Source organism: Enterobacter sp. ODB01, from assembly GCF_001623605.1.
Lineage (GTDB): Bacteria > Pseudomonadota > Gammaproteobacteria > Enterobacterales > Enterobacteriaceae > Enterobacter > Enterobacter kobei.
Genome location: NZ_CP015227.1, coordinates 917,844 through 1,147,202 on the forward strand (window position 1 = coordinate 917,844; position 229,359 = coordinate 1,147,202).

Annotated in this window: 223 protein-coding genes, 2 tRNA genes, 4 rRNA genes and 1 pseudogene (2 of these 230 running past the window's edge); 97 read left to right on the forward strand and 133 right to left on the reverse strand. The window is 54.3% G+C overall.

Going from position 1 to position 229,359, the window contains the following annotated elements; translation table 11 throughout:
* From lptC to npr, 8 genes are all read left to right on the forward strand, one after another.
* On the forward strand, window positions 1-113 hold the end of the coding sequence (gene lptC / locus A4308_RS04390; protein WP_014885393.1) for an LPS export ABC transporter periplasmic protein LptC. The gene continues 463 nt to the left of window position 1, outside the view; the window shows 113 of its 576 coding nt (coding positions 464-576); its start codon lies beyond the left edge, outside the window; its stop codon occupies window positions 111-113.
* Window positions 82-636: a lipopolysaccharide ABC transporter substrate-binding protein LptA gene (gene lptA / locus A4308_RS04395; RefSeq protein ID WP_023331402.1), complete on the forward strand. Its 555-nt coding sequence runs from the start codon at window positions 82-84 to the stop codon at window positions 634-636. The genes lptC and lptA overlap by 32 nt, the downstream gene beginning before the upstream one ends.
* A 6-nt stretch (window positions 637-642) precedes the next feature.
* Window positions 643-1,368 carry an LPS export ABC transporter ATP-binding protein gene (gene lptB / locus A4308_RS04400; protein ID WP_014885395.1) on the forward strand — a complete coding sequence of 242 codons (726 nt, stop codon included), beginning with the start codon at window positions 643-645 and terminating at the stop codon, window positions 1,366-1,368.
* Window positions 1,369-1,415: 47 nt separating this feature from the next.
* A complete protein-coding gene (gene rpoN, locus A4308_RS04405) occupies window positions 1,416-2,849 on the forward strand; it encodes an RNA polymerase factor sigma-54 (protein ID WP_014885396.1) in 1,434 nt (477 codons plus the stop codon).
* Between the two features lie 22 nt (window positions 2,850-2,871).
* Window positions 2,872-3,159, forward strand: a complete 288-nt coding sequence (hpf, locus tag A4308_RS04410) for a ribosome hibernation promoting factor (RefSeq protein WP_014171818.1) — start codon at window positions 2,872-2,874, stop codon at window positions 3,157-3,159.
* Between the two features lie 82 nt (window positions 3,160-3,241).
* The gene (gene ptsN / locus A4308_RS04415) at window positions 3,242-3,733 is read left to right on the forward strand and encodes a PTS IIA-like nitrogen regulatory protein PtsN (RefSeq protein ID WP_063308475.1); all 492 of its coding nucleotides are present in this window, start codon (window positions 3,242-3,244) and stop codon (window positions 3,731-3,733) included.
* A gap of 45 nt (window positions 3,734-3,778) precedes the next feature.
* Entirely contained in the window at window positions 3,779-4,633 is an 855-nt protein-coding gene (rapZ, locus tag A4308_RS04420; RefSeq protein WP_014885397.1) for an RNase adapter RapZ, read from the forward strand.
* On the forward strand, window positions 4,630-4,902 hold the full coding sequence (npr, locus tag A4308_RS04425; RefSeq protein ID WP_003861872.1) for a PTS phosphocarrier protein NPr: 273 nt from the start codon (window positions 4,630-4,632) through the stop codon (window positions 4,900-4,902). The genes rapZ and npr overlap by 4 nt, the downstream gene beginning before the upstream one ends.
* A gap of 38 nt (window positions 4,903-4,940) precedes the next feature.
* Here the strand turns inward: npr and mtgA are convergent, their stop codons facing one another.
* The 5 genes from mtgA to lptF form a co-directional block, all read right to left on the reverse strand.
* Window positions 4,941-5,666, reverse strand: coding sequence for a monofunctional biosynthetic peptidoglycan transglycosylase (mtgA, locus tag A4308_RS04430; RefSeq protein WP_045281407.1), 726 nt, complete (start codon window positions 5,664-5,666; stop codon window positions 4,941-4,943).
* Window positions 5,663-6,316, reverse strand: a complete 654-nt coding sequence (gene elbB, locus A4308_RS04435) for an isoprenoid biosynthesis glyoxalase ElbB (protein ID WP_045281406.1) — start codon at window positions 6,314-6,316, stop codon at window positions 5,663-5,665. Before elbB ends, mtgA begins: the two co-directional genes overlap by 4 nt.
* Window positions 6,317-6,548: 232 nt before the next feature.
* Window positions 6,549-8,882 (reverse strand): aerobic respiration two-component sensor histidine kinase ArcB, encoded by a 2,334-nt coding sequence (arcB, locus tag A4308_RS04440; RefSeq protein ID WP_014885400.1) that lies wholly within the window; start codon window positions 8,880-8,882, stop codon window positions 6,549-6,551.
* A gap of 135 nt (window positions 8,883-9,017) precedes the next feature.
* Window positions 9,018-10,100, reverse strand: a complete 1,083-nt coding sequence (gene lptG, locus A4308_RS04445) for an LPS export ABC transporter permease LptG (RefSeq protein WP_014885401.1) — start codon at window positions 10,098-10,100, stop codon at window positions 9,018-9,020.
* Window positions 10,100-11,200, reverse strand: coding sequence for an LPS export ABC transporter permease LptF (gene lptF, locus A4308_RS04450; protein WP_014885402.1), 1,101 nt, complete (start codon window positions 11,198-11,200; stop codon window positions 10,100-10,102). Before lptF ends, lptG begins: the two co-directional genes overlap by 1 nt.
* Before the next feature lie 266 nt (window positions 11,201-11,466).
* Here lptF and pepA point away from each other — a divergent pair, with 266 nt between their 5' ends.
* The 5 genes from pepA to ahr all read left to right on the forward strand — a co-directional run bounded on the left by pepA (window position 11,467) and on the right by ahr (window position 18,125).
* Window positions 11,467-12,978, forward strand: coding sequence for a leucyl aminopeptidase (gene pepA, locus A4308_RS04455; RefSeq protein ID WP_014885403.1), 1,512 nt, complete (start codon window positions 11,467-11,469; stop codon window positions 12,976-12,978).
* A gap of 118 nt (window positions 12,979-13,096) precedes the next feature.
* The gene (gene holC / locus A4308_RS04460) at window positions 13,097-13,540 is read left to right on the forward strand and encodes a DNA polymerase III subunit chi (protein WP_014885404.1); all 444 of its coding nucleotides are present in this window, start codon (window positions 13,097-13,099) and stop codon (window positions 13,538-13,540) included.
* Entirely contained in the window at window positions 13,540-16,395 is a 2,856-nt protein-coding gene (locus tag A4308_RS04465) for a valine--tRNA ligase (protein ID WP_014885405.1), read from the forward strand. The genes holC and A4308_RS04465 overlap by 1 nt, the downstream gene beginning before the upstream one ends.
* A 123-nt stretch (window positions 16,396-16,518) precedes the next feature.
* The gene (locus A4308_RS04470) at window positions 16,519-17,022 is read left to right on the forward strand and encodes a GNAT family N-acetyltransferase (RefSeq protein WP_014885406.1); all 504 of its coding nucleotides are present in this window, start codon (window positions 16,519-16,521) and stop codon (window positions 17,020-17,022) included.
* A gap of 83 nt (window positions 17,023-17,105) precedes the next feature.
* Complete coding sequence (gene ahr, locus A4308_RS04475) at window positions 17,106-18,125, forward strand: NADPH-dependent aldehyde reductase Ahr (protein ID WP_045281405.1); 1,020 nt, start codon at window positions 17,106-17,108, stop codon at window positions 18,123-18,125.
* Between the two features lie 43 nt (window positions 18,126-18,168).
* Here the strand turns inward: ahr and A4308_RS04480 are convergent, their stop codons facing one another.
* On the reverse strand, window positions 18,169-19,809 hold the full coding sequence (locus tag A4308_RS04480; RefSeq protein ID WP_045134764.1) for a dihydroxyacetone kinase subunit DhaK: 1,641 nt from the start codon (window positions 19,807-19,809) through the stop codon (window positions 18,169-18,171).
* A 137-nt stretch (window positions 19,810-19,946) separates the two neighbouring features.
* Between A4308_RS04480 and A4308_RS04485 the strand changes: the two genes are divergently transcribed.
* A complete protein-coding gene (locus A4308_RS04485) occupies window positions 19,947-21,449 on the forward strand; it encodes a helicase HerA-like C-terminal domain-containing protein (RefSeq protein ID WP_045281404.1) in 1,503 nt (500 codons plus the stop codon).
* On the opposite strand, the gene A4308_RS04490 is transcribed toward A4308_RS04485, so the two are convergent.
* Window positions 21,429-22,370, reverse strand: a complete 942-nt coding sequence (locus A4308_RS04490; RefSeq protein WP_096217858.1) for a TIGR01212 family radical SAM protein — start codon at window positions 22,368-22,370, stop codon at window positions 21,429-21,431. The two genes, A4308_RS04485 and A4308_RS04490, sit on opposite strands and share 21 nt — an antisense overlap.
* 686 nt (window positions 22,371-23,056) lie before the next feature.
* On the opposite strand from A4308_RS04490, the gene gltB reads away from it, so the two are divergent.
* Both gltB and gltD read left to right on the forward strand, forming a co-directional pair.
* On the forward strand, window positions 23,057-27,517 hold the full coding sequence (gene gltB / locus A4308_RS04495) for a glutamate synthase large subunit (RefSeq protein ID WP_045268617.1): 4,461 nt from the start codon (window positions 23,057-23,059) through the stop codon (window positions 27,515-27,517).
* A 9-nt stretch (window positions 27,518-27,526) separates the two neighbouring features.
* Window positions 27,527-28,945: a glutamate synthase subunit GltD gene (gene gltD / locus A4308_RS04500; protein ID WP_045134760.1), complete on the forward strand. Its 1,419-nt coding sequence runs from the start codon at window positions 27,527-27,529 to the stop codon at window positions 28,943-28,945.
* 114 nt (window positions 28,946-29,059) lie between these two features.
* Here gltD and A4308_RS04505 read toward each other — a convergent pair whose 3' ends face one another.
* The 6 genes from A4308_RS04505 to sspA form a co-directional block, all read right to left on the reverse strand.
* Complete coding sequence (locus tag A4308_RS04505) at window positions 29,060-29,620, reverse strand: hypothetical protein (RefSeq protein ID WP_032635417.1); 561 nt, start codon at window positions 29,618-29,620, stop codon at window positions 29,060-29,062.
* Window positions 29,617-32,037, reverse strand: a complete 2,421-nt coding sequence (locus A4308_RS04510) for a fimbrial biogenesis usher protein (protein ID WP_045281403.1) — start codon at window positions 32,035-32,037, stop codon at window positions 29,617-29,619. The genes A4308_RS04505 and A4308_RS04510 overlap by 4 nt, the downstream gene beginning before the upstream one ends.
* Before the next feature lie 4 nt (window positions 32,038-32,041).
* Window positions 32,042-32,746 (reverse strand): fimbria/pilus chaperone family protein, encoded by a 705-nt coding sequence (locus A4308_RS04515; protein WP_045281402.1) that lies wholly within the window; start codon window positions 32,744-32,746, stop codon window positions 32,042-32,044.
* A gap of 120 nt (window positions 32,747-32,866) precedes the next feature.
* Window positions 32,867-33,550, reverse strand: coding sequence for a DUF1120 domain-containing protein (locus A4308_RS04520; protein ID WP_059372552.1), 684 nt, complete (start codon window positions 33,548-33,550; stop codon window positions 32,867-32,869).
* 453 nt (window positions 33,551-34,003) lie between these two features.
* The gene (gene sspB / locus A4308_RS04525) at window positions 34,004-34,498 is read right to left on the reverse strand and encodes a ClpXP protease specificity-enhancing factor (RefSeq protein WP_014885417.1); all 495 of its coding nucleotides are present in this window, start codon (window positions 34,496-34,498) and stop codon (window positions 34,004-34,006) included.
* 5 nt (window positions 34,499-34,503) lie between these two features.
* Window positions 34,504-35,142, reverse strand: coding sequence for a stringent starvation protein SspA (gene sspA / locus A4308_RS04530; protein ID WP_014885418.1), 639 nt, complete (start codon window positions 35,140-35,142; stop codon window positions 34,504-34,506).
* Here sspA and A4308_RS22385 point away from each other — a divergent pair.
* Complete coding sequence (locus tag A4308_RS22385) at window positions 35,141-35,440, forward strand: hypothetical protein (protein ID WP_137675620.1); 300 nt, start codon at window positions 35,141-35,143, stop codon at window positions 35,438-35,440. The two genes, sspA and A4308_RS22385, sit on opposite strands and share 2 nt — an antisense overlap.
* Before the next feature lie 10 nt (window positions 35,441-35,450).
* Here the strand turns inward: A4308_RS22385 and rpsI are convergent, their stop codons facing one another.
* From rpsI to zapE, 3 genes are all read right to left on the reverse strand, one after another.
* The gene (rpsI, locus tag A4308_RS04545; RefSeq protein ID WP_003860436.1) at window positions 35,451-35,843 is read right to left on the reverse strand and encodes a 30S ribosomal protein S9; all 393 of its coding nucleotides are present in this window, start codon (window positions 35,841-35,843) and stop codon (window positions 35,451-35,453) included.
* A 15-nt stretch (window positions 35,844-35,858) separates the two neighbouring features.
* On the reverse strand, window positions 35,859-36,287 hold the full coding sequence (gene rplM / locus A4308_RS04550; protein WP_003860434.1) for a 50S ribosomal protein L13: 429 nt from the start codon (window positions 36,285-36,287) through the stop codon (window positions 35,859-35,861).
* 331 nt (window positions 36,288-36,618) lie between these two features.
* On the reverse strand, window positions 36,619-37,743 hold the full coding sequence (gene zapE, locus A4308_RS04555; protein WP_023331414.1) for a cell division protein ZapE: 1,125 nt from the start codon (window positions 37,741-37,743) through the stop codon (window positions 36,619-36,621).
* Between the two features lie 189 nt (window positions 37,744-37,932).
* Between zapE and zapG the strand changes: the two genes are divergently transcribed.
* From zapG to degS, 3 genes are all read left to right on the forward strand, one after another.
* Window positions 37,933-38,331, forward strand: coding sequence for a Z-ring associated protein ZapG (gene zapG, locus A4308_RS04560; RefSeq protein WP_010436126.1), 399 nt, complete (start codon window positions 37,933-37,935; stop codon window positions 38,329-38,331).
* A gap of 170 nt (window positions 38,332-38,501) precedes the next feature.
* A complete protein-coding gene (degQ, locus tag A4308_RS04565; protein WP_023331415.1) occupies window positions 38,502-39,869 on the forward strand; it encodes a serine endoprotease DegQ in 1,368 nt (455 codons plus the stop codon).
* Between the two features lie 92 nt (window positions 39,870-39,961).
* Window positions 39,962-41,029 (forward strand): outer membrane-stress sensor serine endopeptidase DegS, encoded by a 1,068-nt coding sequence (gene degS, locus A4308_RS04570; RefSeq protein ID WP_014885421.1) that lies wholly within the window; start codon window positions 39,962-39,964, stop codon window positions 41,027-41,029.
* A 91-nt stretch (window positions 41,030-41,120) separates the two neighbouring features.
* Here degS and mdh read toward each other — a convergent pair whose 3' ends face one another.
* Window positions 41,121-42,059: a malate dehydrogenase gene (mdh, locus tag A4308_RS04575; protein ID WP_014885422.1), complete on the reverse strand. Its 939-nt coding sequence runs from the start codon at window positions 42,057-42,059 to the stop codon at window positions 41,121-41,123.
* Window positions 42,060-42,456: 397 nt separating this feature from the next.
* Here mdh and argR point away from each other — a divergent pair, with 397 nt between their 5' ends.
* The 3 genes from argR (at window position 42,457) to yhcN (A4308_RS04590) (ending at window position 43,943) form a co-directional block, all read left to right on the forward strand.
* Entirely contained in the window at window positions 42,457-42,927 is a 471-nt protein-coding gene (argR, locus tag A4308_RS04580; RefSeq protein WP_008502836.1) for a transcriptional regulator ArgR, read from the forward strand.
* Window positions 42,928-43,302: 375 nt separating this feature from the next.
* Window positions 43,303-43,566 (forward strand): peroxide/acid stress response protein YhcN, encoded by a 264-nt coding sequence (gene yhcN, locus A4308_RS04585; RefSeq protein ID WP_014885423.1) that lies wholly within the window; start codon window positions 43,303-43,305, stop codon window positions 43,564-43,566.
* 110 nt (window positions 43,567-43,676) lie between these two features.
* On the forward strand, window positions 43,677-43,943 hold the full coding sequence (yhcN, locus tag A4308_RS04590; RefSeq protein WP_014885424.1) for a peroxide/acid stress response protein YhcN: 267 nt from the start codon (window positions 43,677-43,679) through the stop codon (window positions 43,941-43,943).
* Window positions 43,944-44,010: 67 nt separating this feature from the next.
* On the opposite strand, the gene A4308_RS04595 is transcribed toward yhcN (A4308_RS04590), so the two are convergent.
* The 5 genes from A4308_RS04595 to aaeX form a co-directional block, all read right to left on the reverse strand.
* A complete protein-coding gene (locus tag A4308_RS04595) occupies window positions 44,011-44,283 on the reverse strand; it encodes a barstar family protein (protein ID WP_045281399.1) in 273 nt (90 codons plus the stop codon).
* A 44-nt stretch (window positions 44,284-44,327) separates the two neighbouring features.
* Complete coding sequence (locus A4308_RS04600; RefSeq protein ID WP_023337864.1) at window positions 44,328-45,782, reverse strand: NAD-dependent succinate-semialdehyde dehydrogenase; 1,455 nt, start codon at window positions 45,780-45,782, stop codon at window positions 44,328-44,330.
* Window positions 45,783-45,871: 89 nt separating this feature from the next.
* Complete coding sequence (aaeB, locus tag A4308_RS04605; protein ID WP_014885427.1) at window positions 45,872-47,839, reverse strand: p-hydroxybenzoic acid efflux pump subunit AaeB; 1,968 nt, start codon at window positions 47,837-47,839, stop codon at window positions 45,872-45,874.
* Between the two features lie 5 nt (window positions 47,840-47,844).
* Entirely contained in the window at window positions 47,845-48,777 is a 933-nt protein-coding gene (gene aaeA / locus A4308_RS04610; protein WP_014885428.1) for a p-hydroxybenzoic acid efflux pump subunit AaeA, read from the reverse strand.
* Window positions 48,778-48,784: 7 nt separating this feature from the next.
* Entirely contained in the window at window positions 48,785-48,988 is a 204-nt protein-coding gene (gene aaeX / locus A4308_RS04615) for a p-hydroxybenzoic acid efflux pump operon protein AaeX (protein WP_003860416.1), read from the reverse strand.
* Between the two features lie 179 nt (window positions 48,989-49,167).
* Between aaeX and aaeR the strand changes: the two genes are divergently transcribed.
* Both aaeR and A4308_RS04625 read left to right on the forward strand, forming a co-directional pair.
* Window positions 49,168-50,094 (forward strand): HTH-type transcriptional activator AaeR, encoded by a 927-nt coding sequence (gene aaeR / locus A4308_RS04620; protein WP_014885429.1) that lies wholly within the window; start codon window positions 49,168-49,170, stop codon window positions 50,092-50,094.
* Between the two features lie 219 nt (window positions 50,095-50,313).
* Window positions 50,314-50,928 (forward strand): YagU family protein, encoded by a 615-nt coding sequence (locus A4308_RS04625; protein WP_023331418.1) that lies wholly within the window; start codon window positions 50,314-50,316, stop codon window positions 50,926-50,928.
* A gap of 46 nt (window positions 50,929-50,974) precedes the next feature.
* Here the strand turns inward: A4308_RS04625 and tldD are convergent, their stop codons facing one another.
* The 8 genes from tldD to csrD all read right to left on the reverse strand — a co-directional run bounded on the left by tldD (window position 50,975) and on the right by csrD (window position 63,239).
* The gene (tldD, locus tag A4308_RS04630; protein WP_023331419.1) at window positions 50,975-52,420 is read right to left on the reverse strand and encodes a metalloprotease TldD; all 1,446 of its coding nucleotides are present in this window, start codon (window positions 52,418-52,420) and stop codon (window positions 50,975-50,977) included.
* Between the two features lie 84 nt (window positions 52,421-52,504).
* Window positions 52,505-56,302 (reverse strand): AsmA2 domain-containing protein YhdP, encoded by a 3,798-nt coding sequence (gene yhdP / locus A4308_RS04635; RefSeq protein WP_063308476.1) that lies wholly within the window; start codon window positions 56,300-56,302, stop codon window positions 52,505-52,507.
* A gap of 42 nt (window positions 56,303-56,344) precedes the next feature.
* The gene (gene rng / locus A4308_RS04640) at window positions 56,345-57,814 is read right to left on the reverse strand and encodes a ribonuclease G (RefSeq protein ID WP_014885432.1); all 1,470 of its coding nucleotides are present in this window, start codon (window positions 57,812-57,814) and stop codon (window positions 56,345-56,347) included.
* Window positions 57,804-58,397 (reverse strand): Maf family protein, encoded by a 594-nt coding sequence (locus tag A4308_RS04645; protein WP_023331420.1) that lies wholly within the window; start codon window positions 58,395-58,397, stop codon window positions 57,804-57,806. The genes rng and A4308_RS04645 overlap by 11 nt, the downstream gene beginning before the upstream one ends.
* A gap of 9 nt (window positions 58,398-58,406) precedes the next feature.
* Entirely contained in the window at window positions 58,407-58,895 is a 489-nt protein-coding gene (gene mreD / locus A4308_RS04650; protein WP_008502849.1) for a rod shape-determining protein MreD, read from the reverse strand.
* Window positions 58,895-59,911 (reverse strand): rod shape-determining protein MreC, encoded by a 1,017-nt coding sequence (mreC, locus tag A4308_RS04655; RefSeq protein WP_023331421.1) that lies wholly within the window; start codon window positions 59,909-59,911, stop codon window positions 58,895-58,897. Before mreC ends, mreD begins: the two co-directional genes overlap by 1 nt.
* A gap of 61 nt (window positions 59,912-59,972) precedes the next feature.
* On the reverse strand, window positions 59,973-61,016 hold the full coding sequence (gene mreB, locus A4308_RS04660) for a rod shape-determining protein MreB (protein ID WP_000913396.1): 1,044 nt from the start codon (window positions 61,014-61,016) through the stop codon (window positions 59,973-59,975).
* Window positions 61,017-61,298: 282 nt separating this feature from the next.
* A complete protein-coding gene (gene csrD / locus A4308_RS04665; RefSeq protein WP_023337866.1) occupies window positions 61,299-63,239 on the reverse strand; it encodes an RNase E specificity factor CsrD in 1,941 nt (646 codons plus the stop codon).
* 182 nt (window positions 63,240-63,421) lie between these two features.
* Here csrD and acuI point away from each other — a divergent pair, with 182 nt between their 5' ends.
* From acuI to A4308_RS04745, 16 genes and pseudogenes are all read left to right on the forward strand, one after another.
* Window positions 63,422-64,396: an acrylyl-CoA reductase (NADPH) gene (gene acuI, locus A4308_RS04670; protein ID WP_045281397.1), complete on the forward strand. Its 975-nt coding sequence runs from the start codon at window positions 63,422-63,424 to the stop codon at window positions 64,394-64,396.
* A gap of 77 nt (window positions 64,397-64,473) precedes the next feature.
* The gene (gene msrP / locus A4308_RS04675; RefSeq protein ID WP_023331424.1) at window positions 64,474-65,475 is read left to right on the forward strand and encodes a protein-methionine-sulfoxide reductase catalytic subunit MsrP; all 1,002 of its coding nucleotides are present in this window, start codon (window positions 64,474-64,476) and stop codon (window positions 65,473-65,475) included.
* Complete coding sequence (msrQ, locus tag A4308_RS04680; RefSeq protein ID WP_014885437.1) at window positions 65,476-66,075, forward strand: protein-methionine-sulfoxide reductase heme-binding subunit MsrQ; 600 nt, start codon at window positions 65,476-65,478, stop codon at window positions 66,073-66,075.
* A gap of 234 nt (window positions 66,076-66,309) precedes the next feature.
* Window positions 66,310-66,762 carry a type II 3-dehydroquinate dehydratase gene (aroQ, locus tag A4308_RS04685; RefSeq protein WP_023331425.1) on the forward strand — a complete coding sequence of 151 codons (453 nt, stop codon included), beginning with the start codon at window positions 66,310-66,312 and terminating at the stop codon, window positions 66,760-66,762.
* Window positions 66,763-66,783: 21 nt separating this feature from the next.
* Window positions 66,784-67,245: an acetyl-CoA carboxylase biotin carboxyl carrier protein gene (accB, locus tag A4308_RS04690; RefSeq protein ID WP_010436174.1), complete on the forward strand. Its 462-nt coding sequence runs from the start codon at window positions 66,784-66,786 to the stop codon at window positions 67,243-67,245.
* Between the two features lie 10 nt (window positions 67,246-67,255).
* Complete coding sequence (accC, locus tag A4308_RS04695) at window positions 67,256-68,605, forward strand: acetyl-CoA carboxylase biotin carboxylase subunit (RefSeq protein ID WP_003860388.1); 1,350 nt, start codon at window positions 67,256-67,258, stop codon at window positions 68,603-68,605.
* A gap of 471 nt (window positions 68,606-69,076) precedes the next feature.
* Window positions 69,077-70,729: pseudogene (locus tag A4308_RS04700) on the forward strand (M60 family metallopeptidase).
* 171 nt (window positions 70,730-70,900) lie between these two features.
* Window positions 70,901-72,799: a M60 family metallopeptidase gene (locus tag A4308_RS04705; RefSeq protein ID WP_228037406.1), complete on the forward strand. Its 1,899-nt coding sequence runs from the start codon at window positions 70,901-70,903 to the stop codon at window positions 72,797-72,799.
* Between the two features lie 104 nt (window positions 72,800-72,903).
* The gene (locus A4308_RS04710) at window positions 72,904-73,146 is read left to right on the forward strand and encodes a YhdT family protein (protein ID WP_014885441.1); all 243 of its coding nucleotides are present in this window, start codon (window positions 72,904-72,906) and stop codon (window positions 73,144-73,146) included.
* Window positions 73,136-74,587 carry a sodium/pantothenate symporter gene (gene panF / locus A4308_RS04715; RefSeq protein ID WP_014885442.1) on the forward strand — a complete coding sequence of 484 codons (1,452 nt, stop codon included), beginning with the start codon at window positions 73,136-73,138 and terminating at the stop codon, window positions 74,585-74,587. The genes A4308_RS04710 and panF overlap by 11 nt, the downstream gene beginning before the upstream one ends.
* An 11-nt stretch (window positions 74,588-74,598) precedes the next feature.
* Window positions 74,599-75,480 (forward strand): 50S ribosomal protein L11 methyltransferase, encoded by an 882-nt coding sequence (gene prmA, locus A4308_RS04720; RefSeq protein WP_014885443.1) that lies wholly within the window; start codon window positions 74,599-74,601, stop codon window positions 75,478-75,480.
* A gap of 128 nt (window positions 75,481-75,608) precedes the next feature.
* Window positions 75,609-76,349, forward strand: coding sequence for a carbonic anhydrase (locus A4308_RS04725; RefSeq protein WP_045281395.1), 741 nt, complete (start codon window positions 75,609-75,611; stop codon window positions 76,347-76,349).
* Between the two features lie 330 nt (window positions 76,350-76,679).
* Entirely contained in the window at window positions 76,680-77,645 is a 966-nt protein-coding gene (dusB, locus tag A4308_RS04730; RefSeq protein ID WP_014885445.1) for a tRNA dihydrouridine synthase DusB, read from the forward strand.
* 23 nt (window positions 77,646-77,668) lie between these two features.
* Window positions 77,669-77,965 carry a DNA-binding transcriptional regulator Fis gene (fis, locus tag A4308_RS04735; protein ID WP_000462905.1) on the forward strand — a complete coding sequence of 99 codons (297 nt, stop codon included), beginning with the start codon at window positions 77,669-77,671 and terminating at the stop codon, window positions 77,963-77,965.
* 179 nt (window positions 77,966-78,144) lie between these two features.
* Window positions 78,145-78,309, forward strand: a complete 165-nt coding sequence (locus A4308_RS04740) for a DUF2556 family protein (protein ID WP_063308477.1) — start codon at window positions 78,145-78,147, stop codon at window positions 78,307-78,309.
* Between the two features lie 136 nt (window positions 78,310-78,445).
* Entirely contained in the window at window positions 78,446-80,527 is a 2,082-nt protein-coding gene (locus tag A4308_RS04745) for a putative bifunctional diguanylate cyclase/phosphodiesterase (RefSeq protein WP_045268630.1), read from the forward strand.
* Here A4308_RS04745 and envR read toward each other — a convergent pair.
* On the reverse strand, window positions 80,443-81,159 hold the full coding sequence (envR, locus tag A4308_RS04750) for an acrEF/envCD operon transcriptional regulator (RefSeq protein WP_032635392.1): 717 nt from the start codon (window positions 81,157-81,159) through the stop codon (window positions 80,443-80,445). The two genes, A4308_RS04745 and envR, sit on opposite strands and share 85 nt — an antisense overlap.
* A gap of 389 nt (window positions 81,160-81,548) precedes the next feature.
* Here envR and A4308_RS04755 point away from each other — a divergent pair, with 389 nt between their 5' ends.
* From A4308_RS04755 to A4308_RS04785, 7 genes are all read left to right on the forward strand, one after another.
* Window positions 81,549-82,688, forward strand: a complete 1,140-nt coding sequence (locus A4308_RS04755; RefSeq protein WP_045281383.1) for an efflux RND transporter periplasmic adaptor subunit — start codon at window positions 81,549-81,551, stop codon at window positions 82,686-82,688.
* A gap of 11 nt (window positions 82,689-82,699) precedes the next feature.
* Window positions 82,700-85,813, forward strand: a complete 3,114-nt coding sequence (locus A4308_RS04760) for an efflux RND transporter permease subunit (protein ID WP_045281382.1) — start codon at window positions 82,700-82,702, stop codon at window positions 85,811-85,813.
* A gap of 304 nt (window positions 85,814-86,117) precedes the next feature.
* Window positions 86,118-86,339: a lipoprotein gene (locus A4308_RS04765; RefSeq protein WP_008502867.1), complete on the forward strand. Its 222-nt coding sequence runs from the start codon at window positions 86,118-86,120 to the stop codon at window positions 86,337-86,339.
* Between the two features lie 474 nt (window positions 86,340-86,813).
* Window positions 86,814-87,839 carry an amino acid ABC transporter substrate-binding protein gene (locus A4308_RS04770; protein WP_014885451.1) on the forward strand — a complete coding sequence of 342 codons (1,026 nt, stop codon included), beginning with the start codon at window positions 86,814-86,816 and terminating at the stop codon, window positions 87,837-87,839.
* A gap of 67 nt (window positions 87,840-87,906) precedes the next feature.
* Complete coding sequence (locus A4308_RS04775) at window positions 87,907-89,088, forward strand: amino acid ABC transporter permease (protein ID WP_014885452.1); 1,182 nt, start codon at window positions 87,907-87,909, stop codon at window positions 89,086-89,088.
* Window positions 89,089-89,097: 9 nt separating this feature from the next.
* A complete protein-coding gene (locus A4308_RS04780) occupies window positions 89,098-90,201 on the forward strand; it encodes an amino acid ABC transporter permease (RefSeq protein WP_045134746.1) in 1,104 nt (367 codons plus the stop codon).
* 7 nt (window positions 90,202-90,208) lie between these two features.
* Window positions 90,209-90,967 (forward strand): amino acid ABC transporter ATP-binding protein, encoded by a 759-nt coding sequence (locus A4308_RS04785; protein WP_014885454.1) that lies wholly within the window; start codon window positions 90,209-90,211, stop codon window positions 90,965-90,967.
* A 106-nt stretch (window positions 90,968-91,073) separates the two neighbouring features.
* Here the strand turns inward: A4308_RS04785 and rrf (A4308_RS04790) are convergent.
* The 6 genes from rrf (A4308_RS04790) to A4308_RS04815 all read right to left on the reverse strand — a co-directional run bounded on the left by rrf (A4308_RS04790) (window position 91,074) and on the right by A4308_RS04815 (window position 96,303).
* Window positions 91,074-91,189, reverse strand: a 5S ribosomal RNA gene (rrf, locus tag A4308_RS04790).
* A 43-nt stretch (window positions 91,190-91,232) separates the two neighbouring features.
* A tRNA-Thr gene (locus A4308_RS04795) sits at window positions 91,233-91,308 on the reverse strand.
* Window positions 91,309-91,322: 14 nt separating this feature from the next.
* A 5S ribosomal RNA gene (rrf, locus tag A4308_RS04800) occupies window positions 91,323-91,438 on the reverse strand.
* 66 nt (window positions 91,439-91,504) lie between these two features.
* Window positions 91,505-94,410 (reverse strand): 23S ribosomal RNA (locus tag A4308_RS04805).
* 192 nt (window positions 94,411-94,602) lie between these two features.
* Window positions 94,603-94,678: transfer RNA gene (locus A4308_RS04810), tRNA-Glu, on the reverse strand.
* Window positions 94,679-94,763: 85 nt separating this feature from the next.
* A 16S ribosomal RNA gene (locus A4308_RS04815) occupies window positions 94,764-96,303 on the reverse strand.
* The 16S, 23S and 5S rRNA genes sit together here with 2 tRNA genes alongside, the layout of an rRNA operon.
* 471 nt (window positions 96,304-96,774) lie before the next feature.
* On the opposite strand from A4308_RS04815, the gene A4308_RS04825 reads away from it, so the two are divergent.
* Window positions 96,775-97,329, forward strand: coding sequence for a gamma carbonic anhydrase family protein (locus A4308_RS04825; RefSeq protein WP_014885455.1), 555 nt, complete (start codon window positions 96,775-96,777; stop codon window positions 97,327-97,329).
* Here A4308_RS04825 and A4308_RS04830 read toward each other — a convergent pair.
* From A4308_RS04830 to dprA, 6 genes are read right to left on the reverse strand one after another with little or no spacing between them, the layout of a single operon-like run.
* On the reverse strand, window positions 97,305-97,553 hold the full coding sequence (locus tag A4308_RS04830) for a DUF1488 domain-containing protein (protein ID WP_045282265.1): 249 nt from the start codon (window positions 97,551-97,553) through the stop codon (window positions 97,305-97,307). The genes A4308_RS04825 and A4308_RS04830 overlap by 25 nt on opposite strands.
* Window positions 97,550-98,368 (reverse strand): shikimate dehydrogenase, encoded by an 819-nt coding sequence (aroE, locus tag A4308_RS04835; protein WP_014885457.1) that lies wholly within the window; start codon window positions 98,366-98,368, stop codon window positions 97,550-97,552. Before aroE ends, A4308_RS04830 begins: the two co-directional genes overlap by 4 nt.
* 4 nt (window positions 98,369-98,372) lie before the next feature.
* Complete coding sequence (tsaC, locus tag A4308_RS04840) at window positions 98,373-98,945, reverse strand: L-threonylcarbamoyladenylate synthase type 1 TsaC (RefSeq protein ID WP_023337875.1); 573 nt, start codon at window positions 98,943-98,945, stop codon at window positions 98,373-98,375.
* The gene (locus A4308_RS04845; RefSeq protein WP_023338824.1) at window positions 98,938-99,492 is read right to left on the reverse strand and encodes a DNA topoisomerase family protein; all 555 of its coding nucleotides are present in this window, start codon (window positions 99,490-99,492) and stop codon (window positions 98,938-98,940) included. The genes tsaC and A4308_RS04845 overlap by 8 nt, the downstream gene beginning before the upstream one ends.
* Window positions 99,493-99,519: 27 nt before the next feature.
* Window positions 99,520-99,993, reverse strand: coding sequence for a DUF494 family protein Smg (gene smg, locus A4308_RS04850; protein WP_008503477.1), 474 nt, complete (start codon window positions 99,991-99,993; stop codon window positions 99,520-99,522).
* A complete protein-coding gene (gene dprA, locus A4308_RS04855) occupies window positions 99,965-101,089 on the reverse strand; it encodes a DNA-protecting protein DprA (protein WP_045282266.1) in 1,125 nt (374 codons plus the stop codon). The genes smg and dprA overlap by 29 nt, the downstream gene beginning before the upstream one ends.
* A gap of 128 nt (window positions 101,090-101,217) precedes the next feature.
* Here dprA and def point away from each other — a divergent pair, with 128 nt between their 5' ends.
* The 5 genes from def to mscL all read left to right on the forward strand — a co-directional run bounded on the left by def (window position 101,218) and on the right by mscL (window position 105,994).
* Window positions 101,218-101,727, forward strand: a complete 510-nt coding sequence (gene def, locus A4308_RS04860; RefSeq protein WP_006812188.1) for a peptide deformylase — start codon at window positions 101,218-101,220, stop codon at window positions 101,725-101,727.
* Window positions 101,728-101,752: 25 nt separating this feature from the next.
* A complete protein-coding gene (gene fmt, locus A4308_RS04865) occupies window positions 101,753-102,700 on the forward strand; it encodes a methionyl-tRNA formyltransferase (protein ID WP_045135127.1) in 948 nt (315 codons plus the stop codon).
* A 51-nt stretch (window positions 102,701-102,751) separates the two neighbouring features.
* Entirely contained in the window at window positions 102,752-104,038 is a 1,287-nt protein-coding gene (rsmB, locus tag A4308_RS04870) for a 16S rRNA (cytosine(967)-C(5))-methyltransferase RsmB (RefSeq protein WP_045135128.1), read from the forward strand.
* Window positions 104,039-104,060: 22 nt separating this feature from the next.
* The gene (trkA, locus tag A4308_RS04875) at window positions 104,061-105,437 is read left to right on the forward strand and encodes a Trk system potassium transporter TrkA (RefSeq protein ID WP_014885463.1); all 1,377 of its coding nucleotides are present in this window, start codon (window positions 104,061-104,063) and stop codon (window positions 105,435-105,437) included.
* 146 nt (window positions 105,438-105,583) lie between these two features.
* Complete coding sequence (gene mscL / locus A4308_RS04880; RefSeq protein WP_045135129.1) at window positions 105,584-105,994, forward strand: large-conductance mechanosensitive channel protein MscL; 411 nt, start codon at window positions 105,584-105,586, stop codon at window positions 105,992-105,994.
* Here mscL and A4308_RS04885 read toward each other — a convergent pair whose 3' ends face one another.
* The 33 genes from A4308_RS04885 to A4308_RS05045 form a co-directional block, all read right to left on the reverse strand.
* Window positions 105,995-106,210, reverse strand: a complete 216-nt coding sequence (locus tag A4308_RS04885; RefSeq protein ID WP_014885464.1) for an alternative ribosome-rescue factor A — start codon at window positions 106,208-106,210, stop codon at window positions 105,995-105,997.
* Between the two features lie 57 nt (window positions 106,211-106,267).
* Window positions 106,268-106,693, reverse strand: a complete 426-nt coding sequence (gene zntR, locus A4308_RS04890; RefSeq protein WP_014885465.1) for a Zn(2+)-responsive transcriptional regulator — start codon at window positions 106,691-106,693, stop codon at window positions 106,268-106,270.
* Between the two features lie 2 nt (window positions 106,694-106,695).
* Entirely contained in the window at window positions 106,696-107,064 is a 369-nt protein-coding gene (locus A4308_RS04895; protein WP_014885466.1) for a DUF1992 domain-containing protein, read from the reverse strand.
* Window positions 107,065-107,171: 107 nt separating this feature from the next.
* Complete coding sequence (gene rplQ / locus A4308_RS04900; protein WP_001216368.1) at window positions 107,172-107,555, reverse strand: 50S ribosomal protein L17; 384 nt, start codon at window positions 107,553-107,555, stop codon at window positions 107,172-107,174.
* A gap of 40 nt (window positions 107,556-107,595) precedes the next feature.
* Window positions 107,596-108,585: a DNA-directed RNA polymerase subunit alpha gene (locus A4308_RS04905; RefSeq protein ID WP_002919219.1), complete on the reverse strand. Its 990-nt coding sequence runs from the start codon at window positions 108,583-108,585 to the stop codon at window positions 107,596-107,598.
* A 25-nt stretch (window positions 108,586-108,610) separates the two neighbouring features.
* Window positions 108,611-109,231 (reverse strand): 30S ribosomal protein S4, encoded by a 621-nt coding sequence (gene rpsD, locus A4308_RS04910; protein WP_003863314.1) that lies wholly within the window; start codon window positions 109,229-109,231, stop codon window positions 108,611-108,613.
* 32 nt (window positions 109,232-109,263) lie between these two features.
* The gene (gene rpsK, locus A4308_RS04915) at window positions 109,264-109,653 is read right to left on the reverse strand and encodes a 30S ribosomal protein S11 (protein WP_003863312.1); all 390 of its coding nucleotides are present in this window, start codon (window positions 109,651-109,653) and stop codon (window positions 109,264-109,266) included.
* Between the two features lie 16 nt (window positions 109,654-109,669).
* Entirely contained in the window at window positions 109,670-110,026 is a 357-nt protein-coding gene (rpsM, locus tag A4308_RS04920) for a 30S ribosomal protein S13 (protein ID WP_003863308.1), read from the reverse strand.
* Between the two features lie 146 nt (window positions 110,027-110,172).
* Entirely contained in the window at window positions 110,173-110,289 is a 117-nt protein-coding gene (gene rpmJ / locus A4308_RS04925) for a 50S ribosomal protein L36 (RefSeq protein WP_000868187.1), read from the reverse strand.
* 31 nt (window positions 110,290-110,320) lie between these two features.
* Window positions 110,321-111,652 carry a preprotein translocase subunit SecY gene (gene secY, locus A4308_RS04930; protein WP_003863305.1) on the reverse strand — a complete coding sequence of 444 codons (1,332 nt, stop codon included), beginning with the start codon at window positions 111,650-111,652 and terminating at the stop codon, window positions 110,321-110,323.
* Window positions 111,653-111,659: 7 nt separating this feature from the next.
* A complete protein-coding gene (gene rplO, locus A4308_RS04935) occupies window positions 111,660-112,094 on the reverse strand; it encodes a 50S ribosomal protein L15 (protein WP_014885468.1) in 435 nt (144 codons plus the stop codon).
* Between the two features lie 3 nt (window positions 112,095-112,097).
* The gene (rpmD, locus tag A4308_RS04940) at window positions 112,098-112,277 is read right to left on the reverse strand and encodes a 50S ribosomal protein L30 (RefSeq protein WP_003863301.1); all 180 of its coding nucleotides are present in this window, start codon (window positions 112,275-112,277) and stop codon (window positions 112,098-112,100) included.
* A 6-nt stretch (window positions 112,278-112,283) separates the two neighbouring features.
* Window positions 112,284-112,784 carry a 30S ribosomal protein S5 gene (rpsE, locus tag A4308_RS04945; RefSeq protein ID WP_003863299.1) on the reverse strand — a complete coding sequence of 167 codons (501 nt, stop codon included), beginning with the start codon at window positions 112,782-112,784 and terminating at the stop codon, window positions 112,284-112,286.
* 14 nt (window positions 112,785-112,798) lie between these two features.
* Entirely contained in the window at window positions 112,799-113,152 is a 354-nt protein-coding gene (gene rplR, locus A4308_RS04950; RefSeq protein ID WP_003863297.1) for a 50S ribosomal protein L18, read from the reverse strand.
* Between the two features lie 9 nt (window positions 113,153-113,161).
* A complete protein-coding gene (gene rplF, locus A4308_RS04955) occupies window positions 113,162-113,695 on the reverse strand; it encodes a 50S ribosomal protein L6 (RefSeq protein WP_003863296.1) in 534 nt (177 codons plus the stop codon).
* A gap of 12 nt (window positions 113,696-113,707) precedes the next feature.
* On the reverse strand, window positions 113,708-114,100 hold the full coding sequence (gene rpsH, locus A4308_RS04960; RefSeq protein ID WP_006178918.1) for a 30S ribosomal protein S8: 393 nt from the start codon (window positions 114,098-114,100) through the stop codon (window positions 113,708-113,710).
* Between the two features lie 30 nt (window positions 114,101-114,130).
* Complete coding sequence (gene rpsN, locus A4308_RS04965; RefSeq protein ID WP_003863291.1) at window positions 114,131-114,436, reverse strand: 30S ribosomal protein S14; 306 nt, start codon at window positions 114,434-114,436, stop codon at window positions 114,131-114,133.
* A gap of 14 nt (window positions 114,437-114,450) precedes the next feature.
* Window positions 114,451-114,990: a 50S ribosomal protein L5 gene (gene rplE / locus A4308_RS04970; RefSeq protein ID WP_001096206.1), complete on the reverse strand. Its 540-nt coding sequence runs from the start codon at window positions 114,988-114,990 to the stop codon at window positions 114,451-114,453.
* A 14-nt stretch (window positions 114,991-115,004) separates the two neighbouring features.
* The gene (gene rplX / locus A4308_RS04975) at window positions 115,005-115,319 is read right to left on the reverse strand and encodes a 50S ribosomal protein L24 (protein ID WP_003863287.1); all 315 of its coding nucleotides are present in this window, start codon (window positions 115,317-115,319) and stop codon (window positions 115,005-115,007) included.
* A 10-nt stretch (window positions 115,320-115,329) separates the two neighbouring features.
* Window positions 115,330-115,701 (reverse strand): 50S ribosomal protein L14, encoded by a 372-nt coding sequence (rplN, locus tag A4308_RS04980; protein ID WP_002919748.1) that lies wholly within the window; start codon window positions 115,699-115,701, stop codon window positions 115,330-115,332.
* Between the two features lie 166 nt (window positions 115,702-115,867).
* Window positions 115,868-116,122: a 30S ribosomal protein S17 gene (gene rpsQ, locus A4308_RS04985; protein ID WP_008503489.1), complete on the reverse strand. Its 255-nt coding sequence runs from the start codon at window positions 116,120-116,122 to the stop codon at window positions 115,868-115,870.
* Window positions 116,122-116,313, reverse strand: coding sequence for a 50S ribosomal protein L29 (gene rpmC / locus A4308_RS04990; protein ID WP_003863282.1), 192 nt, complete (start codon window positions 116,311-116,313; stop codon window positions 116,122-116,124). The genes rpsQ and rpmC overlap by 1 nt, the downstream gene beginning before the upstream one ends.
* Window positions 116,313-116,723, reverse strand: coding sequence for a 50S ribosomal protein L16 (gene rplP / locus A4308_RS04995; RefSeq protein WP_002919759.1), 411 nt, complete (start codon window positions 116,721-116,723; stop codon window positions 116,313-116,315). The genes rpmC and rplP overlap by 1 nt, the downstream gene beginning before the upstream one ends.
* Window positions 116,724-116,735: 12 nt before the next feature.
* Window positions 116,736-117,437, reverse strand: coding sequence for a 30S ribosomal protein S3 (gene rpsC, locus A4308_RS05000; RefSeq protein WP_000529945.1), 702 nt, complete (start codon window positions 117,435-117,437; stop codon window positions 116,736-116,738).
* Window positions 117,438-117,454: 17 nt separating this feature from the next.
* On the reverse strand, window positions 117,455-117,787 hold the full coding sequence (gene rplV, locus A4308_RS05005; protein ID WP_002919773.1) for a 50S ribosomal protein L22: 333 nt from the start codon (window positions 117,785-117,787) through the stop codon (window positions 117,455-117,457).
* 14 nt (window positions 117,788-117,801) lie between these two features.
* Window positions 117,802-118,080, reverse strand: a complete 279-nt coding sequence (gene rpsS / locus A4308_RS05010; protein WP_001138117.1) for a 30S ribosomal protein S19 — start codon at window positions 118,078-118,080, stop codon at window positions 117,802-117,804.
* A 16-nt stretch (window positions 118,081-118,096) separates the two neighbouring features.
* On the reverse strand, window positions 118,097-118,918 hold the full coding sequence (gene rplB / locus A4308_RS05015; RefSeq protein WP_000301859.1) for a 50S ribosomal protein L2: 822 nt from the start codon (window positions 118,916-118,918) through the stop codon (window positions 118,097-118,099).
* Between the two features lie 17 nt (window positions 118,919-118,935).
* Complete coding sequence (gene rplW, locus A4308_RS05020) at window positions 118,936-119,238, reverse strand: 50S ribosomal protein L23 (RefSeq protein WP_000617546.1); 303 nt, start codon at window positions 119,236-119,238, stop codon at window positions 118,936-118,938.
* On the reverse strand, window positions 119,235-119,840 hold the full coding sequence (gene rplD / locus A4308_RS05025) for a 50S ribosomal protein L4 (RefSeq protein ID WP_000424395.1): 606 nt from the start codon (window positions 119,838-119,840) through the stop codon (window positions 119,235-119,237). The genes rplW and rplD overlap by 4 nt, the downstream gene beginning before the upstream one ends.
* A 10-nt stretch (window positions 119,841-119,850) precedes the next feature.
* Window positions 119,851-120,480 (reverse strand): 50S ribosomal protein L3, encoded by a 630-nt coding sequence (rplC, locus tag A4308_RS05030; protein ID WP_003863274.1) that lies wholly within the window; start codon window positions 120,478-120,480, stop codon window positions 119,851-119,853.
* Between the two features lie 32 nt (window positions 120,481-120,512).
* A complete protein-coding gene (gene rpsJ, locus A4308_RS05035) occupies window positions 120,513-120,824 on the reverse strand; it encodes a 30S ribosomal protein S10 (RefSeq protein WP_001181005.1) in 312 nt (103 codons plus the stop codon).
* A 247-nt stretch (window positions 120,825-121,071) separates the two neighbouring features.
* Window positions 121,072-121,437, reverse strand: a complete 366-nt coding sequence (locus tag A4308_RS05040; RefSeq protein ID WP_045135130.1) for a hypothetical protein — start codon at window positions 121,435-121,437, stop codon at window positions 121,072-121,074.
* Window positions 121,434-122,855 carry a peptidoglycan-binding domain-containing protein gene (locus A4308_RS05045; protein ID WP_197469592.1) on the reverse strand — a complete coding sequence of 474 codons (1,422 nt, stop codon included), beginning with the start codon at window positions 122,853-122,855 and terminating at the stop codon, window positions 121,434-121,436. The genes A4308_RS05040 and A4308_RS05045 overlap by 4 nt, the downstream gene beginning before the upstream one ends.
* Before the next feature lie 201 nt (window positions 122,856-123,056).
* On the opposite strand from A4308_RS05045, the gene gspC reads away from it, so the two are divergent.
* Genes gspC through A4308_RS22885 form a run of 12 tightly spaced genes read left to right on the forward strand, consistent with a single transcriptional unit; the run spans window position 123,057 to window position 133,765 of the window.
* Window positions 123,057-123,872, forward strand: a complete 816-nt coding sequence (gene gspC / locus A4308_RS05050; protein WP_080352198.1) for a type II secretion system protein GspC — start codon at window positions 123,057-123,059, stop codon at window positions 123,870-123,872.
* Window positions 123,873-125,858, forward strand: coding sequence for a type II secretion system secretin GspD (gene gspD, locus A4308_RS05055; protein ID WP_072251823.1), 1,986 nt, complete (start codon window positions 123,873-123,875; stop codon window positions 125,856-125,858). It begins immediately after the preceding gene.
* Window positions 125,855-127,330, forward strand: coding sequence for a type II secretion system ATPase GspE (gspE, locus tag A4308_RS05060; protein ID WP_023331444.1), 1,476 nt, complete (start codon window positions 125,855-125,857; stop codon window positions 127,328-127,330). The genes gspD and gspE overlap by 4 nt, the downstream gene beginning before the upstream one ends.
* Window positions 127,327-128,526: a type II secretion system inner membrane protein GspF gene (gspF, locus tag A4308_RS05065; protein WP_045135132.1), complete on the forward strand. Its 1,200-nt coding sequence runs from the start codon at window positions 127,327-127,329 to the stop codon at window positions 128,524-128,526. The genes gspE and gspF overlap by 4 nt, the downstream gene beginning before the upstream one ends.
* A gap of 9 nt (window positions 128,527-128,535) precedes the next feature.
* Window positions 128,536-128,979, forward strand: a complete 444-nt coding sequence (gspG, locus tag A4308_RS05070) for a type II secretion system major pseudopilin GspG (RefSeq protein ID WP_014885475.1) — start codon at window positions 128,536-128,538, stop codon at window positions 128,977-128,979.
* Between the two features lie 2 nt (window positions 128,980-128,981).
* The gene (gene gspH, locus A4308_RS05075; RefSeq protein WP_045135133.1) at window positions 128,982-129,482 is read left to right on the forward strand and encodes a type II secretion system minor pseudopilin GspH; all 501 of its coding nucleotides are present in this window, start codon (window positions 128,982-128,984) and stop codon (window positions 129,480-129,482) included.
* Window positions 129,479-129,847: a type II secretion system minor pseudopilin GspI gene (gspI, locus tag A4308_RS05080; protein ID WP_023331447.1), complete on the forward strand. Its 369-nt coding sequence runs from the start codon at window positions 129,479-129,481 to the stop codon at window positions 129,845-129,847. The genes gspH and gspI overlap by 4 nt, the downstream gene beginning before the upstream one ends.
* A complete protein-coding gene (locus A4308_RS05085; protein WP_052192639.1) occupies window positions 129,840-130,421 on the forward strand; it encodes a PulJ/GspJ family protein in 582 nt (193 codons plus the stop codon). The genes gspI and A4308_RS05085 overlap by 8 nt, the downstream gene beginning before the upstream one ends.
* On the forward strand, window positions 130,418-131,377 hold the full coding sequence (gene gspK, locus A4308_RS05090) for a type II secretion system minor pseudopilin GspK (protein WP_045135134.1): 960 nt from the start codon (window positions 130,418-130,420) through the stop codon (window positions 131,375-131,377). The genes A4308_RS05085 and gspK overlap by 4 nt, the downstream gene beginning before the upstream one ends.
* On the forward strand, window positions 131,310-132,518 hold the full coding sequence (gene gspL, locus A4308_RS05095; protein ID WP_158008546.1) for a type II secretion system protein GspL: 1,209 nt from the start codon (window positions 131,310-131,312) through the stop codon (window positions 132,516-132,518). The genes gspK and gspL overlap by 68 nt, the downstream gene beginning before the upstream one ends.
* Complete coding sequence (gspM, locus tag A4308_RS05100) at window positions 132,511-132,984, forward strand: type II secretion system protein GspM (protein ID WP_032635368.1); 474 nt, start codon at window positions 132,511-132,513, stop codon at window positions 132,982-132,984. The genes gspL and gspM overlap by 8 nt, the downstream gene beginning before the upstream one ends.
* 58 nt (window positions 132,985-133,042) lie before the next feature.
* Window positions 133,043-133,765, forward strand: a complete 723-nt coding sequence (locus tag A4308_RS22885) for a prepilin peptidase (RefSeq protein WP_158008930.1) — start codon at window positions 133,043-133,045, stop codon at window positions 133,763-133,765.
* A 34-nt stretch (window positions 133,766-133,799) separates the two neighbouring features.
* Here the strand turns inward: A4308_RS22885 and bfr are convergent, their stop codons facing one another.
* The 11 genes from bfr to fkpA all read right to left on the reverse strand — a co-directional run bounded on the left by bfr (window position 133,800) and on the right by fkpA (window position 142,006).
* Window positions 133,800-134,279, reverse strand: coding sequence for a bacterioferritin (gene bfr / locus A4308_RS05110; protein WP_014885483.1), 480 nt, complete (start codon window positions 134,277-134,279; stop codon window positions 133,800-133,802).
* A 72-nt stretch (window positions 134,280-134,351) separates the two neighbouring features.
* Window positions 134,352-134,546 carry a bacterioferritin-associated ferredoxin gene (gene bfd, locus A4308_RS05115; protein WP_008503493.1) on the reverse strand — a complete coding sequence of 65 codons (195 nt, stop codon included), beginning with the start codon at window positions 134,544-134,546 and terminating at the stop codon, window positions 134,352-134,354.
* Between the two features lie 179 nt (window positions 134,547-134,725).
* Window positions 134,726-135,910 carry an elongation factor Tu gene (gene tuf / locus A4308_RS05120; protein ID WP_014171903.1) on the reverse strand — a complete coding sequence of 395 codons (1,185 nt, stop codon included), beginning with the start codon at window positions 135,908-135,910 and terminating at the stop codon, window positions 134,726-134,728.
* Between the two features lie 69 nt (window positions 135,911-135,979).
* Window positions 135,980-138,094, reverse strand: a complete 2,115-nt coding sequence (gene fusA, locus A4308_RS05125; RefSeq protein WP_023331453.1) for an elongation factor G — start codon at window positions 138,092-138,094, stop codon at window positions 135,980-135,982.
* A gap of 96 nt (window positions 138,095-138,190) precedes the next feature.
* Window positions 138,191-138,661 (reverse strand): 30S ribosomal protein S7, encoded by a 471-nt coding sequence (gene rpsG, locus A4308_RS05130; protein WP_003861706.1) that lies wholly within the window; start codon window positions 138,659-138,661, stop codon window positions 138,191-138,193.
* Between the two features lie 96 nt (window positions 138,662-138,757).
* Window positions 138,758-139,132, reverse strand: a complete 375-nt coding sequence (rpsL, locus tag A4308_RS05135) for a 30S ribosomal protein S12 (protein WP_000246815.1) — start codon at window positions 139,130-139,132, stop codon at window positions 138,758-138,760.
* Between the two features lie 124 nt (window positions 139,133-139,256).
* Window positions 139,257-139,544, reverse strand: coding sequence for a sulfurtransferase complex subunit TusB (gene tusB, locus A4308_RS05140; protein WP_014885486.1), 288 nt, complete (start codon window positions 139,542-139,544; stop codon window positions 139,257-139,259).
* Window positions 139,545-139,551: 7 nt separating this feature from the next.
* Window positions 139,552-139,911: a sulfurtransferase complex subunit TusC gene (gene tusC / locus A4308_RS05145; protein WP_014885487.1), complete on the reverse strand. Its 360-nt coding sequence runs from the start codon at window positions 139,909-139,911 to the stop codon at window positions 139,552-139,554.
* The gene (tusD, locus tag A4308_RS05150; protein WP_023337892.1) at window positions 139,911-140,297 is read right to left on the reverse strand and encodes a sulfurtransferase complex subunit TusD; all 387 of its coding nucleotides are present in this window, start codon (window positions 140,295-140,297) and stop codon (window positions 139,911-139,913) included. Before tusD ends, tusC begins: the two co-directional genes overlap by 1 nt.
* On the reverse strand, window positions 140,297-141,019 hold the full coding sequence (locus tag A4308_RS05155) for a helix-turn-helix transcriptional regulator (protein ID WP_014885489.1): 723 nt from the start codon (window positions 141,017-141,019) through the stop codon (window positions 140,297-140,299). The genes tusD and A4308_RS05155 overlap by 1 nt, the downstream gene beginning before the upstream one ends.
* 165 nt (window positions 141,020-141,184) lie before the next feature.
* On the reverse strand, window positions 141,185-142,006 hold the full coding sequence (gene fkpA / locus A4308_RS05160; protein WP_023331457.1) for an FKBP-type peptidyl-prolyl cis-trans isomerase: 822 nt from the start codon (window positions 142,004-142,006) through the stop codon (window positions 141,185-141,187).
* A 237-nt stretch (window positions 142,007-142,243) separates the two neighbouring features.
* Here fkpA and A4308_RS05165 point away from each other — a divergent pair, with 237 nt between their 5' ends.
* Window positions 142,244-142,462 carry a protein SlyX gene (locus A4308_RS05165; protein ID WP_008503009.1) on the forward strand — a complete coding sequence of 73 codons (219 nt, stop codon included), beginning with the start codon at window positions 142,244-142,246 and terminating at the stop codon, window positions 142,460-142,462.
* Between the two features lie 51 nt (window positions 142,463-142,513).
* Here A4308_RS05165 and slyD read toward each other — a convergent pair whose 3' ends face one another.
* The 4 genes from slyD to kefG all read right to left on the reverse strand — a co-directional run bounded on the left by slyD (window position 142,514) and on the right by kefG (window position 145,769).
* Window positions 142,514-143,104 (reverse strand): peptidylprolyl isomerase, encoded by a 591-nt coding sequence (slyD, locus tag A4308_RS05170; RefSeq protein WP_014885491.1) that lies wholly within the window; start codon window positions 143,102-143,104, stop codon window positions 142,514-142,516.
* A gap of 94 nt (window positions 143,105-143,198) precedes the next feature.
* Window positions 143,199-143,399, reverse strand: a complete 201-nt coding sequence (locus A4308_RS05175) for a YheV family putative zinc ribbon protein (protein WP_003861689.1) — start codon at window positions 143,397-143,399, stop codon at window positions 143,199-143,201.
* 13 nt (window positions 143,400-143,412) lie between these two features.
* Window positions 143,413-145,218: a glutathione-regulated potassium-efflux system protein KefB gene (gene kefB / locus A4308_RS05180; RefSeq protein ID WP_045281920.1), complete on the reverse strand. Its 1,806-nt coding sequence runs from the start codon at window positions 145,216-145,218 to the stop codon at window positions 143,413-143,415.
* Window positions 145,218-145,769, reverse strand: a complete 552-nt coding sequence (gene kefG, locus A4308_RS05185; protein ID WP_014885493.1) for a glutathione-regulated potassium-efflux system ancillary protein KefG — start codon at window positions 145,767-145,769, stop codon at window positions 145,218-145,220. Before kefG ends, kefB begins: the two co-directional genes overlap by 1 nt.
* 138 nt (window positions 145,770-145,907) lie before the next feature.
* On the opposite strand from kefG, the gene A4308_RS05190 reads away from it, so the two are divergent.
* From A4308_RS05190 to A4308_RS05205, 4 genes are all read left to right on the forward strand, one after another.
* Window positions 145,908-147,812 (forward strand): ABC transporter ATP-binding protein, encoded by a 1,905-nt coding sequence (locus A4308_RS05190; RefSeq protein ID WP_045134897.1) that lies wholly within the window; start codon window positions 145,908-145,910, stop codon window positions 147,810-147,812.
* Between the two features lie 15 nt (window positions 147,813-147,827).
* Window positions 147,828-148,769, forward strand: coding sequence for a LysR family transcriptional regulator (locus A4308_RS05195; protein WP_045134898.1), 942 nt, complete (start codon window positions 147,828-147,830; stop codon window positions 148,767-148,769).
* A gap of 113 nt (window positions 148,770-148,882) precedes the next feature.
* Entirely contained in the window at window positions 148,883-150,040 is a 1,158-nt protein-coding gene (locus tag A4308_RS05200; protein ID WP_045134899.1) for a hypothetical protein, read from the forward strand.
* On the forward strand, window positions 150,037-150,327 hold the full coding sequence (locus A4308_RS05205; RefSeq protein ID WP_014885498.1) for a DUF6966 domain-containing protein: 291 nt from the start codon (window positions 150,037-150,039) through the stop codon (window positions 150,325-150,327). The genes A4308_RS05200 and A4308_RS05205 overlap by 4 nt, the downstream gene beginning before the upstream one ends.
* A 335-nt stretch (window positions 150,328-150,662) precedes the next feature.
* Here the strand turns inward: A4308_RS05205 and mdcH are convergent, their stop codons facing one another.
* The 8 genes from mdcH to mdcA all read right to left on the reverse strand — a co-directional run bounded on the left by mdcH (window position 150,663) and on the right by mdcA (window position 157,709).
* Window positions 150,663-151,559 carry a malonate decarboxylase subunit epsilon gene (mdcH, locus tag A4308_RS05210; RefSeq protein ID WP_045281919.1) on the reverse strand — a complete coding sequence of 299 codons (897 nt, stop codon included), beginning with the start codon at window positions 151,557-151,559 and terminating at the stop codon, window positions 150,663-150,665.
* The gene (locus tag A4308_RS05215; RefSeq protein ID WP_045281918.1) at window positions 151,559-152,176 is read right to left on the reverse strand and encodes a malonate decarboxylase holo-ACP synthase; all 618 of its coding nucleotides are present in this window, start codon (window positions 152,174-152,176) and stop codon (window positions 151,559-151,561) included. The genes mdcH and A4308_RS05215 overlap by 1 nt, the downstream gene beginning before the upstream one ends.
* Before the next feature lie 2 nt (window positions 152,177-152,178).
* Window positions 152,179-153,138 carry an AEC family transporter gene (locus A4308_RS05220; RefSeq protein WP_045134902.1) on the reverse strand — a complete coding sequence of 320 codons (960 nt, stop codon included), beginning with the start codon at window positions 153,136-153,138 and terminating at the stop codon, window positions 152,179-152,181.
* A gap of 123 nt (window positions 153,139-153,261) precedes the next feature.
* Window positions 153,262-154,062, reverse strand: a complete 801-nt coding sequence (gene mdcE / locus A4308_RS05225; protein ID WP_045134903.1) for a biotin-independent malonate decarboxylase subunit gamma — start codon at window positions 154,060-154,062, stop codon at window positions 153,262-153,264.
* Window positions 154,062-154,895 carry a biotin-independent malonate decarboxylase subunit beta gene (locus A4308_RS05230; protein WP_014885503.1) on the reverse strand — a complete coding sequence of 278 codons (834 nt, stop codon included), beginning with the start codon at window positions 154,893-154,895 and terminating at the stop codon, window positions 154,062-154,064. The genes mdcE and A4308_RS05230 overlap by 1 nt, the downstream gene beginning before the upstream one ends.
* Entirely contained in the window at window positions 154,888-155,187 is a 300-nt protein-coding gene (gene mdcC / locus A4308_RS05235) for a malonate decarboxylase acyl carrier protein (protein ID WP_014885504.1), read from the reverse strand. Before mdcC ends, A4308_RS05230 begins: the two co-directional genes overlap by 8 nt.
* 9 nt (window positions 155,188-155,196) lie before the next feature.
* Window positions 155,197-156,054: a triphosphoribosyl-dephospho-CoA synthase gene (locus A4308_RS05240; protein WP_045281917.1), complete on the reverse strand. Its 858-nt coding sequence runs from the start codon at window positions 156,052-156,054 to the stop codon at window positions 155,197-155,199.
* The gene (gene mdcA, locus A4308_RS05245) at window positions 156,054-157,709 is read right to left on the reverse strand and encodes a malonate decarboxylase subunit alpha (RefSeq protein ID WP_014885506.1); all 1,656 of its coding nucleotides are present in this window, start codon (window positions 157,707-157,709) and stop codon (window positions 156,054-156,056) included. Before mdcA ends, A4308_RS05240 begins: the two co-directional genes overlap by 1 nt.
* Window positions 157,710-157,937: 228 nt before the next feature.
* Between mdcA and A4308_RS05255 the strand changes: the two genes are divergently transcribed.
* From A4308_RS05255 to A4308_RS05265, 3 genes are read left to right on the forward strand one after another with little or no spacing between them, the layout of a single operon-like run.
* On the forward strand, window positions 157,938-158,960 hold the full coding sequence (locus A4308_RS05255; RefSeq protein WP_023331471.1) for a hydrolase: 1,023 nt from the start codon (window positions 157,938-157,940) through the stop codon (window positions 158,958-158,960).
* Window positions 158,957-159,175: a YheU family protein gene (locus A4308_RS05260; protein WP_003861664.1), complete on the forward strand. Its 219-nt coding sequence runs from the start codon at window positions 158,957-158,959 to the stop codon at window positions 159,173-159,175. The genes A4308_RS05255 and A4308_RS05260 overlap by 4 nt, the downstream gene beginning before the upstream one ends.
* A gap of 30 nt (window positions 159,176-159,205) precedes the next feature.
* Entirely contained in the window at window positions 159,206-160,075 is an 870-nt protein-coding gene (locus A4308_RS05265) for a phosphoribulokinase (protein ID WP_014885508.1), read from the forward strand.
* A gap of 86 nt (window positions 160,076-160,161) precedes the next feature.
* Here the strand turns inward: A4308_RS05265 and A4308_RS05270 are convergent, their stop codons facing one another.
* The gene (locus A4308_RS05270) at window positions 160,162-160,566 is read right to left on the reverse strand and encodes an OsmC family protein (protein WP_014885509.1); all 405 of its coding nucleotides are present in this window, start codon (window positions 160,564-160,566) and stop codon (window positions 160,162-160,164) included.
* A 311-nt stretch (window positions 160,567-160,877) separates the two neighbouring features.
* Here A4308_RS05270 and crp point away from each other — a divergent pair, with 311 nt between their 5' ends.
* Both crp and A4308_RS05280 read left to right on the forward strand, forming a co-directional pair.
* Window positions 160,878-161,510 carry a cAMP-activated global transcriptional regulator CRP gene (gene crp, locus A4308_RS05275; RefSeq protein WP_000242758.1) on the forward strand — a complete coding sequence of 211 codons (633 nt, stop codon included), beginning with the start codon at window positions 160,878-160,880 and terminating at the stop codon, window positions 161,508-161,510.
* Window positions 161,511-161,567: 57 nt separating this feature from the next.
* Complete coding sequence (locus tag A4308_RS05280; protein WP_045268735.1) at window positions 161,568-163,655, forward strand: YccS/YhfK family putative transporter; 2,088 nt, start codon at window positions 161,568-161,570, stop codon at window positions 163,653-163,655.
* On the opposite strand, the gene argD is transcribed toward A4308_RS05280, so the two are convergent.
* The 4 genes from argD to ppiA form a co-directional block, all read right to left on the reverse strand.
* A complete protein-coding gene (gene argD / locus A4308_RS05285; protein WP_177336815.1) occupies window positions 163,652-164,872 on the reverse strand; it encodes a bifunctional acetylornithine/succinyldiaminopimelate transaminase in 1,221 nt (406 codons plus the stop codon). The two genes, A4308_RS05280 and argD, sit on opposite strands and share 4 nt — an antisense overlap.
* 86 nt (window positions 164,873-164,958) lie before the next feature.
* Entirely contained in the window at window positions 164,959-165,522 is a 564-nt protein-coding gene (gene pabA / locus A4308_RS05290; RefSeq protein WP_045281915.1) for an aminodeoxychorismate synthase component 2, read from the reverse strand.
* Between the two features lie 30 nt (window positions 165,523-165,552).
* Complete coding sequence (locus A4308_RS05295; protein ID WP_045281914.1) at window positions 165,553-166,137, reverse strand: putative adenosine monophosphate-protein transferase Fic; 585 nt, start codon at window positions 166,135-166,137, stop codon at window positions 165,553-165,555.
* Between the two features lie 105 nt (window positions 166,138-166,242).
* Window positions 166,243-166,815, reverse strand: a complete 573-nt coding sequence (gene ppiA, locus A4308_RS05300) for a peptidylprolyl isomerase A (protein WP_014885514.1) — start codon at window positions 166,813-166,815, stop codon at window positions 166,243-166,245.
* A 277-nt stretch (window positions 166,816-167,092) separates the two neighbouring features.
* Between ppiA and tsgA the strand changes: the two genes are divergently transcribed.
* Window positions 167,093-168,274, forward strand: a complete 1,182-nt coding sequence (tsgA, locus tag A4308_RS05305) for an MFS transporter TsgA (RefSeq protein WP_023331476.1) — start codon at window positions 167,093-167,095, stop codon at window positions 168,272-168,274.
* 18 nt (window positions 168,275-168,292) lie between these two features.
* Here the strand turns inward: tsgA and A4308_RS05310 are convergent, their stop codons facing one another.
* On the reverse strand, window positions 168,293-169,594 hold the full coding sequence (locus tag A4308_RS05310; RefSeq protein ID WP_045281913.1) for a cytosine deaminase: 1,302 nt from the start codon (window positions 169,592-169,594) through the stop codon (window positions 168,293-168,295).
* 239 nt (window positions 169,595-169,833) lie between these two features.
* Between A4308_RS05310 and nirB the strand changes: the two genes are divergently transcribed.
* The 4 genes from nirB to A4308_RS05330 all read left to right on the forward strand — a co-directional run bounded on the left by nirB (window position 169,834) and on the right by A4308_RS05330 (window position 174,518).
* Window positions 169,834-172,377 (forward strand): nitrite reductase large subunit NirB, encoded by a 2,544-nt coding sequence (gene nirB / locus A4308_RS05315; RefSeq protein WP_023331478.1) that lies wholly within the window; start codon window positions 169,834-169,836, stop codon window positions 172,375-172,377.
* A complete protein-coding gene (gene nirD / locus A4308_RS05320) occupies window positions 172,374-172,700 on the forward strand; it encodes a nitrite reductase small subunit NirD (RefSeq protein WP_014885518.1) in 327 nt (108 codons plus the stop codon). The genes nirB and nirD overlap by 4 nt, the downstream gene beginning before the upstream one ends.
* A gap of 135 nt (window positions 172,701-172,835) precedes the next feature.
* Window positions 172,836-174,209 (forward strand): siroheme synthase CysG, encoded by a 1,374-nt coding sequence (cysG, locus tag A4308_RS05325; protein ID WP_014885519.1) that lies wholly within the window; start codon window positions 172,836-172,838, stop codon window positions 174,207-174,209.
* 138 nt (window positions 174,210-174,347) lie between these two features.
* Entirely contained in the window at window positions 174,348-174,518 is a 171-nt protein-coding gene (locus A4308_RS05330; RefSeq protein WP_014885520.1) for a YhfL family protein, read from the forward strand.
* Between the two features lie 143 nt (window positions 174,519-174,661).
* Here the strand turns inward: A4308_RS05330 and trpS are convergent, their stop codons facing one another.
* The 12 genes from trpS to A4308_RS05390 all read right to left on the reverse strand — a co-directional run bounded on the left by trpS (window position 174,662) and on the right by A4308_RS05390 (window position 184,623).
* The gene (trpS, locus tag A4308_RS05335; protein ID WP_014885521.1) at window positions 174,662-175,666 is read right to left on the reverse strand and encodes a tryptophan--tRNA ligase; all 1,005 of its coding nucleotides are present in this window, start codon (window positions 175,664-175,666) and stop codon (window positions 174,662-174,664) included.
* Window positions 175,659-176,420 (reverse strand): phosphoglycolate phosphatase, encoded by a 762-nt coding sequence (gene gph, locus A4308_RS05340; protein ID WP_023331480.1) that lies wholly within the window; start codon window positions 176,418-176,420, stop codon window positions 175,659-175,661. The genes trpS and gph overlap by 8 nt, the downstream gene beginning before the upstream one ends.
* The gene (gene rpe, locus A4308_RS05345) at window positions 176,413-177,090 is read right to left on the reverse strand and encodes a ribulose-phosphate 3-epimerase (protein WP_014885523.1); all 678 of its coding nucleotides are present in this window, start codon (window positions 177,088-177,090) and stop codon (window positions 176,413-176,415) included. Before rpe ends, gph begins: the two co-directional genes overlap by 8 nt.
* Window positions 177,091-177,131: 41 nt before the next feature.
* On the reverse strand, window positions 177,132-177,944 hold the full coding sequence (gene dam / locus A4308_RS05350) for an adenine-specific DNA-methyltransferase (RefSeq protein ID WP_014885524.1): 813 nt from the start codon (window positions 177,942-177,944) through the stop codon (window positions 177,132-177,134).
* A gap of 67 nt (window positions 177,945-178,011) precedes the next feature.
* Window positions 178,012-179,307, reverse strand: a complete 1,296-nt coding sequence (gene damX, locus A4308_RS05355; RefSeq protein ID WP_014885525.1) for a cell division protein DamX — start codon at window positions 179,305-179,307, stop codon at window positions 178,012-178,014.
* 92 nt (window positions 179,308-179,399) lie between these two features.
* Entirely contained in the window at window positions 179,400-180,488 is a 1,089-nt protein-coding gene (aroB, locus tag A4308_RS05360; protein ID WP_014885526.1) for a 3-dehydroquinate synthase, read from the reverse strand.
* Between the two features lie 56 nt (window positions 180,489-180,544).
* Window positions 180,545-181,066 carry a shikimate kinase AroK gene (aroK, locus tag A4308_RS05365; protein ID WP_003861630.1) on the reverse strand — a complete coding sequence of 174 codons (522 nt, stop codon included), beginning with the start codon at window positions 181,064-181,066 and terminating at the stop codon, window positions 180,545-180,547.
* Between the two features lie 286 nt (window positions 181,067-181,352).
* The gene (gene hofQ / locus A4308_RS05370; RefSeq protein WP_045281912.1) at window positions 181,353-182,591 is read right to left on the reverse strand and encodes a DNA uptake porin HofQ; all 1,239 of its coding nucleotides are present in this window, start codon (window positions 182,589-182,591) and stop codon (window positions 181,353-181,355) included.
* Entirely contained in the window at window positions 182,503-182,907 is a 405-nt protein-coding gene (locus tag A4308_RS05375; RefSeq protein WP_045281911.1) for a HofP DNA utilization family protein, read from the reverse strand. The genes hofQ and A4308_RS05375 overlap by 89 nt, the downstream gene beginning before the upstream one ends.
* Window positions 182,897-183,352 (reverse strand): HofO family protein, encoded by a 456-nt coding sequence (locus A4308_RS22720; protein ID WP_045281910.1) that lies wholly within the window; start codon window positions 183,350-183,352, stop codon window positions 182,897-182,899. The genes A4308_RS05375 and A4308_RS22720 overlap by 11 nt, the downstream gene beginning before the upstream one ends.
* 3 nt (window positions 183,353-183,355) lie before the next feature.
* Window positions 183,356-183,850 (reverse strand): PilN domain-containing protein, encoded by a 495-nt coding sequence (locus A4308_RS05385; protein WP_049010906.1) that lies wholly within the window; start codon window positions 183,848-183,850, stop codon window positions 183,356-183,358.
* The gene (locus A4308_RS05390; protein WP_045281908.1) at window positions 183,847-184,623 is read right to left on the reverse strand and encodes a hypothetical protein; all 777 of its coding nucleotides are present in this window, start codon (window positions 184,621-184,623) and stop codon (window positions 183,847-183,849) included. Before A4308_RS05390 ends, A4308_RS05385 begins: the two co-directional genes overlap by 4 nt.
* A gap of 120 nt (window positions 184,624-184,743) precedes the next feature.
* Between A4308_RS05390 and mrcA the strand changes: the two genes are divergently transcribed.
* Complete coding sequence (gene mrcA / locus A4308_RS05395) at window positions 184,744-187,296, forward strand: peptidoglycan glycosyltransferase/peptidoglycan DD-transpeptidase MrcA (protein ID WP_045281907.1); 2,553 nt, start codon at window positions 184,744-184,746, stop codon at window positions 187,294-187,296.
* A gap of 80 nt (window positions 187,297-187,376) precedes the next feature.
* Here the strand turns inward: mrcA and nudE are convergent, their stop codons facing one another.
* Window positions 187,377-187,937: an ADP compounds hydrolase NudE gene (gene nudE / locus A4308_RS05400; protein WP_008503041.1), complete on the reverse strand. Its 561-nt coding sequence runs from the start codon at window positions 187,935-187,937 to the stop codon at window positions 187,377-187,379.
* A gap of 325 nt (window positions 187,938-188,262) precedes the next feature.
* Here nudE and A4308_RS05410 point away from each other — a divergent pair, with 325 nt between their 5' ends.
* The 5 genes from A4308_RS05410 (at window position 188,263) to pckA (ending at window position 194,431) form a co-directional block, all read left to right on the forward strand.
* Window positions 188,263-190,398 (forward strand): intracellular growth attenuator family protein, encoded by a 2,136-nt coding sequence (locus A4308_RS05410; protein WP_045281906.1) that lies wholly within the window; start codon window positions 188,263-188,265, stop codon window positions 190,396-190,398.
* Between the two features lie 67 nt (window positions 190,399-190,465).
* A complete protein-coding gene (gene yrfG, locus A4308_RS05415) occupies window positions 190,466-191,149 on the forward strand; it encodes a GMP/IMP nucleotidase (protein ID WP_014885534.1) in 684 nt (227 codons plus the stop codon).
* On the forward strand, window positions 191,146-191,547 hold the full coding sequence (gene hslR, locus A4308_RS05420) for a ribosome-associated heat shock protein Hsp15 (RefSeq protein WP_014885535.1): 402 nt from the start codon (window positions 191,146-191,148) through the stop codon (window positions 191,545-191,547). The genes yrfG and hslR overlap by 4 nt, the downstream gene beginning before the upstream one ends.
* A gap of 18 nt (window positions 191,548-191,565) precedes the next feature.
* Complete coding sequence (gene hslO, locus A4308_RS05425) at window positions 191,566-192,450, forward strand: Hsp33 family molecular chaperone HslO (protein ID WP_162184515.1); 885 nt, start codon at window positions 191,566-191,568, stop codon at window positions 192,448-192,450.
* Between the two features lie 361 nt (window positions 192,451-192,811).
* Window positions 192,812-194,431, forward strand: coding sequence for a phosphoenolpyruvate carboxykinase (ATP) (gene pckA, locus A4308_RS05430; protein WP_023331490.1), 1,620 nt, complete (start codon window positions 192,812-192,814; stop codon window positions 194,429-194,431).
* A gap of 124 nt (window positions 194,432-194,555) precedes the next feature.
* On the opposite strand, the gene envZ is transcribed toward pckA, so the two are convergent.
* Both envZ and ompR read right to left on the reverse strand, forming a co-directional pair.
* Window positions 194,556-195,902 (reverse strand): two-component system sensor histidine kinase EnvZ, encoded by a 1,347-nt coding sequence (envZ, locus tag A4308_RS05435; RefSeq protein WP_014885538.1) that lies wholly within the window; start codon window positions 195,900-195,902, stop codon window positions 194,556-194,558.
* Entirely contained in the window at window positions 195,899-196,618 is a 720-nt protein-coding gene (gene ompR, locus A4308_RS05440; protein ID WP_001157751.1) for an osmolarity response regulator transcription factor OmpR, read from the reverse strand. The genes envZ and ompR overlap by 4 nt, the downstream gene beginning before the upstream one ends.
* A 228-nt stretch (window positions 196,619-196,846) precedes the next feature.
* Between ompR and greB the strand changes: the two genes are divergently transcribed.
* From greB to feoC, 5 genes are all read left to right on the forward strand, one after another.
* Window positions 196,847-197,320, forward strand: a complete 474-nt coding sequence (gene greB / locus A4308_RS05445) for a transcription elongation factor GreB (RefSeq protein ID WP_014885539.1) — start codon at window positions 196,847-196,849, stop codon at window positions 197,318-197,320.
* A gap of 87 nt (window positions 197,321-197,407) precedes the next feature.
* On the forward strand, window positions 197,408-199,738 hold the full coding sequence (locus tag A4308_RS05450; protein ID WP_063308479.1) for a Tex family protein: 2,331 nt from the start codon (window positions 197,408-197,410) through the stop codon (window positions 199,736-199,738).
* A 318-nt stretch (window positions 199,739-200,056) separates the two neighbouring features.
* Window positions 200,057-200,284 carry a ferrous iron transporter A gene (feoA, locus tag A4308_RS05455; RefSeq protein ID WP_008503050.1) on the forward strand — a complete coding sequence of 76 codons (228 nt, stop codon included), beginning with the start codon at window positions 200,057-200,059 and terminating at the stop codon, window positions 200,282-200,284.
* A 30-nt stretch (window positions 200,285-200,314) separates the two neighbouring features.
* Complete coding sequence (feoB, locus tag A4308_RS05460) at window positions 200,315-202,633, forward strand: Fe(2+) transporter permease subunit FeoB (RefSeq protein ID WP_014885541.1); 2,319 nt, start codon at window positions 200,315-200,317, stop codon at window positions 202,631-202,633.
* 10 nt (window positions 202,634-202,643) lie between these two features.
* Window positions 202,644-202,880, forward strand: coding sequence for a [Fe-S]-dependent transcriptional repressor FeoC (gene feoC, locus A4308_RS05465; RefSeq protein WP_014885542.1), 237 nt, complete (start codon window positions 202,644-202,646; stop codon window positions 202,878-202,880).
* A 44-nt stretch (window positions 202,881-202,924) separates the two neighbouring features.
* On the opposite strand, the gene A4308_RS05470 is transcribed toward feoC, so the two are convergent.
* Together A4308_RS05470 and bioH are read right to left on the reverse strand one after the other, a co-directional pair.
* The gene (locus A4308_RS05470) at window positions 202,925-203,194 is read right to left on the reverse strand and encodes a YdgH/BhsA/McbA-like domain containing protein (protein ID WP_014885543.1); all 270 of its coding nucleotides are present in this window, start codon (window positions 203,192-203,194) and stop codon (window positions 202,925-202,927) included.
* A 111-nt stretch (window positions 203,195-203,305) separates the two neighbouring features.
* Window positions 203,306-204,079 carry a pimeloyl-ACP methyl ester esterase BioH gene (gene bioH, locus A4308_RS05475; RefSeq protein ID WP_023331493.1) on the reverse strand — a complete coding sequence of 258 codons (774 nt, stop codon included), beginning with the start codon at window positions 204,077-204,079 and terminating at the stop codon, window positions 203,306-203,308.
* A 36-nt stretch (window positions 204,080-204,115) separates the two neighbouring features.
* On the opposite strand from bioH, the gene gntX reads away from it, so the two are divergent.
* The 3 genes from gntX (at window position 204,116) to gntT (ending at window position 207,113) form a co-directional block, all read left to right on the forward strand.
* The gene (gntX, locus tag A4308_RS05480) at window positions 204,116-204,799 is read left to right on the forward strand and encodes a DNA utilization protein GntX (RefSeq protein ID WP_045135457.1); all 684 of its coding nucleotides are present in this window, start codon (window positions 204,116-204,118) and stop codon (window positions 204,797-204,799) included.
* Between the two features lie 61 nt (window positions 204,800-204,860).
* Window positions 204,861-205,436 (forward strand): Fe-S biogenesis protein NfuA, encoded by a 576-nt coding sequence (nfuA, locus tag A4308_RS05485; protein ID WP_003861601.1) that lies wholly within the window; start codon window positions 204,861-204,863, stop codon window positions 205,434-205,436.
* A 360-nt stretch (window positions 205,437-205,796) separates the two neighbouring features.
* Window positions 205,797-207,113 carry a gluconate transporter gene (gntT, locus tag A4308_RS05490; RefSeq protein WP_014885546.1) on the forward strand — a complete coding sequence of 439 codons (1,317 nt, stop codon included), beginning with the start codon at window positions 205,797-205,799 and terminating at the stop codon, window positions 207,111-207,113.
* Window positions 207,114-207,223: 110 nt separating this feature from the next.
* Here the strand turns inward: gntT and malQ are convergent, their stop codons facing one another.
* Both malQ and malP read right to left on the reverse strand, forming a co-directional pair.
* Entirely contained in the window at window positions 207,224-209,302 is a 2,079-nt protein-coding gene (gene malQ / locus A4308_RS05495) for a 4-alpha-glucanotransferase (protein ID WP_063308480.1), read from the reverse strand.
* Between the two features lie 9 nt (window positions 209,303-209,311).
* A complete protein-coding gene (gene malP, locus A4308_RS05500) occupies window positions 209,312-211,705 on the reverse strand; it encodes a maltodextrin phosphorylase (RefSeq protein WP_045281314.1) in 2,394 nt (797 codons plus the stop codon).
* Between the two features lie 585 nt (window positions 211,706-212,290).
* On the opposite strand from malP, the gene malT reads away from it, so the two are divergent.
* Window positions 212,291-214,996 carry an HTH-type transcriptional regulator MalT gene (gene malT / locus A4308_RS05505; protein ID WP_014885549.1) on the forward strand — a complete coding sequence of 902 codons (2,706 nt, stop codon included), beginning with the start codon at window positions 212,291-212,293 and terminating at the stop codon, window positions 214,994-214,996.
* 98 nt (window positions 214,997-215,094) lie between these two features.
* Here the strand turns inward: malT and A4308_RS05510 are convergent, their stop codons facing one another.
* The 3 genes from A4308_RS05510 to glpE are packed head-to-tail and all read right to left on the reverse strand — an operon-like array spanning window position 215,095 to window position 217,080.
* On the reverse strand, window positions 215,095-215,853 hold the full coding sequence (locus tag A4308_RS05510; RefSeq protein ID WP_014885550.1) for a DeoR/GlpR family transcriptional regulator: 759 nt from the start codon (window positions 215,851-215,853) through the stop codon (window positions 215,095-215,097).
* Between the two features lie 16 nt (window positions 215,854-215,869).
* Window positions 215,870-216,700, reverse strand: a complete 831-nt coding sequence (gene glpG, locus A4308_RS05515; RefSeq protein ID WP_014885551.1) for a rhomboid family intramembrane serine protease GlpG — start codon at window positions 216,698-216,700, stop codon at window positions 215,870-215,872.
* A 47-nt stretch (window positions 216,701-216,747) separates the two neighbouring features.
* Window positions 216,748-217,080 carry a thiosulfate sulfurtransferase GlpE gene (gene glpE, locus A4308_RS05520; RefSeq protein ID WP_014885552.1) on the reverse strand — a complete coding sequence of 111 codons (333 nt, stop codon included), beginning with the start codon at window positions 217,078-217,080 and terminating at the stop codon, window positions 216,748-216,750.
* 286 nt (window positions 217,081-217,366) lie between these two features.
* On the opposite strand from glpE, the gene glpD reads away from it, so the two are divergent.
* A complete protein-coding gene (gene glpD, locus A4308_RS05530) occupies window positions 217,367-218,875 on the forward strand; it encodes a glycerol-3-phosphate dehydrogenase (RefSeq protein ID WP_014885553.1) in 1,509 nt (502 codons plus the stop codon).
* A gap of 86 nt (window positions 218,876-218,961) precedes the next feature.
* On the opposite strand, the gene glgP is transcribed toward glpD, so the two are convergent.
* From glgP to asd, 6 genes are all read right to left on the reverse strand, one after another.
* A complete protein-coding gene (glgP, locus tag A4308_RS05535) occupies window positions 218,962-221,409 on the reverse strand; it encodes a glycogen phosphorylase (protein WP_045281313.1) in 2,448 nt (815 codons plus the stop codon).
* A gap of 18 nt (window positions 221,410-221,427) precedes the next feature.
* Window positions 221,428-222,861, reverse strand: a complete 1,434-nt coding sequence (glgA, locus tag A4308_RS05540) for a glycogen synthase GlgA (RefSeq protein WP_014885555.1) — start codon at window positions 222,859-222,861, stop codon at window positions 221,428-221,430.
* Window positions 222,861-224,156: a glucose-1-phosphate adenylyltransferase gene (gene glgC / locus A4308_RS05545; RefSeq protein ID WP_023337914.1), complete on the reverse strand. Its 1,296-nt coding sequence runs from the start codon at window positions 224,154-224,156 to the stop codon at window positions 222,861-222,863. The genes glgA and glgC overlap by 1 nt, the downstream gene beginning before the upstream one ends.
* 17 nt (window positions 224,157-224,173) lie before the next feature.
* Window positions 224,174-226,147 (reverse strand): glycogen debranching protein GlgX, encoded by a 1,974-nt coding sequence (glgX, locus tag A4308_RS05550; RefSeq protein ID WP_045281311.1) that lies wholly within the window; start codon window positions 226,145-226,147, stop codon window positions 224,174-224,176.
* The gene (gene glgB / locus A4308_RS05555) at window positions 226,144-228,330 is read right to left on the reverse strand and encodes a 1,4-alpha-glucan branching enzyme (RefSeq protein WP_014885558.1); all 2,187 of its coding nucleotides are present in this window, start codon (window positions 228,328-228,330) and stop codon (window positions 226,144-226,146) included. Before glgB ends, glgX begins: the two co-directional genes overlap by 4 nt.
* A gap of 230 nt (window positions 228,331-228,560) precedes the next feature.
* On the reverse strand, window positions 228,561-229,359 hold the 3' portion of the coding sequence (gene asd / locus A4308_RS05560) for an aspartate-semialdehyde dehydrogenase (RefSeq protein WP_023331502.1). Its footprint extends 305 nt past the window's final position; the window shows 799 of its 1,104 coding nt (coding positions 306-1,104); the start codon falls outside the window, past its right edge; the stop codon is at window positions 228,561-228,563.

The window sequence follows — 229,359 nt, forward strand, 5'->3', positions numbered from 1 at the left end:
CATTTAATTCCAGCGGTTTAAGAATGCGCGGGAACTTACGCAGCAAGAACGCCGAGCTGATTGAAAAGGTTAGAACCTCCTATGAAATTCAAAACAAACAAACTCAGCCTTAAAGTAATTATCGCCAGCGCGATGCTGGCGGCCAGTCTCCCCGCGCTTGCTGTAACGGGCGATACCGACCAGCCGATCCACATCGAGTCTGACACTCAGTCCCTCGATATGCAGGGTAACGTCGTCACCTTCACGGGTAACGTCGTGATGACGCAGGGCACCATCAAAATTAACGCTGATAAAGTGGTCGTTACCCGTCCGGGTGGCGAGCAGGGCAAAGAGATCATTGATGGTTACGGCAACCCGGCCACCTTCTACCAGATGCAGGACAACGGCAAGCCGGTGAAAGGCCGCGCCTCGCATATGCACTATGAGCTGGCGAAAGACCTGGTTATCCTGACCGGAAACGCGTATCTGGAACAGCTGGACAGCAACATTACCGGCGACAAGATCACCTATCTGGTGAAAGAGCAAAAAATGCAGGCCTCCAGCGAGAAAGGCAAACGCGTAACCACCGTGCTGGTTCCGTCTCAGCTGCAGGATAAAGGCAAGGGTCAGGCCCCGGCACAGAAGAAGAGTAACTAATTCGTTATGGCAACATTAACTGCAAAAAATCTCGCGAAGGCCTATAAGGGCCGCCGTGTCGTAGAAGATGTCAGTCTGACCGTCAACTCCGGCGAAATTGTGGGCCTGCTTGGCCCTAACGGTGCGGGTAAAACCACCACCTTCTACATGGTGGTTGGCATTGTCCCGCGTGATGCCGGCAACATCATCATCGATGATGAAGACATCAGCCTGCTGCCACTGCACGCGCGCGCGCGTCGTGGCATCGGCTATCTGCCGCAGGAAGCCTCTATTTTCCGCCGCCTGAGCGTCTTTGATAACCTGATGGCGGTTCTGCAAATTCGTGACGACCTGACCAGCGAACAGCGTCAGGATCGCGCCAACGAGCTGATGGAAGAGTTTCACATCGAGCACCTGCGCGACAGCCTGGGTCAGGCATTGTCCGGCGGTGAACGCCGTCGTGTTGAGATTGCGCGCGCGCTGGCTGCAAACCCTAAATTTATCCTTCTGGATGAACCGTTTGCCGGTGTTGACCCAATCTCCGTCATCGACATTAAACGTATCATTGAGCATCTGCGTGACAGCGGGCTTGGCGTGCTGATCACCGACCACAACGTGCGTGAAACGCTTGCCGTCTGTGAGCGCGCGTACATTGTGAGCCAGGGCAATCTGATCGCCCACGGTACGCCGCAGCAGATCCTCGAAAACGATCATGTTAAGCGCGTCTATCTTGGGGAAGACTTCAGACTCTGATAGGGTAGAGGTAACGTAACGCCGAACCGGAGAAAAATGCTCTGAACATGAAGCAAGGTTTGCAATTAAGGCTCAGCCAACAACTGGCGATGACGCCGCAGTTACAGCAGGCAATTCGTCTGTTGCAACTGTCCACCTTAGAACTCCAGCAGGAGCTCCAGCAAGCGCTGGACAGCAATCCCCTGCTGGAGCAAGCCGATCTTCATGATGAGGTAGATACACAGCAGTCCCAGGATACAGAATCGCTCGATACCGCAGATGCACTCGAACAAAAAGAGATGCCGGACGAGCTTCCTCTGGATGCCAGCTGGGATGAAATTTATACCGCCGGCACCCCTTCCGGTACGCGTGCAGACTACCAGGACGATGAGCTGCCGGTTTATCAGGGCGAAACCACCCAGTCGCTGCAGGATTACCTGATGTGGCAGGTGGAGCTGACCCCGTTCTCCGATACCGATCGTGCCATTGCCACCTCCATTGTCGACGCCGTTGATGACACCGGCTATCTGACCGTCACGCTGGACGACATTCTGGAGAGCATGGGCGATGAAGAGATTGAGCTGGAAGAGATTGAAGCCGTTCTGAAACGTATTCAGCGTTTCGATCCCGTAGGCGTGGCAGCGAAAGATCTGCGCGACTGCCTGCTGATCCAGCTTTCTCAGTTCAGCAAAGAGACGCCATGGCTCGACGAAGCACGCTTAATCATCAGCGATCATCTGGATCTTCTCGCTAACCACGACTTTCGTAGCCTGATGCGCGTTACGCGCCTCAAAGAAGAGGTGCTGAAAGAGGCGGTGAATCTGATTCAGTCGCTCGATCCGCGGCCTGGTCAGTCGATCCAGACCAGTGAACCCGAGTACGTGATCCCGGACGTGCTGGTCAGAAAACATAACGACCGCTGGGTCGTTGAACTGAACTCTGACAGCATCCCTCGCCTGCAAATCAACCAGCAGTACGCCTCCATGTGCACCAGCGCGCGCAACGACGCCGATAATCAATATATTCGTAGCAACCTTCAGGAAGCGCGATGGTTGATCAAGAGTCTGGAGAGCCGAAATGATACCCTGCTTCGCGTGAGCCGCTGTATCGTCGAACAGCAGCAGGCATTCTTTGAGCAGGGCGAAGAATATATGAAACCGATGGTACTGGCGGATATCGCTCAGGCCGTCGAGATGCATGAATCAACCATTTCCCGCGTCACCACGCAGAAGTATCTGCACAGTCCGCGCGGTATTTTTGAGCTTAAGTATTTCTTCTCCAGCCACGTGAGTACCGAGGGCGGCGGCGAAGCGTCGTCAACGGCGATTCGCGCACTGGTGAAGAAGTTGATCGCCGCGGAGAACCCCGCGAAGCCACTGAGTGACAGTAAGTTAACCACCATGCTGTCCGATCAGGGTATTATGGTGGCACGTCGTACTGTTGCGAAGTATCGAGAGTCTTTATCCATTCCGCCGTCAAACCAGCGTAAACAACTGGTCTGACACAACCGATAAGGAAGACACTATGCAGCTCAATATCACAGGACACAATGTCGAGATTACTGAGGCCTTACGTGATTTTGTGAACGCTAAGTTCGCGAAACTCGAGCAGTATTTCGAAAGGATCAACCAGGTCTACGTTGTGTTGAAAGTGGAGAAAGTGACTCATATCTCGGATGCGACCCTGCATGTAAACGGGGGTGAACTCCATGCCAGTGCGGAAGGGCAAGACATGTACGCTGCTATCGACGGCTTGATTGATAAGCTTGCGCGACAGCTCAATAAACATAAAGATAAACTGAAACAACACTAATTGTCCGGGCAGTTAACGGGTGCAGGACGGCCTGTTGTGAAAAACAACAGGCCATTTGTACAGTTAGCGCTTAGGTGAAATTATGATGAACAACGATTCCGCTCTTCAACTGAGCAATGTCCTTAACCAGGAATGTACCCGCAGTGCCGTTCACTGCCAGAGCAAAAAACGTGCGCTGGAGATCATCAGTGAACTGGCTGCAAAACAGCTGGGCCTGCCGCCGCAGGTGGTGTTCGAAGCGATCCTGACCCGTGAAAAGATGGGCAGTACCGGTATCGGCAACGGCATCGCGATCCCGCACGGCAAACTGGAAGAGGACACCCTGCGTGCCGTCAGTGTGTTTGTGCAACTGGAAACGCCAATTGCCTTTGATGCCATTGATAATCAGCCCGTCGATCTCCTCTTCGCGCTGCTGGTTCCTGCCGACCAGACCAAAACCCATCTACACACGCTTTCGCTGGTCGCTAAACGTCTGGCCGATAAAACCATCTGCCGTCGACTGCGCTCAGCCCAAAGTGATGAAGAGCTTTATCAGATTATCACTGAAGCAGAAGGCAATCAGGATGACGCGTAACCAGGAGATGGCCTTCACATCTGTTGTCCTGAGGAGAAACGGAACATGGTGCTGATGATTGTCAGCGGTCGTTCAGGGTCGGGGAAATCCGTTGCCCTGCGCGCGCTGGAAGACATGGGTTTTTACTGCGTAGATAACCTGCCGGTGGTGTTATTGCCCGATCTGGCGCGTACCCTGGCGGAGAGACAAACCTCTGCTGCCGTCAGTATCGACGTTCGTAACATGCCCGAGTCGCCTGAAATCTTCGAGCAGGCAATGAGTAACCTGCCTGACGCATTCTCGCCTCAGCTGCTGTTTCTCGATGCCGATCGCAATACCCTGATCCGCCGCTACAGCGATACCCGGCGTTTGCACCCGCTTTCCAGTAAAAATCTCTCGCTGGAAAGCGCCATCGACGAAGAGAGCGATCTGCTGGAACCGCTGCGTTCACGCGCCGACCTGATTGTCGATACCTCAGAGATGTCCGTTCATGAACTGGCGGAAATGCTGCGTACCCGCCTGCTGGGCAAACGCGAGCGCGAACTGACGATGGTGTTCGAATCCTTTGGCTTTAAGCACGGTATTCCGATTGATGCGGACTATGTTTTCGACGTGCGCTTCCTGCCGAACCCGCACTGGGATCCTAAACTGCGTCCTATGACCGGCCTGGATAAACCCGTAGCGGCGTTCCTCGACAGGCACACAGAAGTTCACAATTTTATCTACCAGACGCGAAGCTACCTTGAGCTATGGTTACCTATGCTGGAGACAAACAATCGTAGCTACCTGACGGTGGCGATTGGCTGTACCGGCGGTAAACATCGTTCGGTCTACATTGCCGAACAGCTGGCCGACTATTTCCGCTCGCGCGGCAAGAACGTTCAGTCCCGTCATCGCACGCTGGAAAAACGTAAAACATGACCGTAAAACAAACCGTTGAGATCACCAACAAGCTGGGAATGCACGCACGCCCGGCGATGAAACTGTTTGAGCTGATGCAGGGTTTTGATGCAGAAGTTCTGTTGCGCAATGATGAAGGCACCGAAGCGGAAGCGAACAGCGTTATCGCCCTGCTGATGCTGGATTCTGCCAAAGGGCGCCAGATTGAGGTCGAAGCCACCGGCCCTCAGGAAGAGGAAGCGCTGGCGGCGGTGATTGCGCTGTTTAATGCCGGGTTTGACGAAGATTAGGTCTGCCATTCTGGCGGGTGGCGCTGCGCTTACCCGCCCTACATGAGTTTATTGTTCTCCATAAACCCTTCCCCTCCCAACTGACGCATCTGGCGCATGATCCACGCCTGACGGCTTCGCACGTAGCCTGATGGGGCACTGGCCTTAAAGCGAAGAGGATTAGGCAGTACAGCGGCTAACAGCGCGGCCTCCGACATGCTTAGCCTGCTGGCAGGTTTATTAAAATAGCGTTGTGATGCAGCTTCGACACCAAATACCCCCTCCCCAAACTCGGCAATATTGAGATAGACGGTCAGAATGCGCTTTTTGCTCCAGACTGTTTCCATTCCCAGGGTCAGCCCCGCTTCCAGCCCTTTTCGCACCCAGCTTCGGCCATCCCACAGGAAAAGATTTTTTGCCGTCTGTTGCGACAGGGTAGACGCACCGCGCACGCGATTTTCATGGCGTTCGTTATGGGCAAGCGCCTTTTCAATCGCGGCCACATCGAACCCCCAGTGCTCCGGGAACTTCTGATCTTCCGCCGCGATGACTGCCAGCCCCATCCACGGTGAGATCTCGTCCGTACTCACCCAGTCAGAATGCGCGACATAGCCAAAATCACCGGAGAACCACGCGCTGAGCTGACGCTCAACCATAACGGCTGAAAACGGTACTGGCAAAATGCTGAACACGGCCAGTCCGCCTCCCCAGAACACCGCCAGCACGAGTACGATGCGCAAAAGAAGGTATTTCACCCATTTTCCTGCGGAAGACTGTCGGCTCATGCCGTCAGCACCAGTACCCGGGCTACCAGTTTTTCAATACCCTCAGCCGCTTGCGCGATATTCTGCGCCAGCATGTACGCGGGCGTGGTGACGATTTTGTTCTCTTCATCCACGACAATGTCGTCGACCGGGCACGGAACGTGTTCGCCCCCCATCTCCTCGATGACCTCAGCAGTATCGATATCGGTCCCGATTGTCAGCCGTAACGGGAAATCAAAAATGTTTGGCAGCATGGCCGGTGCAATGCAGATAAAGCCCAGCGGCTTACCCGCCGCATGCATCGCCTGCGCCAGCGCTTTTAAATCCGCGTCCACCTTGCAAGCCGCGCCTTCAGCAGCAAAAGTGCTGAGATTTTTCGCGGCACCGAAGCCACCCGGCACAATGAGCGCATCCAGTTCAGCAGCATTTGCCTGGGCCAGCGGACGAATTTCTCCCCGGGCAATACGCGCGGCTTCAATCAACACATTACGGGTTTCGGCCATTGGCTCGCCGGTCAGATGGTTAATGACATCCGCCTGATTTTTATCTGGCGCAAAACACATCACCTCTGCGCCCTGTTTTGCCAGGGCCAGTAGGGTAATTACGGCTTCATGTATCTCTGAGCCATCATAAACACCGCATCCGCTCAGGACGACACCCATTTTTTTCATCTTGACGATCCTTCTTTGCAACTTGCTGAAGCACATTAATAATTTTGATTAAAACGCTATGCTTCACACATTTCACTGATTCATGTAACAAACCATTTAAGATTTGCTATCTTATCTGCGTGCGGCCTAAATTTTTCAGGCGGCGCCCATTCGAAAATAACGTTTAAAAACAGGCGCAGCCACGATTTCCCTGGTGTTGGCGCAGTATTCGCGCACCCCGGTTAAACCGGGGTCATTTTTTTCTGGCGTCCACCCAGGCTTTAAGCACCGCCACATCGTTCTGCCACTCTTGTTTCATCTCTTCAACCCAATCACCCACGTTATCTTCCCAGGCGGGTAAATCAGGCGACTGAATCTGTTGGCCCAGCTGCTGCAGGTGGCGTAACCCGACCGAGCCGGCGGCCCCTTTGATTTTATGCCCTTCTTCCACGATGCCCTTCTGGTCCCGTGCCGTCAGGTTTGACTCCAGCACGCTCAGATAGCCCGGCATCATTTTTTCAAACACAGCCAGACCGTCGGTAATCAGTTTCGGGCCGACCAGGTCAATGTACTGTTCCAGCATCGCGGTATCGAGTATCGTTTGGGCTTTTGCGCTATCAACAGACGTCATGGTGCTCTCCTCTTCATCACGGGTATCCCAGAACTTCTTGATCATGGCGGTCAGAGCAGGCACCGCCAGCGGCTTGCTGAGTACATCGTCCATACCGGCGTCGAGATACTCTTTTTTGTCTTTCAGTACGTTTGCCGTTAGCGCCACCAGCGGCGGCAGTTCGTCAGCCGCGTACTGACGCGTCAGTTCACGCGAAATATCCAGCCCGGTCATATCCGGCAACTGGATATCCAGCAGAACGAGGTCATATTCGCCCGGTGTAAACATCTCCAGCGCGGCTTTACCGGTCATTGCCACATCCACGCTGTTGCCCAGTTTTTCCAGCACAGAGCGCGCCACAATGACGTTCAGCTCAATATCTTCCACCAGCAGGACGTGCAGGGCTGGCAGCGGCATATCGTCGTTTTCAAAGGTATCCTCAACTTCTTCCGCCACCGCTGGCGCATGCACCGTCAGCGTAAAGGTTGATCCTTTGCCCGGCTGGCTGGCAACGGTAATATCACCGCCCATGCTCTTCGCCAGCCGTTTAGACACCGCCAGGCCAATACCGGTCCCGGTGGCAGGTTTTCCGCCGTTGCTGTCCTTCACCTGGTAGTACATCGCGAAAATTTTGTCCTGCTCTTCCTGTGGAATACCGATCCCGGAGTCCTCCACCTCGAAGTGCAGCATGTCGCCTGCGTCATAGCGGATACGCACCGCCACCTGCCCTTTCTGGGTAAATTTCACCGCGTTGCTGATCAGGTTCCACAGGATCTGGCGCAACCGCGTACCGTCGGTAACCACTTTATGCGGCAGCGGCAGGGTGGGCTCCATGACGAACCTCAGCCCTTTCTGCTGCGCCTGAAGACCAGACAGATTTTCCAGATCGGCAAGGAAACTGGTGAAATCAATCGGCTGGTTATCAAGCTGAACCTTACGGCGTTCCATCTTATCCATATCGATAATATCGTTGAAGATATTACCCAGCGTAACCGCCGAGACATGAATTGTTTTCAGGTACTTTTCCTGCTCTGCAGTGAGATCGGTATCCAGCAGAATACGGCTCAGCCCCACAATGCCATTGAGCGGCGTACGCAGTTCGTGGCTAATGGTGGAGATAAAGGTGGTTTTATCGCGGCTGGCGCGCTCCAGGGCATCCTGATAGCGCTTACGCTCGGTGATATCGCGGCCGAAGCCCATCAGGCCGTGGCGTTTCCCTACGCGGTCATAATAGGGCACTTTACGGATCTCAAAGCAGGCTTTGCGGCCATCCGGATAATCCAGCCACTGCTCGTAGGTCAGCGAGACGTTATGGCGGAACACTTTTTCGTCCGTTTCCATGACCTTGGCGGCCGCCTCCTCAGAGTAAACGTCCTGCGGCTTCAGATGAATCAACTGCTTCTCGCTTTTTCCGGTCAGGAGTTCCATCGCCCGGTTACAGCCGGAAAACTCTTTATCTTCGTTGCGGTAGAACACCAGATCCGGCGAAGCATCCAGGAACGAACGCAGGAAAGAGGATTGCTGCTCAAGCTGGATCTGCGTCACCTCGCGCTCTTTCATTTCAACTTTCAGCTGTTCCAGCGTGGCCTGACGCTCCGCCTCCGCCTTCTCACGATCTGAAATTTCCTGATTCAGCTGCGCAATATTGTCTTTAAGCTGAACGTTGAGTTTCAGATCGCGCTCGCGCATCTCCTCCAGTTTATCCACCAGTTTTGACAAGCGCTGACGAGACTCCTCAAGCTGTTCAACCACGACGGAAAGGAAATAGACGGCCCAGGGGGTAATAAGCAAGCCAAAGAAGATAGAGCGGATGACGTCGATACTCTCGACCTGGCCATGCAGAACCATGGTGACGGCCATTTGCACGACAATGGCCAGAACGACCAGCGCCAGCGCCAGCAGCATGGAGAAACGCACCAGCCCAAGCTTCATCATCAGGTCGACGTAATACTGGGCAAGCATTCGAATTTGCTTCATAGAGGATCCCTTCACGACTTTATCGCTCAATAATACTCAAATTCGGGGCAGGACGTGGAAGGTTGTGAGAAAAAGTGCGGGGTGAAACAGGAGATTAGCCTCGCTCCCGGTCAACCGGAAGCGAGGAGAGGTCTGTCAGGAGCGTTTCAAAAGCAGCCAGAGGCTGATCAGGAAGAAACTGGCACTCGGTAGCAGCGCGCCAATAATCGGCGGGATACCGTACACCAGCGTCAGCGGTCCGAAGATTTGATCGAGAACGTAGAAGACAAAGCCGAAGCTGATCCCCGTCACCACGCGCACGCCCATCGGTACGCTACGCAGCGGACCGAAGATAAACGACAGCGCCATCAGCATCATTACCGCCACGGACATCGGCTGGAAGATCTTGCTCCACATGTTGAGCTGATAACGTCCGGCATCCTGCCCGCTCGCCTTCAGGTACTTCACATAGTTGTGTAAGCCGCTGATAGAGAGCGCATCAGGATCCAGCGCCACGACGCCGAGTTTATCCGGCGTGAGGTTGGTCTTCCACGTGCCGCTGACGGTCTGCGAACCGGTGATCTGTTTTGGATCGGTCAGGTCAGATTCATCCACCTGCGACAAACGCCACTGCTTATGTTCGGGGTCAAACTTTGCCGAAGAGGCATGTCGTACTGACTCCAGGCGGCGCTGGTCATTGAAGGCGTAGATGCTCACGCCGCCCAGTTCATCATCGCCTTTTACCCGTTCGATGTAGACGAAGTTTTTACCATCTTTCGCCCACAGCCCTTGCTGCGTCGAGAGTAGTGAACCACCGTACATCGCCTGAGCACGATAGTTACGCGCCATCTGCTCGCCCTGCGGTGCCACCCACTCACCAATCGCCATGGTCAACAGCACCAGCGGGATAGCGGTTTTCATTACCGACAGCGCAACCTGCATACGGGTAAAGCCTGAGGCCTGCATCACCACCAGCTCGCTGCGCTGTGCCAGCATGCCTAGCCCGAGGAGTGCCCCCAGCAGGGCCGCCATTGGGAAGAAGATCTGCACATCTTTTGGCACGCTGAGCAGGGTGTACATCCCCGCGCCCAGCGCGTCATAACTGCCCTGCCCGGCTTTTTTCAGCTGGTCGACAAATTTGATAATGCCGGAGAGCGACACCAGCATGAACAACGTCATCATGATGGTGGTAAAAATGGTTTTACCGATATAGCGGTCAAGAACGCCAAACGCCTGCATTAGATGGCTCCTTTACGCGAAAACCGGGCACGTATGCGGCGCACTGGCACCGTATCCCACAGGTTTAATCCCAGCGCCAGTAAGATGTACAAGCTGTTAACGAACCACGTCCAGACCATAGGATCCAGCTTACCCTTCGCGCCGTTAGAGCGAATAGAGGTTTGCAGCAGGAAATAGATCAGGTAAAGCAGCATCGCTGGCAGCATAGAGAGCACGCGCCCCTGACGCGGGTTCACCACGCTCAGCGGAACCACAATCAGTGCCATCATAAACACGGTGAATACGAGCGTAATACGCCAGTGGAACTCCGCACGCGCTCTGTCGGTGTCGGTGTTCCACAATGTACGCATATCCATTTGCTCGGTATCCGTCGGATCGAGCGCCACCGCCTGATGGCCGATAATAGCCTGATAGTTCTGGAAATCCGTAATACGGAAGTCGCGCAGCATCGCGGTGCCTTCAAAGCGAGTGCCTTTATTCAGCGTGACAATCTGCGAACCATCTTTACTCTGCGCCAGCTGACCGGAATCTGCCACCACGACGGATGGACGCGCGTTACCTTTAGGTCGCAGCTGGGCCAGGAATACATCGTTGAATTTACTGCCGTCAACGCTCTCAATGAACAGCACAGAGTTACCGTCGGTCGCCTGCTGGAACTGCCCCTGCGCTAACGCCGCCATGCCGGGGTTCGCTTTCGCTTCGGCCAGCACTTCGTCCTGATGACGAGAAGACATGGGGCCCGCCCACATCACATTCACTGCCGCCACGATCCCCGTGAACAGCGCCAGTATCATCGCCGCTTTCACCAGTACGGCTTTGCTCAGGCCACAGGCATGCATCACCGTGATTTCACTCTCGGTGTACAGCTTGCCGAGCGTCATGAGCAGGCCGAGGAAAAGACTCAGCGGCAGGATCAGCTGCGCCATTTCCGGGATCCCTAAACCAAGCAGGGAAAGCACCAGATTCGTTGGAATTTCGCCGTCAACGGCCGCACCGAGGATCTTAACCAGCTTCTGACAGAAAAAAATCAGCAGCAGGATGAAGAGGATCGCCAGTTGGCTTTTGAGCGTCTCCCGCACCAGATATCTTATGATTATCACTTTAAATACGCCCGTAAAAACCCGTCTCTTTGCTGGAAAATCGCTTGTTTCATGGCTTAAACGTCATTTATTCTCTTGAGTCGTCGAAATCATCGCTAAGATTAAAACATCCGGCGGATTCACGCTTCAGGACTTTTTCTGACGTGTCGAAACCGTAGTAACGTAAGATTAACACGAAGTCACCACAACAGCGGACATGAGTTACGAAAGGTTTCAATTCTATCCGTAGCAGCCGCTGTTGTCTTTAAGATTCAGGAGCGTAGTGCATGGAGTTCAGTGTAAAAAGCGGTAGCCCGGAGAAACAGCGGAGTGCCTGCATCGTTGTGGGCGTCTTTGAACCACGCCGACTCTCCCCGATCGCCGAGCAACTCGATAAAATCAGTGACGGCTATATCAGCGCCCTGCTGCGCCGTGGCGAACTGGAAGGCAAACCTGGGCAGACGCTGTTACTGCACCATGTTCCAAACGTCCTGTCAGAGCGTATTCTACTGATTGGCTGCGGCAAAGAGCGCGAGCTGGACGAGCGTCAGTATAAGCAGGTCATTCAGAAAACCATTAATACGCTGAATGATACCGGTTCAATGGAAGCCGTCTGCTTTCTGACCGAGCTGCACGTTAAAGGCCGTAACACTTACTGGAAAGTCCGTCAGGCGGTCGAAACCGCAAAAGAGAGCCTGTACAGCTTCGATCAGCTGAAGACCAATAAAAGCGAGCCGCGTCGTCCGCTGCGTAAAATGGTCTTCAATGTGCCAACCCGTCGCGAACTGACCAGCGGCGAACGCGCTATTCAGCATGGTCTGGCGATTGCCGCCGGTATTAAAGCGGCGAAAGACCTCGGCAACATGCCGCCGAACATCTGTAACGCTGCCTATCTGGCCTCTCAGGCGCGCCAGCTGGCAGACTCCTACAGCAAAAACGTCATCACTCGCGTCATCGGTGAACAGCAGATGAAAGAGCTGGGGATGCACTCCTATCTGGCGGTCGGCAACGGCTCGCAGAACGAATCCTTAATGTCGGTCATCGAATACAAGGGCAACCCGTCCGAAGATGCGCGCCCTGTCGTGCTCGTCGGTAAAGGCCTGACCTTCGACTCCGGCGGCATCTCCATCAAGCCTGCCGAAGGCATGGATGAGATGAAGTACGACATGTGCGGCGCGGCGGCGGTTTACGGCGTGATGCGCATGGTCGCGGAGCTTCAGCTGCCCATTAACGTGATCGGCGTTCTGGCAGGCTGCGAAAACATGCCTGGCGGACGCGCCTATCGTCCGGGTGACGTGCTGACCACGATGTCAGGCCAGACCGTTGAAGTGCTGAACACCGATGCCGAAGGCCGTCTGGTGCTGTGCGACGTGCTGACCTACGTTGAGCGCTTCGAGCCTGAAGCGGTGATTGACGTCGCCACATTGACGGGTGCCTGCGTGATTGCACTGGGCCACCACATCACCGGACTGATGTCGAACCACAATCCGCTGGCGCACGAGCTTATCGGGGCATCTGAACAGGCTGGCGATCGCGCATGGCGTCTGCCGCTGGGTGACGAGTACCAGGAACAGCTGGAGTCTAACTTTGCGGATATGGCGAACATCGGCGGTCGTCCTGGCGGGGCTATCACCGCGGGCTGCTTCCTGGCACGCTTCACCCGCAAGTATAACTGGGCACACCTGGATATCGCGGGTACCGCATGGCGCTCCGGTAAAGCCAAAGGCGCCACCGGTCGTCCGGTGGCGCTGCTGTCGCAGTTCCTGCTCAATCGTGCGGGTTTTAACGGCGACGAGTGATGTAAAACGCCGGGTAGCGGCTTCGCCTTACCCGGCCGACAACGTCGCTCAACCGTAGGCCGGGTAAGCGTAGCGCCACCCGGCTTTGCATTTAAATCCACGACAAGAAGCCCCATATATGAAGAATGCAACGTTCTACCTTCTGGACAACGACACCCATCAGGATGGCCTCAGCGCCGTCGAACAGCTGGTGTGTGACATTGCCGCAGAACGTTGGCGCGCAGGTAAACGCGTTCTGATTGCCTGTGAAGATGAACAGCAGGCGATTCGCCTTGATGAAGCCCTGTGGGCCCGCCCACCGGAGAGTTTTGTCCCGCATAACCTGTCGGGCGAAGGTCCGCGCGGTGGCGCCCCGGTCGAGATCGCCTGGCCACAAAAGCGCAACAGCAGCGCGCGCGATATTCTCATTAGCCTGCGGGCAGACTTTGCAGATTTTGCCACCGCTTTCACAGAAGTGGTAGACTTTGTCCCTTACGAAGAATCTTTGAAACAACTGGCGCGCGAACGCTATAAAGCGTATCGCCTGGCTGGTTTTAACCTGAATACGGCAACCTGGAAATAATGGAAAAGACATATAACCCACGCGATATCGAACAGCCGCTTTACGAGCACTGGGAACAGCAGGGCTATTTCAAGCCTAACGGCGACGAAAGCAAAGAGTCCTTCTGCATCATGATCCCGCCGCCGAACGTCACCGGCAGTTTGCATATGGGACATGCTTTCCAGCAGACCATCATGGACACCATGATCCGATACCAGCGCATGCAGGGTAAAAACACCCTGTGGCAGGCGGGGACTGACCACGCGGGTATCGCGACCCAGATGGTGGTTGAGCGTAAAATTGCCGCTGAAGAAGGAAAAACCCGCCACGACTACGGTCGCGACGCCTTCATCGACAAAATCTGGCAGTGGAAAGCGGAATCCGGCGGCACCATTACCCGTCAGATGCGCCGCCTCGGCAACTCCGTGGACTGGGAGCGCGAGCGCTTCACCATGGATGAAGGCCTGTCCAATGCCGTGAAAGAAGTTTTCGTCCGTCTGTACAAAGAAGACCTGATTTACCGTGGCAAGCGCCTGGTGAACTGGGATCCGAAACTGCGTACCGCCATCTCTGACCTGGAAGTTGAAAACCGCGAGTCGAAAGGCTCCATGTGGCACATCCGCTATCCGCTGGCCGACGGCGCAAAAACCGCAGACGGTAAAGATTATCTGGTCGTTGCCACCACCCGTCCGGAAACCCTGCTGGGCGATACCGGCGTGGCCGTTAACCCGGAAGATCCGCGTTATAAAGATCTGATCGGCAAATTTGTGGTGCTGCCGCTGGTAAACCGCCGTATTCCGATTGTGGGCGACGAACACGCCGACATGGAAAAAGGCACTGGCTGCGTGAAAATCACTCCGGCGCACGACTTCAACGACTATGAAGTGGGTCGTCGTCACGCCCTGCCAATGATCAACATTCTGACCTTCGACGGTGATATCCGTGAAAGCGCAGAAGTGTACGACACCAAAGGCAACGAATCTGACGTTTACTCCAGCGAGATCCCGGCTGAATTCCAGAAACTGGAACGTTTTGCCGCGCGTAAAGCGATTGTGGCTGCCGTTGACGCACTCGGCCTGCTGGAAGAGATTAAACCTCACGACCTGACCGTGCCGTACGGCGATCGTGGTGGCGTAGTTATCGAGCCAATGCTGACCGACCAGTGGTACGTCCGTGCCGATGTGCTGGCGAAACCGGCGGTGGAAGCGGTTGAAAACGGCAGCATCCAGTTTGTGCCGAAGCAGTACGAAAACATGTACTTCTCCTGGATGCGTGATATTCAGGACTGGTGTATCTCCCGTCAGCTGTGGTGGGGTCACCGCATCCCAGCGTGGTATGACAACGAAGGCAACGTATACGTTGGCCGCAGCGAAGACGAAGTGCGTCAGGAAAACAACCTGAGCGCTGACGTTGCGCTGCGTCAGGACGAAGACGTACTGGATACCTGGTTCTCATCCGCGCTGTGGACCTTCTCCACCCTTGGCTGGCCTGAGAACACCGACGCGCTGCGTCAGTTCCACCCAACCAGCGTGATGGTGTCCGGTTTCGACATCATCTTCTTCTGGATTGCGCGCATGATCATGATGACCATGCACTTCATCAAAGACGAAGACGGCAAGCCTCAGGTTCCGTTCCATACCGTCTACATGACCGGTCTGATCCGTGACGATGAAGGCCAGAAGATGTCCAAATCCAAGGGTAACGTTATCGACCCACTGGATATGGTTGACGGTATTTCGCTGGAAGATCTGCTGGAAAAACGTACCGGCAACATGATGCAGCCGCAGCTGGCAGAGAAAATCCGCAAGCGCACCGAGAAGCAGTTCCCGAACGGGATTGAGTCTCACGGTACCGACGCCCTGCGCTTCACCCTGGCGGCGCTGGCCTCGACCGGCCGCGACATCAACTGGGACATGAAGCGTCTGGAAGGTTACCGTAACTTCTGTAACAAGCTGTGGAATGCCAGCCGCTTCGTGCTGATGAACACCGAAGATCAGGATTGCGGCTTCAACGGCGGCGAGATGACCCTGTCCCTGGCGGACCGCTGGATCCTGGCGGAATTCAACCAGACCGTGAAAGCGTTCCGTGAGGCGCTGGACAGCTACCGCTTCGATATCGCAGCGGGCATTCTGTATGAATTCACCTGGAACCAGTTCTGCGACTGGTACCTGGAGCTGGCGAAGCCGGTGATGAACGGCGGTTCTGAAGCGGAGCTGCGCGGCACGCGCAACACGCTGATTACCGTTCTGGAAGGTCTGCTGCGCCTGGCGCATCCGGTCATTCCATTCATTACCGAAACCATCTGGCAGCGCGTGAAAGTGATTGCAGGTATCAATGCCGATACCATCATGCTGCAGCCGTTCCCGGAATTCGATGCTGCGCGCGTTGATGAAGCCGCCGCTGCCGATACCGAATGGCTGAAGCAGGCGATTGTTGCCGTGCGTAACGTTCGTGCAGAAATGAACATCGCCCCGAGCAAGCCGCTGGAACTGCTGCTGCGCGGCTGCAGCGAGGCTGCCGTGCGTCGCGTGAACGAGAACAGCACCTTCCTGAAAACGATGGCGCGTCTGGAAAGCATCACCGTGCTGCCTGCAGATGACAAAGGTCCGGTTTCCGTGACCAAAATCATCGACGGCGCCGAGCTGCTGATCCCGATGGCAGGTCTGATCGACAAAGATGCTGAGCTGGCGCGTCTGGCGAAAGAAGTGGCGAAAGTCGACGTAGAAATTGGCAAAATCGAAAGCAAACTGGCGAACGAAGGCTTTGTCGCCCGTGCGCCGGAGGCGGTCATTGCCAAAGAGCGTGAACGTCTGGTTGCCTTCGCGGATGCGAAGACCAAGCTGATTGAGCAGCAGGCGGTTATTGCTGCCCTGTAATGCTTTTACCCCTTACGCTTCAGGGCGTAAGGGGTACCCTTCCTGAAAACTCCTCGCTTGCACTCCCTTTTCTGCGGTGCTATTAACAGCAGTTGTGTGTCAATTTTTGTCATGAGTAATACTATGAGCGTGATTACCCCCGTCGCGACGACGATGCGTCGGATCACTGAGCAGGACAATCCGGCTATTGCCACCGTTATCCGCACCGTTTCTGCGGAGTATGGGCTGACAGCGGATAAAGGCTATACCGTTGCTGACCCCAATCTTGACGAGCTTTTTCAGCTCTACAGCCAACCGGGCCACGCCTATTGGGTCATTGAGCAGGACGGCCAGGTAGTAGGCGGTGGCGGCGTTGCGCCGCTGAGCTGCAGCGAGCCGGACATCTGTGAGCTACAGAAAATGTATTTCCTGCCGTCCGCTCGCGGACAAGGGCTGGCAAAAAAACTGGCGCAGCTCGCCCTTGATCATGCTCGTACTCAGGGTTTTACGCGCTGTTACCTCGAAACAACCGCCTTCCTCAAAGAGGCCATCGGCCTGTATGAACATCTTGGCTTTGAGCATATCGATGCGCCGCTGGGCTGCACGGGCCACGTCGACTGCGAAGTGAGAATGCTGAAAAATCTGTAAATTTTGTTCCTGCCCCCTTCTGTTAAGCGGCCGTAAACTGAATGCTCTACACTCTCAGTTCACACCACAATGGGGGAAACACGATGTCGAAGATAAAAAGCTACGCCGCACCGCAGGCGGGTGCAGAACTTGAGCTGTACGAATACGATGCGGGCGAACTAAAAGCAGAAGACGTCGAAGTGCAGGTTGATTACTGCGGGATCTGTCACTCGGATCTCTCGATGATCGACAACGAATGGGGCTTCTCGAGCTATCCACTGATTGCCGGGCATGAAGTCATTGGTCGCGTCGCGGCGCTCGGTAGCGCCGCCCAGGACAAAGGGCTGAAGGTCGGCCAGCGCGTAGGTATTGGCTGGACGGCACGCAGCTGCGGTCATTGTGATGCTTGTATCAGCGGCAACCAGATCAACTGCCTTGAAGGCGCGGTGCCAACCATTCTGAACAAAGGCGGATTTGCCGATAAACTGCGTGCCGACTGGCAATGGGTTATCCCCCTGCCGGAGAGCATTGATATTGAATCCGCCGGTCCGCTGCTGTGTGGCGGTATCACCGTCTTTAAACCACTGCTGATGCACCACGTCACTGCGACCAGCCGCGTAGGCGTCATTGGTATTGGCGGCCTGGGACATATTGCCATCAAACTGCTGCACGCAATGAGCTGTGAAGTGACGGCGTTCAGCTCGAACCCGGCAAAAGAACAGGAAGTGCTGGCGATGGGTGCGGATAAAGTGGTGAACAGCCGCGATCCTGAGGCGCTGAAGGCGCTGGCGGGTCAGTTTGATCTGATCATCAACACCGTCAACGTCGATCTCAACTGGCAGCCATACTTTGAAGCGCTGGCCTACGGCGGTAACTTCCACACCGTGGGTGCGGTGATGAAGCCTCTGCCGGTTCCGGCGTTTACCCTGATCGGCGGGGATCGCAGCGTATCCGGTTCCGCAACCGGTACGCCGTACGAGTTGCGCAAGCTGATGAAGTTCGCCGGACGCACCAAAGTGGCGCCCACCACCGAGCTTTATCCGATGTCGAAAATTAACGAAGCTATCCAGCACGTACGCGACGGGAAAGCCCGGTATCGCGTGGTGTTGAAAGCGGATTTTTGATGTGAGTTTGCCGGGTGGCGGCTTCGCCTTACCCGGCCTACTTTTACCGCTGTGCCAATACGTTAAATACTTCTGCCACCGCAACCGCCCCCGGATCCATCACGCCATCCAGGTTCTCTTTGTTCACATACGACGAGCGCCCTGCTCCTGCTTTCTCCATTTTTGCCGTTGCTTCTGCCCCCTGCTGCGCTGCCTGCGCCGCTGCCTGAAGATCATTTTTCTGCAACGCCTCCAGCGCCGGTTGTAGCGCATCGATCAGGGTGCGATCGCCGAGATCCGCGCCGCCATACTGCTTCATTTGCGCCAGCCCGCTCAGCAGCGCATCCGGAAGCGATTTTCCGTCATGCAACTTTTGCCCGGCTGCCGTAAAGAAGATCGACATCAGTACGCCACTCGATCCGCCCATCACCGTTGCCAGCCGCTCCCCTACCAGCAGCAGAAGCTTAGAGACATCATCAAGCGGAAGCGCATGCTCCTCCAGACGCTGCGCAATATCCCGCGCGCCTTGCGCAAAGGTGGAGCCGGTATCGCCGTCGCCCACTTTGGCATCCAGCGCGTTCAGACGATTTTCCAGTTGGATCAGCGTCCTGGCTACCGAGGAGACAGACTTTTCGACCTGTGGGTTTTCCGACGGAGTGTATTCCACGCGGTCATGGATGGCACTATGTGCGACGGTACGCAGTGGCGCAAACGCCACGGGTTTCTGCCAGCCCAGCGTTTCCACCTCTTCATGAAGCGCTTTTTCGAACAGATCGTTGAGCTTCAGCAGCGTCAGCGAAAAACCCTTCATATCCAGAGCGCTTACCAGCGGGGCCGGGCCAATAAGATAAGCAATACTCTCTTTCAGCGCCGAGTGCGCCAGCTCTTTGGTCAGTAACGCCATTTCCAGCGCCGATACGCCACCAAGATTGTTAATCAGCACCGCAAAGCGCCCTTCACCCGCCTGCGCTTTCAGCGGGGTCACCAGCGTGTCGATAATCGCTTTGCTGTTTTGTGTGTCGACAACGGAAGCGCCCGGCTCACCGTGGATCCCCAGCCCCAGCTCGACATGACCCTGCTTAATGCGTCCCTCTTCATCGTCACTGCCCGGCAGGTTGCAGGTTTGCATCGCCACGCCCAGACTCCAGAGGTTATCGCAGGCCTGTTGCGCAATATCCCGCACTTCACTCAACGATTTCCCCTGCTCCGCCGCATAGCCCGCAATCTTATGCACCAGCGCCGTACCGGCAATACCGCGCGGCTGTTTGTTGTCGGGCAGCGCGATATCGTCCGCCACAATCACCATTTCGACCTTCAGCCCGTAACGTTTGGCCTTCTCGGCCGCCAGACCGAAGTTCAGCCGATCGCCGGTGTAATTTTTGACAATCAGCAGACAGCCGCGATCGCCCGTGACCGCGACAATGGCATTCAGCACCGCATCCACGCTCGGCGAGGCAAACAGATCGCCGCAGACGGCAGCCGTCAGCATGCCTTTGCCGACAAACCCGGCATGCGCGGGCTCGTGGCCAGAGCCGCCGCCGGAGATCACCGCCACGCGGCTTTTGTCCCAGTCACCGCGCGCGACAATCCTGATGGCAGGATCAATATCGAGTTTGACGAGATTCGCGTGTGGCGCAGAAAGCAGTATGCCTTCAATGGCATCGTTGACCAGCTGTTTGCGATCGTTAAAGAAGAATCTGGACATAGTTTCCCACTATTTTGTTAACCGTATGCAAAAGCATAGTCCGCGCTGGATAATGCGCCGCAAAGTCAGCAATTTACTCAGCCATTTTGCCGTCAGGTTGCCTATACTCCACCCAGGACTAAGAGAGGAAGCGCATTATGAGTACACCATTGTTAATTGCCCGGACGCTGGAAAAAGAGCTGTATCTGCTGCCCGCGATGGCGAACCGCCACGGCCTGATCACCGGCGCGACCGGGACGGGGAAAACCGTCACCCTGCAGAAGCTGGCGGAGTCGCTTTCAGAGATTGGCGTGCCGGTCTTTATGGCTGACGTGAAAGGCGATTTAACCGGTGTGGCTCAGGAGGGTATCGCCTCTGAAAAATTGCTTGAGCGGCTGAAGAATATTGGCATCACGGACTGGACGCCGCATGGCAACCCGGTGGTGGTATGGGATATCTTCGGTGAGAAAGGCCACCCGGTCCGCGCCACCGTCTCCGACCTCGGCCCGCTGCTGCTCGCCCGTCTGCTTAACCTTAACGATGTCCAGTCCGGGGTACTGAATATTATCTTCCGCATCGCCGATGACCAGGGGCTGCTGCTGCTTGATTTCAAAGATCTGCGGGCCATTACCCAGTACATCGGGGATAACGCTAAATCTTTCCAGAACCAGTACGGCAATATCAGCAGCGCTTCTGTCGGCGCGATTCAACGCGGGTTACTGACTCTGGAACAACAGGGTGCCGAACACTTCTTTGGTGAACCGATGCTGGATATCAAAGACTGGATGCGCACCGACAGCAGTGGAAAAGGCATCATCAACATTCTGAGTTCAGAGAAGCTCTACCAGATGCCGAAACTCTACGCCGCCAGCCTGCTGTGGATGCTCTCCGAGCTTTATGAACAGCTGCCCGAAGCGGGTGACCTGGAAAAACCGAAGCTGGTGTTCTTCTTTGACGAAGCGCACCTGCTGTTCAACGACGCCCCACAGGTCTTGCTGGATAAGATTGAACAGGTCATCCGCCTCATCCGTTCCAAAGGCGTCGGCGTCTGGTTTGTCTCGCAAAATCCGTCGGATATCCCCGATAACGTGCTCGGGCAGCTCGGCAACCGCGTCCAGCATGCCCTGCGCGCCTTCACGCCAAAGGATCAGAAAGCGGTGAAAGCCGCCGCGCAAACCATGCGTGCGAATCCAGCCTTTGATACCGAAGCCGCCATTCAGGCGCTGGGCACCGGTGAAGCGCTGATATCGTTCCTTGATGCGAAGGGCAGCCCATCCATCGTGGAACGTGCGATGGTGATTGCGCCCTGCTCGCGTATGGGGCCCGTCACTGATGATGAACGTAACGGCCTGATTAACCATTCTCCGGTTTACGGTAAGTACGAAGACGAGGTGGATCGCGAGTCCGCGTTTGAGATGCTGCAAAAAGGCGTGCAGGCAACAACGGAGTCCCAGGATGCCCCTGCCGCAAAAGGGCAGTCCGTCGCCGTAGATGATGGCATTCTCGGTGGACTCAAAGACATTCTGTTTGGCAGCACCGGTCCGCGCGGCGGCAAACGCGACGGCGTGGTGCAAACCATGGCGAAAAGCGCGGCGCGGCAGGTCACCAATCAGATTGTACGCGGCATGCTGGGGAGTTTGTTAGGCGGCCGTCGCCGGTAGACGGGGAACCCACGGGCGCCCCAGCGCCGAACCCTGTACGCCGTTTTGCTGCAGATAGCGGTCAATTTCCACCATCCCCGTCCAGCGGTTCTCACACCAGAGCGGTGCCAGAAGCGTTGGACGGCGGGCGCTGGCCGAGATGCGATGGTAAACAATCTCCGGCGGCGTGTGGCGAATCATCTCCCCCGCGGTCACCGTATAGTCCTCAAGCTCAATACCGCTTAACCGCCCCGCTTGCCAGGCTTTCGCCATAATGCTTCCCGTAACGATGTGTAGCGGATGCAGCTTGATACCGTCCACACCGGTCTCAACGACCTTTTCCAGCGTCTCCAGGCCGTGCTGCTGCCCTTCGCCAGGGAGACCGACAATCAGGTGTGAACAGACCTTCAACCCACGCGCGCGCGCGAGGCGTGTGGTGCGCTGGTAACAGGCGAAATCATGGCCACGGTTAATGCGGTGCAGGGTTTTGTCATGCGCGGTCTGCAAGCCCAGTTCCAGCCAGATCTCGTAGCCTTGCTCCTTATACTCGCTGAGCAAGTCCAGCACCGCCTCCGGCACACAGTCCGGACGCGTACCGACGCACAACCCCACAATGTTCGCCTGCGTGACTGCCTGCTGATACATGGACCGCAGCACCTGCACTTCCGCCCAGGTACTGGTGTACGCCTGGAAATAGGCCAGATACTGCTTTGCGCGGTTAACCCGGCTGGCCTGATGTGCGAGCTGCTCTGCAATAGATTTATGCTGCTGAGCTTCGTCAGCAAAGGAGGCCACGTTACAGAAAGTGCAGCCACCGCGCCCGATGGTGCCATCGCGATTCGGACAGCTAAAACCGCCGTGCAGCGTCAGCTTGTGAACCTTTTGCCCGTAGCGCTGCAAAAGATCCCCACCAAACATATTGACTAATTTCTGTAACTGCATAATCTGATAGACCGTCCCGAAGAAAGGGGACAAGCCTGCCATTTTTAGCCTCTGTCGGCGATGACCTGGATCAATCGCCCTGGACGGCCTTTATCTATATGAATAAATACTCAGGATTACTGCAGTTTCATTCACACCACCTGTGATTACTTTTCCTTATGTTCTGATTGTTTTTTTCATTTATAGCGCCAGCACTGAAAAACAGTGACTTTATGCGGGTTTAGAACCCATGCCAGATTATTGTTCTGCGTTAAAACCACTATTCAGCACGCTACGTTGATAATACCGCTTACATATAGTGAGACAGATCACACTCCGTTGCGGTCTACAAGGGCTTTTAATCAATGTAAAAATAGTTAAATACCCTTTATTTACAAACACATAGTCACTCTTTAGCACATTTTTGGATAAATAAGATTGCCATTTGACCTGTGTACCAATTCCCGATAAGTTGGAAATCCGCTGGAAGCTTTCTGGATGAGCGGCCTGCTCATCATATTTATGCAGTAATTGAGATTCCCTCTGAAGCAAGTCCTCAAACTTGTTTACCTGCGCGAAAGGATGAAAAGAGGGCGAATGCGAGGTACGCGTATGAAGCGCAAACCCCGTCGCCATGCTCTTTCTGCGCCTGTGCGCCACGGTAAAGTTCAGAGAGAAGCCCGACGAGCCTGGGGAGGTTCACTGATATGTTGTACGATAAATCCCTTGAGAAGGATAACTGTGGTTTCGGCCTGATCGCCCACATAGAAGGCGAACCTAGCCACAAGGTAGTGCGTACCGCTATTCACGCACTGGCCCGTATGCAGCACCGTGGCGCCATCCTTGCTGATGGTAAAACCGGCGACGGTTGTGGCCTGCTGCTGCAAAAACCGGATCGTTTCTTCCGTATCGTTGCGGAAGAGCGCGGCTGGCGTTTAGCCAAAAACTACGCTGTCGGTATGCTGTTCCTGAACCAGGATCCTGAAAAGGCTGCCGCTTCACGCCGCATCGTCGAAGAAGAACTTCAGCGTGAAACCCTGTCGATTGTCGGCTGGCGCGATGTGCCAACCAACGAAGGGGTGCTCGGTGAAATCGCCCTCTCCTCACTGCCTCGTATTGAGCAGATTTTTGTTAACGCGCCTGCGGGCTGGCGTCCGCGCGATATGGAACGCCGCCTGTTTATCGCCCGTCGCCGCATTGAAAAACGTCTCCAGGACGATAAAGAGTTCTACGTCTGTAGCCTCTCCAACCTGGTCAATATCTATAAAGGTCTGTGTATGCCGGCTGATCTGCCGCGCTTTTACCTGGACCTGGCGGACCTGCGTCTGGAATCGGCCATTTGCCTGTTCCACCAGCGCTTCTCCACCAACACCGTTCCACGCTGGCCGCTGGCGCAGCCGTTCCGCTATCTGGCGCACAACGGCGAGATCAACACCATCACCGGTAACCGCCAGTGGGCTCGCGCCCGTACTTATAAGTTCCAGACGCCACTGATCCCTGACCTGCACGACGCTGCGCCGTTCGTGAATGAAACTGGCTCGGACTCAAGCTCCATGGACAACATGCTGGAGCTGCTGCTGGCGGGCGGGATGGACATCGTGCGCGCCATGCGTCTGCTGGTGCCACCGGCATGGCAGAACAACCCGGATATGGACCCTGAGCTGCGCGCCTTCTTCGACTTTAACTCCATGCACATGGAGCCGTGGGACGGCCCGGCGGGCATCGTTATGTCCGACGGTCGTTTTGCCGCCTGCAACCTGGACCGTAACGGTCTGCGTCCGGCGCGATACGTCATCACAAAAGACAAGCTCATCACCTGTGCCTCTGAAGTCGGTATCTGGGATTACCAGCCTGATGAAGTGGTCGAGAAAGGCCGCGTCGGTCCGGGCGAGCTGATGGTTATTGACACCCGCGGTGGGCGCATCCTGCACTCTGCCGAAACCGATCACGATCTGAAGAGCCGTCATCCATACAAAGAGTGGATGGAGAAGAACGTGCGTCGTCTGGTGCCGTTTGAAGATTTGTCGGACGAAGAAGTGGGCAGCCGCGAGCTGGACGACGATACGCTAGCAAGTTTCCAGAAACAGTTTAACTACAGCGCGGAAGAGCTGGACTCGGTTATCCGTGTGCTCGGTGAAAACGGCCAGGAAGCAGTCGGCTCCATGGGTGACGATACCCCATTTGCCGTGCTCTCCAGCCAGCCACGCATCATTTATGACTACTTCCGCCAGCAGTTCGCGCAGGTTACTAACCCGCCAATCGATCCGCTGCGTGAAGCCCACGTGATGTCCCTGGCCACCAGCATCGGTCGCGAGATGAACGTCTTCTGCGAAGCCGAAGGCCAGGCGCACCGTCTGACCTTTAAATCGCCGATCCTGCTGTACTCCGACTTCAAACAGCTCACCACCATGACCGAGGAGCACTACCGCGCCGACACGCTCGACATTACGTTTGACGTGAACGACGCGAGCCTCGAAGAGACGGTGAATGCGCTGTGTGACAAAGCCGAACAGATGGTGCGTAACGGTACCGTTCTGCTGGTGCTGTCTGACCGCAATATCGCGAAAAACCGTCTGCCGGTGCCTGCGCCAATGGCGGTGGGTGCTATCCAGACGCGTCTGGTGGATAAGAGCCTGCGCTGCGATGCCAACATTATTGTTGAAACCGCCAGCGCCCGCGACCCGCACCACTTTGCCGTGCTGTTAGGTTTTGGCGCGACGGCGATCTACCCGTACCTGGCCTACGAAACGCTGGCCCGTCTGGTGGATACCCGCGCGATCGACAAAGATTACCGTACTGTGATGCTGAACTACCGTAACGGCATCAACAAAGGCCTGTACAAGATCATGTCCAAAATGGGCATCTCGACCATTGCCTCTTATCGCTGTTCGAAGCTCTTTGAAGCGGTCGGCCTGCATGATGACGTGGCAAATCTCTGCTTCCAGGGCGTGGTTAGCCGTATCGGTGGAGCCGGTTTTGCTGACTTCCAGCAGGATCTGGTGAACCTGTCCAAACGTGCCTGGCTGGCACGTAAGCCGCTGGATCAAGGCGGTCTGCTGAAATACGTTCACGGTGGTGAATACCACGCCTATAACCCGGACGTGGTGCGCACGCTGCAGCAGGCGGTGCAGAGCGGTGAATACAGCGATTATCAGCAGTATGCTGAGCTGGTGAACAACCGTCCGGCGGCGACGCTGCGCGATCTCATTGCCCTGAATCCGGGTGATGAAGCGGTCAGCATTGACGACGTTGAGCCTGCTTCCGAGCTGTTCAAACGCTTCGACACCGCGGCAATGTCCATCGGCGCACTGAGCCCGGAAGCCCACGAGGCGCTGGCCGAAGCCATGAACAGCATCGGCGGTAACTCCAACTCCGGTGAAGGCGGTGAAGATCCGGCGCGTTACGGCACCAATAAAGTGTCCCGTATCAAGCAGGTAGCATCCGGTCGTTTTGGCGTGACGCCTGCGTACCTGGTCAACGCCGACGTGATTCAGATTAAAGTCGCTCAGGGTGCGAAACCGGGCGAAGGCGGTCAACTGCCGGGGGATAAAGTTACCCCGTACATCGCCAAACTACGCTACTCGGTGCCGGGCGTGACGCTGATCTCCCCGCCACCGCACCACGATATCTACTCTATCGAGGACTTAGCGCAGCTGATTTTCGACCTGAAACAGGTCAACCCGAAAGCGATGATCTCCGTGAAGCTGGTTTCCGAACCGGGCGTGGGCACCATCGCCACCGGCGTGGCGAAAGCTTATGCGGATCTCATTACCATCGCCGGCTACGACGGCGGTACCGGTGCAAGCCCGCTCTCCTCCGTGAAATACGCGGGCTGCCCGTGGGAGCTGGGCCTGGTGGAAACCCAGCAGGCGCTGGTGGCGAACGGTCTGCGTCATAAGATCCGACTTCAGGTGGACGGTGGCCTGAAAACTGGCCTCGACATCATCAAAGCCGCGATCCTCGGTGCGGAAAGCTTCGGCTTCGGTACAGGCCCAATGGTGGCGCTCGGCTGTAAATACCTGCGTATTTGCCACCTGAACAACTGTGCAACCGGTGTGGCGACCCAGGATGAGAAGCTGCGTAAGAACCACTATCACGGGCTGCCGTTCAAAGTGACCAACTACTTTGACTTCATCGCCCGGGAAACCCGCGAGCTGATGGCGCAGCTGGGCGTGAAGCGTCTGGTGGATCTGATTGGCCGTACCGACCTGCTGAAAGAGCTGGAAGGTTTCACGGCGAAGCAGCAGAAGCTGGAGCTCAGCAAGCTGCTGGAAACCGCGCAGCCACACCCAGGCAAAGCGGTGTACTGTACCGAGAACAACCCACCGTTTGACAATGGCGTGTTGAATGCGCAGCTGTTGCATCAGGCGAAACCGTATGTGGACGAGAAGCAGAGCAAGACGTTCTGGTTTGATATCCGCAACACCGACCGTTCTGTAGGCGCGTCGCTCTCCGGTTATATCGCGCAAACGCACGGTGACCAGGGGCTGGCAGCGGATCCGATTACCGCGCACTTCAGCGGCACTGCGGGTCAGAGCTTCGGTGTGTGGAACGCAGGCGGCGTTGAGCTGTACCTGACCGGTGACGCCAACGACTACGTCGGTAAAGGCATGGCGGGTGGTCTGCTGGCAGTGCGCCCTCCGGTCGGCTCTGCCTTCCGCAGCCACGAAGCGAGCATCATCGGTAACACCTGTCTGTACGGCGCGACCGGCGGTCGTCTGTTCGCCGCGGGCCGTGCGGGTGAGCGTTTTGCGGTGCGTAACTCCGGTGCCATCACCGTGGTGGAAGGCATTGGCGATAACGGTTGTGAATACATGACGGGCGGGATTGTTTGCGTTCTGGGTAAAACCGGCGTGAACTTTGGCGCAGGCATGACGGGCGGTTTTGCCTACGTCCTGGATGAAGACGGTGAGTTCCGCAAACGCGTGAACCCGGAACTGGTGGAAGTGCTGGACGTTGATACGCTGGCTATCCATGAAGAACACCTGCGCGGTTTGATTACCGAACACGTGCAGCATACCGGTTCTTCGCGCGGCGAAGAGATCCTGGCGAACTGGCCGGCGTTCTCAGCGAAATTTGCGCTGGTTAAACCGAAGTCCAGCGATGTTAAAGCCCTGTTGGGTCACCGTAGTCGTAGCGCAGCAGAGCTGCGCGTGCAGGCGCAGTAAGGAATTCAGATGAGCCAGAACGTATACCAGTTTATCGACCTGCAGCGTGTTGATCCGCCAAAGAAACCGCTGAAGATCCGTAAAATTGAATTTGTTGAGATTTACGAGCCGTTTTCAGAAGGCCAGGCCAAAGCGCAGGCAGACCGCTGCCTGTCCTGCGGTAACCCTTATTGCGAATGGAAATGCCCGGTCCATAACTACATCCCGAACTGGCTGAAGCTGGCCAACGAAGGGCGTATTTTTGAAGCCGCCGAACTCTCACACCAGACCAACACCCTGCCGGAAGTGTGCGGCCGTGTGTGTCCTCAGGACCGCCTGTGTGAAGGCTCCTGTACCCTGAACGACGAGTTTGGTGCGGTGACCATCGGTAACATTGAGCGCTACATCAATGATAAAGCGTTCGAGATGGGCTGGCGTCCGGATATGACCGGCGTGAAGCAAACCGATAAGCGCGTGGCGATCATCGGTGCGGGCCCGGCGGGCCTGGCCTGTGCGGACGTGCTGACCCGCAACGGCGTGAAGGCGGTGGTCTTTGACCGTCATCCGGAAATCGGTGGTCTGCTGACCTTTGGTATTCCGGCCTTTAAGCTGGAAAAAGAGGTCATGACCCGTCGCCGTGAAATCTTCACCGGCATGGGCATTGAGTTCAAACTGAATGTGGAAGTGGGCCGCGACGTGCAGCTCGACGATCTGCTGAAGGATTACGACGCGGTGTTCCTCGGCGTGGGCACCTATCAGTCCATGCGCGGCGGTCTGGAGAACGAAGATGCGCCGGGCGTGTTTGATGCCCTGCCGTTCCTGATTGCCAATACCAAGCAGATTATGGGCTACGGCGAAACCGCCGACGAGCCGTTCGTCAGCATGGAAGGCAAACGCGTGGTGGTGCTGGGCGGCGGTGATACCGCGATGGACTGCGTGCGTACCTCTATTCGTCAGAATGCGGCGCACGTCATCTGCGCCTACCGCCGTGACGAAGAGAACATGCCGGGCTCTAAACGCGAAGTGAAAAACGCGCGTGAAGAGGGCGTGGAATTCCAGTTCAACATCCAGCCTCTGGGTATTGAAGTGAATGCTAACGGCAAAGTGAGCGGCGTGAAGATGGCGCGCACGGAGATGGGTGCGCCGGATGCGAAAGGCCGTCGTCGTGCAGAGATTGTCGCAGGCTCTGAGCATGTGATCCCGGCTGATGCCGTGGTGATGGCGTTCGGTTTCCGTCCTCACAGCATGGAGTGGCTGGCGAAGCACAGCGTTGAGCTTGACTCTCAGGGTCGTATTATCGCCCCTGAAGGCAGCGATAACGCTTTCCAGACCAGCAACCCAAAAATCTTCGCGGGTGGCGATATCGTTCGCGGTTCTGACCTGGTGGTGACAGCCATTGCCGAAGGGCGTAAAGCGGCCGACGGGATTATGAACTACCTGGAAGTGTAAGAAAAAAGCCGGAGGGTATTTACCCTCCGGCTTTTTTTATGCGGTTTACAGCCATTGATTATCACCCTACCCCGCATGCAGATCCGCTTTTAAGGGGTGCCACGAAGAGAAGGGTTACTTCGTCAATAAACTCCAGGACAAATCACTTTCCAGCGTAGTTTGATCTGTCAGATGGCTGAACGCGCTATCGTTGAGAACCGGCGAGAGCGTTACGTTGAAACTCATCTGCTGGCCGGAAGGAACCTGGTTATTCTCAAGCGCAATCACCGCCTCGTTATTACGCAGGTAGAGAGGTGTCGGCGTACCGTTTTCAGGCGTAAAATTTAGCTGATCAACTGTTTTACCCACACTGTAACTTTTGCCATCAACGGTCATGTTGTCAATTTTGACCGCGACACCACCGGACTGCCCAAAAAGAAACCGCCCCTTATCTCCAGCTGTACCGCGCAGTAACACCGCCATCTGCTGAGTCTGAGGACAGAAAACGTTGACCGTGATGTCACGATCGGCCATTTTGTGCCAGTCCTGTTGCGTCGTTTCGATCGTATCCCGACGCATCTCGTGATAATCCACCACCGGCTGTGAGAGGCTGATCTGGCAGTCTTCAGCATGGGTTACCCCTGTCATACCGAGCATCAGCAAGGCTACTAAGCCCGATAAGTGTCGACTGTTCATCGGCAGACTCCGTTCACTTCTTCGTAGAAGGCATTTTCGTCACGCTTATCAGCCAGAGTGTAATCAATCTTACACAGTCGGTTATTGTTACCGTCTAGCGCGTAGAGGGCGCTCAGCTGATCGGCATCGTTAATAAAGACGTGGCCATCATCAACCGTGGTCACGATATAGTTACCTTTCTCATCAACAATCGAGATCCCTTTATTCAGGGGCTGACCGTTAGCCTGCTTTACGCTCAGCATGACGCGGCGGCTGTTGAGTACTTTGAAATCAATCTCGCTGACCGAAGCATGGCCTGCGGCGATATATTTCGTGCCGTTAGCAAGCGTCATACTCTGCGGCAGCTTGTTAGCATCAATTTCTATGCGGGAGTTATGCCATTCGTTGAGAGAAGGCACCACGGCCTGGCCCCATGGATCGGTCCAGACGGTGCCTTGCGGAGTGGAAATTTCAACGCCGCTCTTCTTCTCGCTCAGTCTGGCAATCGCGAAGGTATCCTGAATCGAATACGGCGAGAAAGTCACGCCCTCTTTATGCATGGCCACGCCACCCGACAATGTCGCACTGTAGTTCCGCTGATTATCACCACTGGTTCCGCCCCCCACGCTTAGCTGCGTATAGTGGAGGTTAGTGTTGATGTTGCCATTGAAGCTGTTGTCTTTGGTATCCTGATCGCGATCGGCTGAGATGTAATAGTGCGTATTGTCTCCCAGCGAGCCGCTGTTAGACACGCCATAGGTGGTGCTATCACCCTGTTTACGCATATAGGAACTGATCGACTGACTGCCACCGAGCGGGATGCTCACATTGACGTAGAACATCTCATTGTCCTGATCGTCATCGACATTACCGACCGCACTTTGCCAGTTCATGGACACTGACGCGTACGAAAAGGTCTTGCCCCAGGACAGCAGGAGATAACGTGAGTCATCCCTACCACCATTGGTCTGGTTGTAGTTGAACCCTGCGCTAAACACCCCCGCCAGAGGGGAGGAGAAACGAACGTTGCCAGAATAGGTATTGTCATATCCCTGATAATCGTCATCCATTGCGTCAGCAATTTCGCGGTACTCGCCGCTGTAATGCGTCGCACTGCCTGAAAGACCGACATACTGGTTCAGGATATAATCACTTTGCAGATCGGTTTTTACTCCGCTGCTGCTGTCACCAAAGCTTGCACTGCTGACTGCTGCGCCCGTTGAAAGAGTCCAGTCATCGTTTATCAGGAACTCTGTTCTGCCGCCTGCTGCCTGGTAGTTTTCCGCAGCTGCACCAGAAGCCAGGAGATTCATCCACGGTGAGATGCGCCAGCCGTCAGAAATGTTCATTACCAGCGGATCGCTATATTCGCTTTCGATGCTGCGCACCTGACCTACAGAAAGGGTCAGCCCCTGTGGGCGTGAAAGGTTGCGCGCCCTTACCTGAGACGCCGGGACAATAAACCGGTTAGTCGCACCATCGGACTCTACCACCGAGACGTCCAGATCCACATTGTTGCGAACCACGGGCACGTCATCCAGCGTGAAGGGGCCAGCAGGCACAAGGGTACTGAAGACCAACTGCCCGTTCTGGCGGACTTCTACACGTGCCTGGGAAGACTGGGCGATACCGGAAACACTCACGCCAGAGCTTGTTTTCGCCAGGCCGCTGGTCGGCATAAACTGCACGCCGGTAATCGGCACGCCGCTCAACACGTTAGACATGGCGTTGATTTCACCCACCTGCATCGTCATCTTCTGCGCGGCAAATACATGTTCTGCATAGGTGTAAATGCTTTCAGCATTTCGGCTACCGTTGTCATCCGTCAGGATATAACGGCTGCGCAGCGCCCAGTCCATCGTGTTGAATCCGGCTTCCAGGCTGGCCTGAGAGTAGCGGCTAGTGTCGTTGTCACCATAGTCGTTATGGGTACTGAACAATGAATAGTTCAGCAGCGCCGCCGTTCCGCCATGCTGAAAGTTTTTGATATCTGCTGACAGACTGTTCACCGCTTCAGCTGGCAGATAGAGTTCAACGGCTTCCTGGTTAGGCAAAGCGTTGATGATGGCTTTAGGATAGTTATCACGAATATCGTGACACGTCTCATCGGACTTTATTGGCACAGGCATCAGCCCGGCAAACTCCATGAGATCGTTGTCAAAGCAAAGCACGCCATCTTTGTTGAAACGAACTGCAGCCATTCCTCGCTCTTTCCCATTGACCTTCACCGAAACGGAGTGGGTTCCGGGTAAAAATCGCGGTGCTTCAGCGAAGTAATGGTTGAGATCTGTATTCAACCCCAGCGTTTGCATAATCCCCGTATCGAAGGTGACTTCCCTCGCCAGGACGGATGTCGAATCAAGTAATACCAGAGGTAATGTGCCGCAAAGAATGGCGCGGACACAAAATGCAAGGCGGCTTTGTTTAATCACCGTCATATCCCTATTTATTTAATTCCGACGTAAAGCTCGGTACCTCAACGCCATAGCGGCTGGCCGGGAAAAACTTAACGCTGCTGTCACCGCTGACTTTCTTTTTCATATCAGCCGTTAGCGTTTCGCCAGGAAGAATGTAGGTTTTGGACAGAGTGGCACTCACACCTGAAGGCAGCAGCATTACGTTCTGCCCAAGACGGACCACATATTTGCTAGGGTTTTTCACGGTGACAGACGCGCCGTTTGAAGACCACTTAAGGAACTTCCAGGCATCAGTAACCACTCCCAGAGATGCCGGACGAATAAGCACGGGGATATCCTGGCGAATGTTTATACCGATCTTGATTTTTTTATCATCGTTTTTAGGTGGAATACCGTCGAACGTGACGCGTTTATAATGCTCAACGTCCAACGGTTGTTTATTCTGAAGAATAAAGCGCAACTGCTGCGTCTGACCTGGCTCAAGACGTACCACTGGCTGCGTCGCAATAAGCTTAAGACCGGTATCATCCGGCAGATCAACGACATTTGTATATAAAAGTGAAGGGTGCGAGTCGGTATTCTTGACGTTTATCGTTCCACTGTGCGTCGCTTCATCAATGATTAACAGACTGGTTTCAGGCACCATGCCTTCTGCATGTACAGCAACACTGGCAGACAATAATGTGGCAGTAATAAGTGTATTAATTAAAGTGAATTTTAAACCTTGCATAATAATATCTCCTTGAAAGCAACAACAGAACAGTCCATGTTTATCGCGCCGTTAAAAAGAGAGTAAATGCAGCGCATTTACTCTCCGGTAATTAAATAACATTTACTCGATTAAAAAGTCTTACAGATAACGCAGACTGATTGTTACCTGACCGTCAAGCTGGGTGTCATCAGTGATCGCCAGCGTGGTGGTATCCTGGATCGCCAGGGAGGTTACCAGTGGGAAGGTTGCAGTTTCGAACGCCAGAGGAGCCAAAGAGCCAACAGTCGCAACGGTGAAATCACGATAGTTGTCGCCCTGAGTAGAACCGTTGCTGCTCTTAGTCCATACACCTGCAGAGCCCTGCTGGTAAATTGGATCAACAGTAGCACCATCAGCCACTACGCTGTCAGTTTTAACAAACATTGAATAAGAACCGATGCTTACTGGTGTTGCACCTGTAGTTTTACCGACACCATAAAGCTGGCTTTCAGAAGTCTGAGAATCCCCACCAAACATGCCATTCTCAACTTCGAGTTTCGCGTTTGAATCTTTGCGATCGTCAACCATGTTCCAGGAGACTTTCGTTGCCGCGGTGCAATTAATGGTCAGGTCGATATTTTTCTGACCCAGCTGGTTAACCGCTGTAGCACTCAAATTGCCCAGATTAATTGTACCGTAGTCAACGGTACCACCATTACTTAATGTTGGCGTACATGCTGCATTTGTCAGCGTACCCTTAACCTTCAGAACAGCGGTAGGGTTAGCAGCAAATGCTGATGTTACACACAGAGAAAGGGCGGTAGCGAGTAATACTTTTTTCACTTGTTAATCCTTAACATACGAGAAATTGCAATATTAAATCACGTAATGGTAAATGCCTTTACCGATTACTGATTGTAGTCATGCTTGTCAGCATGCGCCCATAATATTATTTTTATAAATACATGCAATTTAGCAAAATTAATTTTGATATTAAGAATATCAAAAAAATGATTATTTCCTTAATTTATTAAGGAATTACTCGTTTAAAAAGGAGATTAACATCAAAAAAATAATATTACCCAAAATTTACCTTTACTTTTATCACTGTTTTGATATTGGCTTAAATCACAATAATTCACAGGAATTATAAATCCATTTAATTATTAACCAAGTGATGAAGAATCAAGAGGTATAAACAATGCTTGTTTATACCTATCGTCACGATTATTTGAAATAAGAATAAAAAAAAGCCAGTGATATCACTGGCTTTTAATAAACAGGCCGCAAGCGGATTTATTTCACTACGCGTAGTGCTGGACGACCACCGCGCGGCGGCGGTGTGTCATCAGGATCGTCGTCGTCGTGATGGTCGGGCTTATCGCCGTCGATCACCGACATGACCGTTTCACCTTCAGCGCCAGCTTCTTCATCGTCATTGACGTGAATTGCGTCTTCGTCATACGCCGCTTCCGGCTCAAACATGGTGCCTGCACCGTTTTCACGCGCATAAATCGCCAGCACCGCAGCCAGCGGCACAGAAACCTGACGCGGTACACCGCCGAAACGCGCGTTAAAGCGCACTTCGTCGTTGGCCAGTTCGAGGTTACCCACCGCGCGTGGCGCGATGTTCAGTACGATTTGTCCGTCGCGTGCATATTCCATTGGAACCAGCACGCCCGGCAACGTCACATCCACAACCAGGTGCGGCGTGAGCTGGTTATCCAGCAGCCATTCATAGAAGGCGCGCAGCAGATACGGACGGCGTGGGGTCAGTTGTGACATTTCCACAGTCATTAGCCTCGGCCGAGACGCATTTCACGTTCCGGTTCAGTTAAAGATGCCAGGAAAGAGTCGCGCTCAAATACGCGGGTCATATAGCCCTTCAGCTCTTTCGCGCCAGGACCGCTGAACTCTACGCCCAGGGTTGGCAAACGCCACAGCAGCGGCGCCAGGTAGCAATCCACCAGGCTGAACTCATCGCTCAGGAAGAAGGGTTTTTGACCAAATACAGGGGCAATGGCCAGCAGCTCTTCGCGCAGTTGCTTACGCGCTGCATCGGCTTCAGAAGCGGAACCGCTGGTGATGACGTTCATCAGCGAGTACCAGTCTTTTTCGATACGCTGCATGTACAGGCGGCTTTCACCACGCGCAACAGGGTAAACAGGCATCAGCGGCGGATGCGGGAAACGCTCATCCAGGTATTCCATAATGATACGGGATTCCCACAGGGTCAGCTCGCGATCCACCAGCGTCGGTACGCTTTGGCTCGGGTTGAGATCGATCAGATCCTGAGGCGGGTTATCCTTTTCCACATGCTCGATCTCAAAACTGACACCTTTCTCGGCCAGCACGATACGAACCTGATGGCTATAAATGTCAGTAGGACCAGAAAACAGCGTCATTACCGAACGTTTGTTGGCAGCGACAGCCATGAAAACCTCCAGGTATATTCAGAATTTTTACTGCTACCGGCCCAACAGGGGCCAGCAAGATGTTGTATCGCCCATCCCAGAGAAGACACATTGTTCAGGAATCGAACAAAAATCGAGTATTCACCGACATTTGGGCAGAAAATTGGATGATAGTTTACCAGATTTTGATGGCTTTGTGGTGAGGGGATTCTGGAAAAGAGGAAAAAGAGAAGATATATGCATGGATATTGTGGATAACCTGCGCATTATCCATAAAAAAACCCGCCGAAGCGGGTTTTTCGCCAATCGTTCTGCGTAAGCAGAATGGATTAACGTTTGGAGAACTGTGGACGACGACGTGCTTTACGCAGACCCACTTTCTTACGTTCAACCTGACGAGCGTCACGAGTAACGAAGCCAGCTTTACGCAGTTCAGAACGCAGGGATTCGTCGTACTCCATCAGAGCGCGGGTGATACCGTGACGGATCGCACCAGCCTGACCGGAGATACCACCACCTTTAACGGTGATGTACAGATCCAGTTTTTCTACCATGTCAACCAGTTCCAGCGGCTGGCGAACTACCATGCGGGCAGTTTCGCGACCGAAGTATTGTTCCAGAGAACGCTGGTTGATTACGATTTTACCACTGCCCGGTTTGATGAAAACGCGAGCTGCGGAACTTTTGCGGCGACCAGTGCCGTAGTATTGATTTTCAGCCATTGCCTATAATCCCGATTAGATGTCAAGAACTTGCGGTTGCTGTGCCGCGTGGTTGTGCTCGTTGCCTGCGTAAACTTTCAGTTTACGGAACATAGCACGACCCAGCGGGCCTTTTGGCAGCATGCCTTTAACCGCGATTTCAATCACACGCTCAGGACGGCGAGCAATCATCTCTTCAAAGGTCGCTTCTTTGATACCACCGATGTGGCCGGTGTGGTGGTAGTACATTTTGTCAGTACGCTTGTTGCCGGTTACAGCAACTTTATCAGCGTTCAGAACGATGATGTAATCACCGGTATCAACGTGCGGAGTGTATTCCGCTTTATGCTTACCGCGCAGGCGACGAGCCAGTTCAGTAGCCAGACGGCCCAGAGTTTTACCGGTCGCGTCAACAACATACCAGTCGCGCTGTACGGTTTCTGGTTTAGCTGTAAAAGTTTTCATTAAAAGCTTACCCAAATAATAAGTTACACGTTGGTGAACACCCAAACGTTTAGTCAGTTGAGGTTCACACGACAAAGTCCGGCAAACCTACCCCTTCGAATAGCACATGCCGACACATAGAAAGTTTCGGGAAAAAAACCTTCTCGTAACGTGGGGTCGCAAGATTATAGAGAAGTTGAGGTCAAAGATCGACCCTTAAATGTGATTTGGAATGGGTTTTTCGGGGGTTAAGTATTGTGCGGTCTGGTGCCCTCACCCCCGGCCCCTCTCCCACAGGGAGAGAGGAGCATTTACCTCACCCCCAGCCCCTCTCCACGGGAGAGGGTGGCATTTATGGCATATGCTCCCGCTTCAGGTATTCCTCGCTCTGCATCTCCTGCAGCCGCGACAGGCAGCGCTGGAACTCAAACTTAAGGCGCTCGCCCTGGTAGATCTTATATAAAGGTACCTCGGCGCTGACCACCAGCTTAACGTGGCGCTCATAAAACTCGTCCACCAGGGCAATGAAGCGTCGCGCTTCACTTTCCATCAGTTTCGTCATCACCGGCACATCCAGTACCATCACGGTGTGGAAGAGACGCGAAAGCGCAATGTAGTCGTGCTGACTACGGGCATCCACGCAGAGCGTCGTAAAGGAGACCGCCAGCGTTTGGTTTTCGACGCCGAGCGTTGGCAGCGGGCGATGGTTTATCTCCAGCGTCGGTGCATGTTCACGTTTTGTGCCCGCCAGCGCCAGCCACAGTTTATCCATCTCGCGGGTAGTCTCCGCATTGAGCGGCGAAAGCCACAAATGGGCCTGGGTCAGCGTGCGTAACCGGTAATCCACCCCGGCATCCACGTTCATGATGTCGCAGTGTTGCTTAATAGCATCAATAGCGGGCAAGAAGCGCGCCCGTTGCAGGCCGTTGCGATAGAGCTCGTCGGGCGGAATATTCGAAGTCGCCACCAGCGTGATCCCTCGGGCGAACAGGGCTTTCATCAGGCCGCCTAGCAGCATGGCGTCGGTGATGTCAGACACAAAAAACTCATCGAAGCAGAGCACGTCTGTTTCCGCCTTGAATCTGTCGGCCACAATCTCCAGCGGATCGCTTTTGCCCTGCAGCGCGGTCAGTTCCTCATGCACCCGCAGCATAAAACGGTGAAAGTGCAGACGCTGCTTACGTGCGCCAGGCAGGCTGAGATAGAACAGGTCCATCAGCCAGGTTTTTCCGCGCCCGACCCCGCCCCACATATATAAACCACGCACCGGAGCCTGAGTCTGTGGCGTTTTTTTACCGAGCAATCGTCCAAATGCCGCTTTTAGCCCACTGCTCTGATCAACGTCAGCGGGTTTTGCCGTGAGTTCCTGATAAATCATCTCCAGGCGGTTTACCGCCTCACGTTGAACATCATCTGGTTGGTGCGTGCCCTCGTTAAGGGCCTGTTGATATCGCGACGCAGGGGACAGGTTTTGCATAATCTTATTGTTATTCCTTCAATTAACGCTCACCAGCAGGCGTGACTGATGAAAAAAAGGCCGTTCTACACTACGCGATGATACGTCAGGATTCCACTTCTGCGGAAATAGCGGTTATAGTGGCATTATCAGGCACAGGCAGGAGCCGAGCCAACACCCTACGGAACAACAAGACAACGGGAGAAGTTCATGACCTGGGAATATGCGCTAATCGGTTTAGTCGTCGGCATCGTGATCGGTGCTGTGGCCATGCGTTTCGGTAACCGCAAATTGCGTCAGCAGCAGTCACTGCAGTACGAACTGGAAAAGAACAAAGCAGAGCTGGAAGAGTATCGCGAAGAGCTGGTTAGCCACTTTGCCCGTAGCGCTGAGCTGCTGGACAATATGGCAACCGACTACCGTCAGCTGTATCAGCATATGGCGAAGAGCTCCAGCAGCCTGCTGCCGGAAATGACCGCGGAAACGAACCCGTTCCGCAACCGTCTGGCAGACTCGGAGGCCGGTAACGATCAGGCTCCGGTTCAGATGCCTCGTGACTATTCTGACGGCGCATCCGGTCTGCTACGCGGTGGCGCAAAACGCGATTAATCGCACAACCTGAATATATTTTACGGGCGCATCCCTTGCGCCCGTCCTTTCTTCCCGTCCCCAGCTATTATTTAGTCAAACGCCTCATTGTTCAGCGGTATAAAATTCAATAACATCATTATGATTTTGGGCCGTTCTTCTTTCATTCCAGGATACGAGAGTCAGCATCAATGAAGAAAAAAAACCAGCTGTTGAGCGCTTTAGCGTTAAGTGTCGGGTTATCCCTCTCGGCGTCCTTCCCTGCCAGTGCGGCGTTGCCCTCACAGGTGCCGGGACAAGCAGCCATTCCAAGCCTCGCGCCGATGCTGGAAAAAGTGTTGCCTGCGGTTGTCAGCGTGCAGGTTGAAGGCACGGCAGTACAAAGCCAGCGCGTACCGGAAGAACTGAAAAAATATTTTGGCGATGAGGGCCCTGACCAGCAGGCACAACCCTTTGAAGGTCTGGGTTCCGGCGTCATTATTGATGCGGCCAAAGGCTATATCCTGACCAACAATCATGTCATCAGCCAGGCCGATAAAATCAGCGTACAGCTGAACGATGGTCGCGAATTTGACGCCAAACTGATTGGCGGCGATGACCAGAGTGACATCGCACTGCTGCAGGTACAAAACCCGAGCAACCTGACCCAGATTGCCATTGCGGATTCCGACAAACTCCGCGTCGGTGATTTTGCCGTTGCCGTGGGCAACCCCTTTGGTTTAGGACAAACCGCCACCTCCGGCATTATCTCTGCGCTGGGACGTAGCGGCCTGAATCTGGAAGGTCTGGAAAACTTTATCCAGACCGATGCCTCGATCAACCGCGGGAACTCCGGCGGGGCGTTGCTCAACCTTAACGGTGAGCTGATTGGGATTAACACAGCGATACTGGCGCCGGGCGGCGGCAGTATCGGGATCGGCTTTGCTATCCCGAGCAATATGGCCAAAACGCTGGCACAGCAGCTTATCCAGTTTGGCGAAGTCAAACGCGGGCTGTTGGGTATCAAAGGCATGGAGATGAGTGCGGATATTGCGAAGGCGTTCAATATTAACGTGCAGCGTGGTGCTTTTGTCAGCGAAGTGCTGCCAAACTCCGGCTCGGCAAAAGCAGGCATCAAATCAGGCGATGTAATCGTCAGCCTCAACGATAAGCCATTGAGCAGCTTTGCTGAATTGCGCTCGCGTATTGCCACGACTGAGCCCGGTGCGAAGGTGAAACTCGGTCTGATCCGTGACGGTAAGCCGTTGAACGTCGAAGTGACGCTGGATAAGAGTACCTCGTCATCGGCCAGCGCGGAGCTTATCGCCCCTGCGCTGCAAGGGGCAACGTTGAGCGACGGGCAACTGAAAGACGGTACGAAAGGCATTCGCATCGACACCGTTGAGAAGAGCAGCCCTGCCGCGCAGGCCGGATTGCATCAGGAAGACGTCATCATTGGCGTAAACCGTAATCGCGTGCAATCCATCGCTGAACTTCGCAAAGTGCTGGAGAGCAAGCCGGCGGTCATTGCCCTGCAGGTGATGCGCGGCAATGAGTCCATCTACATTCTGTTGCGCTAAGCATTTGCTATCCCGGACATCACCGCTGCGTGTGATGTCCGGATAACTCATGTTATGCTGCAAATCGTTCCTTTTATCACGACACGCGCATCATGCTTTCAAAGCTCTTACGTTCCATTGTTATCGGTTTGATTGTCGCTGGCCTGCTGCTGCTGGCGATGCCGTCTTTGCGTCAGTTCAATAAACTGTCCGCTCCCCAGTTCGACAGCGCGGATGAAACGCCAGCAACCTATAACACGGCCGTTCGCCGTGCCGCCCCTGCCGTGGTTAACGTTTATAACCGCGGCCTCAATAGCTCGGCCCATAACCAGCTTGAGATCCGCACGCTGGGCTCCGGGGTGATTATGGACGAGCGCGGCTACATTATTACCAACAAACATGTGATCAACGATGCCGACCAAATCATCGTTGCCCTGCAGGATGGCCGCGTGTTTGAAGCATTGCTGGTGGGTTCTGACAGCCTGACCGACCTTGCCGTGCTCAAAATCAATGCCACCGGGGGTTTGCCGGTCATTCCGATTAACCGCAAACGCACGCCACACATTGGCGATGTGGTCCTGGCTATCGGTAACCCTTACAACCTCGGCCAGACGATCACGCAGGGGATTATCAGCGCAACCGGTCGAATTGGCCTTAACCCGTCAGGGCGGCAGAATTTCCTGCAAACCGATGCGTCAATCAACCACGGTAACTCGGGTGGCGCGCTGGTTAACTCGCTGGGCGAACTGATGGGCATCAATACCCTCTCGTTCGATAAGAGCAACGACGGCGAGACGCCGGAGGGGATCGGCTTTGCTATTCCCTTCCAGCTGGCGACCAAGATTATGGATAAGCTGATTCGCGACGGGCGCGTCATCCGCGGCTATATCGGCATTGGCGGGCGCGAAATTGCACCGATGCATACCCAGGGCGGCGGTATCGATCAGATTCAGGGCATTGTGGTCAACGAGGTATCGCCTGGCGGTCCGGCGGCTAACGCGGGGATTCAGGTGAATGATGTCATTGTCTCGGTTAACGGCACACCGGCCGTCTCTGCCCTGGAGACGATGGACCAGGTGGCAGAAATTCGTCCGGGTTCGATCATCCCTGTTGAAGTCATGCGTAACGATAAAAAACTGACGCTGCATGTGACGGTTCAGGAATATCCGGCAACAAACTGACAGCCATAAAAAAACCGAAGCCAGTCAGTGCTTCGGTTTTTTTTTGCCGGGTGGCGCTAACGCTTACCCGGCCTACGGCAGTTGGCTCGTTTTACTTATTAACGAATTCTTCGCCCAGCGTGATATCTTTCTTCAGCGTATCCAGCATGCCTTCCATCGCGTTTTGCTCAAACGCGCTCAGCGTACCGATAGACTTACGTTCTTCAATACCATTTTTACCCAGCAGCAGCGGCTGAGAGAAGAAGCGGGCATGTTCGCCATCGCCTTCAACGTAAGCGCATTCAACAACGCCTTTTTCGCCCTGCAGAGCGCGAACCAGTGACAGACCGAAACGTGCCGCCGCCTGGCCCATAGACAGCGTTGCAGAACCGCCACCCGCCTTCGCTTCCACCACTTCGGTGCCCGCGTTCTGGATACGTTTGGTCAGGTCAGCCACTTCCTGCTCGGTGAAGCTCACGCCTGGGATCTGCGACAGCAGAGGCAGAATGGTGACACCAGAGTGACCGCCAATGACAGGCACTTCCACTTCTGTTGGCTGTTTGCCTTTCAGCTCAGCAACAAAGGTATTGGAACGGATGATATCCAGCGTGGTCACGCCGAACAGTTTGTTTTTATCGTAAACACCGGCTTTCTTCAGCACTTCTGCCGCGATAGCGACGGTCGTGTTCACTGGGTTAGTGATGATGCCGATGCACGCTTTCGGGCAGACTTCAGCGATCTGCTGCACCAGGTTTTTCACGATGCCCGCGTTGACGTTGAACAGGTCTGAACGATCCATGCCTGGCTTACGCGCCACGCCTGCAGAAATCAGCACCACGTCAGCACCCTGCAGTGCAGGACGCGCATCTTCACCGGAGAAGCCTTTGATTTTTACAGCTGTCGGGATGTGGCTCAGGTCAACCGCCACACCTGGGGTTACCGGAGCAATATCGTACAGGGAGAGTTCTGAGCCTGAAGGCAGTTGGGTTTTCAGTAGTAGGGCAAGCGCCTGGCCGATACCACCAGCAGCGCCGAGGACTGCGACTTTCATCCTAAACTCCTTATTATGGTTAACTTAAGTATCTGTAAATCCGTTGCCGCGACCTTAATTCAGCAAGTCTTTAATTACAATTTTCGAAGCTAAAGAATTTGAGGTCACGCGTCTTTATCTCTCATCAGAAGGCTATCTGACGACAGAAGGCAACGCATTAAGAGGGGGTTACAATACACCCTGCCCCGCCACCAAAACAACATCATTTTGATAACATTTAATTTACTTTTAAGCTTATTTGCGTGGCGTGACCCAGGCATGTTTTCTGATAACGAAATCTGATAAAATCACTCCCTTTCATAACATTATTTCAGCCTTGCGCTGAGTAGATAATTTGCATAAAAATTCATCCACATGCATAATAATGTTGTTTCTTTCGTCATATTCCGGGTGACTTATGCGAAGCTCGTCTAAGCAAGAAGAATTAGTAAAGGCGTTTAAAGCGCTACTCAAAGAAGAGAAATTCAGTTCTCAGGGAGAAATTGTTCAGGCGCTGCAGGAACAAGGTTTCGATAACATCAATCAGTCGAAAGTCTCCCGCATGTTAACTAAGTTTGGCGCGGTACGTACCCGTAACGCGAAGATGGAGATGGTCTATTGCCTGCCGGCTGAACTTGGCGTGCCGACCACTTCCAGCCCCCTCAAAAATCTGGTTCTGGATATCGACTATAACGACGCCGTGGTGGTGATCCACACAAGCCCTGGTGCCGCACAGCTGATTGCCCGCATGCTGGACTCGTTAGGTAAAACGGAGGGCATCCTGGGTACCATCGCAGGCGACGACACCATTTTTACCACCCCGGCCAGCGGTTTCTCCGTAAAAGATCTCCACGAAGCGATTCTGGTTCTGTTCGAACAGGAACTGTAATCCTCTCTCCCCGTAGCGCTGCTACGGGGAACATCCTGCTCCAGCCTCGTTTTCCCCTGCATTCCACTGCCTCTGGTTTTAACAAATAGTGCTTTTTACCACCTATTAACATTCATCTGGTGAATGATAAATCAAAAAATCGCACAAAAAATCAAAAGCAGATATCCATATGATTTGCTTAGATTAAAACACACTTAAAGCTCAAAAATCACTCAATATTATGCATTTTGGTTATAAAAAACGGTGTGTTTAACACGTAATAACACAGGAAACCATTAGTCTGGTATTAATTTTTACCGTTATTAGTGTATACTTGATTTTGTGATGAGGGTCACGAAACAAGACCCCACTAAAAAATTCGACGAGGTAAGAATCATGAAAATCAAAACTACTGTAGCGGCGCTGAGCGTCCTGTCTGTCCTGTCCTTCGGTGCTTTCGCGGCTGACGCTATTAATGCTGACCAGGCACAATCCCGTGAGGCAATCGGTACGGTTTCGGTCGGTGCAGTCGGCACGTCGCCAATGGACATGCATGAAATGCTGAACAAAAAAGCGGAAGAAAAAGGTGCATCATCTTATCGCATCATCGAAGCGCGTTCCGGTGACCACTGGCACGCAACCGCAGAGCTGTACAAATAAGTTTTAGTTATCACTGAAGATGTAATTCTCCACTCAACGGCACCAGGCATAAAAATAGCGGTTCAACCCTTCTCGCCGTTGAGCAAAAACCTTTTCCAGGAGTAAAGACTATGAAAACCAAATTGATCATCGCAACCCTCGGTCTGGCATCCGTTCTCTCTTTCGGCGCAAGCGCAGCCGTACAGCAAGTGAATGCCGACCAGGCACAAAATCTGCAGCGTATGGGCAGCGTATCCGTCACGTCGGTCACCGGCTCACCGATGGATATCCGTCAGGAACTTGCCGCCAAAGCTGAAAAAGCAGGCGCCAGCAGCTATCGCGTCACCGAACTGAATCAGGGTGACCACTGGCATGCCACGGCAGAACTGTATAAATAAACCCTCGTCGTATCTCATCATACGACTTGCCCCTGGCCTGATGGTCAGGGGCTTTTTTATGGCTTGCTCAGTGGCGAGCATTGAAACGCAGTTGTCCTTCCAGCTCTTCTTCCGCTTCATCGAACAGTAATATCAGCGCCCCGAAACGTCTGCGCAGCTTATCGGGCAGATGGATAAACTCTATTTCCAGCGGTAGCGGCAACAGACTGCCGGTTACCACATCCCACAGCGTATCCAGGTTCGTCACGCTTTGTTGTTCAAGATCAAACACCCGTGTAAATTCCCGGTAGAAGTCTTCCTGACTGTCTATCTCATCAAAATCAAAGGTATAGGTTTTCATTACCAGCCACCAGTCCAGGCGAGCGGCAGATGCCGCTCCATCTATTATAATCCCCCGATATGCAGGGTTTTAACTTCCAGATACTCTTCCAGCCCCAGCACCGATCCCTCACGCCCCAGGCCGGATTCTTTTACGCCGCCAAAGGGCCCCAGCTCTGTGGAGACGGCGCACTCGTTAATCCCAATCATTCCGCTTTCAATTGCCTGTGAAACGCGGAAGACCCGCGAGAGATTCTGTGTATAGAAGTACGCCGCCAGACCATAAGGCGTGTTGTTGGCACGCTGGATGACTTCATCTTCTGAAGTGAAACGGAAGCACGCCGCGACCGGGCCAAACGTCTCCTCTTCTGCCAGCTTCATCCCTTCATGACAGTCCCCCAGTACGGTTGGCATCCAGAAATTGCCGCCAAGGGAATGAGGTTTACCGCCCGCCAGCACGGTTGCGCCACGCGCAACAGCGTCGTCAACATGTTCACGTACCTTGTCGACCGCTGCGCCTTCAATCAACGGCCCGACGACGACGCCGTCCTCAAGACCATTTCCCACCTTCAGCGCATTCACTGCATCAGCAAGTTTATTCACGAATTTGTCGTAGACGGTTTCCTGAATATAGAAGCGGTTCACGCTGACGCACACCTGCCCGGCATTGCGAAACTTATTGGCGATCGCGCCTTTCACAGCCGCGTCGATGTCTGCATCCTCAAAGACGATGTACGGAGCATTTCCCCCCAGCTCCATCGAGACTTTTTTCATGGTTTCTGCGGCGTTACGCACCAGCGTTTTGCCAACCGATGTCGAGCCGGTGAAGGAGATTTTTCGCACGTCCCGGCTGGCCATAATCGCGTCGCTGATTTCGTGCGTATTCCCGGCGACCGCGTTGAGTACCCCATCCGGTACGCCGGCCTGTTTTGCCAGCGTCAGCAGCGCAAAAGCGCTGAGCGGCGTGTTATTGGCCGGTTTGATTACCCCGGTGCATCCGGCTGCCAGCGCCGGGCCTAACTTGCGGGTGAGCATCGCCATCGGGAAGTTCCACGGCGTGATAGCCGCGACAACACCTATCGGTTCACGGGTCGCCAGAATGCGCGAGCCGGGTTTGATCGGCGGAATAATTTCACCGTTCGCACGCTTGGCCTCTTCGGCAAACCACTGGATAAAGCTGGCGGCGTACTCCACTTCACCTTCCGCTTCTTTCAGGGGCTTACCCTGTTCGGTGGTCATTAGCCGTCCGAGCCAGCTTTTATTCTCAATAATCAGTTCGTACCAGCGATAAAGAATGGCCGAACGCTCTTTCGCGGTTTTGGCGCGCCATGCAGGGAAGGCCTGGGTGGCGGCAGCAATTGCTGCTTCGGTCTCTGCTTTGCCGGCTTTCGCGACGCGGGCGATGACTTCCCCGGTAGCCGGGTTAAGCACATCAAACGTCGTATCCAGCGGTTTCCAGAGGCCGTTAACCAGATAGCCGGTCTGAAAAAGGGTATTGTCCTGAAGCGCCTGGGTCGTCATGTGTCCTCCCTTTCTGAATGTAAGAACGTGCTGGAATAAGTATAGCCACAAAAAAACCGACGCTTTTGGCGTCGGTTTTTTTACTTCAGTCAGTTATCGGTGAGGGCATTTTGATAGCGACGCAGCATCAGCGCCAGCCGCCCTACCGGTTCGGTGACCTGAAGCGGTGCATCCCAGTGCTTAAGCTTTTCCTGATAGATATCGAGCTCTTCAAGCAGCTGCGTAAAGTAACGGCGACGTTTGTCATCACTGCTGGCGGAAAGCACATGGTCCGCGGTACGACGCAGCTGACGGTGCCAGGCGGAGAGATCGTCGTTGATCGGCACCGGTGCACTGCGCAGACGCTGGTGCGCGATAATCATGGTTAACGCCAGGCGGAACTTCGCGATGTCGCCCGGAAACTTGTTCAGCAGTAAAAACAGCTGCTGATAGAGCGCCGGGAGGTGGTTCTCTTTACGACGCGCCGTATTGGTGGTCATCGACGACACGGCGGCAGAAACAAACTGATTCAATAACACACGCCCCGTCCGCGCCTGTGAGTTATCTCGCACCAGCAGAATGACCATCATCGCCAGGAAACAGCCCACCAGCTGGCCCAGCGCGCTGTCGAGGAATTGGCTGAAATGGAAAGTCATCGGGTTATCGAGCACGATGATGTTAATCGTACTCGCCAGCGCCCCCAGCGATCCCAGGCGACGCTTTTGCACTTCAATGCCGATAAAGAACGCCATCACCGCCAGGCTAATACAGAGCAGCAACATGCTTTGTTGCGTCGACGGGATGATGACCAGGAAATAGAGCGCCCCTATCGGCAGGGCGGCAATGGTACCGTAGAGGAAATCAACGGCAACCATACGCGGGTTAGGCAGACGCATCGCCAGTGCGGTCACAACGGCAATCATCACCATCGCGCCGCTGCCAGACGTCCAGCCTGTCCACAACCAGAACAGCGTACCGAGCATACAGGCAAGCGTGGTACGCCAGAAGTTGACCATCGCGTGGTGACGTTCGGCAGATTCGGCCTTGATGACCACTTCACCCTGGAGGACCTCTTCTTCCGCCGCGCTAATTTTGGTGTTGCCGATCACGCCACGTTTCAGCAGCAGATAGCGCGTCGCGGCCCCGACCCAGGTGTAGATGGTCACCGGCGTGTCGCGCTCCCCGGTCCAGGCGATCACCCGACGCATACGCTTAAGCTGTTTATGCACGTCCTGCACGGTTTCCACCGGCTCGGCAAACAGCTCACGGAACGTATCGGTGACCGCTTCCGGACGGGTGTTCTGGATGAGATACGTTTCGCACGCCTGGGTAATCAGCGTCAGGGAGACAGTATTGAGGGCTTTCAGGCGGCGGTTCGCACGGGCCCAGCGCGAGGACTCCATGTTGAGGTTGCTACGCATCCCCTCCAGCGCCTGCGTCCGGCGAACCAGCCCGCTCCAGGCGTTATCCACCTCTTCACTGTCGCCATGCTTAATGCACAGCTGCATCAGCTGGTACTGGGCAACGATCAGCGCGTCAAGTTCACGGTCGACTTCCTGTTTGATGGAGCGTGGAGAGAAAAGCAGGTCAGCGACAATCGCACTCACAATACCGATCACAATCTCGCTGCAGCGCTCCACTGCAAACTGCGGCGCGAGCAAAGGTTCAGACTGAATGGTGATGATAATAATCAGCGCGGTATAACCCGCCAGCCCCCAGGCGTAGGAGTTTTCCACTTTCACCAGAGACGAAATCCAGGTGCAGAAACCCGCCCAGATACAGCACACCATCAGCATCAACAATGGCGTGCGGATCATCAGAATAATAATGGTGAGTGCTGCGAAACAGCCGATAAACGTCCCGATGATACGCAGCATCCCACGATAGCGGATCGCGCCAGAATAGGGTTCCCCGCCAGCGGCAAAGGCAGGACCCGCCGCAACTATTGCAGCCGTCAGGACCGCCCAGCGAGGGGTTTCAAGCTGGAAGTGAAAGCCAACAAACAGCGCCAGCACAATGGCACAGGCCAGCTTCACGGCGAAGCGAATGTGCTGGCTGGCGATGGAAAAGATACCCATGGCGATTAACCAAACTCGCGCAGGCGATGGGCAATTTTACGGAAGAAGGAGTCCTGGCTGGCATCCCGATCTTTTTCACCGGTGATCACCACCGTCGCCGTGGTCCCCGCCGGCCACAGGTTGCCCTGCTGTTCATCAAGGTGAATACGTACCGGCACACGCTGCGCCAGACGCACCCATTCCAGGTTGGAATCCACCGTCGCCATTCCTTTGGTATCGTTAGAGCTGCTGGAGTTGGTCACCCCTGCAGCGACACTGTCGACGGTACCTTTGAAGACGCGGTTACTGCCCAGCGGCGTGATTTCCGCACGATAACCCGGACGCACGCCTTCCAGCTTGGTCTCTTCCATATAGGCGAGCACGTAGAAGGAGTTCTGTTTAACCAGCGCCACGGCAGTGGAGCCACGGGTAATAAACTCCCCGGCATAGACATTGAGGTTAGTGACCCAGCCGTCGGATGGCGCGCGGATCACGGTGCGCTCCAGATCGAGCTTAGCGAGATCGCGCGTGGCTTGCGCTTTCGCCAGCTGGTGCAGCACGGTTTGCAGCACGTTGTTAGACTGGTCTATCTCTTCACGGGACATGGCCTGAACGCCCAACTGGTTACGGCGGCCCGCCTCACGGCGTTTTTCCGATGCCAGCGCCTGGTAATAGGCGACATCTGCTTCCGCTTCTTCCAGCGCCTTCTGGTAACGAGGCTGGTCGATGGTGAACAGAACCTGATCTTTTTTCACCAGCTGGTTATCGTGAACATTCACCGCCGTGATTAGACCAGCCACATCGGGGGCGATGGCCACGACATCCGCGCTGAAGCGCGCATCACGCGTCCACGGTGATTCGGTGTAATAGACCCAGGCACGAAAAATAGCGATGAAGGCGAGGATAACCAGGGCCATCGTGATGGCAGTGCGGGAGATTTTTCTTGTTAGCGTTTTCACATCAACCTCAGACAAACATGCGCGATATCAGGTAAAACAGGCAGCAATACAGCGCGGTATTGAACAATGCAGGGTGCCAGACGAAATCGTAAATCCCGGTAGGGACCAGCACCTTGCGCACCAGCCAGAAGATCGCCAGTGATAAAAGTAGCTCGAAAAATATCGGTGGGAACGACAGACCGAACACCACGATAACGGGAAACAGACTCATGTTGACCTTGATAAGAGAGAGTGCAGGCTTCAGAATTTTTTAGCGCACGCCATCGCAGAAGAGCAAGAAACGTCGGGCGAGAATGGCGCAGCCGTTATGTAATTAATAATATATTAACGTAACTGTTATGCTGTTATCTATAATATGTGATCTAAATCACTTTTAAGCCAGAGTGAACAATGGAACGTTTAAAACGCATGTCGGTCTTCGCCAAAGTGGTTGAACTGGGTTCGTTTACCGCCGCGGCACGTCAGCTTCAGATGAGCGTATCATCCATTAGCCAGACGGTCTCTAAACTGGAAGATGAGCTACAGGTCAAGCTGCTCAACCGCAGTACCCGCAGCATTGGGCTGACGGAGGCGGGTAAAATTTACTATCAGGGCTGCCGACGCATGATGCACGAAGTACAAGACGTCCATGAACAGCTCTACGCCTTTAACAACACCCCGATCGGCACACTCCGTATAGGGTGTTCTTCAACTATGGCACAAAATGTACTCGCTGCCATGACCGCGGATATGCTGAAGGAGTACCCCGGGCTTACCGTCAATCTGGTGACGGGTATCCCGGCGCCGGATCTGATCGCCGATGGTCTGGACGTGGTGATCCGCGTGGGGGCGTTGCAGGATTCCAGCCTCTTCTCGCGTCGACTGGGCAGCATGCCGATGGTTGTCTGCGCCTCGAAAAGCTATCTTGCGCAGTACGGCGTTCCGGAGAAACCCGCGGATCTCACCAACCACTCCTGGCTGGAGTACAGCGTGCGACCCGACAATGAATTCGAGCTGATTGCCCCGGAGGGGATCTCCACCCGGCTGCTGCCGGAAGGACGATTCGTCACTAACGATCCGATGACCATTTCGCGCTGGCTGGTGGCCGGTGCGGGGATCGCCTACGTCCCGTTGATGTGGGTGATCAATGAGATCAACAGCGGCGTGCTGGAGATCCTTTTCCCTCGCTATCAATCCGATCCGCGCCCGGTCTACGCCCTGTATACCGAAAAGGACAAGCTGCCGCTCAAAGTGCAGGTGTGTATCAACTATCTGACCGACTATTTTGTGGACGTGGCGGAGCTGTTTCAGGGGATGCGGGGAAGAAGAAAGGAATAATCAATTTATTTCTGAACGCATAGAGGCAATGAATATTCCCAGGATGAATCCCTTGTTGATTCAGGAATATTCCTTCACCACTATCAGGAATAGAGAATTGACACTACTGCCGCCACCCCATTACTTTATATGCAGTCTGCTCGTCAGACTGTTATTAATTTGTTGCTGATATGAATAATAAAATGTATTCCGCAGGATGACGTTAAACAAGGAAAAGAAATGAATCTATTTGAACAAACACCGCCTTCACGCAGGCGCTATGGACTCGCCGCGTTCATCGGTTTAATTGCAGGGATTGTCTCCGCGTTTGTCAAATGGGGAGCCGAAGTACCGCTTCCACCACGCAGCCCCTCCGACTTATTCACCGGCGCATGCGGACCCGAGCAATTAATAAGAGCCGCAAGCCAGATTGACTGTTCCCGCAATTTTTTAAACCCTCCCTATGTATTTTTACGCGACTGGCTGGGCGTTGTTGATCCTAACGCGGCAGTTTATACATTTGCCGGACATATATTTAACTGGGTTGGCGTGACGCATATTATTTTCTCAATCGTCTTCGCTGTTGGCTATTGTGTCGTGGCTGAAGTCTTCCCGAAAATTAAACTCTGGCAGGGTTTGCTGGCGGGTGCGTTAGCTCAGCTCTTTGTGCATATGATCTCCTTCCCGCTGATGGGGCTGACGCCACCGCTGTTTGAGCTGCCGTGGTATGAACACGTTTCAGAGATCGTAGGCCATCTGGTCTGGTTCTGGTCGATCGAAATTATTCGTCGTGACTTGCGTAACCGCATCACACACGAGCCGGATCCGGAGATACCGCTGGGTAACTTACGTTAAAAAAAAGGCGCTACATCAGTAGCGCCATTTTTTATGCCGATTCAGGTCAGGCTGTGCCGCCTACCGTCAGGTTGTCCACTTTCAGCGTTGGCTGGCCCACGCCCACCGGCAGGCTCTGGCCCTCTTTACCGCAGACGCCCACGCCGTTATCCAGCTTCAGATCGTTACCGACCATCGAGATCTGCTGCATGGCTTCAATACCGGAGCCAATCAGCGTCGCACCTTTTACCGCTTTGGTCACTTTGCCCTTCTCAATCAGATACGCTTCTGAGGTAGAGAAGACAAATTTACCGGAGGTGATGTCCACCTGGCCGCCGCCAAAGTTTGGCGCAAAGATACCGTAATCTACAGACTCGATAATCTCCTGCGGCGTGGATTTGCCCGGCAACATGTAAGTGTTGGTCATGCGCGGCATTGGCAGGTGCGCGTAAGATTCACGACGGCCATTACCCGTTGGCGCGACACCCATCAGGCGCGCGTTGAGTTTGTCCTGCATGTAACCTTTCAGCACGCCGTTTTCAATCAGCACATTGTACTGGCCTGGCGTACCTTCATCATCGATAGCCACCGAACCGCGACGGTCAGGCATGGTGCCATCATCCACCACGGTGCACAGCTCAGATGAGACGAGCTGTCCAATCTGACCGCTGAACACGGATGTCCCGCGACGGTTAAAGTCGCCTTCCAGACCGTGGCCCACCGCTTCGTGCAGCAGCACGCCCGGCCAGCCTGCGCCCAGCACCACCGGGAATGTCCCGGCGGGAGCCGCAACAGCATTAAGATTCACCAGCGCCATGCGCACGGCTTCTTTTGCCCACGCGTCAGCGCGCGCTTCGCCATCTACATCGCCCAGGAACCAGTCATAGCCGAAACGACCGCCGCCGCCGCTGGAGCCACGCTCGCGTTTACCGTTGTCATCAACCTGCACGCTGATGGAAAGACGCACCAGCGGACGCACATCGGCGGCCAGCGTACCGTCCGTTGCCGCCACCAGAATCAGTTCATAAACACCGCTCAGGCTGGCAGAGACTTCCTGCACGCGTTTATCTGCAGCACGCGCCACTTTGTCCACGCGGCGCAAAATATCCAGCTTCTCTTCGCGGCTCATGCTTTGCAGCGGATCGATACTGGTATAGAGCGCAGAGTGCGACACTTCACCGAGGGTTTTCACACGGCCATCGCCAGTATCACGCACAATGGTACGTGCAGCCTGCGCACTTTGCTCCAGTGCAGCCAGGCTAATCTGGTCGGCATAGGCAAAACCGGTTTTCTCACCGCTGACGGCGCGCACGCCGACGCCCTGGTCAATGTTATAAGAACCATCTTTGATGATGCTGTCTTCTAAAACCCAGGATTCGTGATAGCTCGACTGGAAATAGAGATCGCCGTAGTCGAGACGGCGTTCGGTCAGTTGACCAAGAATGGAGAACAGGTCCTGATGGCTCAGGCCGTTCGCTGCGAGCAAATGTTCACTTACCAGGTTCAGACTCATCGTATTGCTACTCGTTCGTTGCCGCCCATGGCGGTATAAAAATCGTATTTATTGAGAGTGAGGCAATTACCTGCCCACGTCAAATCATTGCTGTGCATCTTTGCGCGGCTGGCGCAGTACCTCGTTAATCTGGGGTTTATCCACCGGACCGGTAATGCGATAGCGCAGAATCGAGACTTTGCTCCACAGCGGGCCCAGCACTTTACTGGCAGCAAATACCGCCGCACCGACTATCGGGTTCACCACAAACGCCGCCGCCACGCCCACGCTCGCGGAAATTTCCGGCGCCACCACGGCTTCCATATCCAGCTCACGGCGTACCAGATTGACTGAGCCTTTCATGGCGATATCCGCTTCCAGGCCGTCTACCAGCGTGTCATCCGTATGCATCACGCCGTCCTTTATCCACGCCGTGCTGCGGATGGAATCGTAGTAGAAACCTTCGCTGAAGGTGTCGCTGAAATCGAAGCGCAGCTTGCGCAGCAGCGCATCAAAACTCAGCAGGCGCAGGATCTGCCCGGCTCGCCCCGTGCTCACATCGGCGATTTCCCCCTTGCCAAAGCGGGTTTTTAAAATACCGTTCAGTGACGCTTCGTCTGGCTTCCACGGCGCGTCTCGCCAGTGAAGATCGTAATTCACGTCAAATGACGATCCCCGCAGCGGCGTAGTGATGCCAAAGAAATTGGTTGCCGCATCCAGTTTGTTGCCTTTAATGTCGCCCTTCAGGGAGGTACGCTGTTCGCCCGGGTTATTGACCCATTCCCCTGCGGCCGTCATGCGGCCAAAACCGGTATCGACCAGGCCGCCGGAGAGCGTAAGCGTATTCCCCTGGATGGCAAAATCGCCGTCGATACGGCCATATTTTTGCCCCCACAGCCAGCATTCCGCGCAGCGCAGCTGGAGATCGGGCCAGCCGCTAAAATCGACGCGGGAGGCTTGACTCAGCGGCGATGTGTTCGCCGGTTGATCTTTACTCGCGGTGGCCGGGTTGTAGTAGAGATAGCGAATCGCTGCCTGCCACGGCGCGTTATTACGCATGGTAAGCGTGCCGTTGATCTCCCGGCCCTGCGCCTCCACTTTGGAGCCATTCGCGGTGGGCTGAGAAACAATGCTAAGGTTGTTCCACTGCTGTCCGCCCAACATCAGCGACGGCGTGCGTACCGTAACGGTTTGCGGGAACTGGACGGCTTCATCCACGTTTTGTCCAACGCCTTTCTGGAACAGCGCCAGCCACTCCGCGCCATCCATCGGCGGAAGATTGAGCTCAACGCCCGCATGGTCGGGCAGCGGCGGCGTGGTTTTGCTGTCCGTCGTCCAGATAGCCCTGTCGAGGGTGAGTTTGCGATTAAGCAGCCAGCGGCTGTTGAAATGGTTTGTGCTGCCCGCATTTCCGGTCAACGCAAAGCTGTTCAGGTTGCCATCGACGTTGACCTTCACCGGCAGCGATTGTCCGGCCTGTTTATCCAGCGGCGCGGGCAACTGGCTGTGGATGTTTTTCAGGTCACCCGTGATGTCGACCTTATACTGCACGCCTGCGTGATAAGGCAGCACAATAGCCACTTTGCCATTCCAGGCTACCGCGCCATCCACTGATGACGCGATCGGCTTCGGCAGGACGTCCATACGCGCAGGCTGCCAGTTACCGTCCAGATTGACGGCCACCTGGTAAGCTTTTTCACCCTCAGTGGTTGTGAAGTCAATATTCACCGGCTGATTAAACCAGCTGGCGGTCAGCGGCTCGCTCTTGAGGTTACCATTCACAAAACTGAACTGCCCGCTGAGGTTTTTCAGGGTGCTCTCAAGCGGTTTAATGTACAGACTGTTGTTCTTCAGACGGACATCACCTTTGGCGGTGGTCATCTCACCGTCAAGTGGGATATCAAGATGTAAGCGAGCATTCACATCGCCATCAAGCTGGAGCTGCTGCAGCGTCGCCGCCAGCGACTCTTTCAGCGGCGTCTCCTCAAAGTACGGCCCCACCGCTTTACCTGGACCGTTGATGTCGGCATCGATAAGCAGCTTCTCTTTTGAGTAGTCCGGGATGTTAGCCGTCAGGTTGCTGGCCGTCACGCCGCCCAGCGCAACGCTGTCAGACTTCATCCATAAGCCGTCATTGAGGAAGTTAAGTTCGATATCCAGGTTTTTCAGCGCAGGCCAGCCAGGCTGGAACGCGAAGGTGGCGTTGTGCAGCGGCACCAGCACCTGGAACTGACCTTCATTATGTTTGTACGGGAAAAGATGCGGATTACCACCGTAGACCAGTGTGGCATTATCCGCCTGACCGCCCTGAATCGCGCCGCTCAGATAGTCGACCAGCGCTTTCCCCATCAGGTTTTCCGGGAAATAGCGCCAGGCCTGAGAACCATCATCGGTACTGATGCCGGCCAGAATACCCAGCCAGGGCTCATCGCCATCTGGCTGCAGGTAGCGGAAATCGCCGCGTGCATGTACCGCTTTGGCTTTGACGTCGATATGCCTGCCATCAAGCTGGAAGCCCTTATCATTACGGAGCCAGTTCAGCACCGCATTGCCCTGTTCAATTTCCAGCGGCGCACGGAAGACCGTCTCGTAAGGCATTTTGGCGTTGTGCATATCCACCGTCAGCCTGCCGTTTTCCACACTGCCTTCCAGCTTGCCGCTGAAGTGCTCGGCTCCCGGAAGCAGCTTCCACTGCTTCCAGGCAAGATCGTTCCACGAGGCCTGGAAACGGGTTTTATCTGTGGCCTGAAGCGGGATATCCAGCGCCAGCGCATCAATCTTGCCGCTCGGCTGCGTTGCCAGCCAAATCTCGCCCAAATCCGGGGAGAGTTTCGCCGCCATTGAGCGCAGGCCTTCGATGGCTGTCAGATCCAGGTTACTGGCGCGGATACGCAGCTCATCGCTGCGTTTACTGGCCGCGCCGCCCACGTCCTGCTCCGGCATCCAGGCCAGCGTCAGCGCACCGCGCGGCCACGGCTTGCCGTCCATCGTGATGCGCGTATCCGGAATAGCAAACTGCCAGCCCTCTTTCTCCTGCGTCACATGCGCGGTGAGGTTATCGACGGAAAGCTGATGCTGCTGATTTTCGCCCTTCCAGCTTGCGCCCCCTTGCTTCAGCCAGATATCGCCGCTGGCGAATTTTCCCTTCGTCAGGGTTAGCCAGCCCTCAAGGCTAAAGCGGGCGGTTTCCAGCTGCATGTTTTGCTGTAACCAGTCGCCGAGCCAGGGCTTCACGTCCACATCGTCGGCCTGCAGCCAGACTTTACCGTTGTTTAACAGACCGTCATCGTCGCGCAGATCCATACGTACCTGCATCACGCCGTGCTGGCCGTTCAGGCTGGACAGGCTCACCAGTCCTTCCGCGCGGTGTCGGTTCTTGCCGTTAAGCCAGGTTAGCTGTGGGATCGCCAGTTCGGCGCGCTGGCCGGAAAGGGTAATAAAGCTCACTTCGCTGTCGCGCAGATCGAAATGATCGAACTGGCGGAGGAAGAGATCGCTGAAGCGGTTGGCTTCCAGGCCCTGATTATCCTCACCGCCCGTTAGCGGCGTATTGGTCAGAAACTGAAGCTGGTAAAAGGTGAGATCGCGAAACTGCCAGCGCAGATGCAGCAGGCTTTGCCAGACGTCCAGCGCCAGGGTCACGCGTTTGATTTTCAGATGGCCGCCATCTTTCAGGCTGGCATTGATATCCCGGACGTCGAGCGTCGGGCCAAAATTTTGCCAGCTGGCGCTTAGCTGGCTTACGTCGACCGGCACACCGGTGGTGGATTCGATTTTTGCCAGCAGCTGCGGACGCCAGCTGTCGAGATGCGGCAAAACGAGGCGTAGCCCGCTCACGAGCAACGCGACAATCACGACCAGCGTTGCCCCTGTAAGCAATAAAATCCCCGGCAATCGCCTCACGCATCTCTCCTTGTCAGCTTTCGTCACGCAGCGTACTGCGTTTTACATCATCACAACGTCAAACTGCTCCTGGTTATAGAGCGGTTCAATTTGTACTTTTACCTGTTTGCCGACAAAGATTTCCACTTCCGCCAGCGCGTGCGACTCTTCGCCTTTCAACGCTTCCGCCACCGCAGGGGAAGCATAGACCAGAAAACGGTCGGAGTCGTAGGCGTGATGAACACGGACGATTTCACGCATAATTTCGTAGCAGACGGTCTCAACCGTCTTTACCGTTCCGCGTCCATGGCAGGTTGGGCATTCATTACACAGCACATGCTCAACGCTTTCACGGGTGCGCTTACGCGTCATTTCCACCAGCCCCAGCTGTGAGAACCCGTTGATGCTGGTTTTCACGCGATCCTTACTCAGCGCCTGCTCCAGTGAATGCAGCACGCGGCGGCGGTGGTCTTCATTACTCATATCGATGAAGTCGATGATAATAATGCCGCCGAGATTGCGCAGACGCAGCTGGCGGGCAATCGCCTGCGTGGCTTCAATGTTGGTGTTGAAGATGGTGTCATCGAGGTTGCGATGGCCAACAAACGCGCCGGTGTTGATATCGACGGTGGTCATCGCTTCGGTCTGATCGATAATCAGATACCCGCCGGACTTGAGCTCAACCTTACGCTCCAGGGCACGCTGGATCTCGTTTTCGACATCATAGAGATCGAAGATAGGCTGACGCCCGGTGTAGTGCTCCAGCAGGCCCGGCATTTCCGGGATGTATTCAGCGGTAAATTCCAGCAGCGCTTCATACGTCAGGCGAGAGTCCACACGAATGCGGTCGAGCTGCGCATCGGCAAAGTCACGCAGAACGCGCTGAGCCAGCGCCAGCTCACCGTAAAGCTGGTAGCGGGTCTGGTTGCGTTTTTTACGCTCCATCACTTTGGTCCAGACGCGCTTAAGGTAAGCGGCATCGGATGCCAGATCGTCTTCGCTGATCCCTTCCGCGGCGGTGCGGATAATAAACCCGCCCTGTTCATCGCAGTAGGCGCTGACCACTTTCTTCAGACGCTCGCGCTCGCTTTCGCTCTCAATGCGCTGCGAAACGCCGACGTGTGACGCGCCGGGCATAAAGACCAGATAACGGGAGGGTAAGGTGATGTCGGTGGTAAGACGGGCGCCTTTGGTGCCCAGGGGATCTTTCACCACCTGCACCATTAAGTCCTGGCCCTGACGCACCAGTTCGGAAATATCGCGCACGGCAAACTGCTTTTGCTCTTCGCCCGCAACGCACTCGGTGTGCGGCATGATATCGGAGGCATGTAAAAATGCCGCCTTATCCAGACCAATATCTACAAAAGCCGCCTGCATACCCGGCAGTACACGACTGACACGACCTTTGTAGATATTGCCTACTATTCCGCGCCGCGCTTCACGCTCAATATGAATTTCCTGAAGAATGCCACCGTCAATATAGGCCACACGGGTTTCCGATGGCGTTACGTTTACCAACAATTCAGCCGTCATAATTATCCCTTCCCTCACGCAGTGAGTTAAAATTGCTCAGCAACTCATACGTTTCCACCAGCGGTAAGCCGACTACGGCGTGATAGCTGCCATGAATCTTCCTGACAAAACAGCCACCCAGCCCCTGAATACCGTATGCACCTGCTTTATCCATCGGTTCACCGCTGGCAATATAAGCGGCGATCTCGTCGTCGGTAAGTACTCTGAACGTGACATCGGTTACCACCAGACAATCCAGCACGTGCTGGCTATCCGCCAGCGCGACCGCCGTCATTACCTGATGCGTTTGCCCGGACATTTTGCGCAGCATACGCGCCGCATGTTCGGTATCGTGCGGTTTCTCAAGCACTTCACCATTAAGGATAACGATGGTATCTGCTCCCAGCACTGGCAGATCGCGGGGCGCTAACGCCACGCCCGCCTGCGCTTTCTCGCGCGCCAGACGAGAGACATATTGCTGCGCACTTTCGCCCTCAGCACGTTTTTCTTCAATGCCGGTCACGATGCGTTCAAAAGATACCCCTAACTGGGTCAGGAGTTCCTGACGGCGCGGGGAACCGGAAGCGAGATACAAAGACGTCATAGAAACCTTTTATTGCACGGCAAACTGCTGGCGAACCTTACGCATCAGCAGGAACAGCCACGGCCAGAGCACACCGTTTACTACACTACTCCAGAACACTTCCGGTCGGAAAGAGACGTTGATCACTAAAAACTCTGCCCAGAAAACAACGATATCCGCAGCAAGCGACAACAACATCACGACCAGGGCCTGTTGCCAGAGCGCGAGGTTACGAAAGAGCTGGAATTTTAGTGCGACGAGGTACGCAATAATGCTCATGGACAGGGCGCGAACGCCCAGCGTAGAGCCACTAATGAGATCCAGTATGGCACCCATAACAAAACCCGTGCCGACATTTACGCGGTGCGGCAGGGCAAGGATCCAGTAAAGTAAAATGAGCAAGACCCAGTTTGGCCGGAAAACGAGAATGTTATCCGGCCAGGGCATAATCTGCAGCAACAGTGCAATGAGGAACGAGAGCCAGATGACCCAGCGTCCCTGGCTACGATAACTTGCCACTACTGCCCTCCCAAAGAGAGTTTAGGCGGTGGCGGCGCATCAGGCAGCGGCTGCGTTAACCCGGTTGCCGGCGCGGGCACTGGCGCAGGTGGCCCCATGGAGTCCGCAGGCGGAAGAACCTGCGGCATCATCTGCATCAGGCGTTCGTTTGCGACACGGTGCACCTCTTCAGGCGTCATCGGATTCGTGCCATTACGATCGGCACCCCAGAGCAGCAGCAGGTAGCGCAGACGCTGTAAACCCGCAGTCGGACGAGCCTGAATGACGGTATACGCACGTTGAGTATCGAGCTTCACGGAAGAGACCACCGCAACCGGGTAGCCCTCAGGGAAGCGTCCACCCAAACCGGAAGTCACCAGTACATCACCGACACGGATGTCCGTGTTCGCAGGCAGGTGTTCCAGCTGCAGATCGTCCGTACAGCCGTTACCGGCCGCAATCACGCGGATATCGTTACGCAGGACCTGGATAGGCAGCGCATGCGTGGCATCGCAAATCAGCAGCACGCGGCTGGTCAGCTTGGCGACGGCAACAACCTGCCCCACTACGCCTTTATCACTGATTACAGGCTGGCCTTCATACACACCGTTCACACTCCCTTTGTCGATCACAACCTGATCGCTGTAAGGATCGTTCACGGTGGAGATCACCTGGGTGACCATCTTCTGCTCATCCTGACGCAGCGGCGAGCCGAGCAGTTCACGCAGACGCGCGTTTTCCTGCTTATATTGCCCCAGCATCAGCAGTTCGCTGTTTTTCAGCAGCAGTTCCTGGCGTAATGCCCGGTTTTCAAGTTCGAGCTGGTCTCGTGAAGACAGCGTTTGAGAAACGGAGTCGAGCAGTTCACGGGGACCATTTGATATAAAGTAGAAAGGACTGACGGCGGTATCCATGTACGTTCTGATCTGGCTGAACGTACCGAGGCGGCTATCGGCAATAATGACGCCAAGCGCAACCAGAACCGCCAGAATAAGGCGAAACTGTAGCGATGGGCCACGGCTAAAAATTGGCTTCATAGGCTATGCGTATTCTCGTGTCAGAGAGAAAGGGTAGCGATTCGCTACCCTTTCACAATGACTACTCTTCGCTGAACAAGTCGCCGCCGTGCATGTCGATCATTTCCAGCGCCTTGCCACCACCACGGGCGACGCAAGTCAGTGGATCTTCTGCAACTACGACAGGAATACCTGTCTCTTCCATTAACAGGCGGTCGAGGTTACGCAGCAGCGCACCACCACCGGTCAGAACCATACCGCGCTCGGAGATATCGGACGCCAGTTCTGGTGGGCACTGTTCCAGCGCAACCATTACCGCGCTCACGATGCCAGTCAGCGGTTCCTGCAGCGCTTCCAGAATTTCGTTGGAGTTCAGGGTAAAGCCGCGTGGCACACCTTCCGCCAGGTTACGACCACGCACTTCGATCTCGCGCACTTCATCGCCCGGGTAAGCAGAGCCGATTTCGTGTTTGATACGCTCTGCGGTCGCTTCACCGATCAGAGAGCCGTAGTTACGGCGCACGTAATTAATGATGGCTTCATCGAAGCGGTCACCACCGATACGTACGGAGGAGGAGTACACCACACCGTTCAGAGAGATAACGGCCACTTCTGTGGTACCACCACCGATATCCACTACCATTGAGCCGGTTGCTTCAGACACAGGCAGACCTGCACCGATTGCCGCCGCCATTGGCTCTTCAATCAGGAACACTTCACGAGCACCCGCCCCCTGAGCAGATTCACGGATTGCGCGACGTTCTACCTGGGTTGCGCCAACCGGCACACACACCAGAACACGCGGGCTTGGACGCATGAAGCTGTTGCTGTGAACCTGCTTGATGAAGTGCTGAAGCATTTTTTCAGTCACGAAGAAGTCAGCGATAACGCCGTCTTTCATTGGGCGAATTGCGGCGATGTTGCCAGGGGTACGACCCAGCATCTGCTTCGCGTCATGACCCACTGCGGCGACGCTTTTCGGCGAGCCTGCACGATCCTGACGAATGGCCACAACAGAAGGCTCATTCAAAACGATGCCTTGTCCTTTTACGTAAATAAGGGTATTCGCGGTACCCAGGTCAATGGACAGGTCATTGGAAAACATGCCACGAAATTTTTTCAACATACTAAGGGATAATCCTGAAAGCTGGGGCGGAAAACAAAATCCGCTTACTTTACCAACCACACGCAGCAGCGACAAGGCGCAAAAATCATCTGCAACGGTGAAAATTTGTGCAGTACGTTTCCTGATGTTACAAAATTGATCCCTGACTCCCTCAGGGCTGAGTCAACAGCAGCATTCCTTACTGACCTTTGTAACCCGTTAAAGGTCGTTCACTGGCTTTTTGCTCGACATACTCAAAGCTACAGGCGCGATATTCTACGTGAAAACAACGTAAACGGCAGGTCAAACAGAGTATCTTTGCAAATATTTTTTCACGTTGGTGTCAAGCGGTTGAGAGGCGGCAAAAAAATCGCCCTGACCACCCATGACACCGCGCTCTGTTAACATCTGCCATTCGCCCCTGGAGCGCACGCCCGCGGCAAAGACTTGTGTTCGGGTTCCTTTACACGCTTCAACCAGACTCTGAACCAGCAGCTGGTTTTCCGTGCGCTTTTCAATATTTCTTACCAGCCCCGGATGCAGCTTTAATAGCTCCACATCCAGTTCCTTGATCCAGTCGGTACTGACCAGCGTTAAACCAGCTTGTGTCACCGCCACACGCGCACCGAGCGCGTTGATCAAACGAACCACCGGACGTAACCGGCTGATGTGTTGACCCACATCCGCCTCAGCAAGTTCAAAAATAATGCGTTTGCGTTGCGATTTTTCGCATTGCATTAATGTATCACGCAGCCAGCGCTGAAAACGCGGGCGTATTAACGACTCAACGGTGACCTGTAACGCCAGACTTTCTTCCGGCCAGAAAGATAAAAATGGGATCAGGCGGGAAATTTGCTGGCGGTCATACTCTTCAGACAGCCCAAATTGCAGCACCATTGGCAGATATTCCGCAGAAATAACCTCTTCCGTACCGTCAAAAATACGGCACATCAGTTCGCGATGGTGGACATAGCCGTTTTTCATGACCGCCGGTTTTTGATAAATACGTGGCCCACCGCGGCTCAGCATTTGCTCAATCAACGTACGCCACCGCACGTTTCCACGCCCTTTTTCCGGTAACGAGTCATCGTAAACGGCCCATCCGTTCGCCCCCTGCAACACGGCGTTGCGGGTAGCCGATTCCGCATGCTCCATCACCTGCTCCGTCGACTGACCGCCGCGCCAGGCGCAGATCCCCATATGCACCATGTCGTCGCGATCGAGCATTTTACTCTGGGGCAGCGCGTCTACCGCCTTCAGCAGCTGGCTGGCAATACTTTCCGACTCTTTTAGCGTGCGATGCGGCAATAACACGGCAAAGTCGCTGCGGTGATAGCGGGCCAATAGTGCCCCGGGGTAGCGCATGATAAAGGTGGAGAGCAGGTTGATCAGCGTAAAGAGATTTTCTTCCGCGGCCCGCTGCCCCCATGTGTCGCGCAGCAGATCGAAATCGGGCAGGCGAATCATCATCACCACGCCGTGAGTGCCCACTTTTTCCGAATCGTCGAGCAGCGTGGCCAGTTGATTATCAAAGAAAAGGCGGTTGTTAAGGCCGGTTTTATTATCCTGCGCGGCATAAGAGCGGATCAGCGTATCCATACGGCTGCGCTGGTCGCTGGCAAACTGAATTTCTGAGAGCAACGTATCCAGCGCACTGCTGGTGCGTGACGGCCATTCATGAACAGAGCCGCGCACCTGCGGGCCGCGCTCACCGTTCAGGATGCGGACGGAGCGGATTTCCAGCAGTTCCTGCCCTGAGAGCTGGCGGCGCAACCAGCGAACCGCGAGAAAAATGAGCAGAATAATGAATGCAACCGCGATCGTGAGCGGCGCGGTGGTCATCATGGAACGGAAATAGCTGGCCATCGGATCGAGATATACCATGTGAATGGTCATACCCGGGTTTTTAAGGGAGTGCACCGTTACTTCCCGGTACTGACTCACTACGCCCGCAGGGCGATAACTTCCCTGCCGTTCATGGCTTAAAACCTGATGCTTTCCCTGCTGAATATCGATCCGAATAATATCAACCGGCACCATCAACTCATCCAGTTCCCGGGAGAGCGACGGGAGTGGCGTGGTCAGCAGACGCGTATCAATGACCGACGCAACAGACTGCACCCGGTTGACCAGTTTGTCCTGAATGGCGTTATAAAAGCTCAAAGAGCAACCCAGAAGCGTGACAAAGATGGTCAGCCCCGTTAGCAAGGTGATAAAAGCCGAGAACTTCGTCGTTAATCGCATCCTTGAGATTACTCCGTGGGTTGAGGGGGTAGCGAGTAAGCGCTAACTTGCATTTCAAATGCGGCATACTACCAAATCGGGCGTATCTGGCAATTTATTGCGTTAAATCGGCATTGAATTACCCTGAGCGAGTATAGTCTTCAGAAATTATTTTCCAATCATCTGAGTCGTGAGGACCCCGTATGCAGGCTTTGATCTTAGAACAGCAGGACGGCAAAACGCTTGCCTCAGTACAGGCCGTAGAAGAGAGCCGTCTGCCGGAAGGCGACGTCACCGTCGACATCGACTGGTCCAGTTTAAATTACAAAGATGCGCTGGCGATCACCGGTAAGGGTAAAATCATCCGAAATTTCCCTATGGTGCCGGGTATTGATTTTGCTGGCCGGGTCCACAGCAGCGAAGACCCTCGCTTCCATGCGGGCCAGCACGTGCTGCTCACCGGCTGGGGTGTGGGTGAAAATCACTGGGGCGGGCTGGCAACACAGGCGCGCGTAAAAGGCGACTGGCTGGTGCCGATGCCGAAAGGCATGGATGGTCGCAAAGCGATGATCATCGGCACCGCAGGCTTTACCGCCATGCTGTGCGTGATGGCGCTGGAAGAGGCGGGGGTTCACCCTGAGTCGGGTGACATTGTCGTGACCGGCGCCAGCGGTGGCGTGGGGAGCACGGCGGTAACGTTGCTGCACAAACTGGGTTACCAGGTCACGGCGGTTTCCGGCCGGGAAAGTACGCATGATTATCTTCGCCAGCTCGGTGCCAGCCGCATTCTTGGCCGCGATGAATTCGCCGAAACCCGTCCACTGGAAAAACAGGTCTGGGCGGGCGCGGTAGATACCGTCGGCGATAAAGTGCTGGCGAAGGTCCTGGCGCAGATGAACTACGGCGGCTGCGTGGCAGCCTGCGGTCTGGCGGGCGGCTTTGCCCTGCCAACTACCGTCATGCCGTTTATTTTGCGTAACGTTCGCCTGCAGGGCGTGGACTCCGTGATGACGCCAGCGGCTCGCCGCACGGAGGCCTGGGAACGTCTGGTACGCGATCTGCCGGAATCGTTCTTTACCCAGAGCGCAACGGAGATAAGCCTCAGCCAGGCGCCAGACTATGCCAGTAAAATCATGGATAACCAGTTCCACGGTCGCGCGCTGGTGAAAATCGCCTAATCTTCAAATTTTCGTGACATATTCGCGTGAAGCGCTCTCCTCCGTCATGCTTAGAAAAACGCATGACGGAGGATGCCATGAAAAACCGAAAACTGACGGAAGCCGACGTAACGTCCGAGTCTGTCTTTATGTTACAGCGCCGCCAGATCCTGAAAATGCTTGGCATCAGCGCCACTGCACTGACGCTCTCCCCTGCGGCACATGCCGACCTGCTCGACTGGTTTAAAGGTAACGATCGCCCTAAGGCGCCTTCCGGTGCCCCGCTTACGTTTACGAAACCCGCCGAGTGGCAAAACAAACTGACGCTCACCCCTGAAGACAAAGTCACCGGCTATAACAACTTTTACGAATTTGGTCTGGATAAAGCCGATCCTGCCGCCAATGCAGGCAGCATGAAAACCGATCCGTGGACGTTGAAAATTGACGGCGAGGTGGCAAAACCCCTGACATTGGACCACCACGATCTGACCACCCGCTTCCCGCTCGAAGAGCGCATCTATCGCATGCGCTGCGTGGAAGCCTGGTCGATGGTGGTACCCTGGGTCGGCTTCCCGCTGCATAAGCTGCTGGCGTTGGTTGAGCCCACCAGCAATGCAAAATATGTCGCCTTCCAGACGCGCTACGCTCCGGACGAGATGCCGGGCCAGAAAGATCGGTTTATCGGCGGTGGACTGGACTATCCGTACGTTGAAGGGCTACGCCTCGACGAAGCCATGCATCCCCTTACCCTGCTGACCGTTGGCGTATACGGCAAGGCGCTTCCTCCTCAAAACGGCGCCCCCATTCGGTTAACCGTACCGTGGAAATACGGCTTCAAAGGAATTAAGTCTATCGTCAGCATTAAGCTGACCCGCGAGCGTCCGCCAACGACCTGGAACCTGGCAGCACCGGGTGAATACGGTTTCTTCGCGAATGTGAATCCGCATGTGGATCATCCCCGCTGGTCGCAGGCGACTGAGCGCTTTATTGGCGCGGGTGGTGCGCTGGATGTTAAGCGTCAGCCCACGCTATTGTTTAACGGGTATGCGGATGAAGTGGCTTCGCTTTACCGTGGCCTTAATTTACGGGAGAACTTCTGAGTGCGTTTAACGGCAAAGCAGATTACCTGGCTGAAAGTGCTGCTGCATTTAGCTGGGATACTTCCTTTTATCTGGTTGTTCTGGGCCGCCAGTCAGGGCCTCTTTAGCGCCGATCCGGCAAAGGATATCCAGCATTTTACGGGTCGGATGGCTCTGAAATTTTTACTGGCAACCTTGCTCGTCTCGCCGCTGGCGCGCTACGCTAAACAGCCATTATTGATACGTACCCGTCGGCTTTTGGGGCTATGGTGTTTTGCCTGGGCGACGCTGCACCTTACCAGCTACGCCCTGCTGGAACTGGGAATTAACAATCTGACACTGCTTGGCCGAGAGCTGGTGACACGCCCTTATCTGACGCTGGGTATCGTAAGCTGGCTGGTTTTACTGGCGTTAGCGCTGACGTCCACGCAATATGCGCAGCGAAAGCTGGGCAGACGCTGGCAGTTACTGCACAACTTCGTTTATCTTGTCGCGATCCTCGCCCCCATTCATTATCTGTGGTCGGTGAAGATCCTCTCCCCGCAGCCAGTCCTGTATGCGCTGGCGGCAGTGGCGCTTTTAGCATGGCGTTACAAGAAGTTCCGCCAGTGGTTGCGATAGTTCGCGAAACTGTGCGTTTTCCCGCAGATCCCCCCTCAACCGCAAATCTTTTTTGGATTGCGGTTGATAATCTTCCCTGATAAGACCAGTATTTAGCTGCCAAATGCTACGAAATCGTTATAATGTGCGACCTTGGTTCCCCTGACAGTGGTTTTTGGCCTCTGAAAAGGTGACATTTGCGCTTCGACGGTATATTTTGTTTTTTACCCGAAAATCGCAGGAGATAGCGGCATAATGACTGACAAGTTCCATATCTTAGTATTGAACGGACCGAACCTGAACATGCTCGGTACCCGTGAGCCAGAGAAGTACGGCACGCTAACATTGAGCGAAATTGTTAACCGTCTGAGCACGGAAGCAGCGTCGCTGAATGTGGATTTGGATCATTTTCAGTCAAACGCGGAGTACGCAATCATCGACCGTATTCATCAGGCTAAAGACAATGTGGACTATATCCTGATCAATCCGGCCGCGTTTACGCACACCAGTGTTGCTATCCGCGACGCACTGCTCGCGGTGAGTATCCCGTTTATCGAGATCCACCTGAGTAACGTGCACGCCCGAGAGCCGTTCCGCCACCATTCGTATCTGTCGGATATCGCTACTGGCGTTATCTGCGGACTGGGCGCTGACGGTTATTCATACGCTTTACAGACAGCGGTAAAACGCTTGTCACAATCACACTAAACAAGAGTACGGAACCCACTCATGGATATTCGTAAGATTAAAAAACTGATCGAGCTGGTTGAAGAATCAGGCATCTCCGAACTGGAAATTTCTGAAGGCGAAGAGTCTGTACGCATCAGCCGTGCAGCCCCAGCCGCTAGCTTCCCGGTAATGCAGCAGGCTTACGCTGCGCCAGTGCAGCAGCCTGCGCTCTCCGCAGCCGTTGCACCAGCAGCTGAAGCCGCACCTGCCGCTGCAGCAGAAATCAGTGGTCACATCGTACGTTCCCCAATGGTTGGTACTTTCTACCGCACCCCGAGCCCGGACGCGAAGGCGTTCATCGAAGTGGGTCAGAAAGTCAACGTAGGCGATACCCTGTGCATCGTTGAAGCGATGAAAATGATGAACCAGATCGAAGCAGACAAATCAGGTACTGTGAAAGCGATTCTGGTCGAAAGTGGTCAGCCGGTTGAATTTGACGAGCCGCTGGTCGTCATCGAGTAACGAGGCGAACATGCTGGATAAAATTGTTATCGCCAACCGCGGCGAGATTGCATTGCGTATTCTTCGTGCCTGTAAAGAACTGGGCATCAAGACCGTCGCGGTGCACTCAAGTGCGGATCGCGATTTAAAACACGTATTGCTGGCGGATGAGACGGTCTGTATTGGCCCGGCTCCGTCCGTAAAAAGCTATCTGAACATCCCGGCTATCATCAGCGCCGCTGAAATCACCGGCGCGGTGGCAATTCATCCGGGTTATGGCTTCCTCTCTGAGAACGCCAACTTTGCTGAGCAGGTTGAACGCTCTGGCTTTATCTTCATCGGCCCGAAAGCCGACACTATCCGCCTGATGGGCGACAAAGTGTCTGCGATCACCGCGATGAAAAAAGCCGGTGTGCCAACCGTACCAGGCTCTGACGGCCCTCTGACCGACGACATGGATGCTAACCGTGCTCATGCTAAACGCATTGGCTACCCGGTTATCATCAAGGCGTCCGGCGGTGGCGGCGGTCGCGGTATGCGCGTAGTACGCAGCGATGCTGAACTGGCGCAGTCCATCTCCATGACCAAAGCGGAAGCGAAAGCGGCTTTCAGCAATGACATGGTGTACATGGAAAAATACCTGGAAAACCCACGCCACATCGAAATTCAGGTGTTGGCTGACGGTCAGGGTAACGCGATCTATCTGGCAGAACGTGACTGCTCCATGCAGCGTCGTCACCAGAAAGTCGTCGAAGAAGCACCTGCGCCGGGCATTACCCCGGAATTGCGTCGCTACATCGGTGAGCGTTGCGCCAAGGCGTGTGTCGATATCGGCTATCGCGGGGCGGGTACTTTTGAGTTCCTGTTCGAAAACGGCGAGTTCTACTTTATCGAGATGAACACCCGTATTCAGGTTGAACACCCGGTTACCGAAATGATCACCGGCGTTGACCTGATCAAAGAACAGCTGCGTATCGCTGCGGGTCAGCCGTTGTCCATCAAGCAGGAAGAAGTCGTGGTGAAAGGCCATGCGGTTGAATGCCGTATCAACGCCGAAGACCCGAACACCTTCCTGCCAAGCCCGGGTAAAATCACGCGTTTCCACGCGCCGGGTGGCTTTGGTGTGCGTTGGGAGTCTCATATCTACGCCGGTTACACCGTACCGCCGTACTATGACTCAATGATCGGCAAGCTCATCTGCTACGGCGAAAACCGTGACGTGGCGATTGCCCGCATGAAGAACGCCCTGCAGGAGTTGATCATCGACGGTATTAAAACCAACGTTGATCTCCAGATGCGCATCATGAGCGACGAGCACTTCCAGAATGGTGGAACTAACATCCACTATCTTGAGAAGAAACTCGGCCTCAACGAGAAGTAATCTAAAAACACGCCTGTTTATCAGGCGTGTTTATTTTTTGCGTCCTTGTTTCTCACCCCACACTATTTACCGTCACTATATCTCCAACCCAACCTAGAAATATTCAATATCATCATTTTTTCTACATTTACTTTTCATTATTCCTCGGTTCTTAACGATATTACAGCGTGATGTAATGAGTCCGTTTTTCTTAATATTTTCTCGATAACGGACATATCTTTTATGAATATACTGAAGAGTGGCATACAGAAAAAATGTGTTGCTGCTGCGCTGTTATGTGCATCGGTAACGTCTTTGCCTTTATACGCTGAAACCACGGCCAACTGGTGGGAAAGATGGCAGGATAACCAGGCCTTCAATGAAGCTCTGGATGAACTCGGTATGAGTTATCAACTGTTATCTGAAGATCCACAAAAAACCCTCACCCGTTCAGCCGACCCGACTGATGTTCTCTACTGGCAAAAGCGCACCATGCAAATTTATGGTGATGCTGACAAAGACATTTATTATATTCCAGCCATTGAAGATCATGATGAAGCTCGTGCCAGAACAGGCTTCACAGGTCGCAATCCCTATTTTAATACCTATTATTATGGTGAAGAGGGTGATACGTTCACATTGACCACCTCTTCCCAACCCGATGATGTGGTCTGCTACGCAGGACTGGAAAATCAATACAGCGGTACAATCACCACTAAATATCAGGTGCAGTTAAATGCCAATCACTCAACGCAATATACCCTGAGTGAAAATGGATTAATGCTGCTGGCCTGCTGGGATAAAAGTGGTACCTATAGCCATATGAACACACTCGTTCGTGTGGATGTCACATCGACGACCGCGAAAAAACACCCGCTATTTGTTTTTGGACTTAACACAAAAGAAGAGTGGAAGGCCCTGAGCCAGCAGAGTACACCGACCGGGCAAACACTCCTGTTTGACGGGCGCTCTCGGTATGTCGTGAATAATTCCACCGCTAAAGCGTCACTGAATACCAATGTGCTGCAAATGCTGCGCGAACAATTAAGCTACGTCATGGACTATGATAGGGTTAACGGGCTTGATGGGTCATCGTATTTACATCAGCCTCTGCGCGGTTTGAATTTCGGTATTTTTAACAGCTGCTGCTGGTCTCAGGGAGGCGCCGGACGTATTGGGATCGGCTTTGGCAACAGCTTACCAACCGAAACCAGCTGGGGCCATTGGCATGAATATGGTCACCAAAATCAGATGACCTGGGCATGGGACGGGTCAACGGAAGTGACAAATAATATTATGTCCGTTTCAGCCTGCCGTGTGTTACGCGGAGAAGTAACGGATAAATCCTGTCACGAAAATCTGTATTACAACAATTTCTCCTGGGATTAGCAGGCCGTCGGTTCTTTCCTGAACTCTGGCGAAACACATCAGTTTGATACTGACAATGACGTCTTCCGTAAATTAATGATGTTTACCCAGCTGAAAACATCATGGCCCGATCTCTTCGCTTATATTGGCAAAGCCTACCGCGAAACCTATAACGAGGGTAAAGGCAAATCTCTGGTTGCAACCAATCAACAAAAAATTGATTTCTTTGTGGTCAATGCCAGCAAAGCAGCGGGGCATGATTTACGTGAATTCTTTACACGTTGGGGTTTAGGCTATTCCGCTGATGCTGACTCACAAATTGCTGCCCTGAACTTACCTCAGCCGAACAAAGTGACGAAAACCTTTACCGGTAGCCTGAACGGCTCTTCCCCGATAACGATTGAAGTTCCGGCTGAAGATAACACTGTGAATATTGCTTTTGTGACCAACACGCCTAAGGCTGGCCCTACCTCTCTGGTCTGGGTTGAGGATGGTGAAACGCCACTGTATGCGCAGGTTGTCGATAGTCGTAACAGAAGCTTCATCGTGAAACTGCGTGGCCAGAACAGCCATGGCGGCTGCAATATTCATTCCGTTAACACCGCGGTTAACTGCAACTCAGGAACAAGCGCATATTTAAGAGTCGCTTATAAAGCAGAAGATAACCCGCATCTGCCTCAGGGCAGCTATACGGGTGTTCTTCATCTGATTGCGCGTGACTGGCACAACACGGACTGGACGGCAAACGTGAATGTCGATCTCTCCATTGTGAAGTAAGTGCTTTATTGCTGCGCCAGTTTCTGGCGCAGCAGAAAATGATTCGGCCTGACTTGCTTATTTATCAGATTGACTACAATGAATATTAATTAGTTCTACATTTAATAATCCGTTACGAAATGTTGTAATTAAACAAGCTTCACCTCATGTTTAATTACGGACATTTTAACTATGAATATATTTCAACATGGAATAAAGAAAACTTTTTCCATCGCAGCACTACTTTGTGCGTCTGTTTCTTCCGCTTGTTATGCGGCAGAGACGGTCTCTACTAACCAAACGATGTGGGACGAGTGGAAAAATAATCCGGGATTTACTGAAGCACTCGATGAATTAGGTATTGACTACAATAATTTAATCAATCCAGCTTATGCATCAACCTATGATGTACAAAATGTCAATAACCCCCTGTTCTGGCTCAACCGTACTTTAAAAGTTTACGGTGAGGCTGAACAAGGTCGCTATCAAATTCCTGTTACCGAAGTTCATGGCAATGGCACGAACAGAACCACCAACGGTGGACGTAATAATTACTTCTTAACACATACATGGGGCGTCAAGGGTGAAAACGTTACCCTCCGTCTCGGTGATGTTCCGCAAAATGTTTCCTGCTATGCTGCCGTTGATCCTAACTACGAAGGTATTGTCGGTCCTGCTAATGAGCTTATTCTGAATGCAAACGGTGACACAACCTACACATTCTCTCAGAACGCGCTGCTTATCGTTGGGTGTCAGGATAAAACCAAAAAAATGGAGAATATTGATACATTCGTCTCCGTTGATATTGTTAACGGCGGTACGTATCACCCCCTCTTTATCTTTGGTATGAATGACAGAGCCGAGTGGCGCCAGCAGGCACAGGCCACAACGCCATCAGGCTACCACTTTATGTTTGATGGCAGGACACGCTTCGTTGCAAGTCAGGCAATTGCGCAAAACTCAGCAACTAAAAATATAGAGCAGACCCTCCGCCAGTCGCTGCTGCGAACCATTACTTATGACAAAGTCGATGGGCTGGATGGCTCGAGCTGGTTGCACCAGCCTAGCCGTGGCTTGCTCTTCGTCTCTTATCAGAGCTGCTGCTGGGCAAATAGCGGGCAAGGGCTGATTGGCGTGGGTGGTGACAGCTCAATCCCTGAGACACCGAGCTGGCTCGACTGGCACGAATACGGTCATCAGTTCCAGATGGGATGGTCCTGGAGTGACCAGGGAGAAGTTACCGTCAACCTTTATTCTATCGCTGCATGTTACACCACCCTCGGCGATACCGATTTCAAAAACTGTCATAGTAATGAAGGCTTTTACGGTTTCGGTTGGGATCAACAAGCTATCGGCACTCTGCTGAAATCCGGGCACACCTGGAATTTTGCTAAAGAAGATCTGTTCCGTAGGGCGTCTTTCTTTGGTGAAATAATGACGAGCTGGCCACAGCTTTACCCGGCACTGTCGAAAGCTTACCGTGAAGTTAACCAGAATGACCCAACCCTGGTTAATAGCAGCCAGAAAAAAATCGACTGGTTTACGCTTAATGCCAGTAAAATCGCCGGCGTTAATCTGAACCAGTATTTCCAGCAGTGGAATATTCCCCTTTCCGCAGAGGCGATTGCAGCAATTAATGCGCTGAATTTACCTCAACCTAAGAAAGTTGCGAAAACCTTTACCGGTAGCCTGAACGGCTCTTCCCCGATAACGATTGAAGTTCCAGCTGAAGATAACACCGTAAATATTGCTTTTGTGACCAACACACCTAAGGCGGGCCCTACCTCTCTGGTCTGGGTTGAGGATGGTGAAACGCCACTGTATGCGCAGGTTGTCGATAGCCGTAACAGAACCTTCATCGTGAAACTGCGTGGCCAGAACAGCCATGGCGGCTGCAATATTCATTCCGTTAACACCGCGGTAAACTGCAACTCTGGAACAAGTGCATATTTAAGAATCGCTTATAAAGCAGAAGATAACCCGCTTTTGCCTCAGGGCAGCTATACGGGTGTTCTCCACCTGATTGCGAATGACTGGCACAACACTGACTGGACGGCAAACGTGAATGTCGATCTCTCCATTGTGAAGTAAATGCTTTATTGCTGCGCCAGTTTCTGGCGCAGCAGAAAATGATTTGGTATCCCCCCTGCAATGCGTACAATCCGCCTCTCACTATGAATTATCCAGGAGAGTGGATGGACGCTCGTTTTGTTCAGGCCCATAAAGAAGCGCGCTGGGCGCTGTGGCTGACCCTTCTCTATCTTGCCGCATGGTTGGTAACCGCTTACTTACCTAATTCAGACATCGGTATTACCGGCCTGCCACACTGGTTTGAAATGGCGTGCCTGCTGGTACCGCTGGTATTTATCCTGCTGTGCTGGGCGATGGTTAAATTTATCTACCGGGATATTCCGCTGGAGGACGATGATGCAGCTTGAAGTCATTCTGCCGCTTGTCGCATACCTGCTGGTCGTATTTGGCTTGTCCATTTATGCCATGCGTAAAAGGGCGACCGGCGCCTTTCTGAATGAGTATTTCCTCGGTAGCCGTTCGATGGGTGGCGTCGTGCTGGCCATGACGCTGACGGCCACCTACATCAGCGCCAGTTCATTTATCGGCGGTCCCGGTGCCGCGTATAAGTACGGGTTAGGCTGGGTACTGCTGGCCATGATCCAGCTACCTGCCGTCTGGCTCTCTCTGGGTATTCTGGGTAAAAAGTTTGCCATTCTGGCACGGCGCTATAACGCCGTGACGCTCAACGATATGCTGTTTGCACGCTACCAGAGTCGCTTGCTGGTGTGGCTGGCAAGCCTGAGCCTGCTGGTCGCCTTTATTGGTGCGATGACGGTGCAGTTTATCGGTGGAGCTCGTCTGCTGGAAACGGCAGCCGGGATCCCCTACGAGACAGGGTTGATTATCTTCGGGGTAAGCATTGCGCTGTATACTGCGTTTGGCGGATTCCGCGCCAGCGTGCTGAACGATACGCTGCAGGGAATGGTCATGCTGATTGGCACGATCGTTCTGCTGGTGGGCATCGTTCATGCTGCGGGTGGACTTACGCATGCGGTGGAAACCCTGGAAGCCATAGATCCGAAACTGGTCTCGCCGCAAGGCGCGGATGATATTCTTTCTCCGGCATTTATGACGTCGTTCTGGGTGTTAGTCTGCTTTGGGGTGATTGGTCTGCCCCATACCGCCGTGCGCTGTATCTCCTATAAAGACAGCAAAGCCGTTCACAAAGGCATTATTATCGGGACGATTGTCGTCGCGATCCTGATGTTCGGCATGCATCTGGCGGGTGCATTAGGACGTGCAGTCATCCCTGACCTTACCGTGCCGGATCTGGTGATCCCGACACTGATGGTTAAAGTGCTGCCGCCATTTGCCGCCGGGATTTTCCTTGCTGCGCCAATGGCCGCTATTATGTCCACTATCAACGCCCAGCTACTGCAAAGCTCCGCGACGATCATTAAAGATCTCTATCTCAACCTGCGTCCTGAGCAGGTAGAAAATGAACGTCGCCTGAAGCGTATGTCAGCCATTATTACGCTGGTGTTAGGGGCATTGCTGCTGTTAGCCGCATGGCGCCCGCCGGAGATGATCATCTGGCTGAACCTGCTGGCGTTCGGCGGCCTTGAAGCCGTTTTCCTCTGGCCGCTGGTGTTGGGTCTCTACTGGGAACGTGCCAATGCTGCAGGCGCGCTGGGCGCGATGATTGTTGGCGGTGTGCTGTATGCCGTACTCGCAACGTTTAAGATTCAGTACCTGGGCTTCCATCCAATTGTGCCTTCGTTACTGCTAAGTTTACTGGCGTTTGTGGTGGGGAACCGTTTCGGTCAGCCCGTCCCACAGTCCGCTATGATTTCTACTGATAAATAAAGAGTTTTGCCATGCCGTGGATCCAATTAAAACTGAACACAACCGGCGCGAACGCCGAGGAACTGAGCGATGCGCTGATGGAGGCCGGCTCGGTCTCCATCACCTTCCAGGACACGCATGACACGCCGGTCTTCGAGCCGCTGCCGGGCGAAACGCGCCTGTGGGGTGATACCGACGTCATTGGACTTTTCGATGCCGAGACCGACATGAAAGAGGTCGTCGCGATTCTGGAAAACCATCCACTGTTAGGTGCAGGTTTCGTGCACAAAATCGAACAGCTGGAAGATAAAGACTGGGAACGGGAGTGGATGGATAACTTCCACCCGATGCAGTTTGGCAAGCGTCTGTGGATCTGCCCAAGCTGGCGCGAAGTGCCTGATGAAAACGCCGTCAACGTGATGCTCGACCCGGGCCTGGCATTTGGTACCGGCACCCACCCGACCACCTCCCTGTGCCTGCAGTGGCTGGACGGTCTGGATCTGGCAGGAAAAACCGTGATCGACTTCGGCTGCGGCTCCGGGATCCTCGCTATCGCGGCGCTGAAACTCGGTGCGGCAAAAGCGATTGGGATCGACATCGATCCGCAGGCAATTCAGGCCAGCCGCGATAACGCCGAGCGTAACGGCGTCTCCGATCGTCTGGAGCTGTATTTGCCGGATGCGCAGCCAGCGGCCATGAAAGCCGACGTGGTGGTCGCCAACATCCTGGCAGGCCCGTTACGTGAACTGGCACCGTTAATCAGCGTACTGCCCGTTGAGGGCGGTCTGCTGGGGCTTTCAGGTATCCTGGCAAGCCAGGCCGACAGCGTGTGTGAAGCCTACGCGGATCTCTTCGCCCTTGACCCGGTGGTAGAGAAAGAAGAGTGGTGCAGGATCACCGGTCGTAAAAAATAAGCATTTGGCGTGGTCATCTGACCACGCCTCTCCTCCACTGATAGTCCTCTCTCCCCGCGCATTTCTCCGGTAAAATAACCACACAAATCATAATGATTTGAATTACAACAATTCACCGGAAGAATATTATGAAACACATTACTGGCAAGGCAGCGCTGATTGCGCTGAGTATGATCTCGGCATCAGCTTTCGCTTCACACTGGAGCTACGAAGGGGAAGGTTCACCGGAACACTGGGGTGAACTGGACGAGGCCTACAAGGCCTGTCAAAACGGGATGAATCAGTCTCCGATTAACATTGAATCGACCGCAAACGCCCATTTCTCTCCGCTTAAAACGCACTACATTGATGGCTCTATGACGTTGACGAACAATGGCCATACCATTCAGGCCAGTGAGAAAGCGGATACCCGCGACACGATAACCCTGGATAATCAAGCCTGGACTCTGCAGCAGTTCCATTTCCACGCGCCGAGCGAGAACACCGTGCATGGCAAAAAATACGCAATGGAAATGCATCTGGTGCATAAAAATAGCGCAGGTGAGCTGACCGTAGTGGCCGTCATGTTTGATAAAGGCGCCGCGAACCCGGAGCTTGATAAGCTGTGGAGCGTGATGCCCCAACAGGCTGAACAGAACATCTCCATTAAGCAGGATCTCAACCTGAACAAGCTGCTCCCGGTCAACAAAACTTACTGGCGCTTCAGCGGTTCACTGACCACCCCACCTTGTTCAGAAGGCGTCACCTGGATTGTGCTTAAGCACCCTCTCACGCTCTCAGCTGAGCAGCTGGAGAAATTCACCCATACAATGCATCACGATAACAACCGCCCGTTACAGGCCCTGCATGGCCGTCTTGTGGTCGAATAATCTGCATTTTTTGCCCTGAGATCATGTTCTAAAATGCGACAGAGATCGCAAAGAAGTGAGGAAATCTGCTGCGAAAAACAGCAGATTATCCCGCTCAACTGTCGCGTTTAATGAGAAATGATGAGAAGTTACGGGAAATTGCAAGCGCTCATAAAACAATCATTTAATTATAACCCAATGATTTAAATGATGAATAATTTTTAACGGAATGATTGAGCGGCGATTCCTTGATCTACAACAGTGGATTGTTCAAAGTTTGGCCTTTCATCTCGTGCAAAAAATGCGTAATATACGCCGCCTTGCAGTCACAGTATGGTCATTTCTTAACTCATGCGCATCGGACACCACCAGCTTAGAAATCGCCTGATCGCAGCCCCAATGGCAGGTATTACCGACCGGCCGTTCAGGACGCTGTGCTATGAGATGGGAGCCGGTTTAACCGTATCCGAGATGATGTCGTCTAACCCGCAGGTCTGGGAAAGCGATAAATCCCGCCTTCGGATGGTGCACATTGATGAGCCAGGTATCCGCACCGTGCAAATCGCCGGAAGCGTGCCTGAAGAGATGGCAGATGCCGCGCGTATTAACGTGGAAAGTGGCGCCCAGATTATTGATATCAATATGGGTTGCCCGGCCAAGAAAGTGAATCGCAAGCTTGCAGGTTCAGCCCTTCTGCAATACCCCGATCAGGTGAAGTCTATCCTGACGGCGGTTGTCAGCGCGGTGGACGTTCCTGTTACGTTGAAGATTCGCACGGGTTGGTCGCCGGAACACCGTAACTGTGTAGAGATTGCCCAACTGGCCGAAGACTGTGGCATTCAGGCCCTGACCATTCATGGACGCACTCGCGCCTGTTTGTTCAATGGTGAAGCTGAATACGACAGCATTCGGGCAGTTAAGCAGAAGGTTTCCATTCCGATTATCGCGAATGGCGACATAACTGACCCGCTTAAAGCCAGGGCTGTGCTCGACTATACGGGAGCTGATGCTCTGATGATAGGACGTGCAGCTCAGGGAAGACCCTGGATCTTCCGGGAAATCCAGCATTATCTGGACACTGGGGAGCTGCTTGCCCCACTGCCTCTGGCAGAGGTTAAGCGCTTGCTTTGTTCGCATGTTCGGGAACTGCATGACCATTACGGTCAGGCAAAAGGGTACCGAATTGCGCGTAAACACGTCTCCTGGTATCTCCAGGAGCACGCTCCAGATGACCAGTTTCGGCGCACATTCAACGCCATAGAGGATGCCAGCGAACAGCTGGAGGCGTTGGAGGCATACTTCGAAAATCTTGCGTAATGAAATAAAGAGCTGACAGAACTATGTTCGAACAACGCGTAAATTCTGACGTACTGACCGTTTCTACCGTTAACTCTCAGGACCAGGTAACTCAAAAGCCCCTGCGTGACTCGGTTAAACAGGCACTGAAGAACTATTTTGCTCAACTGAATGGTCAGGATGTTAATGACCTGTATGAGCTGGTACTGGCTGAAGTTGAACAGCCACTGTTGGACATGGTGATGCAATACACCCGCGGTAACCAGACCCGCGCTGCGCTGATGATGGGTATCAACCGTGGTACTCTGCGTAAGAAACTGAAAAAATACGGCATGAACTAATTTCGATTAGCGAAATGCTTGTTTAAAAAGGCGCTACTCGGCATGGGGATGCGCCTTTTTTATTGCCTGTTAATGTTATCGTCAACGCTTTGTAAACCCTCGCGTATCCCGCTTTTAAACCGCAACTTTTCGTGTATATTTCCACCACTTCAGTGGTTCTCTTCTCGCGGAATGACACAATGATTCGTAAATACTGGTGGCTGGTTGTCTTTGCAATCTCCGTTTCCCTCTTCGATGCCCTTTTGATGCAGTGGATTGAACTGATGAGCACTGAAACCGACAAGTGCCGCAATATGAACTCCGTGAACCCGCTCAAATTAGTGAACTGCTCAGAACTCGATTAACGCCCTGACGTCACTGCCCCCCGAATTACCCACTAAAAACGGGGATTTAAAACCCTTTGAGCCGTTACCTTACGGTGATAATGTCTCGCCCTTCTCAACCTCTCCTGCTTAACGTCAGACACGAGTAGAACCGACCATGCTGGTTAGCCAATACAACCTTATCCTTGTAGTTCTTTCCTTCGTTGTGGCCATCCTCGCGTCGTATACCGCACTGAATATGGCGGCACGCGTCGCCGGAAGTCAGGGCGTCGCCGCCCGCGTCTGGTTGGCTGGCGGCGGTATTGCGATGGGCATTGGCGTGTGGGCTATGCACTTTATCGGCATGCTGGCGATGGACCTCTCCATGAGCATGAGTTACAACGTCAGCCTGACCATTTTATCCATGGTCATTGCCGTGGGTTCTTCACTGTTTGCACTCTGGCTCGTCAGCTGTGAACAACTGCGCTTGCGCCGTCTGCTACCCGGCGCGCTGGTGATGGGAAGCGGTATTATCGCCATGCATTACACCGGTATGGCCGCGCTGGAAGTGAGGCCCGGTATCGTCTGGGACACGTTGTGGGTGGCCATTTCAGTCGTCATTGCCCTTGCCGCTTCGCTTGCTGCATTGTGGCTGACCTTCCGCCTGCGTCACGAAGCGGCTCAGGTCGTGCTGATGCGTCTGGGTGCCGCCATCACAATGGGCATTGCCATTGCCGGTATGCACTACGCCGGGATGAGAGCCGCGCAGTTTCCAATGTCGACGATGACGCACCATGTTGGTATTAACAGCAGCTGGCTCGCCATGTTGGTCAGCGTCGTCGCGCTCTCTATTCTTGGGATCACCCTGCTGGTGTCGATGCTGGATGCCCGTCTTCAGGCACGTACTGCCCTACTGGCCTCATCGCTTGCAGAAGCGAACCGGGAACTTGCTCAACTGGCGCTGCAGGATACGCTAACGCGTCTGCCCAACCGCATCCTGCTGGAAGACCGACTTGATCAGGCGATCAGTAAAGCCGATCGTGAAGGAACCCATTTTGCGCTGATGTTTATGGATCTCGACGGCTTTAAAGCCATCAATGACGCCTATGGTCATGATGTCGGTGACAAACTGCTGGTCGCCGTTACGCAGCGTCTGCTGCTGCTTCTGAAGGGCCAGTTCACTCTTGCACGTATCGGCGGTGATGAGTTTGTTCTGCTGGCTGAGGGCGAAGGCCCGGACGATGCGGCCTCGCTGGCAAATTCGCTGGTACGCGCGATCGATAGCCCGTTCAACCTCGACCCGTATGAACTGATGGTGACCCTCAGCATTGGTATCGCTTTTTATCCTCACGACGGCAAAACCGAACGCGAGTTGATGTTTAACGCCGACGCGGCGATGTACCACACCAAGCATATGGGCCGAAACGGTTATCACTTTTTCCAGCCTTCCATGAACACCCTGGCGCAGACCCATCTTCAGTTAATGAACGATCTGTGGATGGCCATCGAACGCAATGAGCTGCGCCTGTTGTATCAGCCAAAATTTCACGCGCCCGCAGGACCTCTCCTCGGGTTTGAGGCACTGTTGCGCTGGCAACATCCTAAGCAGGGACTACTGACGCCGGATCTTTTCCTGCCACTGGCGGAAAAGACGGGGCTTATCATCCCTATTGGTAACTGGGTGATCAATGAAGCCTGCCGCCAGCTGAGAGAATGGCATCTTCAGGGACATCAAGACTGGTCAATGGCTGTAAACCTGTCGACATTGCAGTTTGAACAACCATCACTGGTTAAAACGGTTCTCGACTGCCTGGAGCGCCATCAGGTACCGCCGGAAATGCTGATCCTGGAAGTTACGGAAACGACGGCAATGAGCAACCCGGATGAGAGCGTACGGGTGCTGACAGAATTGACGAATGCAGGCGTGAAAGCGTCCATTGATGACTTTGGAACCGGGTATTCAAGCCTGCTGTATCTCAAGCGCTTACCGGCCTGTGAACTGAAGATCGACAGAGCATTTGTAAAAGAGTTAAGCGGGGAAAGCGAGGATGCCACCATTGTCTCGGCGATTGTGGCTCTCGCAAAAACACTTAACCTGAAAGTCGTGGCTGAAGGTGTGGAAACCGAAGCCCAACAAACCTTTTTAACAGAGCTGGGTTGTAACACCCTTCAGGGTTATCTGTTAGGCAAACCAGCCAGCGCGCAGACCATAGAGGCGCTTTGTGCGCGAGGTGAAATGTTGCCTGGCGCTGAGCTGTAGTCATCTTGAGGCGACACGCGCAAGACAGGGAGTGTCGCCAGAATACTGTCGACCAGAGCGGGTGCCTGTTGATAGAGATTAAAACTGTCGGTGTTCATTAACCAGTTTTTAATGATTCCGCTAAAAAAGCCATGCAATACAATCATGGTCAGCTCAACATTCATCTGCGCCGCAACGATTCTCTGAGAAATACATTTTTCCAGCGTAATACGTAAAGAATCATAATTAAAGCCAATGCGTTTACGGATTTCATCTTCTGAAATCATATCGCTATGAAACTCACATTTATGATACAGAATTTGTAAAAGCGCGCATTGCCGGGGTTCATGCGCGATATACTGTAGCGCAGTAATAAATTGCTCACGAAGCATTAACAACGGGTCATCATTTTCGGAAAGAGAAAGCCTGTCACAAATAATGTCACGCAGCGGTAATTGCTGTTCCCAGATCGCATTAAATATCTCTGCTTTACTGGTAAAGTGCCAGTAGATGGCACCGCGCGTAACCTTTGCGGCATCCGCGATATCCGTCAGCGTGGTACTGGCCACGCCACGCGTCGCAAACTGCCCGATAGCCGCCTCAATCAACTGCTGTCGGGTCTGTTGAGCCTCTTCTTTTTTTTTACGCGCCATAGGCAGCTACTCGTTACTCACTGGGTTTATACGTAACCTCGGGTTCGGATGGCTGGAATTATTCCCTAAAACCCGTTTTCATTTTGCACAAAAAAAGTCAAATCCCTTAACTCATAATTTATACAAATGCATAATCAATATTTAATTCATGATATGAATATTTTAAGGCATTAAACCCTCTTTATGTGGTTAGCCTGGAGGGGAGTATATTCATATCTTCTCCGGGCCCCATTCTGATTTTTCCTTCACGCCTCGTCATTCGCACTTATAAATTAAAAAACATTAAATATCCTCATTATTATACGCAGCTACATTTTATTTTTTTATCCCTCTGCCCCAACGACCGTTCTACGGCAAATCTCGGTTAATGGGTATTTAAAGGAACAGTAATGACGAATCATTTCAGACGTTTGCCCTTATCCGGTTTCATTGTCTGCGCTGTACTGCTCTCTGGATGCGATGGCCAGGAAAACCAACAACAACATCCCCAGGCACCTCAGGTCAGCGTGCATATCGTGAAAAGCGCGCCGCTGGCGGTCACCACTGAACTCCCGGGCAGAACGGATGCATTCCGCGTGGCGGAGGTTCGTCCACAGGTTAGCGGTATCATCCTGCGTCGTAACTTCACGGAAGGTAGCGATGTAAAAGCAGGAGATTCGCTTTACCAGATTGATCCTGCGACCTATCAGGCGGCTTACGACAGCGCGAAAGGTGAGCTGGCGAAGGCCCAGGCGGCGGCCAATATTGCGCATCTGACAGTAAAACGTTATCTCCCGCTGGTAGGCACCCAGTATGTCAGCAAGCAAGAGTATGACCAGGCCGTGGCAACAGCCCAACAGGCCGATGCCAGTGTTATCGCCGCCAAAGCCGGCGTCGAAAGTGCACGTATTAACCTTGCCTATACCAAAGTGACGTCTCCCGTCGATGGGCGCATCGGCAAATCCAGCGTGACAGAAGGTGCTCTCGTCACGAACGGGCAGGCCTCTGCACTGGCAACAGTCCAGCAGCTTGATCCGATTTACGTCGACGTCACCCAGTCCAGCAATGAATTTATGCGCCTGAAACAGACAAGCCTGCAAAAAGGCGACACGGCCAGCAGCGTTGAACTGCTGATGGAAAATGGTCAGCCTTATCCGCTGAAAGGAACGTTGCAGTTCTCAGACGTCACGGTGGATGAAAGTACCGGTTCGATTACCTTGCGCGCCATTTTCCCTAACCCTCAACACCTTCTGTTACCCGGGATGTTCGTTCGCGCCAGCATTGATGAAGGCACACAGCCGAATGCAATTCTGATTCCCCAGCAGGGCCTGACCCGTACGCCGCGAGGGGATGCAACCGTCATGGTGGTTAACGATAAAAACCAGGTTGAGCCACGCACCGTCGTTGCGCCTCAGGCCATTGGCGATCGCTGGCTGGTGACGGAAGGGCTGAAAAACGGTGACCGCGTGATTGTCAGCGGATTACAAAAAGCCAGGCCAGGTGCCACCGTCGTCGCCACCCCAGATACCACCACAGCGCCCGCCAGTTAAGGAACGACGACATGGCTAATTTCTTTATTCAGCGGCCGGTTTTCGCCTGGGTACTTGCCATCATTTTGATGATTGCAGGCGGGCTGGCTATTCTCAAACTGCCCGTTGCCCAGTATCCAACGATTGCCCCGCCAGCCGTTGCGATTTCCGCAACCTACCCCGGCGCAGATGCCCAGACGGTACAGGATACCGTGACCCAGGTTATCGAACAGAACATGAACGGTATCGATAACCTGATGTATATGTCCTCCACCAGCGATTCAGCGGGTAATGTCACCATCACCCTGACCTTCGAGTCGGGAACAGACCCGGACATCGCCCAGGTGCAGGTGCAGAACAAGTTGCAGCTGGCCATGCCGCTGCTGCCGCAAGAAGTTCAGCAGCAAGGGATTGGCGTTGAGAAGTCCAGCAGCAGCTTCCTTTTGGTCGCCGGTTTTGTTTCGGACAATAAAAGCCTTACTCAGGATGATATCTCCGACTACGTCGCTTCGAACGTCAAGGATGCCATCAGCCGAACATCGGGTGTCGGCGACGTTCAGCTGTTTGGTGCCCAGTATGCGATGCGCATCTGGCTCGACAGTAACGCGATGAACAAATACCAACTGACGCCGCTGGATATTATCAATCAGTTAAAAACGCAGAACGACCAGATAGCGGCAGGCCAGTTGGGTGGAACACCATCAGTCCCTGGACAGCAGCTGAATGCCTCCATCATCGCGCAAACTCGCCTGAAATCACCGGAAGAGTTTGGTCGCGTCACGCTCAAAGTGAACCAGGACGGCTCAATGGTTCATCTGAAGGATGTGGCTCGCATTGAGTTGGGTGGCGAAAACTACAATATGGTGACCAAAATCAACGGGCAGGCGGCAACCGGTCTGGGGATTAAGCTCGCTACTGGTGCAAACGCGCTGGATACGGCGGCAGCCATCAAGAGCAAGCTGGCACAACTGCAACAGTTCTTCCCGCAGGGACTGAAGGTCGTCTACCCCTACGACACCACGCCTTTTGTGAAAATCTCGATTCATGAAGTGGTGAAGACCCTGTTTGAGGCGATCATTCTGGTCTTCCTGGTCATGTATCTGTTCCTGCAAAACCTGCGGGCAACGCTGATCCCAACGATCGCCGTGCCGGTTGTTCTGCTGGGGACCTTCGCCGTGCTGGCTGCGTTCGGTTTCTCCATCAATACCCTGACGATGTTTGGGATGGTGCTGGCGATAGGGCTACTGGTTGATGACGCCATCGTGGTCGTCGAGAACGTTGAGCGCGTGATGGTGGAAGATAAACTGCCGCCGAAAGAGGCCACGCAGAAGTCGATGGAGCAGATTCAGGGCGCGCTGGTGGGGATCGCCATGGTCCTCTCGGCGGTCTTTGTTCCGATGGCCTTTTTTGGTGGCTCGACTGGGGCCATCTATCGCCAGTTCTCGTTAACTATCGTTTCCGCGATGGCGCTATCCGTGCTGGTCGCGCTGATCCTGACCCCTGCACTCTGCGCAACGTTGCTTAAGCCCGTCTCCAGCGACCACCATGAGAAGAAAAGGGGCTTCTTTGGCTGGTTCAATGCGCTCTTTGATAAGAGTGTGGAACACTACAGCAACAGCGTGAGCGGTATTTTGCGTAAGACCGGTCGCTATCTGGTGGTGTATGTCATTATTGTTGGTGGCATGGCGGTGTTGTTCCTGCGCTTACCGACCTCCTTCCTGCCCGAAGAGGACCAGGGGGTCTTTATGACAATGGTTCAACTCCCGGCGGGGGCGACCCAGACGCGTACTCAGGCGGTCCTCGACCAGGTTCAGGACTACTATCTGGACAAAGAGAAGGCGAACGTTGAATCCGTCTTCACCGTAAACGGCTTTAGCTTTAGCGGCCAGGGTCAGAACTCCGGTATTGCCTTTGTCAGCCTGAAGCCCTGGGAGGAGCGCCCGGGCGAGAAAAATAGCGTTGAAGCTATCGTGGGTCGCGCGACAAAAGCGTTCAGTCAGATTAAAGACGGCCTGGTGTTCCCGTTCAACCTGCCTGCGATTATTGAGCTTGGAACCGCAACGGGATTCGACTTTGAACTTATCGATCAGGCTAACCTGGGACATACCCAGCTGACGCAGGCACGTAATCAACTGCTCGCGATGGTAAAAGAGCACCCAGACCTGCTGGTGCGCGTGCGTCCAAACGGACTGGAAGATACGCCTCAGTTCAAGCTGGATGTCGATCAGGAAAAGGCGCAGGCATTGGGCGTCAGCCTTTCCGACGTCAACCAGACTATCTCGACGGCGTTGGGTGGCACCTATGTGAACGACTTTATCGACCACGGGCGCGTGAAAAAAGTTTATGTGCAGGCAGATGCCCGTTTCCGCATGCTGCCGGGGGACATTAACAACCTCTACATGCGCAGCGCGAACGGAGAGATGGTTCCCTTCTCCGCCTTTAGCTACTCTCACTGGGTTTATGGCTCACCTCGCCTAGAACGCTTCAACGGGATGCCTTCAATGGAGATCCTCGGGGAATCCGCACCGGGTAAAAGTACCGGCGAAGCGATGGTGTTGATGGAAAGCCTTGCCGCAAAACTGCCTGCAGGAATTGGCTATGACTGGACGGGCATGTCTTATCAGGAACGCCTTTCCGGTAACCAGGCGCCCGCACTGTATGCCATTTCACTGATCGTGGTGTTCCTGTGTCTGGCGGCCCTGTATGAGAGCTGGTCCATCCCATTCTCCGTGATGCTGGTTGTGCCGCTGGGTGTTATCGGTGCTCTGCTCGCCGCGTCGCTGCGCGGATTGAACAATGACGTCTATTTCCAGGTCGGCCTGCTGACGACAATTGGCCTGTCGGCGAAAAACGCCATCCTGATTGTCGAATTTGCTAAGGACCTGATGGATAAAGAAGGTAAAGGGATTATTGAAGCCACCCTGGAAGCATCAAGGATGCGCCTTCGACCGATCCTGATGACCTCCCTGGCCTTTATCCTTGGCGTCATGCCGCTGGTAATCAGTACCGGAGCCGGGAGCGGTGCGCAAAATGCTGTCGGTACGGGCGTTATGGGAGGCATGCTTTCCGCGACGCTGCTGGCGATTTTCTTCGTTCCCGTTTTCTTTGTGGTTGTCCGGCGACGGTTTACCCGCCATAAAGAGTAACGTCCCCCTGAAAGGCACCCTGCGGTGCCTTTTCTATTTTTAATATAAACAATAAATTAGACATTATTGAATTGCAGTGTTAAAAATGCGGTAATTTACATTTAGTAGAAACGCCCTGTTGTGTCTCCATAATTTCTCCATTAATTCATCCTGAAACCGACTTTTCTCCACGATTTTTACAAACGACATACTTTGAGATTATTCCCCGTGCAACGAGGTGTTACCCCGGTGGTAAAATAGCCTCCAGTTCGTTAATAGCCCTCCTGGCTTTGTAGCGAATGAGAAATAATACTGAGGTAACATCATGAAAAGATTCATTTCCGTTGCACTTCTCGCTGCGCTACTTGCTGGATGCGCGCACGATTCTCCATGTGTACCGGTTTACGATGACCAGGGTCGACTGGTTCATACCAATACCTGTATGAAAGGCACCACCCAGGATAACTGGGAAACCGCGGGTGCTATCGCCGGCGGAGCGGCTGCCGTGGCGGGTTTGACGCTGGGTATCGTTGCCCTGACGAAGTAACATCAATTAAGAAAGCGCGGCTCGGGCCGCGCTTTTGCGTTTAAAAAGTGCATTGTTTTCTAATTAGTAAAAAAAAAGCCCCGTTTTTATTCAAGAAATTAATTCCCATCGACTGGCTATCACATCTTTTTAGTATATAAAAGTTTATTTCATATTTTATCGTGATGATTTTCACACATTAATCTTATTGAATACCCTGCCAATATTCACTTCAGAAACTATCTCTTGATTTATCTCATCCTCATCGAAACTTTTGCTCCGATTTGTGGCACAGGTTGTAATTTCGCACCGTTTCGGGGCGTTCGTTTTATTTAAGCGTGTCTACACTCAGCATTAAGCGTTCTGTTATCACTTATTTTGTGGAACGCAAAACTGGCATTACGTTTGCTTTATAAACGTTGGCCAAAGCCACAGACAGGTTTAGCGCTTAAAAAGCGCTTCTATAACGATAAATTTCGCCACACAGGATGCATTATGAAAAAGACGATGATAGCCAGCCTGACCGCTGCAGGCATGTTGTTTGCCGTAGCGGGCCAGGCCCATGCGGGTACGACACTGGATGCCGTTAAAAAGAAAGGTTTTGTTCAATGTGGTATCAGTGATGGTCTGCCTGGCTTCTCATATGCCGATGCGAACGGCAAATTTACCGGTATTGATGTGGATGTCTGCCGCGGCGTCGCAGCTGCCGTTTTTGGGGATGACAGCAAAGTAAAATACACCCCGCTGACGGCGAAAGAACGCTTTACGGCGCTGCAATCCGGTGAAGTTGACATGCTCTCTCGTAATACCACCTGGACCTCCTCTCGTGATGCAGGTATGGGGATGTCATTTACCGGCGTGACCTATTATGACGGCATCGGATTCCTGACCCACAATAAAGCGGGCCTGAAAAGTGCCAAAGAACTGGATGGCGCCACCGTGTGTATCCAAGCGGGTACGGATACGGAGCTGAACGTCGCGGATTATTTCAAAGCCAATAAGATGAAATACACCCCTGTGACGTTTGATCGCTCGGATGAATCAGCCAAAGCACTGGAATCCGGCCGTTGCGACACGCTGGCCTCTGACCAGTCACAGCTGTATGCCTTACGTATTAAGTTGAGCAACCCGGCAGAATGGATTGTGCTGCCAGAAGTGATCTCCAAAGAACCTCTCGGACCTGTTGTTCGTCGTGGTGATGAAGACTGGTTCTCCATTGTTCGCTGGACCCTGTTTGCCATGCTGAACGCGGAAGAGATGGGCATCAACTCGAAAAACGTTGATGAGAAAGCCGCTAATCCATCCAACCCGGATATGGCTCACCTGCTCGGTAAAGAGGGTGATTTCGGCAAGGATCTGAAGCTGGATAACAAGTGGGCTTACAACATCATCAAGCAGGTGGGTAACTATTCTGAGATCTTTGAGCGCAACGTGGGATCGGAAAGCCCGCTGAAGATCAAACGCGGCCAGAACAATCTCTGGAATAACGGCGGCATTCAGTACGCGCCACCAGTACGTTAAGTCAAAGCTGTAACGGGCACTGCTCAGGCGGTGCCCAGTCCAGAGTCATGGTTACTGAGGTTTCTTTATGTCCCATCGCCGCTCAGCCGTAAAAGGAACGCTATCCTTTTCTCATCCCGCGGTCCGCGCCTGGCTATTCCAGATCATTGCTATTGTTGCGGTTGTTCTCATCGCCGTGTATCTCATCCATAACACCATCACCAACCTGAATAACCGCGGTATTACCTCCGGTTTTGCGTTCCTGGATCGCAGCGCAGGGTTTGGCATTGTTCAGCATCTTATTGATTATGAGGAAGGTGACACGTACGGACGCGTGTTTGTGGTCGGTTTACTGAATACGCTGCTGGTATCGGCGCTTTGTATTGTCTTCGCCTCGATATTGGGTTTCTTTATTGGCCTGGCTCGTCTTTCTGAAAACTGGCTCCTGCGGAAGCTTTCAACCTTTTATATTGAGACTTTCCGCAACATCCCACCGCTGCTGCAGATCTTTTTCTGGTATTTCGCGGTCCTGCGTAACCTTCCTGGCCCCCGCCAGGCCGTCGATGCGTTTGAGCTGTTTTTCCTGAGTAATCGTGGGCTATACATTCCCTCTCCGCAGTTCGCCGAAGGGCTTTACGCCTTCATCGTCGCAGTTATTATTGCGATCGCCATTTCTGTCGGGCTGTTCCGTTATAACCGCAAGCACCAGATTAAAACAGGGCAGCTTCGTAAAACATGGCCCGTTGGCGCTGCGCTAATTGTTGGCTTACCGTTAGTCGCTCACTGGCTTTTTGGTGCGGCTTTGCACTGGGATATCCCCCATCTGCGCGGGTTCAATTTCCAGGGCGGGATGGTGTTAATTCCTGAACTGGCAGCACTCACGCTGGCGCTCTCGATTTATACCTCCGCATTTATTGCAGAAATCATTCGCTCCGGGATCCAGGCGGTGCCTTACGGACAGCACGAGGCGGCGCGTTCACTTGGTTTACCGAATACCGTGACGCTGCGCCAGGTCATTATTCCCCAGGCCCTGCGGGTAATCATTCCGCCACTGACCAGTCAATATCTCAACATTGTCAAAAACTCATCGCTGGCCGCCGCGATTGGTTACCCGGATATGGTGTCTCTCTTCGCCGGCACCGTGCTTAACCAGACCGGACAAGCTATCGAAACCATTGCCATCACCATGTCTGTCTATCTGATCATCAGTCTGGCGATTTCATTGCTGATGAACCTTTATAACCGCCGTATTGCACTGGTCGAGCGCTAAGGATTTATGATGTCGAAAGCGATACTGTCGCACTCCTCGCGTCCAGCCAGCACAACCGGTGGACGTTTCATTATCTGGGCACGTAAGAACCTGTTCTCCAGCTGGAGCAACAGCCTGCTGACAATAGTCTGCCTGTGGTTGATGTGGGAACTGATCCCGCCGCTACTCAACTGGGCATTCCTGCAGGCGAACTGGGTGGGTTCCACGCGTGCCGACTGTACGAAAGCAGGCGCATGCTGGGTGTTTATTCACGAGCGTTTTGGCCAGTTCATGTATGGATTGTATCCTCATGAACAGCGCTGGCGGATTAATCTGGCGCTGGTTATCGGTCTGCTTTCCATCGCCGTAATGTTCGGGAAAAAGCTACCTCATCGCGGACGCTATATTGCCGGCTGGGCTGTAGCGTATCCCATTATTGTTTGGGTGTTGTTGTATGGCGGCTTCCTGGGGCTGGAACGCGTTGAAACACGCCAGTGGGGCGGTCTGACGCTGACGTTGATTATCGCTTCTGTGGGGATAGCTGGCGCTCTGCCGTGGGGCATTTTACTCGCTCTGGGGCGTCGTTCAACAATGCCGGTCGTGCGTGTGCTCTCAGTGATCTTTATTGAGTTCTGGCGTGGCGTACCACTGATCACCGTATTGTTTATGTCTTCGGTCATGCTGCCGCTGTTTATGGCAGAAGGTACAACGATCGACAAACTGATTCGTGCCCTGGTCGGGGTGATTCTGTTTCAGTCTGCCTATGTCGCTGAAGTTGTGCGTGGTGGCCTGCAGGCGTTACCTAAAGGCCAGTACGAAGCAGCGGAATCACTTGCTCTCGGATACTGGAAAACGCAGGGGTTGGTCATCCTTCCACAAGCACTCAAGCTGGTGATCCCGGGCCTGGTCAACACGATCATTGCCCTCTTCAAAGATACCAGCTTGGTCATCATCATCGGATTGTTCGATCTCTTTAGCAGCGTGCAGCAGGCAACCGTTGACCCTGCCTGGCTGGGCATGTCCACCGAGGGATATGTCTTTGCTGCTCTGATCTACTGGATCTTTTGTTTTAGCATGTCGCGCTACAGCCAGCACCTGGAAAAGCGCTTTAACACCGGGCGTACACCGCACTGAGGAAATTATGAGCCAAATTACTATGACACCCGCCGACGCGATGATTACGCTGGAAAACGTGAATAAATGGTATGGACAGTTTCATGTCCTGAAAGACATTAATCTCAAGGTAAAGCAAGGCGAACGAATCGTTCTTTGCGGCCCTTCCGGTTCAGGGAAATCGACAACCATTCGCTGTATCAACCATCTTGAAGAGCATCAGCAGGGACGCATTGTGGTTGATGGTATCGAGCTGAATGAAGATATTCGCAATATCGAACGCGTACGCCAGGAAGTGGGGATGGTATTTCAGCACTTTAATCTATTTCCCCACCTGACCGTTCTGCAGAACTGTACGCTTGCGCCGATTTGGGTACGAAAGATGCCGAAACAGGAAGCGGAGGCGTTGGCAATGCATTACCTCGAACGCGTACGTATTGCAGAGCACGCCAATAAGTTTCCCGGCCAGATCTCAGGCGGACAACAGCAGCGTGTGGCTATCGCCCGTTCGCTATGCATGAAACCCAAAATTATGCTGTTTGACGAACCGACATCTGCGCTGGATCCGGAAATGGTGAAAGAAGTGCTGGATACTATGATTGGGCTGGCGCAATCCGGGATGACGATGTTGTGCGTGACGCATGAGATGGGTTTTGCCAGAACGGTGGCAGACCGGGTGATCTTTATGGACCGCGGTGAGATCGTTGAACAGGCCCCACCGGATGAGTTCTTTGCGCATCCGAAGTCGGAACGTACGCGTGCATTCCTGTCGCAGGTGATTCATTAGTCATTTGCTTTGCCGGGTGGAGGCTTTGCCTTACCCGGCCTACCGTTTTTTCTGCACATAAACGCAAAAAGGCCATCCTTTCGGATGGCCTTTTCACTTATTTGATGTCTGGCAGTTCCCTACTCTCACATGGGGAGACCCCACACTACCATCGGCGCTACGGCGTTTCACTTCTGAGTTCGGCATGGGGTCAGGTGGGACCACCGCGCTAAAGCCGCCAGACAAATTCTTTTACTTCTTGCCGAACTTTAACCTAAGTATAAAGTGGTGCTGATACCCAGAGTCGAACTGGGGACCTCACCCTTACCAAGGGTGCGCTCTACCAACTGAGCCATATCAGCACACTAAATTTGATGCCTGGCAGTTCCCTACTCTCACATGGGGAGACCCCACACTACCATCGGCGCTACGGCGTTTCACTTCTGAGTTCGGCATGGGGTCAGGTGGGACCACCGCGCTAAAGCCGCCAGGCAAATTCTGTTTAATCTGTATCAGGCTGAAAATCGTCTCTCTTCGCCAAAACACCTTCGGCGTTGTAAGGTTAAGCCTCACGGTTCATTAGTATCGGTTAGCTCAACGCATCGCTGCGCTTACACATCCGACCTATCAACGTCGTCGTCTTCAACGTTCCTTCAGGAGACTTAAAGTCTCAGGGAGAACTCATCTCGGGGCAAGTTTCGTGCTTAGATGCTTTCAGCACTTATCTCTTCCGCATTTAGCTACCGGGCAGTGCCATTGGCATGACAACCCGAACACCAGTGATGCGTCCACTCCGGTCCTCTCGTACTAGGAGCAGCCCCCCTCAATTCTCCAGCGCCCACGGCAGATAGGGACCGAACTGTCTCACGACGTTCTAAACCCAGCTCGCGTACCACTTTAAATGGCGAACAGCCATACCCTTGGGACCTACTTCAGCCCCAGGATGTGATGAGCCGACATCGAGGTGCCAAACACCGCCGTCGATATGAACTCTTGGGCGGTATCAGCCTGTTATCCCCGGAGTACCTTTTATCCGTTGAGCGATGGCCCTTCCATTCAGAACCACCGGATCACTATGACCTGCTTTCGCACCTGCTCGAGCCGTCACTCTCGCAGTCAAGCTAGCTTATGCCATTGCACTAACCTCCTGATGTCCGACCAGGATTAGCTAACCTTCGTGCTCCTCCGTTACTCTTTGGGAGGAGACCGCCCCAGTCAAACTACCCACCAGACACTGTCCGCAACCCGGATCACGGGTCTACGTTAGAACACCAGCCATTAAAGGGTGGTATTTCAAGGTCGGCTCCACGCAGACTGGCGTCCACGCTTCAAAGCCTCCCACCTATCCTACACATCAAGGACCAGTGTTCAGTGTCAAGCTATAGTAAAGGTTCACGGGGTCTTTCCGTCTTGCCGCGGGTACACTGCATCTTCACAGCGAGTTCAATTTCACTGAGTCTCGGGTGGAGACAGCCTGGCCATCATTACGCCATTCGTGCAGGTCGGAACTTACCCGACAAGGAATTTCGCTACCTTAGGACCGTTATAGTTACGGCCGCCGTTTACCGGGGCTTCGATCAAGAGCTTCGCGTTACCGCTAACCCCATCAATTAACCTTCCGGCACCGGGCAGGCGTCACACCGTATACGTCCACTTTCGTGTTTGCACAGTGCTGTGTTTTTAATAAACAGTTGCAGCCAGCTGGTATCTTCGACTGATTTCAGCTCCACCCGCAGGGGCTTCACCTACATATCAGCGTGCCTTCTCCCGAAGTTACGGCACCATTTTGCCTAGTTCCTTCACCCGAGTTCTCTCAAGCGCCTTGGTATTCTCTACCTGACCACCTGTGTCGGTTTGGGGTACGATTTCGTGTTACCTGATGCTTAGAGGCTTTTCCTGGAAGCAGGGCATTTGTTACTTCAGCACCGTAGTGCCTCGTCATCACACCTCAGCGTTAATAAGGTACCGGATTTACCTGGAACCTCCGCCTACATGCTTAAACCGGGACAACCGTCGCCCGGCTAACATAGCCTTCTCCGTCCCCCCTTCGCAGTAACACCAAGTACAGGAATATTAACCTGTTTCCCATCGACTACGCCTTTCGGCCTCGCCTTAGGGGTCGACTCACCCTGCCCCGATTAACGTTGGACAGGAACCCTTGGTCTTCCGGCGAGCGGGCTTTTCACCCGCTTTATCGTTACTTATGTCAGCATTCGCACTTCTGATACCTCCAGCAACCCTCACAGGCCACCTTCAACGGCTTACAGAACGCTCCCCTACCCAACAACGCATAAGCGTCGCTGCCGCAGCTTCGGTGCATGGTTTAGCCCCGTTACATCTTCCGCGCAGGCCGACTCGACCAGTGAGCTATTACGCTTTCTTTAAATGATGGCTGCTTCTAAGCCAACATCCTGGCTGTCTGTGCCTTCCCACATCGTTTCCCACTTAACCATGACTTTGGGACCTTAGCTGGCGGTCTGGGTTGTTTCCCTCTTCACGACGGACGTTAGCACCCGCCGTGTGTCTCCCGTGATAACATTCTTCGGTATTCGTAGTTTGCATCGGGTTGGTAAGCCGGGATGGCCCCCTAGCCGAAACAGTGCTCTACCCCCGAAGATGAATTCACGAGGCGCTACCTAAATAGCTTTCGGGGAGAACCAGCTATCTCCCGGTTTGATTGGCCTTTCACCCCCAGCCACAGGTCATCCGCTAATTTTTCAACATTAGTCGGTTCGGTCCTCCAGTTAGTGTTACCCAACCTTCAACCTGCCCATGGCTAGATCACCGGGTTTCGGGTCTATACCCTGCAACTTAACGCCCAGTTAAGACTCGGTTTCCCTTCGGCTCCCCTATACGGTTAACCTTGCTACAGAATATAAGTCGCTGACCCATTATACAAAAGGTACGCAGTCACCTAACAAGTAGGCTCCCACTGCTTGTACGTACACGGTTTCAGGTTCTTTTTCACTCCCCTCGCCGGGGTTCTTTTCGCCTTTCCCTCACGGTACTGGTTCACTATCGGTCAGTCAGGAGTATTTAGCCTTGGAGGATGGTCCCCCCATATTCAGACAGGATACCACGTGTCCCGCCCTACTCTTCGAGTTCACAACCTGTGCATTTTCGTGTACGGGACTATCACCCTGTACCGTCGGACTTTCCAGACCGTTCCACTAACACACAAGCTGATTCAGACTCCGGGCTGCTCCCCGTTCGCTCGCCGCTACTGGGGGAATCTCGGTTGATTTCTTTTCCTCGGGGTACTTAGATGTTTCAGTTCCCCCGGTTCGCCTCGTTAACCTATGTATTCAGTTAACGATAGTGTGACGAATCACACTGGGTTTCCCCATTCGGACATCGCCGGGTCAAAGGTTCATATCACCTCGCCGGCGCTTTTCGCAGATTAGCACGTCCTTCATCGCCTCTGACTGCCAGGGCATCCACCGTGTACGCTTAGTCGCTTAACCTCACAACCCGAAGATGTTTCTTTCGATTCACCATCGGTTTGCGAAAATTTGAGAGACTCGAACACACATAACATGTGTGTCGTTTCAATTTTCAGCTTGATCCAGATTTTTAAAGAGCAAATATCTCAAACATGACTCGCAAGTCAGTTTTGAGATATGACGGCAGGTGACTTTCACTCACGAACCAGCAAGTGGCGTCCCCTAGGGGATTCGAACCCCTGTTACCGCCGTGAAAGGGCGGTGTCCTGGGCCTCTAGACGAAGGGGACACTGAAGTCTCAATCGCAAGACGCCTTGCTATTTACTTTTCATCAGACAATCTGTGTGAGCACTACAAAGGCAGGTTCTTTAAGGTAAGGAGGTGATCCAACCGCAGGTTCCCCTACGGTTACCTTGTTACGACTTCACCCCAGTCATGAATCACAAAGTGGTAAGCGCCCTCCCGAAGGTTAAGCTACCTACTTCTTTTGCAACCCACTCCCATGGTGTGACGGGCGGTGTGTACAAGGCCCGGGAACGTATTCACCGTAGCATTCTGATCTACGATTACTAGCGATTCCGACTTCATGGAGTCGAGTTGCAGACTCCAATCCGGACTACGACGCACTTTATGAGGTCCGCTTGCTCTCGCGAGGTCGCTTCTCTTTGTATGCGCCATTGTAGCACGTGTGTAGCCCTACTCGTAAGGGCCATGATGACTTGACGTCATCCCCACCTTCCTCCAGTTTATCACTGGCAGTCTCCTTTGAGTTCCCGGCCTAACCGCTGGCAACAAAGGATAAGGGTTGCGCTCGTTGCGGGACTTAACCCAACATTTCACAACACGAGCTGACGACAGCCATGCAGCACCTGTCTCAGAGTTCCCGAAGGCACCAATCCATCTCTGGAAAGTTCTCTGGATGTCAAGAGTAGGTAAGGTTCTTCGCGTTGCATCGAATTAAACCACATGCTCCACCGCTTGTGCGGGCCCCCGTCAATTCATTTGAGTTTTAACCTTGCGGCCGTACTCCCCAGGCGGTCGACTTAACGCGTTAGCTCCGGAAGCCACGCCTCAAGGGCACAACCTCCAAGTCGACATCGTTTACGGCGTGGACTACCAGGGTATCTAATCCTGTTTGCTCCCCACGCTTTCGCACCTGAGCGTCAGTCTTTGTCCAGGGGGCCGCCTTCGCCACCGGTATTCCTCCAGATCTCTACGCATTTCACCGCTACACCTGGAATTCTACCCCCCTCTACAAGACTCTAGCCTGCCAGTTTCGAATGCAGTTCCCAGGTTGAGCCCGGGGATTTCACATCCGACTTGACAGACCGCCTGCGTGCGCTTTACGCCCAGTAATTCCGATTAACGCTTGCACCCTCCGTATTACCGCGGCTGCTGGCACGGAGTTAGCCGGTGCTTCTTCTGCGGGTAACGTCAATTGCTGCGGTTATTAACCACAACACCTTCCTCCCCGCTGAAAGTACTTTACAACCCGAAGGCCTTCTTCATACACGCGGCATGGCTGCATCAGGCTTGCGCCCATTGTGCAATATTCCCCACTGCTGCCTCCCGTAGGAGTCTGGACCGTGTCTCAGTTCCAGTGTGGCTGGTCATCCTCTCAGACCAGCTAGGGATCGTCGCCTAGGTGAGCCGTTACCCCACCTACTAGCTAATCCCATCTGGGCACATCTGATGGCAAGAGGCCCGAAGGTCCCCCTCTTTGGTCTTGCGACGTTATGCGGTATTAGCTACCGTTTCCAGTAGTTATCCCCCTCCATCAGGCAGTTTCCCAGACATTACTCACCCGTCCGCCACTCGTCACCCGAGAGCAAGCTCTCTGTGCTACCGTTCGACTTGCATGTGTTAGGCCTGCCGCCAGCGTTCAATCTGAGCCATGATCAAACTCTTCAATTTAAGTTTGATGCTCGTGAATTAAACTTCGTAATGAATTACGTATGTTCACTCAGAGACTTGGTATTCATTTTTCGTCTTGCGACGTTAAGAATCCATGTCACTTTGAGTGCCCACACAGATTGTCTGATAAATTGTTAAAGAGCAGTGCAACGCGGCTTTCGCTCACCGTTGCGAGGTGGCGTATATTACGCTTTCCTCTTTCAGAGTCAACCCGTTATTTCAGGATTTTTTCTCTTCAACCGACCGGGTTGTCTGTGAAGTGATTCACATCTGCCGTGTCGATGGAGGCGCATTATAGGGATCCCATTTTTTAGCACAAGTATTTTTTAGATCTTTTTTTCCAACTGCTGATTTTCCGCGCTTTTCGCTGAAATCCCGCCCGATCTGCTTAAATATTGACGTATTTTGCCTTGCCTCGATCCCATAATATGATCAAAGTCTTCTGTCTAGCGCTCATCCTTAGAGGTAGTTATGTCTACTGTATTACGTCCTTATAAAGATCTGTTCCCCAAACAAGGCGATCGCGTAATGATCGATGCCAGCAGCGTAGTCGTAGGTGATGTCCGACTGGCTGATGATGTCAGTATCTGGCCACTCGTTGCCATCAGGGGAGACGTTAACTCTGTGTCGATTGGCGCACGTACCAATATTCAGGACGGCAGCGTTCTGCATGTCACGCACAAATCCTCTTATAACCCGGAAGGTAATCCACTCATTATTGGAGAGGATGTCACCGTTGGCCATAAAGTGATGCTTCACGGCTGCACTATTGGAAATCGCGTACTTGTTGGCATGGGATCGATTTTGCTGGATGGCGTCATAGTAGAAGATGACGTAATGATTGGTGCCGGTAGCCTGGTCCCGCAGAACAAACGGCTGGAGAGCGGCTATCTCTATCTGGGTAGCCCTGTAAAACAGATCCGCCCCCTGAAGGAGGCAGAGATCGAAGGATTAAAATACTCGGCGAACAACTACGTTAAATGGAAGAATGACTATCTGGATCAGGTTAACCAGACCCAGCCCTGATCGTCTTCCTGCTGGTCGCGGATTAAATCGCTGGCTTCTTCTTCAAGATCCCAGCGATTTTCACAAAATATGTCTAAAGGATCTGAACCGCCAAAACGACGTAGCAGCGTTTCCCTATGAATGGCACAGGTAAGTTGCATCCCCTGCACCAGCACCGGGAAGCAGACTGCTTGTTTATCCTCATCCCAGCTCTCTCTGTCCGGGAAGTGAATAGCCTGATTCACGCCGAAAGCTCCTGCTTTAACTTTTCTATCACCGGCTCGACTGCAGGTAACACACCATGCCAGAGCAGCACCGCATGCGCAGCCTGGCCCACCAGCATCCCCAGCCCATCGGCTAACTGTTTCGCGCCATGTTCTTCACACCACATAAGGAAGGGTGTCTTCCCTTTCTGGTAAAACATGTCATAGAAGTACATATGAGAGTTGATAAGAGAAACGGGGATTGCCGGGATCTCACCATTAATGCCGCTGGACGTGGCATTGATGACCAGATCAAATTCACGGTCTTCGAGATCCTCAAGCGCGATGGCGCTCACGCTACCGGTATGGGCAAACAACGCCGCCAGCGCTTCTGCCCTGGAAAAGGTTCTGTTGGTAATGGTCACTGCACAGTCCAGTGAAAGCAGGGGCAACAGCACGCCCCGCGATGCACCACCCGCACCAATCAGCAGAACCCGGAAACCAGGCTTGATAAACGAAAGTCTTTCCAGATCGCTCAGTAAACCAATCCCGTCAGTGTTGTCACCCAGAAGGCGGCCATCCTCAAGCCGTTTTAAGGTATTTACTGCACCAGCAAGTGAAGCACGCTCGGTCAGTTCGTCTGCACGTTCAAATGCCTCTTCTTTAAAGGGAACCGTCACATTCGCCCCTTTGCCGCCCGCAGCGAAAAACGCCTCGAGCGTTGGGATAAATGCATCAACCGGTGCCAGCACGCGGCCGTAAGGGTGATCTATCTGCAACTGCTCCGCAAATTGCTGATGGATCAAGGGTGACTTACTGTGTGCAATCGGGTTACCAAAAACAGCATAAGTTTCCATGAGATTACCCCTGGCGAAAACGTTCACCGGTTAATGCGTCGCGAATTTCGGACGGATTCAGGCGCCCTCCCGTCTCGCCGGCAGCAACCGGGAAATCATTCCCGAACTGTGCCAGCACTTCTTCGGTTGTCCGGCACGGAGGTAACCCGGTCAGATTCGCGCTGGTTGAAACCAGTGGTTTACCAAACGCCACACAAAGCTCAACCACCAGCGGATGGTCGGTGACGCGCACCGCCAGCGAATCAAACCTTCCGGTTAACCAGCGCGGTGTTGTCGGCTGGGCCGGGAAAACGAAGGTCACCGGTCCAGGCCATACGGAGAAGATGGCTTCACGCTGGGCCGGGGTAAGCATGGAATCATCAATGTAAGGTTTAAGCTGCTCATAATTGGCCGCGATTAAAATCAGTCCTTTTTCGACAGGCCGTTGCTTAAGTGCCAGCAATCGGCCAACGGCCGTCTCACTGTCAGGATCGCAACCGACCCCAAAGACAGCTTCAGTTGGATAAGCGATGACTTCTTCTTTTTTCAGTACGTCCACTGCATACGCAATGGAACCTGATGGCAGGTTATTATTCACTGTTTTGATCCGCCGGAACCGGCTTTCCACATTGTTTACTGGCGCAGAAGCGTTTAATGCCTTGCGCGGTTTTCTTCTCGATGAGTAGCGGATAATGGCAATGCACGCAGATACCCGCTACCGGTTTGAAATTGATAACGAACTGGCAGTCAGGGTAACGATCGCAGGAATGGAAAGTCTTACCAAAACGAGAACGACGCTGTACCAGTTGACCACGTTGGCACTGAGGACAGGCAATAGCCGTTTCATCTGGCTTATCAATTTGTTCTGTATGCTCACATTCCGGATAACGGCTACAGCCAATAAACATACCGAACCGCCCCTGACGCAACGCTAATTCACCACCACAGGCAGGACATAACTGCCCCTCCAGAATTTTGACGATATGTCCATCCGCCTGGCTTTTAAGAGGACGGACATAATCACATTCCGGATAGTGTGAACAACCGAGAAACGGACCGTGTTTCCCGGACCGAATAACAAGTTCAGCCCCGCACTGCGGGCAGGGCTCGTTTTTATGCACCGTAAATAGTGCGGATTTGGCCATAAGAACTCTTGGTGCTGCACATTTGAATTAATGCAGCATACCTTCATTCACTTCAAAGAGTAATTCTTCCATTTGCTGATAGGCATTTTCACAACCCGGGATATTAAACAGAACCATCAGGATCACCCATTTGAGATCTTCCAGTTCAAATTCTGCCGTATCCAGCGCCATGACGCGCTCTATCACCATTTCTCTCGTTTCGAGGTTTAGCACCTGAATCTGCTCAAGGAATAAGATGAATCCTCGGCAGCTGGCATCCAGCCTTTCACACTCTTCAGCGGTATAGATGCGTACTGACAATGGGTCAGAAGCAAGCTGCATCGGTTCGGCGAGGCCTTCCTGATAATCAGCCAGTTTTTCCAGCCACATCAACGCATTATAGATATCTTCCCGCTCAAACCCCGCATCGGTAAGATCCTGTGTCAATTTGTCCTGATCCACTCGCATTTCTGCTTCGTTATGGATGTAAGTCTCAAACAAATACATCAGTACGTCGAACATGGCATGCCCTCCTTAATCGGACATAGCCGCCGGGTACAGCTGCGATCCACCCTGCTAACTCCAGTTCGAGTAGCTGTGCTACCGTTACTGGCACAGGTTGGCCGGCACGTTCAGCGACAACGTCAACAGGTGTTACCTCATCTCCTACGTTAGCCAGGAGCTTAGGAAATGGCAATGCCACCTTTCCCTGATCTGACGAATAATGTCGCTTTTCGGGATCTTCCTTCAGCCATTGCAACCCATGTTGCAAATTTTCAAGAATATCCCCTACCTCGGTTACCGGCGTTGCGCCCTGCTTTATCAGCCAGTGTGGCCCTTCGCAGCCGGGGTTACCTATCGGACCGGGCAAGGCGAAAACCTCCCGCCCCTGCTCAAGTGCGCACCGGACCGTGACCAGAGAGCCGCTTCGCACTGCCGCTTCAACGACCAAGACGCCCTGGCTTAACCCGCTGATAATCCGATTACGGCGCGGAAAGTTTGCCGGTCGGGGCTGTGCCGAGAGAGGAAACTCAGACACTATCGCCCCGTCAGATTCAATAATCTGCATCGCCAGAGCCTGATGCCGACGGGGATAAACGCTAAACAGGCCGTTCCCCAGCACGGCCACGCTACGTCCTTTTGCGGACAGCGCAGCGTGATGGGCGACACCGTCAATACCGCAGGCCAACCCACTGGTGATTGTGAAACCGCTTTGTGAAAGCTGTTCGCACAGGATTTTCCCCCACCGCTCACCGTACCATGACGGCGCCCGACTCCCCACCACAGCCAGTTGGACAGTATTAAGTGTCGCTAAGTTACCTTTTACACATAATGCCCCAGGATAATCGGGAATCGTTCGCAGCAAAGGGGGATAAAAGGGATGGTTTGCCGTCAACAAATGATTTCCCGGCATTTCAAGCCACTTAAGGCTTCGCTCCAGTTCACTTTCCTCTAAGGCAAAGAACCGGCTAGCCTGTTTTGCTGACAGCCCGGCGTCTATGACAGCAGGAACATCTATATTTGTCTGCTTGAGCAACCGTGCAGCGGCTTCCAGCATCCCATCACCACACAGAGAACCCGTGTGGATAAGCCGTAACCATATCTCGGTAGACGTCATCCTTTCCCCCTGCCATAAGCGGCCTGCGCAATCATTGCGATTGGTCACTGATGCTGTCAATCGACCGGGGATTTGTCTAGAATAGAAGTAATATTCTTATCAACTCCTGAACACGACTCTGGAAATTTATGGCAGTTTTGCAAGTGTTACATATTCCGGACGAGCGCCTTCGCATCGTCGCTGAACCGGTTAAAGAAGTGAATGCAGAAATTCAGCGTATCGTCGATGATATGTTCGATACCATGTACGCTGAAGAAGGCATTGGCCTGGCGGCGACCCAGGTAGACATTCACAAGCGTATTATCGTGATCGACGTTTCTGAAAATCGCGATGAGCGTCTGGTGCTGATTAACCCTGAGTTGCTTGAAAAGAGCGGCGAAACGGGTATCGAGGAAGGCTGTTTGTCCATTCCTGAACAGCGCGCTTTGGTGCCACGTGCCGAAAAAGTGAAAATTCGCGCCCTGGATCGTGACGGTAATCCGTTCGAACTGGAAGCAGACGACCTGCTGGCGATTTGTATTCAGCATGAGATGGATCATCTGGTCGGTAAACTGTTTATCGATTACCTCTCGCCGCTGAAACAGCAGCGTATTCGTCAGAAAGTAGAGAAACTGGATCGTTTGCGCTCTCGCGCATAACGTCCCCCCGGATACAAGGATCATCGTGTCTAAAACACTACGTATTATCTTCGCGGGAACCCCTGATTTTGCAGCGCGTCATCTTGGCGCGCTGTTATCTTCTGGTCACCAGGTTGTTGGCGTCTTTACCCAGCCGGACCGCCCGGCAGGTCGCGGTAAAAAACTGATGCCGAGCCCCGTAAAGGTGCTGGCAGAAGAGCATGGGCTACCCGTTTTCCAGCCCGCCTCCTTACGCCCACAGGAAAACCAGCAGCTGGTTGCTGACCTGGATGCCGACGTAATGGTGGTGGTGGCGTATGGTTTAATTCTGCCAAAAGCCGTGCTTGATATGCCTCGCCTGGGCTGTATCAACGTGCATGGTTCCCTGCTCCCGCGTTGGCGTGGTGCGGCACCTATACAGCGCTCCCTGTGGGCGGGTGATGCTAAAACCGGCGTTACAATCATGAAGATGGATGTAGGTTTAGACACGGGCGACATGCTGTATAAGTTGACGTGTCCCATTACGGCAGAAGATACCAGCGCTACGCTGTATGACAAGCTGGCAGATCTCGGCCCACAAGGGCTCATTAAGACCTTACAGCAGCTTGCTGACAATACGGCGAAGCCTGAGGTTCAGGATGAGTCTCTCGTCACCTACGCCGAAAAACTGAGCAAAGAAGAAGCCCGGATCGACTGGTCTCTCTCCGCCGCTCAACTTGAACGCTGCATCCGCGCCTTCAATCCATGGCCAATGAGCTGGCTGATGATTGATGAGCAGCCCCTGAAAGTCTGGAAAGCGTCAGTGATTAACAGCATCACAGCAGCTGAACCCGGTACGATTATCGACGCCAGCAAGAACGGAATCCAGGTTGCGACTGCAGAAGGGATCCTGAATCTTGAGTCATTACAACCGGCCGGTAAGAAAGCCATGAGTGCACAGGATCTGTTAAATTCCCGTCGCGAATGGTTTATACCGGGCAATCGCCTTGCCTGATCCAATATTTGCTTAAAGCCCGGTGTTCCGGGCATTTTTATTTTTACGGTTATGAAAAAACAAAATCTTCGCAGTATGGCGGCGCAGGCCGTTGAGCAGGTCATCGAGCAGGGTCAGTCATTGAGTAATGTCCTGCCTCCCCTGCAACAAAAAGTATCTGATAAAGACAAAGCCCTGCTTCAGGAGCTCTGTTTTGGCGTCCTGCGCACTCTCTCTCAACTTGAGTGGCTCATTAATAAGCTGATGTCACGCCCAATGACCGGCAAACAGCGCACCATACATTATTTGATTATGGTGGGTTTTTATCAGCTTCTTCATACCCGAATCCCCCCTCATGCCGCACTGGCTGAGACGGTGGAAGGTGCCGTTGCGATTAAACGTCCTCAGTTGAAAGGGTTGATCAACGGTGTACTGCGTCAGTTCCAGCGACAGCAGGAAGAGCTGCTGGCTGAATTTACGCAAAGCGAAACACGTTACCTGCATCCGGACTGGCTTCTGAATCGCCTTAAAAAGGCGTATCCACAACAATGGCAAAACATTGCCGAAGCCAATAATCAACGTCCACCGATGTGGCTGCGCGTTAACCGGAATCATCATACCCGCGATGCCTGGCTGAGCTTGCTCGAAGAGGCCGGAATGAGTGGATTCACACATGATGCCTATCCTGACGCCGTGCGTTTAGCTTCCCCTGCACCGGTACATGCTTTACCCGGTTTTGATGAAGGCTGGGTGACCGTACAGGATGCCTCTGCTCAGGGTTGTATGACTTTCCTTGACCCGAAAAATGGCGAGCAGATCCTCGATCTGTGCGCAGCACCGGGCGGAAAAACAACGCACATTCTGGAAGTGGCTCCGCAGGCCAGCGTGATGGCAGTCGATGTTGATGAGCAGCGTCTTTCACGCGTCTACGATAACCTTAAGCGTCTGGGTATGAAGGCTCAGGTTAAGCAGGGCGATGGACGCAAACCCGCAGAATGGTGTGGTGAAACACAATTCGATCGTATTTTGCTGGATGCCCCTTGCTCTGCAACCGGTGTTATTCGCCGTCACCCCGATATCAAGTGGCTGCGCCGCGATCGTGATATCAAGGAACTTGCCCAACTGCAATCGGATATTCTTGACGCCATCTGGCCGCATCTAAAACCTGGTGGAACGCTGATCTACGCGACCTGCTCCGTGCTGCCGGAAGAAAACAGCCAGCAAATCGCGGCCTTCCTTAAACGCACTCCGGACGCTACGCTGCGTGATACGGGAACACCTGAAAACCCGGGTCAGCAGAACCTGCCGGGTGCGGAAGAGGGTGATGGCTTCTTTTACGCTAAGCTAATCAAAGAGTGATGTTGAGAACAGGTCACAAGATATGAAGATTATCATTCTGGGCGCAGGACAGGTTGGTGGAACGCTGGCAGAAAACCTGGTTGGCGAAAACAATGACATCACTATTGTTGATACCAACGGAGATCGTCTGCGCGTATTGCAGGACAAATTTGACCTTCGCGTTGTGCAGGGTCACGGTTCGCATCCGCGCGTTCTGCGCGAGGCTGGCGCTGACGATGCCGACATGCTGGTTGCGGTCACCAGTTCTGATGAAACCAATATGGTGGCTTGTCAGGTAGCCTATTCGCTTTTCAACACACCAAACCGAATCGCACGTATCCGCTCTCCGGACTATGTTCGCGATGCCGAGAAACTGTTTAATTCAGAAGCGGTTCCAATCGATCATCTCATCGCGCCTGAACAACTGGTTATCGACAATATCTATCGCCTGATCGAATATCCAGGGGCACTGCAGGTGGTGAACTTTGCCGAAGGGAAAGTCAGTCTGGCTGTAGTTAAGGCTTATTACGGTGGGCCATTGATTGGCAACGCGTTGTCCACCATGCGCGAACATATGCCCCATATTGATACGCGCGTCGCCGCTATTTTCCGTCACGACAGACCTATCCGCCCGCAAGGCTCTACCATTGTCGAAGCTGGCGATGAGGTCTTCTTTATTGCTGCCTCTCAGCATATCCGTGCGGTGATGAGTGAGCTACAGCGTCTCGAAAAGCCTTATAAACGTATTATGCTGGTCGGCGGCGGCAATATCGGCGCGGGTCTCGCGCGCAGGCTGGAAAAAGACTATAGCGTGAAATTGATCGAGCGCGATCAACAGCGTGCTTCTGAACTGGCGGAGAAGTTGCAAAATACGATCGTATTTTATGGCGATGCGTCGGATCAGGAGCTGCTGGCAGAAGAACATATTGATCAAGTAGATCTTTTTATTGCCGTCACTAATGATGACGAGGCGAATATTATGTCTGCCATGCTCGCCAAGCGTATGGGGGCAAAGAAGGTCATGGTGCTTATCCAGCGTAAGGCTTATGTTGATCTCGTTCAGGGCAGCGTTATTGATATTGCCATTTCACCGCAGCAGGCAACGATTTCTGCCCTGCTTAGCCATGTACGTAAAGCGGACATTGTCGGTGTTTCATCGCTCCGCCGCGGTGTGGCTGAAGCCATTGAAGCGGTGGCGCATGGTGATGAAACCACGTCACGCGTTGTGGGCCGCGCCATCGACGAAATTAAATTGCCGCCAGGCACCATAATCGGCGCTGTCGTGCGTGGGAATGATGTCATGATCGCCAATGATAATTTGCGTATTGAACAAGGCGATCACGTAATTATGTTCCTTACCGATAAAAAGTTTATTACCGACGTCGAACGTTTATTCCAGCCAAGTCCCTTCTTCCTTTAATGAGTCGGGTGCTCGCATACGAGCACCCACGCTTTAACCGCTTAATTCCTGTGCCTTTTATTTTTCATAACGTTTAATTATCCCGAATGGCAAATAGCTAATCATTTGTTAAACTTATAGTCGTCAGCTGGCACAAGGAGAACATAATGAGTTTTATTAAAGAATTTCGCGAATTTGCGATGCGCGGGAACGTGGTTGATTTGGCAGTGGGTGTCATTATTGGTGCGGCATTCGGCAAGATTGTTTCATCATTAGTTGCAGATATCATCATGCCACCTTTAGGGTTGCTCATCGGGGGCATTGATTTCAAACAATTTGCCTTCACGCTGCGTGAAGCGCAGGGGGATATCCCGGCAGTAGTGATGCATTATGGCTTATTTATTCAGAACGTATTTGATTTCGTGATTGTGGCGTTTGCTATTTTCATGGCTATCAAGCTGATCAACAGACTCAACCGTAAAAAAGAAGAGCCAGCAGCTGCGCCAGCACCAACGAAAGAAGAAGTCTTGCTGACTGAAATCCGCGATCTGTTAAAAGAGCAGAACAACCGCGTTTAATCAGCAAATTAAAGCAGGAAGGCCAGTGGTAAATAAGCGATTCGCTTGCTTGCCACTGGCCTCCCAGTTACCCCGTTTTGCATGTTTGTTTTTACGCAGATAACTTCCCTTCCCTTTTTTATTCTTTTCAACACGCTGTCGAAAAAGCGGGTCGTGAAGTAAGGCCTCAATGGCATTGTCTTTAATTTGTCCCTTCGTATGCTGATAGTGGCTCATCTTTTCTCCTGAGCATGATTTATGACGACTGAAGTCTAGACCCGGGTGGATTAAAAATCAACATCCCCGCGTTTCTCCACTGGCCCCCTGTTCAAGGGCTTCAAGAATTGAACAATAAATACTGCTATGGGCCGTTCCACAGCAGGCATCATTCAGCCTTTGCAGAGAACGTTGCATGGTTTGCAGCTCCTGAATACGGGCTTCAACTTCATCAAGCCGGGCCTGCACGATGCTTTTTGATTCCTGGCAGGTATGATGTTCAGGATCGATGCGGATCGATAATAACTCGCGGATCGAGTCCAGCGTGAATCCAAGCTGTCGCGCATAGCGTATAAATCTTAAACGCTGTAGATCGTTATCGGTATAAAGCCGAAACCCGCCTTCTGTGCGTACTTCATGATCGATCATCTGCTGCTTTTCGTAATATCGGATAGTATCCGGCGTTACGTTCGCGAGCTTTGCAAGTTCACCGATACGGTACATCGCTACTCCTCGTTTATTTTCTGCATCAATCTTTCACTGTATTCGCCATGCAGAAATTCAGTACTCAACCCGGCCTGACGTAACTTGAGCTCGACAAGGGCAAGCCTGCGGCTAAGTTCAGTATGTCGTGGATCGTCCCGGCGAATACCTTTTAGCAAATCGATAAGTTCAACGGCCTCTCTGCGCTGCTCAAGCTCAGGAGGAAGACAGCCGGCGTTTTTTAGTAAACGGTATCCGGCCCGCAGTTCAGGCGCAATATGCGAATCATCTTCCAGCACAAGAGGTTCGCCGCTTCCGGGGAGATCGTCGAAATCACCTTTATTTTGGGCATCGCGAATATGGCGTTCTGCCCACTGGTCAAGCAACCACATCGTCAGCTCCAGGGGATGAACAGAATTAATACAGACATTGTAGAGAAGTGGAGATACTGCGGATATAAAAAAACCCGCCGAGGCGGGTTTTTTTACGTTACTGCAGATTACTCTGCAGCAGCTTCTGCTTTCTCTGAACGATCAACCAGCTCGATGTAAGCCATCGGCGCGTTGTCGCCTGCACGGAAACCACACTTCAGAATGCGAGTGTAACCACCGGCACGGCTCGCGAAACGCGGGCCCAGTTCGTTAAACAGTTTTGCCACGATCTCGTTATCACGAGTGCGGGCGAATGCCAGACGACGATTAGCAACGCTGTCAGTCTTGGCAAGAGTAATCAGCGGCTCAACTACGCGACGCAGCTCTTTCGCTTTAGGCAGGGTCGTCTTGATGATTTCATGACGAACCAGTGAACCTGCCATGTTGCGGAACATAGCCTGGCGATGGCTGCTGTTGCGGTTCAGTTGACGACCACTCTTACGATGGCGCATGACCTTATCCTTCTCAGTAAAACCTTAACCTGTGATCCGGTTACTCGTCAGCAATGCTTGCTGGTGGCCAGTTTTCCAGGCGCATGCCCAGAGACAAACCACGTGAAGCCAGCACGTCTTTAATCTCGGTAAGAGATTTTTTACCCAGGTTCGGCGTTTTCAGCAACTCAACCTCGGTACGCTGTACCAGATCACCGATATAGTGGATAGCTTCTGCCTTGAGGCAGTTAGCAGAGCGGACAGTCAATTCGAGATCGTCAACAGGGCGCAGCAGGATCGGATCGAATTCTGGTTTCTCTTCTTTCACTTCCGGCTGACGAACATCACGTAAGTCAACGAAAGCTTCCAGTTGTTCTGCCAGGATGGTTGCCGCACGACGAATCGCCTCTTCAGGATCGATTGTGCCGTTGGTTTCCATTTCGATGACCAGCTTGTCCAGGTCGGTACGCTGTTCTACACGCGCTGCTTCAACATTGTAGGCAATACGCTCTACAGGGCTGTAGCATGCGTCGACCAGCAGACGGCCGATTGGGCGCTCATCTTCTTCCGAATGAATTCGGGCAGAAGCCGGCACATAACCACGACCGCGCTGAACTTTGATACGCATGCTAATAGCTGCGTTCTCATCGGTCAGGTGGCAGATCACGTGCTGCGGCTTGACGATTTCAACATCACCGTCGTGGGTGATGTCGGCTGCAGTCACAGGGCCAATGCCAGATTTATTCAGAGTAAGAATAACTTCATCTTTACCCTGAACTCTCACCGCCAGCCCTTTCAGGTTGAGCAGGATTTCAAGGATATCTTCCTGAACGCCTTCTTTGGTGCTGTACTCATGAAGTACACCATCAATCTCAACCTCGGTCACCGCGCAACCCGGCATCGATGAGAGCAGAATACGGCGCAGTGCGTTACCCAGAGTATGGCCAAAGCCACGCTCTAAAGGCTCAAGGGTCACCTTGGCGTGCGTCGAACTCACTTGCTCGATATCTACCAGGCGCGGTTTTAGAAACTCTGTCACAGAACCCTGCATTGTGTCCTCTCTTTGGTACTAAGCTTTACTTGGAGTAAAGCTCGACGATCAGGTGTTCGTTAATGTCCGCAGACAGATCAGAACGTTCCGGCTGACGCTTGAACGTACCTTCCATCTTGCCAGCATCAACTTCCAGCCAGGTTGGCTTTTCACGCTGCTCAGCCAGCTCCAGAGCGGCCTTCACGCGAGATTGCTTTTTCGCTTTCTCACGAATGCTAACAACGTCATTCGCTTTAACCTGATAAGAAGCGATGTTAACAACACGACCGTTTACCATGATTGCTTTGTGGCTAACCAACTGGCGTGATTCAGCACGAGTCGCGCCGAAGCCCATACGGTAAACAACGTTGTCCAGACGACCTTCCAGCAGAGCCAGCAGGTTTTCACCTGTGTTGCCTTTCAGACGTGCTGCTTCTTTATAGTAGTTACGGAACTGACGCTCCAGCACACCGTAGATACGGCGAACTTTTTGCTTTTCACGCAACTGCACACCATAGTCAGACAGACGCGGTTTACGCGCACCGTGCTGGCCAGGAGCTTGTTCAATTTTACACTTGGTATCGATCGCGCGAACGCCAGACTTAAGGAATAAGTCGGTGCCCTCACGACGGCTCAGCTTGAGCTTAGGACCCAAATATCTTGCCATTTTCTATCTCCAACTAACCTAAAAAACGAGCGTTATACGCGACGTTTTTTCGGCGGACGACAACCGTTATGAGGGATCGGAGTCACATCAGTAATATTCGTGATGCGGAAACCAGCGGCGTTCAGAGCGCGAACAGTAGATTCACGACCCGGACCCGGACCTTTAACCATAACTTCCAGATTCTTGATGCCGTATTCTTTTACGGCTTCAGCGCAACGCTCTGCTGCAACCTGAGCTGCGAACGGAGTGGATTTGCGAGAACCACGGAAACCGGAACCACCGGCTGTTGCCCAACCCAAAGCGTTACCCTGACGATCAGTAATAGTAACGATGGTGTTGTTGAAAGAAGCATGGATATGAGCCACGCCGTCAGAGACTTGTTTTCTTACACGTTTACGTGCACGAACTGGTGCCTTTGCCATTATTCAATCACCCCGATTATTTCTTGATCGGTTTGCGCGGACCCTTACGGGTACGTGCGTTGGTCTTAGTACGCTGACCGCGCACTGGCAGACCACGACGATGACGCAAACCGCGATAGCAACCAAGATCCATCAGGCGCTTGATGCTCATGCTGATTTCACGGCGCAGATCACCTTCAACGACAAATTTGGCAACTTCGTCACGCAGCGTGTCGATTTGTTCTTCAGACAGCTCACTGATCTTAACATCTTCAGCGATACCCGCTGCAGCCAGAATGGCTTTAGAACGGGTCTTGCCGACGCCGTAGATCGAAGTTAATGCGATCACAGCATGTTTCTGATCAGGAATGTTAATGCCTGCTATACGGGCCACTATGCACTCCTACTATTTAATATGTACGCACCATGCTGAAAAGCCCGTTTTCAGGATACTCAAATGGAAACGTACAGACATACAAAAGATTGGCTGGCTAATCTAGCCAGCTCAACCCAACTTTGCAAGAAAAATATGCGAAATAATCAGCCTTGGCGCTGTTTATGCTTCGGCTCGGCACTGCAAATCACACGGATGACACCATCACGCTTAACGATTTTGCAGTTACGGCATAATTTCTTGACGGAAGCACGAACTTTCATTTTTACTCTCCGTAACTTCTCAGGCGACCAATTAGCGGCCGTAGCCTTTCAGGTTCGCCTTCTTCAATGCAGACTCATACTGACTGGACATCATCAGAGTTTGCACTTGAGCCATAAAGTCCATAATCACGACAACAACGATAAGCAGTGAGGTCCCACCGAAGTAGAACGGTACTTTCATTGCATCACGCATGAACTCCGGGATCAGGCAGATAAAAGTAATATAAAGCGCACCAACCAAAGTCAGGCGGGTCATTACTTTATCGATATACTTCGCCGTTTGCTCTCCCGGACGAATTCCTGGTACAAATGCACCGGACTTCTTCAGGTTATCTGCTGTTTCACGCGGGTTGAAGACCAACGCCGTGTAGAAGAAACAGAAGAAGATGATCGCAGACGCATAGAGTAACACATAAAGTGGTTGCCCAGGCTGCAAATACAGCGAAATTGTTGTCAGCCAGTTCCAACCAGTACCGCCCCCGAACCATGACGCGATGGTTGCCGGGAACAGAATAATACTGGAAGCGAAGATTGCCGGGATTACCCCCGCCATATTCACTTTCAGCGGTAAATGTGTGCTCTGTGCAGCATAGACACGACGACCTTGCTGACGTTTCGCGTAGTTCACCACAATGCGGCGTTGACCACGTTCAACGAAGACAACAAAGAACGTCACTGCAAATACTAATACTGCAACCAACAGCAACAGGAGGAAGTGCAGGTCGCCTTGACGCGCTTGCTCGATAGTGTGGGCGATGGCTGGCGGAAGACCCGCAACAATACCGGCGAAGATAATGATTGAGATACCGTTACCGATACCACGCTCAGTAATCTGTTCGCCGAGCCACATCAGGAACATCGTCCCTGTGACCAGACTAACAACAGCGGTGAAATAGAATGCAAAGCCTGGGTTTAATACCAGGCCCTGCATACCAGGCATATTCGGCAGACCGGTAGCAATACCGATCGACTGGAATATTGCCAGCACCAGAGTACCGTAACGGGTGTACTGACTAATCTTACGACGTCCAGACTCCCCTTCTTTCTTCAATTCTGCCAGGGCCGGATGAACGACCGTCAGCAGCTGGATAATAATCGATGCCGAAATATACGGCATGATACCCAGAGCGAAGATAGAAGCACGGCTGAGAGCACCACCAGAGAACATGTTGAACATTTCAATGATGGTGCCTCGCTGTTGCTCAAGCAGTTTGGCAAGTACAGCGGCATCGATACCAGGGATCGGAATAAAAGAGCCAATACGGAACACAATCAGCGCGCCGATAACAAACAGCAGTCTGCGTTTCAGCTCGCCAAATCCACCTTTGGCACTTTGAAAATCTAATCCCGGTTGCTTAGCCATCTGCTACTTATTCCTCAATTTTACCGCCAGCAGCTTCGATAGCAGCACGAGCACCTTTAGTAACACGCAGGCCACGAACAGTTACCGGAGTAGAAACTTCACCAGACAGGATCACTTTCGCGAACTCGATCTGAATACCGATAATGTTTGCTGCTTTCAGCGTGTTCAGGTCTACAACGCCGCCTTCAACTTTCGCCAGGTCAGACAGACGGATTTCCGCTGTGATCGCTGCTTTGCGAGAGGTGAAGCCGAACTTCGGCAGACGACGGTACAGTGGCATCTGGCCACCCTCGAAACCGCGACGTACGCCACCGCCAGAACGAGAGTTCTGACCTTTGTGACCACGACCACCGGTTTTGCCGAGGCCAGAACCGATACCACGACCCAGGCGTTTACCCGCCTTTTTAGAGCCTTCGGCCGGAGACAGAGTATTTAAACGCATCTCTTACTCCTCAACTTTAACCATGAAGTAAACCGCGTTGACCATACCACGAACAGCAGGAGTATCCTCGCGCTCAACGGTATGACCAATACGACGCAGACCCAGGCCAAGCAGCGTTGCCTTGTGTTTCGGCAGACGACCGATTGCACTGCGGGTTTGAGTGATTTTAATAGTCTTTGCCATGGTCAATTACCCCAGAATTTCTTCAACGGATTTACCACGCTTGGCAGCGACCATTTCTGGAGAATTCATATTTTCCAGGCCATCAATAGTTGCACGAACCACGTTAATCGGGTTGGTGGAACCATATGCTTTGGCCAGAACGTTATGAACCCCAGCAACTTCCAGAACGGCGCGCATTGCACCACCGGCGATGATACCGGTACCTTCTGAAGCTGGCTGCATGAATACACGAGAACCCGTGTGAACACCTTTAACAGGGTGTTGCAGGGTGCCGTTGTTCAGCGCGACGTTAATCATATTGCGACGGGCTTTTTCCATCGCTTTCTGGATCGCTGCTGGAACTTCACGCGCTTTACCGTAACCAAAACCAACGCGACCGTTACCATCGCCTACTACAGTCAGAGCTGTGAAGGAGAAAATACGACCACCTTTAACGGTTTTAGATACGCGGTTTACCGCGATCAGCTTTTCCTGCAGTTCGCCAGCCTGTTTTTCGATGTGAGCCATCTTACACCTCTACCTTAGAACTGAAGGCCAGCTTCACGGGCAGCATCTGCCAGTGCCTGGACACGACCATGATATTGGAACCCGGAACGGTCAAAGGAAACATTGCTGATGCCTTTTTCCAGAGCGCGTTCAGCAACAGCTTTACCTACAGCTGCAGCGGCGTCTTTGTTACCGGTGTACTTCAATTGTTCTGAGATAGCTTTTTCTACAGTAGAAGCAGCTACCAGAACTTCAGAACCGTTCGGTGCAATTACCTGTGCGTAAATATGACGCGGGGTACGATGTACCACCAGGCGAGTTGCACCCAGCTCTTTGAGCTTGCGGCGTGCGCGGGTCGCACGACGGATACGAGCAGATTTCTTATCCATAGTGTTACCTTACTTCTTCTTAGCCTCTTTGGTACGCACGACTTCGTCGGCGTAACGAACACCCTTGCCTTTGTAAGGCTCAGGACGACGGTAGGCGCGCAGATCTGCTGCAACCTGACCGATCAGCTGTTTATCAGCGCCTTTCAGCACGATTTCAGTTTGAGTCGGACATTCTGCAGTGATACCGGCCGGCAGCGGATGCTCAACAGGGTGTGAGAAGCCCAGAGACAGGCCTACTGCATTCCCTTTGATCGCTGCACGATAACCTACACCAACCAGCTGAAGCTTTTTAGTGAAGCCTTCGGTAACACCAACAACCATTGAGTTCAGCAGGGCACGCGCGGTACCAGCCTGAGCCCATCCATCCACGAAACCATCACGTGGACCGAAGGTCAGAGCGTTATCTGCATGTTTAACTTCAACAGCTTTGTTGAGGGTACGAGTCAGCTCGCCGTTTTTACCTTTGATCGTAATAACCTGACCGTCGATTTTAACATCAACGCCGGCAGGAATGACGACCGGTGCTTTAGCAACACGAGACATTCTTTCCTCCGATTAGGCTACGTAGCAGATAATTTCGCCACCAAGACCAGCCTGGCGCGCTGCACGATCAGTCATAACACCTTTAGAGGTAGAAACAACTGCGATACCAAGACCAGCCATAACTTTTGGCAGCTCATCTTTTTTCTTATAGATGCGCAGGCCTGGGCGGCTGACACGCTGAATGCTTTCTACAACAGCTTTACCCTGGAAATACTTGAGAGTAAGTTCCAGTTCCGGCTTGGTGTCGCCTTCAACTTTAAAATCTTCGATAAAACCTTCTTCCTTCAGCACGTTGGCAATTGCCACTTTCAGCTTGGCGGAAGGCATGGTGACCGCAACTTTGTTCGCGGCCTGACCGTTACGGATACGGGTCAGCATATCCGCGATCGGATCTTGCATGCTCATCTGTCTTTACTCCCGTGATTCAATTGGTAATTACCAGCTAGCCTTTTTCAAGCCTGGCACTTCACCGCGCATGGCGGCTTCACGCAGTTTGATACGGCTCAACCCAAACTTGCCCACATAACCATGTGGACGACCTGTTTGACGACAGCGGTTACGCTGACGAGACGGGCTGGAATCACGCGGCAGAGACTGCAGCTTGAGAACCGCATTCCAACGATCTTCGTCGGAAGCGTTCACATCAGAAATGATCGCTTTCAGTTCAGCGCGTTTAGCGAAGAATTTATCAGCTAAAGCTACGCGCTTTACTTCGCGTGCTTTCATTGATTGCTTAGCCATTCAGTAACCCTACCTTACTTGCGGAACGGGAAGTCAAAGGCAGCCAGCAGAGCACGGCCTTCTTCGTCAGATTTCGCAGTAGTGGTAATGGTAATATCCAAACCACGCACGCGGTCGACTTTATCGTAGTCGATTTCTGGGAAGATGATCTGCTCACGGACACCCATGCTGTAGTTACCACGACCGTCGAAAGACTTAGCGGACAAGCCACGGAAGTCACGGATACGTGGAACAGCAATAGTGATCAGGCGCTCAAAGAACTCCCACATGCGTTCGCCACGCAGAGTTACTTTACAGCCGATCGGATAGCCCTGACGGATTTTGAAGCCTGCAACAGATTTGCGTGCTTTGGTGATCAGCGGTTTTTGACCGGAGATTGCTGTCAGGTCAGCTGCTGCGTTATCCAGCAGTTTCTTGTCAGCGATCGCTTCACCAACACCCATGTTCAGGGTGATCTTCTCGACCCGAGGGACTTGCATGACAGAATTGTAGTTAAACTCAGTCATGAGTTTGTTAACTACTTCGTCTTTGTAGTAATCATGCAGTTTCGCCATCGTACTACTCCAAATTACTTGATAGTTTCGCTGTTAGACTTGAAGAAACGGACTTTTTTGCCGTCTTCGAATCTAAAGCCTACACGGTCAGCCTTGCCGGTAGCCGCATTGAAGATTGCAACGTTAGAAACCTGAATAGCAGCTTCTTTTTCAACGATGCCACCTGGTTGGTTCAGGGCCGGAACCGGCTTCTGATGTTTCTTAACCAGGTTGATACCTTCAACGACGAGTTTGCCGGAAGACAGAACATTTTTTACTTTACCGCGTTTACCTTTATCTTTACCGGTTAACACGATAACTTCGTCATCACGACGGATTTTCGCTGCCATGATTCGCTCCTTAGAGTACTTCTGGTGCCAGAGAGATAATTTTCATGAACTTCTCAGTACGAAGTTCACGAGTTACCGGCCCAAAGATACGCGTGCCGATAGGCTGCTCGCTGTTATTGTTCAAAATAACGCATGCATTACCATCGAAGCGAATGACAGAACCGTCAGGGCGACGAACACCCTTCTTGGTGCGCACCACTACCGCTTTCAGCACATCACCTTTTTTGACCTTACCACGTGGAATTGCTTCTTTGATGGTGATCTTGATGATGTCGCCTACGCCTGCGTAGCGACGGTGCGAGCCACCCAGAACCTTGATACACATTACGCGACGTGCACCGGAGTTGTCGGCGACGTTCAGCATAGTCTGTTCTTGGATCATTTTAGTGCTCCGCTAATGTCAACTACTACCTGAGACTCTAAAATCAGAGCCGTTAAAAAGCCCCATATCGAGGGCGCGGCATTATAACACCGCTTCTGCAATATGGGTAGAAAAAATAAACGGCTCATCGCTGAGCCGTTTATTCGTATTGAGAATGCGTACTGTATTACAGAACCGCTTTCTCTACAACGCGAACCAGCGTCCAGGACTTAGTCTTGGACAGTGGACGGCATTCACGGATTTCAACCTTGTCGCCGATACCACATTCGTTGTTCTCGTCATGTACGTGCAGTTTGGTCGTACGCTTGATGAATTTACCGTAGATCGGGTGTTTCACAATACGTTCGATAGCTACAACAATGGATTTCTCCATTTTGTCGCTAACAACACGACCTTGCAGAGTACGGATTTTATCGGTCATTACGCACCCGCCTTCTGAGTCAGTAAAGTCTTAACGCGTGCAACATTGCGACGCACTTGCTTCAGCAGGTGAGTCTGTTGCAGCTGGCCACTTGCAGCCTGCATACGCAGGTTGAACTGCTCACGCAGCAGGTTCAGCAGCTCAGCGTTCAGCTCTTCAACGCTTTTTTCACGCAGCTCTTTTGCTTTCATTACATCACCGTCTTAGTTACAAAGGTGGTTTTGATAGGCAGTTTCGCTGCTGCCAGGCCGAAGGCTTCACGGGCCAGCTCTTCCGGAACACCGTCCATTTCATAAAGGACTTTGCCCGGTTGGATCAAGGCAACCCAGTACTCCACGTTACCTTTACCTTTACCCATACGAACTTCCAGCGGCTTCTCGGTGATCGGTTTGTCCGGGAATACACGGATCCAGATCTTACCTTGACGCTTAACTGCACGGGTCATTGCACGACGTGCTGCTTCGATCTGACGTGCAGTCAGACGACCACGGCCAACAGCTTTCAGACCGAAAGTGCCGAAGCTAACATCCGTACCCTGCGCCAGACCACGGTTGCGGCCTTTGTGCACTTTACGGAATTTTGTACGCTTTGGTTGTAACATCAGCGACGCTCCTTATTTACGGCCTTTACGCTGCTGCTTTTTAGGTTGAGCAGCCGGTTTTTCCGGTTGTTCAACAGCAGCCATACCACCCAGGATCTCACCTTTGAAGATCCATACCTTAACGCCGATTACACCGTAAGTGGTGTGCGCTTCAGAGGTGTTGTAGTCGATGTCAGCACGCAGAGTGTGCAGCGGTACGCGACCTTCACGGTACCATTCGGTACGTGCGATTTCCGCGCCGCCCAGACGGCCGCTAACTTCAACTTTGATACCCTTAGCGCCCAGACGCATTGCGTTCTGTACAGCACGCTTCATAGCACGACGGAACATAACACGACGTTCCAGCTGAGAAGTGATGCTGTCAGCAACCAATTTAGCGTCCAGTTCAGGCTTACGAACTTCAGCGATATTGATCTGTGCAGGAACGCCAGCGATATCCGCTACGACCTTGCGCAGTTTTTCTACGTCTTCGCCTTTCTTACCGATAACGATGCCAGGACGAGCAGTGTGAATAGTCACACGGATGCTCTTAGCTGGACGCTCGATAACGATACGAGATACAGACGCTTTAGCCAGTTCCTTAGTCAGGTACTGACGTACTTTAAAATCGCTGTCCAGGTTGTCAGCGAATTCTTTGGTGTTCGCAAACCAGGTAGAGTTCCATGGTTTTACAATACCCAGGCGAATACCATTAGGATGTACTTTCTGACCCATTGCTAGTCTCCAGAGTCTCAGCGATCGGACACAACCACAGTAATGTGGCTGGTGCGCTTCAGGATGCGATCTGCACGACCTTTCGCACGCGGCATAATGCGCTTCATGCTTGGGCCTTCATCTACGAAAATTTTCGCGACTTTCAGATCGTCGATGTCAGCGCCATCGTTGTGTTCAGCGTTAGCAATGGCAGATTCCAGTACTTTCTTGACCAATACCGCAGCTTTCTTGTTGGTATAGGTCAGGATGTCCAGGGCCTGCGACACTTTCTTACCGCGAATCAGGTCAGCAACAAGGCGAACCTTCTGTGCAGAAGAACGAGCATGGCGATGTTGAGCTAAAGTTTCCATCTCTTCCTCCTACCTTATTTCTTCTTCGCTTTTTTATCAGCAGCGTGGCCGCGATAAGTACGAGTCGGTGCGAATTCACCCAGTTTGTGACCAACCATTTCGTCGGTAACAAAGACTGGAACGTGCTGACGACCATTATGGACAGCGATGGTCAAACCGATCATGTTAGGAAAGATCGTTGAACGACGGGACCAAGTGCGCAGGGGCTTCTTGTCTCCGCTTTCCACCGCTTTCTCTACCTTCTTCAGCAAGTGCAGGTCAATAAAAGGACCTTTCTTGAGAGAACGTGGCATGGCTTATCCTCTAAAATTATTTGCTACGGCGACGTACGATAAATTTATCAGTACGCTTGTTGCTGCGGGTCTTCTTACCTTTGGTCTGAACGCCCCACGGAGTTACCGGGTGCTTACCAAAGTTACGACCTTCACCACCACCATGTGGGTGGTCGACTGGGTTCATCGCAGTACCGCGAACGGTAGGACGAACACCACGCCAGCGTGCAGCACCTGCTTTACCCAGAACGCGCAGCATATGCTCAGCATTGCCAACTTCGCCCAGAGTAGCGCGGCAGTCTGCTTCGACTTTACGCATTTCACCAGAACGCAGACGCAGGGTGACATAAGCACCGTCGCGCGCAACGATCTGAACGTAAGTACCCGCGGAACGCGCCAGCTGACCGCCTTTACCTGGTTTCATTTCTACGTTATGAACGGTAGAACCAACCGGGATATTGCGCATCGGCAGGGTGTTACCTGCTTTGATTGCAGCATCAACGCCAGACTGAATCTGGTCGCCAGCTTTCAGGCCTTTAGGGGCCAGGATGTAACGGCGTTCGCCATCTTTGTACAGAACCAGCGCGATGTTCGCGGAACGGTTCGGATCGTACTCAAGACGTTCAACAACTGCTGGGATACCGTCTTTGTTGCGTTTGAAGTCAACAATACGATAAGCCTGCTTGTGGCCACCACCGATGTGACGAGTGGTGATACGGCCATTGTTGTTACGACCACCGGATTTGCTGTTTTTTTCCAGCAACGGAGCAAAAGGTTTGCCCTTGTGCAGCTCAGGGTTAACCACTTTAACTACGTGGCGACGACCCGGAGATGTCGGTTTACATTTAACAACTGCCATTGTATTACTCCTCCGACTTACTCAGCGCCGCCAACGAAGTCCAGGTTCTGGCCTTCTTTCAGGGTGACGTAAGCTTTTTTCCAGTCGCTACGACGACCGATACGCTGTCCGTGACGTTTAACTTTCCCTTTAACAACCAGGGTGTTAACGACTTCGACTTCGACTTCAAACAGTTTCTGCACAGCAGCTTTGATCTCTGCTTTGGTCGCGTCTTTAGCAACTTTGAGAACGATGGTGTTTGTTTTTTCCATCGCAGTAGACGCTTTTTCAGAAACGTGCGGTGCGCGAAGCACCTTCAGCAGACGTTCTTCACGAATCATGCCAGCATCTCCTCAACTTGCTTAACAGCATCAGCAGTCATTACGACTTTGTCGAAGGCGATCAGGCTAACCGGGTCGATACCAGTCGCATCGCGTACGTCAACCTTGTGCAGGTTACGTGCGGCCAGGAACAGGTTCTCGTCCAGCTCACCGGTGATGATCAGCACATCTTCCAGAGCCATGTCTTTCAGTTTCTGAGCCAGCAGCTTAGTTTTAGGCGCTTCTACAGAGAACTTCTCGACAACGATCAGACGATCCTGACGTACCAGTTCGGACAGGATGCTTTTCAGCGCGCCGCGGTACATCTTTTTGTTAACTTTTTGACTGTGGTCCTGTGGACGCGCAGCGAAGGTCACGCCACCTGAACGCCAGATCGGGCTCTTGATAGAACCTGAACGCGCACGGCCGGTACCTTTCTGGCGCCATGGCTTTTTGCCAGAACCAGTTACTTCAGCACGAGTCTTCTGAGCACGAGTACCCTGACGAGCACCAGCTGCATAAGCAACAACAACCTGGTGAACCAGCGCTTCGTTGAAATCACGACCGAAGGTAGTTTCGGAAACAGTCAGCGCGCTCTGCGCGTCTTTCAATACTAATTCCATTGCTATCCCCTTACGCCTTCACAGCTGGTTTAACGATCAGGTCGCTACCGGTTGCACCCGGGACCGCACCTTTAACCAGCAGCAGGTTGCGCTCAGCGTCAACACGTACTACGTCCAGGCTCTGAACGGTTACACGTTCGTTACCCAGCTGACCTGCCATTTTCTTGCCTTTGAACACTTTGCCCGGAGTCTGGTTCTGACCGATAGAACCCGGAACGCGGTGAGACAAGGAGTTACCGTGGGTAGCGTCCTGGGTACGGAAGTTCCAGCGCTTAACGGTACCAGCAAAACCTTTACCTTTAGAGGTACCGGTTACGTCAACTTTTTTAACGTCAGCAAACAGCTCAACGCTAATGTCCTGACCTACGGTGAACTCTTCGCCTTCAGCAAGACGGAATTCCCACAGACCACGGCCAGCTTCTACGCCAGCTTTAGCGAAGTGACCCGCTTCTGGTTTGGTTACACGGTTAGCTTTTTTAGCACCAGTGGTAACCTGAATAGCGCGGTAGCCATCGTTAGCCAGATCTTTAACCTGAGTAACGCGGTTTGCTTCAACTTCGATTACGGTTACTGGGATAGAAACGCCATCTTCAGTGAAGATGCGGGTCATACCCACTTTTTTACCGACTAAACCAATCATTGTTTCAACCTCTCAATCGCTCGATGACCTGATTAACCCAGGCTGATCTGCACGTCTACACCGGCAGCCAGATCCAGACGCATCAGAGCATCAACGGTTTTCTCAGTTGGCTCAACGATGTCAACCAGACGCTTGTGAGTGCGGATTTCGTACTGATCACGCGCGTCTTTGTTAACGTGCGGAGAGATCAGAACGGTAAAGCGCTCTTTGCGGGTCGGCAGCGGGATCGGACCACGGACTTGCGCACCAGTGCGCTTAGCAGTCTCGACGATTTCCGCGGTTGATTGATCGATCAGACGATGATCAAACGCTTTAAGGCGGATACGGATTCTTTGGTTCTGCATGAGACCAGAGCTCCAATTATTTTATAAACGAAAATGATTACTCCTCAAACCCATTACGATTGATGGGAGAGTGTAACCGTTCTTACGTAGCTCCCCAATTGGGAGCATTGTTGAGTAACAAAATGCGCTACCCAGGTTCATATCGAACCAGCCGTCAATTACGACAAGCCCGCGCATTATACGTATTTACAGGCTTAATGCAAGTCGACTGTGTCGATAATAACCAACCTTTTGCAAGACACGTACACTACTGGTCAATATCTGCTATCGCCTGCTTAACACGCGCTTCAAGATCGCCCTTTTCCCCGGGAGCAACCGGATGCTCAGCGTCGCTTTCCTCCGACACACTAACATCCGTCTCTTCCACCGGCACCGGCAAGGGACGCTTCTTATAGATATAGTGCTCCTCAGAAAGCCGATAATGCTGAGGCTCTGGTGATGAAGACGCGTGCAGAGCAATCCCGCGGTACAGGTAATACCCGACGACCGCGCAACCCACACTATATAAAAGCCAGGACAATGCGATGCATATCCCCGCCCAAAGCGGGCGCGGCATATCTGGCCGGACAAAGCGTACTTTGGGCTGCAAAGAGGTTTCCGTTTGCTCGCTCATATCGTCCCTCTTTCCTGAATCAACGTTGGACTTTCACCCAGGGCTTGCCATAGCCTGATAAGTGACAACTGTCCCATCACACCATCGACTTTAATCTTATTTTGCGCCTGAAACTGGCGGACCTTCTCAGTTAGCAGCGAACTCCATTCTCCCGTCCCTTCCGCCTCGACATTCAGCACGCGGCTCAGCATCGTATCAAGCCAGACAATGTCATCGGTGCTACTCTTCTTTGTTATGCTTGCGTTGCCGTCGGGCGATGGCTTCCACATTCGCGTCACATTCCCTGTCCAGACATGGCTGAACCATGCCTTATCAAGGATCCATGTTTGATTTCCTGACAGCACGGTAAGCGTGTTCTCTCCTCCCCCGATCACGACGACAGGGAAACTGGCGCTACCTGCTTTCAGGGTGGCGACCCAGGGAAGTCCGTCAGACAACAGTGTTTCAAGCGTTTCGGTGCCGGAAAGGCAGGCCATCCCGCCCCGGTATGCCTGATCGCACCAGGCTTCTCCTTTGTCTACCTCATACCCCCAGACGCTAAACAGTAAACTGAGCGATTCATTGGTAGACATCGTCTCTGCCATCAGTCGCGCATGTGTTGAGACAGGTCTTGAGAATTCTACAGGAAGCAACGTTGTGAGCGGTGGCAGCCAGCGGGAAAGAGGCCTGGCGAAGTATACGCCTCCTCCACCACATAACACCGTTAACACCAACAGCAGCAACCAGGTTACGCCCTGACGGCCAGGTGCGGGCAGGTAACGCAACGCCTCACGCTGAAGAGAAGCGTCAATAATAGAGGCGGCATGTTCCTCCCCCTCCATCTTATTACGACGAATAACCCCTCCCAGTCGCGCAGCAAGATGAAGATTGCCATCGCAACGTCTCATGCATCGTCTGATAAATTGTTCCGGAACAGTGTTGGTTGTCTCAGGGCCAATGCCTGCATGAGAGGAGATCACCTTGCGGTAATCTTTACTGTCCGGCGCGGGTATCTCAAACCATACCGGCTGTAATACCCGTAACTCGCGCTGCTGACGACGGTTGAATATCCCTGTAAGTAGCAATCGGGCTTGCGGCATCATGGTCATAAACGCCAGAATCGTTGAAACAAGCCCCCTGGAGATTCGGTGTCCATCTTCCAGGACAAACAGCGGCATACTGCCGTGTATCACGGTCCCCGCGCTGTACAGTTCCTCCCAGAGCTTCTCAACAGGGAATATTTTTCCCGCCAGACTGTTATCCGTCTGCGAATCCGCAATAATCACCCACTCCCACAGGTAACCTTTTCGGTTCAAAGGGCTGATGGTGAGCGCGCGATAAGGCCACGCGCTAATCACCCCTTGCGCAAGCACACTTTTTCCTGCCCCTTTACCGCCCTGCAATATTAGCCATTGTTCCTGAATTAACGTGGAAAACATGCTGTCCCGAATCAGACAATGCCGCGTAGTATAAAAAGTATTTAGCTCATCCATGAATAGCCGCATTACCTCGAAAATTATTCTATTCCTAAAACAGGGATATATATTGCATATGACTTGCTGCGTGCCAGTGACTGATTATATTATGACGGACTTAAACAAGAAACACGTTCACTCTTAGTCATTCTTAAAAGTGATTTCATGGCAACCATCTCTCCCTTAGTGAAAAATGCGTTATCGTATCGCACCCTGAGCCTTATGATTATATTGACTAGCGCTATGGGTGTCTTTATCTTCATTTACTCAGCATATATACAGTGGGGTAATAACAAAGCGTCGCTGATTAATGAGGATATCATCACGCCATTGAATAATTTTAATGAAAAATATAAATGGAATTTATCATCGTCAGTCAATAATCGCATTGACGCGCCCCCATTAGTGAGTGGCAACGTAGATACTCTGTCCCATATCCATTTAAGCGGTATTATTCATAGTTCGGATAAATTATCGTCCCGGGCCATTCTGCAGGAAGGGGGGGAACAGAATGTCTATTCTATTGATGATGTGCTTAAATCATCCAACAGCACGCGCATCATTGATATCACTAAGAACCAGGTGTTTTTCTCCTCAGGCGGAAACACCGCGCAGCTTACGCTGCTTACCGAACTGGCGCCACCTGCCGCAACGCCAGAAAAAGTGAACGAGCAGCCGGCACCAACAGATGTCACATTGTCAGATTTTATTGAAGCGATTCCTGTCGTTGATAAAAATGTCTTGCGAGGATTGCGCCTTTTACCTCGCGGTAATACAGAATTATTTTCACGGACAGCCATTGCACCTGGTGACATTGCTATTCAGCTTAACAATATGTCTTTAACGCAACAGGTGAATATACCCCAGGCGCAGGAGGCACTTAGACATCTGCAGACGGCTCAGATTACCCTCTTGCGAAATGCATCACCAAAACTAATTAATGTTGCTGTTCAACAATTCCAGGACGGTCAGGATAAATAAATGGATGGAACCTCCGCAAGCCAGCGACTGAAAGCGCTTTCGCTGTTTTTTTTGCTCATCGCTACCGCTAAGCCCGGATATTCAGCTGATTACACGGCGAATTTTAACGGTGCGGACATTCAAACGTTTGTCAACATCGTGGGACAAAACATGGGGAAAACGATTCTGATTGATCCCGATGTTAAAGCATCCATTTCCGTCAGAAGCGTAGATACCTTTAATAAAGAGGAATACTATCAATTTTTCCTGAGCGTGCTCGACCTTTATGGCTTTTCACTTATCACTCTTGATAATGGCCTGCTGAAAGTCGTGCGTTCAGAAACCGTGAAAAATCTTCCAGGAAAGCTTACCAGTAACACGCAGCCCGGCAAGGGTGATGAACTGGTGACACGTATTGTTTCTCTGGAAAATGTTCCAGCGCGATCGCTGTCTCCTCTGCTTCGTCAAATGCTCGATGGCGGTAATGTCGGTAACGTCTCGCATTATGAGCCCTCTAATGCGCTGGTCATTACCGGCAAAGCATCAACCGTCAATCGCATGCTGGAAGTCATTAAACGTGTCGATGTCATGGGTGACGAGCAAGAGCAAATTATCCCGCTGAAATATGCTTCCGCTGTCGATCTTGCCGATGTCCTTAACACGCTGTCGCGTGAGAACGCAAAAGAGGCACAACCTGCGACACTCCAAACGCACATCGTTGCCGATAAAAGAAGCAATGCGCTGATTATCAGAGGCTCAGAACGCGCCCGCGCAAGAATTACTGAGTTGGTAAAACGTCTTGATACCCAGGAGCAAGGGCAAGGAAACACGCGGGTATGGTACCTGAAATATGCCAAAGCGGATAAGCTTGTTGACGTTTTAACCGGTGTCACGCAAAAACTGAAAGATGGCAAAAGTGGCACAACCAATACGGCAACCAGCAGCAGCCGCGATATCTCTATTACTGCAGATGAACAAACCAACTCACTGGTTGTGACCGCCGATCAGGGTATTCTCCAGCAACTCGATGAGGTTATCGCTAAGCTGGATATTCGTCGTGCACAGGTTCTGGTGGAAGCGATTATCGTTGAAGTGCAGGACGGTAAAGGTCTGAACCTGGGTGTACAGTGGGCTGAGAAAAACGTTGGTGGACAACAGTTTACCAAAACTGGCCTGCCAATCTTTAACGCGGCACAGGGCGTGGGTGAATTCAAAGCAAACGGAGGGATCACCAGCGATAACCCAGCTTACAACCTCTTCAGTAATTATAACGGCCTTGCGGCAGGTTTTTTCAACGGCGACTGGGGGGTGCTCCTCACAGCACTCAATACCGACAACAAAAACGACATCCTGTCTACGCCCAGCATCGTTACGCTTGATAATAAAGAAGCAGCCTTCAACGTCGGGCAGGATGTGCCCGTACTTTCCGGTTCCCAGACGACCTCCGGCGATAATATTTACAATACCGTCGAGCGTAAGACGGTGGGGACCAAGTTAAAAGTCACCCCGCAGATTAACGAGGGTGATTCTGTTCTGATGGAGATCGAGCAAGAGGTTTCCAGCGTCGACACATCGACAAGCTCTTCCTCGCTCGGCCCAACCTTCAACACCCGAACAATACAGAATGCCGTCCTGGTGAAAAGTGGCGAAACCGTTGTGCTTGGCGGTTTGATGGATGACGCCAGTAAGCAAGAAGTTTCAAAAGTTCCCCTACTGGGCGATATCCCTTTGGTGGGACAGCTTTTCCGCTACACATCCAATGAGAAAAGCAAACGTAACCTGATGGTCTTTATCCGCCCGACCATTATCAGAGACGATGAGGTCTATCGTTCACTCTCACGTGAGAAATACACCAATTTCAAAGATCTGCAAAAAGAGAGACGAGAAAAGCAAAGTGAAACACTGATTAACGTCGACAACATCAAAGAGCTTGAAGATCGGGCTTTTAATAATGCACCGGCAACACCGGACGCCAAAAATCCGTTCAGGGAAGGTCGAACGGAATGAGTCAGCACGCATGGAAAAAAGCGCAGCGCTATGGCATTGCCTTACAAGGAGAGACTCTCTTCTACTCGACAGATGCCACACTTGAGCATCTGCTCGAGTTCGCATCCGTTGCGCCAGAGTGCACCTGTTTTACCCGGCTCCCCCCGCAGCAGTTTGCCGAAAAGCTGGAACTTATTTACCAACAGAACAGCGGGTCAGCCCAGTTAATTGCCGAAGATATTAATAATTCCGACGATCTCAATACTCTCTCTGAAGAGATCCCAACGAATGAAGATCTGCTGAACGAGCAGTCGGACGCGCCGGTTATCAGGCTTATTAATGCCGTGCTCAGCGAAGCAATTAAAGAACACGCCTCAGATATTCATATTGAAGTGTTTGAAAAAGCGATGAGTATCCGCTTCCGGGTTGATGGCATCTTGCGCCCGGTGGTTCAGCCGAATAAAAAACTGGCGGCCTTACTCATCTCACGTATCAAAATCATGGCCAAACTGGATATTGCCGAAAAAAGGCTGCCGCAGGATGGACGCATTACCTTAAAAATTGGTCAGCGAAATGTGGATGTCCGTGTGTCGACGCTCCCGTCGCAGCATGGCGAACGTGTTGTTCTGCGTCTGTTGGATAAAAGTAGTCTGCGCTTATCCATCGATAAACTGGATATGTCAGCGGCAGACACACACAGTCTGAAGAATCTGCTTGCCCTTCCCCACGGTATTATTCTGGTCACGGGGCCAACGGGCTCCGGGAAAAGCACCACGCTCTACGCCATTCTCTCCGCGCTAAATAGCCCAGAACGCAATGTGCTTACGGTAGAGGACCCAATTGAATACGAACTGGAAGGTATCGGACAAACCCAGGTTAATAGCCGCGTAGATATGTCATTTTCCCGCGGACTACGCGCTATTTTACGTCAGGATCCTGATGTCGTCATGGTAGGAGAAATTCGCGATAACGAAACCGCTCAAATTGCGGTTCAGGCTTCTTTGACCGGGCATCTGGTGCTTTCCACTCTCCACACCAATAGCGCGTGCGGTGCCGTAACGCGATTACGGGATATGGGCGTTGAGCCGTTCCTTCTCTCTTCCTCGCTCGTTGGGGTGATTGCCCAACGTCTGGTCAGACGGCTATGCCCTCACTGTAAAACGGCTCACGCCGTGCGGCCTCAGGAGCAACAGCTCCTGCAAGCCCATGGGATTAATGCATCTCATCTCTGGCAAGCAAAGGGTTGCACCGCTTGCAGACAAAGCGGCTATCAGGGGCGCATGGCTATCCATGAACTGCTGCTCGCCACACCAGAACTGCGTGACGCTATTCACAATGAGCGCCATGAAAGGCAGTTGGAAGAGATCCAGCGTCGTCATCACCTCAGCCTGCTGGCAAACGGTCTTCGCGTAGCGGCAGAAGGGATGACCTCACTTGAAGAAATTCTGCGGGTGACCTCTGAAGGTCAGACTCCAGCGGATGGGCGCCAATGAAATTTCACTGGACGGCGACGGACGCGCGGGGAAACCGCCATACGGGGCTGAGTGAGGCCGCGAGTGAAAGAGATATGGTCGCGCAGTTGCGTAGCCAGGGGTTATTACCGCAAACGCTAAAACGGCAGCGGCCCAGGGTCACCCTCAGGGCTTTTTCGACACGAATCAGCCACAGCGAATTAACGCTTTTTACGCGTCAGCTGGCGACGCTGATCGCCGCGGCGTTGCCGCTGGATGAAGCGCTCGCCGTTGTTCAGCAGCAAAAAGAAAATAAAAAACTGGCCGACGTCATCACTTCTCTGCATCTCGCCGTTCTGGAGGGAAAGCCCCTCTCTGTGGCCATGCAAGCCCACCCTCGTCTGTTTGATACGGTCTTTTGCACCCTGGTAAAAGCGGGAGAGACGGTCGGCCAGCTGGGCGCCGTTCTTGAAAGGCTGGCCGAATATAATGAAGCACGTCAGCAAATGCGCAGCAAACTCACACAGGCGTTGATTTACCCTGCCCTGCTCACCACGGTCGCCATTCTGGTCGTTATCATTTTGCTTACCACGGTGGTACCGAAGGTCGCCGCGCAGTTCACTCATCTTAAGCATGAGCTACCGCTTTCCACCCGAACGTTACTGGCTATTAGTCACTTTCTGTCGACATACGGTCCCTGGATCGCACTGACGCTGATCTGTGGTGGAACGCTATTCTCTTTCTGGCTGAAGCGCGGGAAAAACCGGGATCATTTTCATCGCTGGCTCATCGCGTTTCGCATTACCTCCCCGCTGGTCTGCGCGATCAATAGCGCCCGTTATCTGCGCGCCCTGAGTATTCTCAATCGCAGCGGTATTCCACTCCTGGAAGGGATGTCGCTCTCAGCAGAAGGTGTGGGCAACCGTGAAATTGGACAGCGGCTCAGCGACGCAGCAGAAAGTGTGCGCCAGGGAAATAGCATCAGCCAGTCCCTGAAGCAGACGCAAATATTTCCCCCCATGATGATTTACATGATTGCTTCCGGGGAAAAAAGCGGCCAGCTCGGGGAACTCATGCAGCGTGCAACAAATAACCAGGAGGTGCAGCTGCAAAATCGCATTTCGCTGACCCTGGCGATTTTTGAACCGGCGCTGATTGTTGTCATGGCAGCGATCGTTTTGTTTATCGTTGTCTCGATCATGCAGCCCATATTACAACTCAACTCATTGATCAATTAAGGAAAAATCATGGAAGCGCAGAAAAAGGAAAGGCAGCGTGGTTTCACGCTTATGGAATTGATGGTCGTCATCGTGATTATGGGGGTTCTGGCCAGCCTGGTGGTGCCTAACTTAATGGGCAATAAGGATCGGGCAGACCGGCAAAAAGCCGCCAGCGATATTATTGCTCTCGAAAATGCGCTGGATATGTACAAGCTGGATAATCATCGTTATCCCACAACAGAACAGGGCCTGGAGGCGCTTATTACCGCCCCAGCGCAAGCTCCCCGGGCTGAAAACTACAACCCGGACGGTTATATCCGCCGTCTGCCCGCCGATCCGTGGGGGAATGACTACATCCTGATTAGCCCGGGTGAGCATGGCGCGATCGATATCATGTCCACAGGTCCTGATGCTGAAACCGGCACCGAGGATGATATCCACAACTGGGATAACGATAAAAAGTCACGCTAAAAATGGCCCATCAGAAAGGATTCACACTGCTGGAGGTGATGCTGGTTATGGTCATCATCGCCCTGGCGGCAGCCGGCGTTGTCGCTATGCAAAGTGACAGGCTGAGCGCTACCGGAAAGCTACTGCGGCAGATCGATGTCCTCAGACAGACAGCAAAATACATGTCAGACGTGGCGCTACTGGAAAAACATACTGTCGGCCTTCAGCTCACTACTGACGGCTGGCTTTTCTATGCACCGAAAAAGGATCGCACCGGTGAATGGCAGTGGCAGGAAATAGCAAACAATGACAATTTGCCGTTACGCGGCGATTGGGACGCACCGGCCAGGCCTGACGTGACACCGTCGTCGGAGGAGGCCAAGCCGCAAATCGTCATCCTGCCCGATGGACAAGTCACTCCCTTTTCAGTGGTTTTCAACGCTAAAGATGGCGAAAAAATCGCCATTCTGCACTCACACGGCGCGCTGCCGCTTGAGGTCATTCGCTTTAAGGAACCGCAATGAAACAACAAAGCGGAATGCTGCTGCTTGAAGTCTTGCTGGCAATGGCTATTTTTGCGACCGCCATTATTGCACTCCTCAACAGTATGCAATGGCAGCTTTCAGCACTGGAAACGTTAAAACAGGAAACGCTAGCGCTTTGGGTTGCAGACAACGTACTCGTGACCTCGACTTACGGACAACTCGCCGCCAAAGAGGGAGCCTCTTCTCAATTAAATGAGACCTTCTCCTGGCAACTGGTTGAAGGGAAAAAAAGTTCGTCTCCTTTGCTTCAGAAAGAGGCCAGGGTGATAACGTCTGATGGCCGAACCCTCAGCCTGTATGCCTGGTCTTCAGATAGTAAGAAAACGGAGGCGAAGCATGAGTAAAGTCCCCAACGGCTTTACGCTTCTGGAAGTGATGCTGGCGATCGTCATTTTCTCAACGCTCAGCTTTCTGGCCTCTCAGGTGTTCTCCCAGGCAACCGAACAGTACCAGCGAGCCAAGAAGACTGGCGATGATTTTGAGGCCATCCAGCACACCGTGCTCATGCTTGAAAATGATTTAATGCAGTATGTCCCGCGGAAAAACCGGCAAACACCGCTCCCCTTCTTGTGTGAAAAAGAGAGCGTAATTTTCACAACACAAACCCGGGATCCCGCAATGCCTTTTGGGGCAACGTTCGTTTTAACGACCGTCCACTGGTATATCGAAAACGACACATTATTCCGTGCAGTACGCTACTCATCCGACAGTGAAAAGGACGTGGCACCACAGCCACTGCTGGATCATGTCTCCCATTTTTCTGCAACAATGACGCCAGCGGATGAAAAGAGCGTGTCAACAACAGCCACGATAACGCTGGAGCGTGACGGTAAAGCGGAAATAACCCGACACGTTGTCCTGCCCGGCTGGTTTCCGGAAAAAAAAGCCGCCAGCCAACCTGCAGGAGCGACGCAATGAACACGCAAAAAGGTTCTGCATTGCTGATCGTTTTAATGATTCTGGCGCTGATGGCTGCGCTGGCAGCAGAGATGACGATAAGTTTTCAGGTTCAGCTCCAGCGCACCCGGCGCATCAATGATAGCCTGCAGGGGAAATACGCTCTGCTCTACGCTGAAGCACAATCTATGGCACGTTTTCAGGAGAAGCCTCGAGACGTACTCACCCACTCGGAGAGTCCTGGCGACGACACCGACGTCAGCTGGCAGATAAACGATCTGCACCATTGCTACAACCTGAACGCACTGAAGAATACGCCGGAAGAACCACTGGCGACGCCACCGTATGAAATCAGCGTGTTTTATGCCCTACTGGAGAAGCTCGCCGTTGAAAAATACCGGGCAGAAGAGATCGCACAATCCATCGCAGACTACATCGATGATAACGACTCAACGCGCGTTAAAGGTGCAGAAGACGAATACTATCAACATAGTCAGCCAGGCTACCTGACCGCCGGTCAGGTGCTCTTTTTACCCACAGAAGTGCGCAAAATTAAAGGGATGACTGACGCGCTTTATCAAAAACTCGCCCCTTTTATCTGCACCCGATTCAGCAGTGACCTCGCCATTAATATCAATACCCTTACTGAGCAGCAAGCGCCGCTTCTGGCAGCCCTCTTCCTCAACAATATCAGCTTGTCAGATGCAAAAATGCTCCTGAAAAAACGTCCTGTAAATGGCTGGGAAAAGGTAGAGGATTTTCTTTACCAGGCCCAACAGGATTTCAGCGCAGCAAAACCGCTGGTGGATTCGCTTAAAAAACAGATTACAACCAGCAGCAGTTATTTTTTGACCACATCCACGGTTCATGAGGGTGACCTTACCTTTGGTATGCGCACATTTTTCATTTATGACGAAAAAACTAAAACACTCAAACTCTATTTACGCCAGCTTACGGATGGCAGTAGCGAACAATAAAGCAGTTAACGTCCCTGCGACGAAACTGCTTATCCGCCTTTCTGGATCGACGCCGAACGTCCTTGAATGGGTGGAATATGATGGATGTGGCTACAGCCAGGTTCAGAGTCTGACAACAGAACAGTTGCCGGAGATTGCCGCACGCCCGGCATCAGGATGCACTCATCTCGTTATTCCGGCCCAAAAGGCAACGAGCAGAATAATCGTCATCCCAGACGAAAATTACGAACTGACCGATCAAAAACTTCAGTGGCTTGCGGATGAAACACTGGACGAAGGCATGCCCTCGCTGCACTGGACGCTACTCTCTCGGGAGGGAACGCGAGTTTCCGTCATTGGCGTTGACGCCGACTGGCTTATGTCCCAGCTTCGTCTCTTTGCCGGGGCTGGTTTTAACGTCACGCATGCGACGATTGACGCCCTTCGCTTGCCAGCCTGTGAAAGCGGCTGGACGGTATTATCAGACAGCGGTGGATGGTTGCTCAGAACGCATGAGAACAGTGTTGCCCATCTGACAGAACCCTGGCTGGCACAGCTGCTAGCGCATTATCCCCCGCAAGAGGTCGTCAGCTACGGTCCACTGCCAGCTGGCCTTTCCGCGAAGGAAACGCGTCCCGCATGTCATAGTTTGACACTCTATACACAGGAACCACCCGCTAACCTTTTGCACGGGAAAATGCGCCCGCCAGCCCCGCGCTCTTTCTGGAACACCAATATCAAACGCATGGCGCTTTGCAGCATTTTCCTGTTAGCCGTGAGTGCGTGTCTGGCTCAGGCTGTCGTGTATTTGCAACTTCGGGAGTATGAAAAACAGCTGAGCCACACACTGACGCAGCAATGGCAACGTTATATTCCAGAAAACAGGCATACCCGTAATCTGCGTACCTATTTACCCAGGCAGCTACAGCAACGATCGCCTGCCCCCTATTTGCTCTTACAACAGCTTCAGGCTCATCTGTCCGCTTTCCCGGAACTGGCGCTGGAAGGGTTGAGTTATAACCCGGCACGTAATGATTTACGTCTTTTTATTTCTACCCGCGATGAGCAACAGATCCAGGCGTTTTTAAATCAAAAACTGGCTGGCTACTCACTCAAAGTCGATAAACATGAACAGGGATTATGGACGATTCGAAATGATTAAACGCGCTCAGGAATGGTTTCACCAAAAAGATCCGCGTGAACAGCGGCTGCTACTCGCACTGCTTGTCTGCGGTGTCAGCATTCTTTTCTGGTTTGGGCTCTACCAGCCCCTGAAGCAGGCTACGGACACCATGCAATCCCGCTATGCTAAGGTGCAACGCGATCTGCAGTGGTTGCAGAAACAGGTTTCGGCTGCAGCTCTTCTTCCGGAAAAGAGACCATCAGGCTCCCTGGAGAATCAGGTTAAAAGCAGTTTGCACATGCTGGGCACTGCCGCAAAACTCCAGCGCACCGATAGCGGAGAACTGACTGTATCGGCCGACGCTCTCAGGATGGACGCTTTTATGAACTGGCTGGCAGTGCTACAGGGAGACTACGGTCTGCGGATTGCGGAACTTGAATTCCACGCCAGTGAACAGGGTACGGACACTATAATCCTGACGCGCCTGACGCTCGGAGTGAAATAAAATGGATAGCTCACTGGTTACTCTGTTTCTCATCATTGGCCTGCTGTCAGGAACCGCAATGGGTATACTCACCTGGCGTTTGCCTGCCGAGATTTTACGACCGTCTTCGACAGGCGAGGCGGGTTCAACGTCAGAGTTTACGTTCTCTGGCTCCCGGTGCTGCCAGTGTCAAACCCCACTGTTCTGGTACGACACGGTTCCCCTGCTCGGCTGGATGCTTCTCAAAGGGAAATGTCGCCACTGCGGCCAGCCTGTTTCAACACGCTATCCCTTGCTGGAAGGGCTTTGTGCGATGATGGCCGTCATTTGCTATGCCCTCCATCCAGCATCAATGATAATGTCACTGGCGCTTTTTCTGTTCTTTTGGTTTGTACTCGCACTCAGCGTGATCGATCTGCAGCATTACCTTTTACCCGACAAGCTCACGCTACCGTTACTGTGGGTTGGCCTGTTGTTTAATGCCTTTTTTGGCCCTGTTTCCTCCCAGGACGCCATTGTGGGTGCCGCTGCCGGCTATTTAATTCTGTGGCTGCTCTACTGGCTGGTCCGCTTAATCTGTCACAAAGAAGGGATCGGTTACGGGGATTTCAAGATGCTTGCGGCAGTGGGCGCCTGGTGCGGCTGGCGAGAGGTACCCGTGATCCTTTACGTAGCGTCAATCGCTGGGATCTTTTACGGGCTTCTGCTGTGGGTAAAAAAAGGGCATTTCGGTGACCCGATACCTTTCGGTCCGGCACTGGCACTGAGCGGCTGGGGCTGTTTCTGCTGGGCAACGCTGTGAGGAGGCAGGAAGGAGGGTTTCCTTCCTGTATCAACTACTCTTTTTCTTCGCGGATTTGCGCCTGCAGATAGTTTTGAATACCCAGCTTATCGATCAAATCCAACTCGGTTTCCAGCCAGTCTATATGGCCTTCTTCATCGGCAAGGATCTCAATCATCATGTCACGGCTGACATAATCAAAAACGCTGTCGGCATAGGCAATGGCTTCACGGAGATCTTTGGCACCTTCAAGTTCCAGCCTGAGGTCGGAACGTAGCATCTCCTCGACATCTTCACCGATGCCCAGCTTGCCGAGATCCTGCAGGTTTGGAATACCTTCAAGGAATAAAATGCGCTCGATATATTTATCGGCGTGTTTCATCTCATCTATAGATTCATGGTACTCAACGTCGTTCAGACGTTTAAGTCCCCAGTTTTTGAACATTCTCGCGTGAAGAAAGTACTGGTTGATTGCGACAAGCTCATTTCCCAATAATTTATTGAGATAACTTATGATTTTAACATCACCTTTCATTATATAGTCCCTCCGCTTCCACTCATTGAAGCGTAGATCGGGCTACGGGGATGTCAAAAAAAAGATGGGCGCTTACGCGATCTCTTTGTATTCCGGGATCTGCATCAACTCGTCCTGCATGATTTCACGTGCAGCACGTACACATTTACCGCATTGATTTCCAACCGGAACAAATTTGCGAAGCTGCTGAAATGACTGTGGCTGAAACTGGCGAACGGCCTGACGTATTTTTTTGTCGCTTACACCATTACATAAACAAACGTACATAGAGACTCCCGTTCAAATTATGCGCAAAGTGTAAGTGAGAATGGTTATGATTACAATAGCACAAACGCCAGAATACGGGGCGGGTGCAGGCAAAAAATGCGAAAGTTTGTGACAACACCTGAGCAGCACAAAACAAAAAAGGACGCCGAAGCGTCCTTTTTTAATTCGGGGATAATTAATTAGCCCAGAACTTTAGCAACAACGCCCGCGCCAACGGTACGGCCGCCTTCACGGATTGCGAAACGCAGACCGTCGTCCATCGCGATTGGGTGGATCAGAGTCACAACCATCTTGATGTTGTCGCCTGGCATTACCATCTCAACGCCTTCTGGCAGTTCGATGGTACCGGTCACGTCAGTTGTACGGAAGTAGAACTGTGGACGGTAGCCTTTGAAGAACGGAGTATGACGGCCGCCTTCGTCTTTGGACAGGATGTACACTTCAGATTCGAACTTGGTGTGTGGCTTGATTGAGCCTGGCTTCGCCAGAACCTGACCACGTTCGATTTCTTCACGTTTGATACCACGCAGCAGAACACCAACGTTCTCACCAGCACGGCCTTCGTCCAGCAGTTTGCGGAACATTTCAACGCCAGTACAGGTAGACTTCGCAGTCTCTTTGATACCAACGATTTCAACTTCTTCACCAACTTTGATGATACCGCGCTCTACACGACCGGTAACAACGGTACCACGACCGGAGATGGAGAATACGTCTTCGATTGGCAGCAGGAATGGCTTGTCAATCGCACGCTCTGGTTCCGGGATGTAAGAATCCAGGAAGCCAGCCAGTTCGATGATTTTCTCTTCCCACTCTGCTTCACCTTCCAGCGCTTTCAGCGCGGAACCACGAACGATTGGGGTGTCGTCGCCTGGGAAATCGTACTGAGACAGCAGTTCACGAACTTCCATCTCTACCAGTTCCAGCAGCTCTTCGTCATCAACCATGTCGCACTTGTTCAGGAACACGATGATGTAAGGAACGCCTACCTGACGGCCCAGCAGGATGTGCTCACGAGTCTGAGGCATTGGGCCGTCAGTCGCAGCAACAACCAGGATCGCGCCGTCCATCTGCGCAGCACCGGTGATCATGTTTTTAACATAGTCGGCGTGGCCTGGGCAGTCTACGTGTGCGTAGTGGCGAGTCGGGGTGTCATATTCAACGTGAGAAGTGTTGATGGTGATACCACGCGCTTTTTCTTCTGGTGCGTTATCGATCTGGTCGAATGCACGAGCAGCACCGCCGTAGGTTTTAGCCAGAACGGTAGTGATTGCAGCAGTCAGGGTAGTTTTACCATGGTCAACGTGGCCGATAGTACCAACGTTAACGTGCGGTTTTGTACGTTCAAATTTTTCTTTAGACACGGCTATATTCCTTACTATAGTGCTCTCCCCTTCGGAGAGAGCACGGGACTTAGGTTTTAATCCTGTGGATTACTTACCACGGGCTTCAATAACGGCCTGAGCAACGTTGTTAGGCGCATCATCATACTTCAGGAATTCCATGGTGTATGATGCACGACCTTTGGTCAGAGAACGCAGCTGAGTTGCATATCCGAACATTTCAGACAGCGGAACTTCAGCGTGGATCTTAACGCCAGTTACTTCAGATTCCTGACCACGCAGCATACCGCGACGACGGCTCAAGTCACCGATAACGTCACCGGTGTTCTCTTCAGGAGTTTCTACTTCAACCTTCATGATTGGCTCAAGCAGAACTGGTTTTGCTTTCTTAAAGCCTTCTTTAAAGGCAATAGACGCAGCCAGTTTAAACGCCAGTTCAGAGGAGTCAACGTCGTGGTAAGAACCGAAGTGCAGACGAACACCCATGTCAACAACCGGATAGCCAGCCAGAGGGCCCGCTTTCAGCTGTTCCTGGATGCCTTTATCAACGGCTGGGATGTATTCGCCAGGAATTACACCACCTTTGATGTCGTTGATGAACTCGTAACCTTTCGGGTTAGAGCCCGGCTCCAGTGGGTACATGTCGATCACAACGTGACCGTACTGACCGCGACCACCAGACTGCTTAGCGTGTTTACCTTCAACATCGGTAACTTTCGCGCGAATCGCTTCGCGGTAAGCAACCTGAGGTTTACCCACGTTCGCTTCAACGTTGAATTCACGCTTCATACGGTCAACGATGATGTCCAGGTGCAGTTCACCCATACCAGCGATGATGGTCTGGTTAGATTCTTCATCAGTCCATACGCGGAATGATGGGTCTTCTTTCGCCAGACGGCCCAGAGCCAGACCCATTTTTTCCTGGTCAGCTTTGGTTTTTGGTTCAACCGCGATGGAGATTACCGGCTCTGGGAATTCCATACGCTCCAGAATGATCGGGTGATCCGGGTCACACAGGGTGTCACCAGTGGTCACGTCTTTCAGACCGATAGCTGCAGCGATGTCGCCCGCACGAACTTCTTTGATCTCTTCACGTTTGTTAGCGTGCATCTGTACGATACGGCCAAAACGCTCACGCGCCGCTTTCACGGAGTTCAGGATGGTGTCACCGGAGTTAACCACACCAGAGTAAACGCGGAAGAAGGTCAGGTTACCCACGAATGGGTCGGTAGCAATTTTGAACGCCAGTGCAGAGAACGGCTCGTCGTCGCTTGCGTGACGCTCAGCCGGAGTATCTTTACCGTCGTCCAGGATGCCGTTGATCGCAGGAACGTCAACCGGGGATGGCAGGTAGTCAACTACCGCATCCAGCATCGCCTGAACACCTTTGTTCTTGAACGCAGAACCACAGGTTACCAGGATGATTTCGTTGTTCAGAACACGCTGACGCAGAGCTTTTTTGATCTCTTCTTCAGTCAGTTCTTCACCACCCAGGTATTTCTCCATCAGCTCTTCAGAAGCTTCAGCAGCGGATTCGATCAGGTTCTGGTGCCATTCGTCAGCCAGGTCCTGCATCTCAGCCGGGATGTCTTCGTATTCGAAGGTCACGCCCTGGTCTGCGTCGTTCCAGTTGATGGCTTTCATTTTCACCAGGTCGATAACGCCGGTGAAGCCTTCTTCAGCACCAATTGCCAGCTGCAGCGGAACAGGGTTCGCGCCCAGACGGGTTTTGATCTGACCAACAACTTTCAGGAAGTTAGCACCCATACGGTCCATTTTGTTAACGAACGCGATGCGTGGAACTTTATATTTGTTCGCCTGACGCCATACGGTTTCAGACTGTGGCTGAACACCACCAACTGCGCAATAAACCATTACCGCGCCGTCGAGCACACGCATGGAACGTTCTACTTCGATGGTGAAGTCAACGTGCCCTGGGGTGTCGATGATGTTTACGCGATGCGGTTCGTACTGCTTAGCCATACCTGACCAGAATGCAGTAGTCGCTGCGGAGGTGATAGTGATACCACGCTCCTGCTCCTGTTCCATCCAGTCCATGGTGGCTGCGCCGTCATGAACTTCACCGATTTTATGGTTTACACCGGTGTAGAACAGAATACGTTCGGTAGTAGTGGTCTTACCGGCGTCGATGTGCGCACTGATACCGATGTTACGGTAGCGTGCGATGGGTGTTGTACGAGCCATTTGATTCCTCGTTTGTTTCTTTAGGCGTTCAGTTAAGTTACCCAGAGCGGGCGGCTTCTCTGAAGCGCCCGCCTGGTGACTAATACTCCGAAGGGATTACCAACGGTAGTGTGCGAACGCCTTGTTGGCTTCTGCCATACGGTGAACGTCTTCACGTTTCTTAACTGCAGTACCTTTGTTTTCTGCAGCATCAGAAAGTTCGTTCGCCAGACGCAGAGCCATGGATTTATCACCGCGTTTACGAGCAGCTTCAACGATCCAACGCATTGCCAGAGCATTACGACGAACCGGACGAACTTCAACTGGAACCTGATAAGTAGAACCACCAACGCGGCGGGACTTAACTTCTACAGTTGGGCGAACGTTGTCGAGAGCGACTTCGAAAGCTTCCAGTTCATTTTTACCAGAACGCTGAGCCAGGGTCTCAAGCGCGCTGTATACGATGGCTTCTGCAGTAGATTTTTTACCATCTACCATCAGGATATTTACAAATTTTGCCAGCAGTTCTGATCCGAACTTCGGATCTGGAAGAATTTTACGCTGACCAATGACGCGACGACGTGGCATGGGAATACTCCGTTGTTAATTCAGGATTGTCCAAAACTCTACGAGTTTAGTTTGACATTAAGATAAATCAGTTTGGCCTTACTTAACGGAGAACCATTAAGCCTTAGGACGCTTCACGCCGTACTTGGAGCGAGCCTGCTTACGGTCTTTAACACCTGAGCAGTCCAGCGCACCACGAACGGTGTGGTAACGAACACCCGGAAGGTCTTTAACACGACCGCCACGGATCAGGATCACGGAGTGCTCCTGCAGGTTGTGACCTTCACCACCGATGTAGGAAGTCACTTCGAAACCGTTAGTCAAACGCACACGGCATACTTTACGCAGTGCGGAGTTTGGTTTTTTAGGAGTGGTGGTATATACACGAGTACATACACCACGTTTCTGCGGGCAGGCTTCCAGCGCAGGCACGTTGCTTTTTGCAACTTTGCGTGCACGTGGTTTGCGTACCAGCTGGTTAACTGTTGCCATTAAATAGCTCCTGGTTTTAGCTTTTGCTTCGTAAACACGTAATAAAACGACCTCATACAATATGAGGACGCGAAATTTTAGGGCTACGTCGAAAAGGTGTCAAGAAATATACAGCGATCTCGGATCACCAGTTCATTTGACTGGCGTGCGTCACAGTAAGATTGACGAAATCAGTATAGCCAACCACGTCAATTTTGGCTGAAATTTGACCAGAAAGACCTCGCGCGTCCAGATCGTCCTTCAGCGCAGAGACTGTTATGGGGGCATTCGTGAGAATTTCAACGAAACGGCTGCCTTCAAGCGCCGCGAGCACGCCGTCCTGAATGAGCAGCAAATCATCACCTTCGCGCAGCATGCTCAACAGTGTGTCGATATCACATTGCCACGGTGAGTGGCTCAGAATATGGAGCATGGCGGCCTCAGAACGTCAAAACGGTGTCGTAGTGGGAAAGGTGTTCACGCAGATCAGAGGAAGGTAAGAGCGTCACATCCAGCACAAAAGACGACTTATCACTCAAACCGCGCGCCGTTAAGGAGTCGGCACAGACATAGCAGGTTTCGATATCGTACAGCGGCAGCACTTTGAAGGTTGCGATGTAATCGCGCGCCAGGATGGCCTGCGGCTGTTGGCCCGCGAGCAGTTGAAACACCCCGTCCCCCAGAAAAAAGACGCCGATATCTTCTGTTAATGCCGATGTCGCAAGTAACGCATCCAGCCCTTCGCGGCCCGAGGCGCTACCGTGCGGCGCAGAAGTAAAAACAAATGCCACGCGCTTCATCAGAATTGCACCACTCTGTCGCAGGTTAGAGCCGCCTGAGCCAGCGCGCCCAGACCACTCAACGAAAAGCCAGGCTGAAGGTTAGCGCCCGATAACCCCAGGCGATCGGCTTCGGTTGCATCCGTCACGCCGCGACGCAGTGCCGCCGCCACGCAGATGTTCAGCTCAACGCCCTGCTTTTCATTTAACGCCTGCCACGCGCGGACCAGATCAAACTCATCGCTCGCCGGTGACGTAAACTGGTTCGCGTTATACACCCCTTCCCGATAGAAAAAGACGCTCGCCAGTTCATGTCCGGCCGCCAGTAGCGCATGCGCAAACTGCAGCGCGCTGCTGGCCTGCTGAGTGCCGTACGCCGGGCCTGTCACCATTAACGCAAAACGCATTACTTATCTTGCCCTACGAAGTCGCCACTTTTGAACTGGCGGATGTAGAGGTAGACCGTATGCTTGGAGATATTCAGACGATCGGCCACCTGGTTAATGGCGTCTTTGATATCAAAAATCCCTTTCTCGTAGAGATTGAGTACGATCTGACGATTCTTGGCATTGTTCGAGACGTTGCGATCGGCATTCACCTCTTCAATCGTAAACTCAAGCGTTTGAGTCACCAGATCTTCTACGGAGGAGGCAAAGTTAACGGAAGAGCCAACGTCTGGCGTTTCAGGCGGAATAAAGGTGCTCATGATCTGCGAGAAAGGCACATCAAGGTTCATGTTGATGCACAGCAGTCCAATCACACGATGTTCGCGGTTTCGAATCGCGATAGTTTCTGATTTCATAAGCACGCCGCTTTTGGCGCGGGTGAAATAACATTTGGAGACGCTGCTGTCCGCGCCGGTCATGTCATGCAACATACGCAATGCAAGGTCGGTGATTGGCGAACCAATTTTACGGCCGGTATGCTCACCATTAGCAATGCGGATGGCGGAACACTTCAGATCTTGCAGGGAGTGCAATACGATTTCGCAGTGGGAACCAATGAGCATCGCTAACCCGTCCACCACCGCCTCATAGGATTTAAGAATATCGAAGTCGGTCTGGTCAAAAGGACGTTGATCCAGCAAATCAAGTTCACTGGTTTCGTTGGTTAAAAGCGACCTGGACATGAAAAAAACACTCCTTTTCAGGAGCCTGTCGTTAGGTTTTCAGGGCAGGCTCATTATCTACACGGACAACTAAATTAATACAGCGTACCAGACGCTTTCCAGTGTTAATTATATCTGCCCTGCAATAAAAAAACCGCCGCCTTAAAGGCGGCGGTTTTTATTACATTACTTCTTAGCGTCTGTCGCAGCTTTCTGATCTGCCTGCGCTTCCGGTTTCGCATCCGCTTTCGGTGCTGGTTTAATGTCCAGCAACTCTACGTCGAAGACCAGCGTGGAGTTAGCCGGGATACCCGGAACGCCCGTTTTGCCGTAGGCCAGATCCGGTGGAATAACCAGCTTGATCTTGCCGCCTTTCTTGATGTTTTTCAGGCCTTCAGTCCAGCCAGGAATCACACCGTCCAGACGGAAGGAGAGCGGCTCACCGCGGGTGTAAGAGTTATCGAACTCTTTACCGTCGATCAGCGTACCTTTGTAGTTTACGACAACAGTATCGCTGTCTTTCGGCGCATCGCCGGTACCTTCTTTCTCAACTTTGTACACCAGGCCTGTAGAGGAAGTCTTCACACCCTTCTCTTTAGCAAAGGTATCGCGGTAGGCTTTGCCTTTCGCTTCGTTGTCTTTCGCGTCCGCTTCCATCTTGGTCTGAGCGGCACCCTTCACGCGTGCTTCGAACGCCTGCAGCGTCTGCTCAATTTCCTGGTCAGACAGCTTGCTCTTATCCGCAAATGCGTCCTGTACGCCTGCGATCAGCTGGGCTTTATCCAGTTTGATGCCCAGTTTCTCTTGTTCTTTCAGAGAGTTTTCCATGTAACGACCCAGAGATGCGCCCAGTGCGTAGGCGGATTTCTGGTCGTCATTTTTGAACGCCGCTTTGCTGTCTGCAGTGGCAGCAGGCTTCGCAGCAGTATCAGCAGCGAATGACAGCGGCGCGTTCAGCGCAACAGCCATCGTCGTCGCCAGCAGCGTTACTTTAAACAGTGATTTCATCCATATCTCCAGGGCCTGGGGACTCTCACCCCAGCGTTAAACGTAAATGAGTGACGTACTATAAAACGTTGCAGAAGAAATCTACAGACAGACACTCCCAATTCTCACCACTTTTCAGACTATTTTTGTTTAAATAAGTTTCTTGCCAGCGGGATAGAGACTGCACTTAAGGATAAACTCAGTTAAACTGCGCCGCCGCTGGACCATCAGGTAAATCAGACATAAACGAGGTGAATGATGAAGGATACAACGATAGAAGCGAGAATGGCTGAGCTGGAAAGCCGCCTGGCTTTTCAGGACATCACCATCGAAGAGCTAAACCAGACTGTCACAGCACATGAACTCGAAATGGCGAAGCTGCGGGATCACATGCGTCTGCTGACGGAAAAGCTAAAGGCAACGCAGCCGTCAAACATTGCCTCTCAGTCTGAAGAGACACCACCACCTCATTATTGAGGCGTAAAAAAAGCGGGGTTCACCCGCTTTTTTATTTTCCGCTTAGCGGAATTAGTGGCAACCGCAGCCGCCGTTACCGCAACCACCTTTGCCATGGTCATGACCATGGTCGTGATCGTGGCCGTGACCACCGCAGCAGCCGTCGTGGCCGTGATCGTGGTCATGGTCGTGACCGTGCGCACCGTGAACGTGACCATGAGCCAGCTCTTCTTCGGTCGCTTCACGGATCGCAACAACTTCTACGTTGAACTTCAGGTTCTGGCCAGCCAGCATGTGGTTGCCGTCAACCACAACGTGGTCGTCTTCAACTTCAGTGATTTCAACAGGCACTGGCCCCTGGTCAGTTTCAGCCAGGAAGCGCATGCCAACCTGCAGTTCGTCAACGCCCATGAACACGTCTTTAGGAACGCGCTGAACCAGGTTGTCGTCATACTGACCGTAAGCGTCGTTCGCGCCGACAGCAACGTCGAATTTGTCGCCAACTTCATGACCTTCCAGCGCAGTTTCCAGGCCGGAAATCAGGGAACCGTGGCCATGCAGGTAGTCCAGCGGCGCACTCACCGGAGACTCATCAACCAACACACCGTCTTCTGTACGTACCTGATAGGCCAGGCTGACCACCAGGTCTTTTGCTACTTTCATGATATCTCCTGAGCGTGGGAAAATTGCTGGCGCAGATTGTAGCGGAAATCTGCACCCGTGTACCCTTTAGCTTAAAAAAACTCAGGGCATATCGCTAGTCCGGATGAAAAATGCCGATCACTTGCTCTTCTTTGCGAACATGATCGCGGGCCTCTTTATCGGCCTCACGCATCTGGTGACCACACTTAACACACTCAACGATATCAATATTATTTTCTCGCCACATCGCCAGAGTATCTTGTGCCTGGCAGGACGGGCATTTTGCACCTGCGATAAAGCGTTTACGGACAGCCATCTTTCGTTACCCTTTATTCAAATTCATCCCAGCCATCAAGCTGGCGTCGTTCCTGTTGCATCTCTCGCTGGAAGATCTCCTCCAGCTCGCGACGCGCTTCCCGCACGCGGGAGATCTGCGCCGTGTCGGTATGTACCGGCATCAGTTCGCGCAGCATTCGCATATCCAGCCGACGGAAGTGCATCTGGGCACGTTGCGCCTGATGAGGATGCATGCCCAGCGAGATCAACGCCTTGCGGCCTAACTCCAGCGCACTGGAGAACGTCTCACGGGAGAAGTGTTTCACACCCGCCTGCAACAATTCGTGAGCTTCAACACGTCCCCGGGCACGCGCCAGTATATGCAGGTGCGGGAAGTGCTGTTGACACAGCTCCACCAGTTTCATCGTGTCTTCCGGATCGTTGCAGGTGATGACGATGGACTCGGCGGCCTCAGCGCCCGCCGAGCGCAGCAGCTCAAGCTGGGTCGCGTCGCCGTAATAAACCTTGTAGCCATATTTACGCATCAGGTTAACCGCACTGATATCGCGTTCCAGCACCGTAATGCGCATCTTATTCGCCATCAACAGGCGACCAATCACCTGCCCGAAGCGGCCAAAGCCCACCACTATCACCTGGGGTTTATCGTCTTCTACCCATGGCGCTTCATCTTCATCGTCCGTCGGGTTTAAGCGGCGCGACAGCAGTTTATCCACAAGCTTCATCAGCAGCGGCGTGGTCATCATCGACAGCGTCACCGTCACCAGCAGCAGCGCCATCTGATCGTCCTTAAACAGCTTCTGAGAGGACGCGGCGGAAAACAGCACAAACGCGAACTCTCCCCCCTGGCTTAACACGCTGGCAAACTGCATGCGTTCCGAACTGCGCAACCCGTAAATACGCGCCATGACGTACAGCACCAGCATTTTCACCGCCACCAGGATGGCGACGCTGACCACAACCCAGAGCAGATGGGTATAAAGCACGCCGAGATTGAGCGCCATCCCCACCGAAATAAAGAACAACCCTAGCAGCAGCCCTTTGAAGGGATCGATGGCAATTTCCAGTTCGTGACGATACTCGCTCTCAGCCAGCAGCACCCCGGCGATAAAAGTACCCAGCGCCATTGATAGCCCCAGCGCGTCCATAAACAGCGCCGAGCCAAGCACCAGCAACAGCGTCGCAGCGGTAAACACTTCACGCACGCCCGATGCGGCAATAAAGCGGAACACCGGACGCAACAGGAAGCGTCCGCCAATCAGCATGCCCGCAAAAGCCAGCACCTTCATGGAAATCTTTGCCCAGTCGAAGCTATCGTCGCCAGAACCCGCCAGCAGCGGCACCAGCGCCAGCGCCGGGATCACCGCTAAATCCTGAAACAGCAGCACCGAAAAGCCCAGTTGCCCGGCTTCATTGCGGTTCATCCCTTTGTCGCGCATCAGCTGCAACGCCATCGCCGTCGACGACATGGCGAGACCAATCCCGCCTATCACCGCGGCCTGCCAGGAAAAGTGGGTCAGCATTAGCAGGCCAGCCAGAATCGCGGCGCTGAACAACACTTGCGCGGCACCCACGCCAAAGATAGAGCGTCGGAGCTGCCACAATTTAGAGGGGTTCAGTTCCAGACCGATGATGAACATCAGGAACACCACGCCTAGCTCGGAGAAATGGAGAATTTCATCCACATCGCTGATGAATCCCAGTCCCCAGGGACCAATGGCGATCCCCGCGAGCAAATATCCCAGTACCGCACCGATGCCGAGACGGGCGGCAAGCGGAACCGCGACGACGGCCGCAGATAAAAACAGTACCCCGGCGAGGAGCAAATTCGATCCTTCCATTAACGACCTCCTGCCGGAATCGGCGATGCCAGCCACTCGCCATAAGCTCTGGCGTGGCTGGCCAGTTCTTTCGGATCCTGACGCCGTGCCCAGTAGACAATGATCGGGCTCATCCAGTGCATACGGCACATCGCCGCCGTCAGCTCGAATGGCCGCAGGATATCGCTCATCGGATAACGGTTCAGCCCGTCGTGACGGTAAGCACTTTCGGGTTCACCGGTGGTGATCACGCTACGCCAGTACTTTCCCGCCAGCTGGTTTCCCCCCACCCCACTGGAGAAGCCGCGGCTCAGCACGCGGTCCAGCCACTCTTTCAGCAGTGCCGGACAGCTATAGGTATAAAGCGGGTGCTGGAACACAATCACGTCATGCTGACGCAGCAGTTCCTGCTCGTACGGAATATCAATAAAGAAATCAGGATAGTGCGCGTAGAGATCGTGCACCGTAACGTTACTAAGCTGTGTGGCCGGCTTAAGCAGCACCCGGTTCGCCACCGAGTCCTGAGATTCCGGATGGGCATACAGCAGCAGCACTTTCGCTGTCTGAGACATCATTCCCCTCCCGGTCGTGTTTCTGTTTTTGTGTATCGTTGTTGTTTTGGGCTACCATGGCGGCCCGGTGCGGAAAATGGCCCACACCTTACATTATCATAATGACAAATTAACATAGTCGGAACATACGGCGCTTCTATGATTGTTTTCTCCTCGTTACAAATTCGTCGCGGCGTGCGCGTTCTGCTCGATAACGCCACTGCTACCATCAACCCGGGCCAAAAAGTGGGTCTGGTCGGCAAAAACGGCTGTGGCAAATCCACGCTGCTGGCGCTGCTGAAAAACGAGATTAGCGCGGATGGCGGAAGCTTTACTTATCCGGGAAACTGGCAGCTCGCCTGGGTGAACCAGGAGACGCCTGCCCTGAGCGAACCGGCCCTCGACTATGTTATCGACGGCGACCGTGAATACCGCAAACTCGAAGCGGAACTCCACGCCGCCAACGAGCGCAACGACGGTCACGCCATCGCCACCGTTCATGGCAAGCTGGACGCCATCGACGCGTGGACCATTCGCTCCCGCGCCTCCAGCCTGCTGCACGGCCTGGGCTTCAGCAATGAACAGCTGGAACGCCCGGTCAGCGACTTCTCCGGCGGCTGGCGTATGCGCCTCAACCTGGCGCAGGCGCTGATCTGCCGTTCTGATCTTTTGCTACTTGATGAACCGACTAACCACCTCGATCTCGATGCGGTTATTTGGCTGGAGAAGTGGCTTAAGAACTATCAGGGCACTCTGATTCTGATCTCCCACGACCGCGACTTCCTCGATCCGGTGGTGGATAAAATCATTCATATCGAACAGCAAACGATGTTCGAATATACCGGCAACTACAGCTCTTTCGAGCGCCAGCGCGCGACGCGCCTGGCCCAGCAGCAGGCGATGTACGAAAGCCAGCAGCAGCGCGTGGCGCACCTGCAAAGCTTTGTGGATCGCTTTAAGGCCAAAGCCTCTAAAGCCAAGCAGGCCCAGAGCCGCATCAAGATGCTGGAACGCATGGAGATGATTGCCCCGGCGCACGTCGATAACCCGTTCCACTTCAATTTCCGCGAGCCGGAAAGCCTGCCGAATCCACTGCTGAAAATGGAAAAAGTGAGCGCGGGCTATGGCGATCGCATTATTCTCGACTCCATCAAGCTCAACCTGGTGCCGGGTTCACGTATCGGTCTGCTGGGGCGTAACGGCGCCGGTAAATCAACGCTAATCAAACTCCTGGCGGGCGAACTTAACCCGGTCAGCGGCGAAATCGGCCTGGCGAAAGGCATTAAGCTTGGCTATTTCGCTCAGCATCAGCTGGAATTTTTACGCGCGGATGAATCGCCTATCCAGCACCTTGCGCGTCTGGCACCGCAGGAAATGGAGCAGAAGCTGCGCGATTACCTCGGCGGCTTCGGCTTCCAGGGCGATAAAGTCACCGAAAACACAGAGCGTTTCTCCGGCGGTGAAAAAGCCCGCCTGGTACTGGCGCTGATCGTCTGGCAGCGCCCGAACCTGCTGCTGCTCGATGAACCGACCAACCACCTGGATCTCGACATGCGTCAGGCGCTGACCGAAGCGCTGATTGAGTTCGAAGGCGCGCTGGTGGTGGTCTCGCACGATCGTCACCTGATCCGCTCCACCACAGACGATCTCTACCTGGTGCATGATGGCAAAGTTGAACCGTTCGACGGCGATCTGGAAGACTACCAGCAGTGGCTGACGGACGTGCAGAAGCAGGAAAACCAGCCGGACGAGTCGGCGAAAGACAACGCCAACAGCGCGCAGGCGCGTAAAGACCAGAAGCGTCGCGAAGCGGAGCTGCGCACTCAGACTCAGCCGCTGCGTAAAGAGATTGCCCGTCTGGAAAAAGAGATGGAGAAGCTCAACGCCACGCTTGCCACCGTTGAAGAGAAGCTAGGCGACAGCGGCCTGTACGATCAAAGCCGTAAAGCGGAGCTGACGGATTGCCTGCAAACGCAGGCAAAGACCAAATCGAGCCTCGAAGCGTGCGAAATGGCGTGGCTGGACGCGCAGGAACAGCTGGAAGCGATGCTGCAGGCCGACTAACACACCGGGAGGGTTATGCGTTTCGATACCACGAGCGAGATTACATTCCGCAAACTCAGCATCTTCATGACCTTCATGGAGAAAGGGAATATCGCCCGTACCGCCGAAACGCTCGGGCTGAGCGGTGTCAGTGTGCACCGCGCGCTGCACACGCTGGAAGAGAACGTGCGCTGCCCGCTTTTTACCCACAAGGGGCGCAATCTGATTGCGCTGCCTTCCGCCTGGACGCTGCTGGAATATTGCCAGGAAGTCATGCAGGTGATGGAGCGCGGGCTGGAAGAGTCGCGCAAAATCGCCGGTATCGGCCAGGGTCGGTTGCGCGTCGGTACGCTCTACTCGCTCACCCTGGAAACCGTACCGCGCCTGATTATGGGCATGAAATTACGCCGTCCGGATCTGGAGATGGATCTGACGATGGGCTCTAACGACACGTTGCTACACATGCTGGACGAAGGGTCGCTGGACGCCATATTGATCTCCATCTCCGAAAGCGATATCGACCGTAACAGCCTCGAAGTACTGCCCCTGTTTCACGACGACATTTTCCTTGCCGCGCCCGCGTCCGCCACGCTGAACGCCCATGGGCCAGCGGATCTTCGTGATTACAAACACCAGAAATTTGTCGCGCTGGCAGAAGGGTTCGCCACCTACGCCGGGTTCCAGGAAGCGTTCCACATCGCCGGATTCGAGCCGGAAATCGTCACGCGCGTGAATGACATTTTCTCTATGTTGAGCCTGGTGCAGGCGGGCGTCGGTTTTACGCTGATGCCGGGGAGGATGAAGAAAGTGTATGAGAACTCGGTGCAGCTATTGAAGCTGGCGGAACCGTACCAGATGCAGCAGCTGATTGCGATTGTCTTTGCCCGCAACCGCGAGCAGGATCCGAGCCTACGCGCACTGGCCGCCGAAGGGCGGATGTATGCGCGAAGCCTCACGGCAGGTACCTCGGCCCTGTAGGCCTGGTGCATTCCCCCTGTTCCAGGGTTCACTAAAACTGAACGCCACATTTGACTTATCATCCTTTACCTCTGAATATCCACAAAAACAACATGGCTTAAAGCAGGAACAGGATGTTCACACTCTACATGAAATGGGATGCTGGCTGTGATTTAGCACCGGCTGATATTCAGTTCATCCTCACGCCACGCGATGCACTGGAAATGGCGAGCGTATTTTACGAACTGGATTATCTAAAATATGCCCCTCAAAACCGTTTTCAACATTTCACCATCCCCAAACGTCGTGACGGCGTATACCACCGCTTCGCGGCGCAACCATACAACCGCAAGCACCACACGGAATACGACGGTCTTTATGATGAAGTAAAATGGAATCTTGAGCAGGGCTGGATGGTTGGCGTAAACACCGCAGAGAAGTGGGACCGTTTCCGCAACCCCTTCTTCTTCGATGACGACGGTAATCTGGTTTATGACTGTTTCATGGACAGCTATAGCGACAGTTTCCAGCGGGAAGTACGGAATATTTACGAACATTGCCTGAACGCACACCCGGGACGAAAACCTGCTCCGACCATTAAACAGTATAATTCCGATGCTCCCGTACAGCACGCACAAGCCACCAAAACCATCAACAGCAAAGCAGCCGGACGATTACTGGCGGCAGGTGGAATCTACAACGGCAACATTGAAGGCTTTAGGCAAACAGCGGAGCAACTTGGTGGTGATGCGCCAGCCGGATACACTGAAGTCATGGACAATAAGGGGCTAATCATTGCTGGCGCTTCTGTCGCTGCGGGATTTGGTCTTAGTCGATTAGGTACGGCAAGTGAGCTTTCTGAACTGGAGAATCTCCATGTTCTTGGAAAGGTCGAGGGCGAATATTCGATGATCAAGCCTGGACCATTGAGTAATAGATTTGCTGAAACGTTCTCAGGAGGTGTATATAAAGAAATAACGCTTTCTGAAGATACAGTTTTCTATCGAGGCGGCCAGAACGGTACTGATTTAGGACGTTTTTTTAGTTACGAGAAACCTCAAGGTATTATCCAAACTCGAATCGATAAAGCAGTTCTGCCTGAATGGCCTGATGGAAGCAAATCAATAATTGATAGTTACTTTGAAGTAGAAATACCTGCTGGCTCAAAGGTCTATATTGGAAATGTCGGTTACCAAACGGGTTTCTATGCGGGTGGTTCAGAACAGGTTTTAATTCCAGCTCCATGGGATATACCAGGAGTGAAAACACTAGGTTTTGGTAATCTAAAATGAAAGCTAATATTCAGAAATTTTTGGTAAAAATAACCCATCTGCTTTCAGATAGTGGTGAAACGAAATGGGCTGCAACATTTGAGAATTTCAGCAAGGACCTGGAGGTAGATTACGACACAACGTTAATCAAGATTAAACGTACATTCGGTGGCGCTGGGTCATTTAATGACGTAGTTTTACATCAAAACGGTCAAATGTTAACTAGTGAAAACAGAGAGTTGAACATACTGCAGGATCAACTTTATGACGCATTAACAGCAGAAATTGTGCGGACAAGAGGTCATTAAGCGCTTAATGATTGCCCCTGACATCCGTACCCGGCATAACGAAAATGTGCTCAGGAAGCGCTGCTATCATCCTATCTCAACGCTGCTGTGTTCCAGCGTAGTAGAGTTACTCTCCCATTCCAACTGCCGCATTTTTCACTGAAGAGAATGAAGAACTGGAACATTTGCGTCATAGGCTTTACCAGCAACTTGAGCAGGCAATCGATTTAATAAAAAAAGGTGTTTACCCTAACACTCGTCATCAGCGTCGCTGACGCATGCTCAGGGAGATTTCTACCCTGAGCTATAAGTGCCAAACTTACCTTACGTTTTTCGAAAGCGCCGCCGGGCAAAACTCACCGCTGAAGCCGACCCGCCAAATGTACCGCTACCTCAACCCCGCTGCGTTCCAGCGAAATGGATTCCCCTTCCCACGCCGCCTGTCGCGTTAAGCAGGTCAGCACGCCGCCGGGCGGCATCTCGATTGCCAGCCGCGCATCGCGTTCATTCGCGGATATCACCGCCTCCTGCCAGCGCACGGTACGCGCCATGTTCATCGCCAGATCGTCGGTAATCTTTTCCGGCTGCCAGAGCACGCGTCCGGTACTGCCGCTCAGATACGCGCAGCGTGGGCGTGAAAGCGTGACCGATTCAAACGCTGCCGCCAGCTTCTGCGCCGAGTCCGCCAGCAGTGCGCAGTGCGACGGCACGCTGATCGCCAGCCGTTTGGCCTTGCTCGCCCCTTTCGCCAGCGCCCGCTCGGCTACCTGCGCCATCCCTTCATCGGGGCCGGCAATCACGATCTGCGTTTCGGCGTTCAGGTTCGCGATATACGTGCCCGTGCCTTCGATAAGCTGTTCCACCTGCGACAGGGTCAACCCCATAATCGCCGTCAGGCCATAGCCGTGCGGATATGCCTGCTCCATCAGATCGCCGCGCAATGCAACCAGCTTAAGGGCGTCGGTAAATTCCAGTGCGCCAGCTATCACTGCTGCCGGGTACGCGCCAATCGACAAACCGCTCACAATGTCCGGCGTCACGCCGCGACGTTCAAGCTCGCGTGCCCAGGCCACGCCTGAAATCAACAGACAAAGTTGAACCGCGCGGGTGTGGCGTAACGAGGCTGCACTGTCCAGTGTATCGACTTCGCTTCCCAGCACCTTACGCGCCTGAGCCAGCGCCGTTCCCGGCAGGTTATGCAGCATACCTTCATGCTGCGTGCCCTGCCCCGGAAAGGTAAACAGTATTTTCATTACTCCTCCCTGCGCCACGGGTCCGTTACCAGACGCGGTCCGCGGCGGGTTTTCAGCAGCGTTTTGCCGTCGCGAAGCCACTCCGCCAGCGCGAATCCCCCTTCGGGTGTATCGACCTGCGTATCCGCCCGGCACAATGCGCGACTCAGCTGCGACTGCCATGCGGTAAACGCATCAGGGGAAATCGGCTGCGGGGCGCGGATCAACAGGTCGAGATCGCTGTCGGCATGGATAACCGGAATACCGGTCGCCAGCGCATAGCCAGTGCTGCCGGTAATGCCCCACGACCATGGCCACAGCTGCTGAGAAAGTTGTAGCGCCACCTGTACCGGTGGCTGCGTCACAAAGGGCGAGCGCAGCAGATCCGCCGTTACGCTCAGTGATTCGGGTGACACCACACGCGTTACGTGTTCTGGTTTCACCCATCCGGCCGCCCGCTGGTCGCGGCGCAGGCCGCGCACGCCAACGGGAATACGGCCAGCGTTATCAACATCACGCCGCACTACGACCGGCAAACCGGTATGCCAGGCCGCCTCCACCCAGTCGTCGGTGATGCCTTCCAGCGCGTCTCGCGCGGCAAGCCAGATGAGGTCATGGGGGCGTAATGTTGTGGTCATGATTACATTCCTGAGGTCAGCGAGATAAACAGCGGCAGCGACAGGATACACAGTACGGAGCTTAACAGCAGCACGGCTTCCGCATCCGGAGACTGCACGCCAAAGCGGTTACCGAACACCACACCGAAGAAGCCCGCAGAAAGCGCAATCATCAGGATAGCGGTGATCGCCACGGAACCGTGCAGACCAAAGAGTAAAACGATACCCCAGGCAATCGCAGGCTGAATCAGCAGCTTGGCGATAGTTGACGTGATCACCATGGTGTTGATCTGCAGCTTACGGGCAGAGAGGATCACCCCGGTCAGGAACAGCGCTGCAGCGGTCGCGGACAGCCCCAGCGGTTTAATCGCCGCCAGCACCAGTTCCGGCATTTTGATACCGATGGCGGACAAAATGACACCCAGCAGCGGGCCCATCACGATCGGTTTTTTAATCGAACGCCACATCAGCACCGGCAGCATGGAGAGCGTCGAGCCAGAGTTATTCCCTTCGGCGCGCGCTTTTTCACGTTCCAGAATGAGCAGGCAGAACGGAGTCATCAGCACCGAACCGCAGGCGATGGAGACCGCAACAGACAGTGATGTCGATGAACCTTCACCCAGCACGCTGCCCAGAATAGGCAGGCCGAGCGCAGCATAGTTTGGCAGGGCGACGGTCAGCGTCAGCACGGCGGCATCCTGCGGCGATTTTTTAAAGACGCCGGTGGCGAGGAAGTAGATGGCCGCATAGGTTATCCACATCGCCAGGGTCAGCACCAGAATCAGCGGCGACTGGGCCACAATGCCGGTCCACGGCGTTTGCACGGTGGCGCTGAACAGCGCGGCAGGCAGTGCAAAATCCATCACGAAAATATTAAGCAGGGAAACGTTTTTGTTATCGACCATCTTTGCCTTACCGGCCCAGAATCCCAGCAGCATGATGACGAAAATCGGTGCAAGAGCATGAACAATTACGTAAGTCATAATTCACCTGTAGTAAAAAAGTTTAAGCACTGGCGCGATGATTATTATTTTCAGGATGCAGGTTCCCGCGCGGACGTAACGGTTACGTCCGCGGGGTCGTGCATCTGGCAGGTCTCTTTTTACTTACCAGCTTGCCCGCATGCGTTCGCGTACGAGGGCAGAGCTGCGGCGGTTGTCAGCACCCAGACGATTGTTCAACGTGGTGTCCTGACGAGCGTCACTGATGGCCTGTTGCAGGATGGTTTTCACCTGCGCCAGATCGTTATCGGAGGGGGCATCCGGGTTGCTGATGTCCAGCAGGTTTGAAAGCAGCCCCAGGGTGGAGTAGTTGCTGATGTCATAGGCCATCGGCGGAATGGTGGCCGCCAGTTTTTCCAGCGCGTCGACGGTTCGCAACGTAATGCGCGCCGCAGACTCTTTACCCATCGCGTGGATCAGCACCCCTTTATCGTTGAAAGCAATCAGGCGGTTAGCCTGGTAGCCATGCGCCAGAAATGCGCCGGACATCGCTTTACCGACGATAAGCCCAATCACCGGATGACCGGCCAGGCGCGCGTTGGCATACGCGGCGGCAGCCCCCGCCAGCGCCTGGTGGATACCAAACGCCTCTTCGCGACGGCCATAGGCCTGGCTTGGGACGTCAATCACCGCCACAATCGGACGCTTCACGGACTTACTGGCATCCTCGGCCACGGTTTCGCTCACCACTTTCGCCAGCGTCCAGCCCTCCAGCAGACCGACTTCCCCTTTCGCCGCGCGCGGGAAATGGTTGTGGGCATCCGGCACCACGGCAACAAAACGCACCGCTTCACCGTTCAGTTCGCCGTCTGCCGCCTGCACGGACGGGCAAAGCCCTTCCACACGTTTTACATTCGGCGCGAGCAGAGTCATCCAGAGTTCGCCACGGCTTATTGCGTTAGTCATCATTTCACCTCCCGGGCAAAAAGCGCGTTAATTTGTTCGGCATCGGCCTGTTTGCGGGTGTCGAAATTCGTCAGACGGTTCAGGTAATCGTCGTAGTTATCGGTGCGGTGTTTCGCGGGTACGCCCCTGGCAATCGCGTCGTTCATCGCCGCTTTCACCGCGTTGATACCGTCACCGACCAGCGCGTCAACCAGCCCGCTTTGGTAGCGCACTTCGCCACCGGTCATGCTCCAGATAAACGGACGGTCACGGGAGTCGTACTCTTCAATCCCCGCTTCCTGCTCGATGACCTGCGGACCGTTCAGTCCGAGACGCGCTTCGCGGGTCACAATCAGGTAGCTGCACAGCGCCGCCGCGATGGACATCCCACCGAAGCAGCCCACGGTCCCTGCGACAATCCCGATAACGGGCGTGTAACGACGCAGGTCAACAATCGCCGCGTGGATATCGGCAATGGCGGCCAGACCCAGGTTCGCCTCCTGCAGACGAACGCCGCCGGTTTCGAGGCACAGCACAGCCTGAGTCGGAATGCCGTTGCGGTTATCTTCTGCCGCCAGCTCCAGCGCCGCCGCCATTTTGGCACCGGACACTTCACCCATGCTGCCGCCCTGGAACGCACCTTCAATGGCGACCACAACGGCTGGCTGACCGTTGATCGTGCCTTTCGCCACCACCATGCCGTCGTCCGCCTGCGGAACAATGCCCTGTGGCCCAAGCCACGGAGAGATAATGCCTTCAAACGGATCCAGCAGTTCGCGATAGCTACCCTCATCGAGCAGGGCCTGCGCACGCTGGCGTGCTTTCAATTCGATAAAGCTGCTGTCATCACGCATGGCTCACCCCCTCAAAAACCTGTTCGATACGAATGCGAGCCACGCCCGGCGTCGCGCCGAAATCATGAATGGTCAGTTTTCCTGCTGGCAGGCTACTGACCGTTTGCAGGCGGTTGAACAGTGCCTCCCAGCGACCCCGGCTGTTGTCGACGGAGGTGGTGATATCAATGGTTAACGTCTGGCCCGGTTCGGCGGTGAAGAGCACCTCCATATCCCCGGAACCGACTACCCCTGCCAGGGCCCTGCCGCTTAACGCGCGGCTGGCTGGCACGGTCAATGTGATTTTTTCCATAACATCCTCTTAATGCTTTGAATAAGGCGTTTCGACGCGATCGAGAAACAGCGTGGCAGCAAGCAGGTCAGCAGCGCCGCCTGGGGAGGCGTTTAGCACCAGCATCTGACGGTCTAAGTTAGCCAGCGCCTGCTGGCCTGCAGCCGTTGCACAACCTCCGGCGTTCAGTACCGCACGGGCACCGTCCTGCATGGCGTCCAGCCCCTCCAGCCCGGCGCGCGACAGTACGCAGGTGTCGGTAAGCGACGTCATGATCGCCATCAGCGCGTCAAGCCTGGCGTGCGTTTCACTGCTGCCGTTGAGACGGCTCAGGCGAAGCTGCGGCAACGCGCGCTGCATAATGTGCGGGAACGCCTGCTGAGCCTCTTCGCGTGCACCCGGTACGCGGTAGCGGTGCGTGGCGCGAAGGCCTTTGCTGAACACTTTCGGCGCCGCCTCGTCAGGGAGTTTCGCCAGCTGCGCGGCAGTGCGGGCGACGTCGTGCGCCCTGGCTTCCCCGCCCAGCATCGCCACCGCGCTGACCAGCAACCCCAGCGCCCAAATCGCGCCGCGATGGGTGTTTACGCCACACGTTGCAGCCATCATCTGCTGCTCGCCTTCGCGACCAAGACGGCCAACGGTTTGCCGAAGCGCAATATCTGCCGGACGCAGCCAGCTTTGCTGCGCCAGCGCCTGAAACGTCGGGGTCAGGCTGCGCGCGGAGCGCTCCATCAGCGCAAGGGATAAATCGTGGTGCGCACCGTTCCCCCGACTGTCCACCAGACCGGGTTTCGGGCTTAATCGTGCTTCGTCAATCAGACACTGCGTGGCGGTTCGCGCCAGCCATTCGGCACCGCCTTCAACCTGAATCTGGGGCAGAAGTTTCATTACCAGCTCCGGAATTTCGCAGGTGGGTTGTACAGACCGCCGGACCATTCAACGAGGTCTGACACGCTGCCCGCCGCCAGCAGAGAGCGGGTGGCGTCGGTGCGGCGAATACCCATATCTTCCGGATAAACAACCTTGCCGCTCTGGCGCAGTTCCGCCACGCGTTTAGCATCCACGCCCAGGCCGATATCGGTAATCCCCGCCACAGCGGCGACCATGGCACGACGCTCCTCAAGATCTTTGGCGCGATAGAGGTAAGCAATCCCCTCTTCCGTCAGCACGTGCGTCACGTCGTCGCCGTATATCATGACCGGCGCCAGAGGCATCCCGGACGCTTTTGCCACGTCAACAGCATCAAGCTTTTCCACAAAGGTCGGCTTTACGCCCGCCTGGAAGGTTTCCACCATCTGCACGACCAGTTTTTTACCGCGCTGCATCGGGTCAGGTTCGGTGATCATGTTCAGCCAGGCCGGTGTAGCGTGGCGACGACCATGTGGGTCGTGCCCCATGTTTGGCGCACCGCCGAAGCCGGAAAGACGACCGCGTGTCACCGTTGAGGAGTTGGCGTAACCATCAACCTGCAGAGTTGAGCCGATAAACATATCGACCGCATACTGACCGGCCAGCTGACAGAACGCACGGTTGGAACGCATGGAGCCGTCGGCACCGGTAAAGAAGATGTCCGGACGGGCGCGGATGTACTCTTCCATCCCCAGCTCGCCGCCGAAGCAGTGCACGCTTTCCACCCAGCCGCTTTCAATTGCCGGGATCAGCGTTGGGTGCGGGTTCAGGGTCCAGTGCTTACAGATTTTGCCCTTCAGGCCGAGCTGTTCGCCGTAGGTCGGCAGCAGCAGTTCAATCGCTGCGGTGTTAAAACCGATCCCGTGGTTGAGGGACTGCACCTGATGTTCCGCGTAGATGCCCTTAATCGCCATCATCGCCATCAGGATGTGTTCCTGTTTGATCAGTCGCGGATCACGGGTAAACAGCGGTTCGATAAAGAATGGCTTGTCGGCAACGACAACATAGTCAATCCAGGAGCCCGGAATATCGACGCGCGGCAGGTCGCATTCGTCGTCCACCAGTTCATTCACCTGCGCAATCACAATCCCGTCGTGGAAGGCCGCGGCTTCCACCAGTGCCGGAGTATCTTCGGTGCTCGCCCCGGTGTAGAGGTTGCCTTTGCGGTCTGCTTTAAACCCCGCAATCAGCGCCACGTTGGGCGAGAGGTCGACGTAGAGGCGTGAATAGAGCTCGATATAGGTATGGATAGCGCCGATTTCGAGCTGACCATCTTCCAGCAGCTGGGAGATTCGCAGGCTCTGCGTCCCGGAGAAGGAGAAGTCCAGCTTGCGGGCGATGCCTTTCTCAAAGATATCCAGATGCTCGCTACGGCCGACGCTCGGCATGATCATATGCAGATCGTGGACAATTTGCGGGTTCACTTCAGCCAGCGAGCGTGAAAGGAAATCGGCCTGCTTCTGGTTGTTACCTTCCAGAACGACCTTATCGCCAGGGGCGATCAGTTTTTCCAGCATGGCGACAAGATCGCCGGTTGGCAGTACCTTGCCCTGCACCGGTACGGACGCCAGACGACGCGCTTTTTCGCTGCGTCGCGTGTTCCATTGCCGGGTGGGTGTTTGCCCAGATAACATTATTAACCTCCTGATTCAGCTAATCATTTTGATTTGCTTAACGTTGAGTAAAGTGTGCGCTCTGGTGGGAAAGGCATCAATTAAGCGTAGAGCGGAATCATTAGCCTGAGAGTAATAATCACGGTAAAGATTTGTGATCGGGATCAGTTCATGTTTCGGAAAACCAGGCTAAACGGGGTACAATTCGGAAAGTATCGTTAATTTCCGACAAGAATCAGCATCGCGCTTATGACCCAAATCATTCCAACAGACTTCGACATTGCAGCCGAAGACAGCACCGAGTTCGTGCCCATGCGCGGTGTGTCCAACTGCCATTTGCAGACCATGCTGCCACGGCTGATCCGCCGTAAGGTTCAGTTCACGCCGCACTGGCAGCGGCTTGACCTGCCAGACGGTGATTTTCTGGATCTCGCCTGGAGCGAAGACCCCGAGCAGGCACGTCATAAGCCGCGTCTGGTGGTTTTTCATGGTCTGGAAGGGAGTCTGCACAGCCCTTATGCGCATGGATTGATTGAGGCAGCAAAAGCGCGCGGCTGGCTCGGGGTGGTGATGCATTTTCGTGGCTGCAGCGGCGAGCCAAATCGACAGAAACGCATCTATCACTCGGGTGAAACCGAAGACGGAACCTGGTTTTTACACTGGCTGCGGGAAAACTATGGCACCGTGCCAACGGCGGCCGTGGGGTATTCGCTGGGCGGAAATATGCTCGCCTGCCTGCTGGCCAAAGAGGGCGACAGCGTACCGCTCAATGCCGCAGTGATTGTCTCCGCGCCGTTTATGCTGGAGCAGTGCAGCTACCATATGGATAAAGGGTTTTCCCGCGTCTATCAGCGCTATCTGCTCAACCTGCTGAAAGCCAACGCCGCACGTAAGCTGAAGGCTTACCCGGATACCCTGCCGGTCAGCCTGCGCCAGTTGAAAAAGGTGCGCCGCATTCGTGAATTCGACGATCTGATCACCGCAAAAATTCACGGCTTCGCCGATGCGATCGACTATTACCGTCAGTGCAGCGCCATGCCGTTGCTCAGCAAAATCACCCAGCCGACGCTGATTATTCACGCCAAAGATGATCCGTTTATGGATCATCACTCTATTCCCGCGCAGGAATTCCTTCCCGACAATGTTCACTATCAGTTGACTGAACATGGCGGCCACGTTGGGTTTATTGGCGGGACGCTGCGCCGCCCGAAAATGTGGCTGGAGGCGCGTATTCCTGACTGGCTTACTCCTTATCTGGACGGTGCAAAATGATCATCCCCTGGCAGGATCTGTCTCCCGAAACGCTCGATAATTTGATTGAAAGCTTTGTATTACGTGAAGGCACCGATTATGGTGAACATGAACGCTCACTCGAGCAGAAGGTCAACGATGTAAAACGCCAGCTGAAAAGCGGCGACGTGGTGCTGGTGTGGTCAGAACTGCATGAGACGGTCAATATCATGCCCCGCAACGCGTTTCACGGCTGACCTTCCAACCTTTTCAGTCAGGGAGTTGCTATGTCTGCCAGACATCCCATTATTGCCGTTACAGGGTCGAGTGGTGCGGGAACGACCACCACCAGCCTCGCGTTTCGTAAGATTTTCGCCCAACTGAATCTCCGGGCGGCGGAGGTCGAAGGCGACAGTTTTCACCGCTATACGCGACCTGAAATGGACATGGCGATCCGTAAGGCGCGCGATCTGGGTAAACACATCAGCTATTTCGGTCCCGAAGCCAATGACTTTGGCCTTCTTGAGCAAACCTTCCTGGAGTACGGTCAGAGCGGCAAAGGGCAATCGCGTAAGTATCTGCATACCTATGATGAAGCTGTGCCGTGGAATCAGGTGCCGGGCACCTTTACCCCCTGGCAGCCGCTGCCGGAACCCACCGATGTGCTGTTTTATGAGGGATTACACGGCGGCGTAGTCACCCCACAGCATGACGTGGCGCGTCATGTGGATCTGCTGGTTGGCGTGGTGCCTATCGTGAACCTGGAGTGGATCCAGAAGCTGACGCGCGACATGAGCGAGCGCGGCCATTCGCGCGAAGCGGTGATGGATTCGGTGGTGCGCTCCATGGAAGACTACATCAACTACCTCACGCCACAGTTCTCCCGCACGCACATTAACTTCCAGCGCGTGCCGACGGTGGACACCTCTAACCCGTTCGCGGCGAAAACCATCCCGTCGCTGGACGAGAGCTTTGTGGTGATCCACTTCCGCAATCTCGAAGGCATTGATTACCCCTGGCTGCTGGCGATGCTGCAGGGCTCGTTTATTTCGCACATGAATACGTTAGTGGTACCAGGCGGAAAAATGGGGCTGGCGATGGAGCTCATCATGACGCCGCTGGTGGAGCGGTTGATGGAAGGGAAGCAGATTGCGTGAGTTGTTCTGCCCGGTGGCGCTGCGCTTACCGGGCCTACGTTCATGCTTTTGTAGGGCGGGTCAGCGAAGCGCCACCCGCCAAAAGATTAAGCCTCGATCACTTCATACGAATGCGTGATTTTTACCGCTTTCTCCAGCATTAACGCCACAGAGCAGTATTTTTCCGCAGACAGATCCACCGCACGCGAAACCGCCGCGTCTTTAAGCGCTTTACCGGTGACCACAAAGTGCAGATTAATGTGGGTGAACAGGCGTGGCGCCTCTTCGCGACGTTCTGAGGTGAGTTTAACCTCGCAATCCGTCACGTCATGACGACCTTTTTGCAGAATCGACACCACGTCAATCGCGCTGCATCCACCCGCCGCCATCAGCACCATTTCCATTGGGCTGGGGGCTTTATCGCCGGAGTTACCGTCCATCAAAATCTGGTGCCCTGACGCGGATTCGCCCAGGAACGTTAAACCTTCAACCCATTTCACGCGCGCTTGCATATTCTTTAACTCCAACGTTGCATTTTCGGTGACAGATTACGCGTGCGTTACATTTCTCGCAACGGAAGGCGACCTGCATCATGCTGAAGCGAGACACCAGGAGACACGCGGCGAAAGCTATGCTAAAACACTCAGGATGCTACAGTAATACATTGACGTTACACATGTATGCAGAGGACATCAAACTTTACTGGCTGCGAAACGTTACGACAGCCGACTTCCCAGGGTATGGGTAAGAATTCGATTGCAACCCCAGAGTCCGGATGCATCTGATGACTCTGGTGACAGCTTATAACAGAGGATAACAGCGCATGGTGCTTGGCAAACCGCAAACAGACCCGACTCTCGAATGGTTCTTGTCTCATTGCCACATTCATAAGTACCCATCGAAGAGCACGCTGATTCACCAGGGTGAAAAAGCGGAAACGTTGTATTACATCGTCAAAGGCTCGGTGGCAGTGCTGATCAAAGATGAGGAAGGGAAAGAGATGATCCTTTCTTATCTGAACCAGGGCGATTTTATCGGTGAACTGGGCCTGTTTGAAGAAGGCCAGGAACGTAGCGCCTGGGTTCGTGCAAAGACAGCATGTGAAGTGGCTGAAATTTCTTACAAGAAATTCCGTCAGTTGATTCAGGTAAACCCTGACATCCTGATGCGTCTTTCTTCCCAGATGGCGCGTCGTCTGCAGGTCACATCCGAGAAAGTGGGTAACCTCGCCTTCCTGGACGTCACCGGTCGTATCGCGCAGACCCTGCTGAACCTGGCGAAACAGCCAGACGCCATGACCCACCCGGACGGCATGCAAATTAAAATTACCCGTCAGGAAATTGGTCAGATCGTCGGTTGCTCCCGCGAAACGGTGGGTCGTATCCTGAAAATGCTGGAAGATCAGAACCTGATCTCTGCCCACGGTAAAACCATCGTGGTCTACGGAACGCGTTAATTCCGCTCAAACGGCGTGCCATCGCAAGGTGTCACGCCGTTTTTGTCTCTATTCCCCATGTGGCGCAGGCTGATCTATCACCCGGAAGTTAATTACGCACTGCGACAAACGCTGGTGTTGTGCCTTCCTGTGGCCGTGGGCCTGCTTCTGGGACAACTCCAGCAGGGTCTGCTGTTTTCTCTCGTTCCCGCCTGCTGCAACATCGCCGGTCTGGACACGCCGCATAAACGCTTTTTCAAACGCCTGATCGTTGGCGGTTCGCTGTTTGCTGGCTGTAGCCTCGCCGTGCAGCTTTTACTGGCGCGCGATATTCCGCTGCCGCTGATCCTGACCGTACTGGCGATGAGCCTCGGTGTTACCGCAGAAATCAGTTCCCTGCACGCCCGCCTGCTTCCCGCTTCACTGATTGCCGCCATCTTCACCCTGAGCCTCGCCGGGAATATGCCGGTGTGGGAGCCGCTGCTGATCTACGCCCTCGGCACGCTGTGGTACGGGCTGTTTAACTGGTTCTGGTTCTGGCTGTGGCGGGAACAGCCGCTGCGTGAATCTCTGAGCCTGTTGTATGTGCAGCTTGCGGATTACTGCGAAGCCAAATACACCTTGCTGACCCAGCATACCGACCCGGAAAAATCCTTACCGCCGCTGCTGACGCGCCAGCAAAAGGTGGTGGATCTGATAAGCCAGTGCTATCAGCAGCTGCATATGCTCGCCGCCAACAAGAATCACGAATATAAACGCCTGCTGCGCACCTTCCAGGTGGGGCTGGATCTGCAGGAGCATATCTCCGTGAGCCTTCATCACCCACAAGAGGTGCAAAAGCTGGTCGAGCGCAGCCACGCCGAGGCTGTGATCCGCTGGAATGCGCAGACCGTCTCCGCGCGCCTGCGGGTGCTGGCGGACGACATTCTCTATCACCGCTACCCCACGCGCTTTAACATGGATAAACAGCTCGGCGCGCTGGAGAAAATTGCTCGTCAGCATCCGGATAACCCGGTCGGCCAGTTTGCCGCCTGGCACTTCAGCCGCATTGCCCGCGTGCTGCGCACCCAGCGCCCGCTGTATCCCCGCGACCTGATGGCGGATAAGCAAAAACGTCTGCCGCTCCTGCCAGCACTCAGAAGCTATCTCTCTCTTAAGTCTTCTGCCCTGCGCAATGCCGCGCGGATTAGCGTTATGCTCAGTATCGCCAGTCTGATGGGCATGGCGCTGCATCTGCCGAAACCGTACTGGATCTTAATGACCGTGCTGTTTGTCACCCAGAACGGCTACGGCGCCACGCGGGTACGTATTCTGCACCGGGCAGGCGGCACGATGGCGGGGCTGATTATTGCGGGCGTAACGCTACACTTCCACGTTCCCGAGGGGTATACCCTGGCTGGGATGCTGGTGATTACGCTGGTGAGTTACCTGATTATCCGCAAAAACTACGGCTGGGCGATGGTGGGCTTTACGGTGACGGCGGTATATACCCTTCAGCTGCTTACGCTAAACGGCGAACAGTTTATCGTTGCCCGCCTGATCGATACGCTGATTGGCTGTCTGATTGCCTTTGGTGGCATGGTCTGGCTGTGGCCGCAGTGGCAAAGCGGATTGCTGCGCCAGAACGCCCACGACGCGCTGGAGGCTGACCAGCAGGCCATTCGTCTGATCCTGAGCGACGACCCGCAGCCCTCCCCGCTGGCGTATCAGCGGATGAAAGTTAATCAGGCGCACAACGCCCTGTTTAACTCGCTCAACCAGGCGATGCAGGAGCCAGGCTTTAACGCGCACTATCTGGCGGACATGAAGCTCTGGGTCACGCATAGCCAGTTTATCGTCGAGCATATTAACGCCATGACCACCCTGGCGCGCGAGCACACGATGCTGACGCCGGATCTGGCGCAGCGTTATTTGCAGTCGTGTGAAATCGCCCTGCAGAGGTGTCAGCAGCGTCTGGAGTATGACGCGCCGGGTGAGTCGGGGGATTCGAACATTCTGGAAGCGCCGGAAACGCTGACTCACGGGCCGATGAGCACCCTGGAGCAGCATTTGCAGCGCGTGCTGGGCCACCTGAACACCATGCACACCATTTCGTCGGTGGCATGGCGTCAGCGTCCTCATCATGGCATTTGGTTAACGCGCCGGTTAAAACGAACCGAGTATTAGCCTTTAACGATCTTCGCGACCGCTACGGCAAAGCGGGTTAACCCGTCTTCAATGTCTTTCTCTTCCACCACCAGCGACGGTGCGAAACGCATCACGTCTGGCCCCGCATTCAGCACCATTACCCCTTCGTGGGCGGCAGCATGCAGAAAATCGCGGGCGCGGCCTTTGTACTGTGGCGTGAGCTCGGCACCGATCAGCAGACCCATGCCACGGATTTCGCTGAACACATCATACTGGTCATTGATCTTTTGCAGATGTTTTACGAACAGCTCACGCTTCGCATTCACGCCGTTCAGCACTTCTGGGGTATTGATGATATCGAATGCCGCCCCCGCCACAGCGCTCGCCAGCGGGTTACCGCCATAGGTTGAGCCGTGCGAACCGACATGAAACGCAGAGGCGATCTCCTGAGTCGTCAGCACCGCACTCACCGGGAAACCACCGCCGAGCGCTTTGGCACTGGTCAAAATATCCGGCGTCACGCCGTAGTGCATATAAGCGAACAGATCGCCGGTACGTCCCATTCCGCACTGCACTTCATCAAACACCAGCAGCGCCTGATGCTCATCACACAGCGCGCGTAGCCCTTGCAGGAATTCCGGGGTGGCCGCCGTCACGCCGCCTTCGCCCTGAATTGGCTCCACGACTACCGCGCAGGTGTGGTCGTCCATCACCGCTTTCACCGCATGCAGATCGTTAAACGGCACATGGACGATATCGGCCGGTTTTGGGCCAAAGCCGTCGGAATACTTCGGCTGGCCGCCGACGGAGACGGTAAAGAACGAGCGCCCGTGGAAGGCGTTGTGGAAGGCGATGATTTTGGTTTTGTACGGGCTGTGACGCGTCGTCGCGTAATAGCGCGCCAGCTTAAAGGCGGTTTCGTTGGCTTCGGTGCCGGAGTTCATAAACAGCACACGCTCGGCAAACGTGGCATCAATGATTTTGCGGCCCAGACGCAGCGCCGGCTCGTTGGTGAATACGTTACTGGTGTGCCACAGGGTTTCGCCCTGGGTTTTCAGCGCCTCCACCAGCGCAGGATGGCAATGACCCAGCGCCGTGACCGCAATACCGCCCGCGAAATCCACATACTCTTTTCCCTGCTGATCCCAGACGCGGCTGCCTTTCCCCTTAACCGGGATAAACTCAGCCGGTGCATAAATCGGCAGAATCACTTCATCGAATGTTGCGCGGGTAATTGCTGGTTGTTCAGTTGCCATGTCATGCCCATCCATTTTATGTCACATTGATTGTGAAAATATAATCACAAAATATGCATAAAAAATCACAGCAAGGCAACAGATATTCAGCGATGGAAGAAATTAGCCAGCAGGTCATGCCCTTGCTCGCTAAGGATACTTTCCGGATGGAATTGCACGCCCTCAAGATCCCACTCGCGGTGGCGAATCCCCATGATCTCCTGCGTATCGCTCCAGGCGGTCACCTCAAAGCAGTCTGGCAGCGTCGGCGGGTCAATCACCAGCGAATGGTAGCGCGTCACGGTTAAGGGATTATTGAGCCCCGTGAATACCCCGATACTGGTATGCGTGACCGGCGACGTTTTTCCGTGCATCACTTTCGCGGCACGCACGATGGTGGCGCCGAATACCTGGGCAATGGCCTGATGGCCCAGGCAGACGCCCAGAATGGGCAGCTTGCCAGCATAGTGCCGGATAACATCCAGAGACACGCCCGATTCCGACGGCGTGCAGGGGCCGGGTGAAATCACAATTTTCTGCGGAGCCAGCGTCGCAATATCGGCCAGAGTCACGTCATCGTTACGGCGGACAACCACCTCTGCTCCCAGCTCACAAAAATACTGGTAAAGGTTCCAGGTGAAGGAATCGTAGTTATCAATCAGCAGAATCATGGCGGCTCCCGAAAAAAATGCCGCCCTATTCTACTCAGATTCCCGCGCTTCGCTCACTACTTTGGCAAAGACAGCGTTCAGCGCAGTCAAATCGCCCGTCGCGCCGCTTCGGTTCGCCGCCACCCACTGCTCGGGATCGATACCCCGCCAGTCCAGCATATACCCGGCATGAATGGCCAGCTGCTCAAAGAAGACCCGTTGGGCAATACCATTGCCGCTCATAAAAGGATGCAGCATATTGATTTCACAGTAGTAGTGACTAACTCTGTTCACAAAGGTTTCTTTCTGAAGACCCACCAGATACTTTTCGCTTTCCAGGTCCGCCATCAATTCATTGCCCATCTTCTCGATGTACTCGAAGTGGCAGAAAGGAATGTCACCTTTAAAAATATCGTCGGTACGGTATTCGCCCGCCCGCTTCAGCTCTTTGCGATACAGATGGCGGTGAATAAGACAAAGATGGGGTAAACCGGGCGCGGAAGGCCCGAGCTCCAGCTTCTCAATATGGGGTTCTGAAGGACCATGACCTTTTTCAAGGAGACAACTGGCCTGAAGATTGACGTTACGCTGCTGCTCCCAAATACGGGATTTTTGCTTGTCGGTGAGTTTTTTCACTTAACGCCTCCCTGAATAGTCCGTTTGCCACAAGTATAAGCAGCAAAACGCGCTTTCGCAGGGAGGGGGCATTACACGGGCGAGCGCCGCCCGTGTCAAAGAGGGTTACGGCAGTACTTTTGCGGAGAGGATCACGACCGGTTTGGACGGCACATTCTGGTACGGGCCGACGTCATGAGTAGGAACCTGAGAAATCTTATCCGCCACGTCCATCCCTTTCACAATTTTACCGAAGACCGCGTAACCGAAGTCGCGCTGGCCATGGTCGAGAAAGGCGTTATCCGCCACGTTGAGGAAGAACTGGCTGGTGGCGCTGTCTTTATCCGCCGTACGCGCCATGGAAATCGTGCCGCGCTTGTTCAGCAAGCCGTTGTCCGCTTCGTTTTTGATCGGCGGGTTCGGCTGCTTCTGCTGCATCTGCTCGTTGAAACCGCCGCCCTGAATCATGAAGCCAGGGATCACGCGGTGGAAAGTGGTGTTGTTATAAAAACCACTGTTCACATAGTCGAGGAAGTTTTTCACGGAAACCGGAGCTTTCTGGCTATTCAGTTCCAGCTCAATATTCCCGGCAGAGGTGGTCAGCAGAACGTGAGGGTCCCCTTTGGCTGCCAGCGCAGCAGGGGAAACGGCAGAAAGAGCAAACACAGCTGCGACAGCCGCCAGTGTTGATTTGAGCATGAGAATTCCTTAACAAAGCGCAGTATAAAAAGCGAATGGCTTGATTCTAAAGAGCAGTATGAACGGAGACCAGCCTTTTACCTAATTTTACGAAATTGAAACAGTTGTAACCACGCAAACGATTGGTTATGGCGTCTTTTTATGTGATATAGATCACATAAAAAACTGCAATGAAGTTTAAATTTCTTTGAAAAGGTATGAATGGATCACTTTAATGTCTAAAATCTGCCCGCTCTCAGCGCCCTCCGGGCGCTTTTCTTTTTTGAACAGGCCAGACATGACTAACAGCAATCGCATCAAGCTCACATGGATCAGCTTCTTCTCCTACGCCCTGACCGGCGCGTTGGTGATCGTCACCGGGATGGTGATGGGGAATATCGCAGACTACTTCCAGCTGCCCGTCTCCAGTATGAGTAACACCTTTACCTTCCTCAACGCCGGTATCCTCATCTCTATCTTCCTGAATGCCTGGCTGATGGAAATCGTGCCGCTGAAGACGCAGTTGCGTTTTGGCTTTGTGCTGATGGTCGCCGCCGTGGCGGGTCTGATGCTGAGTCACAGCATCGCGTTGTTCTCCGCCGCCATGTTCGTGCTCGGCCTGGTCAGCGGGATCACCATGTCGATCGGTACGTTCCTGATTACCCATATGTATGAAGGCCGTCAGCGCGGCGCGCGCCTGCTGTTCACCGACTCCTTCTTCAGCATGGCCGGGATGATTTTCCCGATGGTGGCCGCCGTTCTGCTGGCACGCAGCATTGAGTGGTACTGGGTCTATGCCTGTATCGGTCTGGTTTACGTAGCAATCTTTATTCTGACCTTCGGCTGTGAATTCCCGGTTCTGGGCAAAAAAGCGCAAACCAGCGCAGAACCCGTCGCGAAAGAGAAATGGGGCATCGGCGTACTGTTCCTCTCCATCGCCGCCCTGTGCTATATCCTGGGCCAGCTGGGCTTTATCTCCTGGGTACCGGAATACGCGAAAGGCCTGGGCATGAGCCTGAACGACGCGGGTAAACTGGTAAGCGATTTCTGGATGTCTTACATGTTCGGCATGTGGGCGTTTAGCTTCATCCTGCGCTTCTTCGATCTGCAGCGCATCCTGACGGTGCTGGCGGGCCTGGCAACCGTGCTGATGTATCTGTTCATCAACGGTTCCCCGGACAATATGCCGTGGTTCATTATGACCCTGGGCTTTTTCTCCAGCGCGATTTACACCTCGATCATCACGCTGGGCTCCCTGCAGACCAAAGTAGCTTCGCCGAAGCTGGTTAACTTCGTGCTGACCTGCGGTACCATCGGCACCATGCTCACCTTTGTGGTGACGGGGCCGATCGTTGCCCACAGCGGCCCGCTGGCGGCGCTGCACACCGCTAACGGTCTGTATGCCGTGGTGTTCATCATGTGCTTCGTGCTGGGCTTCGTGACTCGCCACCGCCAGCACAACGCGGTAGCGTCTCACTAACCTTCACGCCCCTTTGCGCTACGCAGAGGGGCTGTTTCTGGCAAAGCTGACCTCTTCACCCCCGATATCCATCTGAATCCACGTCTGCGCCAGCTGCGTCGTGGCAATCACCCGCCCCTGACGAATCGACCAGCGCACCGGCACCTGACAGCGCACCGCTTCAAACCCGCTTTCCGCAGGCAAAATCACCAGATTCGCCGGATTGCCCGTGGCAATACCGTAATCGCTCAGGCCAAAGGTACGGGCGCTGTTATGGGTGATCAGATCCAGGCCGCTGTCGATTTGCGGATAGCCCATCATCTGGCAGACGTGTAACCCCATGTGCAGCACCTGGAGCATATTGCCGGTTCCCAGCGGGTACCAGGGGTCAAAAACATCGTCATGACCAAAGCAGACGTTAATGCCTGCTTCCTGGAGTTCCTTCACGCGCGTGATGCCGCGGCGCTTAGGATAGTCGTCAAAACGCCCCTGCAGGTGGATATTGACCAGCGGGTTAGCGACGAAGTTAATCCCCGACATCTTCAACAGGCGGAACAGGCGCGAGGTGTACGCACCGTTGTAGGAGTGCATGGCGGTAGTATGGCTGGCGGTCACGCGCGGACCGATGCCGGCCTCGTAGGCCAGGGTAGCCACCGTTTCGACAAACCGCGACTGTTCGTCGTCAATTTCATCGCAATGGATATCCAGCGGACGGTCATATTTCTTCGCCAGTGTAAAAGCAATATGCAGCGACTGGACGCCATACTCGCGGGTGAATTCGAAGTGCGGGATCGCCCCCACCACGTCGGCACCCAGTTTTAACGCCTCTTCCAGCAGCGCCGCGCCGTTCGGGTAAGAGAGAATACCCTCCTGGGGGAACGCGACGATTTGCAGCGTCACCCATGGGGCCACCTCCTGCTTCACCTCCAGCATGGCCTTCAGGGCGGTGAGCGTCGGGTCGGAGACATCCACATGGGTACGGACAAACTGAATGCCGTTGGCGATTTGCCACTTCAGCGTTTTCCAGGCGCGCGCTTTGACGTCGTCATGGCTGAGTAACGCTTTGCGCTCCGCCCAGCGTTCAATGCCCTCAAAGAGCGTGCCCGACTGATTCCAGTTCGGCTCGCCTGCCGTCTGGGTGGTATCAAGATGGATATGCGGCTCGATAAACGGTGGGATCGCCAGCCCGCCGCGCGCGTTCAACACTTCATAACTTTCAGCGCGGGTGTCGTCCATTGGGGTGATGTCACCAAATCGCCCGCTCTCAATGGCGAGTTGCCATAGTCCTTCCCGGCCCGGTAAGCGAACATTCTGAACAAGCCAAAGCGGTGTTGTAGACATTTCTTATCCCCTGATCAACGCAACGTTGTTTAAGCATATTTTTGTTCAAAAATACGCCATTGTTTTGTACACAAAATCGACGCCACCGAAAAGCCTGCGATTTCCATAACTTATAAAAATCCTGACAAATCAGCTGCATACCACCTAAGGAGTAGGCGAAGACGTATTTGATTTACATCAATAAGCGCCCCTGCTGAATCGTTAAGGTAGGCAGTAATAGAAAAGAAATCGAGGCAAAAATGAGCAAAGTCAGACTCGCTATCATCGGTAACGGCATGGTAGGCCATCGCTTTATTGAGGATCTTCTCGATAAAGCCGGTGCCGACCAGTTCGATATTACCGTGTTCTGTGAAGAACCCCGCAAGGCGTACGACCGTGTGCACTTGTCTTCCTACTTCTCCCATCATACCGCCGAAGAGCTCTCTTTAGTGCGTGAAGGTTTCTATGAGAAGCATGGCGTAAAAGTGCTGGTGGGCGAACGCGCCATCACCATCAACCGTCAGGAAAAAGTGATCCACTCCAGCGCCGGACGTACGGTTTTTTACGACAAGCTGATCATGGCGACAGGCTCGTATCCGTGGATCCCGCCTATTAAAGGTTCTGAAACTCAGGATTGCTTCGTTTACCGTACGATTGAAGACCTCAACGCCATTGAATCCTGCGCACGCCGCAGCAAGCGCGGCGCCGTTGTCGGCGGCGGTCTGCTGGGCTTAGAAGCCGCGGGCGCGCTGAAAAACCTCGGCGTAGAAACCCACGTCATCGAATTTGCCCCGATGCTGATGGCCGAACAGCTCGACCACATGGGTGGCGACCAGCTTCGCCGTAAAATCGAAAGCATGGGCGTGAAAGTTCACACCAGCAAGAACACCAAAGAGATCGTGCAGGAAGGCACCGAAGCACGTAAAACCATGCGCTTTGCTGACGGCAGCGAGCTGGAAGTAGACTTTATCGTCTTCTCCACCGGTATTCGTCCACGCGACAAACTGGCAACCCAGTGCGGTCTGGCCGTCGCGCAGCGCGGCGGGATCATGATTAACGATACCTGCCAGACCTCCGACCCGGATATCTACGCGATTGGCGAATGCGCCAGCTGGAATAACCGCGTATACGGTCTCGTGGCGCCAGGCTACAAAATGGCGCAGGTCGCCGTGGACCATATTCTCGGCAGCGAAAACGCCTTCACCGGCGCGGATATGAGCGCCAAGCTGAAGCTGCTGGGCGTGGACGTGGGCGGTATCGGCGATGCGCATGGCCGCACGCCTGGCGCTCGCAGCTACGTCTATCTCGACGAAAGCAAAGAAGTCTACAAACGTCTTATCGTCAGTAAGGACAATAAAACCCTGCTCGGCGCAGTACTGGTAGGCGATACCAGCGACTTCGGTAACCTGCTCCAGCTGGTGCTCAACGCCATCGAGCTGCCGGAAAACCCGGACGCGCTGATCCTCCCGGCGCACGCCTCCAGCGGTAAACCGTCCATCGGGGTGGATAAACTGCCGGACAGCGCGCAGATTTGCTCCTGCTTCGACGTCACTAAAGGCATGCTGATCTCTGCCATCAACAAGGGCTGCCATACCGTTGCCGCGCTGAAAGCCGAAACTAAAGCCGGTACCGGCTGTGGCGGATGTATTCCACTGGTAACTCAGGTGCTGAACGCCGAGCTGGCGAAACAGGGCATCGAAGTGAACAACAACCTGTGCGAGCATTTTGCTTACTCTCGCCAGGAGCTGTATCACCTGATCCGTGTGGAAGGCATTAAGTCCTTCGACGAACTGCTGGCGAAACACGGCCAGGGTTACGGCTGTGAAGTGTGTAAACCGACCGTCGGCTCCCTGCTGGCCTCCTGCTGGAATGAATACGTGCTCAAACCCGAGCACACGCCGCTGCAGGATACCAATGACAACTTCCTGGCGAACATTCAGAAAGACGGCACCTACTCCGTCATTCCACGTTCCGCCGGTGGCGAAATCACGCCGGAAGGGCTGGTCGCGGTGGGCCGGATCGCCCGCGAATTTAACCTGTACACCAAAATTACCGGTTCACAACGTATCGGGCTGTTTGGGGCGCAGAAAGACGACCTGCCAGAAATCTGGCGCCAGCTGATTGAAGCAGGCTTCGAAACCGGCCACGCGTATGCCAAAGCGCTGCGTATGGCAAAAACCTGCGTGGGCAGCACCTGGTGCCGCTACGGCGTGGGCGACAGCGTCGGCTTCGGCGTGGAGCTGGAAAACCGCTACAAAGGCATCCGTACCCCGCATAAAATGAAGTTCGGCGTCTCCGGCTGTACCCGTGAATGTGCCGAAGCGCAGGGTAAAGACGTGGGTATTATTGCCACCGAAAAAGGCTGGAACCTGTACGTCTGCGGTAACGGCGGGATGAAACCACGCCATGCAGACCTGCTGGCAGCGGATCTTGACCACGACACGCTGATTAAGTACCTCGACCGCTTCATGATGTTCTACATCCGTACCGCCGATAAGCTGACCCGTACAGCGTCCTGGCTGGATAACCTGGAAGGCGGCATTGATTATCTGAAAGCGGTGATCATTGACGACAAGCTGGGCCTGAACGAGCATCTGGAAGCAGAGATGGCTCGCCTGCGCGAGGCAGTGATCTGCGAGTGGACCGAAACCGTGAATACCCCTGCGGCGCAGACACGCTTCAAACACTTTATCAACAGCACCCAGCGCGACCCGAACGTGCAGGTGGTGCCAGAGCGCGAGCAGCATCGCCCGGCAACACCGTATGAACGCATTCCAGTCACGCTGGTGGAGGAAAACGCATGAGCCAGTGGGTAAACATTTGCGAGATTAACGACATTCTGCCCGCCACCGGCGTGTGTGCGCTGCTGGGTAACGAGCAGGTCGCGATTTTCCGTCCCCGTCACGATGAACAGGTTTTTGCCATCAGCAATATCGACCCGTTCTTCGAGGCCAGCGTGCTCTCCCGTGGCCTGATTGCCGAGCACCAGGGTGAACTGTGGGTCGCCAGCCCGCTGAAAAAGCAGCGTTTCCGTTTAACCGACGGACGCTGCATGGAAGATGAAAGCGTCTCCGTGAAGCACTATGACGTCCGCGTGAAGGACGGCAAGGTGCAGCTCAAAGCGTAACCCCCCGCCTTTTCAATAGGAAAGGCTTATGACCCCTTATGGGTAACGGCAGGAAAAACCGTATATTTTCGGCGATTCCTGCTGTTATCCTGACGTCAATGCTTACCCCCTCCTTGAATGCTGTGAGGTATCGTCGTGGACCACCTGCCGATTTTTTGTCAATTACGCCATCGCGACTGCCTGCTTGTAGGCGGCGGCGATGTGGCTGAGCGCAAGGCGCGCCTGCTGCTGGAAGCGGGGGCCCGACTGACCGTGAATGCTCTCACCTTTACCCCGCAGTTTGACGTCTGGGCCCAGGAAGGGATGCTCACGCGGGTACAAGGAGAGTTTGATGAATCCCTGCTGGATACCTGCTGGCTGACCATTGCCGCAACGGATGACGATGCCGTGAATCAGCGCGTCAGCGATGCCTGCGAAGCGCGGCGTATCTTCTGCAACGTGGTCGATGCGCCGAAAGAAGCCAGCTTTATCATGCCGTCGATTATCGACCGCTCACCGCTGATGATTGCGGTGTCATCCGGTGGACGCTCACCTGTTCTCGCCCGCCTGCTGCGGGAAAAACTGGAAGCCGTGCTGCCGCAGCATCTTGGTCAGATTGCCCACTATGCCGGACAACTTCGTTCCCGCGTGAAGCAAACCTTCGCGACCGTAGGGGAGCGCCGTCGCTTCTGGGAAAAGTTCTTTGTGAACGACAGGCTGGCGCAGTCGCTGGCGAACCAGGACACAAAAGCGGTGGAAGAGACGACCGAACAGTTACTGAACGAACCGCTGGATCACCGTGGTGAAGTGGTGCTGGTCGGCGCGGGTCCTGGCGATGCAGGCTTACTGACGCTGAAAGGCCTGCAACAGATCCAGCAGGCGGATATCGTGGTCTACGACCGCCTGGTCTCCGATGACATCATGAACCTGGTGCGTCGCGACGCCGATCGCGTCTTCGTCGGCAAGCGCGCGGGCTACCACTGCGTACCGCAGGAAGAGATTAACCAGATCCTGCTGCGCGAGGCGCAGAAAGGTAAGCGCGTGGTGCGTCTGAAAGGCGGCGATCCGTTTATCTTTGGTCGCGGCGGCGAAGAGCTGGAAACCCTGTGCAACGCAGGTATTCCGTTCTCCGTGGTGCCAGGGATTACGGCGGCGTCCGGCTGCTCAGCCTACTCCGGCATCCCGCTGACCCACCGCGATTACGCGCAGAGCGTGCGTCTTGTGACGGGCCACCTCAAAACCGGCAGCGAACTGGACTGGCATAACCTGGCCGCTGAAAAGCAGACGCTGGTCTTCTACATGGGGCTAAATCAGGCCGCCACCATTCAGGCGAAACTGCTGGAGCACGGCATGGAGGCAGATATGCCCGTTGCGCTGGTGGAAAACGGTACCGCCATTACGCAGCGTGTGGTCGATGGTGTGCTGACTCAACTCGGCGAGCTGGCGCAGCAGGTTGAAAGTCCGGCGTTGATTGTGGTGGGTCGCGTGGTTGAATTACGCGATAAGCTGAACTGGTTCTCGAATCACTGACACATATTTTTCCCTCTTCGAGTAGTCCTTAAGCGGACTACTCCCCTCTAACGGCTACCGCTAACATACCGCCCGCATAGTGGAACTTTTCCATTTATTCCCTCGTATTACATCCAATTTTTTAGACAAGGAATGCGTATGTTCAAGCTGGCAAAAGCCGCCGTTCTGGTTGGCCTGTTATCGACCCTGACGGCCTGTACCGGTCACGTTCAAAACACCAAAAATAACTGCAGCTACGATTATCTGCTGCACCCGGCGATCTCAATTTCGAAGATCATCGGTGGTTGCGGACAGGCGGCACAGCAGTAAGTCGTTTTCAGGCGTAAAAAAACCGGGATTTCCCGGTTTTTTAGTTTTGGGAAGTGCGGCCTGATGCCCTCACCCTGACCCTCTCCCACAGGGAGAGGGAACAAACCCTAAAAACGGTAACGTGGTTACCGTTTTGCTTTTACCTATGGTTTACCCACAAACCCAATCGCTTCATACACCGCTTTGAGGGTTTCTGACGCGCGCGCGCTGGCTTTTTCCGCGCCGTCTTTCATCACCTTCTGCAGGAAAGCTTCGTCGTTACGGTAGCGGTGATAACGCTCCTGCAACTCGGTCAACATGCCGGAAACGGCGTCTGCCACTTCACCTTTCAGGTGACCATACATCTTGCCTTCGAAGTGCTGTTCCAGCTCTGGAATGCTCTGGCCGGTCACACCGGAGAGAATATCCAGCAGGTTGGAAACGCCCGCTTTATTCTGCACGTCGTAGCGCACCACTGGCGGCTCGTCGGAGTCGGTCACCGCACGCTTAAGCTTTTTAACCACGGATTTCGGATCTTCCAGCAGGCCGATAACGTTGTTGCGGTTATCGTCTGACTTGGACATCTTCTTGGTCGGTTCCAGCAGCGACATGACGCGTGCGCCCGATTTCGGAATAAACGGCTCTGGTACTTTAAACACCTCGCCATAAAGCGCGTTGAAGCGCTGGGCGATATCGCGGCTCAGCTCCAGGTGCTGTTTCTGGTCTTCACCGACAGGAACCTGGTTGGTCTGGTACAGCAGAATGTCAGCCGCCATCAGCACCGGATAGTCAAACAGACCGGCGTTGATGTTTTCAGAATAGCGTGCGGATTTATCCTTGAACTGGGTCATGCGGCTCAGTTCACCGAAGTAGGTGTAGCAGTTCAGCGCCCAGCCCAGTTGTGCGTGCTCTGGTACATGTGACTGAACGAAAATGGTGCTCTTCTCAGGATCGATGCCGCAGGCCAGATAGAGGGCCAGGGTGTCCAGGGTGGCTTTGCGCAGCTTCTCAGGATCCTGACGCGCAGTGATGGCATGAAGGTCCACGATGCAGTAAATGCAATGGTAGTCATCCTGCATGCTGACCCACTGACGCAACGCACCCATGTAGTTACCAATGGTCAATTCACCTGACGGCTGTGCGCCACTAAATACGATGGGCTTAGTCATTATTCAATTCCTGATGTTCACTGTGCGAAAGCCCGAGTGCGGGCAACAAATCTTTGAAGTGGTCGAACACAACATCCGGCTCACTCAGCGTAATGGCCTCACCGTAGTTGTAGCCATAGGTCAATCCGACGGAAGGACATCCTGCCGCGCGGGCAGCCAGAATATCATTGCGGGAATCCCCGACAAAGAGCAGCTCCGCAGGTGTTAAGGATAATTTTCCTGCCACCAGCAACAGCGGTTCCGGATGCGGCTTTTTGTTTTGCACATCATCGCCGCCCACAATCACGGAGAAATATTTCGCGATATCCAGCGCGTCGAGAAGAGGGGCAACAAACGGCGTGGGTTTATTGGTCACTAGCCCAAGCGGGATGCCTTTGGCATGCAGCACGCTCAGGGTTTCCTGGACGTCCGGGAAGAGAAAACTCCCCTCTTCAACGGTCTCTTCATAGAAACGATTGAACAGTTTGCGCAGAATACGTAGCTGCTCATCCTGAGGGATATCCGCGTGATCGACGCTCGGTTTGCCCTGCGCGGAACGCTGCGACGCGCGCTCCTGGCGAGCCCACGTTAACGCGCGCTCCATCAGCACATCGGCACCGTTGCCAATCCACGTCACAACACGTTCTTCGCCCGCAACGGGCAGTTCAAGGGCATACAGCGCCTGATCCACGGCGCTCGTTAAGCCCGGCGCGCTGTCAACCAGCGTGCCGTCGAGGTCGAACGCTACACCCCGAATTGCCTGCAATTTATCCATGACTTACCTTCGCCAGCTCGCGGCGCATTTCATCAATGACTTTTTTGTAATCCGGTTGGTCGAAAATGGCCGACCCGGCAACGAACATATCCGCGCCCGCTGCCGCAATTTCACCAATGTTATTCACTTTCACACCGCCGTCCACTTCCAGGCGAATATCGTAGCCTGACTCATCAATACGACGGCGCACTTCGCGCAGCTTGTCCAGCGTATGAGGGATGAACGACTGACCGCCAAAGCCCGGGTTAACAGACATCAGCAAAATGACGTCCAGTTTATCCATGACATGATCGAGATAGCTCAACGGCGTGGCCGGGTTAAACACCAGACCCGCCTTACAGCCATTCTCTTTGATCAGCTGCAGGGTGCGGTCCACATGTTCAGAGGCTTCCGGATGGAAAGTGATGATGCTGGCCCCCGCCGCGGCGAAGTCTGGCACGATTCGGTCGACCGGCTTCACCATCAGGTGAACGTCGATCGGCGCGGTGATGCCGTAGTTACGCAGCGCCTTGAGCACCATTGGGCCAATCGTCAGGTTGGGGACATAGTGGTTATCCATAACGTCGAAATGGACGACATCTGCGCCAGCCGCGAGAGCTTTAGCCGTGTCTTCACCCAGGCGGGCAAAATCGGCCGACAGAATTGAGGGAGCAATCAAAAACTGTTTCATCCGCATCTCCTTGAAATGTGTTTACCGGCGGGCAAAACGGCTCAGGGGCGATAAAGAGCCAGGAGTTCGTCCACCTTTTTACGTGTGCCGCCGTTGCTGCTAATGCTACGCCGCACTTTAACCTGAAAATGCTTCGCGGCTTTATACCATTCGCGCGTATCAGGCGTATCGTGATTCGAAATTAACACCGGAATTCTTTTGCTGACCAGCTTTTCCGCCATCTCCGCCAGACGCGCCTGTTCGGCCGGGCTGAAGCTGTTGGTATGGTAGGCGGTGAAATTCGCCGTCGCCGACAGCGGGGCGTACGGAGGGTCACAGTAAACCACCGAATTTACGCCCGCCAGTTCCATACACTCCTCATAGGAGAGACAGTGGAACTCTGCATTCTGCGCTTTTGCAGCAAAGTGATATAACTCGTCCTGCGGGAAGTACGGGCGCTTATAACGACCAAACGGCACGTTGAATTCACCACGCAGATTATACCGGCACAGGCCGTTGTAACCATGACGGTTGAGATAGAGGAACAACAGAGCGCGGCGGAACGGATCCTGGCTCTGATTAAACTCCGTGCGGAACCGATAGTAGACGTCAGGGTTGTTGTTCTCAGGCGTAAACAGCTTACGCGCCTCTTCCACATACTCATCGGTACGCAGTTTGACGATGTTATAGAGGCTGATAAGGTCGCTGTTGATATCCGCGAGGATATAACGAGAAAAATCAGTGTTCAGAAACACCGATCCTGCACCCACGAAGGGCTCGATAAGACACTCGCCTTTTGGCAGGTGCTTTTTAATATCATCGAGCAGGGGGTATTTCCCCCCTGCCCATTTCAGAAAAGCGCGATTTTTTTTCATGCTGACTAACTGATTACACCTTCTCCGGCTGTGGAGAAAGCTCCGACAGCATCCTGCGCTTTAAACATTACTTCAGATCGGCCTGAACCTGATGAATCGGCTTCGCCCATGGGTTTTTAGCCTGAACATCTGCAGGCAGCGACGCCACGGCACGTTTCGCTTCATCTTTGGATGCATAAACCCCGCTAACCAACACATACCACGGTTGACCGTTTCGGGTCGTCTGATAAACCACGTAGTTTTTCAGATTTGATTTCTTCGCCCAACCGTTGAGGTTGTCATAGTTAGACGAACTGCTCAACTGCAGCGTGTAGTTGCTGGATGGCGCAGATTTCAGCGAGCTGACGTTGCCTGCGGTTTTGCCTGCTGTCGTGCTGGAAGCCGTCGCGGCAGGCGCAGTGGTGGCCGCCGGTGCCGTTGTGGTCGCCGTCGCTTTCGGTGCAGTCTGCGTGACTGGCGCTTTGGCCGGCTCGTTCACGGCAGCTGTAGCCGTGTGTTTCGGCTGTGTCGGTGCGGCTTTCACTTCAGGCGCTTTGACTACGGCCTGAGGTTTGGTTTCACGCTTAGGCTCAATCACCGCCTGCTTACGTTCAGGACGTGTCGCCGTTTGCGTCTGACGCGGCTTGGTTTCCGTCGCCGCAGTTTGCGGCTGAGCGTTACCACCGCGAATCGGCGCAACGGTTGCAGGTTCAGTTGGCAGCGTAGAGTTCACCACAACGTTATCAACCTGCTGCTGGTTCTGTGGCTGCGTCAGTGCATTGTTCAGGTCTCCCTGAACTTCTACACGCTGCTGGCCTTCAGGCGTAACGGGAGCCTGGCCCTGAGCTGGGGTTGATGACACAGGCGGCAGGGAAACATCCTGCGGCGTCGTGGTGTTGCTGGCAGTCTGCTCAGCGGAAGTGGTGCCCGGCGCTGGCTGCGCACCGTTCGCCTGATCCGTCGCATCGTTACCGGAAAGATTAATGCTCTTCTCAGTAGAAGCCGTCTGCTCGGTTGAGTTCGTTGACGGTGCTTTCAGCGCGGAGCCAATGCCAACAATCAGCAGCACAAGCACCAAAACGCCAAGGCCCATCATAATATACTGGCGGGAAGCCGGTTTCTGCGCAGCGGCTTTTTTACGTTTACGCGGGCGACGCTCTACAGGCTGTTCGTCCATTGAATCTTCTTCGGACTCATAATCCTCTTCTTCTCGCTCATCACGCGCGTTGCGGCTACGCGAAGGGCGACGATCGTCTGCATCCAGTTCAACATCGTCAAAGTTGATCTGCGGCTCGTTATCACGTTCTGAAGATTGACGAGAACGACCAGTACGACGATCGCTGGGATCGGGTTTCAGCTCGTCTTCTGGTTTGAATTCATCCATTTAACACCCCACTCAAAGGCTTATGCCTACGTCTTTGCATTTCGCCTGAAGCTAAACGACCACCGGTAAAAGTGGCCTGACCTTTCTAGTTGTTACGCCTGCTGACAATCAGCGATAGCGCCAAGAACGACATCGTGCGACACTCCGCCGCGCACTTCACTCTTCCCTATTGCAAGCGGGAGTACAAGACGCATCTCACCTGCCAATACTTTTTTATCGCGCATCATGTGGGGTAAATACGCTTGCGCCGACATCTCCTGCGGCCCGGTTACCGGCAAACCTGCACGTTCAAGCAGCGCAATGATACGTGCCGTCTCTTCCGGTTTAAACTGACCAAGACGTTCAGAGGTGCGGGCTGCCATGACCATTCCGGCAGCGACGGCTTCACCGTGCAACCAGTTGCCGTAACCCATTTCGGCTTCAATGGCGTGACCAAACGTATGCCCAAGATTCAGTAAAGCACGTAAGCCGGTTTCACGCTCGTCTGCGGCGACAACTTCTGCTTTCAGTTCACAACAACGACGAATGCAGTATGCCAGTTTTGCTTCATCCAGGCGCAACAACGCATCCATATTCTCTTCCAGCCAGTTAAAGAACTCGCCATCCAGAATAATGCCGTATTTGATCACTTCAGCCAGACCCGAAGCCAGCTCGCGCGTCGGCAGGGTTTTCAGACAGTCGAGATCCACCACGACCGATGCGGGTTGGTAGAACGCGCCAATCATGTTTTTGCCGAGCGGATGGTTGACTGCGGTTTTGCCGCCGACAGAGGAGTCGACCTGTGACAGCAACGTGGTCGGGATTTGAATAAAACGAACGCCACGTTGATAGCTTGCGGCCGCAAAGCCGGTCAGATCGCCCACAACACCGCCGCCCAGGGCAAGCAGTGTTGTATCGCGACCATGCGGTTTTTGCAGCAATGCGGTAAAGACGGTATCCAGTACCGTCAGGCTTTTATACTGCTCGCCATCGGGCAGAATCACACTGTCGACTTTAACGCCTGCCTGCTCAAGCAGGTGGCGTACGCGGTCGAGATAAAGCGGAGCCAGCGTCTCATTGGTGACCAGCATCGCCTGATCACCCGCTTTTAGTGGTAAAAAGGAAGCTGGGTCGTTAAACAAACCAGCCGCGATGGTGATAGGGTAACTACGTTCCCCGAGAGTAACTGTAATCCTCTCCATGACGCGACATCCACCTTTAATGCTTTACCCGCAGGCGAGTGTATATAAAGCCAGAATCAGTTGCTTTCCAGCATATGAATAATCTGGTTTGCAACCACTTTAGCGCTCTGATCGTCAGTGCGAATGGTCACATCGGCAATCTCTTCGTACAGCGGATTGCGTTCATCGGCCAACGCTTCCAGAACTTCGCGAGGTGGCGTTTCAACCTGCAGCAGCGGGCGCTTTTTATCGCGCTGCGTACGTGCCAGCTGTTTCTCAATGGTCGTCTCAAGATAGACCACTACGCCACGGGCGGAGAGACGGTTGCGGGTTTCGCGAGATTTCACAGAGCCGCCGCCTGTTGCCAGTACGATGCCCTGTTTTTCCGTGAGTTCGTTGATCACTTTTTCTTCTCGGTCACGGAAACCTTCTTCGCCTTCTACATCGAAAACCCAGCCCACATCAGCTCCGGTTCGTTTCTCAATCTCTTGATCAGAATCGTAAAATTCCATATTGAGTTGTTGAGCTAACTGACGCCCAATAGTGCTTTTGCCGGCACCCATAGGCCCAACCAGAAAGATATTGCGTTTCTCTGCCATTTTATCGGTACTACTAAGACTATTCGTTAATGGTAATCCCCGCTTCGCAGACACCCGGCGTAGCAGGACATGAACTGAAACCTCATATGCAATAGAGCGAGAGTCAGACTAAAAATTATCTCAATACTCCGGCTTGTTTGGCAACTGATTAAATCACCACGCCGGTCGCATAAGGTAATAAGACGTAAGTCCAACTCAAATCGGTACTCCTTGTATGCTAATTCATGCCCCACGTCAAACATCTGCAACAAACTGAATGCAAAATCATTGCGGGGATCGTTACCCGTCAGTGAATAGCCACCAGACGTGGTGTAATAAACACCACTAACTCACGCCGTTCATTGTCTTTTCCATCATGGCGAAAAAGTTGTCCCAGCCAGGGGATGCGGCTAAGTCCGGGTACGCCGTCACTGCCGGTTTTATTCTTTTGCGAGAAAATCCCGCCCAGCGCCAGCGTTTCTCCACTTTTGACCTCCACCTGGGTTTCTATCTCCTGCTTGTCGATGGCCAGCGTTTCACCGTCAGCCTGCTGCAACACCTGTCCAGGCATGTTTTCACTGATGTGTAATTTCAGTCGCACGCGTCCACCGGGCAATACCACCGGCGTGACCTCCATTCCGAGTACTGCCTCTTTAAACTCCACCGAGGTCGCGCCGCTTTCGCCGCTTGAGACCTGATACGGGATCTCACTGCCCTGCTTGATGCTTGCCGGTTGCATATGCGAGGCCAGCAGCCGGGGGCTGGCGATGATATCGACCTGCTGTTTTTGTTCCAGCGCAGATAACTCCAGATCCAGCAGCCTGCCGTTAATCCGCCCGATGTTAAACCCCACATTGCTGGTTGCGCTGGCCACGGACAGATCGCTGCCAAGCGTCGTAATCTGTCCGACCTTGCCCGCCTCGGTAGCGTCAGCGAGATTCCATTTCACGCCCAGCTCACGGAGGCTTTTTTCATTAATGGTGACAATGTGCGCCGCCAGCTCAACCTGCTCGACGGGAATATCCATCTGCGACGCCCACTGCTGCAGCGCTTCCAGCGCGGCCGCGTTATCTCTGACCAGCAGGCGGTTGGTACGTTTGTCGACCGATAAACTCCCCTTTGGACTCAGAAGCTTTTCCGCGGCTTTTTGCAGTTCCCCGGCATCCGCATATGAAAATGGGAGGCTTTGCGAGATCAGCGGTGCATCAAGCTGTCGACGCGCCCGCTCCTGCTCTAAACGTTCCCGCCGATCGCGCAGCCATGCCGGGGTATGAACATAAAAAATGCTGCGCTCCTCGTGCAAAACGAGCCCGGCGCTGGCAACGACCGTCTGCAATGCTTGCCGCCAGGGGACGCCCGTCAGATTAAGCGAGAGCGTGCCGCTGACATCGGGCGATATCACCAGATTACGGTTCTCCTGCGTAACCAGTGCCTGGAGCACCTGGGCCACCGGAACATCATCCACCACCAGCGTGACCGGCTTTGGCGCGGCGGCCCACAGCGGGTGGCTGAACGCCAGCAGCAACAGCACTATCCTTAACGTCATTTGTATCCTTTCCTTCTCGTTGCCACGTCCATTGCCCGGGTTCACATGTCTCCCCCACGGCAATGACCAGTTCCGTTTCATTGATGGCGGTTATCTGCCAGCCCGCCGGAAAACGATCGCGCATTTTCATACGATGCCAGCGCTGTTGCCCGTCCTGTAAAATAGCCAGTCGCTGCTGTCCTGCTACCATTCCGCGGTAGTGCCACTGCGCCAGCTCGCCCGTAGCGCAAGGGTCATCCGGCGGACGAAACGGATCGCGCATGCCGGTCAATAACAGCACGGAACAAACCAGCAGGCACTTCGCGCTATTTCGCATGTTCCAGCTCCAGCCGCAGGCGTAACACCGTACTTTGGGGCGAAATCGTAAAAGCAGCGACCTGCACATCCCGCTGTGCCAGCCGGGAAAAGAGTGCGGGGATCGCCTGCCACGCCGATTCCAGCGCCAGTTCGCCGCCGTTCTGAAACGGCTTCCAGTGCAGGAGCGTTGTTCCTTCACCCTGAAAATCGAGCGGCGAAAATGGCATCATCTCCCGTGCCGTCTGGGTTTCCGGACGAAGCGTTGTCTTACTGGCGGAAGGCCACAGCGACGCGTTAGTCCGCACCTCCTGGACCAGCTGCTGCTGTCGCTCTGTACACTGCCTCTCAACTGGCCGAAGCACCGTGCTCCATGCTGCCAGTCCCACAAGGAAAATCCCCAGACACATGCAGATCAGCCGACACCAGGGGCGGCTATCACACCAGCGTTCTAACAGAGTCTCCACGCGCTACCCCTCGCTTTTCAGGTGCAGCGTGAACATCCAGCGCCCCTGACTATCCTGCCGAAGCTCCCCTTCAGGCCCGGGCGTAAAGCCGGCGAGTTGTCCCACCCCGTTGCGCAGCGCAGAGAGAGCCGGAAGGGTGGAGGCATACCCGATCATCATCAGCGCGGGAGGCTGATAACGCAGCTCTGTCAGCCAGACCTGTGGGGGCATGGCGCGGGAAAGTGATTCCAGCACCGGTTGCCATGCGTGTCGTTGCAGCGTGCCCGCAGGCTTCTGCGTCACGGTGGTCAGTTTCTGGCGAGACATAAGGCCACGCTGCACGGACTGGGTTCCCACAAGCTGACTTTGCAGCGCGCGCAGCGTTACCTGATGGTTCATTCGCAGACTGAAAACGATCATGAGGATCAGCAGCGACGTGCTGATAAACATGCCGCCCCAGAAACGCAGGCATCGCGCGCGACGCTGCTGACGCCAGGGCAGGAAATTGGTGACGTTCATTCAGGCTCCTCACTCATAGCCAGTGCCAGCGCGACGGTAAAGTCAGCTCCGCATTCGGGGAGAGGAGCATGGCAGCGTTGCAGGGTTTCCCATGGCGTCCGTTGGGTATCAAACAGCGCGATGTCGTTCGGGTTGAGGGCCAGCAGCGCCGCCAGCTCAGTGACGTTTTCTGCTTCAGTGGTGTATCGACGTCCCCACTGGTGGCGCATGGCCCACAGCCATTGATGCTGATCCCGCCAGGCGACGCACGGCGTCGGTACTACCGCAGGGAGCAGGTTCGCCAGCGCGCTGGCATCCGGGGTGATGGTCGCCAGCCGCAAATGCAGTGTTTTCGCCAGCGCCAGCAGCGTTTCAACCTCCTTGTTTTGTGCGGCAGTGACGTGATACGTATTGCTGAACGTATCCTGCGTGTAATCGAAACAGAGGGTATCTGCGGACATCTCCAGTTCGCGCGAGAGCGACGCGCCCAGCCATGAGAGCTGTTCGCTGTCGCGCAGCGCAACCGCCGGGCGGGGAAGCGACCTTTGCAGAGTGCGCGCGGCTGGGAATGAGAGATAGACCCGGTGATAATGCGGCAGCGTCTTTCGCCAGTCGCGCAACGCATCAACCAGCTGTTCCGGCTGGCAAATTTTGCCGTCACGAATCGTGCCTTCAGCAAGAGTGAATGCCCACCAGCGGCGTAAACACCAGCCGCCTCTCTCCCGGGCCAGCGCCGCAATCAGCACCCTATCATGTTGAATATGAACGCCCGTTTGCCATGTTTTGAAAGCCATGCTTCACGATCTCCTTATCGCCCGTCGCCGTGACGGCTATATCAATGAATCAGGCTTGCCTTTATACTACCGCGCGATTGTTTAGAAACTGCCCAAGTGAAACCAAATGGGAAATCTCCGGTGAAGTTCGTAAAGTATTTATTCATCCTTGCAGTCTGTTGCATTCTGCTGGGAGCAGGCTCGATTTACGGTTTGTACAAATATATTGAGCCACAGCTACCTGATGTCGCCACGCTTCGCGATGTGCGGCTCCAGATCCCGATGCAAGTCTATAGCGCCGATGGCGAATTGATGGCGCAGTATGGCGAGAAGCGTCGTATCCCGCTGACCTTAAACCAAATTCCGCCCGTGATGGTGAAAGCCTTTATCGCCACCGAGGACAGCCGTTTTTACGAGCACCACGGTGTCGATCCGGTGGGGATTTTCCGCGCCGCGAGCATTGCGTTGTTCTCTGGTCATGCCTCCCAGGGGGCAAGTACCATTACGCAGCAGCTGGCGCGTAACTTCTTCCTCAGCCCTGAAAAAACACTGATACGTAAGATCAAAGAGGTGTTCCTGGCGATCCGTATTGAGCAGTTGCTGAGCAAGGACGAAATCCTTGAGTTGTACCTCAATAAAATCTACCTGGGCTATCGTGCTTATGGCGTGGGGGCTGCGGCACAGGTGTATTTCGGTAAACCGGTGGATCAACTCACCTTAAGCGAAATGGCCACCATCGCCGGTCTGCCTAAAGCGCCTTCTACGTTTAACCCGCTCTATTCGCTCGATCGCGCCACCTCGCGTCGTAACGTCGTCCTGTCACGTATGCTGAGCGAAGGCTATATCAGCCAGAGCGAGTACGACCAGGCGCGCAACGATGTCATTGACGCCAACTACCACGCCCCTGAGATCGCCTTCTCTGCGCCTTACCTGACCGAAATGGTGCGCCAGGAGATGGTGAGCCGTTATGGCGACAAGGCCTATGAAGATGGCTATCGCGTGTACACCACCGTCACTCGCAAAGTGCAGCAGGCGGCTCAGGAGGCGGTGCGCAACAACGTGATGGACTACGACATGCGTCACGGCTATCGCGGCCCGTCAAACGTGCTCTGGAAAGTGGGTGAAAGCGCGTGGGACAGCAAAAAAATCACCAGCACGCTGAGGGCGCTGCCAACCTATGGCCCGCTCCTCCCTGCTGTCGTGACGCAGGCCAATCCTCAGGAAGCCGTTGCGACCCTGGCGGATGGCACTTCCGTCTCCCTGCGTATGGACGGGATGCGTTGGGCACGACCTTACCGTTCGGACACTCTGCAAGGGCCAACCCCGCGTAAAGTCACCGATGTGGTACAGACCGGACAGCAAATCTGGGTGCGTAAGGTGGGCGATGCCTGGTGGCTGGCGCAGGTCCCTGACGTCAACTCGGCCCTGGTCTCGATCAACCCACAGAATGGTGCGGTCATGGCGCTGGTTGGCGGGTTCGATTTCAACCAGAGCAAGTTCAACCGCGCGACTCAGGCACTGCGTCAGGTTGGCTCCAACATCAAGCCGTTCCTCTACACCGCGGCGATGGATAAGGGCTTAACCCTTGCCAGCATCCTTAACGACGTGCCTATCTCCCGCTGGGACGCTGGTGCCGGTTCCGACTGGCAGCCGAAAAACTCGCCTGCGGAATATGCCGGCCCTATTCGTCTTCGTCAGGGTCTGGGACAGTCGAAAAACGTGGTGATGGTACGTGCCATGCGCGCAATGGGCGTTGACTATGCGGCAGAGTATCTGCAGCGTTTCGGCTTCCCGGCGCAGAACATCGTTCGCACCGAGTCGCTGGCGTTAGGCTCCGCTTCCTTTACGCCGCTTCAGGTCGCACGTGGATACTCGGTGATGGCCAACGGTGGCTTCCTGGTTGACCCGTTCTTCATCAGTAAAATCGAGAACGATCAGGGCGGCGTGCTGTTTGAGGCAAAACCGAAAATTGCCTGCCCTGAGTGTGATATCCCGGTCATTTACGGCAATACACCGAAATCCGAGGTGCTTGAAAACAAGGACATGGAAGACCCTGCTGTGTCTCAGGAGCAGCCGAATATCGTTGTACCGCAGCCACAGCTGGAGCAGGCTAACCAGTCGCTGGTTGCACAGACCGGCGCGCAGGAGTATGCCCCGCATGTGATCAACACGCCGCTGTCGTTCCTGATCAAGAGCGCGCTGAACACCAACATCTTCGGTGAACCAGGCTGGCAGGGTACCGGCTGGCGTGCGGGACGCGATTTACAGCGCCATGATATCGGCGGTAAAACGGGTACCACCAACAGCTCGAAAGATGCATGGTTCTCCGGCTACGGTCCGGGCGTAGTGACCTCGGTGTGGATCGGTTTCGACGATCATCGCCGTGACTTAGGTCGTACCACGGCATCCGGCGCGATTAAAGATCAGATTTCCGGCTACGAAGGCGGCGCGAAAAGCGCACAACCGGCGTGGGATGCGTACATGAAATCCGTTCTTGAAGGCGTACCAGAGCAGCCATTAACGCCACCGCAGGGTGTGGTCACGGTCAATATCGACCGTAGCACCGGACAGCTCGCTAATGGCGGTAATAGCCGCGCCGAGTATTTCATCGAAGGCACGCAGCCAACCACGCAGGCGGTGCATGAGGTGGGTACAGAGATTATTGATAACGGCGAAACGCACGAGCTGTTCTAAGCATAAAAATGCCCGGTAAAAACCGGGCAAAGAATCCCAGGCCAGGTAAGGCGTAGCCGCCACCCGGCTTTTTTTATGACCTACAACCGCCCCTGCCCCTTCAACCATTCCCGAACCAGGAACAACGCGCTCACGTTGCGGGCCTCGTTAAAGTCTGGGTCTTCCAGCAGATCCATCAGATGCGCCAGCGGCCAGCGCACCTGCGGCAGCGGTTCCGGCTCATCTCCCTCCAGCGATTCAGGGTAGAGATCTTCAGCCACAACAATATTCATTTTGCTGGAAAAATAGGACGGCGCCATGCTCAGTTTTTTCAGGAACGACAGCTCATTCGCACCAAAACCCACCTCTTCTTTCAGCTCACGGTTTGCCGCTTCAAAGACCGTTTCACCCGGGTCGATCAGTCCTTTGGAGAACCCAAGTTCGTAAGATTCTGTTCCCACGGCGTATTCGCGGATCAAAATCAGATGATCGTCGACGATAGGCACAATCATCACCGCTTCGCGCGAAGAGGGGCGCATACGTTCATAAACACGACGCACACCGTTGCTGAACTCCAGGTCCACACTTTCAACATTAAACAGGCGCGATTTGGCGACAGTTTCAACATTCAGAATGGTGGGTTTTTGTAGTGGTTTGCTCATCTTGATGGGGTCTTAACAGTGTGAACTGGCTTTATTGTGCGATATGCCGCACGGTTTCGGCAATGTCAATCGCTCTTTATTTACATTTATGCAACGTAGCTGGGATCAATCCTCAATTCAAAACAAATGTCAAGAGGTTGAAATGTTTCCAGGAATTTGCTGATATCGCGCCATAAGAGGCTTTGCTATCATCACCGGTCACTGGGATGCGCTTCAGAATGCTCAAGTTCGACTCCATACTTGCCGATAGCCAGCCACAGACTCTCATTCAATGTAAAGGTGCTACTGATTACACCTGTAAGAAGATTAGTAAGATGGGGAAAGCATGAGCACCATTTTGATTGTTCTCGCTGCTATGCTGGCCAGCGCATTGATTGCAGGGTGGCTGTACTGGCGACGCGCACAGCGCCGTTACCGGCTGCCTTTTTTAAATGCCTTCGCGGGTGCGACCACCCGTAAACTCGCGCAAGATGAGCGCGATGCAGTTGAAAACTATCTCGAAACGCTGAACCGTACCCAGTTATCGCCTGGGCCGACGGGAGCCACAGCTGCGCCTGTCGCACTGAAACTTAACGCGCAGAGCGACACCGTGCTCTGCGTGACGCGTTCCATTACTCGCTACGGTATCACAACGGACGACCCCAACAAGTGGCGCTACTATCTTGATTCCGTCGAGGTACATCTGCCCCCCTCCTGGGAACAGTACATTAACGACGAAAACAGCGTTGAGCTGATTCATACCGATTCGCTGCCGCTGGTTATCTCGCTTAACGGTCATACCCTGAGTGAATATCTTCACGAAGCTCCGCGTTTTGCGCTGGAACGCGCGAGTTCAACACAGGCCTCCATTCGTGGCGAAGAGACCGAGCAGATCGAACTGCTGAACATTCGTCAGGAAACGCATGAAGAATACGCCCTGAGCCGTCCGGACGGCATCCGTGAAGCCATTCTGATCGTTGCCGCTTTCCTGCTCTTTTTTGTCTGCCTGCTGACGCCGGACGTCTTTGTTCCGTGGCTGGCGGGGGGCGCTGTGCTGCTTCTGGCTGCCGGACTGTGGGGGCTTTTTGCACCGCCGGCCAAAACCTCGTTGCGGGAGATCCACTGCCTGCGCGGCACACCAAAGCGCTGGGGTCTGTTCGGTGAAAACGATCAGGAGCATCTCAACAATATTTCGCTCGGTATTATCGACCTTATCTATCCGCGCCACTGGCAACCGTGGATCGCGCAGGATTTAGGGCAGAAAACCGATATTGATATCTACCTTGACCGCCACGTTGTGCGTCAGGGACGCTTCCTGTCTCTGCATGATGAAGTAAAAAATTTCCCGCTTCAGCACTGGCTCCGTAGCACGGTCATTGCTGGCGGCGCCGCGCTGGTGTTTATCATGCTGCTGCTTTTCGTGCCGCTGGATATGCCCATCAAATTCACCCTGTCGTGGATTAAAGGCGCGCAGACCATCGAAGCGACCAGCGTCAACCAGCTGGATGAAGCAGGGGTACGGGTGGGCGATACGCTGCGCCTGAAGGGAACCGGGATGTGTAATATCCACACCCCGGGCGGATGGAACACGCGGCAGAGCTCGCCTTTCATGCCGTTCGACTGCTCGCAAATTATCTGGAACGACGCGCCGCCACTGCCATTACCGGAATCCGAAGTGGTGAATAAAGCCACGGCGCTGACCCAGACGGTTAACCGCCAGCTGCACCCGAAAGCGGATGACGATTCACGCGTCAGCCCTGCGCTGCGTTCTGCCATACAGAAGTCAGGCATGGTTCTGCTGGATGACTTTGGCGATATCGTTCTCAAAACCCAGGATTTATGTTCCTCGCAGGATGAGTGCATACGCCTCAAAAACGCGCTGGTTAACCTGGGGAACAGCAAAGACTGGGACTCACTGGTCAAACGCGCCGAAGCGGGACGACTGGACGGTGTCAACGTCCTGCTGCGCCCGGTAAGCGCCGAATCGCTGGATAACCTGGTCGCCACGTCGACATCGCCGTTTATGATGCGCGAAACCACCCGTGCGGCGCAGGCGCTCAACAGCCCGGCACCGGGCGGCTTTGTGATTGTCAGCGATGAGGGCAGCGACCTGGTCGATCAGCCTTACCCGCAGGTGGCGCTTTATGACTATCCGGCACAGGAGCAGTGGGGTCAGTTCCAGCGTCTGGCGCAGATGCTGATGCAAACCCCCTTCAGCGCCGAAGGGATTGTCACCAGTATTTATACCGATGCCAACGGCACCCGTCATATCGGCCTGCACAGGATGCCGGATAGCGCAGGATTGTGGCGATACATTGGCACCTCTCTGCTGATGATCGCCATGCTTATCGCCATTGTCTGGAACGGTATTATGGCGCTGCGCCGCTATCAACGCTCGCGCACCCGTCTTGCTGAGATCCAGCAATATTATGAAAATTGCCTTAATCCCAAGCTGATCCCCTCCTCCGAGAGCCTGATCTGATAACCTCGTTGCGCGACAAGATGTGCTACCCTGTCGCGCACGTTTCTTCTGGCTGGAGTTCCCCCTTATGCATCTTGATATCGACTGGCAGCAGGTCGACACCGTTCTGCTGGATATGGACGGCACGCTGCTCGATCTCGCCTTTGATAACTATTTCTGGCAAAAGCTGGTACCGGAAACCTACGGCGAACAGCAGGGTATCTCCCCGGCAGAAGCACAGGCATTCATTCGTTCGCAATATAGCGCAGTGCAACATACGCTAAACTGGTACTGTCTTGACTACTGGAGCGAGCGCCTCGGTTTGGATATTTGTGCCATGACCACCGCCCAGGGCCCGCGCGCGGTACTGCGCGAAGATACGGTTCCGTTCCTGGACGCGCTGAAAGCCAGCGGCAAGCGCCGTATTTTGCTGACCAACGCGCATCCACATAATCTGGCCGTGAAGCTGGAGCACACGGGGCTGGCATCGCACCTTGATTTATTGCTTTCTACCCACACATTTGGTTATCCGAAAGAGGATCAGCGGTTGTGGCATGCGGTGAAGGAAGAGACCGGCTTGCAGCCGGAACGCACGCTGTTCATTGACGACAGCGAGCCCATTCTGGATTCCGCGGCAACGTTTGGCATTCGCTATTGTCTGGGCGTCACCAATCCTGACTCTGGCCTGGCTGAAAAACGCTATCTGCGACATCCTGGACTGAACGACTACCGCCAGATGATCCCCTCACTGACCGTGAAGGAGACGCCATGAAAGAAAAACCCTCTGACGGGGTAAGACTGGATAAATGGCTGTGGGCGGCCCGTTTTTATAAAACGCGCGCCCTTGCCCGCGAGATGGTTGACGGCGGTAAAGTGCATTACAACGGCCAGCGCAGCAAGCCGAGCAAGCTGGTTGAGCTGAACGCCACCTTAACGCTACGCCAGGGCAACGATGAAAAAACGGTGGTGATTAAAGCCATTACCGAACAACGTCGGCCCGCATCGGAAGCCGCACTGCTTTATGAAGAGACGGCGGAAAGCGTTGAGAAACGCGAGAAGACCGCGCTGGCGCGCAAAATGAATGCGCTAACCATGCCCCACCCGGACCGGCGGCCGGATAAAAAAGAGCGCCGCGATCTGATGAAATTTAAACACGGTGAGACAGAGTAACCCTCACCCGCACGAGAGATGAAAATGGCCCAACACGACCAATTACACCGCTATCTGTTTGAACAATTCGCCGTGCGCGGCGAACTGGTCACCGTATCCGAAACCTGGAAACAGATTCTGGAAAATCACAATTACCCGCTGCCGGTGAAGACCCTGTTGGGCGAACTGCTGGTTGCCACCAGCCTGCTGACCGCGACGCTGAAATTTGCCGGTGATATTACCGTGCAGTTGCAGGGTGACGGCCCAATGACGCTGGCAGTGATCAACGGCAATAACCAGCAGCAGATGCGCGGCGTCGCACGCGTTCAGGGCGATGTGCCTGAAAATGCAGACCTCAAAACGCTGGTGGGGAATGGCTACCTGGTGATCACTATCTCCCCTGAGGAAGGTGAACGCTATCAGGGCGTGGTCGGCCTCGAAGGGGATACCCTGGCAGCCTGCCTGGAAGATTACTTCATGCGTTCTGAACAGCTGCCGACGCGTCTGTTCATCCGCACCGGTGAAGTGGATGGTCAGCCTGCTGCGGGCGGTATGCTGCTGCAAGTTCTGCCAGCCCAGGACGCACAGACCAATGACTTCGAGCACCTGGCGACGCTGACCGAAACCGTCAAAGCCGAAGAGCTGTTTAACCTGTCGGCGACTGACGTGCTGTGGCGTCTGTACCACGAAGAAGAAGTGACCGTTTACGACCCGCAGGCGGTGGAGTTCAAATGCACCTGTTCTCGCGAACGCTGCGCGGGTGCGCTGAAAACCCTGCCAGATGAAGAGATCGACAGCATCATGGCGGAAGACGGCGAAATTGATATGCACTGTGACTACTGCGGTACGCACTATGTGTTCAATTCAATGGATATCGCTGAGATCCGCAACAACGCCTCCCCGGCGGATCCGCAGGTTCACTAATACCCTTCCTTCTCCCCATCCTGTTCTCTCTCCCTGTGGGAGAGGGAACTGGGTGAGGGCAAAAAACCTCGCTTAAGCTGAATCGTTTTCCGTATGTAACTCTTACGTAATTTTCTTACGTGTATGCGATTACATTCACATTCTCTCCGATAAAATCACCAGCCTTTAACCTTTTCGGAACATTTTCCCCAACCAAAAAGCGATTCCTGCGATAATCCGCCTGCACTGTGACTGGAGTCGCAGCGTTTTCCGTTAGTAAGGGTTTTGTCCAGATGCGTAAATCTATGAGCCCCGTCGCGGTTAACAACCCCAGAAAAACCCTACAATTTCAGGCAGTACATATTGGCTAAGGAGCAGTGATATGCGTGTTACTGGTTTAACCCCGCAAGATCTCAAGGCTTATGGTATTCACGACGTCCAGGAAGTCGTCTACAACCCCGACTACGATACGCTGTATCAGGAAGAGCTCAATCCAGCACTGGAAGGATACGAGCGCGGTGTGTTGACGAATCTTGGTGCTATCGCCGTCGATACCGGTATTTTTACCGGTCGTTCGCCTAAAGATAAGTATATCGTCCGAGACGAAACCACCCGCGATACGCTGTGGTGGGCTGACAAAGGCAAAGGGAAGAACGACAACAAACCGCTCTCTCCGGAAACCTGGCAGCATCTGAAAGGGCTCGTCACCCATCAACTTTCTGGCAAGCGTCTGTTTATCGTAGACGCTTTCTGCGGCGCTAACGCCGACACCCGTCTCTCCGTACGTTTCATTACCGAAGTAGCCTGGCAGGCGCATTTCGTGAAGAACATGTTTATTCGTCCAACCGACGAAGAGCTGCAGGACTTCACGCCTGACTTCATCGTAATGAACGGTGCGAAATGCACTAACCCGCAGTGGAAAGAGCAGGGCCTGAACTCCGAAAACTTTGTCGCCTTCAACCTGACCGAGCGTATCCAGCTGATCGGCGGTACCTGGTACGGCGGCGAGATGAAGAAAGGGATGTTCTCGGTTATGAACTACCTGCTGCCACTGCGCGGCATCGCGTCCATGCACTGCTCGGCGAACGTCGGCGAGAAAGGCGATGTGGCGGTGTTCTTCGGCCTGTCCGGCACAGGGAAAACCACCCTCTCCACCGACCCGAAACGTCGTCTGATTGGCGATGACGAACACGGCTGGGACGATGACGGCGTGTTTAACTTTGAAGGCGGCTGCTACGCGAAGACCATTCGCCTGTCAGAAGAGGCTGAGCCGGATATCTTCCACGCAATCCGTCGCGATGCGCTGCTGGAAAACGTCACCGTACGTGCCGACGGCTCTATCGACTTTGACGACGCCTCGAAAACCGAAAACACGCGCGTGTCATACCCGATCTACCACATCGACAACATCGTGAAGCCGGTGTCAAAAGCGGGTCATGCTACGAAGGTGATTTTCCTGACGGCGGATGCCTTTGGCGTGCTGCCTCCGGTATCTCGCCTGACCGCCAGCCAGACGCAGTACCACTTCCTTTCTGGCTTTACGGCCAAACTGGCGGGTACCGAGCGCGGCGTGACGGAGCCAACCCCAACCTTCTCCGCCTGCTTCGGCGCAGCATTCCTGTCGCTGCACCCGACGCAGTACGCTGAAGTGCTGGTGAAACGCATGCAGGCGTCTGGCGCGCAGGCCTACCTGGTGAACACCGGCTGGAACGGGACTGGCAAACGTATCTCTATCAAGGATACTCGCGCCATTATCGACGCCATTCTGGATGGTTCTCTCGATAACGCCGAAACCTTCACGCTGCCGATGTTTGACCTGGCCATTCCAACGTCGCTGCCGGGTGTGGATACGCATATCCTCGACCCACGCAATACGTACGGATCGCCGGAACAGTGGCGCGAGAAGGCAGAATCGCTGGCGAAGCTGTTTATTGAGAACTTCGAGAAATATACCGATACACCAGCGGGCGAAGCGCTGGTGAGTGCGGGACCGAAGCTGTAGCCCTTCTCCCTCTCCCTGTGGGAGAGGGCCAGGGTGAGGGCATCAGGCCGCAGAGGTCGCATGTTGTCGGGTGGCGGCTTCGCCTTACCCGACCTACAAAAAAGGTGGCTTTTGCCACCTTTTTTTAACTCTCTTTCACCTGTCCGCGCGTCACCGGCACCGGTAACCAGGCGCGAATGCTCAGCCCACCCCGCTCGCTGGTGCCGATCTCCAGCAATCCGTTATGGTTATCGATAATACGCTGCACAATCGCCAGGCCTAAGCCCGTACCACTGGTGCTGCGCGCACTGTCGCCACGCACAAACGGCTGGAACAGATGCTTACGCTGCTCGGGCTTAATACCCGGACCGTCATCTTCCACCTGGAACCAGGCGCGGTTGAGTTCAGACCCGCTGCTGACTTTAATCCAGCCGTTGCCGTAGCGCGCCGCGTTGACCACCATGTTCGCCACCGCACGCTTAATGGAGAGCGGGTGCATACGGACCTGAATTTCACCGGCCTGAAGGGCAGTATCAATTTCACGTTCATAACCACTTTCCGCGGCCACCACTTCACCCAGCACCGCGTTCAGATCCGCCATCTCCATCGGCATTTCCTGCCCGGTACGGAGATAGTCGATGAACTGCTCGATGATGGCGTTACACTCTTCGATGTCCTTGTTGATGGACTCGGCGAGATAACCATCTTCTTCGCCCATCATCTCCGTTGCCAGACGGATACGCGTCAACGGCGTGCGCAGGTCATGACTGACGCCCGCCATCAGCAGCGTACGGTCATCCGCCAGCTGCTTCACACCTGCGGCCATGTGGTTAAAGGCCCGCGTCACAGAACGCACTTCCGAGGCGCCATACTCGCGCAGCGGGGGAGGAATAATGCCTTTACCGACCTGCAGCGCAGCGTGCTCCAGGTCGACCAGCGGTCGGTTCTGTATACGGATAAACAGCCAGGCCCCGCCTATCGCCAGCAGCATAATGGCGAGCGTATAGCGGAACAGCGGCGAAAAGTCGCCCTGATGGATTTCCGTCAGCGGAACGCGCACCCAGATGTTGGGTGACAGCCAGGTTTTCAGCCAGACGACAGGCGAGCTTTTGTTAACCTCAACGCGGACTTCCGTTGGGCCCCCCAGCTGCTGCGCCATCTGCTGGCTAAGAAATTCGTAGTGCTGCGCCCAGCGCAAACCCGCGTCTTCTGCCGCCTCATTCGAGTAGAGCGAAATGCCCAGCTCACGGTAGATTTCACGGCGAAACGCCGGGGGAACAACCAGTTGCGTGCCGTCCTCCAGTTGCAGTTTATCGGTCATCAGCATACGGACTTCGTACGCCAGGACCTTATTAAACTGCTGGAGGCTCGGCAAAATCGCAAAGTTCAAAACCACCAGGTAGGTCGTCACCAGGCTGACAAACAGCAAGGTGACGATCAGTAACAGGGTGCGGGCAAATGAGCTTCGCGGCGAGAAGCGCATTCGCCTCATGCTTTAGAGCCGTCCGGGACAAACACGTAGCCCAGACCCCATACGGTCTGAATATAACGAGGATGCGCCGGATCTTCTTCCACCATGCGGCGCAGACGGGAGATCTGCACGTCGATGGAGCGTTCCATTGCGGAGTATTCGCGACCACGCGCCAGGTTCATCAGCTTGTCACGGGAAAGCGGCTCACGCGGGTGGCTGACCAGCGCTTTCAGCACCGCAAACTCACCGCTGGTGAGCGGCATTGGCTCATCTTCACGGAACATCTCACGCGTACCGAGGTTCAGCTTGAACTTGCCGAAGGCAATCACCGCTTCTTCCTGCGACGGTGCGCCAGGCAGCTCGTTCGCCTGACGACGCAGCACGGCACGAATACGCGCCAGCAGTTCACGCGGGTTAAACGGTTTTGGAATGTAGTCATCCGCGCCGATTTCGAGGCCCACGATACGGTCAACTTCTTCACCCTTCGCGGTCACCATGATGATCGGCATCGGGTTACTCTGGCTACGCAGACGACGGCAGATAGAGAGCCCGTCCTCGCCCGGCAGCATCAGGTCGAGAACCATCAGATGGAAAGATTCACGGGTTAGCAGACGATCCATCTGCTCAGCGTTCGCGACGCTACGAACCTGGAAGCCCTGCTCGGTCAGATAACGCTCCAGCAGCGCACGCAGGCGCATGTCGTCATCCACGACCAGAATTTTGTAGTTCTCTTGCATTGTGTGTACTCCCAAAGGTTCGGATAGTCTTTGTGACAGCGTATTCTAAAAAAGTGCACGTATTCGACCAGCGAAATCTGGTATAAATTCTAGTCGAAATTGTTACAAAGCATATTTAACAGCAGCTTATCTGCTCATTTCATCACATAAATCATTATTAATCCTGTCTGTTACACTGTGTGGTACGTATTGTGCGCCAGACAGAAAACAGGCAGCAAAGGCTTTACCATGAAAACGCCCCTGATCACCCGCGAAGGGTACGAAAAACTCAAAAAAGAGATGGATTACCTGTGGCGAGAAGAGCGCCCTGAAGTAACCAAAAAGGTGACCTGGGCGGCAAGCCTGGGCGATCGCAGCGAAAATGCTGACTACCAGTACAACAAAAAGCGACTGCGTGAGATTGACCGTCGGGTACGCTACCTGACCAAGTGCCTTGAGAACCTGAAAATTGTCGATTACTCCCCGCAGCAGGAGGGCAAAGTGTTCTTCGGCGCGTGGGTGGAGATTGAAAACGACGACGGTGACACCCTGCGTTTTCGCATTGTCGGCTACGATGAAATTTTTGGTCGTAAGGATTACATCTCCATCGACTCCCCGATGGCCCGCGCGCTGCTGAAAAAGGAAGTGGGTGATTTGGCCGTCGTTCAGACTCCCGCCGGTGAAGCCAGCTGGTACGTCAATGAGATCGTCTACGTAAAATAGTCCGAGAGCGCCCTCCCCGGCTGGCATTTTGCCGTGTCAGCCCGTATAACTATCCCCTGATTTTTCGACTCAACAGATGATAAAGCCATGATGAAAGATTCGCTCTGCCGCATTATTGCGGGTGAACTTCAGGCCAGAGCCGAACAGGTAGAAGCTGCCGTTCGCCTGCTTGATGAAGGGAACACCGTGCCGTTTATTGCACGTTATCGTAAGGAAGTCACCGGCGGTCTGGATGACACGCAGCTGCGTAACCTGGAAACCCGTCTGGGATACCTGCGTGAACTGGAAGACCGTCGTCAGGCGATCCTCAAATCCATTGGCGAACAGGGCAAGCTGACCAGCGAACTGGAAAGCGCCATTAACGGCACCCTGAGCAAAACCGAACTCGAAGATCTCTATCTGCCTTACAAACCGAAGCGCCGCACGCGCGGGCAGATCGCGATTGAAGCAGGCCTTGAGCCGCTGGCCGACCTGCTGTGGAATGAGCCGTCCCACCATCCGGAAACTGAGGCGGCGAAATTCATCGATGCCGACAAAGGCGTCGCGGACACCAAGGCCGCCCTCGACGGTGCGCGTTACATTCTGATGGAACGCTTTGCCGAAGACGCCGCCCTGCTGGCTAAAGTGCGTGATTACCTGTGGAAGAATGCGCACATCGTCTCTACCGTCGTGGCGGGGAAAGAGGACGAAGGCGCGAAATTCCGCGACTACTTCGATCACCACGAACCGATATCTACCACCCCATCACACCGTGCGCTGGCAATGTTCCGCGGCCGCAACGAAGGTGTGCTGCAGCTCTCTCTGAACGCTGATCCGCAGTTTGACGAGCCGCCGAAAGAGAGCCACTGCGAGCAGATCATCATTGACCATCTCGGCCTGCACCTTAACAACGCTCCGGCAGACAGCTGGCGCAAAGGCGTGGTGAGCTGGACCTGGCGCATCAAGGTGCTGATGCACCTCGAAACCGAGCTGATGGGCACCGTGCGCGAGCGCGCCGAAGATGAAGCGATCAACGTTTTCGCCCGTAACCTGCATGACCTGCTGATGGCGGCGCCTGCTGGCCTGCGCGCGACCATGGGTCTCGATCCGGGCCTGCGTACCGGCGTGAAAGTGGCGGTGGTTGACGGCACCGGCAAGCTGGTCGCCACTGACACCATCTATCCGCACACCGGACAGGCAGCGAAAGCGGCTGTCGTGGTTGCCGCTCTGTGTGAAAAATACAACGTCGAGCTGGTCGCCATCGGTAACGGTACGGCGTCCCGCGAGACTGAACGTTTCTTCCTCGACGTGCAGAAGCAGTTCCCGAAAGTCACGGCGCACAAGGTGATCGTCAGCGAAGCGGGCGCATCAGTCTATTCCGCCTCCGAGCTGGCGGCGCAGGAATTCCCGGACCTGGACGTTTCATTGCGCGGCGCGGTCTCTATCGCCCGTCGTTTGCAGGATCCGCTGGCGGAGCTGGTGAAAATTGATCCGAAATCCATCGGCGTGGGCCAGTACCAGCACGATGTGAGCCAGACTCAGCTGGCACGCAAGCTGGATGCGGTCGTAGAAGACTGCGTAAACGCCGTCGGTGTTGACCTGAATACCGCCTCCGTGCCGCTGCTGACCCGCGTGGCGGGCTTAACCCGCATGATGGCGCAGAACATCGTCGCCTGGCGTGATGAGAACGGCCAGTTCCAGAACCGTCAGCAGCTGCTGAAGGTGAGCCGTCTGGGGCCGAAAGCGTTTGAGCAATGCGCGGGCTTCCTGCGCATCAACCACGGCGATAACCCGCTGGATGCCTCCACCGTTCACCCGGAAGCCTACCCGGTGGTGGAACGTATTCTGGCCGCCACCCAGCAGGCGCTAAAGGACCTGATGGGCGATAGCAGTGCCCTGCGCAACCTCAAAGCGGTGGATTTCACCGACGATAAATTTGGTGTGCCAACCGTCACCGATATCATCAAAGAGCTGGAAAAACCGGGCCGCGATCCGCGTCCTGAGTTCAAAACGGCGACCTTTGCTGACGGCATCGAGACCATGAACGATCTGCTGCCCGGCATGGTGCTGGAAGGTGCGGTAACTAACGTCACCAACTTCGGCGCGTTTGTGGATATCGGCGTGCATCAGGATGGCCTGGTTCACATCTCTTCTCTCGCCGACAAGTTCGTTGAAGACCCGCACACCGTGGTCAAAGCGGGCGACATCGTGAAGGTGAAAGTGCTGGAAGTGGACCTGCAGCGCAAACGTATCGCCCTGACCATGCGTCTGGACGAGCAGCCAGGCGACACCAACGCGCGTCGTGGCGGAAACGGCGGCGCTCGTGACTCTCAGCGCCCGGCCGCGAAAGCGGCAAAACCGCGCGGGCGTGATGCTCAGCCAGCGGGCAATAGTGCGATGATGGATGCGCTGGCGGCCGCGATGGGCAAGAAGCGCTAAGTGATAAACGCCCGGTGGCGCTACGCTTACCGGGCCTACGGTTTTGTAGGCCGGGCAAACGCAGTGCCGTCCGGCAAGCAGGCCGCAAAGAATGAAAACAAATAGAGTGCATCCATATTTAAACCACTAATTATCACTTCATTAACAAATAACCCTCTTCTCTTTATCTCCGCATTTCAGCAAATATTGAGCAAGGTCAAACAGGCCGTAAATTAATACACCAAACAACATTCCGTCACAGTTTTATTATTGCTGATAAAAACTATTCTCATTATCATCCCATAGTAGATAATTTAACCTTTCGTGGAAGCAGGCGTTATGCAATTCACTCCAGACAGTGCGTGGAAGATTACCGGTTTTACCCGCGAAATTAGCCCGGCCTATCGGCAAAAGCTGCTCTCGCTGGGCATGCTGCCCGGCTCGTCATTCCAGGTGGTGCGCGTGGCGCCGTTAGGCGATCCGGTTCACATTGAAACCCGACGCGTGAATCTGGTCCTGCGTAAAAAAGACCTCGCATTAATAGAAGTCGAAGCCTTATCCCGATAACGAGCCAGCGGTTTCAGTGAGTCTAAAAAAATGAAAAAATTAACTATTGGCTTAATTGGCAATCCTAATTCCGGCAAGACCACGCTATTTAACCAGCTCACGGGCGCGCGCCAGCGCGTCGGTAACTGGGCAGGCGTAACCGTTGAACGTAAAGAAGGCCAGTTCACGACAACGGATCATCAGGTCACTCTGGTTGACCTTCCCGGCACCTATTCCTTGACCACCATTTCGTCGCAGACCTCGCTCGATGAGCAAATTGCCTGCCACTACATTCTGAGCGGCGACGCGGATCTGCTGATCAACGTGGTCGACGCCTCCAACCTCGAGCGCAACCTCTACCTGACGCTGCAACTGCTGGAGCTGGGTATTCCCTGCATCGTGGCGCTCAACATGCTCGACATTGCAGAGAAACAAAAGCTGCGCATCGACGTCGATGCCCTCTCCGCGCGCCTGGGTTGCCCGGTAGTGCCGCTGGTCTCAACGCGCGCTCGCGGGATTGATGCCCTGAAGCTGGCGATTGACCGTCACACGGGAAATCACGACGTTGAGCTGGTGCATTACGCCCGCCCGCTGCTGCGCGAAGCCGATCTGCTGGCGCAGGAGATGGACAAAAGCATGCCTGCAAAACAGCGCCAGTGGCTCGGCCTGCAGATGCTGGAAGGCGATATCTATAGCCGCGCCTATGCCGGACATGCGGCAGATAAACTGGACGCGACGGTGGCCCGTCTCAGCGACGAGCTGGACGACCCGGCGCTGCACATCGCTGATGCACGATACCAGGCCATCGCCTCGATTTGCGACGTGGTCAGTAATGCCCTGACGGCGGAACCCAGCCGCTTTACGGCGGCGGTGGATAAGATTGTACTCAACCGCTTCCTCGGTTTGCCGATCTTCCTGCTGGTGATGTACGTGATGTTCCTGCTCGCCATCAACATCGGCGGCGCACTCCAGCCGATTTTTGACGCCGGTTCCGTCGCGATCTTTGTACACGGGATTCAGTGGGTGGGTTACACCCTGCACTTCCCGGAGTGGCTGACCATTTTCCTCGCTCAGGGGCTCGGCGGGGGCATTAACACCGTTCTGCCGCTGGTACCGCAGATCGGCATGATGTATCTGTTCCTCTCGTTCCTGGAAGATTCAGGTTATATGGCGCGCGCCGCGTTCGTCATGGACCGCCTGATGCAGGCCCTGGGTCTGCCCGGCAAATCCTTCGTACCGCTGATTGTCGGCTTCGGCTGTAACGTGCCGTCGGTCATGGGTGCCCGTACCCTGGATGCTCCGCGTGAACGCCTGATGACCATTATGATGGCGCCGTTTATGTCCTGCGGTGCGCGTCTGGCCATCTTCGCCGTCTTTGCGGCCGCCTTCTTTGGTCAGCAGGGCGCGCTGGCAGTCTTCTCGCTGTATGTTCTGGGCATCGTGATGGCGATCCTGACCGGTTTAATGCTCAAGCACACGATTATGCGCGGTGAAGCCTCACCGTTTGTCATGGAGCTGCCGGTCTATCACGTTCCACACCTGAAAAGCCTGGTGATCCAGACCTGGCAACGCCTGAAAGGGTTTGTGCTGCGCGCCGGTAAGGTGATTGTCATCGTCAGCATTTTCCTGAGCGCGCTGAACAGCTTCACCCTCAGCGGTCAGGCAGCAGATAACATCAACGATTCTGCCCTCGCCTCTGTCAGCCGCATCATCACGCCGGTCTTCAAACCGATTGGCGTGCATGAGGATAACTGGCAGGCGACCGTGGGCCTGTTCACCGGTGCGATGGCGAAAGAGGTGGTTGTCGGCACCCTGAACACGCTCTACACCGCGGAGAACATCCAGGAACAGGAATTTAATCCGGCAGCGTTTCACCTCGGTGATGAACTGCTGGGTGCCGTCGAGGAGACCTGGCAGAGCCTGAAAGATACCTTCAGCCTGAGCGTGCTGGCGAACCCGATTGAGGCCAGCAAAGGCGACGGTGAAATGGCGACGGGTGCCATGGGCGTGATGGGCGAGAAATTTGGTAGCGCATCTGCGGCCTACAGCTATCTCATCTTTGTTCTGCTCTATATTCCGTGCATCTCCGTCATGGGAGCGATTGCGCGTGAATCCAGTCGCGGCTGGATGGGCTTCTCCATTCTGTGGGGGCTGAATATCGCTTACTCGCTGGCGACGCTGTTTTATCAGACCGTTAATTTCAGTCAGCACCCACGCTACAGCCTGGTTTGTATCCTCGCGGTTGTCCTGTTTAACGTGATTGTTCTTGGCCTGCTGCGCCGGGCACGCAGCCGCGTCGATATCGACCTGCTGGCAAATCGTAAAACCGCCGCGACCTGCTGCAACAGCCCGGCGGGCGACTGTCACTAAGGAGCACACCATGGCGTCATTGATTCAGGTGCGTGACATGCTGGCTCTGCAGGGCCGGATGGAGGCGAAACAGCTGAGCCTCAGCCTGCATACGCCCCAGCCGATGATCGATGCCATGCTGGAACGCCTTGAAGCCATGGGTAAAGCCGTGCGGATCCAGGAGGAGGCAGAGGGTTGCCTCTCTGGCAGTTGTAAAAGTTGTCCAGAAGGAAAGGCTTGCCTGCGGGAGTGGTGGGCACTGCGCTAATACTGCACTCATAAAGCCGGGCATCGCTGCCCGGCTTTATCATATTACTTATAGACGTCCGCGGTGGCGCGTACGTTTTTGGTCTGTTTTTCTGCACTGGTGACGACGTAGTACGTCCCGCCCATCTCATCCGCTTTCTTCGACAGCTCTTTTCTCGCATCCATCGGCGCGGTGGTGTCAGACGTAGAAATCTCACCGATTTTCGTCAGATTCATGCCGGCAACTTTATCTTTTTCCAGCTCTTTTGCCGCAAAGACGCCAAATGACAGTGACCCAATAACCAGAGAAGTGACAATACCTGTAACAAGTTTCATAGCCTGACTCTCCATAGGATTGTTGTTTTGATCATCGTAGGTATAACAACCGCAACGACATCTGGAGTATGGTTGCGGTGTGTTACTTTTTCCAGGCTGGATAGAAAATAATCAGTCTAAACGTTGACTTAACGCAATGAGCGCTGAACAAAATTCCGTCGGATGAGAGATAAACGGGGCATGCGCGGCTTTGGCAATGACCTGCGATTCGCTGTCCGGCCAGAGGGAGTCCAGCAAGGGCACCACTTTGCGCGGCACCAGCCCGTCAAGATAACCATAGATACGCAGATGCGGCATCGTCAGCGCGGCCAGCGGCTCACGCAGATCGACCGTTTTCAGAATTTCAAGGCCGCCGTTGAGCACCTCAACGTCCGGCATCGGCAAAGAGAGCACCACCTGCTTCAGCGCTCTGGCATCCTGTCGCGCGGTTTCGGTGCCCATCGTCTGTAGCGCGAGGAACCGCTCTACGGTCCGCTGGAAATCGTCACTCAGCTGCTGCTGGAAACCCGCCAGCACGTCAGGCTTTATGCCGGGCCACGTCTCCTGCGCGCTAAAGCAGGGCGATGAGGCCACCGTCACCAGCGCATTTACGCGCTCGGGCCAGGAAAGCGCAATCTGGCTTGCCACCAGCCCGCCCAGACTCCAGCCCAGCCAGATGGCATGTTGTGGCGCCGCGTTCAGCACCTCCTGCGCCATCTCTTCGAGCGTCATCGCACCATAACCATGGCTACGGCCATACCCCGGTAGATCAACCAGATGTAACGTAAATTGCGAGGCAAGTTCCTCGTTTATGCAATGCCATACTTCTGCATTCAGGCCCCATCCGTGCAGCAGCACAAGATGGCAATTTCCTGTCCCAACGGTCTGCCACCACAGCGTCTTCATCAGTTACTGTTCTCTTTTTTCACATGGAGGTTGAACATGCTAACAGTGCCCGGCTTGTGCTGGCTATGCAAAATGCCGCTTGCCCTTAGCGCCTGGGGCGTCTGTTCCGTCTGCACGCGTTCGCTGGAAAGGCGTATCACCACCTGCCCACAATGTGGTTTACCCGCCGCGAACCGCTATTTACCCTGTGGCCGCTGCCTGAAAAAACCCCCGCCGTGGAGCGCGCTGGTGGCGGTGGATGATTACGTTCGACCGCTGAGCAGGCTGATTCACGCCCTGAAGTTTTCCGGCCACAGTTCGCTGGCACCGCCCCTTGCCCGCCTGTTATTGCTGGCGGTTTTACAGGCACGGCGAACCCGCGCCCTGCCGAAAATTGATATGGTGGTCAATGTTCCCCTGTATCGCCGTCGCCACTGGCGGCGTGGTTACAATCAGAGCGACCTGCTCTGCCGTCCGCTCGCCCGCTGGCTCGGCTGTCGATACACTGCCAGCGCACTCACCCGCGTACATGCCACCGCCGTTCAGCATCAGCTCAACGCCCGGCTGCGCAAAAGAAACCTCAAAAATGCCTTTCGCCTTGAATTGGCGGTTAACGGCCTCCATATCGCGATTGTGGATGATGTCGTCACCACAGGCAGTACCGTTGCTGAACTTTCCCGACTGCTTTTGCGAAGCGGCGCCGCGTCGGTTCAGGTATGGTGTCTGTGCCGTACCTTGTAGCCCTTCTTCAATGGGCGTATGATTATACCCAGGTAATTTAGTCAACTATTAGGCCAAAGCTATGATCCGTATTTCCGATTCTGCACAAGCGCACTTTGCCAAACTGCTGGCAAATCAGGAAGAAGGGACGCAGATCCGCGTGTTTGTGATTAACCCGGGCACGCCGAATGCAGAATGCGGTGTCTCTTATTGTCCGCCAGACGCTGTGGAAGCAACTGACACTGCCCTTAAGTTTGAACAGCTCACCGCTTATGTTGATGAGCTGAGCGCGCCGTATCTTGAAGATGCGGAGATCGACTTCGTCACCGACCAGCTGGGCTCTCAGCTGACCCTGAAAGCGCCGAACGCCAAAATGCGTAAAGTCTCCGACGATGCCCCGCTGATGGAGCGCGTTGAATATCTGCTGCAATCCCAGATCAACCCCCAACTGGCGGGCCATGGTGGTCGCGTTTCCCTGATGGAAATCACGGAAGATGGCCTGGCGATCCTGCAGTTTGGCGGCGGCTGTAACGGTTGCTCTATGGTCGATGTTACGCTGAAAGAAGGGATCGAGAAGCAGCTGCTGAACGAGTTCCCGGAGCTGAAAGGCGTACGTGACCTGACCGAGCACCAGCGCGGCGAGCATTCTTACTACTAAGCCGTCTGCCTTTGCCCGGTGGCGCTGCGCTTACCGGGCCTACAAAACAGTTACTGCATCCGAATCGCAGGCCGGGTCAGGCGAAGCCGCCACCCGGCTTTTGTTTTCCCGCCGCGCCTCCTCTATATGTTGACCTGCGTCTCATAATTCACATTTTGCCTGCCTGGGTGATTCTCAACCACGCCATGTTACCCGTATCATTCTCGTGGGCACTAAGCACACTCATAACAGCCGACTAAACTTAATGGTTTGCAAGGCATCAGTATTAGTGCCGTTACTTCTCTGTTCCCAGTTGGGACAATCGGAATGTGTCGTTGAAACAATGACGTTACCCATAACAATTCAAAGGCCAGGTAAATCATGCCATTAGTCATCGTTGCTATCGGTGTTGTGTTATTACTGCTCTTGATGATCCGTTTCAAAATGAATGGATTTATCGCTCTGGTTCTGGTGGCACTTGCAGTCGGTCTGATGCAGGGTATGCCGCTGGTTAAAGTTATCAGCTCCATTAAAGCCGGTGTCGGCGGCACGCTCGGCAGCCTGGCGCTGATCATGGGCTTCGGTGCCATGCTCGGCAAAATGCTGGCAGACTGCGGCGGCGCGCAGCGTATTGCCACCACGCTTATCGACAAATTTGGTAAGAAGAACATTCAGTGGGCGGTGGTATTGACCGGTTTTACCGTCGGTTTCGCGCTGTTCTATGAAGTGGGCTTCGTGCTGATGCTGCCACTGGTGTTCACCATCGCAGCGGCGGCTAACATTCCGCTGCTGTTTGTGGGTGTGCCAATGGCTGCGGCGCTGTCCGTGACCCACGGCTTCCTGCCACCTCACCCGGGCCCAACGGCAATCGCCACCATCTTCCACGCCGATATGGGTAAAACCCTGCTGTTCGGTACGATTCTGGCAATCCCGACCGTGATTCTGGCAGGCCCGGTATATGCCCGCTTCCTGAAAGGTATCGATAAGCCAATTCCGGAAGGTCTGTACAGCGCGAAAACCTTCACCGAAGAAGAGATGCCTGGCTTTGGCGTCAGCGTCTGGACCTCACTGGTACCGGTGATCCTGATGGCGATGCGCGCCGTGGCAGAGATGATCCTGCCGAAAGGTCATGCGTTCCTGGGCGTGGCAGAGTTCCTGGGCGATCCGGTCATGGCTACGCTGATTGCCGTCCTGATCGCGATGTTCACCTTCGGTCTGAACCGGGGTCGTTCAATGGATCAGATCAACGACACATTGACCTCTTCCATCAAAATTATTGCCATGATGCTCCTGATCATCGGCGGTGGCGGTGCGTTCAAGCAGGTGCTGGTTGACAGCGGCGTGGACAAATACATCGCTGCGATGATGCATGAAACCAACGTGTCGCCGCTCCTGATGGCCTGGTCTATTGCCGCGGTTCTGCGTATTGCGCTGGGTTCTGCAACCGTTGCTGCGATTACTGCAGGCGGTATCGTTGCGCCGCTGATTGCCACCACGGGCGTCAGTCCTGAGCTGATGGTTATCGCGGTCGGTTCCGGTAGCGTGATTTTCTCTCACGTGAACGACCCGGGCTTCTGGCTGTTTAAGGAGTACTTCAACCTGACCATCGGTGAAACCATCAAGTCCTGGTCCGCGCTGGAAACCATTATTTCGGTGTGTGGCCTGGTTGGGGTGCTGCTGTTGAATATGGTGGTTTGATGTCATAAGTCGGGTGGCGGCTTCGCCTTACCCGACCTACTGGCTCCATGTAGGCCCGGTAAGCGTAGCGCCACCGGGCAATAAAAAACCCGCCACTGGCGGGTTTTTTATCACTTCTTAGCAGCCGCTTTTCGCCGCTTATCCAAATCCTTAATCAGCCTGTTCACCCCGTCATCGGCAAACATCTTCTCAAGCGTTGTGGACAATTTGCGACGCCAGTTCTTGTACTGATAGCTGGTGCCCGGGATGTTCACCGGCTCCGCCATATCAATCCAGTCTTCCGGCTGAAGGCCAAGCAGAGCGCTGTTGCTGTCGGCAATATAGCGCTGCAAACCGCGGTTGAGCGTTGGCGTCATCGCCATCAGCGACGCCTTGTGACCGGCGCGCTTCGGCAGGCAGCCATGCTTATGCAGCGCATCCAGCAGCCCCTGCTTCGCCAGCTCGCGATCCTGATACAGCCCACGCAGAACCTCTTCATCAGGATAGAGACCCAGCGTTTTCCCGAGCGTCAGATCGCCGCTTTCCCAGTAGCCTCTGAGCGTAGGAAGATCATGCGTCGTCGCGACTGCCATTGACTGTTCTGGATACGCTTTCGGCGCGCGGAAGGTTTTCTCATGGTCGTTTTCAAAATAGAGCACTTTATAGGAGTACACGCCGCTGTCGCGGAGCTTGCTGACAATTTCCACCGGCACGGTACCGAGATCTTCCCCGATCACCATACACTGGTGACGCTTACTCTCCAGGGCCAGGATCGACAGCAGATCGTCTACCGGATACTGGACGTACGCGCCGTGATCGGCCGTTTCGCCGTAAGGGATCCACCACAGGCGCAGTACGGACATGACGTGGTCAATACGCAGCGCGCCACAGTTTTGCATGTTCGCACGCAGCAGGTCGATAAACGGCTCGTACGCGCGCGCCGCCATCACGTGCGGATCCATCGGCGGCAAGCCCCAGTTCTGACCGAGCGGCCCAAGGATATCCGGCGGCGCACCGACGGACGCTTTCAGGCAGTAAAGCTCACGGTCACACCAGGTTTCCGCGCCACCTTCTGCCACACCGACGGCCAGGTCGCGATACAGGCCGATCGGCATGTTATAGCCCTGGCTTACCTGCCAGCAGGCGGCAAACTGGCTGTAGGCCAGCCACTGCAGCCACAGATAGAAGTCCACCTCGTCGGCATGCGTTTTACAGAAGGCTTTGACTTCCGGGGTGTCCACGGACTGGTACACTTCCGGCCAGACCGGCCAGCCCCAGCGCATTTCGTCCTCTTTCACCTGATGCGCGTGCAGCGCATCGAATGCCGCCTGCCAGTAGAGACTTTCGCCTTCCTGCGCCACAAACTGGCGGAAGGCCGCCATCTGATCGTCATCGCGCTTAGCAAAGCCTTTCCAGGCCAGACGCAGCGCCGCCATTTTTAGCGCGGTCACAGTAGCATAATCGACCCAGTCCGCTTCGCGGGCCTGTTTCAGCATCTGCTTCGTGGTCTCAAGCTTCCACCACGCCTGCGCGTCTTTACTGTTTTTAAAATCATCCAACGCGTTAACGTCGATATAAATGACGTTCAGCCAGCGACGGGAGGACGGGCTGTACGGGCTGGCGCTTTCCGGGTTCGCCGGATAGAGCGCGTGGATCGGGTTGAGGCCGATGAACGCGCCGCCGCGCTCACCCACGGAGGCCAGCATATTCTTCAGATCGCCAAAATCGCCGATGCCCCAGTTGCTGTCGGAACGCAGCGTGTAGAGCTGCACGCAGGCGCCCCACAGCTTTTTGCCTTCGAGCAGCGTCTGCGGCTCATAGCAGCGTTTTGGCGCGACGATCACCCGGCAGTGAAAACGCTGCTCGTCCTGGGTGAGCGTCAGGCTGTGATAGCCCTCCGGCAGTTTCGCCGGAAGGTTAAACGCTTTGCCGCCGGTGGCGTGGCCTTTATGCTGATGCCCCTCTTCGGTGGTGAGCAGCCAGCTAAACTCGCCGCGCCCCTCCACCGTCAGCGACATTTTTTTGCCCGCAGTAAAGACCTTTACGTTTGGCACCGGTAGTGCCGACGCTTTCGCGTCGGCTTTGTGCATGGCATTCAGCAAACGTCTTTTGGTGTCCGCACCAATAGACTGCGGTTTGCCGTGCGCATTGATGTAACTGAGGCTAATTCCCGCCGCCTGCGCGGCACTGTCCAGACGTTTACTCTCCATCGCGCTTCCTTAGCGTTTTGCCTGCCAGATACGAGCCTGATAATCACGGATTGAGCGGTCAGAGCTGAACATACCGCAGCGCGCCGTGTTCAGAATGCATGCCCGGGTCCACGCGTCCTGGTCGCGATACAGCACGTCGACCTGCTTTTGCGCGTCCACATAGGCAGTGAAATCGGCCATCACCAGATACGGGTCACCGCCATGCTTGTCCATGCTGTGCAGCATCTGGTCAAACGCGTGCTTGTCACCGTCGCTGTATTTACCGCTCTCCAGCTCTTTCAGCACCGCATCCAGCACTTTGTCTTTCTTACGCCATTTCACCGGGTCGTAGCCTTTGGCCTTGATGGCTTTCACCTCTTCCACGGTATGACCGAAGATGAAGATATTCTCTTCACCGACCTGCTCAGCGATTTCGACGTTCGCACCGTCCAGCGTGCCAACGGTCAGCGCACCGTTCAGCGCCAGCTTCATGTTACCGGTGCCGGAGGCCTCTTTCCCTGCGGTCGAGATCTGCTCGGAAATATCCGCCGCCGGGATCAGCATTTCAGCCGCCGAGACGCAGTAATCCGGCAGGAACACCACCTTCAGCTTGTCGCCCACCTTCGGATCGTTGTTGATCGCCGCCGCCACTTTATTAATGGCGAGGATGATATTTTTCGCCAGGTAGTAGCCCGGTGCCGCTTTCGCACCGAACAGGAACACGCGCGGCACGCGGTCGGCCTGCGGGTTCTCGCGGATCTCTTTATACAGCGCCAGGATGTGCAGCAGGTTAAGGTGCTGACGTTTGTACTCATGCAGGCGCTTGATCTGGATATCGAAAATGGCATTCGGGTTGATCTCAATCCCGGTGCGCGCTTTCACAAACGCCGCCAGACGAACTTTGTTCTCCAGCTTGATGGCACGGTACTGCTCGCGGAACTTCGCGTCATCCGCGTATTTTTCCAGGTTGATGAGCTGGTCCAGGTCGTTGGCCCACTCTTTCTTCAGGGTCTTATCCAGCAGACCGGCCAGCAGCGGGTTGCACTGCTTGATCCAGCGACGCGGCGTGATGCCGTTGGTCACGTTGTGGAATTTGGTCGGCCACAGCTGGTGATATTCCGGGAACAGATCTTTGACGACCAGATCCGAGTGCAGGGCCGCTACGCCGTTCACCGCAAAGCCGCTCACCACGCACATGTTCGCCATGCGAACCTGCTTCTCGTGAACCACTGCCAGCTTCGCCCAGACCGCTTTATTGCCCGGCCAGGTTTTATCCACCAGGGTTTTAAACCGATCGTTAATCTTGTTGATGATCTGCATATGGCGCGGCAGCAGCGCTTTCACCAGCTTCTCATCCCAGCACTCCAGCGCTTCCGGCATCAGGGTGTGGTTGGTGTAGGCGAAGGTGCGGCTGGTAATCGCCCAGGCGTCATCCCAGCTCAGCTGATGCTCGTCGATCAGCACGCGCAGCAGTTCAGGAATGGCGATGGTCGGGTGCGTGTCGTTGAGCTGAATCACTTCGAAGTCCGGCAGCTGTGCCAGCTTGCGACCCGCCAGGTGATGACGGCGCAGAATGTCCGCCACGGAGCAGGCGCACTGGAAATACTGCTGCATCAGACGCAGCTTTTTACCCGCCAGATGGTTGTCGTTCGGGTAGAGGACTTTGGTCAGCTTCTCGGCGTCGATACCCTGCTGCTCGGCACGCAGGAAATCGCCGTCGTTGAATTTGGTCAGGTTGAACGGATGAGCGTGCTTCGCCTGCCACAGGCGCAGCGGCTGTGCCACGCCGTTACGGTAGCCAAGCACCGGCAGATCCCAGGCTTCACCGGTGATGGTGAAAGCCGGTTCCCAGAGGCCTTGCTTTGTGACTTTCCCGCCGATGCCGACCTGCACGTCCAGCTGCGCATTGTGGCGGAACCACGGGTAGGTATTGCGGTGCCAGTCATCTGGCGCTTCCATCTGGTGACCATCAGCGAACGACTGACGGAACAGGCCATACTGATAGTTGAGGCCATAGCCAATGGCGGACTGGCCAACCGTTGCCATGGAGTCAAGGAAGCAGGCCGCCAGGCGACCCAGACCACCGTTACCGAGAGCCGGGTCAATCTCTTCTTCCAGCAGGTCAGTCAGGTTGATGTCGTGCGCTTTCAGCACATCACCCACCTCCTGATACCAGCCAAGGTTCAGCAGATTGTTGCCCGTCAGGCGGCCAATCAGGAATTCCATCGAGATATAGTTGACGTGACGCTGGCCTTTGACGGGCTTCGCCACGGGTTGAGCATCCAGCTGCTCTGCGAGCGCCCCGCTCACCGCCTGCCACCACTGGTGAGGCGTCATCTCGTTTGCAGCATGAAGGCCAAAACGCTGCCACTGACGCGTCAGGGCAGCCTGGAATTGAGCTTTGTTGAAGGTAGGCTGTGACATAGGGGATCGGCATCCTTTAGAAAGAAAACACAAGTTGGCGCTAGTGTGCCTGGCTCATTTCACCTCTTCCTCATCCTGTGGGGGATTAGACAGGGAGGAGTAGCGGGGATGAGCATAAAAGTGTGATCGAGGCCACTCTCAGAGCATAGCCTGAGTGTGCCCGGAAGAGGAAAACGTCACCGGGAAGAATGTCAAAGAAATGAAATGCAGTTTCGGATGAAATTAATCCGCGCTGAAATGATTACTTACGTAGAATAATATTTCTGCAATTGGGTCATATCTAAGGAGATTATTAAGCTCACTGAACTTTACCCGGACTTTATTAAATTTGGCGTCACTATCCCTTTCTGAAACCAGTTTCAGCATAACCGCAAGAGAACCATACAAGCCAGCACTGGCGCGGCGTCACAGCCCTTTCAGGAAAGTTCCATCATCTGCCTGAATGTTTTGTGACAGAGTGCAAATTCAGAGCCACCAAATCCAGACATAACTTGCAATAGTTCTCTATCTGTCCGACCTTATAGCTATTAATTACGAAGCGCAAAAAAAATAAAATCTCTCGTTCCCCACAGTGAAGTGAAACCTATGTTGATTCCGTCTAAATTAAGTCGCCCGGTTCGTCTCGACCATACAGTGGTCCGCGAGCGTCTGCTGGCTAAACTTTCCGGCGCGCATAATTTCCGACTGGCGCTGGTTACGAGCCCTGCAGGTTATGGAAAAACAACGCTCATTTCGCAATGGGCCGCAGGTAAGAGCGATCTTGGCTGGTACTCCCTTGATGAGGGCGATAACCAGCAAGAGCGTTTTGCCAGCTATCTGATTGCTGCCATTCAACAGGCCACGAATGGACACTGCGTCGCCAGTGAGGTGATGGTGCAAAAGCGCCAGTACGCCAGCCTGTCCTCCCTTTTCTCTCAGCTGTTCATTGAACTGGCTGAATGGCATCGTCCGCTTTATGTGGTAATTGATGATTATCATCTGATTTCAAATCCGGTTATCCACGAGTCGATGCGTTTCTTCCTGCGCCATCAACCGGAAAACCTGACCCTGGTGGTGCTGTCGCGCAACCTGCCGCAGCTGGGCATTGCCAACCTGCGCGTGCGCGATCAGCTGCTGGAGATTGGCAGCCAGCAGTTGGCCTTTACCCATCAGGAAGCGAAACAGTTCTTCGACTGTCGCCTGACCTCGCCGATTGAGGCCGCTGAAAGCAGCCGCCTGTGCGATGACGTCGCGGGCTGGGCCACGGCGTTGCAGCTGATTGCCCTCTCTGCGCGGCAAAACAACAGCCCGACACACCAGTCGGCACGGCGTCTGGCCGGTATCAACGCCAGCCATCTCTCTGATTATCTGGTGGACGAGGTGCTGGACAGCGTTGATCCTTCAACCCGTCATTTCCTGCTGAAAAGCTCCCTGCTGCGTTCGATGAACGACGCGCTGATCGTGCGCGTTACCGGCTGTGAAAACGGCCAGTTACAACTGGAAGAGATTGAACGTCAGGGCCTGTTCCTGACACGCATGGACGATCCCGGCGAGTGGTTCAGCTACCATCCCTTGTTTGGTAGCTTCCTGCGCCAGCGCTGTCAGTGGGAGCTTGCCACAGAACTGCCGGAAATCCATCGCGCCGCCGCTGAAAGCTGGATGGCGCAAGGCTTCCCGAGCGAGGCCATTCACCACGCGCTGGCTGCCGGTGACGCCAGTATGCTGCGCGATATTCTGCTCAACCACGCGTGGGGGCTGTTTAACCACAGCGAACTGACGCTGCTGGAAGAGTCGCTGAAAGCCCTGCCGTGGGAGAGCCTGCTGGAGAACCCGCGTCTGGTTCTGCTGCAGGCCTGGCTGATGCAAAGCCAGCACCGCTACAGTGAGGTCAATACCCTGCTGGCGCGTGCCGAGCAGGAGATGGAAAGTGAAATGGATACTACCCTGCACGGCGAATTTAACGCCCTGCGGGCGCAGGTCGCAATTAACGACGGCGATCCGGACGAAGCGGAACGGCTGGCGATGGTCGCGCTGGATGAACTGCCGCTGGCTAATTTCTACAGCCGCATCGTGGCGACCTCCGTACACGGGGAAGTACTGCACTGCAAGGGCGAGCTGACGCGCTCCCTTTCCCTGATGCAGCAAACCGAGCAGATGGCGCGCCGCCATGATGTGTGGCACTACGCCCTGTGGAGTCTGATTCAGCAAAGTGAAATTTTATTCGCTCAGGGGTTCCTGCAGGCTGCCTGGGAAAATCAGGAAAAAGCGTTCCAGCTGATTCGTGAACAGCATCTGGAACAGCTGCCGATGCACGAGTTCCTGTTGCGCATTCGCGCTCAGCTGCTGTGGGCATGGTCACGCCTCGATGAAGCAGAAAGCTGCGCCCGTCAGGGTGTGAACGTGCTCTCTGGCTTCCAGCCGCAGCAGCAGTTGCAGTGCCTGGCGCTGCTGGTGCAGTGCTCGCTGGCGCGCGGCGATCTCGATAACGCCCGCAATCACCTTAACCGTCTGGAAAACCTGCTCGGCAACGGCCAGTACCACAGCGACTGGGTGTCAAACGCCGATAAGGTCCGGGTGATTTACTGGCAGATGACGGGGGATAAAAAATCCGCCGCCAACTGGCTGCGTCATACGCCAAAACCAGAGTTTGCCAATAACCACTTCCTGCAAAGCCAGTGGCGCAACATCGCCCGCGTGCAGATCCTGCTGGGTGACTTCGAGCCTGCCGAGATCGTACTGGAAGAGTTAAACGAAAACGCCCGTAGCCTGCGCCTGATGAGCGATCTGAACCGCAACCTGCTGCTGCTTAACCAGCTTTACTGGCAGGCGGGACGCAAAAATGACGCCCAGCGCGTGCTGCTGGAAGCGCTGCAGCTGGCGAACCGTACCGGGTTTATCAGCCACTTTGTGATTGAAGGTGAAGTGATGGCGCAACAGCTGCGCCAGCTGATTCAGCTGAATACCCTGCCGGAGCTGGATCAGCATCGTGCTCAGCGTATTCTGCGCGAGATTAACCAGCATCATCGCCACAAATTTGCGCATTTTGATGAGAACTTCGTTGAACGTCTGCTGAACCATCCGGAAGTGCCGGAGCTTATTCGCACCAGCCCGCTCACCCAGCGGGAATGGCAGGTGCTGGGGCTGATCTATTCCGGCTACAGCAACGAGCAGATTGCCGGTGAGCTGGCGGTGGCGGCGACCACCATCAAAACGCACATTCGTAATCTGTATCAGAAGCTGGGTGTGGCGCATCGTCAGGATGCGGTACAGCATGCGCAGCAGCTCTTGAAGATGATGGGGTATGGCGTTTAGGTTTTGTGCGGCCTGATGCCCTCACCCCGGCCCTCTCCCACAGGGAGAGGGAGAACAATTTGTAGGTCGGGTAAGCGCAGCGCCACCCGACACAATTCCTAGCACAATTCTAACTGCAAATTATTATCTTTAATCACCTGCATCACGCCCGCTGGCGGCATCGCGTCGGTGTAGACCGCATCCACAATGCTGATGCTGCCCATGTTCACCATCGCGTTACGGCCAAACTTCGAATGATCCACCACCAGCATCACGTGGCGTGAATTTTCAATAATCGCGCGCTTGGTGCGCACCTCGTGGTAATCAAACTCCAGCAGCGAGCCGTCGCTGTCGATACCGCTGATCCCCAGAATGCCGAAGTCGAGGCGGAACTGAGAGATAAAGTCGAGCGTCGCTTCACCGATAATGCCCCCGTCGCGGCTGCGCAGTTCACCACCGGCGAGGATGATCCGGAAATCGTCTTTCTGCATCAGAGTGTTGGCGACGTTCAGGTTGTTAGTGACCACGCGTAGGTTCTCGTGATCCAGCAGCGCGTGAGCAACCGCTTCCGGCGTGGTGCCGATGTCAATAAACAGCGTCGCCCCGTTTGGGATTTGGCTCGCCACTTTACGGGCTATGCGTTCTTTTTCCGCCGTCTGCGTGGCTTTACGGTCATGCCAGGAGGTGTTGACCGAGCTGGACGGCAGCGCCGCCCCGCCGTGGTGGCGCAAAATACGGTTCTGATCGGCCAGATCGTTCAGGTCACGACGGATCGTTTGCGGGCTGACGGCAAACTGCTCGACCAGCTCTTCGGTGCTGACGTATCCCTGTTTTTTGACCAGTTCGATAATGGCGTCATGACGTTGTGTTTGTTTCATCAATTATCCCTGAGAATTATGTTCGTTTTCGCGCATGGAGCGTGTCGGCAAGCGCCATTGCCAGCCCGACAGCCAGGCCAGTGACGTGCGCACCATTGGCGATAGACATACCAAACAGATCAAACCATCCGGCAATTAGCCATATTAACGCAAAGGCTATTAATCCGCGTTGTAAATAGATGCCGCTTTCCGGGTCGCGCTCTCCGCGAAGCCAGACATAGCCCATCAGGGCGTAGACGACGCCCGACAGACCACCGAACCACGGGCCGCTGAATTTATGCTGCACGTAGCCGCTCAACAGGGCGCTAATCACGGTGATTACGATCAGCTTACCGCTGCCGAGTCGCTTCTCGACAATCCCGCCGAGATACCACCACCACAGCAGGTTGAAGAGAATATGCATCACTGAGAAGTGCATCAGCGCATGAGTGAAGTAGCGCCAGACGTCAAACTCCAGAGAGGGGTCATACGGCCACGCCAGGGCGATCATCACGCTCTGGTCGCCCACCACGTTCATGATAATGAAGACGATAATACAGGCGGCCATCAGCAGCAGCGTAAACGGCCCTGCGCGCTCGCGAATCGTGGCAAGAAAAGGGAAACGACTGTAATGCAATCCGCTGCCCGTCTGGCCGGATTGCCAGCTTGCCGCCAGATAGCGCGGGTCGCCAGGATTCTCAAGAAAACGCGCCAGCTCCTCGTTTACCCGCCCGGCCTGGCTCTCATCGGCCAGCCAGACATCGGTCTGCGTATGTTGCTGAATGGTCAGAATAACGCCCTGCGTTGCCATATAGTCGACAAACGCCTGGGCGACGCGCGGATTGGTAAAAGAGGTGATCATCAACATGGGCAGCGGTCGCTTATTTCCACACAAAAGGGAACAGTATAGCGGGATTAGCGCTCAAACGCGTATTCCACTTCTGCCGGGAAATGACGATGCCAGGCATCGAAGCCGCCGTCGACGCTGTACACCGCGTCGTAGCCCTGCTGAAGCAGATACTGCGCCGCGCCTTTGCTGCTGTTGCCGTGGTAACACATCACCATCACCGGCGTATCGAAGTCGTTATCGCGCATAAACGCGCCCAGCGTGTCATTGGTGAGATGGAACGCGCCCGGCGTATGGCCCATAGCAAAACTCTGCGGATCGCGGATATCCACCAGCACCGCCGTTCCCTGGTGCATCTTCTGATGGGCTTCTTCTACGTTAATACATTCAAACTGATCCATGGTGTTCTCATCTTATATTCGGGTGTGGTGCGGTTTTCCCCCTCACCCTACCCTCTCCCGGAGGGAGAGGGAAACGGATCCCCCTCTCCCCGTGGGAGAGGGCTGGGGTGAGGGCATCAGACCGCACTATTTTACCCCGTAGTGTACGTCCTGGCGGCGGGTAAACGCCATTATGTTATCCATATCACTCTAAATTGTTTTTTTGATGTTACCAAAAGCGCGTTCCTTTGCTATTATGAGCGATATCGAACATTTTTGAGCTTTAACGAAAGTGCATGAGGGTGTTATGGAAACCAAAGATCTGATTGTGATAGGCGGTGGCATCAACGGTGCCGGTATTGCGGTCGATGCCGCAGGACGCGGTTTATCCGTGCTGATGCTGGAAGCTAACGATCTCGCCTGCGCGACGTCGTCCGCCAGCTCCAAGCTGATCCACGGTGGCCTGCGCTACCTGGAACACTACGAATTCCGCCTGGTCAGTGAAGCACTGGCCGAACGTGAAGTGCTGCTAAAAATGGCGCCGCATCTGGCGATCCCGATGCGTTTCCGTCTGCCCCATCGCCCGCACCTGCGTCCGGCGTGGATGATCCGAATTGGTCTGTTTATGTACGATCATCTGGGTAAACGCACCAGCCTGCCGGGTTCGAACGGTTTGCGTTTTGGCTCAGAATCGGTCCTGAAGCCTGAAATCGTGCGCGGTTTCGAATATTCCGACTGCTGGGTGGACGATGCACGCCTGGTGCTGGCGAATGCGCAGATGGTGGAGAAGAAAGGTGGAGAGGTGAAAACCCGTACCCGCGCTACCGCCGCGCGTCGTGAAAACGGCCTGTGGATCGTCGAAGCAGAAGACATTGATACCGGCGAGAAATTCAGCTGGAAAGCGCGCGGTCTGGTGAACGCCACCGGTCCGTGGGTGAAGCAGTTCTTCGACGACGGCATGCATCTGCCTTCGCCGTACGGCATCCGCCTGATCAAGGGCAGCCATATTGTGGTGCCGCGCGTACACACGCAAAAACAAGCGTACATTCTGCAGAACGAAGATAAGCGCATCGTGTTTGTGATCCCGTGGATGGACGAATTCTCGATCATCGGCACCACCGACGTGGAGTACAAAGGGGATCCGAAAAACGTTGAGATCGACGAGAGCGAAGTGAACTACCTCCTTAAAGTGTATAACGCACACTTTAAGAAACAGCTGTCCCGCGATGACGTGGTCTGGACTTACTCCGGCGTGCGTCCGCTGTGCGATGACGAGTCTGACTCACCGCAGGCCATCACCCGCGACTATACGCTCGATATTCACGACGTAGACGGCCAGGCGCCGCTGCTGTCGGTGTTTGGCGGCAAGCTCACCACCTACCGCAAGCTGGCGGAGCACGCGCTGGAAAAACTGGCCCCGTACTATAAGGGCATTGGCCCGGCATGGACCAAAGGCGCGGTACTGCCCGGCGGTGATATCGGCGACAACCGCGACGATTATGCCGCGAAGCTGCGCCGTCGCTTCCCGTTCATTACCGAAGGCATGGCGCGCCACTACGCCCGCACCTACGGCAGCAATACCGAGCTGTTCCTCGGTGATGCGAAGGACATTGCGGATCTGGGCGAGCATTTCGGTCACGAGCTGTACGAAGCCGAGCTGCGTTACCTGGTCGAGCACGAGTGGGTTCGCCGCCTCGACGACGCCATCTGGCGCCGTACCAAAGAAGGGATGTGGCTGAATGCCGAACAGCAGTCGCGTGTGGCGCAGTGGCTGCAGCAGCATGCGGGAAAGCGTGAGCTGTCGTTAGCGTCTTGATGTAAAAAAGCCCGGTGGCGCTACGCTTACCGGGCCTACGGGATCGAGTAGGCCGGGTAAGGCGAAGCCGCCACCCGGCTATGTTTTTACAGCCTCACCGGATCAATATGCCAGATCGTCTCGGCATACTCCTTGATGGTCCTGTCGGACGAGAAATACCCCATATTGGCGATGTTATGCATCGCAGCGCTGGTCCACTTCTCCTGCTGACGGTACAGTTCGTCCACCTTATCCTGAGAGTCCACGTAGCTGCGATAATCCGCCAGCACCTGGTAGTGATCGCCAAAGTTAATCAGCGAATCCACCAGATCGCGATAGCGGCCCGGCTCGTCCGGGCTGAATACACCGGTCGCGATCTGCGTCAGTACCTGACGTAACTCTTCATCTTTTTCATAGAACTCACGCGGCGAGTAGCCTTTTCTGCGCAGCGCCTCCACTTCTTCCGTGGTGTTCCCGAAGATAAAGATGTTCTCAGCCCCTACGTGCTCCAGCATCTCAACGTTCGCCCCGTCCAGGGTGCCAATGGTCAGCGCACCGTTGAGGGCAAACTTCATGTTACTGGTCCCGGAGGCTTCCGTACCCGCCGTCGAAATCTGCTCAGAGAGATCCGCCGCCGGGATGATCAGCTGCGCCAGGCTTACGCTGTAGTTCGGGATGAACACCACCTTCAGCTTGTCGCCAATATCCGGATCCAGGTTGACGACCTTCGCCACATCGTTGATGAGATGGATAATGTGCTTCGCCATGTAATAGGCGGAAGCGGCTTTACCGGCGAAGATTTTCACGCGCGGCACCCACTCGGCCGTCGGGTCGGCCTTAATCCGGTTGTAGTGGGTAATCACATGCAGCACGTTCATCAGCTGACGCTTGTACTCGTGAATACGTTTGATCTGCACGTCAAACAACGCTTTCGGGTTGGCGACCACGTTCAGATGCAGCGCAAGGTAAACCGACAAACGCTTTTTGTTCAGCAGCTTGGCTTCGCGCACGGCTTTGTTCACCGTCGGGAAATCAATGTGCTGTTCCAGCTCGCTCAGTTGGCTCAGGTCGGTGCGCCAGGTGCGGCCAATGTTCTGATCCAGCACGTCAGAAAGCGGCTGGTTCGCCAGCGCCAGCCAGCGACGCGGCGTGACGCCGTTGGTCACGTTACAGAAACGCGTCGGGAAGATCTTCGCGAAATCCGCAAACAGCGACTGCACCATCAGGTTTGAGTGGAGCTCAGACACGCCGTTTACCTTGTGGCTGATCACTACCGCCAGCCAGGCCATGCGTACGCGACGACCGTTGGATTCATCAATGATCGACGCCCGGCTCAGCAGGCCGGTATCGTTCGGGTACTGCTCCTGCAGCGTCTTGAGGAAGTAGTCGTTAATCTCGAAGATAATCTGCAGGTGGCGCGGCAGGATTTTGCCGAGCATATCCACCGGCCAGGTTTCCAGCGCTTCGCTCATCAGCGTGTGGTTGGTGTACGAGAACACCTGGCAGGTCACTTCGAATGCCTCATCCCAGCTGAACTTATGCTCGTCGATAAGCAAACGCATCAGCTCTGGAATAGAGAGCACCGGGTGCGTGTCGTTGAGGTGAATCGCGGTTTTCTCCGCCAGATTGGCGTAGGTTTTGTGCAGCTGGTGATGGCGGCTGAGGATATCCTGAATCGTCGCCGAGACGAGGAAATACTCCTGGCGCAGGCGCAGCTCGCGGCCGGAGTAGGTTGAGTCATCCGGATAGAGGACGCGGGACACGTTTTCAGAGTGGTTTTTATCTTCCACCGCGGCGAAATAGTCACCCTGATTGAATTTACCGAGGTTAATCTCGCTACTGGCCTGGGCGCTCCACAGGCGCAGCGTGTTGGTGGCATCGGTGTCATACCCGGGGATGATCTGGTCGTAGGCCACGGCCAGGATCTCTTCGGTCTCCACCCAGCGGGATTTTTTACCTTCCTGCTGAATACGCCCGCCAAAGCGCACCTTGTAGCGGGTATTGTGACGCTTGAACTCCCACGGGTTGCCATACTCCAGCCAGTAGTCCGGCGACTCTTTCTGACGCCCGTCGACGATGTTCTGCTTGAACATGCCGTAGTCGTAGCGAATGCCGTAACCGCGTCCCGGCAGCGCCAGGGTCGCCAGCGAGTCGAGGAAGCAGGCGGCAAGACGCCCCAGGCCGCCGTTGCCGAGGCCCGGGTCGTTCTCTTCGTCAATCAGCTCTTCTAAATCCAGCCCCATCTCTTCGAGGGCGGTTTTAACGTCGTCGTAAATGCCGAGCGACAGCAGCGCGTTGGAGAGCGTGCGGCCAATCAAAAATTCCATCGACAGGTAGTAAACCTGACGCGTTTCCTGCGAGAGCTGGGCGCGGTTTGATCGCAGCCAGCGTTCAACTAAACGGTCGCGCACCGCAAACAGAGTGGCGTTCAGCCACTCGTGTTTGTTGGCGATGACCGGATCTTTCCCGATGGTGAACATCAGCTTATAGGCGATGGAGTGCTTTAACGCCTCAACGCTGAGCGTGGGTGAAGAGTAGCTAAATGGAGCATTCATATCAGTAACTTCGCCTCGTTACATCAAGCGTTGATAAAGATCGCGGTACGACTGCGCCGCAACGTGCCAGCTAAAGTCCATGGACATCGCCTGACGTTGTACGTAACGCCACAGCGACGGACGGGACCACAAGACGAAAGCACGCCGAATCGCCCGAAGCAGCGACCAGGCATTACTGTCTTCAAAAACAAACCCGCTGGCGATACCGTCCGCCAGGTTTTCCAGTGAGCTATCGGACACCGTATCCGCCAGCCCGCCCGTACGGCGTACCAGCGGCAGGGTGCCGTATTTCAGGCCATAGAGCTGCGTCAGGCCGCAGGGCTCGAAGCGGCTTGGCACCAGAATGACGTCTGCGCCGCCCATAATGCGGTGCGAAAATGCCTCGTGGTAACCAATCTGCACGCCCACCTGCCCCGGATGTTCCGCTGCCGCCGCGAGGAAACCTTCCTGCAGCACCGGGTCGCCTGCGCCGAGCAGCGCCAGCTGTCCGCCCTGCTCGAGCAAGCCGGGCAGCGCCTCCAGCACCAGGTCCAGCCCTTTCTGGCTGGTCAGGCGGCTCACCACCGCGAAGAGCGGCACTTTGTCGTTGACCTTCAGCCCCATTGCAATCTGCAGCTGGCGTTTGTTTTCCGCTTTGTCTTCCACGGAATCGCGACCATAGCGTGCCGCCAGCAAGAGATCGGTTTCCGGACTCCAGATCTGTTCATCCACGCCGTTCAGAATGCCCGACAGGCGGCCTTCCCGATGGCGCTGTTGCAGTAGCCCTTCCATGCCGTAGCCAAACTCCGGCTGGGTGATTTCTCGCGCATAGGTTGGGCTGACCGCCGTGATGTGATCGGCGTAGTACAGCCCCGCCTTCAGGAACGAAATCTGCCCCTTAAACTCCAGCCCGTGCATGTTAAAGAACGACCATGGCAGATCGATGTCATTCATATGATGCGCGTAGTACATCCCCTGATAGGCGAGGTTATGCACCGTAAAGACCGATTTTGCCGGGTGACCGCGCGCGGCGAGATACGCCGGAGCCAGCCCGGCATGCCAGTCGTGCGCGTGCACCACATCCGGACGCCAGAACGGATCAAGCCCCGTCGCCATTTCTGCCCCGACCCAGCCGAGCAGCGCAAAGCGCAGCACGTTGTCGGTATAGGCGAACAGGTTCGTATCATGATACGGGCTGCCCGGTCGGTCGTATAAGTGTGGCGCGTCGATCAGGTAAATCCCTACGCCATTGTAATGTCCAAACAGCAGGGTGATGCGTCCGGCAAACGTCTCACGGCGGGTCACAACCTTTGCATCAGGAATGCCGCGCCGGATATCCGGGAAGGCAGGCAGCAGGACTCGGGTATCCACGCCTCCGGCGATTTGTGCCGCCGGTAATGCACCAAGAACATCCGCCAGACCGCCCGTTTTTAACAACGGGAACATCTCAGAACATACGTGTAAAACCTGCATCATCGCTCCTGTTTGATCTGCAGCTTCCGCAACATTTCCCGTGTGACTAACACGATCCCCTCTTCCGAACGGTAGAAACGACGCGCGTCTTCTTCCGCGTTTTCACCGATGACCATCCCCTCAGGGATGACGCAGGCGCGGTCGATCACGCAACGACGCAGACGACACGAACGCCCTACCCAGACATCCGGCAATAAGACCGCCGAATCGATATTACAGAATGAATTTATCCGCACGCGCGGGAACAGCACGGACTGCACCACCACCGAACCGGAGATAATGCACCCGCCAGAGACCAGCGAGTTCAGCGTCATACCGTGGCTGCCGGAGCGGTCCTGCACGAATTTGGCCGGCGGCAAGGATTCCATGTGGGTACGAATCGGCCAGTTCTGGTCGTACATATCCAGCTCAGGCGTGACTGAGGCCAGATCGAGGTTCGCTTTCCAGTACGCTTCCAGCGTGCCCACATCGCGCCAGTAAGGCTCGGCATTCGGGTCTGACTGCACGCAGGACAGCGGGAAAGGATGTGCATACGCCATGCCAGCTTTGGTGATTTTCGGGATGATGTCTTTACCAAAGTCGTGGCTGGAGTTTTCGTCTTTGTCGTCGTCTTCCAGCAGCTCATAAAGATAATCTGCATCAAAGACATAGATCCCCATGCTGGCGAGGGATTTGGTGTCATCGCCCGGCATGGTTGGCGGGTTCGCCGGTTTTTCGACGAAGTCGATGATTTTATCGTCGGCGTCCACGTGCATCACGCCAAATGCCGTCGCCTCGGCAACGGGCACCGGCAGACACGCCACGGTGCAGCGCGCCCCTTTTTCGACGTGGTCGATGAGCATGTGGGAGTAATCTTGCTTGTAGATGTGATCCCCGGCGAGGATCACAATGTATTCCGCGTTATAGCGACGAATGATGTCGAGGTTCTGCGTCACCGCATCCGCCGTCCCGCGATACCAGTTCTCGCCGTGAACACGTTGCTGAGCAGGAAGGAGATCGACAAACTCGTTCATCTCTTCACTGAAGAATGACCAGCCGCGCTGAATATGCTGAACCAGCGTGTGCGACTGATACTGCGTAATGACGCCAATACGGCGAATGCCTGAGTTCAGGCAGTTGGAGAGCGCAAAGTCGATGATGCGGAACTTACCACCAAAGTGAACGGCCGGCTTGGCGCGCTTGATGGTCAAATCTTTCAGACGGGTACCACGCCCGCCCGCAAGTATCAGGGCAACCGTTTTTAATGGTAGCTGGCGTGCCAACATTAAGGGATCGTTCTTCTCTAATCTAACCATGACTAACTCCTTTTTTATCATCTTTGGAATACGCACACTCCGTGCGCAGGCCCGTGCCAGACAGCCATTACTACCGGATTATCCGCTCCGGCAAAGGGGGGAACAGCGCGCCATTCCCCGTCAGGTAAAACAATCTCTGCGACGTCATCCGTCGCGTTCAGCGTCACCAGCCACTTATCCGACAGCAGGATTTGCAGACAGGTGATGCCGTGTTGCCACTCTTGCGCACTCAACGGTTGCGCGTCTTTATTCAGCCAGCGAACGTTGCCGTCGCCCTCTTCCCACCAGCGATCGGCGGTGAGCGCGGGGATCTGCTGGCGAAGGTGGATCAGCGCTGCGGTGAAATGGGTCAGTCCACTGTTCGCCTCACCCCAGTCGAGCCAGGTCAGGGTATTGTCCTGGCAATAGGCGTTATTGTTGCCGTGCTGACTGTGGCCCTGCTCATCGCCCGCCAGCAGCATCGGCGTGCCCTGCGATAACAAAAGCGTCGTCAGCAGCGCATGAACGCTGGCGCGACGCCGCTCAATCACGTCCAGGCTCCCGCCTAATCCTTCTATACCATGATTAAAGCTATGGTTATTGTTAGTGCCATCGCGATTCTCTTCGCCGTTCGCTTCATTGTGTTTCTGATTGAAACAAACGCAGTCGCGCAGCGTAAAACCGTCGTGCGCCGTCACCAGATTAATGGTGGCCGACGGCCGTTTGCCGTCGCGCCTGAAGAGATCGCTGGAGGCGGCAAAGCGCCCGGCGAACTCCCCCAGTGACAGATCGCGCGCCAGCCAGAAGCGGCGCATGGCATCGCGATAATGGTCGTTCCACTCGGCAAACAGCGGCGGGAAATTCCCCACCTGATAGCCGCCCTCACCGATGTCCCACGGCTCGGCGATCAGTTTCACCTGCGAGAGCACCGGGCAATTTTTGATGGCCTCAAACAGAGGAGCCTGCTGGCTGAATGCCGGCGTGCGTCCCATGACGGGCGCCAGGTCGAAACGAAAACCGTCGACGTGGAACGTCTCAACCCAGTATTTCAGGCATTCATAAGCAAAATGCGTGACCGCCGGATGGCTGAGGTTGAGGGTGTTACCGCAGCCGGTCCAGTTCTCGTAATCGCCATCCTCTCTGATCCAATAATAGCTACGGTTATCAATTCCGCGCATGGAGAGCGTCGGGCCGTCGAGATCGCTTTCAGCGCTGTGGTTCAGCACCACGTCCAGAATGACCTCAATGCCCGCCGCGTGCAGCGCCTTCACCGCATCACGAAACTCGTCCCGCGCCGTCTCCGGATGGGCGGCGTAGCGGGGTTCAAGGGCAAACATCGCCAGAGGGTTGTAGCCCCAGTAGTTGCTCAGCCCCAGCCGCTGCAGGCGGGGTTCATTGGCGAAATGGGCGACGGGGAGCAGTTCCAGCGCGGTGATACCGAGGTGTTTCAGATAGGCAATCATCGTCGGATGGCCGAGTGCCTGATAGGTGCCGCGCATCGCGTTGGGGATCGACGGGTGCAGCCAGGTCAGCCCTTTGACATGCGCTTCATAAATCACGGTGTTGCCCCACGGCGTGCGCGGCGGAGCATCGTCTTCCCAGTCGTAGAGGTCGTTCACCACCACGCTTTTGGGCACGACCGCCGCGCTGTCGCGGTGGTCGGGCTCACCGTAGCCGACGTGAAACAGCGGGTCGTCTTTAAACTCGCCATCGACGCGGTGCGCGCACGGGTCAATCAACAGCTTCGCCGGGTTAAACCAGTGCCCCTGAGCCGGTTGCCACGGACCGTGTACGCGAAAACCGTAATGCATCCCCGGACGCCCGCCGGACAGGTACCCGTGCCAGATATCCCCTGTGCGAGACGGTAAATCGTAACGGTGCTCGTTACCTTCCCCGTCAAATACACAAAGTTCCACCCGCTCCGCGTGAGCGGAAAAGAGCGTGAAGTTCACGCCCTTACCGTCAAAACGCGCGCCGAGCGGTTCGGGATGACCTGCCGTAAGCTGCGTCATTCACCCTCCCGCATCAGCCAGATGGTGCCAAGCGGCGGCAGCGTCAGGCTCAGGGAGTTTGGCCGCCCGTGGCTTTCGATGGCGTCGCTCTGCACCAGCCCGCCGTTACCGGCGTTGCTGCCGTGGTAGTGCATGGAATCGGTATTCAGAATTTCGCGCCATTTCCCCGGCTGGTTAATGCCAAAGCGGTAGTGTTCGCGCGGTACCGGCGTGAAGTTACTGGCGACGATGATTTCGTTGCCGGCTTTATCACGACGCACAAAGACAAATACCGAACGCTCATGGTCGTCCACTACCAGCCACTCGAAGCCGTAGGGGTCGAAATCCAGCTCGTGGAGGGCTTTGTGATGGCGATAGGTCAGGTTCAGGTCACGCACCAGACGCTGCACGCCGTGGTGCCAGTTGTCGCCGCCTTCCAGCAAATGCCAGTCGAGACTGGAGTCGTGGTTCCACTCGCGCCCCTGGGCAAATTCATTGCCCATAAACAGCAGTTTTTTACCCGGGAAGGCAAACATCCAGCCGTAGTAGGCGCGCAGGTTGGCAAACTTCTGCCACGCATCGCCCGGCATACGGTCGAGAATGGATTTTTTGCCGTGCACCACTTCATCGTGCGACAGCGGCAGCATGAAGTTTTCGGTGTAGTTATAGAGCAAGCCGAAGGTGAGCTTGTCGTGATGGTACTGACGGTACACCGGGTCGAGCTTCATGTAGTCGAGCGTGTCGTGCATCCAGCCCAGGTTCCACTTATACCAGAACCCCAGACCGCCTGATGACGGGGGTCGGGAGACGCCTGCAAAGTCCGTCGACTCCTCCGCCATGGTAACCGCACCCTCGACCTGCTCACCGATAATACGGTTAGTGCTGCGCAGGAATTCAATCGCTTCCAGGTTTTCGCGGCCGCCATACTCGTTCGGGATCCACTCGCCCTCTTTGCGGCTGTAGTCGCGGTAGATCATTGACGCCACCGCATCCACGCGCAGGGCATCAATGCCGAAGCGCTCAATCCAGTACAGGGCATTACCGACCAGATAGTTCGCGACTTCACGACGACCATAGTTGTAGATCAGCGTGTTCCAGTCCTGGTGATAGCCTTCGCGCGGGTCGCTGTGCTCGTACAGTTTTGTGCCGTCAAACTCTGCCAGCGCAAAGTCATCAGAAGGGAAATGACCAGGCACCCAGTCGAGGATCACGTTCAGCCCGGCGGCGTGCGCGGCATTAATGAAATAGCGGAAGTCATCGCGCGTGCCGAAGCGGCGTGTTGGGGCATACAGCCCGGTTGGCTGGTAGCCCCAGCTGCCGTCGAACGGATGCTCGTTAACCGGCAGCAGTTCGAGGTGGGTAAAGCCCATCCATTTAGCGTACGGCACCAGCTGGTCGGCGAGTTCCCGGTAGCTCAGCCAGAAGTTGTTATCGGTGTGGCGGCGCCAGGAGCCGAGATGCACTTCATAGACGGAGATCGGCGCATCAAAGCGGTTGGCCTGTTTACGCTCTTCCGTCTGGACCACCTTCTCCGGCAGGCCGCAAATCAGCGACGCCGTGTCCGGACGCATCTGCGCCTCGAAAGCATACGGGTCGGCTTTAATGCGCAGCTTGCCGTGAGCATCGATCATTTCGAATTTGTAGAGCTGGCCGTTATGCGCCCCCGGGATAAACAGCTCCCAGATGCCCGTCTCCCGGCGCAGACGCATCGGATGGCGACGACCGTCCCAGTAGTTGAACTGCCCGACAACGGAGACGCGCTGGGCGTTAGGCGCCCACACCGCAAAACGCGTGCCGGTGATGCCGTCCATGGTATCCGCATGAGCACCCAGCGTTTCATAAGGGCGCAGATGCGTACCTTCAGACAGCAGCCAGGCGTCCATCTCTTTTAAGAGCGGACCGAAGCTGTAAGGATCATCAATCAGGTTTTGCTGGCCGTGCCAGATAACGGCGAGTTGATAACGAAAGGGGTTTTTACGACGGGGCATGATGCCCGAGAAGAAGCCACGCGAGTCGAGGCATTCAAGATTGGCCACCTTGCGGCCGGTTTTGGGCTCAATGACCCACACTTCGGTCGCATCCGGTAACAACGCCCGAACTTCCAGCCCGGCCTCTGTACGGTGCATCCCCAGCACGGAAAAGGGGTCGGCAAAATGACCCGCAATAAGCGCATTAATCACGTCTCTATCCACACGATCGGACATGGTATTCATCCTGTTTTTTATGTCGTCCTTTTTTAGCGCCTGGGACGACTTTAATGTGACCTGACGGGTATCCACTCAGTCCCGTCCTAACCTCAGGTAAGAAATGACTCTTCCTTAAAGCATAGCCAACGCTCTACATGACTCCTGATAAAAAATAAGACATACGCGTGTTACTCCATGTAGTACGCAAAAAAAGGGGGTGAAAATCACCCCCGGTCATTAACAAATTATTACGCCAGCTGGCGTAGCATGCGGCGCAGCGGTTCGGCGGCGCCCCACAGGAGCTGGTCACCGACGGTGAACGCGGAGAGGTACTCCGGCCCCATGTTCAGCTTACGCAGACGGCCAACCGGCGTGGTCAGCGTGCCGGTGACGGCAGCCGGGGTCAGCTCACGCATGGTGATATCGCGATCGTTTGGTACCACTTTCGCCCACGGGTTGTGCGCGGCCAGCAGCTCTTCCACGGTCGGAATAGACACATCTTTTTTCAGTTTAATGGTGAAGGCCTGGCTGTGGCAGCGCAGTGCGCCGATACGCACGCACAGACCGTCAACCGGAATGGTGTTCGCGGTATTGAGGATTTTGTTGGTCTCAGCCTGACCTTTCCACTCTTCGCGGGTCTGGCCGTTATCCAGCTGTTTGTCGATCCACGGGATCAGGCCACCGGCCAGCGGTACGCCAAAGTTATCCACCGGCAGCGCGCCGCTGCGGGTCAGATCGGTGACTTTACGCTCGATATCGAGGATCGCGGATGCCGGGTTTGCCAGCTCGGTTGCGACGCTGTGGTGCAGCTGGCCCATCTGGGTCAGCAGCTCGCGCATATGACGCGCGCCGCCGCCGGACGCGGCCTGGTAGGTCGCCACGGAAACCCATTCAACCAGATCCTGCGCAAACAGGCCGCCAAGGGACATCAGCATCAGGCTGACGGTGCAGTTACCACCGACAAAGGTTTTCACACCGTTGTTCAGGCCATCGGTGATCACGCCCTGGTTAACCGGGTCGAGAATAATGATGGCATCGTCTTTCATG

What these genes read in the sequence shown, in the direction of transcription:
- gspF (WP_045135132.1), top strand. Translation starts at nt 127,327, where the DNA reads ATGAAATTTCACTGGACGGCGACGGACGCGCGGGGAAACCGCCATACG.
- A4308_RS05450 (WP_063308479.1), top strand. Translation starts at nt 197,408, where the DNA reads ATGATGAAAGATTCGCTCTGCCGCATTATTGCGGGTGAACTTCAGGCC.
- rplN (WP_002919748.1), bottom strand. Translation starts at nt 115,701, where the DNA reads ATGATCCAAGAACAGACTATGCTGAACGTCGCCGACAACTCCGGTGCA.
- rpsG (WP_003861706.1), bottom strand. Translation starts at nt 138,661, where the DNA reads ATGCCACGTCGTCGCGTCATTGGTCAGCGTAAAATTCTTCCAGATCCG.
- dam (WP_014885524.1), bottom strand. Translation starts at nt 177,944, where the DNA reads ATGAAAAAAAATCGCGCTTTTCTGAAATGGGCAGGGGGGAAATACCCC.
- A4308_RS05265 (WP_014885508.1), top strand. Translation starts at nt 159,206, where the DNA reads ATGTCTGCCAGACATCCCATTATTGCCGTTACAGGGTCGAGTGGTGCG.
- zapE (WP_023331414.1), bottom strand. Translation starts at nt 37,743, where the DNA reads ATGCAAAACCTGTCCCCTGCGTCGCGATATCAACAGGCCCTTAACGAG.
- greB (WP_014885539.1), top strand. Translation starts at nt 196,847, where the DNA reads ATGAAAACGCCCCTGATCACCCGCGAAGGGTACGAAAAACTCAAAAAA.
- trkA (WP_014885463.1), top strand. Translation starts at nt 104,061, where the DNA reads ATGAAGATTATCATTCTGGGCGCAGGACAGGTTGGTGGAACGCTGGCA.
- malT (WP_014885549.1), top strand. Translation starts at nt 212,291, where the DNA reads ATGTTGATTCCGTCTAAATTAAGTCGCCCGGTTCGTCTCGACCATACA.
- mreC (WP_023331421.1), bottom strand. Translation starts at nt 59,911, where the DNA reads ATGAAGCCAATTTTTAGCCGTGGCCCATCGCTACAGTTTCGCCTTATT.
- tsgA (WP_023331476.1), top strand. Translation starts at nt 167,093, where the DNA reads ATGACTAACAGCAATCGCATCAAGCTCACATGGATCAGCTTCTTCTCC.
- pabA (WP_045281915.1), bottom strand. Translation starts at nt 165,522, where the DNA reads ATGATTCTGCTGATTGATAACTACGATTCCTTCACCTGGAACCTTTAC.
- A4308_RS04490 (WP_096217858.1), bottom strand. Translation starts at nt 22,370, where the DNA reads ATGCAGTTACAGAAATTAGTCAATATGTTTGGTGGGGATCTTTTGCAG.
- A4308_RS04885 (WP_014885464.1), bottom strand. Translation starts at nt 106,210, where the DNA reads ATGAGCCACTATCAGCATACGAAGGGACAAATTAAAGACAATGCCATT.
- trpS (WP_014885521.1), bottom strand. Translation starts at nt 175,666, where the DNA reads ATGACTAAGCCCATCGTATTTAGTGGCGCACAGCCGTCAGGTGAATTG.
- hslO (WP_162184515.1), top strand. Translation starts at nt 191,566, where the DNA reads ATGAAAATGGCCCAACACGACCAATTACACCGCTATCTGTTTGAACAA.
- arcB (WP_014885400.1), bottom strand. Translation starts at nt 8,882, where the DNA reads ATGAAGCAAATTCGAATGCTTGCCCAGTATTACGTCGACCTGATGATG.
- A4308_RS05280 (WP_045268735.1), top strand. Translation starts at nt 161,568, where the DNA reads ATGTGGCGCAGGCTGATCTATCACCCGGAAGTTAATTACGCACTGCGA.
- prmA (WP_014885443.1), top strand. Translation starts at nt 74,599, where the DNA reads ATGCCGTGGATCCAATTAAAACTGAACACAACCGGCGCGAACGCCGAG.
- lptA (WP_023331402.1), top strand. Translation starts at nt 82, where the DNA reads ATGAAATTCAAAACAAACAAACTCAGCCTTAAAGTAATTATCGCCAGC.
- rplW (WP_000617546.1), bottom strand. Translation starts at nt 119,238, where the DNA reads ATGATTCGTGAAGAACGTCTGCTGAAGGTGCTTCGCGCACCGCACGTT.
- bfd (WP_008503493.1), bottom strand. Translation starts at nt 134,546, where the DNA reads ATGTACGTTTGTTTATGTAATGGTGTAAGCGACAAAAAAATACGTCAG.
- A4308_RS04775 (WP_014885452.1), top strand. Translation starts at nt 87,907, where the DNA reads ATGTCCCATCGCCGCTCAGCCGTAAAAGGAACGCTATCCTTTTCTCAT.
- glgX (WP_045281311.1), bottom strand. Translation starts at nt 226,147, where the DNA reads ATGACGCAGCTTACGGCAGGTCATCCCGAACCGCTCGGCGCGCGTTTT.
- rplC (WP_003863274.1), bottom strand. Translation starts at nt 120,480, where the DNA reads ATGATTGGTTTAGTCGGTAAAAAAGTGGGTATGACCCGCATCTTCACT.
- gntX (WP_045135457.1), top strand. Translation starts at nt 204,116, where the DNA reads ATGCTAACAGTGCCCGGCTTGTGCTGGCTATGCAAAATGCCGCTTGCC.
- A4308_RS04765 (WP_008502867.1), top strand. Translation starts at nt 86,118, where the DNA reads ATGAAAAGATTCATTTCCGTTGCACTTCTCGCTGCGCTACTTGCTGGA.
- ahr (WP_045281405.1), top strand. Translation starts at nt 17,106, where the DNA reads ATGTCGAAGATAAAAAGCTACGCCGCACCGCAGGCGGGTGCAGAACTT.
- A4308_RS05260 (WP_003861664.1), top strand. Translation starts at nt 158,957, where the DNA reads ATGATCATCCCCTGGCAGGATCTGTCTCCCGAAACGCTCGATAATTTG.
- A4308_RS04905 (WP_002919219.1), bottom strand. Translation starts at nt 108,585, where the DNA reads ATGCAGGGTTCTGTGACAGAGTTTCTAAAACCGCGCCTGGTAGATATC.
- envR (WP_032635392.1), bottom strand. Translation starts at nt 81,159, where the DNA reads ATGGCGCGTAAAAAAAAAGAAGAGGCTCAACAGACCCGACAGCAGTTG.
- feoB (WP_014885541.1), top strand. Translation starts at nt 200,315, where the DNA reads ATGAAAAAATTAACTATTGGCTTAATTGGCAATCCTAATTCCGGCAAG.
- nudE (WP_008503041.1), bottom strand. Translation starts at nt 187,937, where the DNA reads ATGAGCAAACCACTACAAAAACCCACCATTCTGAATGTTGAAACTGTC.
- A4308_RS04645 (WP_023331420.1), bottom strand. Translation starts at nt 58,397, where the DNA reads ATGACGTCTTTGTATCTCGCTTCCGGTTCCCCGCGCCGTCAGGAACTC.
- A4308_RS04595 (WP_045281399.1), bottom strand. Translation starts at nt 44,283, where the DNA reads ATGAAAACCTATACCTTTGATTTTGATGAGATAGACAGTCAGGAAGAC.
- ompR (WP_001157751.1), bottom strand. Translation starts at nt 196,618, where the DNA reads ATGCAAGAGAACTACAAAATTCTGGTCGTGGATGACGACATGCGCCTG.
- rpsI (WP_003860436.1), bottom strand. Translation starts at nt 35,843, where the DNA reads ATGGCTGAAAATCAATACTACGGCACTGGTCGCCGCAAAAGTTCCGCA.
- rapZ (WP_014885397.1), top strand. Translation starts at nt 3,779, where the DNA reads ATGGTGCTGATGATTGTCAGCGGTCGTTCAGGGTCGGGGAAATCCGTT.
- zntR (WP_014885465.1), bottom strand. Translation starts at nt 106,693, where the DNA reads ATGTACCGTATCGGTGAACTTGCAAAGCTCGCGAACGTAACGCCGGAT.
- malP (WP_045281314.1), bottom strand. Translation starts at nt 211,705, where the DNA reads ATGTCACAGCCTACCTTCAACAAAGCTCAATTCCAGGCTGCCCTGACG.
- tusC (WP_014885487.1), bottom strand. Translation starts at nt 139,911, where the DNA reads ATGAAGCGCGTGGCATTTGTTTTTACTTCTGCGCCGCACGGTAGCGCC.
- nirB (WP_023331478.1), top strand. Translation starts at nt 169,834, where the DNA reads ATGAGCAAAGTCAGACTCGCTATCATCGGTAACGGCATGGTAGGCCAT.
- A4308_RS05470 (WP_014885543.1), bottom strand. Translation starts at nt 203,194, where the DNA reads ATGAAACTTGTTACAGGTATTGTCACTTCTCTGGTTATTGGGTCACTG.
- dprA (WP_045282266.1), bottom strand. Translation starts at nt 101,089, where the DNA reads ATGACGTCTACCGAGATATGGTTACGGCTTATCCACACGGGTTCTCTG.
- A4308_RS04515 (WP_045281402.1), bottom strand. Translation starts at nt 32,746, where the DNA reads ATGCAAGGTTTAAAATTCACTTTAATTAATACACTTATTACTGCCACA.
- rpsC (WP_000529945.1), bottom strand. Translation starts at nt 117,437, where the DNA reads ATGGGTCAGAAAGTACATCCTAATGGTATTCGCCTGGGTATTGTAAAA.
- gspM (WP_032635368.1), top strand. Translation starts at nt 132,511, where the DNA reads ATGATTAAACGCGCTCAGGAATGGTTTCACCAAAAAGATCCGCGTGAA.
- nirD (WP_014885518.1), top strand. Translation starts at nt 172,374, where the DNA reads ATGAGCCAGTGGGTAAACATTTGCGAGATTAACGACATTCTGCCCGCC.
- rpsK (WP_003863312.1), bottom strand. Translation starts at nt 109,653, where the DNA reads ATGGCAAAGGCACCAGTTCGTGCACGTAAACGTGTAAGAAAACAAGTC.
- gspL (WP_158008546.1), top strand. Translation starts at nt 131,310, where the DNA reads ATGACGAAAAAACTAAAACACTCAAACTCTATTTACGCCAGCTTACGG.
- degS (WP_014885421.1), top strand. Translation starts at nt 39,962, where the DNA reads ATGCTTTCAAAGCTCTTACGTTCCATTGTTATCGGTTTGATTGTCGCT.
- aroQ (WP_023331425.1), top strand. Translation starts at nt 66,310, where the DNA reads ATGACTGACAAGTTCCATATCTTAGTATTGAACGGACCGAACCTGAAC.
- damX (WP_014885525.1), bottom strand. Translation starts at nt 179,307, where the DNA reads ATGGATGAATTCAAACCAGAAGACGAGCTGAAACCCGATCCCAGCGAT.
- rpsS (WP_001138117.1), bottom strand. Translation starts at nt 118,080, where the DNA reads ATGCCACGTTCTCTCAAGAAAGGTCCTTTTATTGACCTGCACTTGCTG.
- def (WP_006812188.1), top strand. Translation starts at nt 101,218, where the DNA reads ATGGCAGTTTTGCAAGTGTTACATATTCCGGACGAGCGCCTTCGCATC.
- A4308_RS04760 (WP_045281382.1), top strand. Translation starts at nt 82,700, where the DNA reads ATGGCTAATTTCTTTATTCAGCGGCCGGTTTTCGCCTGGGTACTTGCC.
- A4308_RS04600 (WP_023337864.1), bottom strand. Translation starts at nt 45,782, where the DNA reads ATGACGACCCAGGCGCTTCAGGACAATACCCTTTTTCAGACCGGCTAT.
- A4308_RS04465 (WP_014885405.1), top strand. Translation starts at nt 13,540, where the DNA reads ATGGAAAAGACATATAACCCACGCGATATCGAACAGCCGCTTTACGAG.
- fusA (WP_023331453.1), bottom strand. Translation starts at nt 138,094, where the DNA reads ATGGCTCGTACAACACCCATCGCACGCTACCGTAACATCGGTATCAGT.
- lptG (WP_014885401.1), bottom strand. Translation starts at nt 10,100, where the DNA reads ATGCAGGCGTTTGGCGTTCTTGACCGCTATATCGGTAAAACCATTTTT.
- tldD (WP_023331419.1), bottom strand. Translation starts at nt 52,420, where the DNA reads ATGAGTCTGAACCTGGTAAGTGAACATTTGCTCGCAGCGAACGGCCTG.
- argR (WP_008502836.1), top strand. Translation starts at nt 42,457, where the DNA reads ATGCGAAGCTCGTCTAAGCAAGAAGAATTAGTAAAGGCGTTTAAAGCG.
- A4308_RS05085 (WP_052192639.1), top strand. Translation starts at nt 129,840, where the DNA reads ATGAGTAAAGTCCCCAACGGCTTTACGCTTCTGGAAGTGATGCTGGCG.
- rpoN (WP_014885396.1), top strand. Translation starts at nt 1,416, where the DNA reads ATGAAGCAAGGTTTGCAATTAAGGCTCAGCCAACAACTGGCGATGACG.
- A4308_RS05215 (WP_045281918.1), bottom strand. Translation starts at nt 152,176, where the DNA reads ATGACCACAACATTACGCCCCCATGACCTCATCTGGCTTGCCGCGCGA.
- glgC (WP_023337914.1), bottom strand. Translation starts at nt 224,156, where the DNA reads ATGGTTAGATTAGAGAAGAACGATCCCTTAATGTTGGCACGCCAGCTA.
- rplX (WP_003863287.1), bottom strand. Translation starts at nt 115,319, where the DNA reads ATGGCAGCGAAAATCCGTCGTGATGACGAAGTTATCGTGTTAACCGGT.
- glpE (WP_014885552.1), bottom strand. Translation starts at nt 217,080, where the DNA reads ATGGATCAGTTTGAATGTATTAACGTAGAAGAAGCCCATCAGAAGATG.
- msrP (WP_023331424.1), top strand. Translation starts at nt 64,474, where the DNA reads ATGAAAAACCGAAAACTGACGGAAGCCGACGTAACGTCCGAGTCTGTC.
- zapG (WP_010436126.1), top strand. Translation starts at nt 37,933, where the DNA reads ATGACCTGGGAATATGCGCTAATCGGTTTAGTCGTCGGCATCGTGATC.
- rpsN (WP_003863291.1), bottom strand. Translation starts at nt 114,436, where the DNA reads ATGGCTAAGCAATCAATGAAAGCACGCGAAGTAAAGCGCGTAGCTTTA.
- feoA (WP_008503050.1), top strand. Translation starts at nt 200,057, where the DNA reads ATGCAATTCACTCCAGACAGTGCGTGGAAGATTACCGGTTTTACCCGC.
- aroB (WP_014885526.1), bottom strand. Translation starts at nt 180,488, where the DNA reads ATGGAGAGGATTACAGTTACTCTCGGGGAACGTAGTTACCCTATCACC.
- A4308_RS05230 (WP_014885503.1), bottom strand. Translation starts at nt 154,895, where the DNA reads ATGCGTGATGACAGCAGCTTTATCGAATTGAAAGCACGCCAGCGTGCG.
- feoC (WP_014885542.1), top strand. Translation starts at nt 202,644, where the DNA reads ATGGCGTCATTGATTCAGGTGCGTGACATGCTGGCTCTGCAGGGCCGG.
- hslR (WP_014885535.1), top strand. Translation starts at nt 191,146, where the DNA reads ATGAAAGAAAAACCCTCTGACGGGGTAAGACTGGATAAATGGCTGTGG.
- glpD (WP_014885553.1), top strand. Translation starts at nt 217,367, where the DNA reads ATGGAAACCAAAGATCTGATTGTGATAGGCGGTGGCATCAACGGTGCC.
- glpG (WP_014885551.1), bottom strand. Translation starts at nt 216,700, where the DNA reads ATGTTGATGATCACCTCTTTTACCAATCCGCGCGTCGCCCAGGCGTTT.
- A4308_RS04470 (WP_014885406.1), top strand. Translation starts at nt 16,519, where the DNA reads ATGAGCGTGATTACCCCCGTCGCGACGACGATGCGTCGGATCACTGAG.
- yhcN (WP_014885424.1), top strand. Translation starts at nt 43,677, where the DNA reads ATGAAAACCAAATTGATCATCGCAACCCTCGGTCTGGCATCCGTTCTC.
- fis (WP_000462905.1), top strand. Translation starts at nt 77,669, where the DNA reads ATGTTCGAACAACGCGTAAATTCTGACGTACTGACCGTTTCTACCGTT.
- rpsQ (WP_008503489.1), bottom strand. Translation starts at nt 116,122, where the DNA reads ATGACCGATAAAATCCGTACTCTGCAAGGTCGTGTTGTTAGCGACAAA.
- secY (WP_003863305.1), bottom strand. Translation starts at nt 111,652, where the DNA reads ATGGCTAAGCAACCGGGATTAGATTTTCAAAGTGCCAAAGGTGGATTT.
- rplR (WP_003863297.1), bottom strand. Translation starts at nt 113,152, where the DNA reads ATGGATAAGAAATCTGCTCGTATCCGTCGTGCGACCCGCGCACGCCGC.
- pepA (WP_014885403.1), top strand. Translation starts at nt 11,467, where the DNA reads ATGGAGTTCAGTGTAAAAAGCGGTAGCCCGGAGAAACAGCGGAGTGCC.
- smg (WP_008503477.1), bottom strand. Translation starts at nt 99,993, where the DNA reads ATGTTCGACGTACTGATGTATTTGTTTGAGACTTACATCCATAACGAA.
- tusD (WP_023337892.1), bottom strand. Translation starts at nt 140,297, where the DNA reads ATGCGTTTTGCGTTAATGGTGACAGGCCCGGCGTACGGCACTCAGCAG.
- A4308_RS04895 (WP_014885466.1), bottom strand. Translation starts at nt 107,064, where the DNA reads ATGTGGTTGCTTGACCAGTGGGCAGAACGCCATATTCGCGATGCCCAA.
- A4308_RS05040 (WP_045135130.1), bottom strand. Translation starts at nt 121,437, where the DNA reads ATGAGCGAGCAAACGGAAACCTCTTTGCAGCCCAAAGTACGCTTTGTC.
- ppiA (WP_014885514.1), bottom strand. Translation starts at nt 166,815, where the DNA reads ATGCTCAAATCAACACTGGCGGCTGTCGCAGCTGTGTTTGCTCTTTCT.
- A4308_RS05510 (WP_014885550.1), bottom strand. Translation starts at nt 215,853, where the DNA reads ATGAAACAAACACAACGTCATGACGCCATTATCGAACTGGTCAAAAAA.
- A4308_RS05375 (WP_045281911.1), bottom strand. Translation starts at nt 182,907, where the DNA reads ATGCGAAATAGCGCGAAGTGCCTGCTGGTTTGTTCCGTGCTGTTATTG.
- rplP (WP_002919759.1), bottom strand. Translation starts at nt 116,723, where the DNA reads ATGTTACAACCAAAGCGTACAAAATTCCGTAAAGTGCACAAAGGCCGC.
- A4308_RS05200 (WP_045134899.1), top strand. Translation starts at nt 148,883, where the DNA reads ATGTTCACACTCTACATGAAATGGGATGCTGGCTGTGATTTAGCACCG.
- rplO (WP_014885468.1), bottom strand. Translation starts at nt 112,094, where the DNA reads ATGCGTTTAAATACTCTGTCTCCGGCCGAAGGCTCTAAAAAGGCGGGT.
- glgB (WP_014885558.1), bottom strand. Translation starts at nt 228,330, where the DNA reads ATGTCCGATCGTGTGGATAGAGACGTGATTAATGCGCTTATTGCGGGT.
- A4308_RS05255 (WP_023331471.1), top strand. Translation starts at nt 157,938, where the DNA reads ATGACCCAAATCATTCCAACAGACTTCGACATTGCAGCCGAAGACAGC.
- holC (WP_014885404.1), top strand. Translation starts at nt 13,097, where the DNA reads ATGAAGAATGCAACGTTCTACCTTCTGGACAACGACACCCATCAGGAT.
- aaeB (WP_014885427.1), bottom strand. Translation starts at nt 47,839, where the DNA reads ATGGGTATCTTTTCCATCGCCAGCCAGCACATTCGCTTCGCCGTGAAG.
- gspH (WP_045135133.1), top strand. Translation starts at nt 128,982, where the DNA reads ATGGCCCATCAGAAAGGATTCACACTGCTGGAGGTGATGCTGGTTATG.
- malQ (WP_063308480.1), bottom strand. Translation starts at nt 209,302, where the DNA reads ATGGAGAGTAAACGTCTGGACAGTGCCGCGCAGGCGGCGGGAATTAGC.
- npr (WP_003861872.1), top strand. Translation starts at nt 4,630, where the DNA reads ATGACCGTAAAACAAACCGTTGAGATCACCAACAAGCTGGGAATGCAC.
- A4308_RS05205 (WP_014885498.1), top strand. Translation starts at nt 150,037, where the DNA reads ATGAAAGCTAATATTCAGAAATTTTTGGTAAAAATAACCCATCTGCTT.
- gspE (WP_023331444.1), top strand. Translation starts at nt 125,855, where the DNA reads ATGAGTCAGCACGCATGGAAAAAAGCGCAGCGCTATGGCATTGCCTTA.
- A4308_RS05165 (WP_008503009.1), top strand. Translation starts at nt 142,244, where the DNA reads ATGAAGGATACAACGATAGAAGCGAGAATGGCTGAGCTGGAAAGCCGC.
- nfuA (WP_003861601.1), top strand. Translation starts at nt 204,861, where the DNA reads ATGATCCGTATTTCCGATTCTGCACAAGCGCACTTTGCCAAACTGCTG.
- aroE (WP_014885457.1), bottom strand. Translation starts at nt 98,368, where the DNA reads ATGGAAACTTATGCTGTTTTTGGTAACCCGATTGCACACAGTAAGTCA.
- A4308_RS05385 (WP_049010906.1), bottom strand. Translation starts at nt 183,850, where the DNA reads ATGAACGTCACCAATTTCCTGCCCTGGCGTCAGCAGCGTCGCGCGCGA.
- A4308_RS04780 (WP_045134746.1), top strand. Translation starts at nt 89,098, where the DNA reads ATGTCGAAAGCGATACTGTCGCACTCCTCGCGTCCAGCCAGCACAACC.
- rpsH (WP_006178918.1), bottom strand. Translation starts at nt 114,100, where the DNA reads ATGAGCATGCAAGATCCGATCGCGGATATGCTGACCCGTATCCGTAAC.
- gltB (WP_045268617.1), top strand. Translation starts at nt 23,057, where the DNA reads ATGTTGTACGATAAATCCCTTGAGAAGGATAACTGTGGTTTCGGCCTG.
- dusB (WP_014885445.1), top strand. Translation starts at nt 76,680, where the DNA reads ATGCGCATCGGACACCACCAGCTTAGAAATCGCCTGATCGCAGCCCCA.
- A4308_RS04625 (WP_023331418.1), top strand. Translation starts at nt 50,314, where the DNA reads ATGAATCTATTTGAACAAACACCGCCTTCACGCAGGCGCTATGGACTC.
- yhcN (WP_014885423.1), top strand. Translation starts at nt 43,303, where the DNA reads ATGAAAATCAAAACTACTGTAGCGGCGCTGAGCGTCCTGTCTGTCCTG.
- aaeX (WP_003860416.1), bottom strand. Translation starts at nt 48,988, where the DNA reads ATGAGTCTGTTTCCCGTTATCGTGGTGTTCGGTCTGTCGTTCCCACCG.
- A4308_RS04710 (WP_014885441.1), top strand. Translation starts at nt 72,904, where the DNA reads ATGGACGCTCGTTTTGTTCAGGCCCATAAAGAAGCGCGCTGGGCGCTG.
- A4308_RS22385 (WP_137675620.1), top strand. Translation starts at nt 35,141, where the DNA reads ATGAAAACCTCCAGGTATATTCAGAATTTTTACTGCTACCGGCCCAAC.
- gspK (WP_045135134.1), top strand. Translation starts at nt 130,418, where the DNA reads ATGAACACGCAAAAAGGTTCTGCATTGCTGATCGTTTTAATGATTCTG.
- rsmB (WP_045135128.1), top strand. Translation starts at nt 102,752, where the DNA reads ATGAAAAAACAAAATCTTCGCAGTATGGCGGCGCAGGCCGTTGAGCAG.
- mdcA (WP_014885506.1), bottom strand. Translation starts at nt 157,709, where the DNA reads ATGTTATCTGGGCAAACACCCACCCGGCAATGGAACACGCGACGCAGC.
- rpe (WP_014885523.1), bottom strand. Translation starts at nt 177,090, where the DNA reads ATGAAACAGTTTTTGATTGCTCCCTCAATTCTGTCGGCCGATTTTGCC.
- gspG (WP_014885475.1), top strand. Translation starts at nt 128,536, where the DNA reads ATGGAAGCGCAGAAAAAGGAAAGGCAGCGTGGTTTCACGCTTATGGAA.
- gntT (WP_014885546.1), top strand. Translation starts at nt 205,797, where the DNA reads ATGCCATTAGTCATCGTTGCTATCGGTGTTGTGTTATTACTGCTCTTG.
- A4308_RS04725 (WP_045281395.1), top strand. Translation starts at nt 75,609, where the DNA reads ATGAAACACATTACTGGCAAGGCAGCGCTGATTGCGCTGAGTATGATC.
- hofQ (WP_045281912.1), bottom strand. Translation starts at nt 182,591, where the DNA reads ATGACGTTAAGGATAGTGCTGTTGCTGCTGGCGTTCAGCCACCCGCTG.
- rplV (WP_002919773.1), bottom strand. Translation starts at nt 117,787, where the DNA reads ATGGAAACTTTAGCTCAACATCGCCATGCTCGTTCTTCTGCACAGAAG.
- rplB (WP_000301859.1), bottom strand. Translation starts at nt 118,918, where the DNA reads ATGGCAGTTGTTAAATGTAAACCGACATCTCCGGGTCGTCGCCACGTA.
- A4308_RS04770 (WP_014885451.1), top strand. Translation starts at nt 86,814, where the DNA reads ATGAAAAAGACGATGATAGCCAGCCTGACCGCTGCAGGCATGTTGTTT.
- A4308_RS04755 (WP_045281383.1), top strand. Translation starts at nt 81,549, where the DNA reads ATGACGAATCATTTCAGACGTTTGCCCTTATCCGGTTTCATTGTCTGC.
- rplQ (WP_001216368.1), bottom strand. Translation starts at nt 107,555, where the DNA reads ATGCGCCATCGTAAGAGTGGTCGTCAACTGAACCGCAACAGCAGCCAT.
- A4308_RS05195 (WP_045134898.1), top strand. Translation starts at nt 147,828, where the DNA reads ATGCGTTTCGATACCACGAGCGAGATTACATTCCGCAAACTCAGCATC.
- bfr (WP_014885483.1), bottom strand. Translation starts at nt 134,279, where the DNA reads ATGAAAGGTGATGTTAAAATCATAAGTTATCTCAATAAATTATTGGGA.
- mdh (WP_014885422.1), bottom strand. Translation starts at nt 42,059, where the DNA reads ATGAAAGTCGCAGTCCTCGGCGCTGCTGGTGGTATCGGCCAGGCGCTT.
- A4308_RS05330 (WP_014885520.1), top strand. Translation starts at nt 174,348, where the DNA reads ATGTTCAAGCTGGCAAAAGCCGCCGTTCTGGTTGGCCTGTTATCGACC.
- fkpA (WP_023331457.1), bottom strand. Translation starts at nt 142,006, where the DNA reads ATGAAATCACTGTTTAAAGTAACGCTGCTGGCGACGACGATGGCTGTT.
- A4308_RS04480 (WP_045134764.1), bottom strand. Translation starts at nt 19,809, where the DNA reads ATGTCCAGATTCTTCTTTAACGATCGCAAACAGCTGGTCAACGATGCC.
- mreB (WP_000913396.1), bottom strand. Translation starts at nt 61,016, where the DNA reads ATGTTGAAAAAATTTCGTGGCATGTTTTCCAATGACCTGTCCATTGAC.
- accC (WP_003860388.1), top strand. Translation starts at nt 67,256, where the DNA reads ATGCTGGATAAAATTGTTATCGCCAACCGCGGCGAGATTGCATTGCGT.
- mdcC (WP_014885504.1), bottom strand. Translation starts at nt 155,187, where the DNA reads ATGGAAAAAATCACATTGACCGTGCCAGCCAGCCGCGCGTTAAGCGGC.
- rpmJ (WP_000868187.1), bottom strand. Translation starts at nt 110,289, where the DNA reads ATGAAAGTTCGTGCTTCCGTCAAGAAATTATGCCGTAACTGCAAAATC.
- A4308_RS04505 (WP_032635417.1), bottom strand. Translation starts at nt 29,620, where the DNA reads ATGAACAGTCGACACTTATCGGGCTTAGTAGCCTTGCTGATGCTCGGT.
- A4308_RS05270 (WP_014885509.1), bottom strand. Translation starts at nt 160,566, where the DNA reads ATGCAAGCGCGCGTGAAATGGGTTGAAGGTTTAACGTTCCTGGGCGAA.
- aaeR (WP_014885429.1), top strand. Translation starts at nt 49,168, where the DNA reads ATGGAACGTTTAAAACGCATGTCGGTCTTCGCCAAAGTGGTTGAACTG.
- sspA (WP_014885418.1), bottom strand. Translation starts at nt 35,142, where the DNA reads ATGGCTGTCGCTGCCAACAAACGTTCGGTAATGACGCTGTTTTCTGGT.
- kefB (WP_045281920.1), bottom strand. Translation starts at nt 145,218, where the DNA reads ATGGAAGGATCGAATTTGCTCCTCGCCGGGGTACTGTTTTTATCTGCG.
- tusB (WP_014885486.1), bottom strand. Translation starts at nt 139,544, where the DNA reads ATGCTCCATATTCTGAGCCACTCACCGTGGCAATGTGATATCGACACA.
- gspC (WP_080352198.1), top strand. Translation starts at nt 123,057, where the DNA reads ATGGCAACCATCTCTCCCTTAGTGAAAAATGCGTTATCGTATCGCACC.
- A4308_RS04485 (WP_045281404.1), top strand. Translation starts at nt 19,947, where the DNA reads ATGAGTACACCATTGTTAATTGCCCGGACGCTGGAAAAAGAGCTGTAT.
- A4308_RS05175 (WP_003861689.1), bottom strand. Translation starts at nt 143,399, where the DNA reads ATGGCTGTCCGTAAACGCTTTATCGCAGGTGCAAAATGCCCGTCCTGC.
- crp (WP_000242758.1), top strand. Translation starts at nt 160,878, where the DNA reads ATGGTGCTTGGCAAACCGCAAACAGACCCGACTCTCGAATGGTTCTTG.
- aroK (WP_003861630.1), bottom strand. Translation starts at nt 181,066, where the DNA reads ATGGCAGAGAAACGCAATATCTTTCTGGTTGGGCCTATGGGTGCCGGC.
- rplF (WP_003863296.1), bottom strand. Translation starts at nt 113,695, where the DNA reads ATGTCTCGTGTTGCTAAAGCACCGGTCGTCATTCCTGCCGGCGTTGAT.
- rpsJ (WP_001181005.1), bottom strand. Translation starts at nt 120,824, where the DNA reads ATGCAGAACCAAAGAATCCGTATCCGCCTTAAAGCGTTTGATCATCGT.
- rplM (WP_003860434.1), bottom strand. Translation starts at nt 36,287, where the DNA reads ATGAAAACTTTTACAGCTAAACCAGAAACCGTACAGCGCGACTGGTAT.
- A4308_RS05390 (WP_045281908.1), bottom strand. Translation starts at nt 184,623, where the DNA reads ATGGCTTTCAAAACATGGCAAACGGGCGTTCATATTCAACATGATAGG.
- csrD (WP_023337866.1), bottom strand. Translation starts at nt 63,239, where the DNA reads ATGCGATTAACGACGAAGTTCTCGGCTTTTATCACCTTGCTAACGGGG.
- mscL (WP_045135129.1), top strand. Translation starts at nt 105,584, where the DNA reads ATGAGTTTTATTAAAGAATTTCGCGAATTTGCGATGCGCGGGAACGTG.
- A4308_RS05190 (WP_045134897.1), top strand. Translation starts at nt 145,908, where the DNA reads ATGATTGTTTTCTCCTCGTTACAAATTCGTCGCGGCGTGCGCGTTCTG.
- A4308_RS04745 (WP_045268630.1), top strand. Translation starts at nt 78,446, where the DNA reads ATGCTGGTTAGCCAATACAACCTTATCCTTGTAGTTCTTTCCTTCGTT.
- rplD (WP_000424395.1), bottom strand. Translation starts at nt 119,840, where the DNA reads ATGGAATTAGTATTGAAAGACGCGCAGAGCGCGCTGACTGTTTCCGAA.
- elbB (WP_045281406.1), bottom strand. Translation starts at nt 6,316, where the DNA reads ATGAAAAAAATGGGTGTCGTCCTGAGCGGATGCGGTGTTTATGATGGC.
- argD (WP_177336815.1), bottom strand. Translation starts at nt 164,872, where the DNA reads ATGGCAACTGAACAACCAGCAATTACCCGCGCAACATTCGATGAAGTG.
- mdcH (WP_045281919.1), bottom strand. Translation starts at nt 151,559, where the DNA reads ATGAAAATACTGTTTACCTTTCCGGGGCAGGGCACGCAGCATGAAGGT.
- A4308_RS04740 (WP_063308477.1), top strand. Translation starts at nt 78,145, where the DNA reads ATGATTCGTAAATACTGGTGGCTGGTTGTCTTTGCAATCTCCGTTTCC.
- A4308_RS05155 (WP_014885489.1), bottom strand. Translation starts at nt 141,019, where the DNA reads ATGTCCAGGTCGCTTTTAACCAACGAAACCAGTGAACTTGATTTGCTG.
- rpsD (WP_003863314.1), bottom strand. Translation starts at nt 109,231, where the DNA reads ATGGCAAGATATTTGGGTCCTAAGCTCAAGCTGAGCCGTCGTGAGGGC.
- A4308_RS05310 (WP_045281913.1), bottom strand. Translation starts at nt 169,594, where the DNA reads ATGTCTACAACACCGCTTTGGCTTGTTCAGAATGTTCGCTTACCGGGC.
- gltD (WP_045134760.1), top strand. Translation starts at nt 27,527, where the DNA reads ATGAGCCAGAACGTATACCAGTTTATCGACCTGCAGCGTGTTGATCCG.
- yrfG (WP_014885534.1), top strand. Translation starts at nt 190,466, where the DNA reads ATGCATCTTGATATCGACTGGCAGCAGGTCGACACCGTTCTGCTGGAT.
- A4308_RS05240 (WP_045281917.1), bottom strand. Translation starts at nt 156,054, where the DNA reads ATGAAACTTCTGCCCCAGATTCAGGTTGAAGGCGGTGCCGAATGGCTG.
- A4308_RS04510 (WP_045281403.1), bottom strand. Translation starts at nt 32,037, where the DNA reads ATGACGGTGATTAAACAAAGCCGCCTTGCATTTTGTGTCCGCGCCATT.
- A4308_RS05220 (WP_045134902.1), bottom strand. Translation starts at nt 153,138, where the DNA reads ATGACTTACGTAATTGTTCATGCTCTTGCACCGATTTTCGTCATCATG.
- mdcE (WP_045134903.1), bottom strand. Translation starts at nt 154,062, where the DNA reads ATGACTAACGCAATAAGCCGTGGCGAACTCTGGATGACTCTGCTCGCG.
- rpmC (WP_003863282.1), bottom strand. Translation starts at nt 116,313, where the DNA reads ATGAAAGCAAAAGAGCTGCGTGAAAAAAGCGTTGAAGAGCTGAACGCT.
- A4308_RS04705 (WP_228037406.1), top strand. Translation starts at nt 70,901, where the DNA reads ATGAATATATTTCAACATGGAATAAAGAAAACTTTTTCCATCGCAGCA.
- A4308_RS04825 (WP_014885455.1), top strand. Translation starts at nt 96,775, where the DNA reads ATGTCTACTGTATTACGTCCTTATAAAGATCTGTTCCCCAAACAAGGC.
- rng (WP_014885432.1), bottom strand. Translation starts at nt 57,814, where the DNA reads ATGACGGCTGAATTGTTGGTAAACGTAACGCCATCGGAAACCCGTGTG.
- bioH (WP_023331493.1), bottom strand. Translation starts at nt 204,079, where the DNA reads ATGAAGACGCTGTGGTGGCAGACCGTTGGGACAGGAAATTGCCATCTT.
- glgP (WP_045281313.1), bottom strand. Translation starts at nt 221,409, where the DNA reads ATGAATGCTCCATTTAGCTACTCTTCACCCACGCTCAGCGTTGAGGCG.
- A4308_RS05045 (WP_197469592.1), bottom strand. Translation starts at nt 122,855, where the DNA reads ATGTTTTCCACGTTAATTCAGGAACAATGGCTAATATTGCAGGGCGGT.
- A4308_RS05410 (WP_045281906.1), top strand. Translation starts at nt 188,263, where the DNA reads ATGAGCACCATTTTGATTGTTCTCGCTGCTATGCTGGCCAGCGCATTG.
- kefG (WP_014885493.1), bottom strand. Translation starts at nt 145,769, where the DNA reads ATGTCTCAGACAGCGAAAGTGCTGCTGCTGTATGCCCATCCGGAATCT.
- mtgA (WP_045281407.1), bottom strand. Translation starts at nt 5,666, where the DNA reads ATGAGCCGACAGTCTTCCGCAGGAAAATGGGTGAAATACCTTCTTTTG.
- glgA (WP_014885555.1), bottom strand. Translation starts at nt 222,861, where the DNA reads ATGCAGGTTTTACACGTATGTTCTGAGATGTTCCCGTTGTTAAAAACG.
- gspD (WP_072251823.1), top strand. Translation starts at nt 123,873, where the DNA reads ATGGATGGAACCTCCGCAAGCCAGCGACTGAAAGCGCTTTCGCTGTTT.
- acuI (WP_045281397.1), top strand. Translation starts at nt 63,422, where the DNA reads ATGCAGGCTTTGATCTTAGAACAGCAGGACGGCAAAACGCTTGCCTCA.
- panF (WP_014885442.1), top strand. Translation starts at nt 73,136, where the DNA reads ATGCAGCTTGAAGTCATTCTGCCGCTTGTCGCATACCTGCTGGTCGTA.
- rpmD (WP_003863301.1), bottom strand. Translation starts at nt 112,277, where the DNA reads ATGGCAAAGACTATTAAAATCACTCAAACCCGCAGTGCAATCGGTCGT.
- gspI (WP_023331447.1), top strand. Translation starts at nt 129,479, where the DNA reads ATGAAACAACAAAGCGGAATGCTGCTGCTTGAAGTCTTGCTGGCAATG.
- rpsL (WP_000246815.1), bottom strand. Translation starts at nt 139,132, where the DNA reads ATGGCAACAGTTAACCAGCTGGTACGCAAACCACGTGCACGCAAAGTT.
- envZ (WP_014885538.1), bottom strand. Translation starts at nt 195,902, where the DNA reads ATGAGGCGAATGCGCTTCTCGCCGCGAAGCTCATTTGCCCGCACCCTG.
- accB (WP_010436174.1), top strand. Translation starts at nt 66,784, where the DNA reads ATGGATATTCGTAAGATTAAAAAACTGATCGAGCTGGTTGAAGAATCA.
- A4308_RS04785 (WP_014885454.1), top strand. Translation starts at nt 90,209, where the DNA reads ATGAGCCAAATTACTATGACACCCGCCGACGCGATGATTACGCTGGAA.
- hpf (WP_014171818.1), top strand. Translation starts at nt 2,872, where the DNA reads ATGCAGCTCAATATCACAGGACACAATGTCGAGATTACTGAGGCCTTA.
- pckA (WP_023331490.1), top strand. Translation starts at nt 192,812, where the DNA reads ATGCGTGTTACTGGTTTAACCCCGCAAGATCTCAAGGCTTATGGTATT.
- A4308_RS04845 (WP_023338824.1), bottom strand. Translation starts at nt 99,492, where the DNA reads ATGGCCAAATCCGCACTATTTACGGTGCATAAAAACGAGCCCTGCCCG.
- A4308_RS22885 (WP_158008930.1), top strand. Translation starts at nt 133,043, where the DNA reads ATGGGTATACTCACCTGGCGTTTGCCTGCCGAGATTTTACGACCGTCT.
- slyD (WP_014885491.1), bottom strand. Translation starts at nt 143,104, where the DNA reads ATGAAAGTAGCAAAAGACCTGGTGGTCAGCCTGGCCTATCAGGTACGT.
- rpsE (WP_003863299.1), bottom strand. Translation starts at nt 112,784, where the DNA reads ATGGCTCACATCGAAAAACAGGCTGGCGAACTGCAGGAAAAGCTGATC.
- gph (WP_023331480.1), bottom strand. Translation starts at nt 176,420, where the DNA reads ATGGATAAATTGCAGGCAATTCGGGGTGTAGCGTTCGACCTCGACGGC.
- ptsN (WP_063308475.1), top strand. Translation starts at nt 3,242, where the DNA reads ATGATGAACAACGATTCCGCTCTTCAACTGAGCAATGTCCTTAACCAG.
- lptB (WP_014885395.1), top strand. Translation starts at nt 643, where the DNA reads ATGGCAACATTAACTGCAAAAAATCTCGCGAAGGCCTATAAGGGCCGC.
- rplE (WP_001096206.1), bottom strand. Translation starts at nt 114,990, where the DNA reads ATGGCGAAACTGCATGATTACTACAAAGACGAAGTAGTTAACAAACTC.
- degQ (WP_023331415.1), top strand. Translation starts at nt 38,502, where the DNA reads ATGAAGAAAAAAAACCAGCTGTTGAGCGCTTTAGCGTTAAGTGTCGGG.